Source organism: Sulfitobacter sp. D7 (assembly GCF_003611275.1).
GTDB lineage: Bacteria > Pseudomonadota > Alphaproteobacteria > Rhodobacterales > Rhodobacteraceae > Sulfitobacter > Sulfitobacter profundi.
This window is the reverse complement of sequence record NZ_CP020694.1, coordinates 2,871,633-3,065,000: the sequence shown is the minus strand read 5'-3', so window position 1 is coordinate 3,065,000 and position 193,368 is coordinate 2,871,633. Positions and strand designations below refer to the sequence as shown.

Here is a 193,368-nt window from a genome sequence, read left to right as displayed (position 1 = left end):
TAGTCTGGGCGGGTAAAAGTATGCTTTTGATACAGGATAAAGAGGATCAGTTTCTTACCAGCTTCTGATCTTCGCGCGAGACGCTAAGTCTTGCTTTTTCTGGATCAAATCAAGCGCGAAAAGGGCGTTTGGTGAATGCCTTGGCAGTAAGAGGCGATGAAAGACGTGATACTCTGCGATAAGCCATGGGGAGCTGAGAATAAGCTTTGATCCATGGATTTCTGAATGGGGCAACCCACCTGATACTTTGTTATTACTGCACTTCGGTGCAGCTAATAACTTGGTAAACCAGGTATTTTTAGGCTGAATATATAGGCTTAAAAAGGCAAACCCGGGGAACTGAAACATCTAAGTACCCGGAGGAAAGGAAATCAATATGATACTCCCCTAGTAGCGGCGAGCGAACGGGGACCAGCCGAGCCATGAGTGTGGTTAGAATGCGTTGGAATGCGCAACCAAAGTGGGTGATAGTCCCGTATAAGAAGCATGATTGGACGTATTAAGTAGGGCGGAACACGTGAAATTCTGTCTGAAGATCGGAGGACCACCTTCGAAGGCTAAGTACTCCTTACTGACCGATAGTGAACCAGTACCGTGAGGGAAAGGTGAAAAGCACCCCGACGAGGGGAGTGAAACAGTACCTGAAACCGAACGCCTACAAACAGTTGGAGGGACCTTGCGTCCTGACAGCGTACCTTTTGTATAATGGGTCATCGACTTGGTCTCACGAGCAAGCTTAAGCCGTTAGGTGTAGGCGTAGCGAAAGCGAGTCTTAATAGGGCGTTGAGTTCGTGGGATCAGACCCGAAACCGAGTGATCTAGGCATGGCCAGGTTGAAGATAAGGTAACACTTATTGGAGGACCGAACCCACATCTGTTGAAAAAGATCGGGATGAGCTGTGCCTAGGGGTGAAAGGCCAATCAAACTCGGAGATAGCTGGTTCTCTGCGAAATCTATTTAGGTAGAGCGTCGACCGAATACCCTCGGGGGTAGAGCACTGGATGGGTAATGGGGCCCCACAGGCTTACTGATCCTAACCAAACTCCGAATACCGAGGAGTACTAGTCGGCAGACACACGGCGAATGCTAACGTCCGTCGTGAAGAGGGAAACAACCCTAACCTCCAGCTAAGGCCCCTAATTCATGGCTAAGTGGGAAAGCAGGTGAGACGACCAAAACAACCAGGAGGTTGGCTTAGAAGCAGCCATCCTTTAAAGATAGCGTAACAGCTCACTGGTCTAAATAAGTTGTCTTGCGGCGAAGATGTAACGGGGCTCAAGCCATGAGCCGAAGCTGAGGATGCATTTATTGCATGGTAGCAGAGCGTAGTGTGACATAGTTCCATGTGTCCTTACCTACTTAGGTAGGATTGGACACAAGGAGCTTTCTGTGAAGCTGGCGCGTGAGCGATCCGGTGGAGAGATCACTAGTGAGAATGATGACATGAGTAGCGACAAAGAGTGTGAGAGACACTCTCGCCGAAAGTCCAAGGGTTCCTGCTTAAAGCTAATCTGAGCAGGGTAAGCCGACCCCTAAGGCGAGGCCGAAAGGCGTAGTCGATGGGAACCAGGTTAATATTCCTGGGCCAGATGGAAGTGACGGATCTCGAGGGTAGTTCATCCTTATCGGATTGAATGGGCTGCTTAGAGGTCCCTGGAAATAGCTCCATCGCTAGATCGTACCCTAAACCGACACAGGTGGACAGGTAGAGAATACCAAGGCGCTTGAGAGAACTATGTTGAAGGAACTCGGCAAAATACCTCCGTAAGTTCGCGAGAAGGAGGCCCGGTTTCTAGGCAACTAGAGGCTGGGGGCACAAACCAGGGGGTGGCGACTGTTTATTAAAAACACAGGGCTCTGCGAAGTCGCAAGACGACGTATAGGGTCTGACGCCTGCCCGGTGCCTGAAGGTTAAAAGGAGGGGTGAGAGCTCTGAATTGAAGCCCAGGTAAACGGCGGCCGTAACTATAACGGTCCTAAGGTAGCGAAATTCCTTGTCGGGTAAGTTCCGACCTGCACGAATGGCGTAACGACTTCCCCGCTGTCTCCAACATAGACTCAGCGAAATTGAATTACCGGTCAAGATGCCGGTTACCCGCGGTTAGACGGAAAGACCCCGTGCACCTTTACTACAGCTTCACACTGGCATTAGGCCGAACATGTGCAGGATAGGTGGTGGGCTTTGAAACCGAGACGCCAGTCTCGGTGGAGCCTCCCTTGAGATACCACCCTTGTTCTGCTTGATGTCTAACCGCGGACCGTTATCCGGTTCCGGGACCCTGTGTGGCGGGTAGTTTGACTGGGGCGGTCGCCTCCTAAATCGTAACGGAGGCGCGCGAAGGTTGGCTCAGAGCGGTCGGAAATCGCTCGTTGAGTGCAATGGCAGAAGCCAGCCTGACTGCGAGACTGACAAGTCGAGCAGAGTCGAAAGACGGCCATAGTGATCCGGTGGTCCCAAGTGGGAGGGCCATCGCTCAACGGATAAAAGGTACGCCGGGGATAACAGGCTGATACTGCCCAAGAGTCCATATCGACGGCAGTGTTTGGCACCTCGATGTCGGCTCATCTCATCCTGGGGCTGGAGCAGGTCCCAAGGGTACGGCTGTTCGCCGTTTAAAGAGGTACGTGAGCTGGGTTTAGAACGTCGTGAGACAGTTCGGTCCCTATCTTCCGTGGGTGTAGGATACTTGAGAGGAGTTGCCCCTAGTACGAGAGGACCGGGGTGAACGATCCACTGGTGGACCAGTTGTTATGCCAATAGCAGTGCTGGGTAGCTATGATCGGACAGGATAACCGCTGAAGGCATCTAAGCGGGAAGCCCCCCTCAAAACAAGGTATCCCTGAGAGCCGAGGTAGACCACCTCGTCGATAGGCCAGAGATGTAAGCGTGGTAACACGTTCAGTTGACTGGTACTAATTGCTCGATAGGCTTGATTTGATCCAGTAGAAGCAAGACTTCAACTTATCAATCAAAAGCATACACATACAATCAGTTGTACATGACTTGGAACACGCTCTGCGTCGCAACGCGCAGAGCGCTTTATCAGGAGTTTATTTGGTTTGGTGATCATAGCGCGAGCAAAACACCTGGTCCCATCCCGAACCCAGCCGTTAAGTGCCGTAGCGCCGATGGTACTGCGTCTTAAGACGTGGGAGAGTAGGTCATCGCCAAACCTAATAAGTTCCTGATAAAACAGTATCTCTCGACGATGAGAAAAATAACAAAACCGCCGCAGCTATAAAGCTGCGGCGGTTTTGTCTTTGGGGGGGGCAAAACCACTATGCCTAAGAACTGTCCATTTTCCGCCCTGCAGGGGGCGCAATAGATCGGTAACTCTTTCGCAACTGTCTAAAGAGATCGATAAGATGACCCCCACAGATAAGGTTGCCCCTTCGTCAGCATCTGAATTGGACCCCACCGCGCTGTCTGCGATCCGAAACGTGATGGCGGAGGGGCATGCGGGCACCGGGATGGACACACCGGAGCCCACCGCCAAACATCGGCAGTCCGGACGCAATGCCTTTCCCGAGCTGCCGGAGCCGGAGGTTGCCAAAGCCAAATCCGAAAAACGTTTGCCGCTCAAGATACCTAAGAAACGGCCGTCGCCTCGGGCGGTGATGCTGAGCCTGCTTGCGCTCGCTGTGATTCTGCGGCCTTGGTTAGTACTGGGCGTGGTTTTCATCGCGGTGTTTGTCACGCTGGGGGTCTTTCTCGCCCTTGGTTATGACGGGTTTTGGGGGCGGGCATTGACGCTTGGGCGCTGGTATGCCGCGCGGCGGCCGGACCGGGCGGCGGCGCTTCATGCACGTTTGGATGCTTTCGCGATGAAATGGGATGCGGTGCTTGATCGCTTTCCCGAAGGGACGGTCGACGGGCTTTATCTGCCGGACTTTGGCGAAATGGCAGCGGCTGACACCCGCCATGATGAGGCCCTCGATCGCCGGTTTGACAGTCTGCGCAACTCCGAAGCCTAGGCCGGACGCGATGGTGTCTTGAAACTAGGGGGCGGACCCGTTACATCCGCCCAATCGGGCAACAAGGAAAGATGTCATGGCCACCACCAATCCGCTTCAGTTCATCCAGCAGGTTCGTACCGAAGTTGCCAAGGTTGTTTGGCCGACCAAGCGCGAAGTGATGCTGACCACTGTGATGGTCTTTATCCTTGCCGCGCTGACGGCGGTTTTCTTTGCGATCGTAGATATCCTGATCCGCGGCGGTCTACAGCAGATCCTTGGGATGTTCGGCTAAGCATCGCCCGCTCGGGTGAATTTATCTTTACACCCTTGAAACCTGCGTCTGCGCGGGCTATTGCGCAGACCTGACCTGAAAAGGGGCGTGCGGCGATTCGAGTTGCGCGCCGATTTTTTGTTCAGATGTTGCGGGGCCGAGGCTCCGTGTGATTGACGAATTTACATGCCGGGGCAGCCCGCATGGCAAGACAGGGACCAGAGTTCAGATGGCAAAACGGTGGTATTCGGTCAGTGTCCTGTCGAACTTCGAAAAGAAGATCGCCGAGCAGATCCGCGCGTCCGTGGCCGAGCAGGAACTTGAAGACCAGATTGACGAAGTGCTGGTGCCCACCGAAGAGGTGATCGAGGTCCGGCGCGGCAAGAAGGTGACCACCGAGCGTCGCTTCATGCCCGGCTATGTGCTGGTGCATATGGAAATGTCCGACGCGGGCTATCACCTGATCAACTCGATCAACCGCGTCACCGGTTTCTTGGGCCCGCAAGGCCGCCCGATGCCGATGCGCGATGCCGAGGTTCAGGCGATCTTGGGTCGCGTGCAGGAAGGCGAAGAAGCTCCACGCACGCTGATCCACTTCGAGATCGGCGAAAAGGTCAAGGTTGCCGACGGTCCGTTCGAAGACTTCGACGGCATGATCGAAGAGGTCGACGAGGACAACCAGCGCCTCAAGGTATCGGTCTCGATCTTTGGCCGGGAAACCCCGGTCGAATTGGAATTCACTCAGGTCAACAAGCAGATCTGAGCGTGAGGCGGGGTTCGCCCCGCCATCCCGGCGCCTGAGGGCGTCGGTCATTGTGGGAGGCAAGGGCGCCGCGGCGCCCAACCCGGACCACGCAACGAAGATCCCGCGGGGCGCGCCCCAAGGGTGTTGAAAGGAGAATGGTCAGATGGCCAAGAAACTCGTCGGTACGATGAAGTTGCAAGTTAAAGCGGGTCAAGCAAACCCGTCCCCGCCCGTTGGTCCGGCTCTCGGTCAGCGCGGCATCAACATCATGGAATTCTGCAAGGCGTTCAACGCCAAGACCGCAGACCTGGAGCCGGGCGCACCGTGCCCCACCGTGATCAGCTACTATCAGGACAAGTCCTTCACCATGGACATCAAGACGCCCCCGGCGTCCTACTACCTGAAAAAAGCTGCCAAGGTGAATTCCGGCGCGAAAACGCCGAGCCGTGAAACCGTCGGCACCGTGACCACCAAGCAGCTGCGCGAGATCGCAGAAGCAAAAGCCGCCGACCTGTCCGCGAACGACGTGGAAGCGGCGATGAAGATCATTCTGGGCTCTGCCCGGTCCATGGGCATCGAGGTGAAGTAAGATGGCAAAACTTGGAAAACGCACCCGCGCCGCCCGTGAAGCCTTTGCTGGTAAAGAAGAGATCACCGTTGAAGAAGCGGTAAGCCTCATCAAAGCAAGCGCAAACGCAAAGTTTGACGAAACCATCGAGATCGCGATGAACCTCGGTGTTGACCCACGCCACGCAGACCAGATGGTCCGCGGTGTTGTCGGCCTGCCCAACGGCACCGGCAAAACCATGCGCGTTGCTGTCTTCGCCCGTGGCGCGAAAGCTGAAGAAGCCGAAAAGGCTGGCGCAGATATCGTTGGTGCAGAAGACCTGATGGAAACCGTGCAGTCCGGCAAGATCGACTTTGATCGTTGCATCGCGACACCCGACATGATGCCGATCGTTGGCCGTCTGGGTAAAGTGCTTGGCCCCCGTAACCTGATGCCGAACCCCAAGGTTGGCACCGTGACCATGGATGTCGCCGACGCCGTGAAAGCGGCCAAGGGCGGTGAAGTTCAGTTCAAAGCCGAAAAGGGCGGTGTCGTCCACGCAGGCGTTGGCAAACTGTCCTTCGACGAAGCCAAGCTGGCCGAAAACATCCGTGCTTTTGTTGGCGCGGTGTCCAAAGCCAAGCCTGCCGGTGCCAAAGGCACATATATGAAAAAGATCAACCTGAGCTCCACAATGGGCCCGGGCGTGTCGGTCGCTGTCGAGAACGCAACCGCCGAGTGATCCAGTGGGGTGGGGGCCAGCCTCCCACCTTACGACCCGAGATTTGGCGGCTTCGGCCGTCAGATACGCAAGGACCAAAAGATCGGTCCGCGCGTCTGTCCGAGACGGAGGGTTTGGGCCTTGGCCTGAATAATTCCTTCCTGAGATGGGAAACCGGAAAAATTCTGCCCTCGGGCGGTTTTGGCCGGGACCCTGACATTGGACCCGAATGGGATGCAAAAGATCGCATCCTGAACTGAGCCGGGGGGCAACCCCCAAATTTGGAGTGAAACTGTGGATAGAGCACAAAAAGAACAGCTGGTCGACGAACTCGGCCAGATCTTTGAAAGCTCTGGCGTCGTTGTGGTTAGCCACTACGTCGGTTTGACAGTTGCCGAAATGCAGGACCTTCGGGCGCGCGCACGCGCTGCCGGTGGGGCCGTGCGTGTTGCCAAAAACAGGCTCGCCAAGATCGCCCTTGAGGGCAAGCCATGCGAAAGCATCGCTGACCTTCTGACGGGTATGACCGTTCTGACCTATTCTGAGGATCCTGTGGCTGCGGCCAAGGTTGCTCAGGAATTCTCCAAGGAAAACCCAAAGCTGGTGATCCTTGGTGGTTCCATGGGTGAGAACGCGTTGGACGCCGCTGGTGTCGAAGCCGTGTCGAAAATGCCTTCGCGGGAGGAGCTTATCTCCACCATCGCGGGCATGCTCGGCGCACCTGCTTCGAACATCGCCGGGGCCATTGGCGCACCTGCAAGCAACATCGCATCCATCTTGTCCACGATCGAGGACAAGGCGGCTGCGTAAGGCATATCGTCAAGCCGGCGCTCGGGTTGAACACGCGCGTTGGAACACACATATCGTAACGGAAAGAGCTAAACATGGCTGATCTGAAAAAACTGGCAGAAGACATCGTTGGTCTGACTCTGCTTGAAGCACAAGAACTGAAAACCATCCTCAAAGACGAGTACGGCATCGAGCCCGCCGCTGGCGGCGCAGTGATGATGGCTGGTCCTGCTGATGGCGGCGCTGCCGAAGAAGAAAAGACCGAATTCGACGTCGTTCTGAAGAACGCCGGCGCATCCAAGATCAACGTGATCAAGGAAGTCCGCGGCATCACAGGTCTCGGCCTGAAAGAAGCCAAAGACCTGGTCGAAGCCGGTGGCAAGATCAAAGAAGGCGTCGACAAAGCCGAAGCCGAAGAGATCAAAGGCAAGCTGGAAGCAGCTGGCGCCGAAGTCGAGCTGGCCTAAGCCAGAGGTGCGCGGCAACGTGCACCACGCATGAACAAGGGCTGGACGGGAGTTTTCCTGTCCAGCCTGACCTGTTTTGACGAATGTTCCGTCCGGCGGAGTATTTCTCTGGAGAGGTCCATGGTCGGAAGGGATGCAGTGGGACGCATTCCAAGAATTGACCCGGATTTTCCGCTCTTATGGGCGCGCACCACGGCCCCGGTGGTTGATGCGCTCGGCAAGAGACACGAAAGGTGACACGACACATGGCACAATCCTTCCTTGGCCAGAAACGTCTGCGTAAATATTACGGCAAAATCCGCGAAGTGCTGGAGATGCCGAACCTCATCGAGGTTCAGAAATCCTCTTACGATCTGTTCTTGAATTCCGGCGACGCCGAGACCCCCACCGATGGTGAAGGTATCACAGGTGTTTTCCAGTCGGTTTTCCCGATCAAAGATTTCAATGAGACCTCCGTGCTTGAATACGTCAAGTACGAGCTGGAAAAACCGAAATACGATGTTGAGGAATGTCAGCAGCGTGACATGACCTACAGCGCGCCACTCAAGGTGACGCTGCGCCTCATCGTGTTTGATGTAGACGAAGACACCGGCGCCAAGTCGGTCAAAGACATCAAAGAACAAGACGTGTTCATGGGCGACATGCCCCTGATGACGCCGAACGGCACTTTCGTCGTGAACGGCACCGAGCGTGTGATCGTATCCCAGATGCACCGCTCCCCGGGCGTGTTCTTTGACCACGACAAGGGCAAAACCCACTCTTCGGGTAAGCTCCTCTTCGCTTGCCGCATCATCCCCTACCGCGGTTCCTGGCTGGACTTTGAATTCGACGCCAAAGACATCGTCTTTGCCCGGATCGACCGCCGCCGCAAACTGCCTGTGACGACCTTGCTCTATGCCCTCGGGCTGGACCAAGAGGCGATCATGAACGCCTACTACAAGACGGTCACCTACACGCTTGAGAAGAACAAGGGCTGGGTTGCACCCTTCTTCCCCGACCGCGTGCGCGGCACCCGTCCGACCTATGATCTGGTGGATGCAGCGACAGGTGAAATCCTGTTCGAAGCGACCAAAAAGGTCACGCCTCGCGCCGTCAAAAAGCTGCTCGACGAAGGCAAGGTCAAAGACCTGCTGCTGCCTTTCGATCACATCGTTGGCAAGTTCGTCGCGCGTGACATCATCAACGAAGAAACCGGTGCGATCTACGTCGAAGCCGGTGACGAGTTGACGCTGGAATACGACAAAGACGGCACCCTGATCGGCGGCACCGCGAAGGAGCTGATCGACGCGGGCATCACCGAGATTCCGTTGTTGGACATCGACAACGTCAACGTCGGCCCCTACATGCGCAACACCATGGCGATGGACAAGAACATGAACCGCGACACCGCGCTCATGGACATCTACCGCGTCATGCGCCCGGGCGAGCCGCCCACCGTTGAGGCCGCGTCTGCGCTCTTTGACACGTTGTTCTTTGATAGCGAACGCTATGACCTCTCGGCTGTTGGCCGCGTGAAAATGAACATGCGTTTGGCGCTTGATAAGCCCGACACACAGCGCACGCTGGACCGTGACGACATTGTCGCTTGTATCAAAGCGCTGGTTGACCTGCGCGATGGCCGTGGCGACATCGACGACATTGACCACCTCGGCAACCGTCGTGTGCGTTCCGTCGGCGAACTAATGGAAAACCAGTACCGCGTCGGCCTGCTGCGCATGGAGCGTGCGATCAAAGAGCGGATGTCCTCCGTCGAGATCGACACGGTGATGCCGCAAGACCTGATCAACGCTAAGCCAGCCGCGGCTGCGGTGCGTGAATTCTTCGGCTCGTCGCAGCTGTCGCAGTTTATGGACCAAACCAACCCGCTGTCCGAAGTGACGCACAAGCGTCGCCTCTCGGCGCTTGGGCCTGGCGGTTTGACACGTGAGCGTGCGGGCTTTGAAGTGCGCGACGTTCACCCGACCCACTATGGTCGGATGTGCCCGATTGAAACGCCGGAAGGGCCGAACATTGGTCTGATCAACTCGCTGGCCACTTTTGCCCGCGTGAACAAATACGGCTTCATCGAAACGCCTTACCGCGTGGTCAAGGACAGCACCGTCACCGACGAAGTGCACTACATGTCCGCAACCGAGGAAATGCGCCACACCGTGGCTCAGGCGAACGCCAACCTCGACGAGAACATGAAGTTCGTCAACGAACTGGTCTCGACCCGTCAGTCCGGTGACTACACGTTGGCCCCGACGGAAAACGTGGACCTAATCGACGTTTCGCCCAAGCAGTTGGTCTCGGTCGCTGCTTCGTTGATCCCGTTCCTCGAAAACGACGACGCCAACCGCGCTCTCATGGGCTCGAACATGCAACGTCAGGCGGTTCCGCTTCTGCAAGCTGAGGCGCCGCTCGTCGGCACCGGCATCGAAGAAGTTGTGGCACGCGATTCCGGGGCGGCCTACACGGCACGCCGCGCGGGTATCATCGACCAAGTCGATGCTTCCCGTATCGTGATCCGGGCCACCGAAGACCTTGAGCTGGGCGACGCGGGTGTGGACATCTACCGCATGCGCAAATTCCAGCGCTCGAACCAGAACACCTGCATCAACCAGCGCCCGCTGGTGAAAGTGGGCGAGAAGGTCACGAAAGGTCAGGTCATCGCAGATGGCCCGTCGACCGATATGGGGGAACTGGCGCTCGGCAAGAACGTCGTCGTCGCCTTCATGCCGTGGAATGGCTACAACTACGAAGACTCCATCCTGATCTCCGAGCGGATTTCCCGTGATGACGTCTTCACCTCGATCCACATCGAGGAATTCGAAGTCGCCGCGCGTGACACGAAGCTTGGGCCAGAAGAAATCACCCGCGACATTCCCAACGTCGGCGAGGAAGCTCTGCGCAACCTCGACGAAGCCGGTATCGTGTACATCGGTGCGGACGTAGAGCCGGGCGACATCCTTGTGGGTAAGATCACCCCGAAGGGCGAAAGCCCGATGACGCCGGAAGAAAAGCTTCTGCGCGCCATTTTCGGTGAGAAAGCCTCTGACGTGCGCGACACCTCGTTGCGTGTGAAGCCAGGCGATTTCGGCACCGTTGTCGAAGTGCGCGTCTTCAACCGTCACGGTGTCGAGAAAGACGAGCGTGCGCTGCAGATCGAGCGTGAGGAAGTCGAACGTCTGGCCCGTGACCGGGACGACGAGCTGGCGATCCTCGACCGCAACATCTACGCGCGTCTCAAGGACATGATCCTTGGCAAAATCGCCGTCAAAGGCCCGAAAGGCGTGAAGGCGAACAGCCAGATCACCGAGGAACTGCTGGAAACTCTGACCCGTGGTCAGTGGTGGCAGCTGGCCCTTGAGGACGAGGATGACGCGAAGATCGTCGAAGCCCTGAACGAGCAGTACGAGATCCAGAAACGGACCTTGGATGCACGTTTCGAGGATAAGGTCGAGAAAGTACGTCGTGGTGACGATCTGCCCCCGGGTGTGATGAAGATGGTCAAAGTGTTCGTGGCGGTGAAGCGTAAGCTGCAGCCGGGCGACAAGATGGCCGGTCGTCACGGGAACAAGGGTGTGATCTCGAAAGTGGTGCCAATGGAGGACATGCCGTTCCTCGCCGATGGTACCCCGGTCGACTTCTGCCTTAACCCTCTGGGTGTTCCTAGCCGGATGAACGTCGGTCAGATTCTTGAGACACACATGGGCTGGGCCGCACGCGGTCTGGGCATCAACATCGACGAGGCGCTGCAAGAGTATAAGCGTTCCGGCGATCTGACACCTGTGCGTGAAGCAATGCAGCTGGCTTATGGCGATGATGTCTACGAAGAGGGCATCACCGGCATGGACGAGGACACGCTTCTTGAAGTGGCCGACAACGTGCGCCGCGGCGTGCCAATTGCCACGCCGGTCTTTGACGGTGCCAAGGAAGCGGACGTGAACGACAGCCTCAAGCGTGCTGGGTTCGACACCTCCGGTCAGTCGGTGCTGTTCGATGGTCGTACAGGTGAGCAGTTTGCCCGCCCCGTGACTGTCGGCGTCAAGTACCTGCTCAAGCTGCACCACCTGGTGGACGACAAAATCCACGCACGTTCGACAGGGCCGTACTCCCTCGTCACACAGCAGCCGCTGGGTGGTAAGGCACAGTTCGGTGGCCAGCGCTTTGGTGAGATGGAAGTCTGGGCTCTTGAAGCTTACGGCGCCGCTTACACATTGCAGGAAATGCTGACCGTCAAGTCGGACGACGTCGCGGGCCGGACCAAGGTCTATGAAAGCATCGTCAAGGGCGAGGATAACTTCGAAGCGGGCATTCCAGAGAGCTTTAACGTTCTCGTCAAGGAAGTGCGCGGCCTCGGCCTGAATATGGAACTCCTGGATGCGGAGGAGGATGAGTGACGCGGTAAACGGGATTTTTTAAGAATCCCGGCCCGTTTTCTTCAAAAGAAAACGGGTCCGGTCCCTCCCAACGCACCCCTTTCAAGGATTTGAAAATGAACCAGGAACTGACAAACAACCCGTTCAACCCGCTGACGCCGCAAAAAGCGTTTGACGAAATCAAGGTCTCTTTGGCCTCGCCCGAGCGGATCCTCAGCTGGTCCTTCGGTGAGATCAAAAAGCCGGAAACCATCAACTACCGGACGTTCAAGCCCGAGCGTGACGGCCTGTTCTGCGCGCGTATCTTTGGCCCGATCAAAGACTACGAATGCCTTTGCGGCAAATATAAGCGGATGAAGTATCGCGGCGTTGTCTGCGAGAAATGTGGTGTCGAAGTCACGCTGCAAAAGGTCCGCCGTGAGCGTATGGGCCACATCGAACTGGCGTCGCCAGTCGCGCACATCTGGTTCCTCAAGTCGCTGCCCTCGCGCATCGGCCTGATGCTGGACATGACACTGCGTGATCTGGAACGTGTTCTCTACTTCGAGAACTACGTGGTGATCGAGCCGGGCCTTACCGATCTTCAATACGGTCAGATGATGACCGAAGAAGAATACATGGACGCCCAAGACGCCTATGGCATGGACGCTTTCACCGCCAACATCGGTGCCGAAGCGATCCGCGAAATGCTGGCCGCCATCGATCTGGAAGCCGAAGCCGAGACCCTGCGCGCCGATCTGAAAGAGGCGACAGGCGAGCTGAAGCCTAAGAAGATCATCAAGCGTCTGAAAGTGGTTGAGTCCTTCCTCGAGTCGGGCAACCGTCCTGAGTGGATGGTCATGACCGTGATCCCGGTGATCCCGCCAGAACTGCGCCCGCTGGTGCCGCTGGATGGTGGCCGCTTCGCGACCTCCGACCTCAACGACCTGTACCGCCGCGTGATCAACCGGAACAACCGTCTGAAGCGTCTGATCGAGCTGCGCGCGCCTGACATCATCGTCCGCAACGAAAAGCGGATGCTGCAGGAATCCGTCGACGCTCTGTTCGACAACGGCCGCCGTGGTCGCGTCATCACCGGTGCCAACAAGCGCCCGCTGAAGTCGCTCTCGGACATGCTGAAAGGCAAGCAGGGTCGCTTCCGTCAGAACCTTTTGGGTAAGCGCGTCGACTTCTCGGGCCGTTCGGTCATTGTGACCGGTCCTGAGTTGAAGCTGCACCAATGTGGTCTGCCCAAGAAGATGGCCTTGGAGCTGTTCAAGCCGTTCATCTACTCGCGTCTGGAGGCCAAAGGTCTGTCCTCCACCGTGAAACAGGCGAAGAAACTGGTCGAAAAAGAGCGTCCCGAAGTTTGGGACATCCTTGATGAGGTGATCCGTGAACACCCCGTCATGCTCAACCGCGCGCCGACGCTTCACCGTCTTGGCATTCAGGCGTTCGAGCCCGTGTTGATCGAAGGTAAAGCGATCCAGCTTCACCCGCTGGTCTGCTCGGCCTTTAACGCTGACTTCGACGGTGACCAGATGGCCGTTCACGTGCCGCTCTCGCTGGAAGCCCAGTTGGAAGCGCGTGTTCTGATGATGTCCACGAACAACGTTCTGTCGCCTGCAAACGGCGCCCCGATCATCGTGCCATCGCAGGATATGATCTTGGGTCTCTACTACACGACCCTTGAGCGTAAAGGCATGGTTGGCGAAGGCATGGTCTTTGGTTCGGTTGATGAGGTGCAGCACGCCCTCGACGCCGGTGCGGTTCACCTGCACACCAAGATTAAAGCCCGGATCAAACAGATCGACGCCGAAGGCAACGAAGTGATGATGCGCTTTGACACGACCCCCGGTCGTGTACGTCTTGGCGCCTTGCTGCCGCTGAACGCCAAAGCACCGTTTGATCTGGTCAACCGTCTGCTGCGGAAGAAAGAAGTGCAGCAGGTCATCGACACCGTCTACCGTTATTGCGGTCAGAAAGAGTCGGTCATCTTCTGTGACCAGATCATGACGATGGGTTTCCGCGAAGCTTTCAAAGCGGGCATCTCCTTCGGCAAAGACGACATGCTGATCCCAGACTCCAAATGGCCGCTGGTTGAAGAGACCCGCGAGCAGGTGAAGGACTTTGAACAGCAGTACATGGACGGCCTGATCACTCAGGGCGAAAAGTACAACAAAGTCGTCGATGCATGGTCGAAGTGTAACGACAAGGTCACGGACGCGATGATGGGCTCCATCTCGGCCACCACGTACCACGAGAATGGTTCCGAAAAAGAGCCGAACTCGGTCTACATGATGGCCCACTCCGGTGCCCGTGGCTCGGTCACGCAGATGAAACAGCTGGGCGGGATGCGCGGCCTGATGGCGAAGCCGAATGGCGACATCATCGAGACGCCGATCATCTCGAACTTTAAAGAAGGTCTGACCGTTCTTGAGTACTTCAACTCGACCCACGGTGCGCGGAAAGGTCTGTCGGATACTGCTTTGAAAACAGCGAACTCCGGCTACCTGACACGCCGTCTGGTGGACGTGGCGCAAGACTGCATCGTGCGTCAGCATGACTGTGGTACTGAGACTGCGATTACGGCTGAAGCAGCGGTTAACGACGGTGAGGTTGTCTCCTCGCTGGCCGAGCGTTTGCTGGGCCGTGTTGCGGCGGATGATATTCTGGTGCCCGGCACCGAGGATGTTCTGGTGCCCGCAGGCTCGTTGATCGACGAGCGCATGTCGGATGCCATCGACGAAGCCGGGGTGCAGTCCGCACGGATCCGCAGCCCACTTACCTGTGATGCCGAAGAGGGTGTCTGCGCCATGTGCTATGGCCGTGACCTTGCACGCGGTACGCTGGTTAACCAAGGTGAGGCTGTCGGCATCATCGCGGCCCAGTCGATTGGTGAACCCGGTACTCAGCTGACGATGCGGACCTTCCACATCGGCGGCGTTGCTCAGGGTGGTCAGCAGTCCTTCCTCGAGGCCAGCCAGTCCGGCAAAATCGTGTTCGACAATGCGCAGACGCTTGAAAACAGCGCCGGTGAAATGCTCGTCATGGGCCGGAACATGAAACTGTCGATCGTCGATGAGAACGGCGATGAGCGCGCCAGCCACAAGATCGGCTACGGCACCAAGCTTCACGTCAAGGAAGGCGACAGCGTGGCACGCGGCGACAAGCTGTTCGAATGGGATCCCTACACCCTGCCGATCATCGCCGAAAAACCTGGTATGACCAAATACGTCGACCTTGTTTCGGGCATCGCGGTCAAAGAAGACACCGACGAAGCAACCGGCATGACTCAGAAGATCGTGATCGACTGGCGCGCGGCCCCCAAGGGCAACGAGCTTAAGCCCGAGATCATCTTGGTGGGTGAAGATGGCGAACCGGTCCGCAACGATGCGGGCAACCCGGTTACCTATCCGATGTCGGTGGATGCGGTTCTGTCCGTTGAGGACCAGACCGAGGTTCAGGCCGGTGACATCATCGCGCGTATCCCGCGTGAAGGTGCCAAGACCAAGGACATTACCGGTGGTCTGCCGCGTGTTGCCGAACTCTTTGAGGCACGTCGCCCCAAAGACCACGCCATCATCGCGGAAATCGACGGCTATGTGCGCTTCGGCAAGGACTACAAGAACAAGCGCCGCATCGCGATCGAAAGCTCGGATGATCCGGACGTGAAGGTTGAATACATGGTACCCAAGGGGAAACACATCCCCGTTGCCGAAGGCGACTTCGTGCAGAAGGGTGACTACATCATGGACGGCAACCCCGCGCCGCACGACATTCTGGCGATCATGGGCGTCGAAGCTCTGGCTGAATACATGATTGACGAAGTGCAGGACGTTTACCGCCTGCAGGGTGTGAAGATTAACGACAAACACATCGAAGTCATCGTGCGTCAAATGCTGCAGAAGTGGGAAATCCAGGAAAGCGGCGACACCACGCTGCTCAAGGGTGAACACGTCGACAAGCAGGAATTCGATCAGGCCAACGAAAAGGCCCTGTCGAAGGGTGGCCGTCCTGCCAAGGGCGAACCGATCCTGCTGGGCATCACCAAGGCGTCGCTGCAGACCCGCAGCTTCATCTCTGCCGCGTCCTTCCAGGAAACAACGCGCGTGCTGACCGAAGCTTCGGTTCAGGGCAAGCGGGACAAACTGGTCGGTCTGAAAGAGAACGTCATCGTGGGCCGTCTGATCCCGGCGGGCACTGGTGGGGCGACCCAGCAGATGCGCAAAGTGGCGACAGACCGCGACAACGTCGTGATCGAAGCGCGCCGCGAAGAGGCCGAAGCCGCCGCCGCACTGGCAGCACCTGCGGCCTCTGCGGATGACGACATCGTTGGTGGTGATGTATTCAACACGCCGGTCGGCGACGACGAGAGCCGCGATTGATCGCCGCTCTGACCTGACAATCAAAAGCCCCCGCAGTGAAAGCTGCGGGGGCTTTTTAATGCGCGGTGCCGCAGCATTGATTGCACATTGCCAGCGAGATGGCCGGGAATTTGCCGCCGTAGCCTTACATCCGCCACATAGTCGCAATAGGTTTGCGAAAGCTTAACCGTCGTAAGGTTCTTCAGATGACGTCTCGCATTCTACATATCGACGATGATCCGATCATTCTGGAATTGGTAAAGATGATCTTTTCCGACGACAGATCGCTGACCTTTGTCTCTTGCCTGAACGCCCGCGATGCGCTGGCGGTGGTGAATGACCTGAAGCCCGATTTGATCATCAGTGATATCTCCATGCCCGATATGGGCGGTTTGGAATTGGCGCACCGCTTTGGCGAAAACCCCGCCATCGCCGGAACGCCTATTATCTTCCTCAGCGGCCGCACCCGCGATCTTGAGGTTTATGACGCCTTTCGCAATCTGGCCGCGACGGTGATGCAAAAGCCTGTCGAGCCGGGGTTGCTGCGCAGCACGGTTCGGAACCTGTTGGCCAGTCAGCAACAGCCGGTGGCGCAGGCGTCCAACCAGTAAGGCCGGGCAACTGCTGGGCACCCGTCTTACGCAGCCGCCATGCCGCATTTGAGGGGCGCAAGCCGCTGTCCTGCATAGCCGCCCGTTCTTGACAGCTCCCGCGCCCGCTGCCAGTCATTCGGGAGCGGCATCGATATAAGCCGCGCGGTTTTTTCCCGGAGCGCTTCCATGTCCCCCAATACCATCGGCGCGCTGCTGATGATTGCCTCGATGGCCTGTTTCACGTTTAACGACACGCTGCTGAAAATGACCGACGGGGCCCTGCCGCTGTTTCAGCTTTTGTTCCTGCGGGGGGTGACGACCTCGGTCCTGATCTTGGCCCTCAGCCGCCAGCTTGGCCGGATTGATTTCCGGCTCCAGCCGCGGGATTGGCGGGTGATTGGCCTGCGCTCGGTGGCCGAGATTGCAGCGGCTTATTTCTTTCTCACCGCGCTGTTCAACATGCCTTTGGCCAATGTGACCGCCATCCTTCAGGTGGTGCCGCTTTCGGTGACGCTGGCCGCCGCGTTGGTGTTTCGGCAGGCGGTGGGCTGGCGGCGGTTGGTGGCGATCGGGATCGGTTTCTGCGGTGTCCTGCTGATCGTGAAGCCGGGCGCGGAAGGGTTCAACATTTGGTCGATCTACGTCTTGATAGCGGTGCTTTGCGTGACGGTCCGTGACCTGTCGACCCGCGCCTTGTCGCCTGCGGTGCCTTCCATGACCGTCACCTTGGTGACCGCGCTGTCGGTGATGACGGCGGCGGGGCTGGCATCCCTCAGCGGACCATGGGCGCCGGTGACCCCGTCGGTGGCGGCGCTGATCGGCGGCTCCGGGGTCTTTGTGTTGGGCGGCTATTTCTTTTCGATCCAAGTCATGCGGGTCGGCGATATCGGATTTGTCGCGCCGTTTCGCTATACTGGCCTGCTTTGGGCGCTGCTGCTGGGCTGGGCGGTCTTTGGGGAATGGCCGGGTGTCTTGACGCTGGTCGGCGCCGGCATTGTCGTGGCCACAGGGGTCTTTACCCTCTACCGCGAGCGGAAGCTGAAGGTTCAGGCCGAGAAGACACGCCGTACTTGATCGTTGTCGATGGCAAAGCGCGTTCGAAACAGCGCTTCGCCTTCGGCATCCAGCGGGGCCACGTCCACATGGCGCGCAAGCCCTTGGCGCGAATCGTTCGATCCGTTGTGGCTGCGCACGAACATCGCCGCGTCGGGCAGGCTGACGTAGGGCATGAAGCGCGGCAGTTTCTCATGGGCGAAGTTCATGATCGTGACCGGGCTTCCGCCTTTCACATACATCGCCAAGGCCGCCACATTGAGGGGGCGAAACACTTCCGCCGCGCGGATGCCGCCCTGCCCGAACTCCGCGATATACCCTTTGGGCCAGTCGAAAGCGACCGAGCGTTGACCCGTCAAAAGCCCCGCGCTGTCCTCAACCGTACGCCGCAGCCGGGCAATGAAATCGACCGAGACCGCATCGTCATCGTCATAGCGGAATTGCAGGCAGGGCTCTTTGGGGTTGATCCGCGCGGCGTTCAGCACCTCTTTCATCACCTCGCGGTGCTGGCGGGGCGGCTCGCGGTGGATCACCGCTTGCGGCAGGTCGGCGAGGAGCGATTCGAGGCGGCGTGCGTGGTGGTCCGGGAACTGGTCGCCGATCACGAAGATCATTGAGAAATCCGGGTCTGACTGTGCTTTGAGGCAGGGCAGGGCGACGGCCTCAAGCAAGCGGAAGCGCTCCTCAAGCCGGGCGTCGTCATAGAGGTAGGCGATACGTTCCTCGGTGGTGTCGTGCCCCACCTGAAATCCCCCAAGGGCGGGGTAAGAAAAACGGCACAGGCCGATGGCTTGCATGGTATTGCCCCTCAAGGAAAACTTCGACGAATATGGCGACAGGGGGCAGCCGCTGGCAAGGGGGCTCTGCGAGGGAAGGGGCCACATGGCGCATCCAGAGCACGCGATCCTCTGCTCTGGACAGCGCCGGGACGGGCCCTGCTGTTGACAGCCCCCGCGCAACGTCCTATACGCCCGCTATCTCGGGGGTGGAGGCCGCTCTGCCAATCCGAACTCATAACTCAAGTGGTCACGATCCGGCCTACTACTGGCCCGATCCTCTGTTAACCCACCGCGTCGTTTTCCTCGGTACGGGAACGTTGCGGTCATTTTGCTTTGTGGACGCACGAAGTAACCGAATTTAGCCGCATGGGGGATCCCCCGTGTACAAAATCTGAGCGATACGGGGATATATCCGGAATGCCAACGATCCAACAGCTGATCCGCAAGCCGCGGCAGCCGAAAGTCAAACGTTCGAAATCCATGCACCTGCAGGAGTGCCCGCAAAAGCGCGGCGTCTGCACACGGGTTTACACAACAACACCCAAGAAGCCGAACTCGGCCATGCGTAAGGTTGCCAAAGTGCGCCTGACCAATGGTTTCGAAGTCATCTCTTACATCCCGGGCGAGAGCCACAACCTTCAGGAACACTCCGTGGTTCTGATCCGCGGCGGTCGTGTAAAAGACCTTCCGGGTGTGCGTTACCACATCCTGCGCGGTGTTCTCGATACCCAAGGTGTCAAGGACCGGAAGCAGCGCCGCTCCAAGTACGGCGCGAAGCGTCCGAAGTAATCTCGCAGTGGTGGGGCATGCCCCCACCAATCCATTCGATGTTGGGTGGGGCATGGCCCCACCACCCGCCAAGAGGAAGACACTGACATGTCACGCCGCCACGCCGCTGAAAAACGCGAAGTCCTGCCAGACGCCAAATACGGCGATCTGGTTCTCACCAAATTCATGAACAACCTGATGATCGACGGCAAGAAATCTGTCGCCGAGCGCATCGTCTACAACGCGATGACCCGCGTCGAAGACAAGATCAAGCGCGCCCCGATCGAAGTGTTCCACGAAGCACTTGAAAACATCCAGCCGTCCGTCGAAGTTCGTTCGCGTCGCGTTGGTGGTGCCACCTATCAGGTGCCAGTCGAAGTGCGCCCCGAGCGCCGTCAGGCGCTGGCGATCCGCTGGTTGATCAAAGCCGCGCGCGCCCGCAACGAAAACACCATGGAAGAGCGTCTTGCAGGCGAACTGATGGACGCTGTCCAGTCCCGTGGTACTGCCGTTAAAAAGCGCGAAGATACGCACAAGATGGCCGACGCCAACAAAGCGTTCAGCCACTACCGCTGGTAATTTCAACGTCGCGCCCGGTTTCGGGCGCGATCTGTTCGTACTGATATTTTCGAGGAAGCAGCCCCATGGCACGCGACTATCCGCTCCAACGCTACCGCAACTTCGGCATCATGGCTCACATCGATGCCGGCAAAACCACCTGTTCCGAACGCATCCTGTTCTACACCGGCAAAAGCCACAACATCGGTGAGGTGCATGACGGCGCCGCAACGATGGACTGGATGGAGCAAGAGCAGGAACGCGGGATCACCATTACATCCGCCGCGACCACCACGTTCTGGCAGCGCCAGGAAGAGCCCACAGCCGATGCGACATCTGACACCAAGTTCCGGATGAACATCATCGACACCCCCGGCCACGTTGACTTCACCATCGAAGTTGAGCGTTCGCTGGCCGTTCTCGACGGCGCGGTTGCCGTTCTTGACGCCAACGCCGGTGTTGAGCCGCAGACCGAAACCGTGTGGCGTCAGGCTGACCGCTACAAGGTGCCGCGCATCGTGTTCGTCAACAAGATGGACAAAATCGGCGCTGACTTCTTCAACTGCGTGAAGATGATCAAAGACCGTACAGGTGCCACACCTGCTCCGATCCAGATCCCAATTGGCGCCGAGAACGAGCTTGAAGGTCTCGTTGACCTCGTCACAATGAAGGAATGGGTCTGGTCCGGTGAAGATCTGGGTGCCGGCTGGGAACAGCGCGAGATCCGTGACAGCCTGAAAGAGTCCGCTGACGAATGGCGTGCCAAGCTCATCGAGACCGCGGTCGAGATGGACGATGAGGCGATGGAAAACTACCTGATGGACGGTGCTGAGCCGGACGTCGACACCCTGCGCGCGCTGATCCGTAAGGGCACTCTGGCGATCAAATTCATCCCTGTTCTTTGCGGCTCTGCCTTCAAGAACAAGGGTGTTCAGCCGCTGCTTAACGCCGTGATCGACTATCTGCCCAGCCCGCTGGACGTTGTCGATTACATGGGCTTCAAGCCGGGCGATGAGACAGAAACACGTAACATCCCGCGTCGTGCGGATGATGACATGGCGTTCTCTGGCCTTGCGTTCAAAATCATGAACGACCCCTTTGTTGGCTCGCTGACTTTCACCCGCGTTTATTCGGGCGTGCTCAAGAAGGGCGATACCCTCTTGAACTCGACCAAAGGTAAGAAAGAGCGCGTCGGTCGTATGATGATGATGCACTCGATCAACCGCGAAGAGATCGAAGAAGCCTTTGCGGGTGACATCATCGCGCTTGCCGGTCTGAAAGACACCACCACAGGTGACACGCTTTGTGCCGCCAATGATCCGGTGGTTCTGGAAACCATGACCTTCCCCGATCCGGTCATCGAGATCGCGGTTGAGCCAAAGACCAAGGCCGACCAAGAGAAAATGTCTGCAGGTCTGGCCCGTTTGGCCGCCGAAGACCCCTCTTTCCGCGTCGAAACCGATCTGGAATCCGGTCAGACCATCATGAAGGGCATGGGCGAACTTCACCTCGACATTCTGGTGGACCGTCTGAAGCGCGAATTCAAAGTTGAAGCGAACATCGGTGCACCGCAGGTGGCATACCGTGAGACGATCAGCCGCGAAGCCGAGATCACCTACACCCACAAGAAACAGTCGGGTGGTTCGGGTCAGTTCGGTGAAGTTAAGATGATCCTGATGCCGACCGAGCCGGGCGAAGGTTACTCCTTTGAGAGCCGCATCGTCGGTGGTGCCATTCCCAAGGAATACATCCCGGGCGTGGAAAAGGGTATCAAATCGGTTCTGGACTCCGGTCCGCTGGCGGGCTTCCCGGTCATCGACTTCAAGGTTGCCCTGATCGACGGTAAGTTCCACGACGTTGACTCCAGCGTTCTGGCCTTCGAAATCGCTGCCCGTATGGGTATGCGCGAAGGCATGAAGAAAGCTGGCGCAAAGCTGCTGGAACCGATCATGAAGGTCGAAGTTGTGACACCGGAAGAGTACACCGGTGGCATCATCGGTGACCTGACATCCCGTCGGGGTCAGGTGCAGGGTCAAGACACGCGCGGCAACGCCATCGCGATCGACGCCTTCGTGCCGCTGGCCAACATGTTCGGCTACATCAACACTCTGCGTTCGATGTCTTCCGGTCGTGCGAACTTCACCATGCAGTTCGACCACTACGAGCCTGTGCCGCAGAACATCTCCGACGAGATTCAGGCCAAATTTGCATAACCGGGATGGCGGGGTGAACCCCGCCCTACCCAATCTGTAGGGTGGGTTTTTAAGCCCACCACCCAACATCTAAAGGAGCCAACACCATGGCAAAGGCAAAGTTTGAACGTAACAAGCCACACGTCAACATCGGCACAATCGGCCACGTTGACCACGGTAAAACCACGCTGACCGCGGCGATCACCAAATACTTCGGTGACTTCCAAGCGTACGACCAGATCGACGGCGCGCCCGAAGAGAAGGCCCGCGGCATCACCATCTCGACCGCACACGTCGAGTATGAGACCGAAGCACGTCACTACGCCCACGTCGACTGCCCCGGCCACGCTGACTATGTGAAAAACATGATCACCGGTGCCGCTCAGATGGACGGCGCTATCTTGGTTGTGAACGCGGCCGACGGCCCGATGCCCCAGACCCGCGAGCACATCCTGCTCGGCCGTCAGGTTGGCATCCCCGCCATGGTCGTCTTCATGAACAAAGTTGACCAGGTCGACGACGAAGAGCTGCTTGAGCTGGTTGAGATGGAAATCCGCGAGCTGCTGTCTTCCTACGACTACCCCGGCGACGACATCCCCGTTGTGCCTGGTTCCGCTCTGGCGGCGATGGAAGGCCGTGACGAAAACATCGGCGAAAATGCAATCCGCAAGCTGATGGAAGAAGTCGACAACTACATCCCGACACCAGAGCGTGCTGTTGACCAGCCGTTCCTGATGCCCGTCGAAGACGTGTTCTCGATCTCTGGTCGTGGTACCGTTGTGACCGGCCGTGTTGAGCGTGGCGTGATCAACGTTGGCGACGAGATTGAAATCGTCGGCATCCGCGACACCAAGAAAACCACCTGCACCGGTGTGGAAATGTTCCGCAAGCTGCTGGACCGTGGTGAAGCTGGCGACAACATCGGCGCGCTGCTGCGTGGCGTTGAGCGTGACGGCGTTGAGCGCGGTCAGGTTCTCTGCAAGCCCGGTTCCGTGAACCCGCACACCAAGTTCGAAGCCGAAGCCTACATCCTCACCAAAGAGGAAGGTGGCCGTCACACGCCGTTCTTCGCGAACTACCGTCCGCAGTTCTACTTCCGTACAACTGACGTGACCGGCACCGTTCAGCTGGCAGAAGGCACCGAGATGGTCATGCCCGGCGACAACGTGTCCTTCGGCGTTGAGCTGATTGCACCGATCGCCATGGAAAACGGCCTGCGCTTCGCGATCCGCGAAGGTGGCCGTACGGTTGGCGCCGGCGTTGTTTCCAAAATCACTGAGTGATTTTGGGCGGGCCTTCGGGCCTGACGTCTGAGAGATTTGAAAGGCCGCAGCGTTTGCTGCGGCCTTTTGCTTTTGTGGGGGAGGGGGCTTTTTGGGACGCTTCGGTGAAACGGGAAAGCTAAGTGTGGTTTTCGGTGGTGATTGAACGTTGGCGGGGTGCGCTGTCACGCCGTGGCCGGCGTGACTTTGCGCACTGGTTCTAAAAACACGGGGGTTTTTAGAACCCTCTTGCCACCTGTTGCGATTCCCCCTATAGGACGCCCATTGAACCGGGGTGCGTTAGACGCGCCCCGTTTGATTTAATACCAAGGCGCGATGAGGGGGCCGGATGAGCCTGCTTCCTCCAATCCGTTAGAATCCCAAAACAAGGGATATGCATATGGCCGTTCAAAGCCAGAACATCCGCATTCGCCTCAAGGCGTTTGACTACCGGGTGCTCGATGCCTCCACTCAGGAAATCGTCAGCACCGCCAAGCGCACAGGCGCTTCGGTTCGCGGTCCCATTCCGCTGCCGAACAAAATCGAGAAATTCACCGTTCTTCGTGGTCCCCACGTTGACAAGAAATCCCGTGACCAGTTCGAAATCCGCACGCACAAGCGTCTGCTGGATATCATTGATCCGACCCCCCAGACCGTGGACGCGCTGATGAAGCTCGACCTCGCTGCTGGCGTGGATGTCGAGATCAAGCTGCAATCGTAAGCCGGGAGGGTAATCATATGTTGCGCTCAGGCGTTATTGCAAAAAAAGTCGGCATGACCCGGCTGTTCATGGAAGACGGCAAGCAGATTCCTGTGACCGTTCTTCAGTTGGACAAGCTTCAGGTTGTCGCACAGCGCACCGCAGACCGTGACGGCTACACCGCCGTTCAGCTGGGTGCCGGTTCGGCGAAAGCCAAACGCACAAGCCAAGCCATGCGTGGCCATTTCGCAGCTGCGAAAGTGGAACCCAAGCGCAAGGTTGCTGAGTTCCGCGTCGATGCGGACGCGATGCTGGACGTTGGTGAGGAAATCATCGCGGACCATTACTTCGCGGGTCAGTACGTTGACGTTGCAGGCACTTCGATCGGTAAAGGTTTTGCCGGTGCGATGAAGCGTCACAACTTCGGCGGTCTGCGGGCGACACACGGTGTCTCCATCAGCCACCGTTCGCACGGCTCCACAGGCCAGTGTCAGGATCCCGGCAAGGTTTTCAAAGGTAAGAAAATGGCCGGTCACATGGGCGCTGCCCGTGTTACCACGCAGAACCTCGAAGTCGTCAAGACCGACAGTGCGCGTGGCCTGATCATGGTCAAAGGCGCCGTTCCTGGCTCCAAAGGTGGCTGGGTCACCGTCAAGGATGCGGTCAAAAAGCCGTTCCCCGAAGACGCGATTCTGCCCGCCGCTCTGAAATCCGCCGCTGAAGAAGCCGCGAAAGCCGCCGAAGAGGCAGCCGCCGCAGCCGCAGCAGAGGCAGAAGCCGAAGCCAAGCGTTTGGCCGAAGAGCAAGCCGCACAGGAAGCCGAAGCGCTGAAGGCCGCTGAAGCTGAAATCGCAGCTGAAGGTTCGGATGCCGATAATTCCGATGCCGACGCTGACAAGAAGGAAGGTGACGCATGAAACTCGATGTCATCAAACTCGACGGTGGCAAAGCCGGGTCCGTAGACCTGGACGAAGCACTGTTCGGCCTTGAGCCGCGTGCCGACATCCTGCACCGCGTCGTGCGCTGGCAGCGCAACAACGCGCAGCAGGGTACGCACAAGGTCAAGACCCGGTCCGAGACCAGCTACTCGACCAAGAAGATCTATCGCCAAAAAGGCACCGGCGGCGCACGCCACGGTGACCGTAACGCGCCGATCTTCCGTAAGGGTGGTATCTACAAGGGTCCGACCCCGCGTAGCCACGGCCACGAGCTGACCAAAAAGTTCCGCAAGCTGGGCCTGCGCCACGCGCTGAGCGCCAAAGCAAAAGCCGGTTCCTTGGTCATCATCGACGAAGCCACATCCGAAGGCAAAACAGCCGCTCTGGCCAAACAGGTGTCGAACCTGGGCTGGAAGCGCGCGCTGGTCATCGATGGCGCTTCGGTCAACGAGAACTTCGCACAGGCCGCGCGCAACATCGAAGGGCTGGATGTCCTGCCGTCGATGGGCGCAAACGTCTATGACATCCTCAAGCGTGACACTCTGGTGATCACCAAAGCGGGGATCGAAGCATTGGAGGCACGCCTGAAATGAGCGCCAAGCATGAACACTACGACGTGATCCGCAAGCCGATCATCACCGAGAAAGCAACCATGGCGTCCGAACAGAACGCTGTCGTTTTCGAAGTGGCGATCGAAAGCAACAAGCCGATGATCAAAGAGGCCGTTGAGGCGCTCTTTAACGTCAAGGTGAAGGCCGTGAACACGTCCATCACCAAAGGCAAGGTCAAGCGTTTCCGGGGCCAGATGGGCCGCCGTAAAGACGTGAAAAAGGCTTATGTGACGCTCGAAGAGGGCAACACAATCGACGTCTCCACCGGGCTGTAAGCTTTCGGTACCGACATTTAGAAAAGGCCTCCGCTCAGCGGGGGCCTTTTTCGTTTCGACGGTGGTAGGTCAGCGCCTGGGCGATCAAAAGGGCCAGGGGCGTATTGGCGACCTCGGTCTCTGCATCAAAGAGGACAGCGCGATTGCCGTCATAGGTGAAGGCATCTCCGAAGACCGCACGGGCGTCTGAAATTATGGTTGTCTGGCAGTGCACGAAGACTGCGTAACCGCCAGACTTTGGCGCGCCAATGCGCAGGGTCGTGCCGGATTTGCTTTCGGATGTGAGATAGGCGGGCTGACCCCATTTCAGGGTTTCATCGATGGGTCCCACATTCTCGGTCGCCGCGACTTCGAAGATGAGGTGCCGTACTTCCAAGAGGCCGGGGCGTACCTTATCTGGAAAGTCGGCGAAGGCGCGGGTTACGGCGTCGGTTTGAAAGGGCAGGTCGGGCAAAGTCATGCGCAAGCGTAGGCGTGGAGGCCGATAGGATCAATCACTCGGGGCCAGCAAGGCGACCTATCTCGACAGTTATTTGCCGCGTGAGCGGAAACCCCGCGTTAATACTCAACGGATAAGTTGCTTGCTGCGCGCTTTCCTTTACAAGGCATGAAGCAACGATAAAAAGCAGCTCTATGTCCCACGAAAAATCTACCTCCGGCGCGTCTGCGGACGTGTCGAACGCGCGCGACTGGGTGCGCGTGCTGGCCCGCTACCGCGAGCCAAGCACTTGGCGAAGCAGTTTTGAACTGGCGATCACGCTTGGGCCGTTTGTCCTTCTCTGGGCACTGGCTTGGTGGGCGTTGTCGATCAGTGGCTGGCTGACACTTGGCATTTCGCTGGTGAATGCAGGCTTCCTGCTGCGCCTCTTTGCGATTCAGCATGACTGCGGCCATGCGGCCTTTTTCAGCAGCCGTCGCACCAGCGATTGGGTGGGCCGCGTCCTGGGGGTGCTGACACTGACGCCCTATGACGTTTGGCGCCGAACCCATTCGATTCACCATTCCTCGGCCGGGAATCTTGGCCGTCGCGGGATTGGCGACATTCACACGCTCACCGTTGCAGAGTATCGCGAGCTTGGGCTGCTTGGGCGGTTGCAGTACCGTCTCTACCGCAATCCGGTCGTGCTTTTTGGTCTTGGGCCGAGCTACCTGTTTTTCGTGCAGAACCGCGTCCCGCTGGGGCTGATGGCGCAAACCCGTTATTGGCTGAGCGCGATGGGCACCAACCTGACGATCCTCGCAGCACTTGCGGTGATCTTCTATTTTGGGGGGATCATGCCCATTCTGCTTATCTTCGTCCCCAGCACCCTGTTGGCGGCCACGGCGGGCATGTGGCTGTTCTATGTGCAGCACCAGTTCGAGACGACCCATTGGGAAGAGAACGAAGCCTGGGATTTGCATGACGCGGCCTTTCACGGCTCGTCGCATTACATCCTGCCCCGGCCCTTGCAGTGGCTGAGTGCCAATATCGGCATTCACCATGTGCACCACCTTTACAGCCGCATCCCGTTCTATCGCCTGCCGGAAGTGCTGCGTGACCATGTGGCCTTGGCCGAGGGGAACCGCATGACCATTCGCGAAAGCCTCGCCAATGCGCGGCTGCATCTGTGGGATGAAAAGAGCAAGCGCCTGTTATCCTTCGCACAGGCGCGCCGCGCCGCTTAAGCCCTAACATATCGCTGATGCAAGACCCCCGCTCCGGCGGGGTTTTTGCATTTTTAGGGGGAGGCATTACCCATGCGCGATCCCGTCGAGGCCTGCTTCAATCATGTGGCGACCCATAAAAAGTTCCGAAAAAAGGCTATCAATTTTCTTGGAACAGAGCAGAAAGCTGCCGGTTGTCTCACCGTGGAAGACGGGGTGCTGGGCGCCCCAACTATCTTAAACGAATACGGGAGAGACCTAATGATCTATACCAAAACACTCATGGCCGGCGTATCCGCCGTTGCCCTTTTCGCAGCCGCTCCGGTTCTGGCGCAGGACGCGACAGACAAAGTCGAAGAGACCATTGAGCGCAACGCCGAAGCCGAGATGGAAGCAGAAGCTGAAGTCGAAGTTGAAGGTGACGCAGCCGCGACCGCCAATGTGGCCGGCGGCCAAGTGGTTGTCGAGCAGGAAGACGCCGAAGTTGACGTGACCGTGCCCGAGCCCGACGTAAACGTTTCGCAGGACGCTCCCGTGGTAACGGTTGAGCAGGGCCAGCCCGAAGTGACCGTCGCTGTGCCCGAGCCGACTGTTCGCGTGCAGCAGCAGGCGCCGATCATCACCGTTGAGCAGGCACAGCCGCAGGTGACCGTGCGCATCCCTGAGCCGGTCGTGACCGTGCAGGTTCCCAAGCCGCAGGTCGATGTGGAAACAGGTGAGCCGATCGTTGACCTGGAGCAGCCCGAACCCGTCGTGAAATTCGTGCGTCCCGAGCCGAAAGTGACCATCGAAGAAGCCGAGCCGCGCGTGACGGTTGAGCAGGCCGAAGCCAATGTGAACGTGGCTGAATCCGAAGAGGCCCGCGTCGCTGTTGAGCAGGAAGAAGCCAACGTGAACGTGCAGCAGGGTGAAGACGCGAATGTCGTCGTCGAAGAAGCCGAAGCGCCGCAGGTCAACGTTGAAGGTGCCGAAGGCGCCGAGATCAACGTCGAGCAAGAGCAAGCCCGCGTGCTGATGGAAGACTTCAACGCTGACGAGCAAGGCAATATGGCCGAAGAAGACCGCACCCGCTATCAGGAGAACGTGCAGCGTCTGCCGATCTTTAACCTGACCGCCGAAGAACTGACCGGCCGCAGCGTCGCCACCGAAACCGGTGAAGACGTTGGCGAGATCGACTTTATCGGCGTCCGTGGCGACACTGTTGTTGCGATCATCGGCGTTGGCGGTTTCCTTGGGATGGGCGAAAACGAAGTCGCCATTCCGGTTGAGAAGCTGATCATGCGTGAAGACGAAGTGATCGTCCCCGGCGTCACTGAAGAGCGTCTGGAAAGCATGCCGGAATTCAACGAAGCAGAAGTTGAAATCCTTGACCCCGGTATGCGTCTGGCCGAGAGCATTGGCCTTGACTAATACCCGCTTTGGGTAATCGGTAAACCTACGGAAGAAGGCGCTTCGGCGCCTTCTTTTCTTTTGTGCGGGCAGTGGGAGAGGAATTTCGCCATGCCCACTGGACGGGCAGAATTGAACCTGCTAGGTCGCCACATCGGCTCAAGCCCCGGATTCGTCCGGGGTTTGGCTATTTGAACGATCCCGGTGGTTGGGATGCCTGCCTCGCAAGAGATTTAAGCCCATCCACCACTCCTACAGGGGACCTTCGGGGCCCTACAACCAACGCGCTTTCATCTCGGTGAATGCGTGCCAAGCAAACGGAAGACAGAGAACATGGCACTCAAGTCGTACAAACCGACGACGCCAGGCCAGCGTGGACTGGTACTGATCGACCGTTCGGAGCTGTGGAAAGGCCGCCCGGTCAAAGCCCTTACTCAGGGTTTGACCAAATCTGGCGGTCGGAACAACACCGGACGAATCACAATGCGTCGTACAGGTGGTGGTGCAAAGCGCCTTTACCGTATCGTTGATTTCAAGCGTAACAAGCTGGACATGTCCGCTGTTGTCGCGCGGATCGAATATGACCCCAACCGGACCGCTTTCATCGCACTGATCCAGTACGAAGACGGCGAGCAGGCCTACATCCTGGCCCCCCAGCGTCTGGCCATCGGCGACAAAATCATCGCCGGCGCCAAAGTGGACATCAAACCCGGTAACGCGATGCCTTTCTCGGGCATGCCAATCGGTACGATCGTTCACAACATCGAGATGAAGCCCGGCAAGGGCGGTCAGATCGCACGTGCCGCCGGCACCTACGCCCAGTTCGTGGGTCGTGACGGTGGCTACGCTCAGATCCGTCTGAGCAGCGGCGAGCTGCGTCTCGTGCGTCAGGAATGCATGGCCACCGTTGGTGCTGTGTCTAACCCCGACAACTCCAACCAGAACTACGGTAAAGCGGGCCGCATGCGTCACAAGGGCATCCGTCCTTCTGTACGTGGTGTGGTGATGAACCCGATCGACCACCCGCACGGCGGTGGTGAAGGCCGGACCTCTGGTGGTCGTCACCCGGTTACTCCTTGGGGTAAGCCGACGAAGGGTGCCAAGACCCGCAACAAGAACAAAGCGTCCAGCAAGCTTATCATCCGCTCGCGTCACGCCAAGAAGAAGGGGCGTTAATCAATGGCTCGTTCAGTATGGAAAGGTCCTTTTGTTGACTCTTATGTCCTCAAAAAGGCAGAGGCTTCCCGCGAGGGCGGCCGTAACGAAGTGATCAAGATCTGGTCGCGCCGCAGCACGATCCTGCCCCAGTTCGTGGGTCTGACGTTTGGCGTGTACAACGGTCATAAGCACATCCCTGTTAACGTCAGCGAAGACATGATCGGTCAGAAGTTCGGTGAGTACTCCCCGACTCGGACCTACTACGGTCATGCCGCCGACAAAAAAGCGAAGCGGAAATAAGCCATGAGCAAGGATAAGAATCCCCGCCGCGTGGCAGACAACGAAGCAATGGCAAAACTGCGCATGCTTCGCACCAGCCCGCAGAAACTGAACCTGGTTGCAGCTTTGATCCGTGGCAAGTCCGTGGACAAAGCGTTGACAGACCTCACCTTCTCCAAGAAGCGGGTCGCGCAGGACGTGAAGAAATGCCTTCAGTCCGCGATTGCCAACGCCGAGAACAACCACAACCTGGACGTCGATGAGCTCATCGTGGCCGAGGCCTATGTCGGTAAGAACCTGACCATGAAGCGCGGTCGCCCGCGTGCCCGTGGCCGGTTCGGCAAGATCATCAAGCCGTTTGCCGAGATCACGATCAAAGTGCGTCAAGTTGAGGAGCAAGCCTGATGGGTAACAAAGTCAATCCGATCGGTATGCGTCTTCAGGTGAACCGCACCTGGGATAGCCGCTGGTACGCCGACACCAAAGATTACGGTGATCTTCTGCTCGAAGATCTCGCAATCCGCGACTTCATCAAGAAAGAGTGCCACCAGGCCGGTATCGCTCGTGTGATCATCGAACGTCCGCACAAAAAGTGCCGCGTTACGATCCACACAGCACGCCCTGGTGTTATCATCGGCAAGAAAGGCGCGGACATCGAGACGCTGCGCCAGAAGATCGCCAAGATGACCAAGTCGGAACTGCACCTCAACATCGTTGAAGTTCGCAAGCCCGAGCTGGACGCACACCTTGTTGGTGAGAGCATTGCACAGCAGCTGGAGCGCCGGGTGTCTTTCCGCCGCGCCATGAAACGTGCCGTGCAGAACGCCATGCGCATGGGCGCACTGGGCATCCGCGTGAATCTCGCGGGTCGTCTTGGTGGGGCCGAAATCGCGCGTACCGAATGGTACCGTGAGGGTCGCGTGCCGCTGCACACATTGCGTGCCGACATCGATTACGCACATGTCGAAGCGGCCACCGCTTACGGCATCATCGGGATCAAGACATGGATCTTCAAAGGCGAGATCATGGAACACGACCCCGCCGCGCGTGACCGTAAGGCACAGGAACTCCAAGACGGCCCAGCACCTCGCGGTGCCGGCGGTCGTCGCTAAGGGGGAATGAGAAATGCTTCAACCAAAGCGTACTAAATTCCGCAAGCAGTTTAAGGGCTCGATCAAGGGTCTGGCAAAGGGCGGGTCTGACCTGAACTTTGGCACCTACGGCCTGAAGGCACTGCAGCCGGAGCGGGTTACAGCCCGTCAAATCGAAGCGGCACGCCGCGCCATGACGCGTCACATGAAGCGTCAGGGCCGTGTCTGGATCCGCATCTTCCCGGACGTACCGGTCACCTCCAAGCCCGTCGAAGTTCGTATGGGTAAAGGTAAAGGTTCCGTCGACTTCTGGGCAGCCAAGGTTAAGCCGGGCCGCATCATGTTCGAAATCGACGGTGTCGGTGAAGACGTGGCACGCGAAGCCCTGCGTCTGGCAGCCATGAAACTGCCGATCAAGACCCGGGTTGTCGTCCGCGAGGACTGGTAAGCCCGTCGCCCCGCATGGGGTTGCTGAAAGACATAAAACCCCCGTCGAGTGTTCGGCGGGGGTTTTGCTTTGTCAGACCAGCGCGTCGGTCTCAAGGTCGAGCCAGAGTTTCCCATCCCGGTAGCCGCCTTTGATCAGGTGCCCCGGCTCAGCGATTTCGGGATGGGCCTCCGCCCAATCGCGGAACTGATCGCGGCTGACGACCTGCCCGCCGTAGTCTCGGGCGGATTGGAGTATATAGGGGTCCGCGGACGTGCCCTTTGGGACGACCATCACCCGGTCCACCGGCAGGTCGAGTTGTTTGCTCAGCGCCTTGTCATGTTGATAGCGACCCGCGAGCAGATAGCCCGCGTTGGCGTCAAACACGACGCCGGGGGAATAGCCCCTCGTGCGCAACTCATCCACAACGTCCCGGACCGCATTCATGTTCGGCGCGCCGGTCTTCCAATGCATGACGTTGGAGCCGTCGACGATGATCCATTTTGTCCGCTGCTGCCGCGCGCCGCGGAAAGACCGCAGCAGAAGGATCGCACTGGCGATAACGCAAAGCGCGCCGAGCAGGCTGAAGTCCCCATAGCCCGGCGTGGATGCGGCTGCGGTTGTAAAAGCGAGGGATATAAAGAGCAAAAGGAACGGGACAAACATCGGCAGGGGATACTCAAATAAAGCTAGAGGTTGAATGTTCACCAATCGGGCAGGCGGGGCAAGCAGCACCTGCAACGCTGGCCAATGCGCTTTAATCTAGGTAGCCTTTGCTTAACCCCATGCCACAGGAAAGGCCCAGCCCGATGAAGCACGTCCCAAAGCCGAACACCGACGAAGACCTCATCAAAGCGTTTCTCGACAAGGGCGGAGAGGTGAAGAAGGGCAAGACCAAGCCGATGCCCAGTGATCTCGGGCTCAGCAACAATCAGTGGGGCAACAAGCTGACCAAGGAAGAGAAGGCAGCGGTCAAGGCGCAAGAAGAGGCGGCGAAGACGCTGAAATAGCCGCCGGGCGGTGCCTCAGATGTCGACCTGATAGACGCCCAATGCCTCGGCCAAGGCGGTTTCTTCGAATTTGAAATGCGAGCGCACCACTGCGACCAGTTGGTCGAATATCGCGCGGGTTTCGGCGAATTGTTCTGAGCTTGGTGCCTCGGACAATCCGCCCGCCGCCGCGCCCAGCCGTTCGAGAAGCGCGTGAACGACCTCATGTTCGGCCCGCAGCCGGTCCACGATTGCACGTACGGGTTCAGAGCCGCGGGCGTGCAGCTGCGGGAAAATGCTTTGTTCTTCGATATTGTGGTGCATCGTCAACGCCCAGCATTGCTGACCGCAGAGCGTCCCGGCGGCGGCGAAATTCTGGGCCATCTGGCTATGCAGGACGATATGTGCAAGCTCAGCCGGGGGCGCGTCACCGGCCTCAATGCGGGTCATCACCTGAGCGATTTGTGATAGATCGCTGAGGTAGTGACGGTGGATCGCCGCAAGGTGCCGCCCAGCTTGTCGCTGTGCCTCGGTGACGACGCCCATGTCGGGCAGGGGCGGGCGGGTCTCGGCGTCGATTGTCAGGTCCGACAGGGGGAGGGCGCTCACGTCCTCGGCCATCGGTCAGGCCCAGTTGTAGTTGAACGAGACCGAAGCGCGGTCTTCTTCGATCATGTTCATCGGCACCTCATGGCGCAGCCAGCTTTCCCACAGCAGCACATCGCCAGCTTCGGGCGCGACATAGATGAAAGGGCGCAGCTCTTCGCGGGCATCTTTCACCCGGCCCGGCGCCGCCATCATCATGGGCAGGCGCGGATCCTCGAAACGGATCGCGCTGGCGCCTTCGGGCATGGTCACATAGGTCGTGCCAGAGATCACGGAGTGGGGGTGGATATGCGAGGTGTGGATGCCGCCTTCGGGCAGGATGTTCAGCCACAGGGAGTCTAGCACCAGCTTGCGCTCGCCCAGATCGAAGTCGAGATCCTTGGCAAAGGCGGTCACATGTTTGTCCAGCACCGCGACCAGATCCTTGAAGATCGGAAAGCGGTAGGGCAGGTCGTCCAGCGACGCATAAGAGGTGTAGCCCGCATAGCCGTTCTCTTCGCACCAGTCCTGCCCGGCCTCATCATCCTCGGCGATCGAGAAACAAGAGGCGGCGAGCTCATCGGTGTCGATGGGTTTGCCATGGTCCGACAGGGCGGCGTGATAGAGGCGGGTGGCGAAAAGCGATTTGATGTTTGACATAGGCCCTTCTTATGCGGAACATGTTCCTATCGCCAGCGTCTTTCCCGCCTAATTCACAGGCGCCGGGCCATCGGGGGTTGCCATGTGCGACCTCAGCGCGTATTGGCACCTTTCATCATGAACTCCACCAGAATCATGGTCACCCTGACAGGGGCCTACTGGTGATGTTGAAAGGAAGAGGCCGTGAAAGCCAGCGAACTGCATGACAAGACGCCGGACCAGCTCCGCGACGAACTTGTGAACCTGAAAAAAGAATCCTTCAACTTGCGTTTCCAGCAGGCCACCGGCCAGTTGGAAAACCCCGCACGTCTGAAGACTGTTAAGCGTGACGTGGCCCGTGTCCACACCGTGCTGAACCAGAAAGCCGCTGCTGCGGCAGCCGAATAATAGGAGCCTGAAACATGCCCAAGCGTATCCTTACAGGCACCGTGACATCGGACGCCAACGCACAAACAGTTTCCGTTTCCGTAGAGCGCCGCTTTACGCATCCGGTTCTGAAGAAGACCATCCGTAAGTCCAAGAAGTACCGGGCTCACGATGAGAACAACACGTTCAAGGTGGGCGACAGCGTTCGCATCATCGAATGTGCCCCCAAGTCGAAAACCAAACGTTGGGAAGTTCTGACTTCGGACAAAACCGAAGCCTGAGCCCCTTAAACGAAACCCTGGGATGAGGGCCGCATCGCCCCCCAGAAGGTCGGGAGAAACCAAATGATCCAGATGCAGACCAACCTGGATGTTGCTGACAACAGCGGCGCGCGCCGTGTTCAGTGCATCAAGGTCTTGGGTGGTTCCAAGCGTAAATACGCATCCGTCGGCGACATCATTGTCGTCTCGGTCAAGGAAGCCATCCCGCGCGGTCGTGTGAAAAAAGGCGACGTCCGTAAGGCCGTTGTCGTTCGCACTGCCAAAGAAGTTCGTCGTGAAGATGGCACCGCCATCCGCTTCGACCGCAACGCTGCTGTTATCCTGAATAACAACAACGAGCCTGTCGGCACCCGTATCTTCGGGCCGGTTGTTCGTGAGCTGCGTGCGAAGAACTTCATGAAAATCATCTCGCTCGCTCCGGAGGTGCTGTAATCATGGCTGCTAAACTTCGCAAAGGTGACAAGGTCATCGTCCTGTCCGGCAAGGACAAGGGCAAGACGGGCACCATCTCGTCTGTTGACCCCAAGTCGAACAAGGCCATCGTTGACGGCGTGAAAATCGCCATCCGCGCAACGCGCCAGACACAGACATCTCAGGGCGGCCGCATCCCCAAGGCGATGCCGATCGACCTGAGCAACCTCGCACTGGTGGATGCCAATGGCAAAGCCACACGCGTAGGTTTCAAAATCGAAGGCGACAAAAAAGTGCGCTTTGCCAAGACCACGGGGGACGTGATCGATGCTTGATACCGCAACCTACACACCCCGCCTTCAGGCCGAATACCGCGAGAAGATCCGCGCCGCCCTGAAAGAGGAATTCGGCTACAAGAACGACATGATGATCCCCAAGCTGGACAAGATCGTTCTGAACATCGGCTGCGGTGCCGAAGCCGTGCGCGACAGCAAAAAAGCCAAGTCGGCTCAGGAAGACCTGACCGCGATTGCAGGCCAGAAGGCTCTGACAACCGTGGCCAAGAAATCCATCGCTGGTTTCCGCGTGCGTGAAGACATGCCTTTGGGTGCGAAAGTTACCCTGCGTGGCGACCGCATGTACGAATTCCTTGATCGTCTGATCACGATCGCAATGCCCCGTATCCGTGACTTCCGCGGCATCTCGGGCAAGAGCTTTGACGGCCGTGGCAACTACGCCATGGGCATGAAAGAGCATATCGTGTTCCCCGAAATCGACTTCGACAAAGTTGACGAGACTTGGGGTATGGACATCGTGATCGCCACCACGGCGAAAACCGACGCTGAAGCCAAGGCGCTGTTGAAAGCTTTCAACATGCCCTTCAATTCATAAGCGCGGGAAGGATTAGAAATGGCTAAGAAATCCATGATTGAGCGCGAAAAGAAGCGCGAAGCACTGGTCAAAAAGTACGCTGAGAAGCGCGCGGCTCTGAAAGAGATCGTGAGCGACGAAAGCAAACCGATGGAAGAGCGTTTCCGCGCTTCCCTGAAACTGGCGAAACTGCCGCGCAACAGCTCTGCTGTGCGTCTGCACAACCGTTGCCAGCTGACGGGCCGCCCGCACGCCTACTATCGTAAACTGAAAATTTCGCGGATCGCGCTGCGGGACCTCGGCTCTTCGGGCCAAATCCCCGGCATGGTCAAGTCGAGCTGGTAAGGAGCGCATCAGATGAACGATCCTATCGCAGATATGCTGACACGCATCCGTAACTCTTCGCTGCGCGGCAAATCCACCGTCTCCACACCGGCTTCCAAGCTGCGTGCATGGGTCTTGGACGTGCTGGCCGACGAAGGCTACATCCGCGGCTACGAAAAAGTCACGGGCGCCGATGGCCACCCCGCCATCGAGATCAGCCTCAAATACTACGAAGGCGAACCTGTTATTCGTGAACTGAAGCGGGTTTCCAAACCCGGTCGTCGCGTCTACATGGCCGTCAATGACATCCCCGTTGTCCGTCAGGGCCTCGGCGTGTCGATTGTCTCCACCTCCAAAGGTGTGATGTCGGACGCATCTGCACGCTCTGCCAATGTTGGCGGCGAAGTGCTCTGCACCGTATTCTAAGGAGAAGACAATGTCTCGTATTGGTAAGAAACCAGTCGCCATGCCTTCGGGCGTCTCGGCATCGGTGAGCGGTCAGACGATCGAAGTGAAGGGCCCCAAGGGCACCCGCAGCTTCCGCGCAACTGACGACGTGACCCTGACGGTCGAAGACGATGCAATCTCTGTGACACCGCGTGGCAAGTCCAAGCGCGCACGTCAGCAGTGGGGCATGTCCCGCACCATGATTGAAAACCTCGTGACCGGCGTCACCGAGGGCTTCAAGAAGGAGCTGGAAATCCAGGGTGTTGGTTATCGTGCGGCCGTCAATGGCAACACGCTGAAACTGAACCTCGGCCTCAGCCACGATGTTGACTACGTTGCGCCCGAAGGCGTCACCGTAACGGCACCGAAGCAGACCGAAATCGTTGTGGAAGGCATTGACGAACAGCTTGTTGGTCAGGTCGCCGCGAACATCCGCGCATGGCGCAAGCCCGAGCCCTATAAGGGCAAAGGCATCCGCTATAAGGGTGAGTTCGTGTTCCGCAAAGAAGGCAAGAAGAAGTAAGGAACGGAAAGATGGCAAACACCAAAAGACAGCTGTTCCTGAAACGCCGCATGCGCGTTCGGAACAAACTCCGCAAAGTGAACGCCGGGCGTCTTCGCCTGTCGGTACACCGTTCGTCCAAAAACATCTCGGCTCAGCTGATCGACGATGTGAACGGCGTGACACTGGCTTCCGCTTCCTCGATGGAAAAGGATCTGGGCGTTTTCGGCAAGAACAACATCGAAGCAGCGACCAAGGTCGGTGCCGCGATTGCCGAACGTGCCAAGAAAGCTGGCGTCGAAGAAGCATACTTCGACCGTGGCGGCTTCCTCTTCCACGGCAAGGTGAAGGCTCTGGCCGACGCCGCGCGTGAAGGCGGTTTGAAGATCTGATTGTGCGGTGCGTGGGCAACCACGCACCCGCTTTCATATGGAAGCTATGCCCTGCGCATAGCTTTCCTGCGAAGAGGGCCGGGTTGGCCCTCTCGATGATCCGGGGGCCAAGGGCTCACCAGGATTGATCCTAAGGGCCTCAGGGCCACAGAAAAAGGAAGATGCCAGATGGCAAGAGATGACAACCGTGGGGGCAACCGCCGCAACCAGCGCGACGAGACCCCGGAATTCGCTGACCGTCTGGTCGCGATCAACCGCGTGTCCAAGACCGTTAAGGGTGGTAAGCGTTTCGGCTTTGCCGCACTTGTAGTCGTGGGCGATCAGAAAGGCCGCGTCGGCTTTGGTAAGGGTAAAGCGAAAGAAGTACCCGAGGCCATCCGCAAGGCGACTGAGCAAGCCAAGCGTCAGATGATCCGCGTTCAACTGCGCGAAGGCCGCACCCTGCACCACGACATGCATGGTCGCCACGGCGCAGGCCGCGTTATCATGCGTACAGCACCTGAAGGTACCGGTATCATCGCCGGTGGTCCGATGCGTGCCGTGTTCGAGATGCTGGGCGTGAAAGACGTTGTGTCCAAATCGGTTGGTTCGCAGAACCCCTACAACATGATCCGCGCCACTCTGGACGGTCTGAAGAAAGAGCAATCGCCCCGTTCCGTCGCGCAGCGTCGCGGCAAGAAAGTGGCTGACATTCTGCCCAAGCGTGAAGACAACGTAGAGTCCTCCGCACAAGTGGCTGAGGAGGCATAAGCATGGCCAAGACACTCGTAATCAAGCAGGTCGGCTCGCCGATCCGCCGCCCCGCCAAGCAAAAGGCAACTTTGGTTGGCCTGGGTCTGAACAAAATGGGTCGTACCCGTGAGCTGGAAGATACACCTTCCGTCCGCGGCATGATCAACAAGGTCTCGCATATGGTTGAGATCGTCGAAGAGAAAGGCTGAACTTTGGTTCAGCGGTAGGGTGGGGGACCACTCTACGAAAACGCCTCGCAGGGAACTGCGGGGCGTTTTGCTATTTGCGGCTTCACGTACTGTTCCGGACCGATGTGTCGGAGTGATGTTGGACGCCTTCATCGCGTCTTACGGAACCATGAGGCTATCACTGCTGCCGTAACAACGGGATTTTGTACACTTGTTAATATTTAGTTAACATTTACCGTTGAGTGGCCTCGTAGATTTTTGCGGGGGCGTTAACGTATTGGATAAACGATGAAAGCCTTTTCAGTTTTTGTACTCATTATTGCGACGTTCGGCATGCCATCCTTCGCGTCAGCTCACACGCAAAGAGCCACACCCTATACCTCCGAAGTTCCTTCGCATGGCGGCGGATGCCGGAAATCTTCACCGCCCGGTCAATGCTGCCATGCTGGGTCAGAGCCATACCACTGCCATTAAGCAAACGGATTGCGCAGGTAGGGGGAGGATGACGACCTACCTGCGTTTACCCACCCCCTTGTCACGCCTCCCGCCATCCCCTATACGCCCCCGGTGGCCCGTGTTGGGTCGCAATGGAATCGCAACGCCGCGTTTGGCCACTCCCGTCGCTGGGGGCCATTTCCGGCAAAAGGAGAAGCGACATGAAACTGCACGAACTTTCCGACAACGAAGGCGCAACCAAGAAGCGTATGCGCGTTGGCCGTGGCCCCGGCTCCGGCAAGGGTAAAATGGGTGGCCGTGGTATCAAGGGTCAAAAATCCCGTTCCGGTGTCAGCATCAACGGCTACGAAGGCGGCCAGATGCCAATCTACCAGCGTCTGCCCAAGCGTGGCTTCAACAAGCCGAACCGCAAGTCTTTCGCTGTCGTGAACCTGGGCCTGATCCAGAAATTCATCGACGCCAAGAAGCTCGACGCCGGCAACACCATCGACGGTGCCGCCCTGATCGCGTCCGGTCTGGTCCGTCGTGAGCTGGACGGTATCCGCGTTCTGGCCAAGGGTGACATCACCTCCAAGATCGACCTGAACGTCGCTGGCGCCTCCAAGTCCGCCATCGAGGCGGTCGAGAAGGCAGGCGGCAAGGTGACCGTGACCGCCCCCAAGGCGGCCGAGGCATCCGAGTAAAGCGGCCTTAAGGCTTGTGAGCGGCGCGCCAGCCGCTTACATATCCTCAAGTTTTCCCGAACGCCGCCCGCCGGAAAACGGCCCGGGCGGCGTTTTCGCAACAAAAGAAGAGACCCCTCATGGTATCTGCCGTCGAAAACATGGCCGCGAACACGAGCTGGGCCGCATTGGGCAAGGCAACAGACCTGCGCAATCGGATCCTGTTCACACTCGGGCTGCTTATCGTTTACCGCCTTGGCACCTTTATCCCGGTGCCCGGCATCGACGGCGGCGCACTGCGTGACTTTATGGAGAGCGCGGGCCAAGGCATCGGCGGCATGGTGTCGATGTTCACCGGCGGCGCGCTTGGCCGGATGGGTATCTTCGCTCTGGGCATCATGCCCTATATTTCGGCCTCGATCATCGTTCAGTTGCTGACCTCCATGGTCCCGGCGCTGGAACAGTTGAAGAAAGAGGGCGAACAGGGGCGCAAGAAGATCAACCAGTACACGCGCTACGGCACCGTGGCGCTGGCGACCCTGCAGTCCTACGGTCTTGCGGTCAGCCTTCAGGCTGGTGACATCGTGGCCGATGGGCAGATGGGCTTTAGCTTCATCGCCGCCTGTATGATTACCCTCGTCGGCGGCACCATGTTCCTGATGTGGCTGGGTGAGCAGATCACCGCACGCGGCATCGGCAATGGCATCTCGCTGATCATCTTCGTCGGCATCATCGCCGAGGTTCCTGCCGCCATCGCGCAGTTCTTCGCTTCGGGCCGCTCCGGTGCGATCAGCCCTGCGGTGATCGTGGGTGTGCTGGTCATGGTGATTGCGACGATCATGTTCGTGGTCTTCATGGAGCGCGCGCTGCGGAAGATTCACATCCAATACCCCCGCCGTCAGGTCGGGATGAAGATGTATGACGGCGGCACCAGCCACCTGCCGGTAAAGGTGAACCCGGCGGGCGTGATCCCGGCGATCTTCGCCTCTTCTTTGCTGCTTCTGCCGGTCACCGTCAGCACGTTTTCGGGCAATTCCACCAGCCCGGTGATGTCCTGGCTTCTGGCGAACTTTGGCCCCGGCCAGCCGCTTTACCTGCTGTTCTTCGTGGCGATGATCGTCTTCTTTGCCTATTTTTATACCTTCAACGTCAGCTTCAAACCTGATGACGTGGCCGACAACCTGAAGAACCAGAACGGCTTTGTCCCCGGCATCCGCCCTGGCAAGCGCACCTCCGAGTATCTGGAGTATGTGGTCAACCGCATCCTCGTTCTCGGCTCGGCCTATCTGGCGGCGGTCTGTGTTCTGCCCGAGATTCTGCGCGGCCAGTTCGCCATTCCCTTCTACTTCGGTGGCACCTCGGTGCTGATCGTCGTCTCGGTCACCATGGATACGATCCAACAGGTTCAAAGCCATCTGCTGGCGCACCAGTATGAAGGTCTGCTTGAGAAGTCTCAGCTGCGCGGCAAAGGCGCGGGCAAAGGCAAAGGTACACGCAAGAAACGGAGCCCCGTACGTCGATGAATATTATCCTACTCGGGCCTCCGGGCGCAGGCAAAGGCACCCAGGCACGTCATCTGGTCGAGACTCGCAACATGGTTCAGCTCTCCACCGGCGACATGCTGCGTGAAGCCAAGGACAGCGGCACGGAGATGGGCAAGATCGTGGCCGATGTCATGGACCGCGGCGCGCTGGTCACCGATGAGATCGTCATCGGCCTGATCCGCGAAAAGCTTACCGACAAAGCCGAGCATGGCGGCTTTATTTTTGACGGTTTCCCCCGCACGCTGGCGCAGGCCGACGCGCTGGCCGATTTGATGCAGCAAGAGGGCCAGACCCTCGACGCCGTGATCGAGATGAAGGTCGACGATGAGGCACTGGTCGCCCGCATCACCGCACGCTCGACCTGTGCGTCCTGCGGCGAGGTTTACAACGACCTGACCAAGCCGATCCCCGAAGATGGGAAATGCAGCAACTGCGGCGGGACCGAGTTCAAGCGCCGCGCGGACGACAATGAGGAAAGCCTCAAAACCCGTCTGATGGCCTACTACAAACAGACCTCTCCGCTGATCGGCTATTACTACGCCAAAGAGATGCTCAGCGGTGTGAAGGGTCTGGGTCAGATCGAAGAAGTCCGCGGCGCCATCGCGCAGATTCTCGACAAGTGATTTCCCGGCGGTGGGGGCAGGGGCGACGCTGCCTTTCGCTCCGCGCCGCCGATCCTACGGGAGTTTTGTGCAAGGCTTGACGCCCTGCGCAAAACCTCATAGTCACCCCTATCTCGCAAGAGAATCAAATTGCGGCAAGGGTTCCGCCCAGCCCCGTAAGATCACCTGATCAGCCTCAGCCCGATGGCCCAAACGCCTCGGGCTTGTGTTGTGAAAAAAGGGTCTGGAACGACGGACCCGCAACGAAAAGGAATAGCTAACGTGGCACGTATTGCCGGCGTAAACATCCCGACTGCAAAGCGGGTTCCAATCGCCCTCACCTATATCACCGGTATTGGCACCTCCTCCGCCAAAGCCATCTGCGAAGCCGTTGGCATCGACGCGACCCGTCGCGTTAACGAACTGTCCGACGCCGAAGTTCTGGCCGTGCGTGAGCACATCGACGCCAACTACACCGTCGAAGGCGACCTGCGTCGTGATACGCAGATGAACATCAAGCGTCTGATGGACCTTGGTTGCTACCGTGGCCTGCGCCACCGTCGTAACCTGCCCGTCCGTGGTCAGCGTACCCACACCAATGCTCGCACCCGCAAAGGCCCCGCTAAGGCCATTGCTGGCAAGAAGAAATAAGGGAGGGTCTGATCAATGGCACGCGATAAGACAAAGACCAAGCGTAAGGTCTCCAAGAACATCGCCGCAGGCGTGGCGCATGTGAACTCGAGCTTTAACAACACCAAGATCCTGATCTCGGATGTTCAAGGCAACGCAATTTCCTGGTCCTCCGCTGGCACCATGGGCTTCAAAGGGTCACGTAAATCGACACCCTATGCCGCTCAGATGGCCGCAGAAGATGCTGGCCGCAAGGCGCAGGATCACGGTGTCAAGACGCTGGAAGTCGAAGTTCAGGGCCCCGGTTCGGGTCGTGAATCCGCACTCCGCGCTTTGGCGGCTGCCGGTTTCAACATCACTTCGATCCGTGATGTGACCCCGATGGCCCACAACGGCTGCCGCCCGCCCAAACGCCGCCGCGTTTAAGCCGGGACTGTTTTACATGGGGTCGCGCCTTGCGTGCGGCCCCATACCGCTTTTCAGAAACCTCGAGCGTTTGTGTCATTTGGACATGAGGCACAAACAAGGATGGAGGGACGCATGATCCACAAGAATTGGGCTGAATTGATCAAGCCGCAACAGCTTGACGTCAAGCCGGGCAACGACCCCGCACGTCAGGCGACCGTCATGGCCGAACCGCTGGAACGGGGCTTTGGCCTGACCCTCGGCAACGCGCTGCGCCGCGTGCTGATGTCTTCGCTGCAGGGCGCGGCGATCACATCTGTGCAGATCGACAACGTGCTGCACGAGTTTTCCTCCGTGGCCGGTGTGCGCGAAGACGTGACCGACATCATCCTGAACCTCAAAGGCGTCAGCCTGCGCATGGAAGTCGAAGGCCCCAAGCGCCTGTCGATCTCTGCCAAAGGTCCGGGCGTTGTGACCGCCGGTGACATCTCCGAATCCGCCGGTATCGAGATTCTGAACCGCGAGCATGTGATCTGCCACCTCGACGATGGTGCAGATGTCTACATGGAGCTGACCGTCAACACCGGCAAGGGCTATGTCTCTGCCGACAAGAACAAGCCTGAGGATGCGCCCATCGGTCTGATCCCGATCGACGCGATCTATTCGCCGGTCAAGAAGGTTTCCTATGACGTGCAGCCCACCCGTGAGGGGCAGGTGCTGGACTATGACAAGCTGACCATGAAAGTGGAAACAGACGGGTCCATCACGCCGGATGACGCCGTGGCCTTTGCCGCGCGCATCCTGCAGGACCAGCTGGGCATCTTCGTCAACTTTGACGAGCCGGAATCGGCGTCCCGTCAGGACGACGACGATGGTCTTGAGTTCAACCCGCTGTTGCTCAAGAAAGTCGACGAGTTGGAACTGTCCGTACGTTCGGCAAACTGCCTGAAGAACGACAACATCGTCTATATCGGCGATCTGATCCAGAAGACCGAAGCCGAAATGCTGCGCACGCCGAACTTTGGCCGCAAGTCCTTGAACGAGATCAAGGAAGTGCTGTCGGGCATGGGCCTGCACCTTGGCATGGATGTCGAAGACTGGCCGCCAGAAAACATCGAAGACCTCGCCAAGAAGTTCGAGGATTCGTTCTAAGAGACACGGACCCGGAAACTTTTAAAGTTTCCGGGCCGATTTCTTCAAAAGAAATCGGGCACCGTTACGACCGGGCGCACGCCCCAAGGAGAGCCCCTGACACGCATCGCGGGCCAGACAAAGCAAAACCGCCCGTAGAGGGCATCACGATTGGAGTAAGACAATGCGTCACGCACGTGGATACCGCCGCCTGAACCGTACACATGAACACCGCAAGGCGCTGTTCTCGAACATGGCAGGCTCGCTCATCGAGCATGAGCAAATCAAAACAACCTTGCCGAAAGCCAAGGAACTGAAGCCGATCATCGAAAAGATGATCACGCTGGCCAAACGTGGCGATCTGCACGCCCGCCGTCAGGCCGCCGCCAAGCTGAAAGAAGACCAGTATGTCGCGAAACTGTTCGACATCCTCGGCCCGCGCTACAAAGACCGCCAAGGTGGTTACGTCCGCGTTCTGAAAGCTGGCTTCCGCTATGGTGACATGGCGCCGATGGCGATCATCGAATTCGTCGACCGCGACCGCGACGCCAAAGGCGCCGCAGACAAAGCGCGTCTGGCCGAAGAAGACGCCGCAGAATAAGATTTCGCAGATTGCGGAATGGAAAGCCCTGCCATTTGGCGGGGCTTTTTCGTTGGGGCAGGGATATTTCAGGCTTCTTCCAAATGGGAGTTGCAGCAGCCAAACCGACTGCGCATATCTGAGGGCATGAGATATTTCGCGATGATCCTAATGCTGCTTGCCGCCCCTCTGGCCGCGCAGCAGGTGCCCAGTTCCGCCGCCCAGATGCAGCTAAGTTTCGTGCCGCTGGTCAAACAAGCCACGCCCGCTGTGGTCAACATCTACGCCCGCATTATGACCGAGCCGCAGCGCACACCGCTTCAACGCGATCCGTTTTTTGAGCGGTTTTTCCGTGATCCTTTTTCAGAACGGCCCCGGGTGCAGAACTCACTTGGTTCAGGGGTGATTCTTTCGGCGGATGGCATTGTCGTGTCCAACTACCATGTCGTCGGCACCGCGACCGATATTCGCGTGGTGCTGAACGACCGCCGCGAATTCAACGCCCATGTGCTTTTGGGGGATGCTGACAGCGATCTGGCGATTCTCAAACTGGAGGGTGCAGAAGACCTGCCGTTCCTTGAATTGCGCGACAGTGATGCGGTCGAGGTGGGCGAACTTACCTTGGCTATCGGCAACCCTTTCGGTGTGGGCCAGACCGTTTCGAGCGGCATCGTCTCGGGCCTCGCCCGGTCCGGCGCGGCGAATAATGGCGGGCAAGGTTATTTCATTCAGACCGATGCGCCGATTAACCCCGGCAACTCCGGAGGCGCGCTGATCGACATGCAGGGGCGGCTGATTGGAGTGAACACCTCGATCCTGACCCGCTCAGGCGGCAGCAACGGCATCGGCTTTGCCATCCCCGCCGATCTGGTCGCGGCCTTTGTCGAACAGGCGCGCGCAGGGGAGGCGGTGTTCAACCGGCCTTGGGCGGGATTGGCGGGTCAGCCGGTGGATGCAGATATGGCGGGGCCTTTGGGGTTGGATCGGCCCGGGGGGATCATTGTGTCAGGGCTGCATGCCGCCAGTCCTTTTAACGCGGCGGGGCTGCGGGTCGGGGATGTTATCGTCAGCGTGGATGGCCAAGCGGTGAATACCCCGTCCGAGATGATCTACCGCATGTCAGTCGCCGGTCTGGGCCATTCTGCGCGGATCGGCGTGATGCGCGATGGGGTGCCGCAAGAGATGACCGTGGCGCTGATCGCCGCGCCGGATGAACCCGACCGCGCCGAGGTTACGCTGGGTGCGCGGAGCCTTTTGCCGGGGTTGCGGGCCGCGCGGATCAATCCGGCGGTAATTTCCGAGCTTAACCTGCCGCTGGAGAGCAGCGGCGTCGTGGTGATGGATGGCGGCCGCTTTGGCGCGCGCGTCGGGCTCCGGGACGGTGATGTGATCTTGTCTGTGAATGGGGTAGAGGTGGCTGAGACCCGCACCTTGGTTGCCCTGTTATCGGGCGAGGTGCGGCGCATGCAGATGGTTATTCAGCGCGGCGACCGGCGTGTCGCTCTGCGGTTCAGGGGGTAGCGTGGCGGATCTATTTGGTGACGGCGACCCAGCGGCAGAGGCCGGGCACCGCCCCTTGGCGGATCGGTTGCGGCCGCGCGCGCTGTCCGAGGTGATTGGGCAAGAAAAAGTGCTTGGCCCCGATGCGCCGCTGTCGGTGATGTTGGCCGCGGGCGCGCTGTCTTCGCTGATCTTCTGGGGGCCGCCCGGCGTGGGCAAGACCACCATCGCGCGGCTTCTGGCGGATGAAACCGATCTGCATTTCGTGCAGATCAGCGCGATTTTCTCGGGCGTGCCGGAACTGCGCAAGGTTTTCGACGCGGCCAAAATGCGGCGGCGGCAGGGGCAGGGGACGCTTTTGTTCGTCGACGAAATCCACCGTTTCAACAAGGCGCAGCAAGATGGGTTCTTGCCGCATATGGAGGATGGCACGATCCTTCTGGTCGGTGCCACCACCGAGAACCCGAGTTTCGAATTGAACGCCGCTGTGTTGTCCCGCGCGCAGGTGCTGGTGCTGGAACGCCTGCCGCTCACCGATCTGGAGCGATTGGCGCAGCGGGCGGAGCGCGAGTTGGGCAAGCCCCTGCCGTTGCAGCCCGAGGCGCGCGAGGCGCTTTTAGAGATGGCCGATGGCGACGGGCGGGCGCTGCTCAACCTGATCGAGCAGGTCACGGCGTGGAAAGGCGATGCGCCGCTCGACCAGGCGGGGCTGTCGAAACGCCTCATGCGGCGGGCCGCGCAATACGACAAATCGGGGGATTCGCATTACAACCTGATTTCATATTTAACTCTATAGACCAAAGCAAAAAAATACCCAAACCAGCGTTTTGAGGGTCGTTTCGACGACGGGGTATATTTTTACGGCAAAATGTAATATTGAATGGTGAATTAACTACCTGCCCACAGCCTGCAGATCATCATCAGGAGCAGTATGAGCGGATTTGAGGTTGTCACTTGCGAAGTCGAACACCAAGGCATGGTGAGAACCGTCAAGATGATCCGAGACGGTGATACGCTCGCACCCTACTTCCCTGCGTCTATCTGGCTCATGAATGAATACTACCGGAAGCCGAGAGGCTATGATCAACTGGCTCACCAAGTCGCAAATTTCCTGAACTTTGCCAAAAGCAAAGGGATAGAGCCTCTCCAAGTCGATGCGTTCTTTCTCGAAGCATACTTAGACAAACATCTCTTTCAAGAGAAGCGATTAGAAGCGACTACCGTTGAACACTATCACGGGTTCATCGCAAAGTTCTATAGGGCGATGGAGCATCTGGGGTTCATTGAGAAGGCTATAGAGGTATCGGAATACATAAATCATAGTCTGCAAGAGGAAGTGAATCTGGCGGCCGGAACAAAGAATTCACTCGATCCGTTTGGCCTTTACGCGAAATACCTTTCCTATAAAGACTTCGAAACCCTCTCTGGTTACGTTGTTAAAAAGAACGCGAGGCTAAGAAGGCGAGATGAACTCATACTTCGCGTAGCCTACGAGACCGGTTGCCGCGGCGCTGAAATCGTTGATCCCGACAACTTCAGTATTCCAAGAATTAGGAGTGAGCTGAAGAAAGCTGAAAGCAGCCAGAGAAACGAATTTTTATACGCAATCATTGGTAAGGGGCGGGGTTCCGGAAAGGTACGGAAGATTGCTTTCCCAACTGCCTTGGCGAAGGATATCCTCCGCTATGTTAATACCTTTCATGTGTCGGGCGATATTGCGTTTGGGTCGGCGCGCGACATAAGATTAAGCACGTCATATCCGTCAAAAATTTATAAGTCTTGCAAGGACGCCATACTATTGAATGGGAATGCGAACACTCCCAATCTCGATATGTGGATACGGCATAGCCGGACACGGACATTCCACGGATTGAGACATACCTACGCGACTAACCTTGCGAATAGGCTTCGCGCTTTGAACGAAAACTATGAGCAGCTTAGAGAGAGGTTAGGGCATGAAAGTCTCGACACCACGAATATATACATCAACTTCGAAATCCTTCTCCATGGCAACGCTGAAGAACAGAATGCCAAAATGGTCGATCAAACATCTGATGCCAGCCAAGTCCGCTACGTGACGGAGGAGTTTGAATGACTAATCGATCTTCATTTGCGGAAGCGCGTTTAATTCGTGGAGGCCTTACTGAAGAAGAGAGCGACTATGCTGCAGAATACCGTAGCAACGTCCAGAATGTACCAGGCACATTGAAGGGGGTGGCACGGATTGGTGTAGATAGCCTCGGCGTGGTTCAAGAGGTTGGCGTCCCTGCCCAACTACGATGCCACCGATATATCGGGCCGATGATTGCAGTCATAAATTCCCCAGAATCGGGCATCACAGCTTCCCGTGTGCCAAGTTATAAAAGAGCATTTGAATATATAGTGAAGGTAGCGGTCAGCGGTGAAGAATCAGACAGGCGTTATTTTGGAAGAGCGCTACTCAAGCGTTTAAAGTCTGAGTTGACATCAGAATACAGCATCAAGGCAAGCATGGACGACGCCAAGAGGCTGTTCAATAAAGCCGCCGATAAGAGCGATGATCTAAAAGTGAAGCGCGAGATCAGAACCCTTATCGGGGGGAAGGGGGCAAAAGCCCTCGATAGCGGCTATTGGCCAAACCTAAGAGCGGTAGAAAGATACCCGACCAGGTCTCTCGAAGATGTATTCGGCGATAGTCTTAACTATACGAATGAGCAGTACATCGATGCTGTTACTGATTATGCATCTGCGTTTATCCGAAAATGGTCAGATGTTCGAAAGCGACTTCGGAACGAGCATCCAGAGCTATATGCTAAGATCTGCGATGCGGTGACGCGGATCGGCGTGGAACGGCTCAGGAAGATTGAAAGAACACAAGCGTACTCACCCAGAGTTCTGAAATGGGAGAATGAGTGGTTCGAAATCTTGGGTATTAACATCGAGATTCTGGTGGCTATGGATGATGCGTTTCTCAATGCAATCGCAATGTCCCAATGGCGGAAGTCAATACATTTCGAACGTTTTTCATCCGCAGTGAATTTGGCCAAAAATGGAGCGAAGGGTTTCGCAGACCAGCTTTTAAAAGTCACTGCGTCATGTTCATACCCGAAATCTCAATGGTCTGTTTGGGAAAATGGAGGGAAGAATTTCTCCATTATGTCCAGATTAATGCTTTCACTTCTCGACTTCTTAGGCCCCAGTTTGGAAGAAGAGACGTGCCTTGTCTGGCTGTTGGCATCACGAAGAATTCAGTTGTCTAACACGGTTCGCCTCAAACGGGCGCAAATTGATGAAGATGCGACAGGAATTTGGATTAGAAGCTTCAAGGGGCGGAGTGGTAAGGCAGAGAACGTTTGTATTAAGAAGAATACAAGGATGGGTCGAGCGCTTAAAGCATATCTGTGGGACTATGATCAGCGCCCATTGGGGAATGTCGTTTCTGAAGCGATGATATCACCCTATAAACCGCAGACTTCCCGTTTTAGCTCCACCTGGAATTTCTATCATTTGGCTTTTTCCGATCACTCGGAAGGGCTGATCGAGTACGGTTTGTCAGACGCAAACTTAATTGTAGTTAAACAGATATACTTAAGCGTCGTTCAAGTCAAACGTCAGAATGGCAGAGCGTTTAATTTTGGTGACGTCGAAAGGCGTACGGCTAAAGCGCTGCTTCCTTCGGCAATTGCTCAGTCGCATGTATATGCGGAAGAAGCAAAACGAGGAGGATTCATTAAATCCACTACGCTGCTGAAGTCCTATTACAGTGAAGATCCAGATGAACTCTCACGACAAGCGCAGAATGAATTTCATACATTGAAGACCCGTGAGGAAATCTATCGGGCGCGGTCGAGAGATAAAGTGAAGCTGAGGAAGGGCAGGGCGTTTGCCGCCGCCGTGTCAGAGGAAATGGCCAGTATTTCACATGATATTATTGGTGAATGGGAGGAGAGAACAAGCCCGTTTTCAGTTTCTGCTTTAGTGGATTTTATAGGCTTGCGGGGAAGTAGTCTCGAAGCTCCTCCCGAAACAATCCTAGCGGCCGCAAAGGCAGAGAAATTTATTGTCGAAAAAAGCGGTTTGATTAAAAAGGATGGAATGATTTATCTCTTCGATTCCGGTCTCACGGCTCGCATGATGATGGAAGAGGTGCGCCATATCGAGGGAGAGTTAGAGGGTCTTTTTGCCACCCAAGACCTCGACAAGGCTATCAATGCGTGGGCAAAGCTTAACTTTCTTGAGTTGCTCCTGAAGCGCTTCAGTGCTGTCAGTCTGAAAGATGCATCTGAAAAATATGGGCATTTGGAACGCAGGATACCACATGCACCGATATCGGAAGGGGGGAACTCATGGATCGTGGAATGATAGATGCTGCTAGTTCGTCTGACGGTGCTCCTCTCATTGACTCTTCTTGTTACGCCAAGAACCCAGGTAAGTATTTCGACGATATTTGGTTTATTCATCACGTCGATTCGGGCGAGGTAGTGAAAATTGACTTTAGGAGTCGTTTCGGGGAGCTTCGAAGCTGGCAGCAGCTGGTCGCAAAGAATATTGTGTTCTTGCGTTGTGAAGGGGTGGATGATGGCTTTGCGACTGTGCAGAGTCCCAGAAGCATGAGTTCTACCTATGGTAACATTGCCTCAGTATTTCATTTCATGAACAGTAAGTTTCAGGGGCGACTGCTAGCTGATCTCTGTGAGAGTGAACTTATAGAGCTCGTGATACACAATATCGATGGTTCGATTGCTCGGGGGCCCACGGTGTTCAGTAGAATTCGTCTACTTGCGTGGATGTATGATTTGCGGTACGCGGAGCACCGTTTGGTGCCTGAGCAGTACTTACCGGCGTCTAATCTAAGTGGGCGTTGGGAAGACCTTTGCTCAGTATGGGTGAGAGATGCCGGCGAAAGCTACGCAGATTGGCGGGCTGGCGGAAGTTTTTCGATCGTTCCTTTCGAAATTGCTTTGGCTGTCCTAGGTTATTGTTTCCAGCTGATAAAATCGGATGAGACCAAATACGTCCTCGCGTGGTTTCAAACGGAACGAAGGCTTCGCGAAGAGGGAAGGCTTCCTAGTTGGAAGACCGCTGGCCAATTTTTCTCAAATTTTGGTGAACGGAGCACATGCTATGGCAGCCGATTAAAGGCTTGGTCTGTAGATCAAGTGTTCTTCGAGGAGCTTTGCAAGTGTTACCCGAACGTGAAGTCGAGAGATCAGCTTCCCCTTCCATCAATCCCATTCTCGATTGGCACACATTCAATTAAGAGTTCAATTACCCGAAAGGGGGACCATCTTCTTACAGCATGTTATTTGGCGATTCTTATTTTGACTGGTATCCGACATAGTGAAGCGAGCGGAATGGCACGCGACGCGTTCGAGAAAAAGGGGGCGGACTATATCTTCGCGTCGAACATCGAAAAAACCAACCATGGGGTCGTTACGGATCGGCATGTTTCGGCTGCTGTCGCCGATTTTATCGATGTCCTGGATGGTCTAGGTGGCGTCGGCTTGACCTGCGAGAGGAGGAAAGAGCTTTTCTCCTACTTTAGGTATAGTTTCAACTCGCAGAACCAGCCGGTATACTCTCTGAATAAAAACGCTATTAACGTTACGATGCAGGTTAATTCCTTCTACGAGATTTTTCTTGAGGGACAGGGTGATGATGTCCGTAACTACTGCCCGCACGTAACAGCTCATGGATTCCGCCATGCTTGGGCCGAGTTTGCCATGCGCCGTTTCGATGGAAATATTATGCCACTTATCCGCGATCATTACCGGCACCATTTCGGGTCGAAAATGACTGGAGTCTACACGCATAATAAGGTCGAGCTGTCGGAGTATCAGCACCTTGGTAGGCGCCAGATTTTTGAACTCGTCAGTCGATACGTAGATGGTGCTGCCACCCTCCATGGGCAGCTGGGTGAATTCCTCACGAGGCAAGCGGACAATATTGGTTTAGTCGAGATGCACGATAAGAGTGCGCGTGATGCAACCATTAGGCAGATTATAGAAGAGCATGTTGGCGAGCCGATTGTCACCCCTCATGAATATGGTTTATGTGTTTTGACTGAGAACACAAAACAACTCGCGAATTGCCGTGACGAAGCGGGTATTCCAAGAACCCAAACGGCTGATGTAGATAGCTGCGTAGGGTGTGTAAATAGTTGCATAATAAAACAAACTGACAACAAGGATGATCCTCACTTCCTGACATTAAAACGACGTCTTGCGACCTACCGAGCGGAGGCTCAGGAATGGCAAGGCAATGATCTGATCGGCCCACTGTTCGTTGATGGCGCTCAAAAGACTCTTAGGGCTCTGGAGGCTCTGGTGAGAAAAATGGAGAAGGTGGATGTCTGACCTTGAAATGGAAGATTTTGATCTCGATTTCTCTCCTCAGCTGCCTGACAAAGCTCGCCCGCCTCTCTGGTATTATGATGCTGATGTTGCGCAAAGCTACAAAAGCATTGTGGATGTCGCACTCGTAGCGTTCGAGAAGAAGCTGGCATTCACCCGGGGATTGAAGCCCGGACGCACAGTCAAAATCAAGGAGTGGAAATTGGTCGCCGCAACTCTCAACAAAGCAGCGGGGCTCAACGAGGGACACCTCAGAAATAAGGATCGGCGAGATGTTCTGCGCACTGTAGAGTTCATAGGGTCGCTGAACACGCGCTTGGAGGCCGCGATCAAGGCCCGGAGTTTGAGCAACGCTAGGCCCTCAGCAACTGAGAGAAAGGCCGCCTACTCGGCCCTGCTTGAAAAGTATCGTAAGCTCGAGCAGATAAAGCTTTCGGAATATGCCAAAGCGGCGTTCGAGCAAAACATGGCCGATCGCCTAGCGTCCCAGAACCATTCCTATGTTTCGCTATTCCAACAGAACAATCGTCTTCTCGAAAATAACGCCAAGTTGGATGAGGATGTAGAGCGACTACAAGGGAAGCTTGTTGAAGCATACGAAGAGATCAGCAGGCTTAAAGATCAGTTGAGGACCAAGTTCCAGATGAAGGTGGCGGAATAATGTCTAGCGGTCGGCAATTAGGGAGCGAGAACTTTGCTCGCTTCGTTGCATGGGTCTCTGAGCGGGAAGCGCGGGGTGATCATGCGGACTATATTCGTCGGGGTAAGCTAAACCGCAAGGAGGTTGCCACTGAGCTTGGCTTCAACAGACGTTCATTTGGACAGAACCCCGCCATCAAACAACTCGTCGAAGAACTCGACGTTCGATGGGGTTCGCAACATCCAGCCCTATCCAAATCCATCGCTGAGGAAAGCGCCGCGAGGGAAAGAGCCAATGATCGAATGAAGCGCACAGCGACGTCGAATTCGAAGCTGTTGCAGCGGATCGCAAGCTTGCAAGAGGAGAACCGACAATTGCGCCGTGAACTCGAAGAGGTGAAGCATTTCAAGTCGGCGAGAGATGCCTTCTTGGAGACGACGAAAGACTTCCGCTGACCCATGCTCATCCAGGTATCGAAGAGGCGTCGAAATGGCTCTGTCACCGCCATGCGCATCGCAGCTGATGGCAGCGTCATACACGTGGCGAATAGCCTCTCTGTTTCGCTGCCAGAAGCCTGCAAGGATGCTGCCAAGGTTGGTTCCTTGTGGGAAGTCGACGGGCCGACGGCACAGACAACGTTCACGGCCGGCGGATACACAATCATCGAGGATCATCTCGAAGCCCATACAGCTCGGTTCGTAAAGCCAAACACTCGCTTGCTGGAAACGTGGCTCCAGAGAAACGTGAAGGGCATTGGGGAGGTCAAGGCTGGTCGCCTGGCCCGCAATCCTCGCTTGATCGAGATCATCGAGGAACGGGACATTAGCTCGCTTTTGGAGGCTGGGGTTCCGAGTCGGTCCATCGGCCCACTGCTACTGGAATTCCCAAGCGATGCCTACATGGCAGCTATCAACTGGCTTGCTGATCACCATCTGCCGGTAAAGCTGGCTGAAACGCTTTCGGCGGTTTGGCGTGAGAAAACCATCGCGATGTTGAAGGAGAACCCGTTTCGGCTGCTGAACTTCGACGTCCCATTCGAGCTGTGCTGCAAGATTGCAAAGGGGTTGGGCTTTGCCTCGGATCACCCGAAATACCAAGCTGCGTTGGCAGCTGATCTCATTTCGCAATATTGTCGCGCTACGTCATCGACTTTGATGCTACGGCCTGCGTTCGAGAAGAAATGCAGAGAGATGGGTGTCGACTTCAATGTCGTCCTGCGGCACGCGATGGAACAGGAACTCATCGGCTATATCCGTGGCGAGGACGGCTTTCAACTTGAAGGGGAATTTCTGCTTGAGGCCCTTACGGGGCAGAGGCTGCGTGATGCAATCCTTCGACCGCCGGGCGCGGGCAGCAGCGCGGCGGATTGGGAGTGCAATCTAACCGTTGAGGCGGTTACGGAGCGATTGCGCGAATTTGAGCAGACCATTCAATTCAGGCTCACGGATGAGCAAAGGCGTGCGGTGTTGCTTGCGTCAAGTATGAACGTGTTCGCGCTATCGGGCGGAGCAGGGACGGGCAAGACGACAATCCTTCAGGCTATCGTGACGGTGTTGGAGAGGGTCTCCTTTGGTGTTGATATCTTCCAGGTCGCGTTGTCAGGGCGGGCTGCACAAAGGATGGTTGAAGCCACTGGTAGACCTGCTTCGACAATTGCTAAGTTCTGTGCGGACATGGCAAGGAAGAAGCAGGACCAGCGTCCCGACCATTGCATCGTTGTGATCGATGAAGCCAGTATGGTTGATCTATATTCCATGCACGCCCTTCTGCTACACCTACCTGCTGCCACGCGTTTTATCTTCGTAGGTGACGTGGACCAATTGCCGCCCGTCGGGGGCGGCCTGTTGTTTCATAACATTATGAAATCGACCTTCCCGGCCGTCGAACTAACTGAGGTGAAACGCCAAGGAGCCGAGAGCGGAATTCATCGGTTTGCAACGGCGGTGAGGCATCAACACGGGTGCATAGCTTTGCCTGACTATCAGGAGGGAGTGGAAATTGATTGCGCTGTCCTACGACGCGTCGACCCAGATGAAATTGGTCAGTTGTTCCAGGTTCACGGGGGGGCTGAACGGTGCGCAATTCTAACCTCGATGCAAGCTGGCGAAGCTGGTGTCGGAAACCTGAACATGGGCATGCAACGCCGGCTGGGCTTCAACCGTCCTGTAGTTCGTCTAGTCCATGAGGACGGCGTCTATGACTACGTAAGTTTCACAGGCAGCAAGTTCTACCTGAACGATCCAATCCTCATAACAAAGAACGACTACGACATTGGCGTTAGAAATGGCGATCTCGGCACCATCGTGGAGATCTTCGATGAACAAACCGAGGACGGGCACCTTGGCTGCGTTAAGATCGGCGGCCGGATGTTCGATCTAAATGCAGACCTGTTGGACAAGATGAGCCTCGGTTACGCTATGACCATCCATAAGGCGCAGGGGTCGCAGTGGGAGAACGTAATCCTCGTCTTGAACAGAAGGGCAACGCACATGCTGGATAAGACGCTGCTCTACACGGGCGCGACACGCGCACAGAAGAAACTAATTGTTTGCAGTGAGGATATGGGCCTGGTCCAGCAAGCGGTGGATCGAGGCTCAATCGCCCTCCAGCGAAAGACTAACCTTTTACAGCACCTGGACGCGGACTTCTAAGGTGGCCCGAATTCGATGCACGTTTGTCGCGAACCTCGAACGAAGACCTGATGTGCCTTTGATTGGGGAAATGAATGGAGCGACGAATGAACCTGTTTGAGCAACAAGACGATGCGACTGAGCCTGAAACAGGAAAGGCTAAGACCCGCCCCTTGGCTGACCTACTGAGGCCTCAAGCCATCGAGGAAGTTATCGGTCAAGACAAGCTACTGGCCGGCGATGGTCCGCTGGGCTCCATGTTGGCAGCAGGGAAAATCTCGTCTCTAATCCTGTGGGGGCCGACCGGCGTCGGGAAGACCACTATTGGCAGGCTGCTGGCTATGAAAACGGATTTTCATTTCGAGCAGATCAGTGCAATATTCAGTGGCGTCGCGGACCTTAAGAGGGCTTTCCAGGCGGCGCGCGGCCGCCACCGCAGGGGGCAGGGAACACTCCTTTTCATTGACGAGATCCACCGTTTCAACAAGACCCAGCTTGACGCCTTGCTGCCAGTGATGGAAGACGGGACGGTTACCGTATGCGGAGCAACGACAGAGAACCCATCATTCTCTGTGAACAGGGCTGTGCTTAGCCGGTGTCAGGTGATGGTCTTGGAGCGCCTTGACGAACGAGCGCTATCCGCCATAATTGCACGCACTGAGAGGGTTCTTGATAGCCCCCTGCCTTTGGACGACGAAGCGAAGGAGCTCCTTTGTGCCATGGCGGATGGTGATGGGCGGGCTCTTCTGAATTTGGTCGAGAGCACGCTCACTTGGCCCCGGGACCATATCTATTCTGCAAAGGAAGTGGCCAATCGCTTGACACAGCGCGCGGCGCAGTATGATCGCGCGTCAGATGGTCACTACTCGATCGCAAGTGCCATCCAGAAATCGATAAGGGGTTCTGACCCCGAGGCCGCAATTTACTGGGTCCATAGAGCGCTTGAGGGCGGCGAAGATCCTCGTTTTATCCTGCGGCGGCTGACAATGATCGCATGGGAGGACGTAGGGTTGGCAGATCCGGAGGCATCCCGTATCTGTCTGAGCGCGTGGGACACTTTCGAAAAGCTTGGCAGTCCCGAAGGCGATCTGGCTGTATCTCAGGCCGCAATTTACTTGGCCTTGGCCCCGAAATCGAATGCCGGCTATTTGGCACACAAAGCCGCGCGCGCTGATGCGAAAATATCCGGTTCCGCACCTCCCCCCATGCACATCGTGAATGCGCCCACAGCAATGATGAAGAATCTTGGATACGGCGAAGGGTATCAATATGATCACGATGCTCCCGACGGTTTCTCTGGTCAGGTTTTCTTTCCTGATGGGATGGCAAGGCCCCAGCATTATCTGCCTGTTGAACGCGGGTTCGAGCGAGAACTATCAAAAAGGGTTCGCTACTTCGAAAAGCTTCGGAAAGTCCGCAACTCCGAAGGCGGGTAAGAACTAGTAGGTGCGCCCCGCCGATCATTTCGCAGCAATGAGGGCCGACCGCTCTCATCATTAAGGGCCGTAGGTTGGCCCTCATTGTTTGTTGCGACCGGGCATTCGCCTGATAGACCTTTTACCTTCCGCGGTAGAAAAGGCGCTGGTACCAAATACTCGCACAGGAGGCTGTATATCTGCATGAATTGCAGGACGGGTTTCAAGCCAAGCGCTTAATCAAAGACTGGGTCGGGTTTTACAACTCCGAGGTGTCACACACGGCTCTCGACAAACAATCCTCTGACGACGCATTCGTTGAAGCAGAGCGGACCCAGAGGGCGGCATGAAACCAACCAAATTACATCTTAGCTGAGCCACAAAGCTGTCCTAAAAAACAGGACCATTTCAGGGGCACGAGAGAGGGGCGATATCGAGGTGAGCTTCACCGATACCTCGGGCTGATGTTCGCAGAAGCGCATCGGTGAAACACATGACGGAGCGAAACTCATCACTGGCAGGGGCGGCGCAGGTGAAAGCGATGCCCGCAGCTTACCCGACGGCCACTTCGGACGTAGGGTCGATTTTCTGACGGGGTGGCGTTCGGTCTTTTAACGCTGTCTGAAAGCAGTTTGTGGGGCCTTATCGTGGAGGCATTTCACTCGCCCCACCGACTTGGCCGGATGGTCCGCCACTCTTCATTCTGGTGCGCATGAGTGCGGCGCATGAGTGCGCTCCATACCGTTTGCTCTGGCAAACGATGCCGGTGACATTGTCACTGTCTTTCAGTATCTTTGTTGTCTTCGTGGTCGGGTTTCTTCTCTACGTCGCCGTGGCCGAAGAGTTGGACGTTCTGGTGCGCGTGGTGGATGTTCTCGAACTCAAAGCTGGAATGCATTATGCTGAACTCCGTACTCAGCCGTTCTTTGATTTCCGCCTTGACCGGTTCGATGCGGCTCCAGCCCGCCTCTGTCAGCACCACGTGACAGTCGAGCGCTGCTTCGTGTTCCTGCATTTGCCAGAGATGAACGTGATGCACGTCCTCGACACCATCCACCTCGGTCATCGCCCGGACCACTGCACGGCTATCCATGTCGGGGGGGCTGCCGAGCATCAACGTACGGATCGGCTTTCCGATTTCGGTCAGGGCGAGGTAGAGAATGTAGAGGGCAATGGCAATCGTGATCGCCGGATCGACCCAAGTCACGTCGTAGAGAATGATCAGCGTCCCCCCGATGATCACCGCTACTGAGGCCAGTGCGTCGGATAGATTGTGTAGGAAGAGCGCGCGGATGTTCACGCTGCCTTTCTGCATCGACCAGGTGAGCCATGCGGTCAAGCTGTCTACCGCGAGCGCCACGCAACCGAGGATAACGACGGTCCAGCCAGCGACCTCCGTTGGCTCGATAAAGCGCATCGCGCCCTCGTAAATCAGATAGACGCCGACAAGGATTAGGGTGGTGTAGTTGATCAGCGCCGCTACGATCTCGATCCGGCCATAGCCGAAGGTCATGCGTTCATCTGCCGGTCGCCGGGCAATCTTGCGCGCGACGAAGGCGATGACTAGCGATGCCATATCAGAGAAATTGTGCAGTGCGTCTGCAATGAGGGCAAGACTGCCAGAAAAGATGCCGCCGACGACCTGCGCAACAGTCAGAAGAGCATTGGCCCAAATGGCGACCGATACCCTCCGGTCCCCGGAAGTCGGGTCCATGTGGGCATTACCGTGATCATGCGGCATAATGCGGCTCCTCTTGATTGTGGGCCGTAATCTCTGGCGAGGGGACCAAGCGGCCCGACCGGAGCGCGGCGACACGTGCGTTCATCCAATGGCGAATTCCGTGTCGGTAGAGCCATCCACGAAGGCGTCCGAATTCCTGCCGATGTTGCCGATAGAATTCATCCGGGGCATCAAATGTTCCGAGGTCGCGCGTGATGCCAGTGCGTTGGATGTAGGTGTCACCACCGCGCCAGTCGACCGGTGGTGCGCCGAGACAATCTGTCCCGATGCCGTAACCGCAGAACTCTTTGCGTCCGGGGAAGTGCGCTTGGAGCCGGGTTAGGTAGTCAGTATCCAGAATAAAGCCTTCGAGGTTCACCCAGGTGCCAATAACGCGAACCTCGACCCATGAATGCAGGATCTCTACCGGCGCAATCGGGTAGACTGCTTCGGGCACGACGCCACGCTGAAGAGCCTTGTGGATGGTGAAGCCATGCAGCCGGCAAGGGAAACCGAGCGCGCGCAGAAGCGCCATCAGCAGCGTGGCCTTAGTATTGCACTGGCCATAGCCGTCCATCAGCACGACTGAGGCCGGAATGTTGTCCGCGCGGTTATAGCCGAAGTGGATCTCATTACGGACGAAATCATATGCTGCGCCGATCCGACCATGTTCGGAAAGCGCCAGCCAGCCACGCTTTTCGATGAGACTACTGATCGGGCCTCGGCAAAAGTCGAGTAATTCTGTCGGCTGAAGCAAAGTTGTGTCGGCATTCATTCCCGTCTCCATCGAATCGTGATGAGACAAGTGTAATTGCTACAGTAGATGTAGCTTCAAGTCGAAAGTTATCCCGTGCGCTGCGCTACTAGGATGATGTTCGCTCCCGCGAGGCACCATCACCAAAAAAGTCGAAATCCATTTTGAACATCCTGGAGGTTGATCCCTAGGTTAATGCGCTACACGAAGCCAACTACAAGTTCGGACCACCTAAGAACTCGAATTCCGTTCAGGGCGGTTAGCTCAGTTCATTTGTGTGGAAAAATCTGCTGCGATGGTGAGGTGCCCACATGCCAATGGATAGCGATGACCGTTTCCTTAACTACATCTTAGCTGGGGGCTGCGGCGTTAGCTGGGGTTTATGGGGCTACTTACATGCCTGTATGCCTGTGAAAACGGATCAGCGCCAATGGCCCGCGTCAGGAAGTGGCTGGCGTTATACATTCATAAAAGCCGGCCTTTGACCCTTGGTCGCAAACCGCCTGCTATTGTCCGTTGGCAGAGAATTGAAACGGTGAACTCGTATCATCAGTTGCTAGAAGTAGCTTTTTTCGTCACAGAAACCGCCCGAGTAGGGGTGTTAACACAAATAAGGGAACGGATTTAGGTTCCAAGAAGCCCGGTTCGATAGAAATATTTCTCTTGAACCTACAGCGGCTTTAGGAGTTAGGACCGCAGGCGAAGAACGGCATTCGAGTCTAACAGGCCATACTGCTTCAGGCTTTCCTTACTGAACGGCAGAGTGGTCTTGTTTAAGCTTAGTTTGCCTACCTAACGTTGAAGGAATAAGAATGATGCTGACAAGACGACATTTTCTCCAGACCAGCGGTGCGCTGTTTTCTACTCCAATCGCTGGCCCGCTACTGGCAGCCACTCGGCCCACCAAGGAGGAGAAGGCCGCCTGGGACGCGCAGGTCACACCTCCCGCTTTTGATCCAACTACGTCAAACCCGTGGGGCCTGCACCCGCGCTTTTTGCCCCAGCGGGTGGACGCTAAGGACGGGCTTGTTCCGGGAGACGTCCACGTCGATGCCGTAGCGCGCTACATCTATCACATCGAAGAAGGGGGAACTGCGATGCGTTACGGTGTGGCGATCGCCCGTGGTAACCTGTACGAGCCCGGCACGTATACGATCCAGCGAAAAGTGGAATGGCCAAACTGGACGCCGACCCAAAACATGATCGCACGCGATCCCGAGCTCTATGGCCCGGTTGCCGACGGTGTTGACCCTGGCCCAGAAAACCCTCTTGGCTCGCGGGCGCTTTACCTTTTTGAAGGCAACCGAGACACCTATCTACGCATTCACGGGACGCCCGAACCAAGAAGCATCGGCGGGCGCGCGAGTTCGGGGTGTGTCCGCATGGTCATGGCACATATCAACCATCTATACCCGAACGTCAAAACTGGTTCGACGGCGTTCCTGTATTCGGCAGAAGAAAGCGTGACCCCGCGAACGTGATCTACGCCCAACCAGTCTGCACTGGTCAATTAGTCACGCCGAGCGCGTGGTGCAGATCGGGTTGCCACCTATTGAGCGGAGCGGCACCAGTGTCGTTTCTACTAGACCGCTGTGCTCATACCAGTAGCATCCATCCTCGGAACGAAGCCGAGCTGTTGTGAGGTCCTGACCAGGTGCAGCTAGGTTAACGATTTGTTCGGGAAGGTTTCCAACCGCGTCTACCGGCGCGCGGGAGTTAGCCATTGGTGCGGCACATCCGCTTGCGAGCAGCAGGGCCGCTCCAATCATCATATGTCGTGTTTGCATTCAGTCCTCTGACCTGTCCTAATTTGGTTTTCACCAACAATCTTGCATACCGGGCACAGGTCCACAAGAACCACCCTGGGGCGGTCGGAGCGCGGCATCTTCAAAAGAGTTCATAAAAAGAAACGCAATTTTTTCTATTGAACCTCTAGTAACTGTAGGGGCTATGTCAGAGTTGAATCAATCTAATCCTAGGGTCAATCTATGTCTATCCATGACCACAAACACAAATCTGACCGCGATCGCGAGCACAGTGATTATCAAGAGCATCCGAAAGGAGTTTCCCACTCTCATGGAGAAGGTGGTACGTGCTGCGGTGCTGGAGCCGACACGGATCCAGCACAACCCATCTCCGCGACCGGACGAAGTTTCCAGGTCTCTGGTCTGGATTGTGCCGAAGAGGTGGCGATCCTGAATAGGGCTGTCGGTCCAACAGTTGGCGGGACAGAGCATCTGGCGTTTGATGTCATTAATGGACGAATGACGATTCTGGATACTGCGGATAAGATTTCAGATGATGAGGTCGCTGAGTTGGTCGCGAGCACGGGCATGAGCGCGAAACCGTGGGATGCCGACAACGCGGCCGAAAATCAGGCAGCGCATTTGGCACGTCAAAAGCGTTTTACCACGCTGAGCGGCGGGTTTTGGGCAGCAGGATTTCTCTACCATATCGTCGAAACGGGCATGGGGGGTGCGCTTGGTCTGTTTGCAGGGCATGGCACGGCGCCGATGCCCATCGCGGAAGCCGGGCTGTTTGCCGTCGCAATCCTTTTTGGCGTCTGGCTCGTTGCACCAAAGGCCTGGTCTTCAGCACGCAGAATTAGCCCTGACATGAATCTATTGATGGTGGTGGCCGTGGCGGGTGCTATCGGGCTGGGCGAATTATTCGAGGCAGCGACAGTTGCGTTTTTCTTTTCACTGTCGCTCTACCTTGAGAGCTGGAGTGTGGGGCGGGCGCGCAATGCGGTGTCGGCCCTTCTGGATTTAGCACCACCGACAGCCAGGATCATCCGGCCGGATGGTAGCGAGGCGAATGTTCCAGCGGCAAAAGTTGCCGTGGACGATCGCTTCATCGTGCGCGGCGGCGACCGCATCCCACTTGATGGCGAGGTCTTAGAGGGGGCCGGGGCTGTCGACCAGGCCCCGATCACTGGCGAAAGCGCACTGGTTCCGAAGGAACTCGGCGACGAGGTTTATGCCGGCACAATCAATGGTGAGGGCACACTGACGGTGCGCGCGACGAAGGCCGCCTCGGACACGGTGCTCGCGAAAATCATTCGCATGGTCGGCGATGCCCATGCCCGTCGCGCCCCGGTCGAGCAATGGGTCGCGAAGTTTGCACGCATCTACACCCCCATAGTGATGGCGCTGGCGGTCGCCCTTGCGCTGGTGCCGCCGCTCCTCCTGGGCGGTGCCTGGGACTATTGGTTCTACAATGCGTTGGTGCTGCTGGTAATCGCCTGCCCCTGTGCCCTTGTCATCTCAACACCAGTTTCGATCGTGGCAGCGCTGACCGCGTCGGCGCGAGCAGGGGTGCTTATCAAGGGGGGCGCTTATGTTGAGGCGCCAGGTCGCAGCACTGCGCTGGCGATGGATAAGACGGGAACGATCACTATGGGCGAACCCGAGGTTGCAGCAGTTCACGCATTGGGCGAAGCCTCCGCGCGCGATCTCATAACGCTGGCAGCGAGTTTGGAAGCACGGTCTTCGCACCCGCTGGCACGGGCCATTCTCGCGCGCGCGCAAACTGATGGTGTTTCCATAACTGCTGCAGAGGATACACGCACCGTGCCTGGACGCGGGCTGGAAGGGCGCGCCGACGGGCGTGTAATCTGGCTCGGCTCGGATCGGTTCGCTGAGGAAAAGGGGTTTGGCAATCACATTCCGACAGATTTGAGAGATCGAATAGAAGGAGCAGGGAGCACCTTAGTTGTAGTGGGTGACGAGACTGCCGTGGTCGGCATACTAGAGCTGCGCGACCGCATCCGCCCTGATGCTAAGGGGGTCGTTGAAAAGTTGCATGCGCAGGGTGTGGAGACGATCGTGATGTTGACGGGCGACAACGAACGCACCGCGCGTGCCGTCGCGGCCGAAGTTGGGATCGACGAAGTGCGCGCCGAACTTTTGCCAGAAGATAAGGTGACGGCCATCGAAGAACTGGTGGAAATCCACGACATGGTGGCGATGATTGGTGACGGCGTGAACGACGCACCGGCCATGGCGCGGGCGCATTATGCCATTGCCATGGGGGCTGTCGGATCTGATGCGGCCATCGAGACGGCCGACATTGCGTTGATGACTGACGATATCGGCAAGGTGCCCTGGCTTATTGGTCATTCACGCCGGACCATGTCGATCATCCACCAGAATATTGGTATATCGTTGGCGACCAAAGCGCTGTTCGTCGGGCTGACCGCGTTCGGCATGGCCTCTATGTGGGGCGCCATCGCTGCGGATGTGGGCGTATCCCTGTTGGTGGTCGCCAATGCACTGCGGCTTTTGAACGGCTATCAGATCAAGGGCGGGCCTTCGGGCGGTGAACCGGTGGGTGAGAATATGGCAAAGGGAGCACTCGCGCACGGTCATTGATCCGGCATTTGCGGTTAAGTAACGCCTAAAACACATCAGACCTCACGAAAGGGGCATCAAGCAGTAATGACTACCAATTTTCCACGACGGGTCTTTATTCTAAGTGGGTTGGCTGCCTTCCTGTCAGGCTGTGCAGATAAGTTCCGGACCTACAACGGACCCAAAGTAACCCGTCTTCGCATGTACAAGGCACAGCGGTTGCTCGTCCTTGACGGGAAGGCTGGCGTTTTGCGTGCATTTCCCATCGGATTGGGCTTCGCGCCCCAGGGTCACAAACAGTTCGAGGGAGACGGCCGTACGCCAGAAGGCACCTACGTGATTGACCGACGCAACCCGGACAGCCTCTTCCACCTCTCCATCGGCATCTCATATCCCAACGCGGCGGATATTGCCTTTGCTGAGTCCCAAGGAAAGTCGCCGGGTGGCGATATTTTTATTCACGGTGGGCCACGCAAGGGGATCGACCCGATGAACAAGCGTGACTGGACCGCAGGATGCATCGCCGTAGCGGACCGTCAGATCGAGGAAATCTACGCAATGGTGAAAAATGGAACACCGATCGACATTTATGCTTGATGGTTAGGTAAATCGACGACGCAGCGTGATGTTGATCGCCTCGATGACGATGACTAGGCCGACGACGGCAATCGTGACGCTGGCCGCCTTGTCATACTGAAAAGAGCGGATGTAGGTCTGGATGTAAAAGCCGATCCCGCCCGCACCGACGATGCCGAGGACCAACGACTCACGCAGGTTCAGTTCGAACCGGAAAATCGTGTCGCGGGCGATGACTGGGGCCATCTGTGGCCAAATCGCATGTCTGAGCCGCACGAGCGGTCCAGCCCCTGCACTTTCAAGTGCTGCGATGGGGGCGCGAGATACGCCGTCGATCGCCTCGGCATAGAATTTAGCGAGCATCCCAGTGGCATGAAAGGCAACTGCGATGATGCCGGGCAGCGGCCCGAGCCCGACCGCGCCCACCATGAGCATGGCCACGAGGATCAGCGGTACCGCCCGGATAAAGGCCAGCAGCGCGCGGACCGGCCCGAACACCGCACGCGAAACCATGGTTTCGGACGCGAGAATAGCCAGAGGGGTCGACAGCAGCACTGCGCCGAGGGAGCCGAGGATTGCTATTCTTAGTGTCTCTGCGCTGCCTTTTTTGATCTCGGTCATCACTGTCGGATCGGGCGGGAACATCCGGCCGATAAAGTCGGTAATCCGTGGACCGGCCGAAGCAAGACGCGACAACTCGACATCGGTTGTGACGAGGGACCATAGGATGGCAATAGCGATCAGCGAACTGGTGACGAAGCCGCCGAAGTCGCGGGGGGGCATCATAACACCGCCCGGGGACCGAGTTCCGGCGTCGGTCCTGACCCCCGATAGAGTTCGGCAGTCGCATCGTCTTTCAACTCGGACGTTGGAACGTTAAACGCGATCCGCCCCTCTCGTATGCCGATGATGCGCCCTGCAAAACGCCGCGCCAGATCGGGTTGGTGCGAGGAGAATAGCGCTGTTGCATCACGCGCTCGCGCCGCCTTGGTCATCAACCCCAGAACCTCTCCAGCGCGGGCGGGGTCGAGGTTGCTCACTGGCTCGTCGGCGAGGATCAGCCGTGGTTCCTGCGCCAGACATCGCGCAATAGCCACGCGCTGTCGCTGTCCTCCACTGAGACTGTCGACACGGCGTTCCGCGAGTTCTGCGATGCCGCAATCGGCGAGTGCTGTGCGGGCAATATCGAGATCGTGAGCCATTGGCGATCCCAGTACTGCTTGGAAAGGTGACATCCGCCCCAGGCGGCCGTTGAGCACGTTGCGTAGTGCCGTGGAGCGTTCTACGAGGGCGAATTCCTGAAACACGAAACCGGTATCAGGACGGCGAGCTCGGGGTGGTGGGCGGTCGGGATTGAGCGGCGCACCCAAGACAGAAACGCGCCCGCGCCATCCCTGAATCCTACCGTCGAGCAGCGCCAGCAACGTCGTTTTGCCCGCCCCGGATGGGCCCAGTAAAGCGACACACTCACCCGCCGGGATCCGAAATGAGACTCGTTCCAACGCTGGTAGCTGTGCGCCCTCATGGACATAACTTAGATCGTCTATTTCGATAGCCATGCTCATCGTAACAGCCCGTATTTCTTTGCCATATCGCGTACGCCTTCATACGCGGTGCCCTCTGCCCTGACGTAGCCATCTGGTCCGTAAAGATAGCTCAATTTGTCGCGGTGCTTCGGTTCGTTGAGCTTCAGCATGACGTCAACAAAACGGGCTTGCAGGGCGGCATCGAGTTCTGGGCGTGCGATCACAAGGTGACTTGGAATCGGCGCGCTTTCTACGAGCCAAGTCACCTCGGCCTGCTGTTGTGGGGTCAGCAACAAATCCGCATACTGACTGGCACCGGCGGCATCGACCAGACCTTCGGCCATAGCCTGCATGGCTTGCTGGTAGCCTCCCGCAAAGAACACGCGGCCGAAGAATTTCTCCGCTGCGCCAGGACCCTCAATTAGCCCGGCCTTAACGAATTCGGAAAGAGGATAAAGATAACCTGATTCAGAGATCGGGTCGGCAAAGGCGATATCGCGCCCGCGCAGGTCTGCCAGCGTTTCGATACCGCCGTTGCGGCGGACAAAAATGCGTCCTGTGTAACTTGACGCGCCCCGGTAGACCTCAGACAAGAGAGGTACCGCGCCAATTTCCGCCTCCGCCAGAACGAAAGGCAATGCGCCCATGAAGGAGACGTCTGCATCTCCGTTGCGAAGTGCCTCGACAGCCGCAGCATGGTCGATGGTGACGAAGCCTTCCACGGGAACGCCAAGCTGTTCGGATAGCCATCTTGTGATGGCCTCAATGTCGCCTAATAGCTTGTCGGGATTCTCCTGCGGAATGAAAGCAAGCCGCAAGGGAGTGTCTTGTGCGATCAGCGGGGAGGCCAGCGAGATCGCGCCTGCACTGGCCAAGGCCAGCATATTTCTGCGGGTTAGGTGGAATTCCATCAGAATGCCCTCTCTTCGATCGCGTCGGCTTCGGTCTTGAACGCGGTCCAACTTGCTTCGGCGGCCCCCCAGTCGTCGTCACGGACTGCATCGCCGACTGCGGCAAGACGCTCGGCCAAGGCATAGACTTCGGGCCGTGCGGTCAGGTTCGACATGGTGCTCGCGTCTGCGGCGAGGTCCGCAGCGACAGTATCGGTCAGCAGCAGGATGTGCTCTGCGTCACGTCGGGGCAGAAGCGTGTCGAGCGTCGATGCAAATGTCGCCAATTCGGCAAATGTCAGGCGAAAGGCGGTGTTCTCTGCGTCGAACTTCTCGTAAGGCTCGTCTGCCGACCCTACAGTCTCCAGATACGCGGTCAGTTCAGTCCGTTCCGTCTCTGATAGCCCGAGCGATTTCGTCTCATCGAACCACTCAACAACGGCGGCCAACGTCGACAGCGAACCGTCGTGAAAATAGGGGGCGGTATATGCGGTTCCCAGCAAGGACGGCGTATCCAGCGCGCCTGCGCGCGCGCCACTATATGCCGGCGAGACCGATCCAATGTCATGGGCTTGCCGATCGAGGAAATTTGCGTCAGGCACGTGGCAACTAGCGCAGGAGCGATCGCCTAGCCCAGCGAAAGGCCGATTAAAAATAGCCTCGCCTCGGTGCGCCGCGTCCGGGTTTGCCTCGGACAGCGTACCATCCGCATTCAGCTTAGAGTTTGGTAGGAAGTCGAACTCGAGCATGTATCCTACCAGCGCGTCGAGCATTAAGGGCGTCGGCTCCGCGCCGCCAAATTCATTGACGATCACGTTCCGGCTGAAGTCGCGCAGAGAGGCAAAGCGCCCATCGCGACCATAAGGCCCGGTGAAGCGCAGCCCGCGCAGGCTCGGAATGTCGATCGGGTCGTCGCGCCGGTCGTTGAAGATAGGATTAAAGAACGCGCCATCGACGTCGATGGCACCGGGTTGGTGGCTGGCGCCCGGGATGAAGAGGCGCTGGTTCACATCCGAGCGATTGTGACAGGTCGAACAGGCGATCCCGAGGTTTCGCGCAGGATTTCCGAATATCTGCGGGCTGTCGAAAAGCATGTCGCCATAAGCCACCAAGGGCAGATCGGTCTCGTCAATACCTTGTTCCTCGAAGTTGAGGACAAGCAATGGCAGCGGGTCCTGATCGAAGATGTCGGAGCCAGGCGGCAAGCTTGGCGGCACCTCGATAGTGCGTCGGCTGAACACAGCGGTTTCGGGCAGGGCACTCAGTGTCTGACGGGGAGCATAGTTGGCTAAGAGGTAATTTTCCGCGAGATAGCTGGAAATGACTGCGCGCGCGGCCTCCAGCGTGTCGCGATCCGCGGAAAAGGCGCCAGCGCCGAGAAGACCAGCGGACCCCGTGCTGCTGTTAAGTTCCAGCCAAGCGAGGCCGATACGTCTTGCTGCTTCGGGGTCGGCTGCCGCGATACCATCCTCAAATGCACGGTAGAGCTCGCCTGCCGTTCGCAGAGCCTGGCGCGCCTTTGCAGGTTCTTCGGCTGCGAGAGTCCGGTCCAATTCCTCTTCGATCCTAAGCGCTACAAGACGAGTGGCCTCTGTGAAAACTGCTTGCCGGTCTTCACGTGCCATGGCGTCAAGGATACCATCCGGCTTGATACCGCTTTTGCGGTCCACCCACTCCAACGCGCCGGTCGAGAATTCCGAACCCCGGTGAGGTTCTGTCCAAGCGGTCTCGATGTCGTCCCAAGGCACTGGCGCGAGATTCCCAAGAAAAAGTGTCAGCCGATAGGCTGCCGCCTCAGGAAGCCACGGAGCCTCTTTGACAGGCGTCGCTCCCCCGGGTCCGGACAGCAGGACCGCGCTTGCAGCGGTTAGCAGCAGCCTCGAAAGATTTTTTATCACCATAGCCTCCGGCGCTAAAACTTAGACTCGTCTAACTTAGGTATTCTAGGCTAATTAGATTGTCAATTTTAGTTATTCGTTGCAATGTCCGGACATGACGAAGCTACAATCATACGAACGCGAGGCGTTCGAGACTGTCGAGAGAGCTCCCGAAGCGCAGGCTAAGGGTTTCGCGACTGTGCGCCGAGCACATGAAAGCGAAATGGCGGAGGATTATGTGGAGCTGATCGCAGAGTTGATCGAGTTGCGGGGGGAGGCTAGGCCAGTCGAAATCGCTGAGCGGCTTGGCGTGAAATCTCCAACAGTGACCAAGAACATCTCACGGCTCAAGGCTGCTGGTTTGGTGCGGCGGGAGCGTTACCGCGCAATATTTTTAACCGATGCGGGTCGAGAATTGGCCGACGCCTGCCGCCGCCGCCATAGAGTCGTTGTCGCGTTTCTTCTCAGCCTGGGAATCGACGAAGAGACTGCGGAACGCGATGCGGAGGGGATCGAGCATCACGTCAGTACGACCACGCTCGAGGCCTTCGAGCACGCTCTCCAGAAGTTTCAGAGCGGCAAGTAGCGCAGCATCGAGTTCTCTCGAAATTCAGCAAGGCGAGACTCAGGGGGCTGCAGCGTCAGCAGTCATACGTTGGCGGGGGTAGCATTTGTGTCAATGCTCAACTCTAGTCTAACCCATCGCGTCCTCTGAGTTTGGCCAGCGCGAGATAGTGCGCCCAATATTCCTACCTGCGCCGACCATGCAACGAAAATGTCGGTCGCGTGAAAAGAGGTAGGCGCAACCCTTGAGTGGACGCCTGTATACTTGACAAACCCGAGGCGTGATCAGTAGATTTCCCGCATTAAGGGAGATTTGAGATGAACAAAGTTACCTGCATTACAAAGCCAAACCGCGATAGTCGCTATGATGCGATCCAGAAACTGGCCGGTACGAAGGAAGATGATGGGGGCCGCTGGTCCTGCACTCGACAGGAATGCGTTGCGTACATTGAAAAGGGTTACAAATTCTACGTGAACGTAAGTGGGCACAAAGTCTATTTGATCGTCGGCACTAGCGCTAACGGTAACAAGTATGTTCGAACTGACCCGGATCAAGATGCGGCAGACAATCTCCTAAGCCTTCCTGAATGCCCCTGATCTGTTTCATCGGAGAAGCGAACCCATTGGGGTCCGCCGCCTATGAAAGTGCCTGCAGAGCGGCGTAAATGGCGCCATAGTCATCGTTCTGCGGGTTCTCTCTTAGAGTGGTAGATATCCGATCAAGCTCGCGCTGTATAAACGAAATAGGTAACTTAGCGCCCCATTTGTTGGGGTAAATAAACACCTCAATCGCCAACCTTCTTGCTGCCCGGCTTTTCTTTTACCAGCTTGCGCAGTCGCTCATTGAGCTAGGATTCGTCGTCGTCCGCTTCTAACTCGCGGGCGGCTTCTTTGAAGCGCTCTAGTTGACTCTTTTTATCTGTCATCGTGCTATACTTCTTTGGAAAAATTTAACCCCCCGAAGACTCCCATACAAGACTTTGGCGATTGTATATTTGACAAACCCACTGTGAAAACCTATCTTTAACTCAACAAGTTAGAGGTTTACGCCATGTCCGTTCTTTCCGCCCCCTATATGCACGATGAAACAGCAGCCTTCGCCCATGTCGAAGCGATGCTTTGGGCTGATGGTCCCGTCTGCCCGCATTGTGGTGTCGTTGATAGCGCCTATCCCCTGACGGGCGTTCGCACCAAGCCAAGCGCAAAGAACCCCGAAGGCAAAGAGCGCCACGGCCTGTGGAAGTGCCGCGAGTGCCGCAAACAATTCACCGTCCGTAAAGGCACAATCTTCGAGGAAAGCCACCTGCCGCTGCACCTGTGGCTGCAAGCCATTCACCTGATGGTGTCCAGCAAGAAGGGCATCAGCAGCCACCAGCTACATCGCGTTCTGGGCATCACCTACAAGAGCGCATGGTTCCTGACACACCGCATCCGCGGATGTATGCGTGACGGTGCGCTGGCAGGCTTTGGTGGTAACGGTAGTATCGTTGAAGTTGACGAGACTTTCATCGGCAAGGAACCCGGCGTCGCTAAGCATCCGAAGGCCCGTGGCGGTTCTCATAAGATGAAGATGGTAACGTTGGTGGATCGCACCACGAAGCGCGCAAAAAGCATCGTCGTTGACGACCTCAAGAAGTCTACGCTGATCCCGATCCTGCAAGAGAACATCGCCCGTGAGGCGTATGTCATGACCGATGAGGCGCGTCAGTACCAGAACATCGGCGCTGGCAAGGTGTTTGACGCTCACGGCTGGGCGAACCACAGCGCGGGTCAGTACGTGGACTATGCCGATAGCGAAATCCACACGAACACCGTTGAGGGCTTCTACAGCATCTTCAAGCGCGGCATGAAGGGCGTTTACCAGCACTGCGGCAAGCAGCACTTGCATCGCTATGCTGCGGAATTTGACTTCCGTTACAACAACCGCACAGCGAGTGGCGTTGATGATGTTGAGCGTGGTCAGGTTGCGCTGCGCGGTGTCGTCGGGAAAAGGCTGACCTATCGGCGGCCTGACAAAACCTTAGGCAGCTAAGGTAGGCTTCACTGATCCAATAAGCGCCCTGAAAATCAACTCAGCAGCCTCTAGTGTGGCCGCTTTTGCTAGGATTTCAAAGCCAGCGTCAGGTCTTGATTTCAGTAATGAGCAAACAAAATAACCCTCTGGGCCCCCCATACCATGCCCCATGGCTTCACGGTACATCTTGTGCGACAATGGGGTCACAAACACAATCTGTTCTCCCATCTCGCCTTCCATGTAGAGATCTTCCATCATGCTAGACACAAGTGACAAATATCGCATACATCCTGATCCGCGAATTTCGGCAAATCAACTTGCAGAATATGCTCTTGCCTCTCCCTCTCGTCGTCAGGTTATCTTAAGGAACGCCAAATACGCACCCACGTTCTTGGTAGTAAGGTACGGCGAAGCGCGCGCGTCTGTCTGCGACTTTCTTAAGGACGGAACGCGACCTGTTGCCAAATTACACTCAGCAGAAGCAGAACTCAAGGCCACCGCTGCGTCACTCGGGTCAAAATTCAAAGAAAACGACGCCCTTTTGTCCGCCGAAGCGATTGCGTCTTTTGCGGCTTTTGTGTCGGACCCTAAGCAGTATCCCAATGCGTTCAGCAAGTTAACTTTTGCGCCAATAACTGGATACATGCCCAAGTTGCCGTTGTCGGAAGTCGACGTTTCGGTTCAAGTGGATCTTATCGCCAAAAATCAGGCTAAGGAGGTCTGCGGCGGTGTATTGCTTCAAACCTCCAAGGCCATCTCGGCAAAGAGTTGGAGGGATGAACATTCACTTTATGTAACGTCGCTGATTTGGATGGCATCGTCTGAGTTTCTGGCAGGGCACGGAACAGTTGATCCCAATTTGTGCTATGCGGTTGATCTGTTCGGGAAGAAAGCGACCAAGGCACCCAAATCTTACAAGACACGAGTTAAAAACTTAGAAGCTGCTTGTGGGGAGATTGCCGCTATGTGGCCCAACATTGAACCCCCCGCCGATCTATGAGCGATAGGTCTAGCTGCTTAAATTTGATCGGTGACATTGCAGTTCGCTGGTCTGAGGTGGAAGCCAATCTACGAGAATTGCTTTGGCTTTATGTCGGGACTGATCGGCCTACGTTTGACCTGCTTTTTGGCAGATCAAGTGGGGACCACGTAGAGAAAATGCTGCGCAAGGTGGTGATGGCCAAAGAGATTGATAAGATTGCCCAAGGAGATGCCATCGAAGCGCTCAGTCGATGCAAGACCATACGCGATAATCGCAACACTATCTTGCACAAAATGCGATCTGATCACGTGGACGATGCCGCTAGTCTCTTTCCTAAACTGGTCGCTACGCAAGAAAGTCTGATATCTTACGCAGAAGCACTTAGCGCGTGTAAGATCAATCTATCCCAATTTGTCGCTCGCCGAGACGCAGTGGAGACCCCAGATGGCGAAGATGAGGCCCCCGACGCTCACGAAAGAGTGCCGACGTATGAACCTATTAATTGGCCGCCAAAGGGTAGCCGGATTGAAATAGAGGTCACCTAATGACAGATCAAAAGCCCCAACTAGACCGCTTCAAAGAAGCCGCCCGCGAACTAGAGACGGACGACGACGAAGAACGGTTTAACGAGTGCTTGCGCGGCATCGTTACACCAGCCAAGAAAGTCTGCCCTGAGTGCGGCCACGTCTTCAAGGGCAACGGCTGGGATGGCATAGATGCCCACTGGCGGTCCAAGCATGAAGATGTGATGTCTTACGAGAAAGTGTGGCCTTTGCTGCGCGCTGGAAGGTACCATTGAAGTGTTGAGTTACCCCAACAGATGGGGTATCATGATACCATGAAGCTCAAGCTTCTTCATTTTGTCTCCCGTGCGCTTGGCATCCTTGTGCATATAGATGGACTTCCCTACGGTCGTCGCGGAAAGCCGCAAGAGCGCACGGATCGCGGCTAAAGGTGCTTGTCCAGCCAATCGTTTGTTCCGGCAATCGCTTTCGTGAAGGCAGGTCGCTTGGTAAATTCAATGACCATCAACTTGTCGTCGTCGTCCACGTACTGCGCAAGGTGATCTTTTACCTCTGTCGCAGAGTTATCCGCGCTTAATAGCCACTGAGAAAGCTGGACTCTTGCAGTGTCCAATTCCTTGAGCCGACCTATCAGGCTGTCATAGTCCTTCTCCGCGATAAGATCGTAGGTAACGGTAAACAGTGCCATATCTCGAATCCCTCTAAAGTAGAATCCGAGCCTATCTCACGTTGCGGGTTTGTCAAATATACAATCGCCAAAAGAAGAAAGAAGGGGATTATCAGCTCCTGTCATATTGTATTGTCAGCCAGTCGATAGGTAACGGTGAACGTCGGGATTTTCAAATTACACAACCCTAGGAAGCGGGCAGTTTTAATTCGATACAAAGACCAAATTCGCGTCAGGAAGTGATGCGTAAGAGAACCACTGAGATGAAGAAACCCAGTAGGCCTAGGGCGATGCCGAAGCTTGCCGCATATTGAAGGATGTCTAGGTAGTTCCCTTTGCGGCTCCGGGCTAAATAGCCTCCCCAAAAAGCACCTCCGATAGAGCCTAAAAACATTAGCATCACGGTTCCTTTGGGTTTGTTTTTACAGACTTATGTCGCTGTTTGGCCAAGCCGAAGGCAAACCTCAACGTCCAAGCTGCACAGATGAGCGACAGAAATGTCCAATTGCCGAAACGTCCGTAAGGCGTAGCCGTACGCGCAGCCGGCAGGCTTTCATTTATGACGCCTGTTCGCCCAGTGTCGAGGCGCGCGACGATCTCGCCGTTAGCATCAATAATTGCGGATATCCCGGTGTTCGCAGCGCGCACCACGGGTAGCCCTTCCTCCACAGCGCGCATGCGCGCGGATGCGAGGTGCTGCTCGGGCCCGATGCTGGCGCCGAACCAGGCATCATTTGTGGCGTTGAAAATCCAGTCGGGACGAAAAAGATCGTCGACCGCCTGGCCCGGAAAAATGATCTCGTAACAGATTGCCACCGCAACCAGAGGCGCGCCCGGAATTGCCAGCGTTCGTGGCCCTGGTCCCGGGGTGAAATCACCCAAACCTTCGGCCAGACGCTCGAACGGCAGCCAACCTTTCAGGGGCACATATTCCCCGAACGGAACAAGATGATGTTTTGCATATCCCGTTAGAATTTCGCCGCTGCCGTCATAGACCTGAACCGTGTTGAAATATCGGGTTCCCCCATCCCTCTCTACGCGGTCAGGCACACCTGTCAAAAGGATCCTACCGTCTGGCAAAACCGTGGATAACCGCCTGCGCGCCAAGGCGTCTTCGTCCAGAAAACCGGGAAAGGCCGTTTCCGGCCACAGCAGCAGGTCGAAGCGTCCGGGTTGCGCGGACAAGCCGAGGTATTTTTCCAGCGTGCGTTCGCGGCTGCCCGGCGCCCACTTCTCGACTTGCGGCACATTGCCTTGGACGATGCGCAAAGCAATGTCCGTTGGCGGCACGTTCTGATTTAGCCGAAGCACACCGCCCCCCCAAATTACCGTCACCGCGACGGCAAAGAGCGCCAAGACAGCTGCGCGGCTGTTTGGCGCGGCTGCGATGAACACACCTGGCAATATGCTGATAAATACCGTGACAAAGCCCAGACCGTAACTTCCGACCCATGCGGCGGGTTGGCGCAGGGGGGCATGTTCGACAAGGGCATAAGCAGCAAGGTTCCAGGGAAACCCCGTCAGGACATGACCACGCAGCCATTCCGCGGCAACCCAACACGTTGCAAACAGAAGACCTGCCGTAATGCCGCCGACAGCACGGCGCTGCATTACGGTGGCAAATAACATCGCCGCAATAGCTGGAAAAATGGCCAGTCCGGCGGACAGTCCCGCGACTGCTGGGATCGCAAGGGCACCGAAACGTTCGGAATCGACGTAAAAGCTTTCGGCAATCCAGGAAATTCCAAACAGGAACTGGCCCATTCCAAAGATCCAGCCGATGACGAAGGCGCGCGCGGTGGAAACCTGCATGAGCACGAGAAAGAGTGCTGAGAAGGCGACTGGAACAGCGATGATCCATGAGAACGGTGGAAGGGTTAAAACCGTTAAACCGCCCGCCATAAAGCTAATCCCTGATCGCAGGGGAAAGCAACGGCTGCAGCCAGTCAATTGCAGCCAACCCGTCATCATGGGCCAGTCTGAAGTTTAGCGGCTAACCACGGTGCTAAGAGCAGCAGCCCCACGCCACCGACCACGAACACATCCGCCATGTTGAAGGCGGGCCAATGCGTGGAGCCGACGTAGAAATCGAGGAAGTCCGTCACACCCCAAAATCGAATGCGGTCGAGGACGTTGCCGAGCGCGCCACCGATGATCGCACCATAGGCGATAGCCTCAACCCGGTTGTCAGTGCGTACCAGCATGACGGTCAACCAGCCGCAGATGGCTAGGGCCAAGGTCGCAAGGCCCCACCATGGTGCTCCACCAAGCAGTCCGAATGTCACGCCATCGTTGCGCAAGTAAATAAGATTAAAACTGGGAAAGACCGGAATTCCGGCGCTCAAATCTGTCGCATTAGCGACGACGATTGCTTTTGTCACCTGATCAACAAGAAAAGCAGTTCCAGCCGCAATGAAGCCTTGGAAATGGGACTGTTTCATCTCATCACCCCAGCCATACATCTAGGAACAACATGATCACGAGGCCGACCGCGAGACCGAAAGTCGCCCTGTTTTGATGGCCGGATCGGTGGGTTTCGGGAATGATTTCGTGGCTGATTACGTAGAGCATCGCCCCGGCGGCGAAGGCGAGGCCCCATGGCAACAGGGGCTGCGAGATGCCGATGATGCCAGCGCCAAGAAGCCCGCCTACCGGCTCGACAAGACCTGTCAGGGCGGCAACCCCCCACGCACGGCGCCTGGAATACCCCTCACCAAGCAATGAGACCGCTACGGCGAGGCCCTCGGGCGCGTTTTGCAGCCCGATGCCAATCGCGAGCGGCAAGCCACCTGAGAAACCATCAGCCCCAAACCCGACACCAACGGCAAGCCCTTCGGGAAAATTGTGGATCGTGATCGCTATGATGAAGAGCCAGACGCGGCGCAGAGATGCGGCGGCGGGCCCTTCTCGCCCCGTTTTGAAATGTTCATGCGGCAGTCGTTCATTCATCAGAGCGACCGCCCCCATGCCAAGCAAGATCGCAACACAAACGATGGTTGCCGGGAGAGCACCGTTGTCGAACTGTCTTTCGGCTGCGTCGAGAGCCGGAATGATCAACGAAAAGAATGAAGCAGCGAGCATGACACCCGCCGCGAAGCCAAGCAGCAAATCGCGCGTGGCACGAGAGGGGACGCGTCCAAAGAGAACGGGGGTCGCCCCGACCGCTGTCAGCGATCCGGCGGCAAGGCTTCCAAGAAAGCCGAGAGTTATTGGGGACAAGGGTTCCAAGCGCTGAGTTCCCGCCGATACGTCAGTCAGCGGCCAAATAGCTGCTAAAGATTTCGGTCGACCCATCGCCCTGGATCAAAAAGACATCGTAGCCCTCGCGATCATCTTCCGGTCCCATGCCCGGCGAGCCATAGGGCATACCCGGCACCGCCACCCCCACTGCATCGGGACGCTCATCCAACAAACGCTGGATGTCTGATGCCGGTACATGACCTTCGATCACGTAGCCGCCGACCAAAGCCGTATGGCAGGATACCATGCGCTGAGGCACGCCGGTGTCGAGTTTGAATCGCACAAGAGTTCCCCCGAACAGGTCCTCGCCTATCGGCGCGAATCCGCTTTCCTCAAGATGCTTCATCCAGGACAGACAACAGCCGCAGCCGTTTGTCTTCCGGACATCAATCTGGATCGCATCGGCGACAGCTTGCGCCGCGGAAAACAAGGCCAGCGTGACTGCAAGAGCGGGAGCCAGTCGTTTCATGGATTAAAGCCTTTCCGTTGTTGTCTGCACAAATTCGCTGGTGAGCCTCTCGGCCAGTAGCGAGCGAGCCTCAGCCAATCGCTCAAGTGCAGCCGTGCCAACCGCATCCCGGTCGGCCGCCTCTACCAGTCGGTCGTCTGAGAGAGGATCCGTCGGGCGACCATCGACCCGAACCTCATAATGCAGATTTGGGCCGGTCGCGGTGCCGGTCGCACCGACGCGACCGATCATGTCTCCGGCCATCACGCGCTGCCCTTGTTCGAGTGTGTCCGGCACTTCGCTGAGATGTGCGTATCGTGTCAGGGTGTCGGAACCATGCGATATCTCCACCACCCGGCCATATCCACCACGACGTCCGATGAAGCTCACGCGTCCAGGCGCCGTTGCTTTTACAGGCGTACCGCGGGCCGCAGCAAAGTCGACGCCGGTGTGCATGCGTACATTCCCATAGACCGGGTGCGTGCGACGGCCGAAGACGGAACTCAGCCGCGCTCCTTCCACCGGTTGGGCAAAGACACGCAGGACCTCTCCATCCACATAGATCGTCGCTTGACCGCTGCCGTCATCCGGCCAGACGATCTCATAGACCGATCCAGCAAGGTCCAATGCGGCAAAGGCAAGCTCGGGCTGGCCAATCCTTTTGTTTCCTTCTCGCGCCTCGCGCCAAAGGAGACGCATCCTCTCACCCCCGGAGAGTTCACGTCGAAAATCGATTGTGCCGCCCAGCATCTGTGCCAGATCGACCGCGAAGCGTGCAGGTATCTTTGCCTTGTCCAACGCTGCGGAAATCGAACTTTCAACCACCGCCTCGCTTGCGAAAATCACCACTTCAGGGTCTGGTTCCAATACGCGCGTAAGAAGCTCTTCACCAAAAACCGTTTCGATCCGCACTCCATCGTCAATGGCCAGTTCTACGCGCTTCGGATTGCCGTCCGCGTTTGAGATCACGGTGATCTCATGGCCTGGGCGCAATCGGCGCAGATCATATTCCACTCCAAGTGCCAGAGCGATCTCCGCACGGGCGTGTGCGGCAACGCCGGCGTTCGCTAAAACTGCATCCAACGTCTCACCCGACGCGATTTGACGCGTCCAAGTCACCAAGGGCGGTTCAATTGCTGGCAAGGCGGTTTCGGTGACGTCAGGCTGCAAGAGAGGGACGTTTAGGATTTTGCGCGCTCCGCCGACTTGTGTGGTTTTGGGAACCGTCATGACGCTATCAGCAAGTCGCGGTTCCAAAACTGCAGCAGGCGCCCAATGCGTTGCTTCGGCAATCGATTGGGGCACCGGTTCTTTGGACCACCACCCTAAGGTGGCGATGGCAGTCATCGAAAAGGCGCCTACCAGGGCTACCGAGGCAACTCTTATTCTCATGTTGTGATCTCTACATCTTCTGTCAACGCACGTCGGATCTTCGGTACTGCGAATTCTCTTGGCTCGTGGTGGTCAATCATGGTGACGAACTCACCGTTGGCGCCAAAAAGAAATATGCTTGCCGTATGGTTCATCGTGTAGTCACCTCCCTCGGTCGGGACGCGCTCATACGAAGCCCGAAACCCTTCTGTAGCGCGGGTAATCTGGTTTTCCGTCCCGGTCCAACCCCGAATGGCCGGATGAAAATAGCCGACATATTCGGCCATGGCCTCGACCGTGTCACGCGCCGGATCGACCGTGATGAAGACCACGTTCATCTGCGCGGCTTCGTCTCCGAGATCTTCAAGCCAGCCTGAGATATCCGATAACGTCGTGGGGCAGACATCCGGGCAGTAGGTGAACCCGAAGAACACCATGGTCGGCCGTCCGATCAGGGTTTCTGGGCCCACTTCATGGCCTTCGTGATCGGTCAGTCGGAAATCCATCGCCGTTAGGGGGAGCGGCCTTTGGCCAGTAGGTTTCGGAGCGCCGGGACCATCCACGCGCCACCAGCCGATACCAAGCATCATAGCCAGAGCGCCTGCACCGTATTGGAACAATTGCCGACGCTGCATCAGCTTCCCGGCCCGCGCGCGGCGATCCCCAGAATTGGGACCTCAACAGTCACTTCGCCACCGTCCGAGAAAGTCAGTGTCAGCGGGAAGGTCTCGCCTTCGATCATCGGGTCTTGCAGCTTCATGAGCATGGCGTGCAGCCCGCCCGGCTCCAATGCCACGCTTTCGCCCGGCCCGATCGTGATGTCGTCTGCAGGTGACATTGAACTGACGCCTGCAGCGTTGGTTTTCGTCTCATGGATCTCGGGCATCGTGGCAAGTGGTGTTGTAAGTCCGGTCAGCGTGACTGTGTCTTCAGTTGCGTTATGTATAGTGAAATATGCCGCGCCCGGTCGGTTTATACCAATCGAAGCACGGGACCACGCGTTTACTACGATGACGTCCTCCGAACCGGCAAATGTCGGAGTCGACATGCCCGAGAGCAGCAAAAAAAGAGTCAAGCCCTTGATATAAGGTAGCTCTATCATGACAGATTCTCCTTTATCTATCCGAGCATCAACTTTGGCTGACCGCAATTTCTGCAGCGACCAGTCGCCGCAGTTCGGCCTCACCGAACGGGTCTAATGGCTTGGCGTTGACGAAGAACGTGGGCGTTTGTCGCACGCCTACCGCTTCGACATCAGCGCGGTCCTGATTGAGCACTGCCACGACACCGGGGGCCAGCATCTGTGTTCGAGCAGCTTCGACATCCAGACCACCGCTTGCGGCAATCTCAAGGATCAAACCCGGTGCTGGAGTGCCATGGGACGCCCATCGTGGCTGCTCGCGCAGGACCGCTTCCAGCACGGGTTCGAACACATCCTGCATCCGCGCAGCTTCGAGAACACGGATCGCTTCCACTGAAGCTTTCCCGTGAAAGGCAGTATATCGAATGACGACACGGACCGCACCACCGTGCTCAGTCATGATATCCTTGACCACGGGATAAAAGGCGCGGCAGGCCTCGCAAGCTGGATCGAAAAACTCGACAATCGTGACAGGTGCCGTTTCGGGGCCAAGGATCGGGGAATAGGACCGGATCAGCACATCGTTCACTTCTGGCGCGACAGGGACTGCCTCTGCCATGGGTTGGGGGCGGGTGGCATACCAAGCCGCGCCGCCAAAACCTGCGGCACCAACAGCCAGAACGGATAGAACGAGGCCGCGTCGATTCATGTTTATTCTTCCTTCAGTGAAAGGGCCGACAGCACCCCGATAATCGTGAAGGCGACAAGCGCCATCAGCGGAATCGGAATCCCGGAGACCAACTGGTTGTCGTCGATACAAGAGGGGCCAGTCGCCGTGCAGGGCTGGATCGCCTCGGGGATCAGACCGACATAGAGGCCGATGTGATACATCGCCACCGCCGCCCCCCCAAGCGCCAGTGCAACGCCATAGCGCCCCACGCGGGAATCCTGCCACCACAACCCGAGCCCAAGAACGATGGCCAAGGGGAACATGAAGGCGCGCTGGAACCAGCAAAGGATGCAAGGCGTTTGACCAAGCACCTCGCCAATAAAGAGCACGGCAAGCGATGAGATAAGCGCAATGATCCACGCTAGGCCAAGGGCTGTTTCTCCGGAGAGTCGGGGCATGACGATCAGATCCTCTCTTTCAGATCGGCGAGGATCTCTTCGGCGGGCGTGCCATAGGGCCAGGAATCCGCGAAGCCTGCCTGCTTGTCGAAAAGGAAAAGGTGCGACGTGTGACCCATCGTGTATCCACGCGGCGCAGTAGCCTCCTCGATCCGCTCAAAGAAAATTGGGAAAGTCTCGGATGTTGCGGCGATCTGCTCCGGCGTGCCGGTCAGCCCGATGATTCCTGCGTCGAACAAGGGCACGTACTCTGCTAAAGCCGTCGGCGTATCTCGCTCGGGATCGATCGTTATGAAAATCGGCTGAACCATTGCCGCCTCATCGCCCAGACCCTCCATCACGGCCGCGACTTCGGACAGTGTTGTCGGACAGACGTCGGGGCAATTGGTGAAGCCGAAGAAGACCAACATCCAGCGACCTTTGAAATCTTCCTCCGTTTGGACCATCCCGCGATGATCGGTCAGTTCGAAATCAGCAAAAAACGGTGGTTCACTCTCTGTGCGGGCAAGGTCGGCACGGTAGTCCAACCACAGCAACAGCCAGATGAGAACGAACGCCGCCACGCCCGCCAACACCTTCGATACCTTCTGAAAACCTGGAAGCCTCACACCGCTACGCCCGAACTTGATTCTATATTTTGGAGGTGTCTACAACTTCTAGCAGCTGTAGGTTCAAGCGCGATTGTCGCTAATTGGCTGGCAATCACGGACCTGTGAGGAGGTGGTGAATCTTGTGATGTCTGCCACTTAAAGCTACACCCTCTGTAGCTAATGTGGAGAGCCTGAAATGTTGACCATTGGGACGCTTGCAAAAAAGACTGGTACAAAAGTGCAGACAGTCCGGTATTATGAGCAGATCGGGCTCATGCCAGAACCCGGCAGAACTGAAGGCGGCCAGCGACGATATGGTGATGCCGAGCTTGACCGCCTGTCGTTCGTCCGGCACGCGCGGCAACTGGGGTTCTCGTTGGATGCGATCCGCGAACTGCTCGACCTCAGCGATCACCCGGGAAAATCTTGCGCGGAGGCCGATGCGATTGCCCGCCGGCAGCTTAAGCAAGTTGAGCATCGACTGGCTCGCCTGGAGGCGCTGCGCACGGAATTGAAACGTATGGTGCATGAGTGCAGTGGCGGGCAGACCGCTGACTGCCGTGTGTTAGAGGTGTTGAGAGACCACTCCGAATGCCTGACAAACCATGAAGAGATCGGCGGCTAAGATGCCCGTTGCGTTTGTCTATCCGATCGCGGCGCTTGCCGAAATCGCAGGGTGTTTCGCTATCTAGGCCTGTCGGCACTTTGGGTTTCGCCTGGCACTGCTGCTGTCCTAGCCTTGTTCGGATGGCTCTAGGCGCAGGTGGAAGCTGTCGCCGCGGGACACACATTTACAGCTTATGGTGGCGTCCATATAGCGGCCTCGGTTGTGTGGATGTGGTGGGCAAAAGTAGGCCTGACAGCCGGGAACTGCTCGGCACCGTTATTTGTTTGCTAGGGGCAACAGCCGCACCGCATGATCACTAAGAAATGGGCCCGTTCGGCTCAAGCGAAATCTGGAAAGACGAAAGAACTCCGGAATAATAGCTCGTCGTTTGAGTTTGCAATTCTGCAAGTTCTGGGATTAAGAATAGCGCATGGTAGAGCAGAAGAATGCATCGGAAAGACGCACACTCTGGATCGTTCTGGGGCTGAACATCGGGTTGGCTATCGCCTTCTTTATCTCGGGCGCATTTGGCGATTCAACCGCCCTTATCGCCAATGGTCTCGACAATTTATCAGATAGTTTTGTCTACGGGATCAGTCTCTTTGCCTTGTCCCGATCCGCGAAGTGGAAGCGTGGAGCGGCGAATGTTTCGGGCGGCCTGCTGATCCTTTTCGCCGTCGGCATCCTTTATGATGCTTGGCGTCGCTACGTTGGCGGATCGGATCCTCTTGGCATAATCATGATCATCATGGCACTGGTCGCGGCGGGCATTAACGCGCTCTGCGTTTGGCTGTTGGCACGTATTCGCGATCCAGATGTGAACATCCGCGCGGCGAACACATTCAGCTGGAACGATTTCGCCGCCAATCTCGGCATTATTGCCGCAGGCTTACTCGTGGCTTGGCTTGGAGCGAATTGGCCCGACCTTATTGTTGGCGTTATTGTTGCTGGCATTGCTGCTTGGGGCGGTGTCGGAATACTGAAAGACGCACATGGTGAACATCATAAGGCTGTTTGCCATGACGATTAGGTAGGGACGTGGGCTTGACCGGAGGGGTAATGACAGTTTAGCGCGCTGTGATTGTTTTTCTTCTGGCCTTTCTACGCTGTCTATCTGATCAAGCGAAGGACTGTAATTCGCTCATATCCTGTCCGATTTAGGAAAAACCTTGGAAGGACTTCACATGACCCTCACACGCCGCCGCCTGCTGGTCTGTTCCGCAAGCTCATTCGCCGCTGCGCCATTCGCAGTTTGGGCTGAAGAAAAGCCTACCATCCACGTGATGAAAGATCCTAATTGCGGTTGCTGTTCGGCTTGGATCGACATCTTGAAGAAAGACGGTTTTGAAGTAACCACTGAACGCAGCTTTGGGACGCTGTTGATCCGGCACAAGTTGGACAGCGGCATCCCGCAGAATATGACCTCCTGCCACACCGGCGAAATCCAAGACTATATGATCGAAGGTCACGTCCCGCCCGCCGACATCCGCAAACTGCTTTCCGAGCGCCCGGATGCCATCGGCCTTGCCGTGCCGGGTATGCCCTATGGCTCACCAGGTATGGGGTCAGAAGATGAACGCGAAGCCTATGAGGTCTTTCTAATCTCCCGCGATGGCAGCACAAAAGTGTTTTCACATTACGACCCGGCGTGAGGACACTGCGCTGAAACTTGCTGCAAAGTGTGGTGACAGGAACCTCAGAGCCAATCTTTTGGTTTGCACTGTGTCAACCAAAGCAAGGAGTAAGATCATGCAAGTTCAGGACATCATGACAAGCAATCCCACCTGCTGCGGCCCCGACACTTCGATTCAGGAAGCAGCAACCCTTATGGCTGAAAAATCTGTCGGCTCCATTCCGGTGCTTAATGACGCCGGTGAGCCCGTTGGCATCGTGACGGACCGCGATATCTGCTGTGGTGCCGTTGCGCAGGGCAAGACGGTCGAGACGCCGGTTTCAGAAATCATGTCGAACGACCTTCTGACCGTGTCTGCTGACGACGACGTTGAAAGCTGTTGCAACAAGATGGAAGAAAAACAGGTTCGGCGTAGTGTGGTCACCGACGAAAGTGGTAAATGCTGTGGCGTCGTCGCCCAAGCGGACGTCGCCCGAGAGGCCAGCGGGGCGGAGACCGCGGAGTTGGTGGAAGAAGTTTCGCAACCCAAGGAGAAATCGGGCTGCTGCTGACAGCTCAATGAGCCCAACGGTTCATCCGGATAAGGGCTTTCCGTTTTTGCCAATGGAAAAGATTAGAACGCGGTGTTGGACCGCGTTCTAATCAGGCCAACAGAAAGAGGCGCGGCCGATGGCTCACGATCACGCCCATATTGATCCCGAAAGTGGTGACCGCAGGGTATCCATTGCGATTTGGGCGAACGCACTGCTTACGGCGGCACAGATCGTCGGCGGGATTTTCGCCGGGTCGCTGGCGCTTATTGCTGATGCGCTGCATAACTTTTCTGACATGGCCTCATTGGTTATCGCCTTCGTCGCCCGAAAAATCGCGCGACGTCCAGCGGATGAACGCATGACCTTCGGCTATGGCCGGATCGAAGTCGTTGCCGCCCTGATCAACTACACCACGCTTATCCTTGTCGGGCTTTACCTGATCTATGAAGGCGGGATGCGCATGATTGACCCGCCGCAAGTCGCGGGTTGGACTGTCGTGATCTTGGGCGGGGTCGCGCTTGTAGTCGACACTCTTACGGCGCTGCTGACCTACTCAATGCAAAAGGGCAGCGTGAACATCAGAGCGCTGTTCCTGCACAATTTATCGGATGCTTTGGCTTCAGTTGCGGTAATCATCGGCGGCACGCTGATCATACTTTACGATCTACGGTGGGTTGATCCGGCAATCACCATCGGCATTGCCCTTTATATCCTATACCTCGCTCTAACTGAGATCGGCGACCCTATACGTATGCTGATGCTGGGCAGCCCGCCTGACATGGATGCGGGTGCGGTGGTTGAAGCGATGACGAACGTCGAGGGTGTGCGCGATGTGCATCACGTTCACCTATGGCAAATGCAGGAACATGAGGTCGCACTCGATTGTCATGTGGTTTTGGAGGGAACAGGTCTCGAGGACCTTGAATCTGCAAAAGATACCCTCAAAGGAATATTGGCAGACGACTTTGGCATCACCCATTCAAGCCTTGAGTTTGAAACCCTCGGCAATGCGCATGAGAATGCATCACTGTTCGGTCATGCGGATCGGCGAAAGAGTAAAGGCGAAGGAACCGGCACAGATTGAGCGGCAGCCGAACTCGCGAAGGCTGCGCGCCGCCTTGAGCAGCGTCCCGCCCATATGAGCGCATTCCGCCATTCTTCCGCTTTCCTTTTTCGACCAAGGATCGACATTTCAACGACGTGCTCCTATATCACCGTCATGCGCATTCTGCTTCGCCTTGCCACGTTCTGCCTATCACTCGTTCTGCTAACGGGTGTGTTGGCGCATGATCTGGCGGCGGCGAACATGTCGATGGAGATGTCCGGCATGACCGCATCCTCGACAAGTGATGAGGAAGAAGCCTGCGCAGCTTGTTTGCCGGGGGAGCAGAGCGAGGTTGTCTGCGACATCGATTGCACGGCACCTGTCTTTATCTTTTCGCAGATGCATCAGTCACCCATAGAGAGCATTCAGCGCTTCTTCATGCCTGCGCCTGCGGATCTCAGCCTTGCCGGGCTTAATCCCGGGTCTGATCCTTTCCCACCAAGAACCACCTTCCTGAGTTGACCGGCCGCACCGAAGCGTGACGGCCCGGTCTCGCGTTGTCTGCTGCCAAGCGACGGCAGAGCGATCGACCTTATCCGTCACTTTCGGGAACGACCTTCATGTCACTTTATCAATCGCGCGATATTTCGCGTAGACGCATGCTGTCCAGCGGACTCGCCGCCATGGGTGCGGCGCTGACCCTACCTCATGTGTCATATGCAACCACTCAGGGGGCTTCGATCCGGGCCCTCGGATACGACGGCAACGCATTGATCGTCGCGTATGAGCATGCTCTCTGGCGCGTCTCCACCGCAAATCAAATAAGCGAACGGCCACTTGATCAGACAGTCACCGCGATCGCCAGCCACCCCGAGGCTTCGGGCAGTCTCTTTGCGGCGGTCGAGCCAACCGGTCTCTTGCGCAGCCGCGACGGCGGGCGCACGTGGACCAACGCAGGTGCAGGTTTGCCTCCAGTCCGGGTTACTGCTCTGACCCAAGCGGCCCTTGAGCCAGATTTGCTCTATGCTGCGCTTGCGGGTGACGGGCTCTGGCGCAGCGAAGACGCCGGTGAAAGCTGGGAGTTCGTGATGGACCGGCCCTATCTGAACGGAGCCGAGCAGGAGGTGCTCACGCTCGTTTCTGTGGGAAATCCGACTGGCATGGGCGGCATCTGGCTATATGCCGGAACTGAGGCAGGACTAACCCGCGTGCCCGATTGCTTTTGTCGCTGGCAGGATGTGACGGCGGGTAATGCCATGGATGCTCTGGTCGAGGGTAAAGCGCTGCCGCCCACGACACCGCTGCCTGTAGGGCAGCCTGTCCCACATCTCGCGCTCTCGCCCAAAGCACCGGAGCAACTCTACGTGGGCCTCGACAGTGGCCTTTGGGCTTCGGCAGACGCAGGGGTGAATTGGTCGCTGGTTGCTGATGGAAAAATCGACGCACTGGCTGTCGATCCTGCCGATCCTCAGCGTCTGACCGTTGTTCGCGACGGCAATCTTTCTGTCAGCCGCGATGGCGGCCTGACGTTCGACACTCTCGACATCTTTGAAGGAGACAAAAATTGAACAGTAAATTCACCCTCGGCACGGTTGCCGCAATCACAGCCGCCGGCATCATTGGTTTTGCCACCTTCGGCATGGCCGAAAGCGACAGAGCGCCTGACACGGATACCGCTGCGATCACCGTTCCGGCTGACCGCCAGATGACCATTTGGCGCGATCCGTCCTGTGGCTGCTGTGACGCCTATGCCGATTATGCAGAAGAAAACGGTTATCATGTCACCCGCATTGACGACCGCGATTTTGACAAGCGTTCTGTCGAAGTTGGCGTGCCAGAACAGGGGCTCGGTTGCCACCTCGCTGAGGTCGATGGCTATTACATCAGTGGTCTGGTCCCTGTGGAGGTCATTCGACGCCTAACGTCTGAACGCCCCGAGATCACCGGCATTACGCTGCCGGGTATGCCCAGCAACGCACCCGGCATGGCGGGCAAGAGTGGCACCCTCAAGACCTATGCCTTCGGCGAGGACGGCGTGGCCGTGTATTCAAATGAGTGAGGATGGAATGATGGAAATGATGAACGGATCTATGATGAATGGGCCGATGTCGGCCGGAATGATGATCGGCTGCGGCCTGTTGTTCCTTTTGGTGCTGGCGGTGCTGGTTCTGGGCGTGTTGGCTCTGGTCAAATACCTGAGGCGCTCGGCATGAGAGCGTTGATCGTAGCCGCTGTGGTTGGCATCACGGGCGCCGCTGCGGTTGCTGTCTGGGCCGGGGGGAAGGAAGACGCCCCCCCGGCGCTCACCGTGCTTGGCGTGCCTGTGGATGCGGAAATGCTCGATCAGGGCGCTGACCTCTATGCGGAGAACTGTGCCTCCTGCCACGGCGCAGACCTCGAGGGCCAACCGGACTGGCGCAGGCGGCTCGACAATGGTCGCATGCCCGCGCCGCCGCATGATGAAACGGGCCATACATGGCACCATGCCGATCAGCAGCTTTTCGACATTACCAAGAACGGGCTGGCCTCGGTCGTGCCGGGTTATGAAAGCGACATGCCCGTGTTCGAGGGCATTCTGAGTGACGCGGAAATCACAGCGATCCTTGGCTATATCAAGAGCACATGGCCCGAGCGTGAACGCAATTATCAGGCCGAGATCACCTCGAAGAACGAGGAAGGATCATGAGCAACCAGGATCAAGCTGCGCCCAAGTGGCGATGGTCCCTTCTGATCGCCGCGCTTCCTGCGGCGGTCTTCGCGGCCATCGCGGCGGCTTTCCTATGGGGACTGTTTAACAATGAAGACAGCCTTCCGAGCACCATGATCGGCCGGGACATCCCAGAGTTTGATTTGCCTCCAATCGAAGGACGCGAAAACGGCTTGTCGACATCAGATCTCCGCGGCGAAGTTTCACTCGTAAATGTCTGGGCCTCCTGGTGCGTGCCATGCCGGGTCGAGATGCCGCTGCTGGTGGAGCTTTCTCAGACCGGCAGCGTGTCAATCCACGGCATCAATCTAAAGGACAAGCCAGCCGCTGCACGCAGGTTTCTCGCAGAACTCGGCGATCCCTATGACCGGATCGGTGCGGATAGCTCTGGCCGGGCCTCTATTGACTGGGGCGTTTACGGAGTGCCGGAAACCTTTGTGATCGATTCAAAAGGGCGCATTGCTTACAAACATGTTGGCCCCTTCAACCGGCACTCTCTGGAAAACGACATTCTTCCAGTGGTGCGGCGTTTGCAACAGGAGCAGGGGGCATGAAGCGGCGCGGTTTTCTTGGCGGCGCACTGGCGCTCGGGGCCACGCCGGCTGCGGCGCGTCCGGTCATGGCCGAGCACAACGCGCCCTTACCAATGCTCTCGCCGCCGATCACCGACGGGAGGGGCCGGGACCTGACTTTGGCAGATTTCCGGGGAAGCACGGTGTTGCTTAACATCTGGGCGACATGGTGCGCCCCTTGTCGTGATGAGATGCCAACCCTCGACAGACTACAGGCAAAGCTTGGCGGGCCAGAGTTTCATGTGCTCGCCTTGTCGATCGACAGGGGTGGTTTCGACACCGTCCGCGCATTCTATTCCGACATCGGCATTCAGCATCTCGCTCTCTACGCCTCGGATCAATTGAGGGCGATGATGGCTCTTGGCGTTGTCGGCTTGCCGACGACACTTCTTGTTAGCGCCGAAGGCCGCGAAGTCGCCCGCAAAGTGGGACCGGCCGATTGGGACAGCCCAGCGGTAATCTCTCAAATCAAACGCGTCATTTCTAAAGGATGAACCCAACAGTGACCCAAATTTCAAACAACGACAGGCCAGCAAGTGCGATCCCCATGCCTTCGCGGCGACAGAGCCTCATGCTGACTGGCTTTGCCGCTATCGGTGGCGGCACTGCGCTCAACTGGGACTGGCTGACTGCTGTTGGTGCGGCACCTTTGATCCTTAGCCTCGCCCCTTGTGCCGCTATGTGCGCTCTGGGGCTTTGCATGCGCGGCGGCTCTGCCGGCTGCGCTAAAAACGATCCGACAATCAAGCCGGACACCACGACAGACTAACACTCAACCCAAGAAGGAACTGGCATGACTTACAAAATGAAAATCACGGCTGCTGCCCTGACCGGCATGATGTTGGCCGCTCCCATCGCTCAGGCACAAGATGCAAAACCAGAAACGGACGATATGCCGATGGCCGAAGGTCACAGCATGAACGGCGAGATGTCCGGCATGAAAAACATGGAAGGCATGAAGGGTATGGAAGACATGATGCCCATGATGAAAATGATGTCTGATATGGGGCCGATGATGGAAGCCTGCACAGAGATGATGCAGTCCATGATCGACCACATGAATTCTGCGCATGGCGAAGATCAAAAGGGCTGAACCTCGGTCCGCCCGTCTGACTGGCGGGCGGATCATTCTATTGAAAGAAGTATCATGACTAAGATTACGCCGGCCCGTCGTCGGCTAAGCATTGCCCTGTGGGCGAGTGCTATCGCTGCCGCCGTGCTTGTTGCGGGCCTTGCCCTGCTGCGCCCGGACAACGTTCCTGCCGGCCAAACGGTCTATCGCGGCGACGCTGACATCCGTTCAGAATTCTCGTTGCTCGACCACAACGGTCAGGTCGTTAGCCAAAAGGACTACGCAGGCCGCTGGCAGCTTGTGTTTTTTGGCTTCACCCACTGCCCAGATATCTGTCCAACCACCTTGGCATATATGGGTAACGTGCTGGAACTGCTGGGCCCTGAAGCTGATGAGATTGCTCCGCTCTTCGTGACGGTCGATCCAGAGCGCGATACGCCTTCGGTTCTGAAGGAGTATGTCGCGAACTTTCACCCGAATCTGATCGGGTTGACCGGAAGCGAGGACCAAATCGCCGAGGCGACCGAGGCCTTCAAGGTTTACAACGAGAAAATTCCCGCAGAAACGGCGCCCCACGGATACATGATGGCCCACGCCGGCCATATTTACCTGATGAACCGCAAGGGTGAGTTTGACGCTGTTTTTCTTGAAAGCGCGCAACCAGCTGAGGAGATGGCCGAACAAATCTCCATGCGTATCGCGAAAGAGAAACGGACCCAATGACCCAAAAATACACCCCCACCACATGGCGCAGCGCCCTCTTACTTGTTGCCAGCCTACTTTTGGCCTCACCGGTTTTTGCCGATCATCCGGGTGAGAACCTTAATCAGGTGATGGCTGCCAAGGAAGCCGCCTTCGAACCGATCTTGCCCGACGACGCACCAGACCTCGCTTGGATAGGGGCGGCGCATGAAAGCACATCCCTCAATGCTTTGAGGGGAAAGATCGTGGTTCTGAGCTTTGTGCCCGAAGGTTGTGGCGATCCTTGTGAGGCACAACAAGCTACGCTCACCGAAACGCTCACTGCGCTCAACTCCAGCGCGATGCGCGATATGGTGGTCTTTGTTACCCTTAGCGACGAGCCGCAAAGCGGTCCCGCTACGCAGAACAGGATATTCGCGCGGACGCCAGACCCTGAAAAACTTAGTCATGCAAACGCTGCTCTCGCTGGGGTAAGCGAACGGAAAGACCTAACCCCTCAGGTCCATCTGCTGAACCGCGCAGGCCAGCAGGTCGGCATTTTTCACGGCGCTGATTTTGAGCCGCTTAACCTCTTGCTCTATATCAATGGGCTGACCAACACCCATCCTCATGCTGAACCCAGCTTCTGGCAGCGAATGACTGGATGGTTCTTATGAAATCTTACAGCACGATCACGGGACCCCATTGGCTTTCCGCACTTCGGCGTTTTGCCGTAATCACCTTCCTGGGGCATCTCATTTGGGAGGCAGGACATATTCCACTTTATACCATCTGGGTTGAGGGGACGTGGGGTGAGATTATCTTTGCTGCCGTGCATTGCACCGGAGGCGATCTACTGATCGCCATGAGCAGCCTATTGCTTGCCCTGTTCTTCTTTGGCACCGGCTCTTGGCCGCAGAGGCGGGTATATCCTGTTTTAGGCGCAATGTTGGTGATGGGGCTTGGCTACACGGTTTTCAGCGAATGGCTAAATATCGAATTGCGCGAAGCATGGGCCTACCGCGAGATCATGCCGGTCATTCCGATCATCGACGCCGGGCTAACCCCTATGTTGCAATGGATCTTCGTTCCCCTCGCGGCCTACTTCGGCGCGGTTAGGCATTCCTCCCGGAAGGTGGGCTTGCCTGATGCTTGATGTTTCCTCTCTCGGGCTCATAGCGGCTTTGCTTGCCGGGATAATCTCCTTTGTGTCACCTTGCGTCTTACCTTTGGTCCCGGGCTATGTCTCCTATATCGCGGGACGAACTGGGGTTACTGGGGCGCATCGCAGCCGCAAACAAGCGGTTTGGTTAAGTTTCTGTTTCGTATTGGGGTTTTCGACGATTTTCATAGGGCTCGGGGCTTCGGCAACGGCTCTGGGGCAAGTGCTCCTGCGTTGGCGGTTCGAGTTAAACCTGATTGGCGGCGCAATCGTAATCCTTTTTGGGCTGTTCATGCTCGGGGCCGCCCGGATTCAGGCCATGGAACGTGACATGCGTTTCGACATTGACCTTCCCGGCGGGCAGCCGGTGGCATCCTACGTTCTGGGCCTTGCTTTCGGCTTTGGTTGGACCCCATGTATCGGACCGATCCTGGGTGCGATCCTAACAGCAAGTGCTGCCAGCGCCACAGTATCTGAAGGGATCGGATTGTTGGCTGTCTACTCAGCCGGCCTTGGAGTGCCATTCCTCATCGTTGCGGCTTTTACGGAGCAGGTTGCGGCCCGTCTGCGTGCCATCGGCTCTCTCGGGCGACGGCTCCATCAGGTGGCGGGGGGGATTATGATCGTTATGGGTGTCACTATGATGACCGGACAGCTCAGCGCTTTCTCATGGTGGCTCTTGGAAACCTTTCCGGTGCTGGGACAGATCGGCTGAAATTAACTTGGAACTCTCCCGCACTGGAAAGGGGTTGTCTTCGTATAGGGTTAGTTTCGACCAGCAGTAGATAGGGAAATGAGATGATGGACGGTGATATGATGGGCGGCGGGATGATGTTTGGGATGGGGATCGGCTGGCTTTTGATCATCGTGATCCTCATTTTGGTGATCGCAGCGCTGGTTAAGTATCTGCGCAAGTAAAGCAGGAGACTGGCAATGAAGGAGTCCGACAAGCTAGTCATCGTCGTCACCGGTTCAAGCGGATACCTCGGGGCGGCGGTCGTCAAACGATTGCACGAAGAATACCGTGTCGTTGGACTGGACCGCCGCCTCATCCCCCGCATCAGGCCGAATGTATCTCATCCTCCACATCATGCTGAATGTATCTGCTTTGCTGGATACCTCATTCCTCGAACTGCCCAGCCCCTGTCATGCTTTTTTGAGCAGACGGTTCTCGAGTGTTAGGTCGGCCGCGCATTCTTTCAGAGCCATGGCTTCCGATCTCAACTCCTTTACCTCAGGGATGTCGCCTGACGCGCTGTCTCGCCGGAAAGACGACGATTTCCAGTCTCAAGGAATTCCTTCGACCAAGTTCAGTACAGGCTGTCAGAGATGCCCTTGCGGCGACATAACGCCGAGATGCTTTCCTCCCCGCGCAATCCGGCTAAAACAATTCTGATTATCTCCTCCGCCGAGTAGGTCTGGCGGTCTTACGGCGGAAGTTCTTGACCAGCTTGTTAGCTGCGTCTTTCGATGTTCCGGGCTTCTTGTTCATCTTCGCTCCTTAAAAGCTACGATGAACCAAAAACACTCCGTCGTTCAAATTCTCAAATCTGTCCCCCGGGGTCCTGGCGTCAGGCAGCGGACGCTTAACGATCGAAGCGTTACGCTAGCGTAAAGACGTTGGTGCGACTTCAAAAATAGATTGGAGAAACCGACAAGGATTGGTCCCAATACATTTCAGTATGACGCACATCTCGACCACATCTAAACGACGTTCTCCCAACTCATACTTGGCTACGTAAGAAGGAGGCTTTCCTAGCATTTTCGCAAGCTCAGCTTGTGAAAGTGCTGCAGCCTTCCGGCTTTCGATCAATTTTTTGCGGAAAACCAAGTATGTCTCCGTGTGCGCGGCGCCTGCCAATGTTTTGCTCCAATCGTGCTCGACAGGGTGCAATACGTTGGTTAGTCAGGCACTCCCAAAATAGGAGTGATTCGTGTCCCCAATAAATGGCCAACTTTCTGCCCTCGGTCTAAGCAATGATCTTGTTCTGCCCTTTTTACTCGTTTGGTATGGTTGGCTTTCTAAAGAGCAAGCTGGCGTTGCGAAAAAGCGGCGGCTCATAGTTATCAAGTGCAAGCTATCTGCCGAACCTGATGGAGGGCGTGCGTTTCTAACAGAGCGCGGGAGACGCAAGTTAAAAGCTTTTCTTGCAACCGACGTAGATCACGAAATGGCGTACGTTTATGCTACCTATCTAAAGGAGTACGGCAAGGTCAGCTCTGATCGTTGGTGCATGTACGCGGGCACTCCTCTCGGAGGCGGAGCAAGCGGGTTTGATTGGTATCACAATAAGGAAAATCTCATGCCATAAGGGCTTTTCGCTGACCTGCTCCCCTTAGTCCGCTATTTTGAGTTAGCTCTGTTCAGGTCTGGGTCTTTTACTAACCGTTGGTGATGCTCTCACGGAATGAGCCCGTCGAGGCTCGTGTGTGGGCGATGGGGATTGTAGTCCTCGCGCCAGGCAGAGAGCAGGTCCCGGGCTTGGCGCAGGTCGGCGAACAAATGCTCGCTGAGGCATTCGTCCCGCAGACGGCCATTGAAGCTTTCCACGAAGCCGCTCTGCATAGGTTTTCCGGGGGCGATGTAGTGCAATTCGACGCATCGCTCCTCCTGCCATTGCAAGATGGTGTTCGATGTTAGCTCCGTTCCATAGCACGTAGGGAAGAAGCGCCGCTGAGAGGTTCTAGCAGCTTCCGCAACCCTCAAATTGCGCAGCGGCTAGCCATAACCGGGTCTCAGGTCTCAACAGTGGTTTTGCATAACCACACCGCTGAGGAGACCGGCAATGGCGGCTATCTATGCTACCCTTGTCAACCGTGTTGGTCGCCATCGACATGAGGTTCTGATCAGCACTCCCGGCAAGTAGCGCCGCCGCCGCATATCGATCATGAACACGCTGGAAGATTTCGACCGCTTAGCCATAAATCCCGCCAGCTACGCCCGCAACAAGAGCTGCGGTTTGCCGGGAAGGCCCAGTAGGTCAGCCCACATCACACGTGAGCAAAATCGTGTTACTCGACTGGTTGTCGGTACATCTGTGGAATCACCACATACAAATCGACATGGCCGACACACTATTACTGCGGCGCAACGGCTGCGCACCGAACCGACCCGATCTGAGAAATCTGCAAACAGACCCACCTTTCAATCTTGTGAGCCCGAGATTCTGGGTGGAAAACTCTGTATCACCTATTAGGTGACGATCTGGACGCTCGCCGATAGGTTGCGATTGGGAAGAAAAAAAATATACCCATGGAGAATACTGTTAAGGTTGCAGTTTCAGAACGCGCCGATCTACCTGATTATAAAGAGAATTTACTCGCTCACTCACTCACCGGGTAGAAAAACAAGTTAAATACGATTTCCGCCCTACACAAATCCATGCGCGGCTCGGACCCGGACGCGGCGCTTTATTGGCTGGGCCGGATGCTGGAGGGCGGGGAGGACCCGCGCTACCTGATGCGGCGCATTACCCGCATGGCGGTTGAGGACGTTGGCCTCGCCGATCCGCAGGCGCAGGCTTTCTGCCTTCAGGCATGGGAGACCTACGAACGGCTTGGCAGCCCCGAGGGGGAGTTGGCCATCGCGCAGGCGCTGACCTACATCTGCCTCGCGCCGAAATCCAACGCCGTCTACAAAGCCTACAAGGGTGCCCGCAGGCTGGCCCGCAGTACCGGGTCAGAGCCGCCGCCCAAGCATATCCTCAACGCGCCCACTAAGCTGATGAAGGAGCAGGGCTACGGCAGCGGCTATGCCTATGACCACGACGCCGAAGACGGGTTCTCGGGGCAGAACTACTTTCCCGACACGATGGAGCGCCCCAGCCTCTACGAGCCGGTGAAACGTGGCTTCGAACGGGAGTTGAAAAAGCGACAGGATTACTTCGCGGGGCTGCGGGCCAAGCGGAAAACTTGACTCCGGGCCGCGCCCGCGCGATGGGGTGTCGATGATGAAAACACTGATCATGGTGGCGCTCGGCGGCGCTCTGGGCGCGTGCTTGCGCTACCTTGTCGGTCTGACCGTCGGCTTCCCGCTGGGCACGCTGGCAGTGAATGTCGCGGGCTCGCTCGCAATCGGGGTGGTCTGGGTCGCACTGGCGGATAAGGCGCTGTTGCTGCCCTTTCTGATGACCGGCCTGCTTGGCGGCTTCACCACCTTTTCGGCGTTTTCACTCGACACGATGCGGCTGCTTGAAACAGGCCGCGCCGCTGTCGCATTTTCATATGTGGGGGCCTCGGTGATCTTGTCGCTGGCCGCCTGTTTGCTGGGCCTCTGGGTGGCCCGAGAGGTATTGGCATGAGCCGCGTACAAACCATTACCGTCGCCGAAGGCGATGGAGACCAGCGGCTGGACCGTTGGTTCAAGCGGATGTTTCCGCAGATCAATCAGGGGCTCATCGAAAAGATGTGCCGCAAGGGCGAGATTCGCGTCGATGGGGGCCGGGTCAAGGCCAACACGCGGCTCGAAGCCGGCCAAGAGGTGCGCGTGCCGCCGCTGCCCGACAGCGCCCCGCCGCCCCCGCCAAAACGGACGCGCATTACCGATGCTGATGCCAAGATGATCCGCAACTGCGTGATTTACCGCGACGAGCATGTCATCGCCCTGAACAAACCGCCGGGTCTGGCCGTGCAGGGCGGCTCGGGGCAGGCGGATCGCCATGTCGATGCGCTGTCTGAGGCGTTGATCTTTGACGCCGAGGAAAAACCGCGTCTGGTGCACCGGCTTGACCGTGATACCTCGGGCGTGCTGCTGCTGGCGCGGACCCGTTTGGCGGCCAAGGCGCTCACAGCGGCGATGCGGCACCGCGAGACGCGCAAGATTTACTGGGCCATCGTCGCCGGTGTGCCGACGCCGTACTTGGGCGAAATCAAATACGGTCTCGTTAAAGCTGGCGGTCATGGCCGCAGCGGCGAGGGCGAGAAGATGATCGCCGTGCATCCGCGCGATATGGATGACACGCCGGGCGCGAAACGGGCGCATACGCTCTATGCCACGCTGTTCCGCGTCGGCTCGCGCGCGTCTTGGGTGGCGATGGAGCCAGTCACCGGCCGCACGCACCAGCTGCGCGCGCATATGGCCGAGATCGGGCATCCGATTGTCGGCGATGGGAAATACGGCGGCTCGGGGCAAGAGAACCTCGGCGACGGCTGGGGCGCGCAACTGGGCGGGATCATCTCGAAAAAGCTGCACCTGCACGCGCGGATGATGCGGTTTGAGCATCCCCATACCCGCAAGACGGTTACCATCACCGCCGAGTTGCCCGAACATATGGCGCATAGCTGGGACACCTTTGGCTGGACCGAAGATCTTGCCGACGAAGACCCCTTTGAGTCGCTGCAATGAGCAAGCCACTGCGTTTGGTGATCTTTGACGTCGACGGCACGCTGGTCGACAGCCAAGGCGATATCGTGGCTGCGATGACCGCGGCCTTTGCGGCTGTCGACGCGCCCGCGCCGAGCCGTGCCGAGATCCTGTCGATCGTCGGCCTGTCGCTTGATGTGGCAATGACCGTGCTGACGCCCACACGCCCAACCGGCGATCACCTTGCGATGGTGGAGGCCTATAAGGCCGCCTATATGACCCTGCGGGCCGAGGCGGGCGTGGCGCAATCCTCGCCGCTTTATCCTGGCGCGCTGGACACGTTGCGGCGTCTTCATGGCCAGCCGGAGGTGCTGTTGGGCGTTGCCACGGGCAAGTCGAAACGCGGGCTTGATAAGTTGATCGCCGGGCACGGGCTGGAGGGGCTTTTTATCACCCAGCAGGTCGCGGATTTTCACCCCTCCAAGCCGCATCCGTCGATGATCCATCAGGCGATGGCCGATGCCGGGGTGGGGCCGGAGGCGACGGTGATGATTGGCGATACCTCTTTCGACATGGACATGGCCGCCGCCGCCGGGGTGACCGGGATCGGGGTCAAATGGGGCTATCACGGTCCGGAACGGTTGGCCGCCGCCGCGCATCTGGTTGAGGAATTCGCGGCGCTGCCCGCACTGCTGGAACAAATCTGGAGCATTCCCGCATGAGTGACTGGAAAGCCAAACGCTTTTGGAAAGACGCCGCCGTGGTCGCGGTCGAAGACGGTTTCACCGTAGAACTGGATGGCCGCCGGGTGAAGACCCCGGCCAAGCGCCCCCTGACCCTGCCGACCCGCGCCATGGCCGATGCCGTGGCCGCCGAATGGCAGGCGCAGGAAAAGCAGATCGACCCCCGCACAATGCCGGTGACCAAAACCGCCAATGCCGCGATCGACAAGGTCGCGGTGCAAAAGGCCGAGGTCGTCGACATGCTGGCGGCCTATGGGGACAGTGACTTGCTGTGCTACCGCGCCGACAGCCCCGAAGAGTTGGTCGCCCGGCAAGCAGCGCAGTGGGATCCGATGCTGGATTGGGCGGCAGAGACACTCGGCGTCCGTTTGGAGCCGCGACAGGGCATCATGCATGCCCCGCAAACGCCCGAAGCCTTGGCCGAGTTGCACCGCCGGACGGCGCGGCTCGTTGCGTTCGAACTGGCGGCATTTCATGACCTCGTCAGCCTGACCGGTTCGCTGATCCTTGGCTTTGCCGCGCTGGAGCAAGCCTTTGACCCCGAAGAGATTTGGGCCTTGTCGCGGCTGGATGAGAATTGGCAGGCCGAGCAGTGGGGCCGCGATGACGTGGCCGAGCAAGAGGCCGAAATCAAGCGACAGGCGTTTTTACATGCATGTGCAATTATCGTGCTTTGCAAAGCTGCTTAACTTGATAAAAGCTTTGCCACGCGATGTGAAAACCCGCCCTGATTTTGCCCATCGCGCCCTTGACCTTCAAACCTGAATCCGCCCACACTGCTTTTCATTGAGCAGGGGGAACCCTGCGCAAGATCGCTTTCGGCGTCACCTGACGTCGGATTAACCGCCAGTGAACGTGGCGGACTATCAGGAAGAGGTAAAAATGAAAAAAACCGTAATTTTTGGCGCGCTGACCGTTGCTGGCCTTGCGGCCGGTGCTGCTGGTGCCGCCACGCTTGATGACGTCAAGGCCCGCGGCAAGCTGAACTGTGGCGTGACCACAGGCCTTGCAGGCTTTGCCGCGCCGAATGCCAACGGCGAATGGGAAGGTTTCGACGTGGCTGTGTGCCGTGCCGTTGCCGCCGCCGTACTGAGCGACAAGAACGCCGTGGAATTCGTGCCGACAACCGGCAAGACCCGCTTCACCGCGCTGGCCTCGGGCGAGATCGACTTCCTCGCACGGAACACCACATGGACCTTCAGCCGTGACACCGACCTGAAGTTCGACTTCATCGGCGTCAACTACTACGACGGTCAGGGCTTCATGGTCCCCAAAGCGCTTGGCGTTTCCTCGGCCAAGGATCTGGACGGCGCGACCGTCTGCATCCAGACCGGCACAACAACCGAGCTGAACCTCGCGGACTTCTTCCGCAAGAACAACATCAGCTATGAGCCGGTGCCTGTCGAAACCAACGCCGAAGGCCAGCAGCAGTACCTTGCTGGTGCCTGCGACACCTACACCACAGACGCATCCGGCCTTGCCGCGACACGCGCCACTTTTGAGAACCCCGGCGAGCACGTGCTGCTGCCCGAGATCATCTCGAAAGAGCCGCTCGGCCCGCTGGTCCGTCACGGCGACAACGACTGGGGCGACATCACCCGCTGGGTGCTGAACGCGCTGATCGCTGCTGAAGAACTGGGTGTCACATCCGCCAACATCGAAGAGATGACCGGCAACACCAACAACCCTGAGATCGCTCGTCTTCTGGGCACCGAAGGTACCTTGGGTGAGATGATCGGCCTCGACGCCGAGTGGGCCAAGCGCGCCATCATGGCCGAAGGCAACTACGGCGAGATCTTTGCCAAGAACATCGGCGAAGAGACCCCGATCGGTCTGGCACGCGGGCTGAACGCCCAGTGGACAGACGGTGGCCTGCTCTACGCACCGCCCTTCCGCTAAATAGCAAGCCAAGGGGCGCAGGAATTCCTGCGCCCTTTGTGCCTCTGGAGGCGCGAAGTGCCTTTGCGACACGAAAAACGGTCTAAAAACGACTGACAAAACCCCAACGAGACAATAAAAGCCCACGATCGAAGAAACGATCAACGACCAAAAATGATTCGGCCAAGGTGCGCCAAATGCACCAATAAAAAACAAGCCGGAACACAGGGATACATACATGACGACATTCTCCGACCCTCCCAAGGAGTCGTTCCGGCCATCTATGCTGTTGAGCGACACCCGCTATCGGTCGATTACCTTTCAGGTTATCGCACTTGCGCTGCTGGTCACGGCGATCTGGTATCTGGGATCGAACCTTGCCGCGAACCTTCGCGCCGCCGGGTTGAACATCTCTTTCCAGTTCCTCGGTAACCCCGCGGGCTATGACATCAACCAAACGCTGATCCCCTACACCAGCCAGTCGTCGAACCTTCAGGCGGCATGGGTCGGCATCATCAACACGCTGCTGGTGTCCCTCCTTGCCTGCGTGACGGCCACGATCTTTGGCGTCGTCGCCGGGGTTCTGCGCCTGTCGAACAACTGGCTCATCCGCAAGCTGATGGCAGGCTATGTCGAGATCTTCCGCAACATCCCGGTGCTGATCTGGATCCTGATCATCTACACCATCATGACCGCCGCGATGCCCGCGCCTTCGGCCTTCCGGGGCGATGATCCGGCGTCGAGCATGATGCTGGGGTCTTTTGCCTTTACCAACCGGGGCGTCTATATCCCCGGTCCGGTCTGGGGACCGGGCTCGATGATCGTGGTGGCGACCTTTGTCGCCTCGGTGATCGGCGTCTTTGCCTACCGCCGCTATGCGACGAAACTGCTTTACGACACCGGTCGCCTGCTGCCGATGCTTTGGCCATCAGTCGCGATCTTGTTGCTGCCGACGATCATCATGTTCTTCATCATGGGCATGCCGATCGGGCTGGATTACCCCGCGCTCAAAGGGTTCAACTTCCGCGGCGGCATCCAGATTGGTGCACCGCTGATCGCGTTGTGGTTCGCCCTGTCGATCTACACCGGTGCTTTCATCGCCGAGAACGTCCGCGCGGGCATCCAAGCCGTCAGCAAGGGGCAATCCGAAGCCGCTGCTGCCTTGGGGCTGCGGTCGGGCCGGATCATGAACCTTGTGGTGCTGCCGCAGGCGCTGCGCGTAATCATCCCGCCGCTGATCTCGAACTACCTCAACATCACCAAGAACTCCTCGCTGGCGATCCTCGTGGGCTATGCCGACATCACCGCCACACTGGGCGGGATCACCCTGAACCAGACCGGGCGGGCGATCGAATGTGTCGTCTTGTTGATGCTCTTCTACCTCGTCATCTCGCTGGGCATCTCCATGGTGATGAACGTCTACAACAACGCAACGAAGCTGAAGGAGCGTTAAGCCATGTCAGACACACATGCTGAATCCATCGCCTTCGTGCGTGAAACCTCACTGCCGCCTTCGGCACCGCCGGACAAGGTGGGCGGCCCGGTAAAATGGGTGAAAGACAACCTCTTCCCGACTTGGGCGAACGCCCTGCTGACGGTGGTGGCGCTTTATTTCCTCTATCTGTTGCTCGCCGGTTCTCTGCCATGGCTGTTGAACGGCGTTTGGTCGGCAAGCAGCCTGTCTGAATGTCGCGAGGTGCTGGACGGGGCCACGGGGGCCTGTTTCTCGGTGCTGAGCGAGCGTTGGCATCAGCTCTTGTTCGGGTTCAAATATCCCAGTGATCAATACTGGCGTCCGACCCTCGCGCTGGTGCTGCTGTTCCTTGCGGTGGCCCCGGTGCTCTTCATCGACCTGCCGCGCAAGCTGCTTTATTTCACTGGCGTCTACCCGTTTCTGGCCTTCTGGCTGATCTGGGGCGGTCCAATCTGGGGGCCGATCTTTGCCCTCGTGGGCGTGATCGCGGGCTATATAGTCTATAGCCGTCTGGTGCAGAAAAGCTTTGCCATGGCGCTGGCGGGTGGCCTCGTTGCTGCGGTGTTCGTCTGGTATATCGGTGGCTTCATCGGGGAGGCTTTGCGCCCCGCCTCGCCACTGCTGCAAGCGATCCCCAGCCGCGACCTTGGTGGCTTCATGCTGAACATGATGCTGGGCATCACCTGTGTGTCGCTGTCGCTGCCGATCGGGATTGCGCTGGCTTTGGGGCGTCAGTCTCACCTGCCAATCGTCAAAGGCATCTGCGTGGTCTTTATCGAATTCGTCCGGGGCGTGCCGTTGATCACGCTCTTGTTCGTGGCGAACGTGATGCTGGCCTATTTCTTCCCGCCGGGCTCGGGCGTTGACCTCTTCATCCGTGTCGTGATCATGATCACCATGTTCTCTTCGGCCTATATCGCCGAGGTGATCCGGGGCGGTCTGGCCGCGCTGCCAAAGGGCCAATACGAGGCCGCCGATAGCCTTGGCCTTGATTACCCGCAGGCGATGCGGCTGATCATCCTGCCGCAGGCGCTGAAGATCTCGATCCCGGGCATCGTCAACATCGCGGTGGGCCTGTTCAAGGACACCACGCTGGTCTCGGTGATCTCGCTCTTCGATATCATCGGCATGATCCGCGGCCCGATCTTGGCCTCGACCGATTGGAACGGCGTCTACTGGGAGCTTTTCCTCTTTGCTTCCGTGCTGTTCTTCATCGTTTGCTACGGCATTTCTCAATACTCGCAGTGGCTGGAACGCCGTCTTGCGACTGACCATCGTTAAGGGAGGGTTCTCGCATGGCTGAGACCGCACAAATGAAAGTATCCGACGAAGTCGCGATTCGGATCGAGAACATGAACAAGTGGTATGGCGCGTTCCACGTGCTGCGTGACATTGATCTGACCGTGCACCGGGGCGAGCGGATCGTGATTTGCGGGCCTTCGGGCTCCGGCAAGTCAACGCTGATCCGCTGTATCAACGCGTTGGAAGAGCACCAAAAGGGGAGCATCGAAGTCGACGGCACGCTCCTCAGCTCGGACCTTAAGAACATCGACAAGATCCGGTCAGAGGTCGGCATGTGCTTCCAGCACTTCAACCTCTTCCCGCATCTGACGATCCTTGAGAACTGTACGCTGGCGCCGATCTGGGTGCGTAAAACACCCAAGAAGGAAGCTGAGCAAACGGCGATGCACTTCCTCGAAAAGGTGAAGATCCCCGATCAGGCCAACAAGTATCCCGGCCAACTTTCGGGTGGTCAGCAGCAGCGTGTGGCGATTGCCCGCTCGCTCTGCATGCGCCCGCGCATCATGCTGTTTGATGAGCCGACCTCGGCGCTCGACCCGGAGATGATCAAAGAGGTGCTCGACACGATGATCGAGCTCGCCGAAGAGGGCATGACGATGCTCTGTGTAACCCACGAGATGGGTTTTGCCCGTCAGGTGGCGAACCGGGTGATCTTCATGGATGAAGGCCAGATTGTTGAGCAGAACGAGCCGGAGGCTTTCTTCAACAATCCGCAAAGCCCGCGCACACAGCTTTTCTTGAGCCAAATTCTGGGCCACTGATCCGCGCTACGGCTACAACGCTTACCAAACGCCCCGGCCTTTCGGTCGGGGCGTTTGCGTTTCAGACCAGTTCCTTGGGCACGGTGAAAGCGTGCAGCGCCCCGGTGCCGGGGGTGAGGTCGGCCCAACTGTCGAGATCGAAATCAATCACCGTGGTCGCCCCCGAAGGATAGCGATCAAAGGCGTCCTGATCGGGCGTTTGTTGCAACAGCAATGCTGCGGCGGCGGCAATGCCGGGGTTGTGGGCTATAAGCAGCACCGTTGCCCCCTTTGCCTGCTGGCGAAGCGTTGTGATGATCTTCTCCGGCTCGGCGAGGTAAAGCTGTTGAAAATGATCGACGGCGCTGCTTTCAGGCAAGTCCAGCAGCGCGCAGGTTTCACGGGTGCGCGCCGCCGTGGAGCAGAGTACCGCGTCAGGCAGCAACTCTTCCGCCCGCAGCCAATTGCCAAGCGCTTCGGCAGCCCCGCGCCCGCGCTTGTTCAGCGGGCGGTCGTGATCGCTGGTGCCGTGGGACCAGTCCGATTTCGCGTGTCGCATTAGGATCAGGCGGCGCATGTCATTCCTTTCACTGCTCGGCCCATCATAGGCGCGAAGCAGGGGCAGGGGGCAAGCGCTTTGCCTTAGCCTTTGCGAATGATGCTGCCCGCGCCGTGTTCTGTGAAAAGCTCCAGCAAGCAGGCATTGGGCGCCCGCCCGTCAAGGATCACCGCCGCGCGCACGCCGCCTTCGAGCGCATCTAGTGCTGTCTGAACCTTAGGGATCATCCCGCCTGCAATGATGCCATCGGCGATCATGTCGCTGATCTGGCTCGCCGTCAGGTCGGTCACCACCTCACCCGCGCCATCTTTGACGCCAGCCACGTCCGTGAGCAACAGCAGGCGGTCGGCCTTCAGCGCGCCCGCTATGGCGCCTGCGGCGGTGTCACCATTGATGTTATAGGTCTCACCGCCCCGGCCCATGCCAAGCGGTGCGATGACGGGAATGATGCCCTTGTCGGCAAAGTCCCGCAGGATGCGTGGGTTCACCTGTGTCGGGTTGCCGACGAGGCCCAGAGCGGGGTCTTCGGGCTCGCAAACGATCAAACCGCTGTCTTTGCCCGAGACGCCAACGGCGCGTCCCCCCTGTTCGGAAATCGCCTGCACGATCCGCGCATTGACGAGGCCCGACAGGACCATCTCGACCACTTCCATGGTCGCGGCATCGGTGACCCGCTTGCCATTCACGAATTCGGATTTAATGTTCAGCCGCGCCAGCATGTCGTTGATCATCGGCCCGCCGCCATGGACGATCACCGGGTTCACACCCACCTGTCGCATCAGCGCGACATCACGGGCAAATTCGTCCATCGCCGCGTCGCTGCCCATCGCATGACCGCCCAATTTGATGACCACGGTGGCATCGGCATAGCGTTGCAGGAAGGGCAGTGCTTGGCTGAGGGTTTGGGCAGTGGCGATCCAGTCGCGGTTCATGTCTTGCGTTCTCATTTGTTGACCCATGGGAAGCCGATAGCGGCGAAAAGTGCTACTCCAGCGTGGCGATGATGGCACGCAGGGTAGGGATGCCCCAGCCCTTTTCCGAAGACGTGACCACAATCTCGGGATAGGCGGCGGGGTGTTTGCTTAGCGCGTCTTTCACCTGCGTCAGGATTTTCTCACGCTCGGCTTCTTTGACCTTGTCTGCCTTGGTCAGCACGACCTGAAAGGTCACGGCAGAGCTGTCGAGCAGGGACATGATTTCGTTGTCGACCTTTTTGACGCCATGACGCGCGTCGATCAGCACAAAGGCGCGGCGCAGAGTTTGACGGCCCGAAAGGTATTGCTTGAGCAGACGCTGCCATTTCTCGACCACCGGCAGCGGCGCGTTGGCATAGCCGTAGCCCGGCAGGTCAACGAGGTAATGCTCTTCGCCGGCCGTGAAGAAGTTAATCTCCTGCGTACGGCCGGGCGTGTTCGAGGCCCGCGCCAGTGCTTTCATGCCCGTCAGCGCGTTGATCAGCGTCGATTTCCCGACGTTGGAACGGCCCGCAAAGCAGACCTCCATGCGGTCTGGGGGCGGCAGCCCGTCCATCGCCACCACGCCTTTGACGAATGTCGTCTCACCGGCGAAAAGCATCCGGCCTTTTTCGGCGCTCGGCGCGTCCGGCTCCTCGGCAATGGTGTAGTTCACTTGCATCAAATCAGCTCCAGTTCGTCGCCCACGGCGATCTCTCCGCCGGTGGTGACGGTCAGGGTAACACCGAAGTCTCGGTGACCCAATTGGTCAAGCGCGGCGAGCGTATCCACGTCGCGCGCGCCGGTGTCGGTGTTCACGGTCGTGGCAAGGCAGCGGGTGATGCGTTTTGACACATGCAGCCGCGCCTCGCCGATTTTCAGGTCGCGTCCGATCCATTCGAACTCATCCCACGGGGCCGCGCCGTCAAACCAGATGTTGCCGCGCCAGCGGGCGGTTTGCAGCGGGCTGCCGGCAAGCGCTTCGACTGCGGCATGGGAGGCCAGGCTATTGAGCGAGAGCGTCGGTTCGGCACTGTCGGTATAGCCACGCCCGTCGAGCCGCAGGATATCTGCGGGGGCGGCGCGGCCTTCGGCCACCAAGGGGCGCACCCAGTCAAGGAATGCGGCCTGTTCGCGATCGGGGTGAAAGGTGATCTCGCCCCACGTCGGGTGGCGCAGGGTAAGCATCTCAGTCGTCTCATCCAGCTTGGCCGTGATCGCCTGCAGCTGCGGCGAGGACGCCCCCCGCGTGAAATTCAAACACCGCGCCCAATCTCCGGGCGCGGCTTTGGATGCGTCATGGGCCACGGCCCAGAGCCGGTCATAGGGCATCGACTGCCCGGCGCGCAGGGTCACACGCTCAACCGTCTCGCGGCCATGGGCCTTGAGCGGGTGCCGGTTGAGCGCAGTGATCTGCATCACTTTTTCGACTTGCCCGATTTGGGTTTGCTATCTGCATTGGCGGCATCACCCTTGGGCGTGCGTTTAAAGCCGCCTGCGATGTTGCCCCAGAGGTCAGGTTTGTACCCCTGGCTGCGCATGATCAGATACTGCTGGGTGAAGGTGATCGTGTTGTTCGCGATCCAGTAGACCACGAGGCCGCTCGCGAAACCGCCCAGCATGAACATGAAGACCCAAGGCATCCAAGCAAAGATCATCTGCTGGGTCGGATCGGTGGGGGCCGGGTTCAGCTTTTGCTGCAGGTACATGGAAATACCCAACAGAAGCGGCAGAATACCGATGAACACCAGCGCCAGCATCGAGCCGGGCTCGGGGGCCGCATAGGGCAGCAGGCCCCAGAGGTTCATGATCGAGGTCGGATCGGGCGCGCTGAGGTCTTGGAACGGGCCAAAGAAGGGCGCGTGGCGCAATTCGATCGTGACAAAGATCACCTTGTAGAGCGAGAAGAAGATCGGGATTTGCAGAAGGATCGGCAGACAGCCCGCGGCGGGGTTTACCTTGTTCTTCTTGTAAAGCTCCATCATGCCCTGCTGCATCTTCTGACGGTCGTCGCCCGCATCTTTCTTCAGCTTTTCCATTTCGGGCTGAAGTTCCTTCATCCGCGCCATGGAGACGTAGGATTTATAGGCCAGCGGGAAGAGCAGCGCCTTAATCAGCAGTGTCAGGCCGATGATCGCAACGCCCATGTTGCCGATGAGCTGGTTGAGGTTGTGCAGCAGCCAAAAGATCGGCTTGGTCAGGAAAAAGAACCAACCCCAGTCGATGCTGTCGATGAATTTGGCGACACCGGAGGCTTGGTAATCCTGCAGGGTTTCCCACTCCTTCGCACCTGCGAAGAACTTGCTGGAGGTGCTGACGCTTTCGCCTGCGGCGACCGAGCGGGTCGGCTGGCGGGTGAAGGCGCGGTAGGTGTCGGCGCGCGGGTCATAGGTGAGCGCCTGCTCAAAGGTCTCGCCCGCGTCGGGGATCAGCACGGCCTGCCAATAGTGATCGGTGAAGCCGACCCAGCCCTCGGTGACGCCTTCGGTGACCACGGCGGGGCGGCCCCAGGTGCTGTTCACGTCGGCTTCGGCGATGTCGTCCCAATCGACTTCGGAAAGCTCACCATTGGCCATGGCCACGGCGCCTTCATGCAGGATGAAGAAGCTTTTCAGGTCTTCGGGCAACCCGTGTTGCGCGATCATGCCGAAGGGGGCGAGGTTCACCGCGCCTTCGCCATTGTTGGTCACGCTCTGGGTGATGTCGAACATATATTCGTCGTCGACCGAGATGGTGCGGGTGAAGACCTGACCGGCGCCATTGTCCCAGCTTAGTGTGACGGGGCTGTCGACGCCCAGTGTTTCGCCCTCGCTCAGGGTCCAGAGCGTATCGACACCCGGCACGGCATCGGGCGCAAGACCAGAGCCTGCGGCCCAACCATGCAGCGCGTAATAGGCATCGCTCGATCCTTCGGGGGAGAGCAGGGTCACGATTTCGGCGTCTGCGTCGAGCGTGGTTTGGTAGTCGTTTAGTTTCAGGTCATCGATCCGACCACCCATGAGCGAGATGGAGCCGCTGACCTTATCGGTCGCAATGGCCACGCGGGGGGCAGCCGCCAGAGCCGCGCGGCGGCCTTCGGGTGCGGCGCCTTCGCCATCCTCCGTGCCGGGCGCGGCAGCGGTGTCGGCGGTGGAGGCTGGGACCGAGGTGCCCTCGATGGTTTGGCTGGTCTCTGTGCCGGGTTCTAGCGCAGGGTCGGCTTCGGGGGGCGGGAACAGGAGGAACCACACGAGGATGACGGCAAAGCTGAGCGCCGTGGCAAGGATGAGATTCTTGTTCTGTTCGTCCATGGGGACCGCCACCTGATGTCTTTGAATATCATGGGGGTTCAACAGAGTGCGGGGCCAAAGGTCAAGTGGAATCGGGTAAGGTTAGGGGCGATGTAGCGTGGTTTTGGCCCATCTGGCATGGGTTTTGCGGAGTTTCGCCGGGGGCGGTTGCGGGGGGCCTGTGGCGCTGGCTTTGACTCGGGTCGGGGCCGAAGGGGGTTGGGGGCCTCGGCGCGAGGGGCGTATCATCTGTCTGGGGTAGGCACGGCACGCTACATTTGGCGCGTGCAGATCGGACGAAGGTGGCGCTATGTCGCGCGCCCGTTCATGATGCGGGGCACATCTTGCAGTTTTACATTGTGGCGGGCGATCCAATCAAGTGTTTGCTCAAAAGGCATGGGGCGGGCGATGCCGAAGCCTTGCACGTGGTCACAGCCGAGTTGGGCCAACAGGACATGCTCCCCCACCGTCTCCACCCCTTCGGCAAGGGTTTCGACGCCCAGGCGTTCGGCCATGGTCAAGATGGCGCTGATCATGCGTTGCTGATCGGGGTCGCGATCGGCCTTCATAACGAAGGAACGATCGATTTTGATCCGGCTTACCGAAAAGCGGCGGATGGACGCGATGGAGGCATGGCCGGTACCGAAATCATCAAGGTCGATGCGGCAACCGAGCTTGCGCAGGGCATTTATATTTCGGGTGATCACATCATCGGCGGCGGAAGCGACGACCGTTTCCAGTACTTCGATTGCGAGCCTTTCGGGGGATAAATCAAAACGGTCCAACTCCCACGTGATTTTGTCGATGAGCTGAGGGTTGGCAAGTTCGCCGCCTGCGAAATTCACCCCGATCTGGGGCACTTCGGTGCCGGAGCTGTCCCAAGCTTTGAGCGCTGCAAAGGAATGATACATCATCACCTCGGCCAAACGTTCCAACAGGCCAGCTTCTTCGACGGCGGGCAGGAAATCGGAGGGCGGGATCATGCCTTGGACCGGGTGGTTCCAGCGCGCCAGTGCTTCAAAGCCGGTGATTTGACCGGTGTCGGTTGAGATTTGCGGCTGGAACCATGGTTGAATCTGCCCACTGGCCAATGCCTGCGCGACCTCCTCGCGGAGTTCTGCGCGGCTTTCGGTTTCCCGGCGCATCTGGTCAGAGAAGGCGCGGATGGAAGATGGCCCGCGCCGCTGGCCGCTGCGCAGCGCCGTGGCGGCGGCGGCAAGCCAAGCGGAGCCATCACCGCCCGGGGCGCGGGTGTTGAGGCAAAATCCGACGGAGGCCGTGAGATAGATCGTGACCCCATCGACAAAGAACGGTTCTTCCAAAGTGGCCTGAAGCCGCCCGGCGAGTTGAATGCAAAGCTCAAGATCAAGCTGGCGGACCGGGGCCGTGCAGATGGCGAAACGTGCTTCGCCCATCTTGCCGATGATATCGTCATCCCGCAGGGCGCTGTGCAACCGTTCGCCGCTTTGCCGCGCAATCGTATCAGCGGCGGATTGGCCGTAACGTTCGATGATCTGGTCAAAATCCTCAAGCGCGATAAAGCACGTTGCCGACAAGCGGCCCTGTGTTCGGGCGCTTTGAAAGACCTGTTCGGTCAGCTCTTCAAAGGTGCTGCGCTGTAGTATGGCGGTGTGCGCGTCACGGGGAAACGTCGCCCCCTCGCCAAACCGCTGCCCCGCAAGAAACAGAAGTGGCAGCGCGGCAGAGGCGCCAATCAATGCCATTTCACCGCCGATCCAAAACGCCAGCAATGACATCGCGGGGAGAAAGGCCAGAGCGGCCTGACCGCTAAGCAAAGCGGCGAGCGACTGGCGCAGTTGCCCGGGCCCAGTGGTGCGGTAATGTGCCATCGCGATATCCCTCTTCAATGCGCGCCATGCCTGCGCTGATAGGGGTGGGATATCGCCTTTAGGGTGTGTCGTGGGTTAACAGAGACCGGTTTTTCGCGGATTATTATCTAAAATTGTTCTTGCTATGCACTCTCAATGTTCCGCATGAGACCGGCAAAGTCGAAAAGCTGGGGATCCAGCAAATGTGAGGGCCGGGCGTTCATCAGTGCGCGGAACATAACTTGCCGACGACCGGGACTATTGGCCTCCCATCCGTCGAGAATCGCCTTGACCTGCTGGCGTTGAAGCCCATCCTGCGACCCGCAAAGATCGCAGGGAATGATCGGGTAATTCATCGCCGTGGCAAAGCGTTCGCAATCGCTTTCAGCCACATGGGCGAGGGGGCGGTAGAGGAACAGATCGCCTTCTTCGTTTACCAATTTGGGCGGCATCGTCGCCAGCCGTCCGCCGTGGAAAAGGTTCATGAAAAAGGTTTCGAGGATGTCATCCCGATGATGCCCCAGCACCACGGCAGAGCAGCCTTCCTCCCGCGCGATCCGGTAAAGATTGCCCCGGCGCAGACGGCTGCAAAGGGCGCAGAAAGTGCGTCCGGCAGGGATCTTGTCCATCACGATTGAGTAGGTGTCTTGATATTCGATGCGATGCGGAACGCCCATCTTTTCAAGGAATTCCGGCAGCACGGTGGCCGGAAAGTTCGGCTGGCCTTGGTCGAGGTTGCAAGCCAGAAGCTCGACAGGCAGCAGGCCACGCCATTGCAATTCATGCAGGACCGCAAGCAGGGTGTAGCTGTCTTTGCCGCCCGACAGGCAGACCAGCCATTTGGGTTTCGGCGCGCCCTCGGCGGTCGGCTCGACCATGCCGTATTGGTCAATCGCCTCGCGGGTCATGCGGACGATGCGCTTGCGCAGTTTCTTGAACTCGGTGCTTTGCGGTGCGCCGGCAAAGAGGGGGTGAATCTCGTTGGTTTCGTCCAGCATCGTCGGTCTCTCACTATCTGCTTGGCTTCACCTAGGGCATTTTACCCCTTTGCCGCAAGCGTGGCGCTAGTCTGGGACGTTGTCGATCCCGCTGTGGCCCCAAGGGTGGCAGCGGGCGATGCGCCGAGCGGCCAGCCATCCACCCCGCAGCCCGCCGTGTTTTTGCAAAGCTTCCAGCGCATAGGCGCTGCAGGTGGGCTGGTAGCGGCAATTGTATCCGACCCACGGGCTGAAAAGCAGCCGGTAGCCGCGCACCGGCAGGGCGAGCAGCGCCGCCAAGGGGGTCATTTGCGCGCCCCGTGAAGGATATCAAGCGCGCGGGTGAGATCGGCTAGCAACTGGTCGAAGGGCAGGGCCGCTGTCGCCTCGCGCCGCCCGACAAAGACATAGTCCATGCCTGCGCGCCCCGCCTGAGGCAGTGTCAGCCGCGCGATTTCACGCAGGCGGCGCTTGGCGCGGTTGCGGGCCACGGCGTTGCCGACCTTTTTCGAGCAGGTAAATCCCACGCGAATGGGCGCCGCGCTGGGCTCATCCTCCCGGCGGGGTCGCATTTGTAGGATGAATCCCGGGGTCGCTACACGTTTGGCGCGGCTGGCACGCTGAAAGTCCGCCCGTTTGGTCAGGGTTTCCAAACGCAGAGAAACCGCCGGGGCAGGGTTCCCTTTTGTGGCGCAAATGCCATTCAAGGGTGCCTCCGGCGGTGTCATATTCTGGTTCCGAAGATCGAGGGCGCTTACGCGCTCAGCGATTTCCGGCCCTGTGCGCGGCGTGCATTGATGATCTTACGGCCGGCTTTGGTGGCCATGCGCGCGCGGAAACCATGGCGCCGCTTGCGCACGAGGTTCGAGGGTTGAAAGGTGCGTTTCATCGCTCCGTCTCCATTTAAAGCTGGCTGGGCACGGAATCACTTGAAGGGTTCCACCGCGGCCAGCGTCAATTCAAGCCCGTCCTTTAATGCGGCGGGGCGCGCAAGTCAAACCCCCTGGGGCGGAAAAACTGCGCTTTGCAACAAAATGCCGGTCAGAAGGGGGCGGTTTGTTTCAGTTCGCCCTTCTACCCTGCGAAATCGGGGCTCTGGGCACAAGTCCTATCAAGCGCGCGTGAGGAGCCTGTTCCTGCGCGCTGCTTCACGCCATCATTAAGGAAACGGAAAATGGTCTGATGTAGGCCTAATAAAAGTGTTGAAATGAGCCGCAAAGATCAAAGTAAGCCCGCGCTGATGCGTTACCTGCCCCTTGCGGTGATCCTAGCGGTCGCCGCCATCGGCGCGTTTACCCTGCGTGATTACCTGAGTTTCGACGCCCTGCGTGAGAATCGCGAGGCGCTGATCGCCTTTCGCGACAACAACTACCTGCTGACCGCGCTGGCCTTTGTCGTCGCCTATGTGGTGATCGTGGCGTTTTCCTTGCCGGGGGCCACGGTGGCCACATTGACGGGCGGCTTTCTCTTCGGACTGTTTCCGGGTGTCCTTTATAATGTGGGCGGCGCCACACTCGGCGCGATCGTGATCTTTCTGGCCGCGCAATGGGGCCTCGGCGACCGGCTGAAAGAACGGATGGATGCCTCAGAGGGGGTGGTGCGCAAGATCAAGGCAGGGATCGACGATAACCAATGGTCGATGCTCTTCTTTATCCGGCTCGTGCCGGTGGTGCCGTTTTTCGTAGCGAATCTGGTGCCTGCTTTTCTTGGCGTGCCGTTGTTTCGCTTCGCGATCTCGACGTTTTTCGGCATCATGCCAGGGGCGCTGGTCTTTACCTCTGTCGGGGCGGGGCTAGGTGCGGTTTTTGCCCGAGGTGAGACGCCGGACCTCGGGATCATCTTTGAGCCCCATATTTTGCTGCCCATTCTGGGTCTTTGCGTTCTGTCGCTGCTGCCTGTGGCGATCAAGACGTTTACCGGCAAGAAGGATCTGCTGAAATGACCACTCGTATTAAAACTGACGTTCTGATCATCGGCGCAGGCTCTGGCGGGTTGTCGGTGGCGGCGGGGGCCGTGCAGATGGGCGCGGATGTGACCCTACTTGAAGGGCATAAAATGGGCGGTGATTGCCTGAACTATGGCTGCGTGCCTTCAAAGGCGCTGATCAAGACTGGCAAGACCGCCCATGCCCAGCAGCACAGCGCGCAATATGGGGTCGAGAATGCCGCCGGTACGGTGGATTACGCCGTCGCCATGGATCACGTGGCCGATGTCATCTCGCAAATTGCGCCGGTCGATTCGGTTGAGCGGTTTGAGGGTCTGGGCGTGCGGGTGATCCGTGAATACGGGCGCTTCATTTCCGATAAAGAGGTGCAGGCGGGTGATACGATCATCACCGCGCGGCGGATCGTCGTGGCCACCGGGTCATCCCCGCTGGTGCCGCCGATTCCGGGGCTGAATGATGTGCCCTATGAGACCAACGAAACCCTTTTCGATCTACGGGAAAAGCCGGAGCATATCATCATCATCGGGGGTGGCCCCATCGGCATCGAGATGGCGCAGGCCCATGTGCGGATGGGCTGCAAGGTGACGGTGATCGAAGGCGATCGGGCGCTTGGCAAGGATGACCCGGAGCTGGCTGAGGTGGTTCTTCAGACCATGCGCGACGAAGGCGTAGCTTTTGAAGAGGGCAGCAACGCCGCGAAGATCAGCGGTGAAGCGGGCGCGATTACGGTTGAAACTGAGGTTGGCCGTGTCATCAAAGGCTCGCACCTGATGATGGCCGTGGGGCGCAAGAGCAACATTGAGCGTCTCGACCTTGATAAGGCGGGAGTGGAAACCACCAAAGCAGGCATCAAGGTCGATGACAGCCTGCGCAGCAGCAACCGCCGCGTCTATGCCATTGGCGACGTGGCAGGCGGGCTGCAATTCACCCATGTGGCGGGCTATCACGCCGGGGTTGTGATCCGCTCGATCCTTTTTGGCCTGCCGAGCAAGACCAAGTTGCACCATATTCCATGGGTCACCTATGCCGCGCCGGAACTGGCACAAGTCGGGTTGACCGAGGCGCAGGCGCGGGAAGAACATGGCGACAAACTGGAAGTCGTGCGTTTTCACTATAACCACAACGACCGCGCCATCGCCGAACGCCAGACCAAAGGGTTCATCAAGGTCATGGTGGTCAAGGGCCGCCCGGTCGGGGCCAGCATCGTCGGCCATCAGGCGGGCGAATTGATCACCCTGTGGTCACTTGCGCTGGTCAACAACATGAAGATGAGCCAGATTGCCGCTATGGTCGCCCCTTACCCCACGATCTCGGAAATCAACAAACGCGCGGCGGGGGCCTATTTCAGTCCGCGCCTCTTCGAAAGCGCGTTGGTTAAAACGGTTGTGCGCGCCGTGCAGCGCCTGTTGCCCTGAGATAGCACATGATCCACTCGCTCTCTGGCCGTTTGCTGATCCTCACCACCATCTTTGTGATGCTGGCCGAAGTGCTGATTTTTGTCCCCTCCATCGCGCGGTTCCGCGAGGAATATATGCTGACCCGGCTAGAGCGGGCGCAGATCGCGTCGCTGGCGCTTTTGGCTGACGATATGCTCGACCCGGAGTTGGAGGCGGAGTTGCTGCGCAACGCCGAGGTCTTCAACGTGGTACTGCGCCGGGACGAAGCGCGGCAATTGGTGCTGGCCTCTCCGATGCCGCGGATGGTGTCGCAAACCTATGATTTGCGCGATGCCTCGGCGACGGTGTTGATCCGCGATGCCATGCTGCGACTGTTCCGGCCCGGCAATGAGGTGGTCCGCGTAATCGGCGCCCCGGTGCGCGAGGCGGGGTTGTTGATCGAAGTCACGATGGAGACCGCGCCGATGCGTGTGGCCATGCTCGACTACGGGATTCGCATCCTCATCCTCTCGGCCGTGATCTCAGTCATTACGGCGGTGCTTTTGTTCTTTGCCATGCGGGCTTTGCTGCTCAAGCCGATCAAGCGGGTGGCAGGGCATATGCAGCGCTACGCCGCCGCGCCCGAGGACGCCCGGCGGATTATTGAGCCCTCCGCCAGTGTCACCGAATTGCGCGAGGCTGAAGTGGCGCTTCAGAAGCTCCAGACGGACCTGACACAGGCGCTGAAACAGAAAGAGCGTTTGGCCCAATTGGGCAGCGCGGTCAGCAAGATCAGCCATGATCTGCGCAATATCCTCACCTCGGCGCAGCTGTTCACCGACCGGATCGAGATGTCCGAAGACCCAACGGTCAAACGCATGGCGCCCAAGCTCGTCAGTTCCATCACCCGTGCGGTGCACCTATGCGAATCGACACTGGCTTTCGGCAAGGCCGAAGAGCCGGGGCCGACGCTGACCCTCATGCTGCTGGAAGATCTGGTGGAAGAGGTCATCGACGGCGAACGCCTTGCCGACCCCGAAAGCGACATCAGCTTTGCCGCCGACATCCCCGCGAATCTGACCGTGCGTGCGGACCCCGAACAAATGTACCGCGTGCTGGCCAATCTGATGCGGAACGCCCGGCAGGCGATTACCGCCACCGGCAAACCGGGCGAAGTCTATTTGCGGGCCGAGGATATGAGCGATGCGTGGTGCGTCACCGTCAGCGACACCGGCCCCGGCCTGCCACCGAAAGCGCGAGAGCACCTTTTTACCGCGTTTCAGGGCGGTGCGCGCAAAGGTGGGTCGGGCTTGGGTCTGGTGATCGCATCCGAACTGGTGCGCGGCCACGGCGGCACCTTGGCCCTGCGCAGCAGTGGGCCGGAAGGGACTGTTTTTGACATAACGCTGCCCAAGGGGGACGGCACCCTATAGATTTTCGCAGAAAATTGCATTTCCTCAAAACGAGGGCTTGCAACTCCCCGGGGCTAAGACTAAACCCCCGCTCAGTGGACCGATAGCTCAGCTGGATAGAGTACCTGACTACGAATCAGGGGGTCGGGGGTTCGAATCCTCCTCGGTCCGCCACTACCCAAAATTGAAGAACGCAGCGCTTTTGGCGCGTCTCACCCGTCTTTCGGCGGGTTGTAAAAGCCCGTGTCGCGGTAGGGTTGGTCAAAGGCGTGATCCATCAATTCCAGATGGTCTTGGCCGTAATACATGTCTCCATTCAGAAAATAGCTGGGCGAGCCGAAGATGCCGCGGGCGATCGCCTCTTCGGTGTTCTCGGCGTGAATGGTCTGAACGTCTGCATCCGTCGCCTGCGCGATCAGAGCGTCGCTGTCGGGATCAATCGCAGCGGTCGCGCGGCGCAGATGCTCGGGATTCGCGAGATCGATATCATCGCGCCAATGCGCCTGAAGAATCGCAAAGGAAAGCGCATCGACATCGCGCCCAGCCCGCGCGGCGGCGATCAGGTAACCGTTTGAAAGGTCGAGCGCATTGTCGTGATGCGTGGGGCGGTGGTTGAGGATGTCCAGCCCGCGATACTGAGCCCAACGGGTGATCTCTCTGCCAAAGAAATAGTCGATATAATGGGGGGTAAAGCCACGAAAATGGGACACCCGACCAGCTGCGATCACCGGATAAAGATCAAATGGTTGGTGGATGAGCTTCGCACCACGGGCGGCGCAAATCTCCAGCAGTTTGCGATGCCCAAGATAGGCGTAAGCGGAATGGGCGGAATAGAAATATTCAATGGTGTCCAACGTCGGCTCCCTCTGTTGCGCGCATCATGGCGGAAACCGATGTGCAGGCAAGGACGGGGGCCGAGAGGTGAGGGTAGAATCGCGAAAGCGCTAAAAGCAGAGCACCTAAATCTGCGATAGTCGTTCAATACCGACGCTTGGGTGTGGTATTTGCCCGAGGGCGGGGCGCAATCGCGCGGGCCTGCCGGGGCTGGGGGCGCTGCTTTGCCACGAGAGCCAAGGCCACCACGCCTGCGACCAGTATCAGGAATTCATACGTCCACATGAGCCATTCCTCCTTGGGCATGTACATAAGGTTAACGACGCTTATGCTCGCTGGGTTCCGCCCTCCTGCCGGAGGCGGCGGTCTTTGGCCGAGGCCGTAATGAACAACGCCGGCGCATGCCAGCGGATGGCCTTATCGGTTCAACTGTTGTTCAGGGATCAGGCCATCTGGCGCATGACGGCCATCGTAGCGACGGCGGGCTGGGGGAGCAGCGATGTGGTCACGCAGGCAGGCTACGCTGCAATTGTCCTGCACCGCCTGGGCCATGGTCTTGGCAGTGACGTACATGAGCCGCGTAAAGTCGCTGCGCATTCCGACCCGGTACTGGCCGAGGGAATGTCTTTTTGATTGAGCGGGGCATTTATCTGGAGTGCAAATTCGCCGTACGCTTGGAGAAGATCGTGATCCTGCGCGCCGATGGTCTGGAAATCTTCTCGGAAATGCCGCGCGAGGTGCAGCGCCGCAGCTAAAAAAGTGGCCAAAGCGGCGAAAATACGCACGCTTTGGCCTGGAGGGAGACAGAGAGAGAGAGAGAGAGAAGGGGGCGCGTGGTTAGGAGATGCCGCGTGCCATGTTTTCAAAAATGCTTTTCATATGGCTGTCGAACTCATTCCACGTGATGACGGCCCGGTTGCCCGCATGGCCGTGATAATAAGACCTTCCCGTTGACGTGGGCAGCCCGGCCCAGATGCGGGCGAGGTTCTCCATAAAGCGATGGCGGCTGATCTTGCCCTTCATGAAGGGGGTAAAGCCCGCATCTTCGAGCAATAGGTCGGCCAACAGGTCTTGGACCCGTGGGGTAAAGACGTCACTTTTGCTCATCCCGGCTTCGGCGACGAGCGTTTTCAAGGTGTTGGGGATGAACTGGTAGCGCCCAATGGCATGGGGCTGGCCGGGGGTGGCCGCGATCCAGCGGTAGATTTCGCCGATGGTCATGCTTGTGGGGCGCTTCGGCGGCTTGACCCGTGCCCCGTGTTGCACCGCGTCATAGCCTTTGCCCCCGGCCTCAGCCGACGCGATGACATGGCGCACGGCGGCGGATGGCCCCCCGCGCGTGGGAATGGCAAGCTTGCGCGGTGCGCGTTTGGCGGTCGTCTTGATCATGCTGCGGTTAAGGTAAATGCGGTCCTCCGAAGCGGAGGGTGACAGGGCGAAATTCAAGCCGGTGACGGCGATCTTCCTGCTGTCGAAGCGGGCGAAATCATTTGCATTTGCCGCACCGGAAAGGGTGGCGGCGATCAGGCAAAAGGCAGTGCTGGCAGCGAGCTTTTTCATCTGGGTTTCCCATCTGGGTTGGATGTTGCGTTGACCCTGATCATGCGCGCTTAAAATCGATATTTCATTAATGCGGACAGCTAGTTAGCGTCTCGAAAGGATAGTTGGTCCGGCACTAGGAATAGGCCAGGTCACCTTTGGAGCGCTGCAGCGCTCTGAAAGAGGAATGAGCCACGTTCCAGATGCGCTTGGAACGTGGCTCTCCCTCGGGGCTGAGTCTCCCGGTCAGCTTCCGAGGAACTGGTCGAACTGGGTCCAGAGTGAGTTGTCCAACAGCAAGTTGAACCGGAAATAGAACCCTTCGTCATAGAGGCCGCTTTGCCCGGCCACCCGGCCACGGGCCTTGTTGTAGCCGAGTGCCAGCAGGACACCTTCGCGCGGGGTGAAGCCGAATTCGGCGCCGATCCCGTTAGAAGAGTTGCCCTCGCTGTCCCACAGATGCGTGGCGTTGAGGCCGAGTTGGAAACGGTCGTCGCCGAATTCGTAGTTCAGACCGCCTTGGATCAGCTGCGTGGTGGTATTGGCCGCCGCGCCGGCATGGGTGCCGATCTTTTGGTACTGGCCGGCATATTTGCCGTTGATCCGCAGGTCGGCATCGATCTCGTAATTCACATCGATCGACCATAGGTGCGTTTCCGTGCTGGCGTGTTTCTCTTCCAGCCGGTGTTCGTACCACGCCAGCACATCAAGGCGGGCATTGTCCTTGGGGCGATAGGCTGCGCCGATGCGGGTGCGCATACGGCGGGTGTCTTCGCTATCGCGCCGATCAAGCGCGGCACGGCTGCGCGCCAGAACGGTCAGGTCCGGGGTGACATTGCCCGCGATGCCGATGCTGGCGTAGTGGGTTTTGCCGGACTCTTCCCATGTGGTCTCCAGTTCGGCATCGCCGACCCAATCGCCATCCGCCGACTGCCAGCTTGTGCCGATCGCGAATGATGTCAGCTCACCGTCATCGGTCTCAAGGTTGCGCGAATGCTCAAGATCGGCGCGCAGATTGGTGCTTTCGTTGATATCCCAATCGACCGACAGACCCTGCACCATGGTGGTGTCGCTTGTGCCGCCGGCTTTGGTCATCTCGGTTCGGCCAGTGACCCATTCGTTCAGCGTGTAGGTGAAACCATAGGCGGCGCGGGTGACCAGCTCGTCACTGCCGAATTGAAGCTCGATCTCATTATAGACGCGCCAGCCGTTCTTGGGCTCGTCATAGAGGCCGAGGGTCAGTTCAGTGGGGGCGTCGCCACCGAGCGGCGCGCGCAGCTGGGCTTCGATCACTGTGCCGGGACGGGCCGCTGGGGTCCAATGCGCGCCGAGGATCAGGGCGGTGTCGGTCTCGCTGCCGCTGGCGGTGCGGTCGCGGCTGTATTCAAGACCAATCTCGCCGCGCAGGGTCTGGCTCAGATGCCGCGAATAGATCGCATCCACGGTCAGCCGAGCGCTGTCGTTGACCCGGTCACGGGTGTATTCCGCGCCAAAGGCGATGTCGCTGCGCTGATCGATTTCTTCGCCATAGCTTAGGCGGACTTGGCTGGTGCCCGGGCGGGCCAGTCCGCCCTGAGCGTAGAAATCACGCCCGGTGTGGATCGCCTCGAATGCGAAATGGCGGGTCTCGGTCTTCAGCTCGTAGGACAGGCGCGCGGCGGTGTCTTTCTCGCCCATGGCGTTTTCCGAGCGGGCGACTTCGGCCTCCCACAGACCACCTTGGCGGTCTTCGTGCTGGATATAGGCAGAGTGCATCCGCTGGCGGGCCGTGTTGCCAAGGGGTGCGTCGGCATGCACCGCACGGGCGCCGATGGAGGTCCGCTCGGACAGGGCATAGTTCACCTCGCCTCCGTAGAGCCAATAGGCCTCGGCGCCCTCGGCTTCGACCTCATAGGTCACGCGGATTGACACGGGGTTACCGTCAAGGTCGAATTGGCGCACCGGCGTGTCGAAGGTGATCGTGTTGCGGAAGAAGTCGAGCAAGTAGTCGGTGCCGCGCAGCAGGGGCGTGGCCGATAGGATATCGCCGCCATCTTCGTCCCGAACCAAGATTTCCACACGCTCGGACCCCTGCACATAGCCGCTCAGGTCAAGGTCATAGGGGCCAGAAACACCGCGCCCGCGGATTTCCTGTTCCTGCTGCTCCTGCGCGGTGCGGGCCGCAAAGACGGTGACCGATACGCGGTCGTTCTCCCAGTGACCTTTTGCGCCGGTTGCGACACGTTGCAGGCCACCCAGTTTCAGCGCGCTGGCCTCAGGCTCGATGGCGATATCGCCGTAGAGCACGTAAGAGCGGCCCTTCTCCACCTTCACGAAAAGGTTGGATGAAGATTGCGCATCGGCACCGCGTTCGGAATTGTCGCCATAGACGGGGTAGTATTCCTCTCCGCGGATGTCGCGAAACAGGCTGTCTTCGGTGTCACGGTCCGAGCTGTAGCGCAGGGTCAGCAGGGCGTCGCCACGGATCACCCCTTTGAGGTAAAGCTCACCGCGGATGCCTGTTGTGGTATCTTCGAAAGCGCTGATGCGGTCTTCTTCGATGACGTTGCCCGCGTCCCCGCTCAGCGATACCGCGCCTTCGATCACGCCGATCAGAACCCGTTCGTTCAGATCCGGGGTGAAGGTCAGCCGCGCTTCAGCCTCGCCAAAGGACGACCGTACGGTGATCAGATCGGGGCCAGAGGCCTGCGGTGGGATGAGGTTAAAGGTCGCCTCGCCATTGTCGAGATAGGCCTGCACGCCGGGCGCGCTGCTGCGGATGTCGGTCACATCCCAAAGCGACCGGCGGGCCGAAAGGGTCACCGTGCCGGACGCGGGCACCGGGCGACCCCGGGCGTCGAGCACGCGCACCACCACCGGCACCACAGAAGCGGGATTGGCCGCGGCGGTTTCCGGCAAGAGGATCTCGATCCGGGCGGGTTTGCCGGGCGCGGTAAGGCGCAGTTCCTTGCGGACACGTTCGATGCCGAAGCCGTCACGGCCCACCAGCGTCAGCACGTTCTCGCCCGAGCCCAGTTTCACCGCCACATATTCCAGCGCCTGCACGTTGTTCTTTTCCAGACTGGTGCGCTCTCCTACCCGGTCGCCGCCAAGCTCGCGGCCATTCACCAAAAGCGTCAGCGTCAAGTCAGCCTTGCCCTTAATCCGGATGTTCTGGGTGGCGCGGGTGACGGCGGTGTCTTCGGCAAAGTCGACAAAGCCGGGGGCGCTATCAAGGTTAGGGATCATGCTGTCGAGCGTTTGGCGCTGCGCCGAGGCACGGGCGGCTTGAGCCACAGAGGAGGCGTCGACCCCGGCCTCTTCGTTTTGTGCGGCGACCATGCCGGGGGTCAGCTGGGTGGTGGTGGCGATGCCAGCCTCGCCGCGCACCGACCGGGTGCTGCTGCGCTGGCCGTCGATCGGCAGATCTGTTGCATTCACGCCCGGGGTCTGACGTTTTCCGGCGAAATGATCACGACGTTTGCTGACTTCCTTGAGCGCTTCGGGGGTGCATTGGGCCACGGCAAAGTTCTCGGTTCTAAGCTCGCCCTTTTTCAGTGGCACCACGCGCGACCCACCGCGGCGCAGATCGTTGGTGCGGGTCACTTGCACCGCACTCCCAGCGGGGAGGGTTTCGGGCTGCACGAGGAAAGCGTGGGTCACCGGGCGCATGCCGTTGAGCGAATAGGCACCATTGATATCGGTCACAACAAAGAGCCCTTCTTGGGTCACGATGCGCACGCCGGGAATGCCCGGCTCATCCTCGGCGCGGTCGCGCAGACCGTTGCCGTTGCAATCCATGAACACGGCGCCCAGGACGGTGCCCTGCCGGGCAAAAACACCGCCCGAATTGTCGAGCCGTACCAGGGCGCGGGCGGTCTGCGACTGTTGCAGTGCCCCGGTGCCGGCTTGGCGGCCCGACAGGATCGCGGTGTTTTCAATGCGGCCTTCGCGGGCTGCTGCAGAGAATTGCATCACATAGGTCAGCTCATGGCTTGTCAGCGGCTCAAGCATGCCCACGTCAAAGCGCAGATCGCCGTTGCCGATCTCTTGCGGATCGTCCAGCGGCTCACCGTTAAGGGTGACCGTGCCGGGAACAAAGTTCACACCATAGGCGGGGCGGTCGAGGATTTCGCCACCGATCAGGGCCTGATGCATGTTGTTGGTAAAGCTGAGCGTATAGGTGACGAATTCACCATGGCCCACGCTGTCGAGGTCCGCAGCCTTGTCCAAGGCCAGCGGCGTGCCGTAATTCGGATCCACCGGAATATCGGAGACAAAAAGCGCGCCGCCTGCGTGGTTGAAGGCGTTGCCCCAACCTGCATCCATCACCTTGCGGCCCATCCCGGCATAGTCCAGCCGGGCGGAGGGGAAGACCCAAGTGGGCGCATCCATCACGGCATAGCGGTAGTCGCCTTCGGGCATTTCGGAAAAGGTAAAGAACCCGCGTTGGTCAGTCTGCGTGCGGGCCATTTCATTGCCCGTACGCGCATCGACAAGGGCGACAGACACATCGGAAACCGGGGCGTTGGAGACGGAGTTGAACAGGAAGTTGCCGGGGTTGATCATCAGATCGTCCTCAAGCACCTCACTGTCGCAGGTCGCCGTGGCGATGAAGCTGTCGCCAAAGTCTGTGGCCATGACCTGATCCCCGGCGACGGCGGGCGACATCTGCGCCAACGGCAGGGCGGGGGTGAGGAATATGCCGGTATTCGCGCCGGTCTCGGTCGCGATGATCGTTTCCACGTCGCCGGTCAGCATGCTGCGGATCGTCACCGCTGTGCTGTCGACCTCGGTGCTGACGTTGCAGGTGCCTGAGGTGAGACGCAGACGGGTGTCGCTGCCCGGTGTGCCATAGGGTTGATCGGCGCCGGTTTCGGGGTGCTCGAACACCAATGTGCCAGCTGTCTCCGACTCGCGGTCATAGATCACGGTGTTGGAGGCCAGCAGCAGTGTGCTCTCTTGGTTGTTGTAAAAGGCGGAGGCGGTGTTGTGCACCTCGACCTTGCCCAAGGCGGCAGGCACGCGCACCGAAAAGCTGGGATCGGTGGCATGGCCGATGGCGTAGTCGCCCTCATGAAAGAAGGCCACCGCATCTACATCGTGGGAAAGCCCTGCGGGGACCACGCTGAGGTATTGGTGCGCGGGGGCGCCGCGCATATGGACAAGGGCCGTCATGGTCCCCGAATCCTGCACCGTGTTAAACACGGTATTCAGCGGGATCGCATCGCGCAGCAAGACACCGGTCCGGGGTGTGCCGTCGATCACGATGGGCTGGCCGTCGATCTGCGGATAGCCAAAGGCGTCCCGCTCGGAGTCGTTGCGCAACCGCAGGGTGTAGGTGATGAGCGCGCCTTCGTCGTTTTCCGAGACGACCTGCTCTTTGGAAACTTCGAGCCCGCCTTCTTCGACGCGCGAGACCCCCACCGCTTCTTCGCTCAGGCTTTGGCCATCTTCGGTCACGGCAGAGGCCGTCAACATGCTGGCGAACTGGGTGCTTACAGGGGTGTCTGCGGAAATGCGGAACTCATAGATCAGTTGCAGCCGCTCTCCCGCCGCGAGCATGATGGGCGCGGACATGTCGACCGCCCGGTCTTCGACATCGATCAGGCCGTTGCCGTTCAGGTCGGGGAAAAGCGATTGGCGGGACATCATTTGGGCGCTGCCCTGTTCGCCAATGCTGAGCGATGTGGAAAGCGGCACGTTGCCGGTGTTGATCACGTCGAAATGGTAGCGGCCAAAGGCGCCGCGGGTCAGCAGAAGGTCGGAGTAGCCGGTCACTTCCAGCCCGGGAACTGCGGCGACTTCGGCCCGAACCGGGTTTGAGAAGACACGTTCCATGATGCCAAGGGAGGTATTGAAATAGCTGACTTCTGCCACGTTGCGGATGAAAGATCCGGCGGGGGCCGGGGCGGCGGCGGCGGTGTGGGGCAGAAGGCTCAGGCTCATTGCGGAGGCGCTGATCAGGGCCAGAGCCGGGCGGGCTTTAGACATAAGGAAACTGCGCATCAGCTTGCTCCTGTGCGATCCCTAGAAAGGGCATGAAATAATTGGGGAGACGAAAACGGGGGTAGAAGGGGGTGCCCCCGGGTGAGCGTTGCTCAGCCCGGGGGCACCGGAGAGGTCGGTTAGTCGTCGACCCGCACGGTGAACTCTACCCGGGCAAAGCCGCCGGGAAGGATCGTGCCATGTGTGCTCGATACGTTGGTCGAGGTGACGGTGGCCGTGCTGGTGCCCGGGAACAGGCTCTCTGGGCAGGCACCGCCACAGTTTGTGACCGCGGTATAGGCCGGTGCGGCGTCCGAGATGATCACGTTGTCCGCCGCAGAGGCGCCCGTGTTCTCGGCTTCGACCATGTAGCGGATGCACTGGCCGGGCTCGACATCAAGACGGGTCTTGGTGAAGGTGCCCACGGTGCCATCGCAGCCCGCGTCGATATACTGATACTTGCTCAGTGTGACATCGCCCGAGATGATGACCACGCGGTCTTCGACGGCGTTGTTGGTCTGGTCGATATCGGTCCCGGTGCCGTTCAACGTGTTGTTGATCGAGATCGTGCCGACTTCGGAGACACCTTGGGTGGCTGTCGATGGCGTCTGCACACGGTAGATCAGCGAGATGCTGTCGCCCGGAGCAAGCCCGTTGACACCCGGCGAAACACCGTCGGTCAGGTCATCGAAGTTGTCGATCACCGGCTCGGATGGATCGATCACGCCATTGCCGTTCTGGTCCCAGAAGATCGCGCCGGAGAAGTTGGTCAGACCGGATTCGGTGATCGACGCCTCGGTGATGGCCACGTTCCCTTCGTTCGAGATGGTGTGGAGGATGTCCACGATACCACCCGGCGAAGCCTGCGCGCTTTGGTTGTCGATGATCTTCACGTCGTAGATTTCGTTGACCGTGACTTGGTTGACGATACGGTCACCCTGTCCCGAGACGGAAGAGACGACCGCGATGTCGACCAAGGTATCGCCGGGCAGGGCGTCATCGGCCGGGGTGATCACCGCACGGATGGCCTGCGAATCACCTGCCGGGATGGTGCCTGTGTTCGACACGATCGACCCGTCTGGCAGTTGGAACTCAACCGTCCAGCCTGCGGGCAGGGCCTGATCCAGCGACAGGTTGAAGCTGTCCGAGGTCGGGCCGTTGTTTTCGACCAGCATGTCAAAGACGACAGGTTCACCGGGGTCCGCCGTTTCGGTGATCCATGGGTTGCCACCGTTTGTCGGGGCCGCGCCATCACCTTCGGAACCGACCACGGCGTTTTCAAGGTCAACCGAAGCTGCCAGCACCGCGCCTGAGAATTCAGCGGTCGATACGTCAGAGACGCCCGAGCTGTCCGACGTGGTGGTGATTGTCGCGGTGTAGTTGGTGGTCGCGGTTGGTGTGACGTCTGATGGCAATGTGGCAATCAACGTCACTTTGGCGCTTTCCCCGATGGCCAGCGGACCAACAGAGCTTACCACCGGTGTGACACCATCAGCGCCGACAAAGCGGAAGGTGGTACCGTTCGGGAAGTCCACATTGGCCACATCGAGCTGCAGGCTGTCCGGGCTGTTGGAGAGGTTGGTCAGCACAAATTCCTGACGGATCACGCCGCCTTGGTAGACATCGCCGGTTTCCGTGACGACATCGTTGCTCGCGGCGTCATCGTCGGTGCCCGAGGCGATTGCCGCATTGGCGGTGCCGTTGGAGTTGATTGCCGTATCGGCAATCGCCACTGCATATTGGTTGTCCACGGTGACAGAGGCGGTGTTCGACGGCGGGAAGGCTGTGCCGTCAACGTCTTGGGTCGCCACGTTGGTGATGATGCCCGCATTGGCGGTATCCGCGATCACGGCACGGAAGGTCACCTCACCCGAGCGGCCAGAGCCGACAGAGGAGATCAGGAAGTTGACGTTTTGGCCGTCATCATAGTCCCAAGCGATTGTCTCGCCGGAGCCGTTTGTGGTGTCCACGACGGTGGAACCGTTGTCATCGTCCAGCGGTGTAGCAGAGTCAGACCAGCGGGCCGAGCCGGGAACGTAGGCCAGGCGGCCATCGAGCACGTCCTGCACAGAGTAGTTGTTGGCGGCAGCGAGACCGGTGCTGGAGTAGGTCAGCGTGATGGTCACTACGTCGCCCGCGTCGATGATGTTTGGATTGGCGCCGCCTGAGGGGTCTGCTGTCATCGATTTGACCAACTCGACAATCGCGTCGTTGGAGATTGTCAGCGTGTCCGTGTTGGTGCTCAGCACGGTGCCGTCGAGGGTCGAGGCCGCCGTCACGGTGATCGTGTCAGAGCCGGTCGCCGTGGAGGCGACGGAGGCTTCGATCACGATGCCGAACTGCTCACCCGGGGCAAGGGTCGGAGTCTCGGTCAGCGGTGTGGCGCTATCGGCCACGCCGTCCATATTGGCGTCGGGGTAGAAGACCAGTTGCGACGTATCAAGCGTGCCGGTGTCGGTTTCCACCGCGGTAAGAGCGAAGGCATCCGGGCCGTTACCATCGTTGGTAATGATGTGCGGCAGGAAGGCCTTGCCGCCGGGGGCGATCGTCTCGGAGTTGTCGGAGGTCAATGTCACGCCGGCAACTTGCTGAACGATCGTCTCAACGGTGTTGGAGGTTACCGTGATCGTGTCGCCCGCCGCGTTGGTATAGGTCGCGACGGCTTGGTTGCCGATGACCGAGCCCGCTTCGGGTGCCGCGAAAGCGACAGTGCCGATCACGGCGGTCAGAGCAACAGCGCTCACGGAGCGCAGGAAGGTTGTATGGTTTTTCACGTTAATATTCCCTAGTTCTATAGTAGTTGGAGAGAGAGAGTGGAGAGAGAGGCGCCGGAATTAGTTCAGGCGCACGCGGTAGCTGTTGAAGGCGGAGGCGCCTGCTTCGAGCGGTTCCGAGAGGGTCCAGCGCACGGCGGCGACGGCTTCTTCGGGAAGAGGCTCTTCGGTCATGTTGCCATTGGCATCGACGACCTTGCGGGTGGCGGGAACGGTCGACCATTCCAGCCCTTCCTGCTCTGGGTCCATCTCGGCCTGGACTTCAAAGACCGCGGCGACAGAGGTCACTTCGGCCCCAAGGGCGAGAGAGACGCCATCAGGAACCGGGGCGGCGATGACGAGCCCCTCCATCGCGCCTTCGGTCGTGTTCTGGTGGCGCAGCTCATAAGAGATCACCTCGCCCGGGCGGATCGTTTCACGCTCAACGAGGACTTCTTCGCCCTCGGCATTGGTTTCCACCACGCGGAAGGAGAATTCGCTCGTGAGCGCGTCGGCGGCAGCCGCGAAACCCGCGAGGGACAAGGCCGTACTCGCAATGAGTGTCTTGGATGATTGGGAGATATGGATACGCATCTAGTAGTTCCCTTGTGGGCCGGTGAAGAGCCGGCAGTTGCAATGAACGGACACGCTCATTGCGTTGTCCTGTTCTCATCTTCGGGGAATCGAATACCGATATCATCTGAGCGAAGGGTTAACTCGCTGAGCCTCTGGTCAGACGGTTAGTCGAAAGGATAGGCGCCCCTATCGGGTCGCGCCCCGGCCTATCATTTGGCGCGGGGATGGCGCTGGGGGCGGGGCGGATAGATGGTTAATTTTGCAGGGAAAAGTGCAGTTTCCGAATCTTTGATCCGGTGCAAAACGCCATAGGCTAAACGCAAAAACGCCCGCGCGGGGCGGGCGATTATGGTTTACAAGCCAGAGGGCAAATTGGGCGCGCTACGGGGGGCCGCGCAGGGTCCGGGCCGGGGCGTTTCAGGCGGCGAAAACGGGCCTCAAACGAAGCCCGCGTCGCGCGCAATGATCGCTGCATCCGTACGATTCTTTGCGTCCAGTTTTCGGCAAAGTGTTTTCACGTGCAGTTTAATCGTCACTTCTTGCAGATCGAGGTCGCGCGCGATCTCTTTATTCGACTGCGCGCTCATCAATCCGCGCAGCACTTGGCGCTCACGCTCTGACAAGGCTTTCTCGAAATCCGTCTCTTCGGGATTGTCTTTGCCCGACATGAAGGTGACCGGGGCATAGGTCTCCCCGGCGGCCATAAAGCGGACCGCGTTGACCAGTGACTTGGCGGGCAGGGTCTTGGGCAAAAAGCCGATTGCCCCCATTTCCAACGCCTGTTCGGCGATCAGCCGGGTGGCGGTGCCAGAAATCAGCCCGACGGGGCGGCCCTCGTTGATACCAAGCACGGTTTGCAGGCCCTGCAACCCCTTCATACCGGGCATCGTATGATCGAGCAGAACCAGATCGTAGGGCGGCTCGGACTTGATCTTGTCCAAGGCACCGGCCAGATCACATGCCGCTTCGGTGACGGTCGCCCCATCGGCATCAAGGAACATGGCAATGGTCTCTCGAACCATGTCGTGATCATCGGCAATTAAAATACGCAAAGACATAATAGATCTCCTGAAGCCCAAATGGCCGGCGTTCTCTAATGGGTAGAGTGTGCCCGTTTGAAAAGAAAGATGAAAGCCCAAGGAACAAAGGACGCAAAGGCATGCGCCGCTATCCTTTGGTATGGCAGGGCGGGGCGCTCCGGGGCAGGCGCGCCTATCCTTTGGTATAGGGGGGATGCGCTTCTGCGCATTCGCGCCTCTCATTAGGTCAGGGTATGGTCAGGTCATAACACCAGATAAGGAACCAAGACATGATTTTTCAGAATCTTAGCATGACCATCACCGCAGCCGCGCTCACAATGGGCCTTGCTTCGGCGGTTGCCGCCCAAGACGAAGAGGCCGTGCTCAACGTGACGCTGGCCGGTGAAACCCATAACTTTACCCTGTCTGACCTGCAGTCGATGCCGATCTCAAGCTTTGAAACGACAACCATCTGGACCGATGGCTCGCAGGAGTTCGAAGGCGTTTCCCTCAAGGATCTGTTCGACACGTTGAACGTCGAAGACGGCACGATCACCGCGACGGCCATCAATGACTATGCTGTGGAAATCCCGATGTCCGACGCCGTCGAAGGCGGCCCGATCATCGCCTACTACACCAATGGCGAGGAAATGTCGCGCCGGGACAAGGGGCCACTCTGGGTCGTCTACCCTTACGACAGTGACATCGCCTACCAGACTGAACTGGTCTACAGCCGGTCGATCTGGCAGCTTGACCGCATTAGTGTCGAGTAACTGACAATGGCGCAGAGGGCTTGGATGAACGACGCAGGAAAATTCCGACCCGCGCGCGCCAGAAGCCGACAGGTATTGATGCTTATCCTCGTGGCGGGGATGAGCATCGCCGCCTATCTGGCCTATAACGTCTGGGATCGCATTCAGGCGCTCGACAGTGCGCAACAAGACCACGCCGAATGGGTTTTTACCCAGATTGAGATCGAGTTCCTCAAGACTGACCGCGCATTGGCGCAGGCGAAATCCGCCACGCCCGAGGCGCTGAAAGAGTTCCGCAAGCGGTTCGACATCTTCTACAGCCGCGTTTTGCTGGCCGAACGGATGCGCAATAACGCAAAGGCCAAACCCAAGATTCGCGAACTGCGCATCCTGCTGGATGGGTTCTTACCGGCGATTGATGGCACTGACGTCGAACTGGCCGCAGCGCTGGATGATATCGATACGATGCTGCGCAGCGTCGAGGATGTCCCGCGTGAGATTGCCTTGACCTCTATCGCCATCGCCAACGAGATGTCCCAGAATGAACGCCATGAGATCGTGCGACTGATCGAAGTGATGGCGGCGATCGTGTTGATCGTCACCCTTGCCTTGGTCGGCGCGGTCTACCGCCTGTCGCGGCAGGCCAGCCGGTTGAACCGCACCTCGCAATTGGTTGAAGAAAACCACCTGCGCCTTGCCACCACCCTTCAAGCATCGCTCGACGCCATCGTCGTTATCAACGACCACGGCGAGATCGAAGATTTCAACGGCTCCGCCGAAGAGATATTCGGAATCACCCATGAGGCCGCAAAGGGCAGGGACTATATCAGCCTGTTGATCCCGCCCGCCGACCGCAGCGTGCACCGCGAACGGCTTGAGAAATTCCGCCAGACTGGAGAGACGGAGGTCGCCGATAAGGGCCGCCGCGAGTTTGAAATGATCGACCAAACCGGGCGCATTTTCCCGGTCGAGATGTCCGTGTCGCAATCGCCCATGGGGCAGGGGGCGCTGTTCATCGCTTATATCCGGGATATCACCGAAAAACGCCTCCGCGAGGCCGAGATTATTGCCGCGCGTGACGAAGCCCTTGTTGCCTATCAGGAAAAGTCGCGCTTCTTCGCCATGATGAGCCACGAGATGCGCACGCCCCTCAATGGTGTGATCTCGGCTTTGCAACTGCTGCAAGATGACCGGCTCGACGATGAGCAAAAGCGCTATCTCGATGCGGGGATGACCTCGGGTGAGATTTTGTTGGGCCATATCAACGACGTGCTGGCCATCGAGCGCAGCGAGGCGGGCACCTATGAACAGGTGCGTCAGACCTGTGACATGACGGTGCTGATGGCGGGAATCATCAACACGATGGACCCTCTGGCCGAGGCCGGGGGCACGCGGCTGCACCTAGATTTGACGCAGTTGGACGACAAGGCCATCGTGACGGACCCACGGGCGATCCAGCAGATTTTGGTCAACCTTCTGAGCAACGCGATCAAGTTTAGCCCCGGCGGTGATGTGACATTGCGCGGGTGGTTCGCCGAATCTGGCTCAGAGGGGGAGGAGTTCCACCTTCAGGTCGAGGATGACGGACCCGGCATTCCGGCGGGGGATATCGACCGTATCTTCGAAGACTTCGTCTCGCTCGACAGCCGCTATGAGCGGCGCACTGGGGGCACCGGTTTGGGGCTTGGGATCGTGCGTCGTTTGGTCAAACGTTTGGGTGGCGAGATTACGTGCGACTCGACCGTGGGAGAGGGGGCATGTTTCACGCTGCGCTTGCCGGTGAAACTTGCTGATCTGGCAGAGATCGACTGCGACGCCGCCCCCGACCCACAGAAAAAACGCGTCGAGATGCTGCCAGCAAAGCGGCTCAACCTGCTGCTGGTGGACGACAATGAGATCAACTGCGAACTGATCATGGCAATGCTGGAGAAAATCGGCCATGATGTCACCCTTGCCACCGGTGGGCGCGCGGCGATCGAGCTTGCCGAAGACGCGCCCTTCGATGCGATCCTCATGGATATCTCCATGCCCGAGGTGAATGGCATTCAGGCGACCAAGGCGATTCTCTCCGGCGATGGCCCCAATCGGGAGACGCCGATCATCGCCGTGACCGCCCACGCCTTGCCGAAAGAACGGGCGGAGTTCAGCGCGGTCGGGATGTCGGGGTTTTTGCAAAAGCCGCTGGATATGAAAGTGCTGCGTGCAAAGCTGCGCGAGCTTTCGGGGCGTGAGGTGATGCCGGAACAGGCCCTGCCAGAGCGTTTGGCCAGCGCGCAGACATCGGTGCAGGCGAAATCCGCGAAACGGCCATTGTTGAACGAACAACAGATCGCGGACCTGATCGACCTATTGGGCGTGGAGAAGCTGCGGGAGCGGATGGAAAAGCTTGGCCAAAAGGGCGCGGATGACCTGCCCGCATTGATGGCCGCCGATGGCCTGCCCGATTTGCAGGCGCAGGCCCATGCCATGGCCGGGATGTGCGGCATGCTTGGGGCGGACCGGCTGCACGGCCTGCTCAAGGAGATCGAGACCGCCTGCAAGACCGGCAAAGACGGCGAAGCGCGCGGGCTGTCAAAGGCTTTGCCCGAAACTTGGGACGCGACCCTGGCAGCAATGAAGGCGCAGGTCGGTCTGTAACGGGGCGTGTCTGACCGGGGGGGGCGGCAACCTATCCTTAAGACTAGCCCGTTTATACCCCCGCCCAGATGCAGCGATGCAAAGCGCGACCTATAGTTAGACATACCCGCCGATAGACGGGTCTGCACGAAGGCGTCGTTGACCAGAACAATGACCGCGTCCCAAGCTGGCAACCGGTTCATTTCGACCGTTTCGCCTGAGAATATGCTTCACGACGCGGGCCTTCTCGGGAGCTGCTGCCCGTTCCCCTACCCCAGGGAGTGGCTCCTCGATAGACTTGCAGCGATGCGCCCCACCGGTTTTCCTGTCCCTCCCCTCGGGGAAGACCGGGGGCGCATACGGGCGGTCTGGCGGGGCTGTTTCACCTATCTGTGCGTTTATCACGCTTGTCGCAGCGGCATCTGGGCCGACCGCGCGCACCTTCGCTTTGGCACGGCCCAACCCCACGATCCGATGAACTGCCCTGTTGCATCCCCGCCCACTGGGGCATAACAGACAATAGTTTACTAAAAGAATCGGATTAAGGGGGCCGCAGTGCTCAGAACATTGTCATTCATTTGCTTGGCCTTTGGCGCGACTGCCGCCTCGGCGCAGGACTTTCCCGTCACCGTTGAACACGCCTTTGGCGAAACCATCATCGAAGAGCGGCCCGAACGGGTGGCGTCTGTCGGCTGGGCCAATCACGAGGTGCCCTTGGCGCTCGGCATCGTACCCGTCGGTTTTGCCCGCGCCTCATGGGGGGACGACGATGGCGATGGGCTGCTGCCTTGGGTGATCGAAAAGCTTGATGAATTGGACGCAGAGGTGCCCACGCTCTTTGACGAGGGCGATGGCATTGATTTCGAAGCCGTGGCCAGCACCCAGCCCGATGTGATCCTTGCCGCCTATTCCGGTCTGTCGCAGTCGGATTATGAAACGCTGAGCCGCATTGCGCCGGTCATCGCCTATCCCGAAGCCGCATGGACGACGACATGGCGCGAGATGATCCGCCAGAACGCGGCGGGCCTTGGCATGGCCGAAGAAGGTGACGCGATGGTCGCCGAGATCGAAGAGCGTATCGCCACCGCCCGCGAAGAATATCCCGAACTGGCTGGCAAAACCGGGATGTTCGTCACTCACCTCGATCCGCGCGACCTCAGCACCATCGGTTTCTACGCCGCCGCCGACCAGCGGGTGCAGTTCCTGACCGACATCGGCATGGCAACGCCCCAAGCGGTGCGCGAGGCCAGCGAGGCCGGGAAATACTCGGGCCGGGTCAGCGCAGAGCGGATCGATCTGTTCGAAGACGTGGATGTCGTGGTCACCTATGGCGATCAGGCGCGGTTGGACGAACTGGCCAAGAACCCGCTGATCGCGCGTTTCCCCGCCGTTTCCCGTGGCTCGGTCGTGCTACTGGCGAATGATCCGATGGGCACCGCCGCGAACCCGACGCCGCTGTCGATCGACAATGTGCTCGACGATTATCTTGCACGGCTGAGCGCGGCCGCCACGCGCGGGGAATAATGCAGGTGCAGCGCCCCCAGCGGCTGGCTGGTCTCGCGCTTTTGCTGGGCCTGCTGCTGCTGATAACCGGCCTGTCGCTGACCGTGGGCGCGCGTTCAGTGCCTTGGGCCGAGACCTGGGCGGGCATGACCGGCCGGATTGAGACCATCGGCGCTGCGGCGGTCGCGGTGCGGATGCCGCGCACGGCGCTGGCCATTCTCGCGGGGGGCGCGCTTGGCCTTGCGGGGGCGGTGATGCAGGGCATCAGCCGCAACCCACTGGCCGATCCGGGTATTCTGGGCGTGAATGCGGGCGCGGCGCTTTTCGTCGTGGTGGGCATCGCTTGGTTCGACATCAGCGGCGCGCAGAGCTTTCTGTGGCTCGGCATCGCCGGGGCCGGGGTGACGGCGGTTTTCGTCTATCTGATCGGCTCCGCCGGGCAGGGCGGGGCGACCCCGCTGAAGCTGACCCTTGCTGGCACGGCGACCTCTGTGGCGGTGTCGGCCTTTATCATCGCGGTGGTCCTGCCGCGCAATGACATCGCGGGCTCTGTGCAATCTTGGCAGGTGGGCGGCATCGGCGGCGCGAGCTTTGAGACGCTCTTGCCCGCCTTGCCCTTCGCGCTGGTCGGGTTTGCGCTAAGCCTCGCCTCGGCCCGGGTGCTCAACGCATTGGCCTTGGGCGAAGAGCTTGCCACCGGCCTTGGTCAGAGCGTCGCCTTGGGCCGGGTCATGGCGGCGGCGGGGGCTGTGATCCTCTGCGGCACGGCGACGGCGCTTTGCGGGCCGATTGGCTTTGTCGGGCTGGTGGTGCCGCATCTGTGCCGGATGATCGCGGGTGTTGATTACAAGCTGGTGTTGCCGCTCTCGGTCTTGGCGGGGGCCTCCATGCTGGGGCTGTCGGACGTGCTGGGCCGGGTCATCGCGCGCCCGAATGAGTTGGACGTGGGCATCGTCACCGCCTTTGTCGGCGCGCCCTTCTTTATCTGGACGGTGCGCAATCACAGGATGCGTGGGCTATGAGCGATGTGACCTTCACCGCCCCGCGCAGCACCCGCCCCGTGGCGGCGGGCCGCCTTCAGGTGCTGGGGTTTCTGGCGGCGCTTGTGCTGGGCTTGGTGCTGCTGACGCTCAGCTGCGGACGGGGCTGCGTGCCGCCGGGCGATGTCTGGGCCGCGCTGACCGGTGCGCCGGAGGCGAATGCCGCTTTCGTGGTGACCGAGTTGCGCTTGCCGCGTGCGGTCATGGGGCTGCTCGCCGGGGCCAGCTTTGGCTTGGGCGGGGTGGCGTTTCAGATCATGCTGCGCAATTCGCTGGCCAGCCCCGACATCATCGGCATCAGCGCCAGTGCGGGGGCGGCGGCGGTCTTTGCCATCGTTATTCTGGCCCTCGATGGGTGGTTGGTGTCGCTCGTCGCGGTGGCGGCGGGGCTTGGGGTCGCGGCGCTGATCTGGGCGCTGTCCTCGCGCCGCGGCGCTGCGGGGGCGCGGCTGATCCTGATTGGCATCGGCGTCTCGGCCATGCTCGATAGTGTGACAGCCTATGTCTTGCTCGAAGCGCCCGCATGGGACCGGGCCGAGGCGATGCGTTGGCTGACCGGCAGCCTCAATGGTATGCAGCTTGTCCAAGCCCTGCCCGTGGCCGGGGCGCTGTTGGTGTTCGGAGGGCTGCTGGCCGTTACCGCCCGCGATTTGGAGGTGCTGCGCCTTGGCGATGACACCGCCGAAGCCCTTGGCGTGCGGGCCGATGCCACGCGGCTGCGGGTGACACTGGCCGCCGTCGGCCTTGTGGCCATCGCGACGGCTGCGACCGGGCCGATTGCCTTTGTCGCCTTCCTCGCGGGGCCCATTGCGGCGCGGCTCTTGCCGGGGTCCCGCGGATTGCTTCTGGCGGCCGGTCTGGTGGGTGCAGTGCTGGTCATCGCGGGTGACTTCGTGGGGCAGTTCCTTTTGCCCGCGCGCTTGCCTGTTGGCGTCGTCACCGGGGCGGTCGGCGCGCCCTTCCTTTTGTATCTTATCGTTCGCGCCAATAGAAATGGGGGCACGCTATGACCCACGACCACCGTCTTGAAACGCGCAATCTGGGCGCGGGCTATGAAAAGCGCGTGATTTTGGAGGACGTCTCTCTCTCCCTGCCTGCGGGCAAGATCACCGCCATCGTGGGCGGCAATGCCTCGGGGAAGTCGACCCTGTTGCGGACGCTGGCGCGGATTTTGCAGCCAAAATCCGGCGCGGTTCTGCTCGATGGACAGTCGGTGCATCAGATGAAATCGCGCAAGCTGGCGCAGGTCATGGGGTTGTTGCCGCAATCGCCCATCGCGCCCGAGGGGATCGCCGTGGCCGACCTTGTCGGGCGCGGGCGGCATCCGCATCAGGGGCTGTTCTCGCGCTGGTCGGCAGAGGACGACCGCGCCGTGGCCCGCGCGCTCGCCGCGACCGGGACCGAAGAACTGGCCGAGCGCGATCTTGATACCTTGTCGGGTGGTCAGCGCCAGCGGGTGTGGATCGCCATGGCCTTGGCGCAAGAGACCGACCTGTTGTTGCTGGATGAGCCAACAACCTTTTTGGACGTCGCGCATCAAGTAGAAGTGCTGGACCTGCTTGTCGATCTCAACACCGCGCAGGGCACGACGATCGTCATGGTGCTGCATGATCTCAACCTCGCCGCGCGCTATGCCGACCACCTGATCGCCGTGGGCGATGGCGGCATCCGCGCCGAGGGGCCGCCCGCTGAGGTCCTGACAGAGGACCTGGTGAAAGCCGTCTTCGGCCTGTCGTGCCGTATTGTCAGCGACCCCGTTTCGCAGACCCCCTGCATGGTGCCGATCGGGCGCCATAAAATCGGGCAATCACGAAAAGAAGTCGCAGCTTAAAATAACTTACTAAATTAGTCAGATTGACTCTGGCGCCCTCCGTATCATAGGGGTAAGGAAATCCCGACTGATTCACTAGGTTATTACGGAGACCGCCATGCCCTCTTTTAAATTCATTCCCCTGCAACTAGGGCGCGGCTCTCTCAAGACGGCGCTTTTGTGCTGTACGGCGCTGGTGCCCGGCGCAGTCTCCGCGCAAGCGACCTACCAGTTGGACGACGTGATCCTAGAGACCAGCGCGCAAACCTCAGGCGCGGCGGATGCCGAAACCGTGGTCGCCAGCGAACTCAGCAGCGGCGGCAAGCTGTCGGGAGAGATCATTGATATCCCGGCCAGCGTCTCTGTCATCACCAGCCGCGAGATCGAGGCGCGCGGTGCGGATAGTGTGGAGCAGGTGTTGAACTACACCGCCGGCGCCAGCACCGACAGCTATGGCGCGGACGACCGGTTCGACTATTTCATTCTGCGCGGGTTCGAGGCCTATACCTACCGCGATGGGCTGACATTAGGCCCGAACTTTGGGGCCATCCGCGAAGAGCCCTTTGCCTTTGAGCGTGTGGAAGTCATCCGGGGCGCATCGTCTTCGACCTTTGGCCTGTCCGACCCCGGCGGCTCGGTCAACTATGTCACCAAACGCCCGCGCGACGAGCGGTTTGGCAGTGTTTACACCTCGGTGGACTCCTACGGCAGCTTGGAAACCGGTGTGGATTTCGGCGACACGCTGGATGAAGAAGGCACGCTCAGCTACCGTTTCACCGGCCTGCTGCGCAACGGCGAGCTTGAGTACCCCTATTCCGAGAATGACGAGTTCTTTGCGATGGGTGGCCTGACATGGCGTCCCTCCGATGCGTCTGAGCTGACCATGATCGTCGATCACCTTGACCGCGATTCTGTGCCCGGCAGCGGTGGTTTCCCGGCGGGCGGCGATTTTGACCGCAGCGACGTGTTCTACGGTGAGCCTGCCTATAACTACCGCGGCACCGAACGGACCACCGTTTCCGTTCTGGGCGCGCATGACTTTGGCAACGGGCTGAGCTTTGGCGGCACCCTGCGCTACAGCGACAGCGCGGATGACTTCGGCTATGCCTATGTCAGCGACTATACCCCGAATGACAGCATGGTGGACCGCGCGTACTTTGCCAGCGACGGCACGAGCGAGAACATGATCTCCGACCTGCATCTGACCTATGAGGGTTTCCTTGGCAGTGCGGCCAGCACCACCACGGCGGGGGTCGAATTCTCGTGGTCCGACGAGACCGATCAGCGCTTTTATGGCGCGGCGCCGTCGGTTGACCGCGACAACCCAAGCTACACAGGCCGTCCCACCAGCGTTCCGATTTTTGCCGATCTCGACACAGAGACGGAAGGCAAGGCGCTCTACCTTCAGCAAGAGCTGAACTGGAACGAACGTTTCATCGCCTCCTTCGGGCTGCGTCACGACTGGATCGACGTGACCGAAACCAACAACCTTGCCGGTACGGTGCAGACCAACGACATCAGCGAGACGACAGGCCGCGTGGGTCTGACCTATAAGATCAAGCCGAACGTTTCGGTCTTTGGGAACTACGCGCAGTCGGTCGTGCCCGCAGGCTTTGGCGTCGAGCCGGAAGAGGGCGAGCAGTTTGAGCTGGGCACGAAATGGCAGCCCATGGGCACCAATGCGCTGCTGACGGCCTCGGTCTATGACCTGTCGAAAAGCAACATCACCCGCACCAACCCGGCGACCAACCAGCCGGAAACCATCGGTGAAATCGGTGTCCGCGGCATCGATCTGGAAGCCAAAGCCGAGATGGGCGCCTATACCCTCACCGCCGCCTACAGCTATCTGGATGCCGAGATCAAAGAGAACGGCACCTCCGGCAACGTCGGCAACCGCCCCGGTCTGGTGCCTGAAAATGTCGCCTCGATCTGGGCCAGCCGGACATGGGAAAACCTTGGCCGTGGTGATCTGACGGTCGGGTTGGGCGCGCGGTTCAACAGCGGCTATTACTACAGCGACAGCAACGCGACAGGCGAGACGGGCAGCTTTGTCGTGGTGGATGCGGCCGTAAGCTATGACCTGTCCGAGCAGACCACCCTGTCGGCCAATGTCACCAACCTGTTCGACGAAAAGCACACCTCCTACGGCGGTTTCTACGCTGACTTCTACAGCCCCGGCCGTGAAGTCACCGTGAAGCTGGCCCATAGCTGGTGAGCCTAAAGCGCGGCACCACCCTCGTGTGCCGCGCTTTTCTTTGACCGGGAGGAGCCCCAGATGACCATCGCCAAAGCCAAGACCACCATCCCGATGGACGCGCCGGAGGAGATGCTCTCGCAGATCCTGTCGCATCTTGTTGATGACCACGGCATGGCGTTTCGCGCCAAAGGGGCGACCGGTCATGTGTTTGAGCAAGACGACTACCGGGTGGAGTTCGATCTCTGCGCGCGGGGGCTGGAAGTCAGCCTTCAAGCGCCCGGCGAAAACGCCTTGCAATTCTCGAAAGAGGGCATGGTGCATCACGTGGCGGAGTTTGATCTCGCGCTGGCCGATCGCATCCGCTGGCAGGGCATCTCGCAAGAGGCCGGTGCCACGCCGCAGAACTTTCGCCTGCTGACTGTGTTGAACAGCGAAATCCTGTTCGAGGGGATGCAGCGCGTCACCCTGCATTACCCGGATATTGCCGAACTCGCCGCGCAGGGGCTGCATCTGCGGTTGATCCTGCCGCGCGATCCCAGCCGCGCACCCGTGTGGCCCGTGATGGGCGCCAACGGTGCGCCGGTCTGGCCAAAGGGCGCGGATGAGTTGCACGCGCGCTATGTCACGCTCAAGAATATCCGCGCCGCGCGCGAAGAGGTCGATATCGACGTGGTGCGCCATGGATCGGGCTTGATTTCGCAATGGGCGCAGAACGCCCATGCCGGGCAACGGATCGGGGCAATGGGGCCGGTGGGCATCAGCGCCTTGCCCGAAGCCTCCTCCTATTTTCTGGCCGCAGATGGCACGGGGCTGCCCGCTGTGGCGCAGCTTTTAGCGCGCCTGCCAGAGGATGCGGTGGGCGATGTGGTGGCGGCCCTGCCGCGTGGCGTGTCCTATCGCGACTACCTGCCCAAGACCAAGCTGCGCGTCCATGCGCTGCCGCCCGCCGCGTTCGAGGCCGAGGTGCTAGGCCATGCGCAGGCGCTGACGGATGACGGTTTGGGCTATGCCTTTTTCGCCGGAGAGTTCCGGAACGCCCAGCAGTTGCGGGGGCATTTCAAAACCACCCTCGGCATGGATAAGACACGCCAGATTTGCACGGCTTACTGGCGGCGGGGCTGAGCGCGGCTTAGCGCCACGGCCCCGCGTCACCACGTCTGCCGGCCTTGGGGATACGGCTGCTGGTGGTGGGGCGGGCGCTCTCGGTCCGCACCGGGGCCGCCGTGGGCGTCATCGCGCGCAGGGCTGCGATGCGGTTTTCCGTCGCCGGGTGTGTGGCAAAGAGGCTGTCATGTTTATGCGCGTGCAGCGGGTTGATGATGAACATATGCGCCGTGGCCGGGTTCCGCTCGGCGGCGTGATTGTCGATCCGCGCGGCGCCCATCGCGATTTTCTCAAGCGCTGAGGCCAGCCAGAGCGGGTGGCCGCAGATCTCGGCCCCGGCCTTGTCTGCGGCATATTCCCGCGTTCTGCTGATCGCCATCTGCACCAGCGCTGCGGCCATGGGGGCAAGAAACATCATCATCAGCGTGCCGATCATCCCCATCCGTTCACGCGCGCCGCCGAAAAATAGGGCGAAGTTCGCCAGCATCGAAATTGCACCCGCGAAGGTGGCCGTCACGGTCATGATCGCGGTATCATGGTTGCGGATATGGGCCAGTTCATGCGCGATGACGCCCGCCAGTTCCTCGCGGCTGAGGCTTTGCATCAGCCCTTTCGTCACTGCCACGGCAGCATTGGCCGGGTTGCGCCCGGTGGCAAAGGCGTTGGGTTGCGGCGTGTCGATCAGATAGACCTTCGGTTCGGGCAGGCCCGCGTTCCGCGCAAGCTCGGCTGTGAGGGCATAAAGCCCGGTGCGGTCATTGGGGGAAACCGGCTGCGCGTTGTGCATCTTGAGCACCATGCGGTCGGAGTTCCACCACGTAAAGGCGTTCATCCCCGCCGCCACCACAAGTGCGATCAGCGCACCGCCCGATCCGCCGATCAGGTAGCCGACCCCCATGAAAAGCGCGGTCATCGCCGCCATCAGCATCGCTGTCTTTACATAGCCCATCTTGGTCTCTCGCGGTTGTCCTTTGATAGGAAATATGGGTCGATTTTCGCAGGGTGCAAGGCAGGCCGCGGCAGAGCGGCTAGTCGTCGAGATCATCCTCATCGGGTGTCGTGTGCAGGTAGATATGGCCGATCCTGCGGATCAGCGGAATGTTCACAAAGGCAACGATGGCGGCGGCAATCCCAAGACGGCTGAGGACGCTCAGCGGCATGGGGTCGTCTCCTTTGGCATAAATCAGCACCACGAAGGTCACCACCAAAAACCAGATGGCGAGGCTTGTCAGCAGGCGGCGCATGGGGTGTTTTGGTATTTCAGTCATAGCCGCCTCAGATTGCACGCTCCTCCGCACTATTCCGAGGGTGTGGGCAATCCGCAAGGGCGTTCCATAAGGCGGCCCGGATCAAAACCCGTGGATTGCCTACCCGCTACTGGCTCGCCATCCCCGCCAGCATCGCGGCCATGGCAACGAGATGGACCAGCGTTATCGCCCGATCATTCCAAAGCACCCCGACGATCAGCCAGCCCAGAACCCCCACCACAAAGAGGTAGAGGTTCCAAGGCGTCCAGCCAAAGCCGGTGGCGGCATAGCCAAGAATCTGGATCACCGAAGCCACCCATTTGACCCAGAACGCCAGCTGCGCAGGAGCCGCGCGCGCGATCGCCTCAGACGCCACGGGTCAGCCCCCCGTCGATGCGCCAGTTCTGCCCGGTGACATAGGCGCCGCCTTCGGAGGCGAGCCAGCCGATCAGCGAAGAGACTTCAGCCTCGGTTCCATAGCGCCCCATGGGGATGCGCGCGCGGCGGTCTTCGGTCTCGGGCAGGCTGTCGATAAAGCCGGGGAGGACGTTGTTCATGCGGATGTTTTGGCCCGCGTATTGATCTGCATAGAGCTTGGTGAAACCCGCGAGCCCGGCCCGGAAGACGCCTGAGGTGGGGAAAAGCGGGTCCGGCTCAAAGGTGGCAAATGTCGAGATATTGATGATCGCGCCGCCGCCCTGCGCCGCCATGATCCGTGTCACCAGACGGGTGGGGCGGATCACGTTCATCAGATAGACATCCAACCCGCCGTGCCAGTCTTCGTCAGTCATCTCTAGGATGTCGCCTTTCGGCCCATGTCCGGCGGAGTTCACCAGCACATCAACGCGGCCCCAGCGGTCCATCGCGCCATCCACCAACTGCGCCAGCGCCTCTTGCGATTGGTTCGAGCCGGTGATGCCAAAGCCGCCCAATTCGGCGCCAAGCGCCTCTCCCTTGCCGGAGGATGAGAGCACGCCGACCTTAAAGCCATCAGCGGCCAGTTTGCGGGCCGCCCCCGCGCCCATGCCGCTGCCGCCTGCGGTGATCAGGGCTACTTTTTCTGTTGTCATCGGATATACTCCATATGCTGTGCAGCGATTGCGCTGCGGTGTTATGGTTTTTTAATTAGGCGCAGTACGCTGTGCTGGCCAGCCAGATGCATTGTCGTATGACTGTAGGAATTCTATCGTGCCCACAGACTTTCCACTGCCGCCCCTGAACGGACTTCGCGCTTTTGCCGCGGCGGGGCGTCATATGAACTTCCGCGCCGCTGCGGATGAATTGGGCGTCACCCAAGGGGCGGTCGCCCAGCAGGTGCGCGGGCTGGAGGATCATCTGGGGCTGCGCCTGTTTCTACGCGAACCACGCGGCCTTGCCTTTACCGACGAAGGGCGGGCCTATCATGCCTCTGTATCGCGGGCTTTTGAGCAGTTGAGCGAGGCGACGGATGCCCTGCGCAGCGCGCCCGCGCGGGTGACGGTCAGCGTGACACCGACTTTTGCGTCGAAATGGCTGATCCCCCGCTTGTCAGACTTCACCGAAGCCCATCCCGGCATCGACTTGCGCATCACGGCGACGGAGCGGGTGGCGAGCTTTCATGCGGATGGGATCGACCTTGCCGTGCGTCAGGCGCGTCCGCCTTTCGGTGCCAGTCTGCGGGCTGATCTGCTGTTCGCGCAGGAGGTTGTGGCGGTTTGTTCGCCCAGTTTGACGGCTGACGGCACGCCACTGGATGCGGTGGGTCTGGCGCGACTGACCCTGCTCCACGACACGCATGATCTTTGGCCGCGTTTTGCGCAAGAGGCGTTTGATAGCGTTGTAAAACCAGCGCGGCGGCTTCGGTTTAACCAAACAACGCTTAGTCTGGATGCCGCTCTCGCCGGGCAGGGGGTGGCGCTGGCGAGCCGCTTTTTGGTCCAGCGCGATCTTGAGGCGGGGCGGTTGGTGTGCCCGGTGCCTCATGTGATGGAGGTCGGGCAGGATTTCTATCTGCTTTCTCCGCGCCAAGGGGTTTCAAGTGCTGCGATCATCGTGCGCGATTGGCTTTGCACGGTGGCAAAACGCGAGGCAGGTTAGCCCGGCGCGCGGGCCTTCAGGCGTAGGAAGCTGTCCTCCCTTGCCAAAACATAGTGCTTTCGCTCTCCTCCGCGTCCAATGTGCGCTCGGATTGCTCGACCGCGCGGGTGAAGGGGCGATGTCATCTTCGGTCAGCTGATTGCGCCAACCCCACACCGAAGACGGCCTTCCCTCGTTGCACTTTCTGCTCAGCGGTCTGTCGAAACCTTTTGGTTTCACGTTTAACACTTTGCCGATCCGGTCATTGGGTAGAGGCGGAAAATATCATCGCCCATTGGGATGAGGATGTGGCGCTGGCCTTGCCAGCCCGACTGATCCGGACCCGCGCGGGGCGGTCTTATGATGGATTTGCCCGATCATATCGAGGCTGCCGATGTGGTGGCGCAACTGGCGGCGGTGGTCAGCACCCCCGCGGGGACCGACCGCACGGGGTACGCGCTCCGGGCTCTCTTGGTCTAGCGTTTGGGGATCCTACGATGTGCCGTCAGGAGGCGGCCACCGCATCGGGCCGCCCTTTGAGAGTGGGGAAATCCACGAAAAAGGTCGTGCCCTCACCCTCGGCTGTTTCAAAACGGATTTCGCCGAGGTGCTGATCCACGATGGCTTTGACGATGCTCATGCCCAGCCCATGCCCTTCTTCGACGCGGTAGCTGGACCCGCGGGAAAACCGGTCGAACAGGACCGGTTGCAGCTCCAACGGCAGGCCGCTGCCGTGGTCCTTGACCCAAAACCCGGTGCCATCCTCCGACAGGCCAAGCTGGACCGTGCCCCCTTCGTCAGAGGCTTTGATCGCGTTGGACAACAGGTTTGACAACAGCCGCATGAGCCGCCCCTCGTGCAGCCGCAAAAGCGGGGCGGGGGCCTCGGATGGGGTCATTTCCAAACCGACACCGCGCTCTTTGGCGTAGGCGACCAAGGTCTCTGAGGCTTGGGCCAACAATGGCGCCAAGGGGCGCTCAGAAAAGCCGGATTGATCCGGTCTGCGCAGGGTTTCCACATCCAGAATATCCCCCACCATCTGATCGATTGCCCGCGCGTTTCGCAGCGCAAGTTCCAGCAGCTTGCGCTTTTGCGGCGGCAGGTCGCCGGGGCTGACCTCAAGCAAGCGCAGCGCCCCGGTAAGCGCGGTCAGCGGTGTTTTCATCTCGTGGCTCACCGTGGCGATAAGCTGGTCCTTGGCGCGCTCAAATTCGCGCTGTTCGCTGACATCGCGCACCACCCCAAGATAGCCCAGATGTTCGCCGCGATCGGTCTCGACCTTGGCAGTGGCGACTTGGCCTTCGAAGGTCGAGCCATCGGCGCGGCGGCAGGCAACGGAAAACGCGCCCTGCGTGCTGGCCGTGCTGGCATTTGACAGCTCTTCGCCTATGCGCTCATAGCTGCCAAGGGTCTCATAGAGAACGGCCGTCTGCCGCCCCAAAAGCGCGTCGGGGGCATAGCCGAACAGGGTTTCGACCGCCGGGTTCACCAGCGCCACGCGGCGGTTGGGGTCGGCCATGATAATGGCCTCGGGCACGGCATCCACCATTGCCTTGAGCAGCCCGCGCTGTTCGCGCAGCGCACGGCGTTCGGATTGCAGGGACAGCTCGCTGCTCAGCCACCGGGCGAGGAATTGGACGAATTGGCTCTGCGCCTTGCTGAACGGGGCCGGGCGCGGGGCGGTGCCGGAAAAGTTCAACGTCCCAAACAGCGTGTCCCCGGTTTTCAGCGGCGCCCCGATATAGCTTTCCAGACCGAAATTCTTATAACACGGATGGGTCGAAATCTCTTGCTGACCGGCGTGGTGGAAAGAGGTCACATCGGCATTGGCAAGCGTGTGCAGGCAATAGGTGCCATTGATGTCAAAGGTGCTGCCGGGGGCAGGCGCCCAGTCAGGGCCGTGGACATAGACACATTCGTAAACCGGATGATCCACGCGAGAGACGATGCCGAGTTCAAGACCAAGCGCCTCTGTGCCCAGTTGCAAGAGCTTGGCGATTTTGTCTTCGACGGAAAGATCAGGCTCGACAGCAAGCATATAGAGTTGCCGCAGCGGATCATCGAAATCCGCCAAAGCGTTGTAAAAGTCGTTCATTATTGCCTCTGTCGTGGTCTTTGCACCTGACTTGGCGAGAAGGCAGATGTTTGACCCAAGGTATCCCCCTTACGCTCTGCTGCCAATGCCGCAGCGGGTGAATTGGGGCAAGAATGGGGCTTTTCACCCCGGTAATGCAGATAATTGTGGATTATCGGACGGGAGAGGGCGGCTAAGCGCGGCAAGTCCTGCCTCAGGAGGGCAGAAACCGGTGACCTTTGCAAAGCGGTGGTCATCGCCGTTTCTATGGCTATGGTACCGCCAACGAGGGTCGCCAAAGGGGAGAGTTGACCATGCGATTGATGCGATACGGGGCGCGTGACGGGGCAAAAACGCCGGTGGTGCTGGATGCTGCAGGGCAGGCGCGGGATGTCAGCAGCCTTGTGCCAGACTTCACGCCCGAAACCATTCCGACATTGCGCAAGATGTTGGATGGCGTCGATCTGGAAAGTCTGCCGCTGGTCGAGACCCAAGGCCAGCGTATCGCTGCACCGGTCAGCCAGCCGCGCAACATCTGGGGCGTGGGGTTGAACTATTCCGACCATGCGGCGGAATCGGGCATGGACGTGCCGACCGAGCCGATCCTGTTCACCAAGGCCAGCCGCACCTATTGCGGGCCGAATGATCCGCTCCTTTACTCCAAAGAGATGAGCAAACTTGACTGGGAGGTCGAGTTGGGCGTGGTGATCGGCCATACCGCGTTGAACGTCAGCCGTGATCAAGCGCTGGACCATGTGCTGGGCTATTGCGTCGTCAATGACGTGTCGGAACGCGCTTGGCAGGCCGAACGGGGCGGGCAATGGGTCAAGGGGAAGAGCTTTCCCAACTTTTGCCCCACAGGGCCGGTTTTGGTGACGGGCGATGAGGTGGGCGATCCCGGCAAACTGTCGCTCTGGGCCGAGATCAACGGAGAACGGCTGCAAAACGGCACGACCGAGAAGATGGTTTTTGATGTGGCGACGATCGTTTCCTACATGTCCGAATTCATCCAGCTAGAGCCCGGCGATCTGATCTGCACGGGCACCCCACCGGGCGTGGGCATGGGGTTCAAACCGCCACGCTACCTTAGCCCCGGCGACCGGGTTCGGCTAAGCGTCCAAGGGTTGGGCGAGCAAGAGCAGGTGGTGGAGCGGCTGCCCGTGCGTTGAAGGGGCCAGCCGCCACGGGTGCCACCGGCGAGGGCGATGGCGGGTGACAGGATCGGGTGTCTAGGCGACCTCGGCCTCGCGCGCTTCGGCGGCGGCGACAGCGATGGCGGGACGCAGGGGCAGGGTCAGCAAAAAGCTGCTGCCCTTGCCCATGATGCTGGTGGCGACAAGGCTGCCGCCATGGGCCGTGGCGATATCGCGTGAAATCGCAAGGCCCAGCCCGGTGCCGCCAAAGCGGCGGGTGGCGGTGGAATCAACCTGATGGAAGGGCTCGAAGACGCGCTCCAACTCGTTCTCCGGGATGCCGATGCCCGAATCCGTCACGCGGAATTCAACCACTTCCCCGCGGATGCGGCAGGTCAGCGAAATGGTGCCTTGATCCGAGAATTTCGTCGCGTTGCTTAGCAGGTTGATCAACACCTGCTGGATGCGTTTGCCATCCGCCAGCATCACGCCGGTTGCCGATTTCACGTTTAGCTCCAGCCCCTTGTCTTCGATCATCGGGCGTAGCTGATCGGCGGTAGGGGTGACGATATCGTCGATCTGCACTGGTTCCATCGCGATCGAAAGGCTGCCAGCGTCGATCTTGGCAAAATCGAGCACCTCGTTGATCAGGGTCAGCAGGTGATTGCCCGAACGCTCCACCGTTTGCATGATATCGCCCAGTTTGCCCATCGTGGCGGACAGTTTGGGCGCCAGTGTTTCACGGGTCTTGGGGTCCGCCTCAATAGCGGTACGAAGATCGCGCGCTGCCGGGGTGCGGTCGAAATGCCGCGCAAGGCGGACATGGCCCAAGATGACCGTCAGCGGCGTGCGCAACTCATGGCTCAGCACGCCCATGAAGTCGGTCTTGGCCTTGTTCGCGTCTTCGGCGGTCAGCAGCGCCTTTTTCAGATCGGTCACGTCAATCCGCAAACCCACGACGCTGCCGTCTTCCATCCGCCGGTCCGAGGTGCGGATGATGCGGCCATCGGGCATGCGCTGTTCGGTTTCAAAAGCGCCGTTCTCTCGTTTTTCCAACCAGACGCGAATCCACTCTTCTTCCTTGCCGATGGCATCGGGCACGATCCCACGGCGGATGCTGTCACGGACAATCTTTTCATAGGATGATCCGGGCTTCACCACCTCGCTATAGTTGTGGATTTCGCGGTATTTTTCATTGCAAAGCACCAAGATGCCCTTTGCGTCATACATGACAAAACCATGGTCCAAAGCCTCGACGCCCGTGCGCAGACGTTCTTCGGCGAGTTTGCGGTTCTCGGCCAAGCCGATGATATACCAGGCAAAAATGGTGACCCCTAGGGCGCCTTGCAGACGCAAAATCCAGTTCAGCCAGAAGTCGGGACGATGCTCTGGCCAGCCGCCTTTGACAGTGGCGGCCAATTGCCAAGCGCCGAAAGCAAAGTTGAAGTCGAGCTCGATGGGGTCGATCAAAGTCATCTCGGGGTCGCCGATGATCGTCTGTTCGATCTCTCCCTCGGGGGTCAGCTCGCGGATGGCCAGATCGTATTTTTCGGTCAGTTCGGGGATGCGCAGCTGCGTGACGAGCGCGTCGTAATCCACAACCATGGAGAGGATGCCCCAAGGTTCGTTCGGGGCGGCGGCGGTGCTGGTTGAATCAAAGATCGGATGCCGCAGGATCAGCCCGCGCCCGCCTTGCACCAGATCAACCGGGCCGGTCACCAACCCTTCGCCGGTCCGCAGGGCCTCTTCGACCTTGGGCAGTTGCGCCGCGTTTTGGCGGTAGTCCAGCCCCAGCACGCCGCGATTGGCCTCATAGGGGTGGACGATTGTCACGACGAGGTCGGGGGCCACGGCGAGGTTAATCACATCCGGGTTCTCGGCCATGAACTCGGCCGCGCGGGCGCTGAATTCGGACTGGGTGATTGTGGGGTTCTCACTGATGACCGTGGCCAACTCACGCAGCTTCAGGATCTGGTCAAAGATATCCGCGCGGATTTGTTCGCGGACTTCGATCAGCTCTAAGGTGGTATCAAGCTCCAGATTCTGCATGTAGGTCTGATAAGACAGGGTCTCGATCCGGTGGCCAAAGCCCAGGACAACGCCGCACAACACGACCAGAACGATAATCCGTTTCGCACGCTGAGACAGCGCATTTCTCATTTTTTCCATGCCGGCTTTGCCCAAATCGGTCTCTGTCCTCCGCCCTCCGGCCTTCTTAGTGCCGAATACGCCCTTGGGGTATTAGACTGCAGGGGGCTTTGTTGACGCAAGGAAAATACCCGGATGCAGACAAATGCTGGGCAACAGCGTCAAATTTGCAAGTGACGCCTTTTATCCTTGGGGCGATCGCCCCAGCAATTCAACCAAAACGCGGTGCAAAAGGGCGATATCCTGAGGGTTGGACATATTGGGCGCGTGGCCGCAGTCGGGGAATTCACTCATCCCGGGCCGCGAGCCGCTTTGGGTCATGCGCTCTGCAGCCTCGGGCAGCAACAGGTCCGACCGGGCGCCGCGCAAAAGATGCGTGGGCGTGGTGGTCCGGTCCCAACGGTCCCAAGTGGAAAGCTCATGGGCTGAGGCGGTGAACTGCACGGTGATGCGCGGGTCATAATGCAGGGTCAGCCGTCCGTCCCCCCGGCGGCGCAGCGAAGACCGCGCCATGCGCTGCCAATAGGCATCGGCCGCCGGGCCGAAGGGGGCATAGGTCTGGCGCAGCCACGCTTCACCTTCGGCAAAGCTGCCAAAGTCTGGCAGGCTGCCCACATAGGAGAGGATCCGGTTCACCGCCGTCGCGGGTAGTTCGGGGCTGATGTCGTTCACCACCAATGCGCTGACCCGCGCGGTCTCGGGGCCCGAAGCCATGTGCATCCCGATCATGCCGCCCAAAGAGGTGCCAAACCACGCGGCGCGGTCAATCTGGAAGTGATCCAACACCCCTGTCGCGATGCGCGCATAATGTTCGACCGAATACTCCGCCTCAGGGCTGGCCGCCCAACTTGACCGGCCCCGCCCGATCATATCGGGGCAGAGCACGTGGAAATTTTGCGACAAGGTCGCGGCCACCTCGTCAAAGTCGCGCCCGGTGCGGGCGAGACCGTGCAGCATCATCAAGGCAGGGTTCTTGCGCTCGCCCCATTCAGTGACATGGATTTCGTGTCCCATGACGGGGATGAAATGGAAACGGGGGGAGGTCATCCGCGCGCGCCTTTCTGTATCAGGTTCAGCGCGCGGTTGGTGCTGCCATCCGCGCCGTCGGTGAATTGCGACAGCGGCGGTCTCCGCACCTGTGCGACCGGGGCCAGCTTGGTCATGGAACGGCGGCGATCCATCTGCGTGTCTTCATGGTATCCTCCCTAAACGGGCCAGCGCCATGTTGCGCCGTCTCCCCCCGTCGACTAGCTTAAGTTTTCAGCATCCGAAAAAGAAATAAACGGAGCAAGATGGTGGAAATACGTACCGATGATTGCTTCGAGACGGGGCGCTTTGCAGAGCTTGCCTTTGTGCATGCGCCCATCGGGCTGGTGGTGACCGAGAACCGCTGCATCCGCGATTGCAACAATGCCTTTGCGCAGATGTTCGGCTATCCGCGCGCCGACCTGCGCGACCAGCTTTTCGCCATTCTCTACCCCTCGGATGAAGAGTTCGTAAACATCCGCGACCGTGGCGTGGACCAGTTGCGCAAGACCAACACCTATTGGGACGAACGCATCATGGCGCGGCGCGATGGCAGCCTGTTTTGGTGCCGTGTGCGGGGCCATTCCTTCACGCCCGAACGCCCGCTCGACCGCGCGGTCTGGAGCTTTGCCGACCTCTCCGCCGAGCGGCCCTACCTGCCGCTTACCCGGCGCGAGCGCGAGATCCTGAGCCATCTGGCAGAGGGGCTGACCAGCAAGCAAATTGCGCTCAACCTCGATATTTCGCACCGGACGGTCGAAGTGTACCGCGCGAAACTGCTCAAGAAATTCGGCGTCAGCAATACCTCTGGCCTGTTTCATTCGCTGGGCGGCATCGACAGCGATCATGTGGTGTCCAACAGTTCTAAGTGACGCGCCCGGCGCTCAGCCCGCATCACTCTGCCTGTCGGGCAGTTTTGACTGCGCCGGGGGCGGGGCCGCCGCGTGGGGCTGATCCTCATCGTCGGGTTTCTCGGCAGCCTCGGCCATTGCGTCGGCCTGAGCGTAGAGGCTGCGGATCTCCATCAGATCGGCTTTGGTTGGCGCCTTGCTCTGTTTCGTCGTTCCCTCAAAGGGATGCGAGTCTGGGGTTTCACTATTTGTCACTGGCTAATCCGAATATTGAGCTTAAATCTCACGGCCAATTCCGTGGTGGGGCACAGAGTACCGAGCCCGAATTTCGACGCCAATTGGGCAAAGCCCCAGCCAAATCAGGGTTATCCCCTACAGGGGTGAACAAGGTCCTGAAATTTCGGGATATATTTTCACGATATCATTTCAGTCGGTCGTATGGCCATCCAAGGACATGGTTAATGACCGCCTGTCAGGGTTTCCCCCAATAGACATGGCGGCGGAAAAAGCCGAAGTTTCAACGGAAAGTAGAGGTGCGCATGAGCTTGGTCGCGGCGTTCACATTGATTGCGCTGTGTGGAATCGTCTTGTCCGGCGTGATGATCGCAAAGCAGGTTGGCGATGCGGTAAACCGGTTTGCCGTGGCTGGCGAGATCGCGGTTTTGTCGATGTATATCGCCGTGGTGCTGGCGTCTGCGCCGCGCGGCGGGGCCTATAGTGACCCGATCGAGCTGGTCTTTGCGACCGCCGCATTTGCCGTTCTGGTGGCGCAGGTTTGGCGCGTGATGCGCAACCGACGCAAGCTTCAGGGCAGCGCCAACTCCGATGAGACCCGCAGGAAACTGCCCGATTTACTGAACGATGTGCCCGTGCAGGCGGCCTTTCTGACACCGGATATGACCTATGCCTTCGTCAATGATGCCTATAGCGCCTCCTTTGGGAAATCCGCCGATGAGATCGTGGGCAAACACCTGTCGCAGATTATCCCGCCGGACCTGCTGGAGGAGGTGTCGGACAACCTCGAAAAGGCGCTGGCCGGGCGGCAGGTCACATGGCGTTTCGATTTCTCGCGCCCGGTTCTGGCCCGCTCCCAAGGGGCGGCGATCTATCAGCCCCTATCCGACCGGGGGCAGGTGGTGGGGGTGCTGGTGATGATAATGGACCGCTCCGCCTCGCAGGACGCGGTGCATGACGCAGAGGTCAGCGCGGCGAAACACGCGCTCGCGGCTGAGGTGGCGGGGGTGGGCTATCTGGAATGGGATCAAGAGGGCGCGCTGGTTGATGTCTCTCCCGAGGTGGAGGCGCTCTTGGGCCGCGATGCGCAGAGTCTGCGCGAGATGTGGCAGCAGGGCCAAAGCTTTGTCGAGCCGCGCAGCCGCGCCACGATCCGCAACAACCTGCATATGGCTGGCAGCCGCCCCCGCGACGTGGTCGAGAATGTAAAGTTTCTGGCCGCCAACGGTCGCCAGATCGAAGCGCGCACCTGCATTCGCCGCTTGAACCGGGGGCGTCAGGTGCATCTTTTGGCCGCGATCCAAGATGTTACGGATCAGCAGAACGTCCTCACCGATCTGGTGGAAAGCGAAACCCGGTTTCGCGATTTCACCGAAAGCGCGACCGATTGGGTCTGGGAGATGGACGCCGATGGGCGGTTCACCTTCCTGTCCGGCGGGGGCCGTCAAACCGATGCGGAAACCCCGATTTTCGCTCTGGGCAAGACCCTCGCCGAGGCCGATCTGGCGCAAGACCAAGGCGATTTCGACCAGCTTCAGCAAAGATTGGCCGCCCGGGCGCCGTTCCGGGACTTGCGGTTGGTTCTGCCCCTCGGGGATGGGCGGGCGCGGCAAATCGACATGTCGGGCAAACCCTTTTTTGACAGCCACGCTCAATTGGCAGGCTATCGCGGCACCTGTTTCGACATGACCGAAATCGCCATGGCCGAGACTGAGCGCAAAAGCGCGCTGGAGGCGCTGGCGCTGGCTTTTGAGACCATCTCGACCATGGTGGCGCTTTTCGACAGCAACGACCGCTTGGTCTATTGCAACGAGGAATACCGCGCGACCTACGCCGGGATGGACGGCGACATCATCGGAAAGCACTTTGATGAGTTGCTCGCGCATTTCACGCGAACCGGCACACTGGCCACGACCGCCGAAGGCAAGGTCCGCTGGAGCGAGCAGCGGCGCGATCGGCGCAACACCCCGGCCAAGTTCTTTCGTGCGCGGTCTTCCAAGGGGCGCTGGTTGGAGGTGACGGATTACCCCGTGGCCGCAGGCGGGCTTTTGACCATCGCATCCGACATCACCGAAAAGGTCGAGCGCGAAGAGCGGTTGCACCGCCATGAAACGGCGCTGCAACTGCTCAACCGGCGCGAGACATTGGGCCAGATGACCGCTGCCATCGCCCATGAATTGAACCAGCCTTTAGCGGCTATTCACAATTTTGCCGCAGGCTGTGTGTTGCGGGCCAAGAACGACCAGCTTGAGAGAGAGGATATGATCGCCGTGCTTAATAATATGCAAAGCCAATCGGAACGGGCCAGCGCCATCCTGCGGTCCATGTCGAACTATCTGCACAGTGACGATGCCGACCGCCATGCGGTGCGCTTCGAAGATATCCTGCGCTCGGTGCAACTGTTGATCCAGCCGGAAAGCTCGGCCACCGGCGTCGCCGTGGAGATCGACGATCAATGTGGGGAGGTCGAGTTGACCTGCGCCCGGATCGAGATTGAGCAGCTTTTGATCAACCTGATCAAGAACGGCATTGATGCCTGCCGGGAAGCGGGTCGCCCTGATGCCGAAGTTTCGGTTTCTGCGCGGTGCGAGGCGGAGGAGATCGTGATCGTCGTGGCCGATGCGGGCCGCGGATTTGCCCCGGACATGCCTGCGCAGACGGCCTTCAGCGCCTTCCGCTCGACCAAGGACAAGGGGCTTGGCGTGGGGCTGGCGATTTGCGAAACGATCGTTCTGTCGCATGGCGGGACAATCGCCGTGACGAAATCCGATGCAGAGGGGGCCTGCCTGAGCGTGCGTCTGCCGCTGGAGGTGCAAAAGTAAAATGTCAGAAAACGGGATCGTTTACGTCGTTGATGATGACGCCGCGGTGCGGGAGTCTCTGGTGTGGTTGCTGGGGTCTGTCGGGCTGCGCGCGATTCCATTTGCATCGGCGGCCGCGTTCCTCGACAGCTATGAGGACAGTGGCAACTGCTGCCTCGTCAGCGATGTACGGATGCCGGGGATGAGCGGGCTAGAACTGCAAAAGGCGCTGAATGCGCGGGGGATCAAAGTGCCGCTGATCTTGATGACGGCCTTCGGCGATGTCTCTACCGCCGTGACGGCGATGAAGGCAGGCGCGGTGGATTTCATCGAAAAACCCTTCAACAACCAGAACATGCTCGACCTCATCAACACCGCCCTTCAGGCCGATGCCGCGCGGCGCAAGGGCGAAGAGGCCGAGGTAGAGAATGCGCAGCTGCTGGCCCGGCTCACCCCGCAAGAGCATCGGGTTTTTGAACGGGTGGTGGCGGGGCTCTCGAACCGTGAGATCGGCAGTGAGATGGATATCTCCATCAAAACGGTTGAGGTGCACCGCGCGCGGGTGATGCGCAAGCTTGAGGCGAATTCGGTCGCGGAACTGGTGCGCTTTCATATTCACAATGCGCCGCCCGCCTCAGCCGAAGACAGCGAGCGCGCGTAAAAAGCCCCGGCAGTGCAGGACCACCGGGGCAGGCTGCCCAGCCCCGGCGAGGGTTAAGGGCTGGGGTTTCCCGGCGACATGAGGGGCGCCGGGAAGGCATGGATCACGCCGGCTTGGGTTCCAGCGTGCCCACGGTCACGTCGAGGGTCTGCTCAGATCCTTTGCGCAGCACGACAACCTCTGCCGCCGTCTCAGGCGTGGTGGTTGCCACCGCGCGGGTCAGGTCGCGCAGATCGTCCACCTCTGTGTCGCCGAAGGACAGGATGATATCACCTTTCTTAAGGCCCGCTTTGGCGGCGGGGCTGTCCTCGGAAACCGCTTCGATCACCGCGCCGCGCGGCTCGTCATAGCCCAGCACATTGGCGACCTCGGGGGTCATCTGCCGGATTTGCACACCCAGCCAGCCACGCTCGACCAAGCCGTCATCGGCCAGATCGGCCACGATGGTCTGCACGAGGTCAGAAGGCACCGAGAAGCCGATCCCGACAGAGCCGCCACCCGGCGACAGGATCGCGGTGTTCACGCCCACGACTTCGCCATCGTTGTTAAACAGCGGCCCGCCGGAGTTGCCGCGGTTGATCGCCGCGTCGGTCTGGATGAAATCATCGAACGGCCCGGCCTGAATGTCACGCGACAGGGCCGAAATGATGCCCGAAGTCACGGTGCCGCCAAGACCAAAGGGGTTGCCCACGGCCACGACTTCATCGCCGACGCGCAGGGTCTTGGAGGTGCCGAAGTCCACCTTGGGCAGGTCCACATCCGCGGCGACCTTTAGCAGCGCGATGTCGGTCATCGCGTCGCTGCCCACGACCTCGGCGTCAAAGCTGCGGCCATCGGCGAGCTTCACGGTTACCGTCTCGGCGCCTGCGACGACGTGGTGGTTTGTCACGATTTGGCCATCTTCGGAGATGATGAAACCGGACCCCAGACCTTGGCGCGGAGTCGCTTCGGCGCCGGGTTGGTCGGGCAGCATATGTTCAAACCGGCGGCGCAGTTCTTCGGACATGCCGGGGGGCAGTTGCTGCTGGATCTGTGTGCTTTGCTGTTTCGCGGTCACTTCGATAAAGACCACGGCGGGAGAGACGGCCTCGACCAAGTCGGCATAGCCGCCAGCCGGGACGGCCAGCGCGGCTGTGGGCGCAAGCGCCAGCATCGGGGTCGCGGCGACGGCGGCGCTCAGCGCAAGGGCGGCGGCGCGGGGGGCCTTGGAAAAGGTCTGGTTCATGAGATGCTCCTTGCTGTGCATTCGGTGTTTCTGGACCCCTATTTGGGGCGCAGGTTTTACAGCCCCGTCGCAGGGGCTATACAAATTTGTGAGAATGCAGGCCGCAGGATGCGTGGGCCGCGGATTTGCCCTAAACCTTTGGTGATCCTACATGAGACTGCGATGAAACTGCTTGTTGTCGAAGACGATACCACCACCAGCACCTATATCGCGCGCGGCCTGCGCGAAGAGGGGCATGCGGTGGATGTGGTGGCCGATGGCCGCGACGGGTTGGTGCAGGCCACCACCGGGCAATATGACGTGCTGATCCTCGACCGGATGCTGCCGGAACTTGATGGGCTGACCCTGCTGAAAACCCTGCGCGGGGCAGGCAATGCCACACCGGTGTTGCTGCTCACGGCAATGGGCGCGGTCGAAGACCGGATCGACGGGCTGAACGCCGGGGCAGATGATTATCTGGTCAAACCCTTTGCCTTTGGCGAACTGTCGGCACGGGTGAACGCACTGGCGCGTCGTCCGCAGGCGTTGGAGCAGGAGACCACCCTGCGCGCCGGGGATCTGACGATGGACCTCATCAGCCGCCGGGTGACGCGGGCCGGGCAGGACATCGACTTGCTGCCGCGCGAATTTGCTTTGTTGGAGCATCTGATGCGCCGCAAAGGCCGGGTGCAGACGCGCACCATGCTGCTAGAGGCCGTCTGGGATATCTCTTTTGATCCGATGACCAATGTGGTCGAAACCCACATCAGCCGGTTGCGCGCCAAAGTGGACCGGCCCTTTCACACCGAGTTGATCCAAACCGTGCGCGGCGCGGGCTATAGGATCGACGCATGAGGGCGCGGCTGGCGGGGCTCTGGCGGTCGATGCCGCTGCGTCTGGCGCTTTTGCTGGTGCTTTTGTTCACCATCGTCAGCCTTTTAAGCCTCGCGGCAAGCTATGCGGTCACGCAGCGGTCGTTCGAGCAGGCCATCCGCGCCGATCTGGCGCAGGACATGGCAGGCTTTCGCGCCGCCCCGGGCGCCTCGGCATTGGCGCGGCTGGTCGAGGCGGAATCGCGTGAGACTGATCCCAACCGTCTGATCCTCAGCTATATCGGCCCGAATGGGCGTATCTACGGCAACGGGGCCATCGCGCGGGACAACGAGGGCTATCACATCGTCTCAATCGGCGCGGCGCGGGCGCAGTATACCGGGGTTTATCTGACCCTGACCGACACGCTTTATGGCGGGCTTTTGACCATCGCGCGCAGCCGGGCCGAGATCACGGCCCTGCGTGAGGTTTTCGTCAACATTCTGTTGGTCAGCCTTCTGCCCACGGTGCTGATTGCGCTCTCGGGCGGGCTGATCCTTGCCCGACGCTCTAAACGTCATGTTGAGGTGATCCGCGCCACGCTGGACCGGCTCACTGCGGGCGATCTGGCAGCAAGGGTCGCGCCGGGGGCACGCTGGTCGGATGACCTGCTGCGCATCGGAGAGGCGGTGAACCAGATGGCTCGGGCGCAGGAAACCTCTGTGGCGGCGTTGCGGCAGGTGTCACTGGATATCGCGCATGATCTGAAGACGCCGATACAGCGTGTCTCGGTGCATCTGGACGATCTGGATCGGGCCGAGGCCACGGGCGAGGACCGCGCCGAGCCGCTGGCCCGCGCCCGCGCCGAGTTGGACGGTATCGCGGCCATTTTCCAATCCCTGCTGCAATTGGCGCAGGTAGAGCAGGGCGACGCCCGCGCCCATTTCGCCCCCGTCGATCTGGCCGCGCTTTGCCGCACCATGATCGAGCTTTATGAGCCCGCAGCGGGGGAGCAGGGCAAACGCTTGCTCTGCGATCTGCCGGAGACATCGACCCATGTCACCGGCGACCGGGCGCTGTTGGGCCAACTGCTGGCCAATCTGATCGAGAACGCTCTGCGCCATTCCGGCGATGCCGAAGCGGTAGAGATATCGTTGAACCAGACGGCAGGACAGGTCGTGCTCACTTTAGCGGACAGCGGCCCCGGCATTCCGGCGGCGGACCGCGACAAAGTGCTGCAGCGGCTCTACCGGCTTGACCGCAGCCGAGGCACGCCGGGCCATGGGCTGGGGCTGGCGCTGGTCGATGGGGTGGCGAAACTGCATGGGGCAAGGCTGGAACTGATCGACAACGCGCCGGGGCTGCGCGTCGTGATAACCTTCGACAGTTAGCGCGCGCAAAGGACTGCGGCAATTTAGCCTGTGCCTCTCCCTCCCCCCGGTCCTATATAGGTCAGGAAACAACACGCGAGGGCTTCTCATGCTCGACGGTTACACCGCCGAAATCCTAGCGCGGGTGCAGTTTGCATTCACGGTTTCGTTTCACATCATCTTCCCGGCTTTCTCGATCGGGTTGGCGAGTTTTCTGGCCGTGCTGAACGCGCTTTGGCTGTGGAAACGCGAAGAAACCTATCTGAAGCTCTTTAACTATTGGAAGAAAATCTTTGCCGTGGCCTTTGGCATGGGGGTCGTCTCGGGCATCGTCATGTCCTACCAGATCGGCACAAACTGGTCGGTGTTTTCCGACAAGGCAGGGCCGGTTGTCGGGCCGCTGATGGCCTATGAAGTCCTCTCGGCTTTCTTCCTCGAAGCCGGGTTCCTTGGCATCATGCTCTTTGGCCGCAAAAGGGTCGGCGACGGGCTGCATATGTTTGCCACAGCGCTGGTGGCACTGGGCACGCTGGCCTCGGCGACATGGATCCTGTCGGTCAACAGCTGGATGCAGACCCCTGCGGGCTTTGGCATCAACGACGTGGGGCAATTCGTGCCCGAGGACTGGTGGGCGATCGTCTTTAACCCGTCATTCCCCTACCGGTTGGTGCATATGGTGCTGGCGGCCTATCTGACCACGGCGCTGGTCGTGGGCGGGGTTGGCGGTTTGCACTTGCTGCGCGATCACGCCGACCGGGCCGCGCGGCGGATGTTCTCGATGGCGATGTGGATGCTTCTGTTGGTCACGCCGCTACAGATTTTTGCGGGCGACATGCACGGCCTCAACACGCTGGAGCATCAGCCCGCCAAGGTCATGGCGATGGAGGGGCATTACGACAGCCATCCAGATGGCGCACCGCTGATCCTTTTCGGCATCCCGAACCCCGAAGAAAAGCGCATTGATTATGCGGTCGAGATCCCCAAGCTCTCTTCACTGATCCTAAAGCATGATCTGAACGCGCCGCTGCCGGGGCTCGACACGATCCCGGATGAGGATGAGCCGCCCGTCGCGATTGTCTTCTGGTCTTTCCGCATCATGATTGCGCTTGGTTTTGCGATGCTGGGGCTGGGTCTTTGGGCCGCACTCGCGCGGCTGCGGGGGCGGCTCTACGACGCGCCGCTGTTGCACCGGTTGGCGCTGCTGATGGGGCCGACCGGCTTTGTCGCGGTGCTGGCGGGCTGGATCACGACCGAGGTCGGGCGGCAGCCCTTCACGGTTTACGGGCTGCTGCGAACCTCTGAAAGCCTTGCACCGATTGAGGCACCTGCCGTGGCGACCTCGCTGATCGCTTTCATCGTGGTGTACTTTTTCGTCTTTGGCGCGGGCACGTGGTATATCGTGGCGATGATGCGCAAACCGGTTGTGGATCATGTGCTGGAAGACGAACGCGACGCGGCGCAGGATGACGCCGCGCAGGATGACGGGCCGATCCTTGCTGTCGGCGAAGAGGCGGCGGTCAGAGACAAAGCGGTCAAAAACAAGCGCGAGGATAGCTGAGATGTTTGGACTGGAACTTTCGTTCATCTGGGCCGGGATCATCGCCGGTGCCGTGCTGATCTATGTCGTCCTCGACGGGTTCGATCTGGGGGTTGGGCTGCTCTTTCCGATGACCAAGGACGAGGGCGAGCGCAACGTGATGATGAACTCGGTCGCCCCCATCTGGGACGGCAACGAGACTTGGCTGGTGCTGGGCGGCGGTGGGCTTTTTGCGGTCTTTCCACTGGCCTATGCGGTTGTCATGCCCGCGCTTTACATGCCGATCATCCTGATGCTGCTGGGGCTGATCTTTCGCGGCGTGGCGTTCGAGTACCGTTGGCGCACCAAACGTTGGAAGCCCCTGTGGGACATGGCGTTTTTCGGCGGCTCGCTGGTGGCCTCCTTCTGTCAGGGCATCGCCCTTGGCGCGCTGGTGCAGGGGATCGAGATCGAAGGCCGCGCCTATGCGGGCGGCTGGTGGGATTGGCTCACGCCTTTCTCGATCCTGACCGGGGTGGCGGTGACCGTGGGCTATGCTCTGCTGGGGGCCACGTGGCTCAACATGAAGCTTGAGGGCCGCATACAGGCCCACATGCGCCGCCTCGCCTGGCCGCTGGCGGTGGCGACTTTGGTCTTCATGGGGATGGTCAGCCTTTGGACGCCGTTCACCGATGCCGTCTATTTCGAGCGGTGGTTCGCGTGGCCCACGGCGCTGTTCAGCGGCTTGGTGCCGCTTTTGGTGGCGCTTGCGGCCTTTGGGATGCTGCGCGGCTTGCAACGCAAGGCGGACATTCAGCCGTTCCTCTGTGCGCAGGCGCTGTTCGTGTTGGGCTTCATCGGCATCGGGATCAGCTTTTACCCGCATATGGTGCCGCCAAGCCTGACCATCGCCGATGCCGCCGCCCCCGATGAAAGCCTGATGTTCGCGCTGGTCGGCACGCTGGTGCTGCTGCCGCTGATCCTCAGCTACACGGCCTATGCCTATTGGGTGTTCCGCGGCAAGATCGACCCCGAGGAGGGCTATCACTGATGGGAAAATGGCTGAAACGCAGCGGCTGGTTCGTGGCGCTTTGGCTGGCCAGCGTCGCCTTGCTGGCGGTGGTGGCCTATGGCATCCGGCTGGTGATCATGCCCGGCTGACGCAGCGGCGCGCGCCTCGGGCCTTGCCAAGTGCGGCGGCATCTGGCCTCTTCAAGCCCAAAGCAGCACGAAAGGACAGCCCGATGCGCGCCATGCAAGTCACCGCCTATGACGAACCGCTCACCCTGCAAGAGCTTGAGATGCCGATGCCGGCGCAGGGCGAGGTGCTGATCCAAGTCGATACCTGCGGGCTGAACTTTGGGGACCTGCTGATCATCAAAGGCACCTATCAGGAAAAGCCGCCGCTGCCGTTTACCTTGGGGATGGAGATGGCGGGCACGATCACCGCTTTGGGCGAGGGGGTCGATCACCTGAAAGTCGGGCAGCGCGTGGCGGCCTATACCGGATTTGACGGGCTGGCCGAATATGCGGCCATTCCCGCCGCGGTCTGCGTGCCGATCCCCGAAGCGATGACCGCCGTGGATGCAGCAGCTTTCCTCATCGCTTACGGCACCAGCCATGTCGCGTTGGACTATAAGGCGCGGTTGCAACCGGGTGAGCGGCTGTTGGTCTTGGGTGCCTCGGGCGGCATTGGCCTGACGGCGGTGGAACTGGGCAAGCTGATGGGGGCCGAGGTGATCGCCGTGGCACGCGGCGCGGACAAACTCGCAGTCTGCAAAGAGGCGGGTGCCGATCACCTGATCAATTCCGAGACCGACGACATCCGCGCCATCGTCAAGGAATTGGGCGGTGCGGATGTGGTCTATGACCCGGTGGGCGGCGATCAGTTCAAAGCCGCCATGCGCGCCTGCAACCCCGAAGCGCGGCTGATCCCGCTAGGTTTTGCCAGCGGTGAGGTGCCGCAGATCCCGGCGAATATCCTGCTGGTCAAGAACCTGAGCGTGTTGGGCTTTTACTGGGGCGGCTATGCCAAGATTAAGCCCTCGGTGCTGACCGACAGTTTCGCCGAGCTGATCGAATGGTATGTCGCCGGCAAGCTCAAGCCCCATGTCAGCAACGTCATGCCGCTGGAGCAGGCCAACGAAGCGCTGGCCCTGCTGCGCGACCGCAAGGCAACGGGCAAGGTGGTGGTCGAGGTGGCCCGCTAGGCCCGCCGCCCGCCCTGCAAACGTGTTACGCGCAGCGCCCTTTGGCGCTCGCGCAGGTAAACGAAAAGGCCAGAGGCGAGGATCAGCGCGATCCCGACCCAGACCTCCCAGACCGGCAGGTCACCGAAGATCACAAAACCCCAGAACACCGCCAGCGGCAGGCCGATATATTCAAAGGGCGCCACCGTGGCCGCATCGCCCAGCCGGTAGGCTTGGCTCAGGCAATAGCCGATTAGCGCGATGTTGAGGCCAATGCCGAGGAAGGTGAGGTAATCCTCTCGTGCGGGCCAAATCCATGCGCGCAGCAGGAACTGGAGCGAGGGGTTGCTGCCTTCATCCACGAAACGTCCATCGCCCGCGATCAGGAAAAACCCCAGCGACACGGCGACAAAAGCGGCCTGAATATAGACCATCAGGGCCGAGGCTTTGGAGTTCACGCCGAGCTTGCGGGTCATCAGCTGGTTCAACGCATAGGTCAGCGCTGCTAGCACCGGCAGCATCAGAACCCAGCGGGAAACTTCGAGCGTCGTCGTAGAAGCCCAAGGGCGCATCATAATAACCACGCCGATAAACCCCACGATCACCGCGCCAAGCCGCAGCGGGCCGACTTTTTCACCCAAGACCGGGATCGACAGCAGCGTGATGAACAGGGGTGCGGCAAAGAACAGGGCCGTCGCTTCGGCCAACGGCAGGACCGAAAGCGCCAGAAAGAACGACATGTTCGAGATCACGATCAGCAGCCCGCGCAGCAGGTGCAGCCCCGGCTGCCGCGTCTTGAGCAGGTGAAACCCGCCTTCGAGTTTGACCAGCAACAGCCCCAACACGATCCCGATGGCCGAGCGGGTGAAAACGATCTGATGCAGCGGATAGCCGCCCGACAGGCGCTTGATCAGCATGTCATTGACCGAAATCGCGGCCACGCCAAGAAGGATCAGCCCGATCGCCAGACCAGCGCGGTTATGGGGAGTGGTTGTCATGGCAAAGACCTACCAGCCCGGCACGAGAGGTCCAGCGCTTTGACATTGGTTTGCGCAGAATTACCCGCTAGGCTGGGCGCATCGCTTTAAGGGAGAGCCAGCCATGCAGATGTCCGACACCCGCCAGATCGCCGCCACCCCGGCCGAGGTCTATGCAGCCCTTCTGGACCCTGAGATGCTGCAAACCTGCGTGCCCGGCGCCCAAGACGTAACCGGCTCGGTCGAAGACGGCTATGACGCCACGGTGGTGCAAAAGGTCGGCCCGGTGAAGGCGACCTTTAAGGGGCATGTGAAGCTCTCTGATCTGGTGCCGAACGAAGCACTGACGATCACCGGCGAGGGCAAGGGCGGCGCTGCCGGTTTCGCCAAGGGCGGCGCGGAAGTGCGGCTTGCCGAAAAGGACGGCGGCACCGAGTTGAGCTATGATGTGGAGGCCAAGGTTGGCGGCAAACTGGCGCAGCTTGGCAGCCGGATCATCGACGGTTTTGCCAAGAAAATGGCGGATCAGTTCTTCGACAATCTGCAGTCTTCGCTCGAAGGCACGCCGGAAAAGGGCGCTGAGCCCGAAACCCCCGGCGAAGACGCCCCCGCCAAAAAGGGCTGGTTCGGCCGCGCCAAGACTTGAACGCATCTGTTCACCCGGCCCAAAGCCAGTTAGGTTGCCCGCCTTACCAAAGCGGAGACGACCATGCCGACAATCGTGGATATTCAGAACCTGCGTAAATCCTACGCGGGCGGTTTCGAGGCGCTTAAAGGGGTCAACCTACAGATCGAACAGGGCGAGATTCTCGCGCTTTTGGGCTCCAACGGGGCGGGCAAGACGACGCTGATCTCGACCATTTGCGGCATCACCACCGCGACCAGTGGCACAGTGACCGTTGGTGGCCATGACATTAAGGACGATTTCCGAGCCGCACGCTCGATGATCGGGCTGGTCCCGCAAGAGATTAACCTTGAACCGTTTGAAAAGGTGCTGAACACCGTGCGCTTCTCTCGGGGGTTGTTTGGCCGTCCGGCGGATGAAGCGGTTCTGGAGAAAATCCTCCGTCAACTCTCGCTCTGGGACAAGAAAGACAGCCAGATCCGTGAGCTTTCGGGTGGGATGAAACGCCGCGTGCTGATCGCCAAAGCACTGTCGCATGACCCAAAGGTGCTGTTTCTGGACGAGCCTACCGCGGGCGTCGACGTGGAACTGCGCAAGGACATGTGGGAGATCGTGGCGGGGCTGAAAGCCTCTGGCGTGACGATCATCCTGACCACCCATTACATCGAAGAGGCCGAGGCAATTGCCGACCGTATCGGAGTCATCGCCAAAGGCGAGTTGCTGCTGGTCGAAGAGAAAGACGCGCTGATGGCGCGGATGGGTAAGAAACAACTCGAAGTGCAGCTCACTGAGCCGATTGCCGAAGTGCCGCTGGCGCTGCAATCACCGGATGTTGAACTGTCCGCCGATGGACGGTCTCTCATCTATACCTATGACACCAACGCCGAGCGGACCGGGATCACCAAGCTGCTGTCCAAAGTCGCCGAAAGCGGTTTGGTGCTGCAAGACGTGGCGACGCGGCAGAGCAGTCTGGAAGATATCTTTGTCGATCTGCTCAAGGAGGATGCGGCATGAACTGGACCGCGATCAAAGCCATCTACGCCTTTGAAATGGCGCGTTTCTTTCGCACCATCACACAAAGCATCATCTCGCCGGTGCTGTCGACGTCGCTTTACTTCGTCGTCTTCGGCGCAGCCATCGGCAGCCGTATCGAAGAGGTCGAGGGCGTGAGCTATGGCGCCTTTATCGTGCCGGGGCTGATCATGCTCAGCGTCATCACGCAGTCGATCTCAAACGCCTCTTTCGGCATCTATTTCCCGAAATTTATCGGCACGGTCTATGAACTTCTCTCGGCCCCGATCAACTTTTTCGAGATCGTCATCGGCTATGTCGGTGCGGCGGCCACCAAGGCGCTGTTCATCGGCACGATTATCTTGATCACGGCGTTTTTCTTTGTCGATATCACCATCCAGCATCCCATCGCCATGGTCGCTTTCCTGATCCTGACCTGCATTAGCTTCGCGCTTATGGGGTTCATCATCGGCATCTGGGCAGGGAATTTTGAGCAGTTGCAACTTGTGCCGCTCTTAATAGTCACGCCGCTGGTCTTCCTTGGCGGGTCTTTCTACTCGATCTCGATGCTGCCGCCGGTCTGGCAGGTGATCTCGCACTTCAACCCGGTGGTCTATCTGATCTCAGGCTTTCGTTGGGCGTTTTTCGGCTCTGCCGATGTGCCGATCCTGACCAGCCTTGCGGCAATCGCGCTGTTCACGGCGCTTTGCCTTGGCGTGATCTGGTGGATTTTCCGCACCGGCTGGCGTCTGCGGGCCTGAGGGCCGCGAAACTTCTGCGCCCGCCTTGTTTGCACCGGGTGGGCGTTCTACATGAGAAGAATGAGAATTCGGCTGCCCTTCCTAAAATCCCCGCCCAGCGTTTCCGTGATCCGGCTTGCCGGCATGATCGGCTCGCAGGGCCGTGCGGTGTTGAACGATGCCACGATGGGGCCGGTCATCGAAAAGGCCTTTGCTAAGGGCAAGCCTGCCGCTGTCGCGCTGGAGATTAACTCTCCCGGTGGGAGCCCGGTGCAATCCTCGTTGATCGGCGCGCGTATCCGGCGGCTGTCTGAGGAAAAGAACATTCCCGTCATTGCGTTCGTCGAAGATGTCGCCGCGTCGGGCGGCTATTGGCTGGCTGCGGCGGCAGATGAGATTTACGCGGACCCAAGCTCGGTCGTGGGCTCCATCGGGGTGATCTCTGCCTCTTTCGGGGTGCATGAATTCATCCGCGAACACGGGGTTGAGCGGCGCGTCTATACGGCAGGGCAGAGCAAATCCATGCTCGACCCCTTCCGCCCGGAAAACCCCGAAGATGTCGCGCGGCTGAAAACGCTGCTCGAAGACATTCATGAGAACTTTATCGACCACATAAAGACCCGCCGCGCGGGCAAGCTGCCCGAGGGGCAAGACCTCTTTACCGGGGAAATCTGGCTGGCGAAACGCGCCGCCGAACTGGGCTTGATCGACGGTGTCGGCCATCTGAAACCGCTTCTGAAAGAGCGCTTTGGTGACAAGGTGAAACTGCGCCGCTACGGTGTGAAACGCGGGCTGCTGTCACGCTTTGGCGTGCAGATGGTGCAGGACGCGGTGCAGGGCATAGAGGAACGCGCGGCCTATGCGCGGTTTGGTCTCTAGCCCATGGTTTTTAAGATCGTTTTGCTCTTTCTGGTGGCCATGGGCCTGCTCGCTTGGTTTGGAAAAATGCATTGGCTGGGGGGCAAACGCCTATCCCGGACCAAATGCCGTGACTGCGGACGTTACCGCATTGGCAAAGGCGATTGTGCCTGTAAGGGAGGGCGTTGATGCTGATGCCGTGGCTACTTTCGGGGCTTGGCCTCGTGATCCTGCTGTTTGCGGGGGATGCGTTGGTGAAAGGTGCGGTGAACCTGTCGCTGCGCCTTGGCGTACCCGCGCTGATCGTCAGTTTGACGATCGTGGCCTTCGGCACCTCGGCACCGGAACTCCTGATTTCGGTCAAGGCAATCTTGGACGGGGTGCCAGGGCTGGCGCTTGGCAATGTGGTCGGGTCGAACACGGCTAACATCCTGATGGTGCTGGGCATTCCCGCTCTGTTGGCGACGATGCACACCTCTGAATGCAGCACGCGCAAGACCTATAATCAGATGATCGCGGCATCGCTGCTCTTTATCGCGTTGGCCTTCCGCGGTGTGTTCGACTGGATCTCGGGGCTGATCCTGCTCTCCGGTCTGGCCTATATGCTCTACGATGCTTTCGGCGATGCCAAAGATCACCGCCGCGCCTGCCGGAGCGGGGAGGTTGAGGAAGAGGAAGAGCCCGAAGGCGCCGACCCCGACATGGCGGGCTGGCAGATTGCGCTGTTCCTGATCCTCGGGCTGATCGGCCTGCCCTTGGGCGCGAGCCTTTTGGTGGATAATGCGACGCTCATCGCCCAGACCTACGGTGTCAGCGACACGGTGATCGGCCTGACGCTGGTGGCGGTGGGCACGTCGCTCCCGGAACTGGCGACCACGGTGATGGCGGCGCTGCGCCGTCAAGCGGATGTGGCGCTTGGGAACGTCATTGGTTCGAACATGTTCAACCTGCTGGCAATTATCGGCATCGCAAGCCTTGTCGGCCCGATCTCGGTCGACGAAGCCTTCTTGCGGATCGACCTGTGGGTGATGCTGGGCGCGTCGCTGCTGCTGATCCCCTTCGTCTATCTGGGGCGCGACATCACACGGCTTTGGGGTGTGGCGCTCAGCGCGCTTTACGGGCTTTATTTGTTAATCATCCTGATCTGAGGAGGGCGGCAGATGCGGCGGGCATTGGTGACCGGAGCCGGGCAACGTCTGGGCCGCGCCATGGCGCTCTATCTCGGGCAGCGGGGCTTTGACGTGGCGGTGCATTACGCCACCTCGCGTGCCGGGGCCGAGGCAACCGCCGCTGAGATCACGGCCATGGGCCGTCGCGCCGTGGCCCTGCAAGCCGACCTTTTGGACGATACCGCAGCCGGGGCGCTGTTGCCCCGCGCGGCAGAGGCGCTTAGCGGGCCCATCACCTGCCTTGTGAACAACGCCTCGATATTCGAGCAGGACGATATCGCGAGCGCCAGCCGTGAAAGCTGGGACCGCCATATGGGCAGCAACCTGCGGGCGCCCTTCGTGTTGACGCAGGCGATGGCGGGGCAGGGGCTGATGCCCAAGGTCGACGCCGGGGGCGAGCCGCGTGCGCGCGGTTTGATCGTCAATATGCTGGACCAGCGGGTGCGCAACCTGACGCCGGAATTCACCACCTATACGATCGCCAAGATGGGCCTTTGGGCAATGACGCGCACCACTGCGCAGGCGCTGGCCCCGGCGATCCGGGTCAATGGCATCGGTCCCGGCCCCACGTTGCAAGGCCCGCATCAAGACGCCGAAGACTTTGCCGCGCAGCGCCGCGGCACGGTTTTGGGCCGGGGGGCAAATCCAGAGGATATCACGGCGGCACTGGGCTATTTCATCGATTCGCCGGGCGTCACAGGGCAGCTTATCTGCACCGATGGCGGCGAACATTTGCAGTGGGATACAAGCCCTAAAAGCCCCCGAAACTAACGGCCATGCGGGAAGTTTTGCACCTCGTTAACCTATGTAACCAAAGTGTTACCGAAACCCTTTTGTTTTCAGGGGCTTGTTTCATGGCAAACAAAAAAATGAGCAAAATCAGTCCATTACGGGCGTGCCTAAAAAACAGGCAAATCAGCGAACCATGTTAAAAACAAAGAGAAATCCAAGATGCCCAGAAGTTATCGGCAGAGTTATCCACATGTTTGGTGGACATGTTAAAGCTTGCCCCCATTGCCGTCCTATTGCAGCGAAGCACGAGAATCAGCGCCTGAGATGACCACGCCAAACGACAGCCCTCCGCCGCAAGGCCGCCAAGTGATTCAGGCCTATCTGAAGTCGCTCGATTCCTCGCCGGGCGTCTACCGGATGCTCGATGCGGAGAGCCGCGTGCTCTATGTTGGTAAGGCGCGGAACCTGCGCGCGCGGGTGTCGTCCTATGCGCGGCCGACGGGGCATTCGGGCCGCATTTCGCGGATGATTGCCAATACCGCTTCGATGATGTTTTTGACCACGAAGACGGAAACCGAGGCGCTGCTTCTTGAGCAGAACCTGATCAAGCAGCTCAAGCCCAAGTTCAACGTGCTGCTGCGCGACGACAAAAGCTTTCCCAATATCCTTGTCACCGCCGATCACGACTATCCGCAGATCAAGAAACACCGCGGCGCGAAGAAGGAGAAGGGCAGCTATTATGGCCCCTTCGCCAGCGCGGGCGCGGTGAACCGGACGCTCAACCAGTTGCAGCGGGTCTTCCTGTTGCGGGACTGTTCCAATGCGATGTTCGACAGCCGCACACGGCCCTGTCTGCAACACCAAATCAAACGCTGCTCGGCCCCCTGCGTCGGCAAGATCTCGGCCGAGGAATACCGCCAGACCGTCCGTGATGCGGAGCGGTTTCTGAGTGGCAAATCGACCGAGATTCAGGGCCGTCTGGCGCAGGATATGGCCGAGGCATCTGAGGCGATGGAGTTTGAACGCGCCGCCGCTCTGCGCGACCGGATCAAGGCGCTGACGCAGGTGCAAACGGCCCAAGGCATTAACCCGCAAGGGGTGAACGAGGCCGACATCATCGCGCTCCATATGGAGGGCGGACAGGCCTGCGTGCAGGTCTTCTTCATCCGTGCCAACCAGAACTGGGGCAATCGGGACTACTACCCCCGCGTCGGGGCCGATGTGGACGCCGCCGAAGTGCTGGAGGCTTTCATCGGCCAGTTCTACGACACCCGCGAGCCGCCGCGGCAGTTGATCCTGAGCAATGAGATCGAAAACCCCGATCTGATGGCCGAAGCGCTGAGCGGCAAGATTGGTCGCAAGGTGGAACTGTTGGTGCCACAGCGGGGCGAGAAGGCCGAACTGGTCGACGGTGCCCTGCGCAACGCGCGCGAAAGCCTAGCCCGCAAGATGGCCGAGACGGCGACCCAGACCAAGCTGTTACAGGGACTGGCCGATGCCTTTGATCTGCCAAAACCGCCCGATCGGATAGAGGTTTACGACAACTCGCACATCCAAGGCACCAATGCGGTGGGCGCGATGATTGTCGCGGGCCCCGAAGGGATGATGAAAAACCAGTACCGCAAGTTCAACATCCGCGGCGATGACCTGACCCCCGGTGATGACTTTGGCATGATGAAAGAGGTGCTGCACCGCCGGTTTAAACGCCTGATTAAAGAAGACCCAGACCGAAGTCGTGGGCTTTGGCCCGATCTGCTGCTGATCGACGGGGGGGCCGGGCAGGTGAGCGCCGTGGCCTCGATTATGGCGCAGCATGGGGTGCAGGACATTCCGATGGTCGGCGTCGCCAAGGGCATTGATCGGGATGCGGGCAAGGAAGAGTTCCACCGTGTCGGCAAGCGCGTCATGGCGCTGCGGCACAATGATCCGGTGCTTTATTTCGTGCAGCGGCTGCGTGACGAGGCGCACCGTTTCGCCATCGGCACCCACCGTGCGAAACGCGCCAAGGGGGTCAGTGCCACGCCGCTTGACGATGTGCCGGGCGTCGGGGCTGCGCGCAAGCGGGCGCTTTTGGCGCATTTCGGCTCGGCCAAGGCGGTGGGCCGCGCGAACCTTAGCGATCTTAAGGCCGTCGAAGGGTTGTCGGATGCGCTGGCAGAGACAATTTATGGCTACTTCCATGAAAAGGGTTAGGTATGCGTCCGCCGAAGGGCAGGCCGCTGGCGCGGTTTCGTCCTTTCAGCCGCGAACGGCGCAAGATAGGATAACGTCATGAAATGGAATTTGCCCAATATCCTGACCCTGCTCAGGCTGGTCGCGGCCCCCGGTGTGGCGGTCATGTTTCTCTATTTTACGCGCCCCTACGCCGACTGGTTCGCATTGGTGCTCTTCGTCGGGGCGGCGGTGACGGATTGGTTTGACGGCTATCTGGCCCGCGCTTGGGGGCAGGAAACCAAACTGGGCGCCATGCTCGACCCGATTGCCGACAAAGCGATGGTCGTGATCGCGCTGATGGTGATCGTGGCCTTTTCCAGCTGGTCGCCTTGGCTGGTGCTGCCCGCCACGCTGATCCTGTTTCGGGAAGTCTTTGTCTCGGGCCTGCGTGAATATCTGGGCGACGTTGCGGGCACCTTGAAGGTCACCCAACTGGCCAAGTGGAAGACGACCCTACAGATGATCGCGATCGCCGTGCTGTTCTCGCAAGGCGTGTTCGAACATTATCTTGGGATGAGCGTTTTCGGCATGGACCAGCAGATGATCGAAGCGATCCTTGATGGCGAGGTCGAAGATACTCTGGGGCTGGGTTGGAAGCTTGCCGGGATGGAATGGGCCGGGCTGTTGGGGCTGGTCCTGCTGTGGGTCGCCGCCGTGCTGACCGCCATCACCGGCTTTGACTACCTGCGCAAGGCGCTGCCACATCTGAAGGAGCCAATCTAATGGATGTCCTCTATTTTGCATGGGTTCGCGAACGGATCGGCCTGCCGCGTGAGCGGGTGGAAAGCCAAGCCACGACCGTGGCCGAACTGGTCGAAGAATTACGTGGCCGAGAGGAGCGTTACGAGATGGCGTTTTCTGACCTCTCCGCATTGCGCGTGGCTGTGGATCAGGAGTTGACCGACTTCGACGCGCCGCTTGAGGGTGCACGCGAAGTGGCCTTTTTCCCACCAATGACCGGGGGCTGATCCATGCGCGTATTGGTGCAGGTAGAACCCTTTGATCTGGCCGAGGAAACCGCGCGCTTTGCGAAAGGCGAAGGCGGCAGCGGTGCGATTGTGACCTTTACCGGCGTCGTGCGCGACAATGATGCAGGCACGCTGAGCGCGATGGAGATCGAACATTACCCGGGCATGACCGAAAAGGCGCTGCGCGAGATTGCGCAGCAGGCCGTTACGCGGTTCGAACTGCAAGATGCGCTGGTGATCCACCGCCATGGGCGTCTGGTGCCGGGCGAACAGATCATGATGGTCGCCACGGCAGCGCGGCATCGCCGCAGCGCATTCGAGGCGGCGGAGTTCTTGATGGATTACCTCAAATCCCGCGCGCCATTCTGGAAGCGCGAGATCACGGCTGAGGGGGAGGAGTGGGTCGCTGCAAAAGACGATGATGAGGCTGCGCTAGAGCGCTGGTAAGCCTCTGCTTCAGGCGAAGCGTCCGCCTTTTTCGATGACTTCGATCTGATAGCCGTCCGGATCCGCCACAAAGAAGAACTTCGCCACCGTCTCTCCGGCTGGGCGAAAATCGACGATGTCACATGGGGCGGCTCCGGCTTTGATCGCGGTGTCGCGGGCGGCCTCGAGGTCTTCGACCACAAAGGCCAGATGGCCATAGCCGTCGCCCAGATCATAGGGCGTATCGCGGTCCTTGTTGACTGTCAGCTCCAGCTCGAAATCGCCCGAGGCGTCGCGCAGGTAGATCAGGGTGAAGCTGTCAAAATCCAAACGGTCGGCGATTCTAAGGTCGAAGACGTCTTCGTAGAATTTCACCGATGCCGCCTCATCTAAGACGCGGATCATGGAATGGGCAAGTTTGGCCATGGGATCTCCGGAAGCGCTTAGGGGTCAGGCTTTCTGACGCTCGATATAGGCGCGCATTTCTTCGGCCTCATGGCGGGCGTCGCGCAGCCCGTCCATCGCAGCGCGCAGCTCTGCCTCAGTCTGGGCGAGCTGGTTGGTCAACTCGGCTTCGCGCTGTTGCAGATAGGTGATCGCTTGATCGCGGGTTTCTTCCGCTTCGTGAAGCTCTTGGCTCATCCGATCAAGCTGGGCCACATCATCGGCAGCCACGCGGGTAAAGCGGTTCAGCAGCCAATTGGCGAACCATCCCATGCAGAAGGCCACGAAAAGAATGATGGCTGTTGCCAGGACAAACTCAGTTCTGCTCATCACCGCTGCCTTCTTCGGTTTCGTCGGATTCCCCGATCTCTTCTGCCGTGGTATCGCCCGTTTCTTCAGCAGATTCCAGCGCTGTTTCGTCTTCGGGCGTCTCAGCCTCGGGTTGGATCAGGCGGAATTCGATGCGGCGGTTGGCTTCGCGGCCATCCTCGGTCTTGTTGTCGGCGATGGGGTTTTCTTCGCCGTAGCCCTTGGCAAGGAAGGACGAGGTCAGCACCCGGCGGGCGCGCAATTCGTTCAGAACCGATTCCGCGCGGCTTTGCGACAGCGACAGGTTCATCGATTCGCGGCCTTGGCTGTCGGTGTAGCCCTGAATTTCCAGCGGGATGTCACCGCAGCGTTTCAGCACCTCGGCGATATCATCCATCGTACCCAAAGCGGCCGCGTCGATCGTGGCGCTGCCCGGCTCGAAGGTGATCTTGCCGATTTTCAGGATTTCGCGAATCTCGGCTTCGCATTCTTCGGGTGTGGGCAGACCCGCGATGGGGTCGAGCTTTTCTTGATAGGTGATGTCGATGCTGTAATCCGCACCTTCGCCCAGCTTGTCGGCCAAGAGTGAGGCAACGGTGGTGTTCGCATCCTTGTTGCCGGTGTTGCCCATGACCTCAAGCCGGTCGGGCGTGACGTTGACAGAGCCGTTGGCGAGCGAGGCCATGGCCTCCAGCCCGGTCAGGACGCGGGTGGCCCAATCGTCCGGCAGGGTCTCGTCCAGACGTGCGGCGGTATAGACATTGGCCGATCCGAAATGCGATTTCGCGTAGCTGTCCGCCAGATCGCGCAGCCCCTCGGTCGAGAGCCGTCCGCGCAGTTGCACCTGCCCCTCGGGAGAGAGGGTGGCGGTGAATTCGGGCGGGCCTGCGTCGGGGTCTTCGACTTTCGGCAATTTCGCGGTCAGGGCGAAAACATCCGGAAGGGCGTTTTCCAACTCGCCCACAACGCGGTCGAAGGTGTTGGAATCGGTGCCGGGCGCAGCCAGCAATGTAATGTCTGCATCCGCGAAAGAAATGGCGCCTTGGCCCACGCGGCTCAGCGCTTCGATGGCCAGCGCCACGGCGCGGCCCCAGTTCGGGCTGGGCACACCCAGACCGATGGTGCAATCGGCACTTTCTGACGCGCCGGCGGCGATGCCCGCCTTCAGGATGCGGTTGGCGGCGGCTTCGGTATCGGCAGAGCAAGCGTCGAAACGCGCGCCTTCGGCGTCGATCTCAAACCGCAGGGTAAAGGGGGTGATCACCGGGCGGGGTGCTGCAATGTCGAGCCGCAGCCGCAGGCTGGGCGGGGCCGCGCGCTGCAGTTTACGCTCCATCTGGGCCTTGGCGGCGGCGCTGTCGGCGATGGCGGTGATCGTCACGCGCCCCGCATCGACCGAGGCTTTGGCGCGGGGCAGGTCCGCCATGGCACGCACCGCAAAGTTCAGCGCGTCTTCCCAGCCTTCGGGGGCTGGATAGTCGGCAGCTTCCAACAGGTCAGTCACCGTGGCGTCACCCGCCATGTCATCAAAGGCGTCGATCACCGCCTCGCGGTCGGTGCTGGTGGGGATCAGGCCAATGATCGAGATGCCCGCATCATTGCGCAGAACCTCGGCAGAGAAGCGCGGCGGGGCGATGCCGGATTGGGCCTCGACCTCCATCTCGTCGATCACGCGAGCGGCGTCGACCACGGTGCCTGCGGTCGACAGGGCGCGGAAACGCACGGCCTCGGTCGGGGCGATCCCGGCGAGGGTGACTTGCAGACCATCGGCCTGCACCTCGGCCCATGTCATGCCCTGATCGTCCAGCGCGTCACGCACACCGATTTCGGAAGTATCCTCGATCAACTGCACCGAAAAGCTTGCCGCCACGAGAGAGACCACCCCTGCGGCTGCAAAGGTCAGGGCGATCATGAAAATGGCGGAGAGGCGCATGGGCGGCCTTCTGGTTGTTAAGCTCAAGACTTGATACGCGCGTCCTGCCGGGGGTGCAATCAGGCCAGAAGACTTGCTGCGAAAAACAACAGCGGGATCATGCCGGTATCGCGGTTGGCGCGAAAGAGCTGCAAGAGCTTGGCGTTGTCCTTGGTGTCCAGCCCGCGCAATTGCCACGCCATATGCCATCCCATGGCCCAAGGCCCGCCAAGCGCAATCGCCAGCGCCAGCACCGAGGCCTCTGGCAGACCGGCATAGATCACGGCGATCCCCATCAAACCGACAGTCGCCATGAGGAAGCGCCGCAGCCATTTGCCAGAATTCTCTCCAAAGAGCCGGGCGGTGGATTTGACCCCGATCAGCGCGTCATCCTCGGCATCCTGATGGGCATAGATCGTGTCATAGAACAGAGTCCAAGCGATCCCGGCGAGGTAGAGTACGATCGCAGGAGCGTGCAGTGTGCCCGCATGCGCCGTCCACGCCAGCATCGCGCCCCAGTTAAAGGCGAGCCCCAGAAAGACCTGCGGCCACCATGTGAACCGTTTGGCGAAGGGATAGACAGCCACCGGCAGCAGCGCCAGCACGCCCATGGCAATGGCCGCTTGGTTAAAGGAAAGCAGGATCAGCAGCGCCAGCAGCATTTGCCCCACCATCCACGCCAGCGCCTGTTTCACCGTGACCGCCCCCGAAGGGATCGGCCGCGAGCGGGTGCGCGCGACTTTGCCGTCGATGTTGCGGTCGGTGATGTCGTTCCACGTACAGCCCGCCCCACGCATCAGGAAAGCGCCGATGCCGCAGCCCGCGAAAATCCACAGATCCTCCCACCGGGGCGCCTGATCGAAAAGGATCGCAAGGCTCAGCCCCCACCAGCAGGGCAGCAGCAACAGCCATGTGCCAATGGGCCGATCCGCGCGGCTCAGCCGCAGGTAGGGGCGCAGTCCGGCAGGGGCGTAACGGTCGACCCAATTGTCGGTCACAGCATCGGCAACAGGCGCATCGGGCGTAGCATCTGGCGAAGGCGGCTGGTTGTGCATATATCTGGCCCCATGAATGCGAAAATCAGATTGTATGTAGATCAGCCCTTGGGGCAGGGGCAAACGGTTCCTTTGGCGCGCGAGCAAGCGCATTACCTCTTTGGGGTGATGCGCCTGTCGGTCGGGGCCGGGGTGCTTTTGTTCAACGGGCGCGATGGCGAATGGCTGGCCGAAGTGGCCGAGGCGGGCAAGCGCGGCGGTGTTCTGACCTGCGTCGAGCAGATCAAACCTTTGCAGATGCCGCCTGACCTGTGGCTGCTTTTCGCGCCGATTAAAAAGACCCGCACCGACTTTATTGTTGAAAAAGCCGCCGAGATGGGCGCGTCGCGCATTGTCCCGGTGATGACTGAATTTACCAACGCAGGCCGCGTGCAGCAGCCGCGCCTTCAGGCCCATGCGGTCGAGGCGGCAGAGCAATGCGGCGGCACCTATGTGCCCGAGGTCGCCGAGGCGGTGAAGCTAGGGCGGCTGCTGGATCAATGGGGCAGCAACCGTCAGATCATGTTCTGCGATGAGGCTTTGGCTGGCGAGAGCGGCGCGCTTCCCACGGGGGCAGGCGGACCATGGGCTATTCTCATCGGTCCCGAAGGTGGGTTTTCGGAAGGAGAACGCAAGCGCTTGCACGGGTTTGATCATGCCCACGCCGTCACACTGGGGCCGCGCATCCTGCGGGCCGATACGGCGGCGGTGGCGGCGATGACGATGTGGCAGCAGGCTTTGGGAGACTGGTGATGCAAAGGATGGCCCAATGAGTTTCCTGCGCCAAGGGGCCCGCGACCAGCTTTGGCGCTGGCGCGAAGCGATCGTCGGCGGCGGGCTGATGCTCTTTGGGCTCTGGCTGGTGGCCGGGCCGGGCTTTTTGCTGGCGGTCCCGGGCTATGCGGCGCTTGCCGGGGGCGCGGCGCTGATCTGGATCGGCGTACAACGTGCCCGTTTTCGCGGTGAAGGTGACGGGGCGGGGGCCGTTCAGGTTGTCGAGGGGCAGATCACCTATTTCGGCCCGCTGACCGGCGGCACGGTCGCTCTGCGCGAACTGCAGCGGCTCAGCCTCGACCGACAGATGTTTCCCGCCCATTGGCGGCTTGAGCCGCGCGACGATAAAGCGCCCCTGCTGATCCCGGTGAATGCCGCTGGCTCCGAGGCGCTTTTTGACGCTTTCGCCGCCCTGCCGGGCCTGCGCACCGAGCGGATGCTCTTTGAGTTGCGCAAGACCCGCCATGACGCCGTTGTGATCTGGGAGCGCGCGCCGCTGCGCCCGGCGCATGTCTTGCTGCATTGACAGCCCCGGCAAATCCGCCCATCCCTGCTAAACACGACGCCAAGTCGTCACCTTAGAAGACACCCAAGACGACCCTTCAAAACGGAGCCCTCGCAAATGTCCATTCCTCAATCCGGCGGCGGCCCGATCGAACATCATGACCAAATGGCGCAGTATCTGGCCGACGGCTGCAAGCCAAAAGAAGATTGGCGCATCGGCACAGAACACGAGAAATTCGGCTATTGCACTGATACTCATAAGCCGCTGCCCTATGAGGGCGACCGCTCAATCCGGGTGATGCTGGAAGGGCTGCGTGACCGTCACGGCTGGGCGCCGGTCGAAGAGGGTGGCAAGCTTATCGGGCTGGAAAAAGAGGGTGCGAACATCAGTCTTGAGCCGGGCGGGCAGTTGGAGCTGTCGGGCGCGCCAGTCGAAACCATCCATGAAACTTGCGATGAGGTGAACACCCACCTGCGCGAGGTCAAAGATGTGGCCGATGAGATCGGCGTGGGCTTCATCGGTCTGGGCGCCGCGCCCGAGTGGTCGCATGAGCAGATGGATTTGATGCCCAAGGGCCGCTACAAGTTGATGGACGGCTATATGCAAAAGGTCGGCACCATGGGCACCACCATGATGCGCCGCACCTGCACCGTTCAGGTGAACCTCGATTTCGCGACGGAAGCCGACATGGTGCAAAAGATGCGCGTCGCCGTGGCAATGCAGCCCATCGCCAATGCGCTTTTTGCCAATTCACCCTTCCTCGACGGCAAGCCCAATGGCGTGAAATCCACCCGCGGGTTGGTGTGGCGCAATCTGGATGATGCCCGCACTGGGATGGTGCCTTTCGTCTTTGACGAGGGTTTTGGGTTTGAGGCTTGGGTGCAATATGCGCTCGATGTGCCGATGTATTTTGTCTACCGCGATGGCAAATATATCGACGCGCTCGGCCAGTCCTTCCGCGATTTTCTGAAGGGCGAGCTGCCTGCGCTGCCCGGCGAGAAGCCGACGCTGAGCGATTGGGCCGATCATCTGACCACGCTGTTCCCCGAGGCGCGGGTGAAGAAATTCATCGAAATGCGTGGTGCCGATGGTGGCCCGTGGCGGCGTCTTTGCGCCCTTCCGGCCTTCTGGGTTGGGCTGATGTATGACCAGAGCGCGTTGGATGGCGCTTGGGATTTGGTCAAGGATTGGGATGCCGACACCCGAGAAGAGCTGCGTATCGCGGCCTCGACCCACGGCCTTCAGGCCGAGGTTGGCGGGCTGAAAATGCATGATCTGGCACGCGAGGCGGTGGCCCTGTCAGAGGCAGGTTTGAAAGCCCGCGCCCGTCCCGGCGCAGGCGGGCTGGTCCCGGATGAGACGCATTTCCTCAACGCCCTGCGCGACAGTATCGAGACAGGCCGCGTGCCTGCGGATGATCTGTTGGCGGATTATCATGGGCCATGGAGCGGCGATCTAAGCCGTATCTACGCTGAATATTCCTACTAAAGCATGAAGAGGCTGATGCCGCCTTCGGGGCGGTGTCAGCCTTTCTGACCGATCCGCGATTCCTTACCGCTTCGAATGCGGCGGATGTTGTCGCGGTGCCGCCAAAAGATGAGCAGCGTCAGGGCGATGCCCAAAAGCAGCATTTCCCCATAGCCGAGGAACACCAGCAAAAAGGTCGAGCTTGCCGCCGCTGCCAGCGCCGACAGGGACGAGATGCGCGAGAGTGTCGCAGTAATCAACCAGACCGCACAACACGCCAGCCCGACAGGCCATGCCAGCGCCAGCATGAGGCCCAAAAAGGTCGCCACCCCTTTGCCGCCGCGAAAGCCAAGCCAGACCGGATAGCAATGACCGATCATCGCGCCGAGCGCCGCCGCCTGCGCCGCGTCTTCGCCAGCAAAGGCGCGGGCGAGCAAGACCGCAACGGCCCCCTTGGCCCCGTCCAGCAACAGCGTCAGCGCCGCGGCTTTTTTGTTGCCGGTGCGCAGCACATTGGTCGCGCCGATGTTGCCCGACCCGATATCGCGCAGGTTGCCCAGCCCCATCAGCCGCGCCAGCAGCATGCCAAAGGCGATAGAGCCGATGACGTAGCCCGCCAGCGCCCAAAAAAGGATCATTTCAATAGAAGTGTCGATAGGGGGCATCAATTCGCCTCGTAAACGCAGGAGCCTGCAACATAAGTTGCCACGACCTTACCCTGCATCCGCATCCCGTCAAAGGGCGTGTTGCGGGATTTTGACCGCAGCGTCGCGCGGTCCAACACGAAGGGGGCGTCGGGGTTGAACAGCACGAGATCCGCAGGCGCACCCACGGCAATCCGCCCGCCGGGCAGGCCGAGCCGTTTGGCCGGGTTCAGCGACAGCGCGCGCCAGAGTGTCGGCAGGTCCATCATCTCGGCATGGACCAATCGCAGGGCGGCGGGCAGCAGCGTTTCCAGCCCGACCGCGCCGCTGGCGGCTTCCTCGAAGGGCAGGCGTTTGCTTTCTTCGTCCTGCGGGGTGTGCATAGAGCAGATGATATCGATCAGGCCGCTGGCGACGGCTTCGACCACGGCGATGCGGTCTTCCTCGTCGCGCAGTGGCGGTTTCACCTTAAAGAAGGTCCGATAATCGGCCACGTCGAGCGCATTCAGCGTCAGATGGTGGATGCCCACGCCCGCGGTGATGTCGAGCCCGTTGCGCTTGGCGCGTTCCAGCGCGGGCAGGGCGCGTGCGGTGGTGATCTGGTCTGCGTGATACCGCGCGCCGGTCATCTCGATCAGGGCAATGTCGCGGTCCAGTCCCATGCGTTCGGCCATGGGCGACACGGCAGGCAGGCCGCGCAACGAGGCGAATTTGCCGGAGGTGACAGCCGCCCCCTTGCTCAGCCCCGGATCCTGCGGGTGGGCGATGACGAGTGCACCAAGGCTGCGCGCATAGGTCAGCGCGCGGGAGAAGACTTTGGTATCCGTCACAACGCGGTCGCAATCGGTAAAGGCGGCGGCGCCTGCATCCATCAGAAAACCGATCTCGGTCATCTCGCGGCCTTCGCGGCCTTTGGTAAGTGCGGCCATGGGGACCACATTCACCGGCGCTGCCTCATTGGCGCGGCGGGTGACGAATTCGAGTGTTTCGGGGCTGTCGATGGCCGGATCGGTATCAGGGCGCGTGACCATTGTGGTCACCCCTCCCGCTGCTGCGGCCAGCCCGGCAGAGCGGTAGCTTTCCTTGTGCCGCTCGCCCGGTTCGCAAACTTTCACGCCGATATCGACGATGCCGGGGGCGAGGATATGACCACCGCAATCGATCACCTCTGCGCCGTCGGGCGCTGTGGCGCCACCGACCAGAACCTCGGCAATCACCCCATCGCGGACCAAAACAGCGGCTGGCTCAAGCGTGCTGGCTTCGGGGTCTAGAAGGCGCAGGTTGGTGAAGAACTGGGTCATGGGCAGGCCTTTGATGCGATAGCGGATGCGCCGCTGTCATGCCCCAAATCGCCCCCCAGACCAAGCGGTTTTCGCGGTTTTCTGAGGCAGGTGTCGCCCTTAACCGCCGATCCAAATCATCATACCGACCACGCCAAAAGCCACCAGAAGGGCGACCATCGCAATACGGCCAGACATCTTGGGATCGTGTTCAGGTTCTTGCATGGGCCAGATGTAACCCGCCAGCACCAAGGGTGCCAGCGGTTTTCGCCTTAGGCCAGCAGCCACCAGATGACCAGCAGGATCAGCGCGACAACGGCCACGATCACCATCGTCTTGCCGCCACCGCCCTTTGCAGGCTCAGCCGGAGAGACGCGGGGGATGCCGGTGTAGGGCTGGGCGGCTTCGGCTTCCATCGCTTGCACGGGCGTGTCGGGGCCGCCTTCGGTATAGGTGCCGATATGGGTCAGCGCCGGGATCGGAGCCAGTTGCAGCGACTGCCCGGCGAAAGCGCGGGAGTAGACGATCATTACCCAGCCGTCGAGCGCGGCAAGCTTGCTGCGGTCCGTCTCGATCTGGTTGGGGTTCACGCCATTGCCGTCGCGCAGATAGCCCGCAAGCCCCAGTTGATCTAGGTCGGCAACCCGAAAGACCTCTGTATAGGCCGCGTCAATCCGCTCGACCCCAAGGGCGGCGGCCTGTGCGGTCTCATCATCACGCATGGCCCGCGCCTCGTCATCCGAGAGCGAGAGGGTGTAGACCCGGACTTTGCCGGCTTCTTGCGGGGCGACTTCTGTATGGGGCATGACGGCTTCCTTTAACTGTTCTCAGGAAAACGCCGCTTGGCCCATTGGGGTTCCGCTCAGATCGCGCCGGGCTGGGCGGCGATGTGGTTGCGCGCCAGCAGGTCCATTGCGGCCATGCGCACGGCGACGCCCATCTCTACCTGATCTTGGATCACCGAGCGATTGATGTCATCGGCCAGCGTGCCGTCAATCTCAACCCCGCGGTTCATCGGGCCGGGATGCATGACAATGGCATCGGGGCTGGCATGGGCGAGCTTTTCGGCATCCAGCCCGTAGCGGTGATAATACTCGCGCTCGGAGGGGATGAACCCGCCGTCCATCCGCTCTTTCTGGAGGCGCAGCATCATCACCACATCGACACCTTCGAGCCCCTTTTTCATGTCGTCAAAGACTTCGACGCCAAATTGGTCGATCTGGCTCGGCATCAGGGTCGGCGGGCCGACAAGGCGGATGCGGTTCTCCATCTTGCCAAGCAGTAGGATGTTCGACCGCGCCACCCGGCTGTGCGCGATATCGCCGCAGATCGCGATGCTGAGGCGGTGCAGCCTACCCTTGGCGCGGCGGATCGTCAGCGCATCCAGCAGTGCCTGTGTGGGGTGCTCGTGCCGCCCGTCGCCTGCGTTGAGCACGGCGCAGTTCACCTTCTGCGCCAGCAGGTCCACCGCGCCGGATTGCGGATGGCGTACCACCAGCAGATCGGGGTGCATTGCGTTCAGCGTCATCGCCGTGTCGATCAGCGTTTCGCCTTTTTTGATCGAGCTGGCCTGCATCGCCATGTTCATCACATCCGCGCCTAGACGCTTGCCCGCGATCTCGAAACTCGCCTGCGTGCGGGTGGAGTTTTCAAAGAACATATTGATCTGCGTCAGCCCGCGCAGCGCGTCAGAGTGTTTGTTGGGCTGGCGGTTGCGGTCGGCATAGGTGTCGGCCAGATCCAGCAGGGTGGTGATGTCTGCCTGCGAGAGTTGTTCGATGCCAAGCAGGTGGCGATGGGCGAATGACATGGTGGCGATCCCTTCTGCTGTTGCCGCCTTATAGGCGCGGGTGGGTTGGCGCGTAAAGCGCAGCGATAGGGCATTTCGCCCCCCGCCCACAGGGCGTAAGCTGCGGCCATGGAATCATTCGATTATCATCAGGCGGCAGAGATGCTGGCGTGGCAGGTTGAGCTTGGCGCGACCGAGGCGATTTGCGACGCCCCGGTCAACCGCTATGAGGTGCCCGCAAGCCCGCCCAAAGCCAGCGCCAAGATCGGCAAGGGCCCCCAGCCTTTGCAGGCGTCGGAAACGCCCGACCCCGTCGCCTTGGCCCGCCGCGCCGCGCGGGGCGCGCAGACCTTGGAAGAGTTGCGCGCCGCGGTCCAAGGGTTCGAACATTGCGAGCTTCACAAGGGTGCGCGCAATCTGGTCTTTGCCGATGGGGTGCCGGGCGCGCCTTTGATGATCTTTGGCGAATCCCCCGACCGCGACGAAGACCGCGCGGGCAAGCCTTTCGTGGGGCGCACGGGTCAGATGCTTGACCGGATGCTGGCGGCGATCGACATGGGGCGGGACCGCAATGTCTACCTGTCGAATATCCTACCGTGGCGCACGCCGCAGGGGCGCGACCCGAAACCGGATGAGATTGCGATGATGCGCCCCTTTGTGCAGCGTCATATCGAATTGGCCAAGCCCAAGGTGCTGGTGCTCTTTGGCAATTGGTCCTGCCAATCACTGCTGGAAAAACGCAGCATCATGCGGTTGCGGGGCAATTGGACCAAAGCCGCCGATCTTTCCTGCATGCCGATGGTGCATCCCGGCTACCTTCTGCGCAACCCCGAGGCCAAGCGCGAGGCTTGGGCCGATCTGCTCAGCGTTCAGGCCAGGCTGCGCGATGGTTGATGCGCTGACCCTTCTGGCTTTCGTGCCTGCCGCCTTGGCGCTGAACCTGACACCGGGGGCGGATATGATGTTTTGCCTTGGGCAGGGGCTGCGTTCGGGCCCGCGTGCCGCGCTGGCGGCGAGTGCCGGGATCTCCGCGGGCGCTTTGGTGCATGTGACGCTGGCGGGGCTTGGTCTTGGGGCGCTGGTGGCGGCGCTGCCTTGGGCGCTTGATCTGATCCGCTGGCTTGGCGTGGCCTATCTGCTGTGGCTTGCGGTTCAAACGCTGCGACAGGCTGGAAAGCCGCGCGACACGACGCCCGGCATGGGCGGCTGGCGGGCGTTTAACACCGGGTTTATCGTCAATTTGACCAACCCCAAGGTGATCCTTTTCGTGCTGGCCTTTCTGCCGCAATTCGTGGTGCCAGAGGCTGGGCCGGTCTTGGCGCAGTTCTTGACCTTTGGCGCGGTGCTGGCCTTGGGCGGTTTCGTCATCAACGGCGCGGTGGGAGTCTTCGCTGCCGGAATCGGGCGACGGCTGGCCGGGGGCGGGCGTGTGCTCGGTTGGATCAGCAGCGGCATTTTCGTGGCACTGGCCGCGCGTTTGGCAATGATGGAGCGGACATGAGCAGGATCGACGACAGCCGGGAGTTCATCCCCGTGAGAATTGCCGTGCTGACCGTTTCGGACAGCCGCAGCTTGGCCGAGGACCGTTCGGGTGATGTGCTGGTCGGACGGATCGAAGCGGCGGGCCATGTGCTGGCCGCCCGCGAGATCGTGACCGACGACCGACCCGCCATCGCGGCGCAACTGCGCGACTGGTGCGCGGACCCTGAAATCGACGTGGTGATCAGCACGGGCGGCACCGGGCTTACGGGGCGCGACGTGACCGTCGAGGCGCACCGCGATGTCTATGAGAAAGAGATCGACGCTTTCGGCACAGTCTTCACCATGATTTCAATGGAGAAGATCGGCACCAGCGCCGTGCAAAGCCGTGCGACGGGCGGGGTGGCGCAGGGGACGTATCTCTTCGCGTTGCCCGGCAGCCCGGGGGCCTGCAAAGACGCATGGGACGGCATACTGCTCAAGCAGTTGGACTACCGCCATATGCCCTGCAATTTCGTAGAGATCATGCCCCGGCTGGACGAGCATCAACGCCGCAAGTAGCGCCGTGGCTTAGCCAGAGGTGCAGCCCGTGATCTCGACACTGTGATCCTGCCCGATGACGGTGATCCGAATGGCAGAGCGGTCCAATGCCAGCGCCGTGCCGTTCTCGGCGATCATCTCTCCGCTGGCGACAAGTGTATTGCCCGACCGCTGGCTGTCCATCTCGCTCATCCACATGTTGGGGTTGCCGGGCTCAATCACCACGGTCTCCTTACCCCCGGCAGAGGGCAGGGCAAGCCGGGTTTCGATCTCCAGCCCCCGCGCGGTGGGGCGCAGGCTGCATTGGGCGCTTTTCAATCCAGCCTCGGCCCCCGAATAGGGCCGCGCTGCAAAGGCGGCGGCGATGGCCGGGGTGGGCTTGCTGTCACGGGTGTCGAGCAGGGCGCGCAGGCGGATGGTTTGTGGCAGGCAGATGTCACTGCACACGCCAAGGTCGATGCTGGCGTCCAAGCTTACCGGGGCACCGGGGCGGCGCGGGGTGATGGTCAGCGGCAGGATCACTTCGCGGGCATAGCCAATGGAGTTCACACCGCCTTGGTCAAAGACCTTGGGCGCGGGCCATGTGATTTGCACATCGCGCAGGTTGTCAGAGCCGGACCAGTCGAACTCTGGCGGAATGCCTGCGTCACCGGGGCTGCGCCAATAGGTCTTCCACCCCGGTGCCATGCGCAGCCGGATCGCCGCCACCCGCCGCCCGTCAGACTGTTGCCAACCAGTGAGCAGATCACCCTGCAACGGCGTGCCGACACCGTCCTGTGCGGCGGCAGGCAGGGCAAGGGCAAGGCAGGAAAGAACGGCGGAGAAGAGGCGCGATATATTCATGGGGTCTTGATGCGGTATCCATCCGCGCCTGCCAAGTCACATTTGCATCATCCATGTTTCGCCGATGGGGCGGGCGGCGGGCGGCATCTCTTGTTTTGTAGGGCGCAAGCGGCCATGTTCAAAGAAAGGTTACCTTCAGGAGGTGGGCGTTGACGGGTCAGACAATGGAACTGACGGGCAAACTGCTGGTCGCGATGCCGGGCATGGGCGATCCACGTTTCGCCCATTCCGTAATCTATCTTTCTGCGCATTCAGAACAGGGCGCGATGGGGCTGATGGTCAACAAACCCGCCCCGGAACTGCGCCTGTCGGATGTGCTGGATCAATTGGTCGATGACACGCCGCCGCAGGCGAAATCTCTGGCGGTGCATTTCGGCGGCCCGGTCGAGACGGGGCGCGGCTTTGTGCTGCATTCCGATGAATACCGCTCTGCCCTTGAAACGCTGCGGGTCGGCGATGGCATTGCGCTGACCGCCACGCGCGACATCCTAGAAGACATCGCCACCGGCAAGGGGCCAGAGCGCGCGCAGTTGATGCTGGGCTATGCGGGCTGGGGGCCGGGGCAGTTGGAGGGCGAGATTGCGCAGAACGGCTGGCTGACCTGCGAGGCCTCGCCAGAGGTGATTTTTGACCTGCCGGATGCAGAGAAATGGGCGGCGGCGCTCAAAACGCTGGGCATTGACCCCTTGGGGCTTTCGGCCTCAGCCGGCCACGCCTAGCGCGGGGCGGCGGCGCGGGCCAAACGGTCGTTGATCGCGCGGCCCAAGCCGTGATCGGGGATCGGCGCTACGGCGATGCTCTGTCCGGTGGCGTCCAACTGGTGCAGATGGTCAAAAAGCTTCGCCGCAGCCTCGGTCAGGTCGCCGGAGGGCGAGAGGTTGAGGTCGCAAACCATCGTTCCAAAGCCAAGCAACACTTCGCCCGGCCCAGCCGTTTCCGCGTTCAACCGCACCGCCGCGCCGGGGGCGTAGTGAGAAGCCAACTGCCCCGGCGCGATGATCTCTGCCCCATCGACGATCTCTAGCGGCTGCCCGAGCGCCGCCTCTATCGCCTCACTCGGCAGGCCGCCTGCGCGGAGCAGGGCGGGGCGGGGGCCGGTCAGACCGAGGATCGTGCTTTCCAAACCAACAGTGCAGGCGCCGTCATCCAGTACCGCCGCGATCTTACCGTCGAGGCCCGCCAGCACATGCGCAGCCGTGGTCGCGCTGATCTTGCCCGAGGGGTTGGCCGAGGGCGCGGCCACGGGACCATCGAGTGCCTGCAAGACCTGCCGCATGGCGGGGTGGGCTGGCACGCGCACCGCAAGGCTGGGCAATCCCGCCGTGACCAGTGACGACAGCCCGCTGTCGGGTTTGAGCGGTAAGACCAATGTCAGCGCGCCGGGCCAAAAGGCCTGCGCCAACCGGTCGGCCTCGTCCGTCCACTCAACGTATCGTTTGGCCGTCTCGATATCCGGCAAATGCACGATCAGCGGATTGAAGCTGGGCCGCCCCTTGGCGGCATAAATGCCCGCCACGGCTTCCCCATTGCGGGCATCCGCGCCAAGGCCATAGACCGTCTCGGTCGGCAGAGCGACCAGCGCACCGTCTTGCAGCAGCTTCGCCGCGCGGGCGATGCCTTGGGGCGTGGGGGTCAGCGTCTCGGTCATAGCAGGGCTAATCCTGTCTAATCCTGCAGCATCCCGTGACGCCGCGTTTGGGTTGCGGGGGGCGGCCGGGCATTTCATGCTGGCGGCAACATAAACCAGCCTTTATCAGGGCCATGTCAGGCTTGCCAGATCAAGCGCGCCTTTCAGGAGGATATGATATGCCGTACCGCGCCGCCGTGGATGACTACCGTTTTCTGATCGAAGATGTGCTGGATTTCGCAGCCCTCCGCGCCACTGACCGCTACGCCGAGGCCACCGATGACTTGACCGGCGCAATTTTGGAGGAGGCGGGGCGGCTTTGTAATGACGTGCTGGCGCCCCTGCAACGTGGCGGCGATCTGCATCCCGCGAAGTTGGAGAACGGCATCGTGCGGACCTCTCCGGGTTTTGCCGAAGGCTTTGCCGCGATTGCCGAGGGCGGTTGGATCGGCATGTCGGCCGACCCTGAATTCGGCGGCATGGGCCTGCCGATGACCCTGACCAGCGCAGTCAACGAGATGATGAGCGGCGCTTGCCTGTCGCTGCAACTCGCACCTTTGATGAGCCAAGGCCAGATCGAAGCGTTGGAGCATCACGCAAGCGACACGATCAAGACCCTCTACCTGCCCAAGCTGATCAGCGGCGAATGGACCGGCACGATGAACCTGACCGAGCCGCAGGCAGGGTCGGACGTGGGCGCGCTCAGCAGCCGGGCGGAGGACAATGCCGACGGGACCTACGCGGTTTCGGGCCAGAAAATCTATATCTCTTGGGGCGACAATGATTTTGCGGGCAATGTCTGCCATCTCGTCCTCGCGCGTTTGCCGGGTGCGCCTGCGGGGACCAAGGGGATCAGTCTTTTCCTCGTGCCCAAGTTCATCCCCGATGAGAATGGGGAGCCGGGCCAGCGCAATGGCGTCAGCGTTGTCAGCCTTGAGCATAAGATGGGGCTGCACGGCTCGCCCACCGCGGTGATGCAATATGACAATGCCACCGGCTGGATCATCGGCCGCGAGGGCGGCGGCATGGCGGCGATGTTTACGATGATGAACAATGCGCGGCTAGGCGTTGGAGAGCAGGGCATTGGGGCCGCTGAAGGGGCCTATCAACTTGCGCTGGACTATGCGCTGGAGCGCAAGCAGGGCCGTTCGCCCGTTGAGGGCGGCACTGGCACGATCGTGGATCATGCCGATGTGCGCCGGATGCTGCTAAGCATGAAGGCCGATATTTTTGCCTCCCGCGCGATTGCGCTCAGCTGTGCCTATGCCAGCGACATGGCGCGCGCCGGGCAGGGCGACGAATGGGCGGCGCGGGCGGCGTTCCTGACGCCGATCACCAAGGCTTTCGGCACTGACGTAGGCATGAGCGTTGCCGAGATGGGCGTGCAGGTGCATGGCGGCATGGGCTTTATCGAAGAAACCGGCGCTGCGCAGTTCAGCCGCGATGTACGCGTCACGGCGATTTATGAGGGCACCAACGGCATTCAGGCGATGGACCTTGTCGCCCGCAAAATGATGGACGGCGGTGAGGCAGCGAACCGGCTGCTGGACGAAATCGAAGCCGATGCCGAGACCGCGCGCGACCCGTTTCCCCGCATGGCCGATGCCGTCTGGCAAGCCAGCGAGACCCTGCGCGAAGCGACCGAATGGATGACCGCGCAAAAGGACATGAACGAGCGCTTCGCCGGGGCCGTGCCTTACCTGCGCGCCTTTGCCCGTGTGCTGGGCGGGCATCTGCATTTGCAAGCCGCCATGGCCGAGAAAGCCGCAGGCGGCAGCGGTGCACGTGAAAAGCTGGCGCGATTTTACATCCAACGCCTCTTGCCCGAGCATCAGGGGCTGCTGGCCCATGCGCAGGCGGGGGCCGAAGACCTCTATGCGCTTGATGTCGAAGACCTGAGAAGCTGATGACAGAACAGGCCACCCTCTCCGCCACCACGCCGAAACCGCCCAAGGGGCTGCGCTATCCATGGGACGTGCCCCCCGCCGAGGGGGAGGCGATAGAAGTGGCGCCGGGGGTGCTTTGGTTCCGCCTGCCGCTGCCGATGAAGCTGGATCACGTCAACGTCTATGCGCTGGACGAAGGTGACAGCTGGACGGTGATCGACACCGGTTTCGCTTCGCGCCGGGCAAAGGACATCTGGCAGGGGCTGATGGCCGGACCGCTGGGCCGCAAACCGATCTCGCGCGTGGTCGTCACCCATCATCACCCCGATCACATCGGCCTTGCCGGTTGGTTGCAGACGGAGCATGGCGCGGAACTGGTCACCACACGGACCGCATGGCTCACCGCGCGGATGCTGACGTTGGACGTGCAAGAGGTGCCGGTCGCCGAATCCCTGTCGTTTTATCGTAAATCGGGCATGGCGGCGGAGCTCTACGACAAACGCGCCAACGAACGGCCTTTTAATTTTTCCGACGTCGTGGCCCCGCTGCCGCTAGGCTTCACCCGGATCCGGCAGGATGACGTGATCCGCATGGGCGGGCGCGATTGGGATGTGCATATCGGCAATGGCCATGCGCCCGAACACGCCACTTTCTGGAGCCGGGATGACAATTTGGTGATCGCGGGGGATCAAATCCTGCCCTCCATCAGCCCCAACATCGGCGTCTACCCGACGGAGCCCATGGCCGACCCCATCGGCGAATGGTTGGAGGCTTGCGAGCGTTTCCTACCCTTGGCGCGCGAGGATCATCTGGTACTTGGCGGGCACAAACTGCCCTTCACCGGCCTGCCGACGCGACTTAAACAGTTGATCGAGAACCACCACAGCGCCCTGCGCCGCCTGCTGGCCTATATCGACACGCCGAAATCGGCCTCGGAATGCTTCGCGCCGCTGTTCAAGCGCAGCATTGGCGAGGCGGAATATGGCCTAGCGCTGGTTGAAGCCGTCGCCCATCTGAGCCACCTTTACCAAGCCGGAGAGGCCACGCGCGTGTTGCGTGAGGCGGATGGCGCATGGGTGTATCAGCGCAAGGGGTGAGCGATGGGCGATGAGGTGAAAACGGCGGCCGAAGCCTATGAGGAGGCCGCACTGCCGCGTATGCATGAGGTGCATACAGGCGCGGATCAGCCCAAGTCAGGCGACCAGCCGCTGCCCAAATCGGTAACCGACAAGCCGGTGAAACAGAAGTCGCCCGCGCAATGGGCCTATGAGCGGGTCGTGCTTTATCTCAAGAATTTTGAAGAAAAGCTCGACAATGACCATGAGGCGGCGATTGGCTTTGCCGGGGGCGACGCCGGGGTGCTGCGGATCGAAGGCATGGGGTATTTCGACCCCGACATCATCACATTTTACGGCGTCGATCCGGCAGGGGCGCGGGCGCAATTGGTGCAGCATGTGGGGCAGTTAAACGTGATGTTGCGGGCCCTGCCAAAGAAAGTGCCCGATGCCGCACCGCAAAGGATCGGCTTTCGTTTGGTCGCCGATCTGGAAGAGACCTGACCTGCACGACTCTTTCGCGTGCGCGCAAGTGTAAGATTCCCCTCTAGCGCGTAATTTCGCGTAACGCTAGTATGGTTTTCTGATTATCATCCCCCCGTGACAGGGTGTTACGAATAGGTTAATCAGCGCCAACAGATTGTCTTAGGGAGACGAAAATGGCTGAACACGAACACGGCAGCATGAATTACGAACCACAGCAAAAGACCTTTGACGGGTTCATGACCTTCGTGACGCGCAGCGCCGTTGTCATCCTGGCGATCCTGGTTCTGCTGGCGATCTTTGCCGGTTGATCACGCCCTATCCCTGCGTGAGAGGGTAACCCTTTGAAAACTCTCTTGACGACGATTGCCTTGGTAGGCGTTCTGGCTGGCTGTTCGGTGGATCAAAGCCCCGATAGCCCGCCCGATGTCGTGGCGCGTGCGGCCTATCGCTCGCCCGAGCCGCCCTCCCTCACTTTGATGACCATGGTGAACAACCGCACCGGCAGCGGCGGACATACTGCCCTGATGGTAAACGGCTCGCAGCGGGTGATCTTTGACCCCGCCGGATCGTTCCGGGACGCGCGGATGGCCGAGCGGGGCGATGTGCTCTACGGGGTGACGCCCGCGTGGCTGCAGGCCTATAAATCCGCCCATGCCCGCAGCACCTTTCATGTGGTCAGTCAGGAAATCCCGGTCAGCCCCGAAGTGGCCGAACGGGCGCTTCGGTTGGTGACCTCCAACGGGGCGGTGCCCGGTGCATTTTGCGCCAATGCCACCAGCGGCATTCTCAGCCAAATCCCCGGCTTTCAAAGCGTTGGGTCGACGTTCTACCCCGTCAAGCTGCAAGAACGGTTTGAGACTCTGCCGGGTGTCACCACAACGAAATATTACGAAGATGATGAGGGCGATGTGATCGACGCCCTGCGTGCAGCGCAACTGGCCCGCCAGTAGCGCCCGCGCTTACCCCACCAGATAGAGCATCCCATAGAGCGCCGCGGCCCCTGACAGGATCGCGGCGAGCACGTTCTTGCTCGCCAGTCCCACGCCCAGCGTGACCACCGCCGCAGTCACACGCGGCAGGTCGAACTGCCCGTCCGTGCCCGAGGGCCAAAGCACCTGCGGTGCCACCAGCGCGGGCAGAATCGCCACGGCGGTATAACGCAGATGCCGCAACAGCCACGCGGGCATCTGCTTGTTGCCGACCAATCCGGTAAAGACAAAGCGCAGGAAAAAGCTGCCCAGCCCAAGACCGATGATCACGATCCAAAGTGAGGTTCTGTCGATCATCATGCCGTGCTCCCCGGTTTGCGCCGTTCCATCCACGCCTCGACCTGCGCGCCGGTGATCATGCCAGCAAGCCCCGCGATGATCAGCCCAAGCGCATAGGGCACATCGACAGCGATGAGGCTCACGATCACCGCAACAAGCGCCGCCGCCACATGGGCCAGTGTGCGAAACATCGGCGCGATCATGGCCAGAAAGGTGATCGGGATGGCAAAGTCCAGCGCCCAACTGTCCGGCACGCTGGAGCCAACCATCGCGCCAATCAGCGTGAAGATATACCAAAGCGGCACCACCGGCGTCACGGTTCCAAAGAAATAGGCCATCCGCTGCGGCACCGTCATCTGCGGTTCCCGCTCATATTGGGTCATCGCCGCCACATAGGATTGATCGACCGTCATATAGGCCGCCAGCGCCCGCTGCCACAGCGGCGCGCCGCCGATCCACGGGGTGAGAGAGGCCGAATACATCGCCATGCGCAGGTTCACCGCCAGCGCCGAGGCCAGCACGATGGCCGTGGGTACGTCTTCTTGCAACAGTTGCAGCGCCGTGAACTGCGCGGCCCCGGCGATCACCATGATCGAGAATGTCAGCGTCTCGAATACGTTCAACCCGGCCTCTGTCGCCAATAGACCAAAGAGAGAGGCGAAGGGGATGATCACCAGCACGAAAGGCAATGCGTCAACGATACCTTTGCGATAGGCGGATTTGGTGGTGGTGATGGCCATGACGAACTCTTAAATATAATGTCAAAGGCTTAGACCTAACCGGAAGGGGATACAATTGGCCCGCGACAATGAACTTAGCAATTATCTGATCGCCCCCGATCCCACTGCTGTTCGACTGACGCGGAATGTCTCTGGCGTGGATCACACCGGCGCGGAGGTGGCGATCAATGTGGTCGAAGAACGCCCCCTGACGATATTCCTCAACCGACAAGAGATCGTGACCGCCATGACCATTGGCGATTACCCGGCCTATCTGGCGCTCGGCTTTCTGCGCAATCAGGGGATGCTGCGCCCGGACGAAGAGATCACCGGCGTCGACTATGACGAAGAGCTTGAGACCGTCGTCGTGCGCACCAAACGCGCCACCGATTACGAAGACAAGATGCAGCGCAAGACCCGCACCAGCGGTTGCGCCGTGGGCACGGTCTTTGGTGATATGATGGAGGGGCTGGCCGATGTGCGCTTGCCCGACACGCCGGTGCGCACCTCGGACCTTTACGCGCTCGCGGCCAAGATCAACCGGACGCCGAGCCTTTATCTTGAGGCCGGGGCGATCCACGGCACCGTGCTGTGCCAAGGCGACCGACCGCTGGTCTATATGGAGGATGTGGGCCGTCACAACGCGGTCGACAAGATCGCGGGTTGGATGCTCTCCGAAGGGGTCGGGGCCGAGGATAAAGTGCTCTATACCACCGGGCGGCTGACCTCTGAGATGGTGATCAAGACGGCGATGATGGGCATTCCGGTGCTGGCGTCCCGCTCGGGCTTCACCGCTTGGGGGGTGGAGATTGCGCAGCAGGTGAATCTTACGCTGATCGGGCGGATGCGCGGGCAGCGATTTACCTGTCTGGCGGGCGAGGGGCGGTTGATCCGCGACGCGGATCCGACCACCGTGGCCGAGGAGCCGCGCAAAAGCGGGCGCAAAGGCGCGAAGGAATAAAGCGATGAAACAACCACTTGGCGTCATTCTGGCGGGCGGGCAGGCGACCCGTATGGGCGGCGGTGATAAGGGCTTGCTGCCGCTGGGGCAGGGCACGCTGCTATCCTCGGTGATCGACCGGCTGGAGCCGCAGGTCGCGGGACTTGCGCTCAATGCCAATGGCGATGCGGCGCGCTTTGCGGATCTGGGCCTGCCGGTGCTGGCGGACAGTATCGAGGGTTTCGCCGGGCCGCTTGCGGGCGTGCTGGCCGGGCTCGACTGGGCCGCCGAACAGGGGGCCGATACGATTGTGACCGCCGCTGCCGATACGCCTTTCTTCCCCTGTGATCTGGTTCCCCGTCTGCTACTCGCCGCTGATGATATGGCCCATCCGCTCGCCTTGGCCGCGACGCCGGACGTGAAACGCGGCACGGCGCGGCATCCGACCTTTGGCCTCTGGCCCGTGGCGCTGCGCGACGATCTGCGCAGCGCTTTGGCGGGCGGGCTGCGCAAGGTGGTGCTCTGGACCGAACAGCACGACGGGCGCGAGGCGCTGTTCCCCGATGAGGCCGCTTTCTTCAACGTGAACACGCCCGAGGATTTGGCGAAAGCAGAGGCGATGGCATGAGGGTTTACGGTGTCGTCGGTTGGAAGAACGCGGGCAAGACCGGATTGATGGAGCGGTTGGTGGCCGAGATCACCGGGCGCGGCTTCACCGTCTCGACCGTCAAACATGCGCATCACACTTTCGACGTGGACCACCCCGGCAAGGACAGCCACCGCCACCGCGTCGCGGGCGCGCGCGAGGTGCTGCTGGCCTCCGGCGCGCGCTTTGCCTTGATGCATGAGTTGCGCGGGGCCGAAGAGCCACCGCTCGACGCGCATCTGGCGCGGCTTTCGCCTGTCGATCTGGTGCTGATCGAAGGCTACAAACGCGATGGCCATCCCAAGGTCGAAGCGCACCGGGCCGAGACCGGAAACGCGCTGATCGCGCCGGATGACCCGACGGTGCGGGCGGTGGCCAGCGACGTGGCGCTTGAGATGGACCGGCCTGTTTTTGACCTGAACGACACCCGTGCGATTGCCGATTTCATCCTGCGCGAAGTGGGGCTGATCGCCGCCCCAACGGCACCTGCCACCACCGCACCCCCGCCCCTGCGCAACGATTGCTTTGCCCTCCCACCCGGCGTGCATTGGACCCCGGTGGATGATGCGCTGGCGCTGTTGAAAGAGCGCCTCCACCCTGTGACTGGGGCGGAAACCTTTCCCGCCGCCGATGCCGGGGGGCGTATCGTGGCCGAAGATGTCACAGCCCTCCGCGCGAACCCGCCGCTGCCGAACACGGCGGTCGATGGCTACGGTTTTGCCGGTGGGCGCGGCGAAGGGTTGCATGAGCTTCCGCTGGTGCCGGGCCGTGCAGCGGCAGGGGATCGCCCCGGCGCAGTGCCTGCGGGCCAAGCGATCCGCGTGCTGACCGGCGCGGCGCTGCCTGAGGGCGTGGATACCGTGATCCTGCAAGAAGACGTGACTGCCGAGGGCGGCATGTTGCGGTTTCACGGACCGGTGAAACAGGGGGCGAACACCCGCAAAGCCGGAGAGGATGTACAAGCCGGCGATGTGATCCTCGCCGCAGGCACGCGCGTTGGTCCGGCGGAACTGGCATTGATGGCGGCAGCAGGTGTGGCAGAGGTGCGCCTACGCAAGCGATTGAAGGTCGGCGTGATCTCAACCGGCGACGAATTGGTCGAGATGGGGGAGGCAGCACGCGACGGGCAGATTTACGACGCCAACCGCCCCATGTTGCTGCAACTCGCGACGGACTTTGGGCACGAGACCGTCGATCTGGGCCGCGTGGCCGACGACCGCGCGGCGCTGCGCGCAAGGCTCGACGCGGCGGCGGGGCAGGTGGATGTGATCCTGACCAGCGGCGGCGCTTCGGCGGGGGACGAAGACCACGTCTCGGCCCTGTTGACCGAGACGGGAGCGATGCAGCTTTGGCGGATCGCGGTGAAGCCGGGGCGGCCTTTGGCGCTTGGCCTGTGGCAAGGCGTGCCGGTGTTCGGGCTGCCAGGCAATCCGGTGGCGGCGATGGTCTGTTCGTTGATTTTCGCGCGGCCCGCCATGACGCTGCTTGCCGGGGGCGGCTGGCAGGAACCGCAGGGCTTTGATGTGCTTGCCGCCTTTGAGAAACGTAAAAAGGCCGGGCGGCGCGAATACCTGCGCGCCCGGATGCGCGATGGCCGGGCGGAGGTTTTCGCCTCCGAAGGATCGGGGCGTATCAGCGGGCTAAGCTGGGCCGAAGGGCTGGTCGAGTTGGACGAGACCGCGCGCGACATTGCGCCCGGCG

200 protein-coding genes, 1 tRNA gene, 2 rRNA genes and 5 pseudogenes (1 of these 208 cut by a window edge) are annotated in these 193,368 nt (G+C 59.6%); 143 read left to right on the top strand and 65 right to left on the bottom strand.

The features are described from left to right. The first annotated feature begins 107 nt into the window (after positions 1-107). The 13 genes from B5M07_RS14955 (at position 108) to B5M07_RS14895 (ending at position 17,872) form a co-directional block, all read left to right on the top strand. A 23S ribosomal RNA gene (locus B5M07_RS14955) occupies positions 108-2,939 on the top strand. A 121-nt stretch (positions 2,940-3,060) separates the two neighbouring features. Then, a 5S ribosomal RNA gene (gene rrf, locus B5M07_RS14950) occupies positions 3,061-3,175 on the top strand. Between the two features lie 192 nt (positions 3,176-3,367). Next, complete coding sequence (locus B5M07_RS14945) at positions 3,368-3,976, top strand: hypothetical protein (RefSeq protein WP_120351875.1); 609 nt, start codon at positions 3,368-3,370, stop codon at positions 3,974-3,976. A gap of 76 nt (positions 3,977-4,052) precedes the next feature. Then, a complete protein-coding gene (gene secE, locus B5M07_RS14940) occupies positions 4,053-4,250 on the top strand; it encodes a preprotein translocase subunit SecE (protein WP_007118815.1) in 198 nt (65 codons plus the stop codon). A gap of 208 nt (positions 4,251-4,458) precedes the next feature. Beyond that, positions 4,459-4,992 carry a transcription termination/antitermination protein NusG gene (gene nusG, locus B5M07_RS14935; RefSeq protein WP_007118816.1) on the top strand — a complete coding sequence of 178 codons (534 nt, stop codon included), beginning with the start codon at positions 4,459-4,461 and terminating at the stop codon, positions 4,990-4,992. Positions 4,993-5,137: 145 nt separating this feature from the next. Further along, positions 5,138-5,563 (top strand): 50S ribosomal protein L11, encoded by a 426-nt coding sequence (gene rplK, locus B5M07_RS14930; RefSeq protein WP_007118817.1) that lies wholly within the window; start codon positions 5,138-5,140, stop codon positions 5,561-5,563. A 1-nt stretch (position 5,564) separates the two neighbouring features. After that, positions 5,565-6,263 (top strand): 50S ribosomal protein L1, encoded by a 699-nt coding sequence (gene rplA, locus B5M07_RS14925; protein WP_120351874.1) that lies wholly within the window; start codon positions 5,565-5,567, stop codon positions 6,261-6,263. A 273-nt stretch (positions 6,264-6,536) separates the two neighbouring features. After that, a complete protein-coding gene (gene rplJ, locus B5M07_RS14920) occupies positions 6,537-7,052 on the top strand; it encodes a 50S ribosomal protein L10 (protein ID WP_007118819.1) in 516 nt (171 codons plus the stop codon). A gap of 74 nt (positions 7,053-7,126) precedes the next feature. Beyond that, a complete protein-coding gene (rplL, locus tag B5M07_RS14915; RefSeq protein WP_007118820.1) occupies positions 7,127-7,498 on the top strand; it encodes a 50S ribosomal protein L7/L12 in 372 nt (123 codons plus the stop codon). A 245-nt stretch (positions 7,499-7,743) separates the two neighbouring features. Then, entirely contained in the window at positions 7,744-11,880 is a 4,137-nt protein-coding gene (gene rpoB, locus B5M07_RS14910; protein ID WP_093928958.1) for a DNA-directed RNA polymerase subunit beta, read from the top strand. A gap of 95 nt (positions 11,881-11,975) precedes the next feature. Next, on the top strand, positions 11,976-16,226 hold the full coding sequence (gene rpoC / locus B5M07_RS14905) for a DNA-directed RNA polymerase subunit beta' (RefSeq protein WP_067938323.1): 4,251 nt from the start codon (positions 11,976-11,978) through the stop codon (positions 16,224-16,226). Positions 16,227-16,411: 185 nt separating this feature from the next. After that, the gene (locus tag B5M07_RS14900) at positions 16,412-16,816 is read left to right on the top strand and encodes a response regulator (protein WP_067622145.1); all 405 of its coding nucleotides are present in this window, start codon (positions 16,412-16,414) and stop codon (positions 16,814-16,816) included. A 168-nt stretch (positions 16,817-16,984) separates the two neighbouring features. Further along, positions 16,985-17,872 (top strand): DMT family transporter, encoded by an 888-nt coding sequence (locus B5M07_RS14895; protein WP_120351873.1) that lies wholly within the window; start codon positions 16,985-16,987, stop codon positions 17,870-17,872. Here the strand turns inward: B5M07_RS14895 and B5M07_RS14890 are convergent. Continuing rightward, positions 17,845-18,648 (bottom strand): putative rhamnosyl transferase, encoded by an 804-nt coding sequence (locus B5M07_RS14890; protein ID WP_120351872.1) that lies wholly within the window; start codon positions 18,646-18,648, stop codon positions 17,845-17,847. The two genes, B5M07_RS14895 and B5M07_RS14890, sit on opposite strands and share 28 nt — an antisense overlap. A gap of 399 nt (positions 18,649-19,047) precedes the next feature. On the opposite strand from B5M07_RS14890, the gene rpsL reads away from it, so the two are divergent. The 8 genes from rpsL to B5M07_RS14850 all read left to right on the top strand — a co-directional run bounded on the left by rpsL (position 19,048) and on the right by B5M07_RS14850 (position 25,934). Continuing rightward, positions 19,048-19,419, top strand: a complete 372-nt coding sequence (gene rpsL / locus B5M07_RS14885) for a 30S ribosomal protein S12 (protein ID WP_007118826.1) — start codon at positions 19,048-19,050, stop codon at positions 19,417-19,419. A gap of 87 nt (positions 19,420-19,506) precedes the next feature. Next, a complete protein-coding gene (rpsG, locus tag B5M07_RS14880; RefSeq protein ID WP_007118827.1) occupies positions 19,507-19,977 on the top strand; it encodes a 30S ribosomal protein S7 in 471 nt (156 codons plus the stop codon). Between the two features lie 65 nt (positions 19,978-20,042). Continuing rightward, a complete protein-coding gene (gene fusA, locus B5M07_RS14875; RefSeq protein ID WP_120351871.1) occupies positions 20,043-22,169 on the top strand; it encodes an elongation factor G in 2,127 nt (708 codons plus the stop codon). An 86-nt stretch (positions 22,170-22,255) separates the two neighbouring features. After that, entirely contained in the window at positions 22,256-23,431 is a 1,176-nt protein-coding gene (gene tuf, locus B5M07_RS14870) for an elongation factor Tu (RefSeq protein ID WP_067622157.1), read from the top strand. Between the two features lie 379 nt (positions 23,432-23,810). Continuing rightward, positions 23,811-24,131 (top strand): 30S ribosomal protein S10, encoded by a 321-nt coding sequence (gene rpsJ, locus B5M07_RS14865; protein WP_067267998.1) that lies wholly within the window; start codon positions 23,811-23,813, stop codon positions 24,129-24,131. A 17-nt stretch (positions 24,132-24,148) separates the two neighbouring features. Further along, entirely contained in the window at positions 24,149-25,027 is an 879-nt protein-coding gene (gene rplC / locus B5M07_RS14860) for a 50S ribosomal protein L3 (RefSeq protein WP_082849552.1), read from the top strand. Next, the gene (gene rplD / locus B5M07_RS14855) at positions 25,024-25,641 is read left to right on the top strand and encodes a 50S ribosomal protein L4 (RefSeq protein ID WP_067622160.1); all 618 of its coding nucleotides are present in this window, start codon (positions 25,024-25,026) and stop codon (positions 25,639-25,641) included. Before rplC ends, rplD begins: the two co-directional genes overlap by 4 nt. Then, positions 25,638-25,934, top strand: a complete 297-nt coding sequence (locus B5M07_RS14850; RefSeq protein ID WP_007118833.1) for a 50S ribosomal protein L23 — start codon at positions 25,638-25,640, stop codon at positions 25,932-25,934. Before rplD ends, B5M07_RS14850 begins: the two co-directional genes overlap by 4 nt. Positions 25,935-25,968: 34 nt before the next feature. On the opposite strand, the gene B5M07_RS14845 is transcribed toward B5M07_RS14850, so the two are convergent. Next, on the bottom strand, positions 25,969-26,394 hold the full coding sequence (locus B5M07_RS14845; protein WP_120351870.1) for a DUF1801 domain-containing protein: 426 nt from the start codon (positions 26,392-26,394) through the stop codon (positions 25,969-25,971). Between the two features lie 173 nt (positions 26,395-26,567). Between B5M07_RS14845 and B5M07_RS14840 the strand changes: the two genes are divergently transcribed. The 7 genes from B5M07_RS14840 (at position 26,568) to rplP (ending at position 31,943) form a co-directional block, all read left to right on the top strand. Then, positions 26,568-27,599 (top strand): fatty acid desaturase family protein, encoded by a 1,032-nt coding sequence (locus B5M07_RS14840; RefSeq protein ID WP_120351869.1) that lies wholly within the window; start codon positions 26,568-26,570, stop codon positions 27,597-27,599. A 240-nt stretch (positions 27,600-27,839) separates the two neighbouring features. After that, a complete protein-coding gene (locus tag B5M07_RS14835) occupies positions 27,840-28,988 on the top strand; it encodes a PRC-barrel domain-containing protein (protein ID WP_120352286.1) in 1,149 nt (382 codons plus the stop codon). A gap of 312 nt (positions 28,989-29,300) precedes the next feature. Continuing rightward, positions 29,301-30,143, top strand: coding sequence for a 50S ribosomal protein L2 (rplB, locus tag B5M07_RS14830; RefSeq protein ID WP_067267965.1), 843 nt, complete (start codon positions 29,301-29,303; stop codon positions 30,141-30,143). A gap of 3 nt (positions 30,144-30,146) precedes the next feature. Beyond that, complete coding sequence (gene rpsS / locus B5M07_RS14825; RefSeq protein ID WP_007118838.1) at positions 30,147-30,425, top strand: 30S ribosomal protein S19; 279 nt, start codon at positions 30,147-30,149, stop codon at positions 30,423-30,425. 3 nt (positions 30,426-30,428) lie between these two features. Continuing rightward, the gene (rplV, locus tag B5M07_RS14820; RefSeq protein ID WP_067267968.1) at positions 30,429-30,809 is read left to right on the top strand and encodes a 50S ribosomal protein L22; all 381 of its coding nucleotides are present in this window, start codon (positions 30,429-30,431) and stop codon (positions 30,807-30,809) included. After that, complete coding sequence (rpsC, locus tag B5M07_RS14815; protein WP_120351868.1) at positions 30,809-31,516, top strand: 30S ribosomal protein S3; 708 nt, start codon at positions 30,809-30,811, stop codon at positions 31,514-31,516. The genes rplV and rpsC overlap by 1 nt, the downstream gene beginning before the upstream one ends. A gap of 13 nt (positions 31,517-31,529) precedes the next feature. Next, entirely contained in the window at positions 31,530-31,943 is a 414-nt protein-coding gene (gene rplP / locus B5M07_RS14810) for a 50S ribosomal protein L16 (protein ID WP_007118841.1), read from the top strand. Positions 31,944-32,015: 72 nt separating this feature from the next. Here the strand turns inward: rplP and B5M07_RS14805 are convergent, their stop codons facing one another. Continuing rightward, positions 32,016-32,588, bottom strand: coding sequence for an NYN domain-containing protein (locus B5M07_RS14805; RefSeq protein WP_120351867.1), 573 nt, complete (start codon positions 32,586-32,588; stop codon positions 32,016-32,018). Between the two features lie 143 nt (positions 32,589-32,731). Between B5M07_RS14805 and B5M07_RS14800 the strand changes: the two genes are divergently transcribed. Further along, positions 32,732-32,932, top strand: a complete 201-nt coding sequence (locus B5M07_RS14800; protein ID WP_120351866.1) for a hypothetical protein — start codon at positions 32,732-32,734, stop codon at positions 32,930-32,932. 15 nt (positions 32,933-32,947) lie between these two features. On the opposite strand, the gene B5M07_RS14795 is transcribed toward B5M07_RS14800, so the two are convergent. Together B5M07_RS14795 and B5M07_RS14790 are read right to left on the bottom strand one after the other, a co-directional pair. After that, on the bottom strand, positions 32,948-33,520 hold the full coding sequence (locus tag B5M07_RS14795; protein ID WP_162931879.1) for a hemerythrin domain-containing protein: 573 nt from the start codon (positions 33,518-33,520) through the stop codon (positions 32,948-32,950). Between the two features lie 15 nt (positions 33,521-33,535). Further along, entirely contained in the window at positions 33,536-34,156 is a 621-nt protein-coding gene (locus B5M07_RS14790; protein ID WP_120351864.1) for a TIGR02466 family protein, read from the bottom strand. A 183-nt stretch (positions 34,157-34,339) separates the two neighbouring features. Between B5M07_RS14790 and rpmC the strand changes: the two genes are divergently transcribed. The 27 genes and pseudogenes from rpmC (at position 34,340) to B5M07_RS14650 (ending at position 57,217) form a co-directional block, all read left to right on the top strand. Continuing rightward, complete coding sequence (gene rpmC, locus B5M07_RS14785) at positions 34,340-34,543, top strand: 50S ribosomal protein L29 (protein WP_007118846.1); 204 nt, start codon at positions 34,340-34,342, stop codon at positions 34,541-34,543. Between the two features lie 14 nt (positions 34,544-34,557). Continuing rightward, positions 34,558-34,803 (top strand): 30S ribosomal protein S17, encoded by a 246-nt coding sequence (gene rpsQ / locus B5M07_RS14780; protein WP_120351863.1) that lies wholly within the window; start codon positions 34,558-34,560, stop codon positions 34,801-34,803. Between the two features lie 63 nt (positions 34,804-34,866). Beyond that, positions 34,867-35,235: a 50S ribosomal protein L14 gene (rplN, locus tag B5M07_RS14775; protein ID WP_005621870.1), complete on the top strand. Its 369-nt coding sequence runs from the start codon at positions 34,867-34,869 to the stop codon at positions 35,233-35,235. Positions 35,236-35,237: 2 nt separating this feature from the next. Further along, on the top strand, positions 35,238-35,549 hold the full coding sequence (rplX, locus tag B5M07_RS14770; protein WP_067267981.1) for a 50S ribosomal protein L24: 312 nt from the start codon (positions 35,238-35,240) through the stop codon (positions 35,547-35,549). Beyond that, on the top strand, positions 35,542-36,105 hold the full coding sequence (gene rplE, locus B5M07_RS14765) for a 50S ribosomal protein L5 (protein ID WP_067622246.1): 564 nt from the start codon (positions 35,542-35,544) through the stop codon (positions 36,103-36,105). Before rplX ends, rplE begins: the two co-directional genes overlap by 8 nt. A gap of 18 nt (positions 36,106-36,123) precedes the next feature. Beyond that, the gene (gene rpsN / locus B5M07_RS14760) at positions 36,124-36,429 is read left to right on the top strand and encodes a 30S ribosomal protein S14 (protein WP_007118851.1); all 306 of its coding nucleotides are present in this window, start codon (positions 36,124-36,126) and stop codon (positions 36,427-36,429) included. Between the two features lie 12 nt (positions 36,430-36,441). Further along, positions 36,442-36,834: a 30S ribosomal protein S8 gene (gene rpsH, locus B5M07_RS14755; RefSeq protein ID WP_067622243.1), complete on the top strand. Its 393-nt coding sequence runs from the start codon at positions 36,442-36,444 to the stop codon at positions 36,832-36,834. 10 nt (positions 36,835-36,844) lie between these two features. Beyond that, a complete protein-coding gene (rplF, locus tag B5M07_RS14750) occupies positions 36,845-37,378 on the top strand; it encodes a 50S ribosomal protein L6 (RefSeq protein WP_067622240.1) in 534 nt (177 codons plus the stop codon). An 11-nt stretch (positions 37,379-37,389) separates the two neighbouring features. Further along, positions 37,390-37,749, top strand: a complete 360-nt coding sequence (gene rplR, locus B5M07_RS14745; protein WP_067622237.1) for a 50S ribosomal protein L18 — start codon at positions 37,390-37,392, stop codon at positions 37,747-37,749. A gap of 168 nt (positions 37,750-37,917) precedes the next feature. Next, a complete protein-coding gene (gene rpsE, locus B5M07_RS14740; RefSeq protein ID WP_067267992.1) occupies positions 37,918-38,499 on the top strand; it encodes a 30S ribosomal protein S5 in 582 nt (193 codons plus the stop codon). A 2-nt stretch (positions 38,500-38,501) separates the two neighbouring features. After that, positions 38,502-38,690: a 50S ribosomal protein L30 gene (gene rpmD / locus B5M07_RS14735; RefSeq protein ID WP_007118856.1), complete on the top strand. Its 189-nt coding sequence runs from the start codon at positions 38,502-38,504 to the stop codon at positions 38,688-38,690. 635 nt (positions 38,691-39,325) lie between these two features. Continuing rightward, positions 39,326-39,808: a 50S ribosomal protein L15 gene (gene rplO / locus B5M07_RS14725; RefSeq protein WP_067622231.1), complete on the top strand. Its 483-nt coding sequence runs from the start codon at positions 39,326-39,328 to the stop codon at positions 39,806-39,808. 119 nt (positions 39,809-39,927) lie between these two features. Beyond that, positions 39,928-41,310, top strand: coding sequence for a preprotein translocase subunit SecY (gene secY / locus B5M07_RS14720; protein WP_120351861.1), 1,383 nt, complete (start codon positions 39,928-39,930; stop codon positions 41,308-41,310). Beyond that, the gene (locus B5M07_RS14715; protein WP_120351860.1) at positions 41,307-41,954 is read left to right on the top strand and encodes an adenylate kinase; all 648 of its coding nucleotides are present in this window, start codon (positions 41,307-41,309) and stop codon (positions 41,952-41,954) included. The genes secY and B5M07_RS14715 overlap by 4 nt, the downstream gene beginning before the upstream one ends. 261 nt (positions 41,955-42,215) lie before the next feature. Continuing rightward, positions 42,216-42,584, top strand: a complete 369-nt coding sequence (rpsM, locus tag B5M07_RS14710) for a 30S ribosomal protein S13 (protein WP_007118860.1) — start codon at positions 42,216-42,218, stop codon at positions 42,582-42,584. 15 nt (positions 42,585-42,599) lie between these two features. Beyond that, positions 42,600-42,989, top strand: coding sequence for a 30S ribosomal protein S11 (gene rpsK / locus B5M07_RS14705; RefSeq protein WP_067622222.1), 390 nt, complete (start codon positions 42,600-42,602; stop codon positions 42,987-42,989). 114 nt (positions 42,990-43,103) lie between these two features. Beyond that, the gene (locus tag B5M07_RS14700) at positions 43,104-44,120 is read left to right on the top strand and encodes a DNA-directed RNA polymerase subunit alpha (protein WP_007118862.1); all 1,017 of its coding nucleotides are present in this window, start codon (positions 43,104-43,106) and stop codon (positions 44,118-44,120) included. Positions 44,121-44,283: 163 nt separating this feature from the next. Then, the gene (rplQ, locus tag B5M07_RS14695; protein WP_067622218.1) at positions 44,284-44,700 is read left to right on the top strand and encodes a 50S ribosomal protein L17; all 417 of its coding nucleotides are present in this window, start codon (positions 44,284-44,286) and stop codon (positions 44,698-44,700) included. Between the two features lie 126 nt (positions 44,701-44,826). Beyond that, complete coding sequence (locus tag B5M07_RS14690) at positions 44,827-46,200, top strand: trypsin-like peptidase domain-containing protein (protein ID WP_120352285.1); 1,374 nt, start codon at positions 44,827-44,829, stop codon at positions 46,198-46,200. A gap of 1 nt (position 46,201) precedes the next feature. Continuing rightward, positions 46,202-46,966, top strand: a pseudogene (locus B5M07_RS14685) (AAA family ATPase); the annotation flags it as partial. A 144-nt stretch (positions 46,967-47,110) separates the two neighbouring features. Then, a complete protein-coding gene (locus B5M07_RS14680) occupies positions 47,111-48,274 on the top strand; it encodes a tyrosine-type recombinase/integrase (protein ID WP_120351859.1) in 1,164 nt (387 codons plus the stop codon). Beyond that, positions 48,271-50,520 (top strand): hypothetical protein, encoded by a 2,250-nt coding sequence (locus tag B5M07_RS14675; protein ID WP_162931878.1) that lies wholly within the window; start codon positions 48,271-48,273, stop codon positions 50,518-50,520. Before B5M07_RS14680 ends, B5M07_RS14675 begins: the two co-directional genes overlap by 4 nt. Beyond that, positions 50,505-52,514: a hypothetical protein gene (locus tag B5M07_RS14670; protein ID WP_120351857.1), complete on the top strand. Its 2,010-nt coding sequence runs from the start codon at positions 50,505-50,507 to the stop codon at positions 52,512-52,514. The genes B5M07_RS14675 and B5M07_RS14670 overlap by 16 nt, the downstream gene beginning before the upstream one ends. After that, the gene (locus B5M07_RS14665; protein ID WP_093737966.1) at positions 52,507-53,172 is read left to right on the top strand and encodes a hypothetical protein; all 666 of its coding nucleotides are present in this window, start codon (positions 52,507-52,509) and stop codon (positions 53,170-53,172) included. Before B5M07_RS14670 ends, B5M07_RS14665 begins: the two co-directional genes overlap by 8 nt. Further along, positions 53,172-53,606: a hypothetical protein gene (locus B5M07_RS14660; RefSeq protein WP_093737964.1), complete on the top strand. Its 435-nt coding sequence runs from the start codon at positions 53,172-53,174 to the stop codon at positions 53,604-53,606. The genes B5M07_RS14665 and B5M07_RS14660 overlap by 1 nt, the downstream gene beginning before the upstream one ends. 3 nt (positions 53,607-53,609) lie before the next feature. Further along, positions 53,610-55,802: an AAA family ATPase gene (locus tag B5M07_RS14655; RefSeq protein WP_120351856.1), complete on the top strand. Its 2,193-nt coding sequence runs from the start codon at positions 53,610-53,612 to the stop codon at positions 55,800-55,802. Between the two features lie 86 nt (positions 55,803-55,888). Continuing rightward, positions 55,889-57,217, top strand: a complete 1,329-nt coding sequence (locus B5M07_RS14650; RefSeq protein ID WP_093737960.1) for a replication-associated recombination protein A — start codon at positions 55,889-55,891, stop codon at positions 57,215-57,217. A gap of 754 nt (positions 57,218-57,971) precedes the next feature. Here B5M07_RS14650 and B5M07_RS14640 read toward each other — a convergent pair. Together B5M07_RS14640 and B5M07_RS14635 are read right to left on the bottom strand one after the other, a co-directional pair. Then, entirely contained in the window at positions 57,972-58,937 is a 966-nt protein-coding gene (locus B5M07_RS14640) for a cation diffusion facilitator family transporter (protein WP_120351855.1), read from the bottom strand. Beyond that, positions 58,927-59,691, bottom strand: a complete 765-nt coding sequence (locus B5M07_RS14635) for a transglutaminase-like domain-containing protein (protein ID WP_244153561.1) — start codon at positions 59,689-59,691, stop codon at positions 58,927-58,929. The genes B5M07_RS14640 and B5M07_RS14635 overlap by 11 nt, the downstream gene beginning before the upstream one ends. A 794-nt stretch (positions 59,692-60,485) precedes the next feature. On the opposite strand from B5M07_RS14635, the gene B5M07_RS14630 reads away from it, so the two are divergent. The 3 genes from B5M07_RS14630 to B5M07_RS14615 all read left to right on the top strand — a co-directional run bounded on the left by B5M07_RS14630 (position 60,486) and on the right by B5M07_RS14615 (position 64,619). Then, positions 60,486-61,151: a L,D-transpeptidase gene (locus tag B5M07_RS14630; RefSeq protein WP_067264455.1), complete on the top strand. Its 666-nt coding sequence runs from the start codon at positions 60,486-60,488 to the stop codon at positions 61,149-61,151. Between the two features lie 507 nt (positions 61,152-61,658). Then, a complete protein-coding gene (locus B5M07_RS14620) occupies positions 61,659-64,043 on the top strand; it encodes a heavy metal translocating P-type ATPase (RefSeq protein WP_441351393.1) in 2,385 nt (794 codons plus the stop codon). Positions 64,044-64,109: 66 nt separating this feature from the next. Next, on the top strand, positions 64,110-64,619 hold the full coding sequence (locus B5M07_RS14615) for a L,D-transpeptidase family protein (RefSeq protein WP_120351852.1): 510 nt from the start codon (positions 64,110-64,112) through the stop codon (positions 64,617-64,619). A 3-nt stretch (positions 64,620-64,622) separates the two neighbouring features. On the opposite strand, the gene phnE is transcribed toward B5M07_RS14615, so the two are convergent. From phnE to B5M07_RS14595, 4 genes are read right to left on the bottom strand one after another with little or no spacing between them, the layout of a single operon-like run. After that, positions 64,623-65,384 carry a phosphonate ABC transporter, permease protein PhnE gene (gene phnE, locus B5M07_RS14610; RefSeq protein WP_254693936.1) on the bottom strand — a complete coding sequence of 254 codons (762 nt, stop codon included), beginning with the start codon at positions 65,382-65,384 and terminating at the stop codon, positions 64,623-64,625. Next, complete coding sequence (locus tag B5M07_RS14605) at positions 65,381-66,157, bottom strand: phosphonate ABC transporter ATP-binding protein (protein WP_254694001.1); 777 nt, start codon at positions 66,155-66,157, stop codon at positions 65,381-65,383. The genes phnE and B5M07_RS14605 overlap by 4 nt, the downstream gene beginning before the upstream one ends. Before the next feature lie 2 nt (positions 66,158-66,159). Continuing rightward, complete coding sequence (locus B5M07_RS14600) at positions 66,160-67,035, bottom strand: phosphate/phosphite/phosphonate ABC transporter substrate-binding protein (RefSeq protein WP_120351850.1); 876 nt, start codon at positions 67,033-67,035, stop codon at positions 66,160-66,162. Next, on the bottom strand, positions 67,035-68,915 hold the full coding sequence (locus tag B5M07_RS14595) for a cytochrome c peroxidase (protein WP_120351849.1): 1,881 nt from the start codon (positions 68,913-68,915) through the stop codon (positions 67,035-67,037). Before B5M07_RS14595 ends, B5M07_RS14600 begins: the two co-directional genes overlap by 1 nt. A gap of 91 nt (positions 68,916-69,006) precedes the next feature. On the opposite strand from B5M07_RS14595, the gene mntR reads away from it, so the two are divergent. The 3 genes from mntR to B5M07_RS14580 all read left to right on the top strand — a co-directional run bounded on the left by mntR (position 69,007) and on the right by B5M07_RS14580 (position 71,487). Further along, complete coding sequence (mntR, locus tag B5M07_RS14590; RefSeq protein WP_120351848.1) at positions 69,007-69,477, top strand: manganese-binding transcriptional regulator MntR; 471 nt, start codon at positions 69,007-69,009, stop codon at positions 69,475-69,477. Between the two features lie 296 nt (positions 69,478-69,773). Then, positions 69,774-70,052 carry a DUF3892 domain-containing protein gene (locus B5M07_RS14585; RefSeq protein ID WP_120351847.1) on the top strand — a complete coding sequence of 93 codons (279 nt, stop codon included), beginning with the start codon at positions 69,774-69,776 and terminating at the stop codon, positions 70,050-70,052. 454 nt (positions 70,053-70,506) lie between these two features. Continuing rightward, entirely contained in the window at positions 70,507-71,487 is a 981-nt protein-coding gene (locus tag B5M07_RS14580) for an IS1595 family transposase (protein ID WP_120351846.1), read from the top strand. Here the strand turns inward: B5M07_RS14580 and B5M07_RS14575 are convergent. Next, entirely contained in the window at positions 71,476-71,727 is a 252-nt protein-coding gene (locus tag B5M07_RS14575; RefSeq protein WP_120351845.1) for a hypothetical protein, read from the bottom strand. The two genes, B5M07_RS14580 and B5M07_RS14575, sit on opposite strands and share 12 nt — an antisense overlap. On the opposite strand from B5M07_RS14575, the gene B5M07_RS14570 reads away from it, so the two are divergent. From B5M07_RS14570 to B5M07_RS14560, 3 genes are read left to right on the top strand one after another with little or no spacing between them, the layout of a single operon-like run. Beyond that, positions 71,726-72,469: a hypothetical protein gene (locus tag B5M07_RS14570; RefSeq protein ID WP_162931877.1), complete on the top strand. Its 744-nt coding sequence runs from the start codon at positions 71,726-71,728 to the stop codon at positions 72,467-72,469. The two genes, B5M07_RS14575 and B5M07_RS14570, sit on opposite strands and share 2 nt — an antisense overlap. Positions 72,470-72,492: 23 nt before the next feature. Next, positions 72,493-72,996, top strand: coding sequence for a hypothetical protein (locus B5M07_RS14565; RefSeq protein ID WP_162931876.1), 504 nt, complete (start codon positions 72,493-72,495; stop codon positions 72,994-72,996). After that, positions 72,996-73,250 (top strand): hypothetical protein, encoded by a 255-nt coding sequence (locus tag B5M07_RS14560; RefSeq protein ID WP_120351842.1) that lies wholly within the window; start codon positions 72,996-72,998, stop codon positions 73,248-73,250. Before B5M07_RS14565 ends, B5M07_RS14560 begins: the two co-directional genes overlap by 1 nt. Before the next feature lie 149 nt (positions 73,251-73,399). Here the strand turns inward: B5M07_RS14560 and B5M07_RS14555 are convergent, their stop codons facing one another. The 11 genes from B5M07_RS14555 to B5M07_RS14505 form a co-directional block, all read right to left on the bottom strand. Next, complete coding sequence (locus B5M07_RS14555; protein ID WP_120351841.1) at positions 73,400-73,663, bottom strand: CRISPR-associated protein Cas2; 264 nt, start codon at positions 73,661-73,663, stop codon at positions 73,400-73,402. A 378-nt stretch (positions 73,664-74,041) separates the two neighbouring features. After that, positions 74,042-75,613: an apolipoprotein N-acyltransferase gene (lnt, locus tag B5M07_RS14550; protein ID WP_254693935.1), complete on the bottom strand. Its 1,572-nt coding sequence runs from the start codon at positions 75,611-75,613 to the stop codon at positions 74,042-74,044. Then, a complete protein-coding gene (lspA, locus tag B5M07_RS14545; RefSeq protein ID WP_082852052.1) occupies positions 75,610-76,104 on the bottom strand; it encodes a signal peptidase II in 495 nt (164 codons plus the stop codon). Before lspA ends, lnt begins: the two co-directional genes overlap by 4 nt. Continuing rightward, a complete protein-coding gene (locus tag B5M07_RS14540) occupies positions 76,088-76,870 on the bottom strand; it encodes a ZIP family metal transporter (protein WP_120351839.1) in 783 nt (260 codons plus the stop codon). Before B5M07_RS14540 ends, lspA begins: the two co-directional genes overlap by 17 nt. Before the next feature lie 22 nt (positions 76,871-76,892). Further along, positions 76,893-77,351: a DUF411 domain-containing protein gene (locus B5M07_RS14535; RefSeq protein WP_120351838.1), complete on the bottom strand. Its 459-nt coding sequence runs from the start codon at positions 77,349-77,351 to the stop codon at positions 76,893-76,895. 3 nt (positions 77,352-77,354) lie between these two features. Beyond that, the gene (locus B5M07_RS14530) at positions 77,355-78,722 is read right to left on the bottom strand and encodes a M23 family metallopeptidase (protein ID WP_120351837.1); all 1,368 of its coding nucleotides are present in this window, start codon (positions 78,720-78,722) and stop codon (positions 77,355-77,357) included. Further along, positions 78,719-79,336, bottom strand: coding sequence for an SCO family protein (locus B5M07_RS14525; RefSeq protein ID WP_120351836.1), 618 nt, complete (start codon positions 79,334-79,336; stop codon positions 78,719-78,721). Before B5M07_RS14525 ends, B5M07_RS14530 begins: the two co-directional genes overlap by 4 nt. Then, complete coding sequence (locus tag B5M07_RS14520) at positions 79,336-79,803, bottom strand: copper chaperone PCu(A)C (protein WP_120351835.1); 468 nt, start codon at positions 79,801-79,803, stop codon at positions 79,336-79,338. The genes B5M07_RS14525 and B5M07_RS14520 overlap by 1 nt, the downstream gene beginning before the upstream one ends. Before the next feature lie 28 nt (positions 79,804-79,831). Further along, positions 79,832-80,491 (bottom strand): DsbA family protein, encoded by a 660-nt coding sequence (locus B5M07_RS14515; RefSeq protein WP_067263745.1) that lies wholly within the window; start codon positions 80,489-80,491, stop codon positions 79,832-79,834. Positions 80,492-80,493: 2 nt separating this feature from the next. Further along, entirely contained in the window at positions 80,494-80,910 is a 417-nt protein-coding gene (locus B5M07_RS14510) for a disulfide bond formation protein B (protein WP_120351834.1), read from the bottom strand. 5 nt (positions 80,911-80,915) lie between these two features. Beyond that, entirely contained in the window at positions 80,916-81,482 is a 567-nt protein-coding gene (locus tag B5M07_RS14505; RefSeq protein ID WP_120352283.1) for an SCO family protein, read from the bottom strand. Positions 81,483-81,696: 214 nt separating this feature from the next. Here B5M07_RS14505 and B5M07_RS14500 point away from each other — a divergent pair, with 214 nt between their 5' ends. The 18 genes and pseudogenes from B5M07_RS14500 to B5M07_RS19605 all read left to right on the top strand — a co-directional run. Next, positions 81,697-82,125, top strand: a complete 429-nt coding sequence (locus tag B5M07_RS14500; protein WP_067263750.1) for a MerR family transcriptional regulator — start codon at positions 81,697-81,699, stop codon at positions 82,123-82,125. A 412-nt stretch (positions 82,126-82,537) separates the two neighbouring features. Next, complete coding sequence (locus B5M07_RS14490) at positions 82,538-83,137, top strand: cation transporter (protein ID WP_120351833.1); 600 nt, start codon at positions 82,538-82,540, stop codon at positions 83,135-83,137. A 154-nt stretch (positions 83,138-83,291) separates the two neighbouring features. Next, positions 83,292-83,759, top strand: coding sequence for a DUF411 domain-containing protein (locus B5M07_RS14485; RefSeq protein WP_120351832.1), 468 nt, complete (start codon positions 83,292-83,294; stop codon positions 83,757-83,759). 97 nt (positions 83,760-83,856) lie between these two features. After that, the gene (locus B5M07_RS14480; protein WP_120351831.1) at positions 83,857-84,291 is read left to right on the top strand and encodes a CBS domain-containing protein; all 435 of its coding nucleotides are present in this window, start codon (positions 83,857-83,859) and stop codon (positions 84,289-84,291) included. A 118-nt stretch (positions 84,292-84,409) separates the two neighbouring features. Next, entirely contained in the window at positions 84,410-85,357 is a 948-nt protein-coding gene (locus B5M07_RS14475) for a cation diffusion facilitator family transporter (protein ID WP_120351830.1), read from the top strand. Between the two features lie 54 nt (positions 85,358-85,411). Beyond that, entirely contained in the window at positions 85,412-85,840 is a 429-nt protein-coding gene (locus tag B5M07_RS14470) for a hypothetical protein (protein ID WP_205570872.1), read from the top strand. A gap of 98 nt (positions 85,841-85,938) precedes the next feature. After that, complete coding sequence (locus B5M07_RS14465) at positions 85,939-86,886, top strand: WD40/YVTN/BNR-like repeat-containing protein (protein ID WP_254693934.1); 948 nt, start codon at positions 85,939-85,941, stop codon at positions 86,884-86,886. Further along, positions 86,883-87,377 (top strand): DUF411 domain-containing protein, encoded by a 495-nt coding sequence (locus B5M07_RS14460; protein WP_120351829.1) that lies wholly within the window; start codon positions 86,883-86,885, stop codon positions 87,375-87,377. The genes B5M07_RS14465 and B5M07_RS14460 overlap by 4 nt, the downstream gene beginning before the upstream one ends. A gap of 16 nt (positions 87,378-87,393) precedes the next feature. Further along, positions 87,394-87,531 (top strand): hypothetical protein, encoded by a 138-nt coding sequence (locus B5M07_RS19505; RefSeq protein WP_162931771.1) that lies wholly within the window; start codon positions 87,394-87,396, stop codon positions 87,529-87,531. Continuing rightward, entirely contained in the window at positions 87,528-88,004 is a 477-nt protein-coding gene (locus tag B5M07_RS14455) for a c-type cytochrome (protein ID WP_093743403.1), read from the top strand. The genes B5M07_RS19505 and B5M07_RS14455 overlap by 4 nt, the downstream gene beginning before the upstream one ends. After that, positions 88,001-88,579: a DsbE family thiol:disulfide interchange protein gene (locus B5M07_RS14450; RefSeq protein WP_093743404.1), complete on the top strand. Its 579-nt coding sequence runs from the start codon at positions 88,001-88,003 to the stop codon at positions 88,577-88,579. The genes B5M07_RS14455 and B5M07_RS14450 overlap by 4 nt, the downstream gene beginning before the upstream one ends. Beyond that, the gene (locus B5M07_RS14445) at positions 88,576-89,091 is read left to right on the top strand and encodes a TlpA family protein disulfide reductase (protein WP_120351828.1); all 516 of its coding nucleotides are present in this window, start codon (positions 88,576-88,578) and stop codon (positions 89,089-89,091) included. Before B5M07_RS14450 ends, B5M07_RS14445 begins: the two co-directional genes overlap by 4 nt. 299 nt (positions 89,092-89,390) lie before the next feature. Next, positions 89,391-89,690: a hypothetical protein gene (locus tag B5M07_RS14435; protein ID WP_120351826.1), complete on the top strand. Its 300-nt coding sequence runs from the start codon at positions 89,391-89,393 to the stop codon at positions 89,688-89,690. Positions 89,691-89,744: 54 nt separating this feature from the next. Beyond that, positions 89,745-90,392, top strand: coding sequence for an SCO family protein (locus B5M07_RS14430; protein WP_120351825.1), 648 nt, complete (start codon positions 89,745-89,747; stop codon positions 90,390-90,392). After that, positions 90,389-91,027: a hypothetical protein gene (locus tag B5M07_RS14425; protein WP_120351824.1), complete on the top strand. Its 639-nt coding sequence runs from the start codon at positions 90,389-90,391 to the stop codon at positions 91,025-91,027. The genes B5M07_RS14430 and B5M07_RS14425 overlap by 4 nt, the downstream gene beginning before the upstream one ends. Next, positions 91,024-91,506 carry a hypothetical protein gene (locus B5M07_RS14420; protein WP_254693933.1) on the top strand — a complete coding sequence of 161 codons (483 nt, stop codon included), beginning with the start codon at positions 91,024-91,026 and terminating at the stop codon, positions 91,504-91,506. Before B5M07_RS14425 ends, B5M07_RS14420 begins: the two co-directional genes overlap by 4 nt. Further along, the gene (locus tag B5M07_RS14415; protein ID WP_120351822.1) at positions 91,499-92,227 is read left to right on the top strand and encodes a cytochrome c biogenesis CcdA family protein; all 729 of its coding nucleotides are present in this window, start codon (positions 91,499-91,501) and stop codon (positions 92,225-92,227) included. Before B5M07_RS14420 ends, B5M07_RS14415 begins: the two co-directional genes overlap by 8 nt. Before the next feature lie 218 nt (positions 92,228-92,445). Next, a pseudogene (locus B5M07_RS19605) lies at positions 92,446-92,517 on the top strand (hypothetical protein); the annotation flags it as partial. Positions 92,518-92,615: 98 nt separating this feature from the next. On the opposite strand, the pseudogene B5M07_RS19600 reads toward B5M07_RS19605, so the two are convergent. Further along, a pseudogene (locus B5M07_RS19600) lies at positions 92,616-93,004 on the bottom strand (transposase); the annotation flags it as partial. 114 nt (positions 93,005-93,118) lie between these two features. Continuing rightward, complete coding sequence (locus B5M07_RS14400) at positions 93,119-93,325, bottom strand: helix-turn-helix domain-containing protein (protein WP_120352280.1); 207 nt, start codon at positions 93,323-93,325, stop codon at positions 93,119-93,121. Between the two features lie 121 nt (positions 93,326-93,446). Between B5M07_RS14400 and B5M07_RS19500 the strand changes: the two genes are divergently transcribed. Beyond that, a complete protein-coding gene (locus tag B5M07_RS19500) occupies positions 93,447-93,824 on the top strand; it encodes a hypothetical protein (RefSeq protein ID WP_162931875.1) in 378 nt (125 codons plus the stop codon). Positions 93,825-93,913: 89 nt separating this feature from the next. Here the strand turns inward: B5M07_RS19500 and B5M07_RS14395 are convergent. Beyond that, positions 93,914-94,162: pseudogene (locus B5M07_RS14395) on the bottom strand (integrase core domain-containing protein); the annotation flags it as partial. A 705-nt stretch (positions 94,163-94,867) separates the two neighbouring features. Here B5M07_RS14395 and B5M07_RS14390 point away from each other — a divergent pair. From B5M07_RS14390 to B5M07_RS14350, 9 genes and pseudogenes are all read left to right on the top strand, one after another. Beyond that, positions 94,868-95,428, top strand: a pseudogene (locus B5M07_RS14390) (replication-associated recombination protein A); the annotation flags it as partial. A 31-nt stretch (positions 95,429-95,459) separates the two neighbouring features. Then, positions 95,460-95,813 carry a fluoride efflux transporter FluC gene (locus B5M07_RS14385; protein ID WP_120351821.1) on the top strand — a complete coding sequence of 118 codons (354 nt, stop codon included), beginning with the start codon at positions 95,460-95,462 and terminating at the stop codon, positions 95,811-95,813. Beyond that, positions 95,810-96,856 (top strand): RluA family pseudouridine synthase, encoded by a 1,047-nt coding sequence (locus B5M07_RS14380; RefSeq protein ID WP_067622210.1) that lies wholly within the window; start codon positions 95,810-95,812, stop codon positions 96,854-96,856. Before B5M07_RS14385 ends, B5M07_RS14380 begins: the two co-directional genes overlap by 4 nt. After that, entirely contained in the window at positions 96,853-97,536 is a 684-nt protein-coding gene (locus tag B5M07_RS14375; RefSeq protein WP_120351820.1) for an HAD-IA family hydrolase, read from the top strand. The genes B5M07_RS14380 and B5M07_RS14375 overlap by 4 nt, the downstream gene beginning before the upstream one ends. Then, positions 97,533-98,246, top strand: coding sequence for an ATP12 family chaperone protein (locus B5M07_RS14370; RefSeq protein WP_120351819.1), 714 nt, complete (start codon positions 97,533-97,535; stop codon positions 98,244-98,246). The genes B5M07_RS14375 and B5M07_RS14370 overlap by 4 nt, the downstream gene beginning before the upstream one ends. A gap of 193 nt (positions 98,247-98,439) precedes the next feature. Next, a complete protein-coding gene (locus B5M07_RS14365) occupies positions 98,440-99,456 on the top strand; it encodes an amino acid ABC transporter substrate-binding protein (protein WP_067622203.1) in 1,017 nt (338 codons plus the stop codon). 217 nt (positions 99,457-99,673) lie between these two features. Further along, positions 99,674-100,888 carry an amino acid ABC transporter permease gene (locus tag B5M07_RS14360; RefSeq protein ID WP_120351818.1) on the top strand — a complete coding sequence of 405 codons (1,215 nt, stop codon included), beginning with the start codon at positions 99,674-99,676 and terminating at the stop codon, positions 100,886-100,888. Positions 100,889-100,891: 3 nt separating this feature from the next. Next, positions 100,892-102,190 carry an amino acid ABC transporter permease gene (locus B5M07_RS14355; RefSeq protein ID WP_120351817.1) on the top strand — a complete coding sequence of 433 codons (1,299 nt, stop codon included), beginning with the start codon at positions 100,892-100,894 and terminating at the stop codon, positions 102,188-102,190. Between the two features lie 14 nt (positions 102,191-102,204). Beyond that, complete coding sequence (locus B5M07_RS14350) at positions 102,205-102,972, top strand: amino acid ABC transporter ATP-binding protein (RefSeq protein WP_120351816.1); 768 nt, start codon at positions 102,205-102,207, stop codon at positions 102,970-102,972. A gap of 61 nt (positions 102,973-103,033) precedes the next feature. On the opposite strand, the gene B5M07_RS14345 is transcribed toward B5M07_RS14350, so the two are convergent. From B5M07_RS14345 to rpmH, 10 genes are all read right to left on the bottom strand, one after another. Continuing rightward, positions 103,034-103,528 (bottom strand): SixA phosphatase family protein, encoded by a 495-nt coding sequence (locus B5M07_RS14345; protein WP_120351815.1) that lies wholly within the window; start codon positions 103,526-103,528, stop codon positions 103,034-103,036. Positions 103,529-103,593: 65 nt separating this feature from the next. Next, positions 103,594-104,457 (bottom strand): acetylglutamate kinase, encoded by an 864-nt coding sequence (gene argB / locus B5M07_RS14340; protein WP_205570871.1) that lies wholly within the window; start codon positions 104,455-104,457, stop codon positions 103,594-103,596. A gap of 37 nt (positions 104,458-104,494) precedes the next feature. Next, positions 104,495-105,145 carry a ribosome biogenesis GTP-binding protein YihA/YsxC gene (gene yihA, locus B5M07_RS14335; RefSeq protein WP_120351813.1) on the bottom strand — a complete coding sequence of 217 codons (651 nt, stop codon included), beginning with the start codon at positions 105,143-105,145 and terminating at the stop codon, positions 104,495-104,497. Continuing rightward, on the bottom strand, positions 105,145-105,882 hold the full coding sequence (locus B5M07_RS14330) for an MOSC domain-containing protein (RefSeq protein WP_205570934.1): 738 nt from the start codon (positions 105,880-105,882) through the stop codon (positions 105,145-105,147). Before B5M07_RS14330 ends, yihA begins: the two co-directional genes overlap by 1 nt. Then, the gene (gene yidC, locus B5M07_RS14325) at positions 105,882-107,753 is read right to left on the bottom strand and encodes a membrane protein insertase YidC (protein ID WP_067626501.1); all 1,872 of its coding nucleotides are present in this window, start codon (positions 107,751-107,753) and stop codon (positions 105,882-105,884) included. The genes B5M07_RS14330 and yidC overlap by 1 nt, the downstream gene beginning before the upstream one ends. Before the next feature lie 287 nt (positions 107,754-108,040). Continuing rightward, positions 108,041-109,582, bottom strand: a complete 1,542-nt coding sequence (locus B5M07_RS14320) for a putative bifunctional diguanylate cyclase/phosphodiesterase (protein WP_120351811.1) — start codon at positions 109,580-109,582, stop codon at positions 108,041-108,043. Positions 109,583-109,704: 122 nt separating this feature from the next. Then, positions 109,705-110,559 carry a tRNA 2-thiocytidine(32) synthetase TtcA gene (gene ttcA / locus B5M07_RS14315; RefSeq protein WP_120351810.1) on the bottom strand — a complete coding sequence of 285 codons (855 nt, stop codon included), beginning with the start codon at positions 110,557-110,559 and terminating at the stop codon, positions 109,705-109,707. Between the two features lie 66 nt (positions 110,560-110,625). Continuing rightward, positions 110,626-110,847, bottom strand: a complete 222-nt coding sequence (gene yidD, locus B5M07_RS14310) for a membrane protein insertion efficiency factor YidD (RefSeq protein ID WP_067626496.1) — start codon at positions 110,845-110,847, stop codon at positions 110,626-110,628. Then, positions 110,844-111,266, bottom strand: a complete 423-nt coding sequence (gene rnpA / locus B5M07_RS14305; RefSeq protein WP_120351809.1) for a ribonuclease P protein component — start codon at positions 111,264-111,266, stop codon at positions 110,844-110,846. The genes yidD and rnpA overlap by 4 nt, the downstream gene beginning before the upstream one ends. Before the next feature lie 26 nt (positions 111,267-111,292). Continuing rightward, positions 111,293-111,427, bottom strand: a complete 135-nt coding sequence (gene rpmH / locus B5M07_RS14300) for a 50S ribosomal protein L34 (RefSeq protein ID WP_007118882.1) — start codon at positions 111,425-111,427, stop codon at positions 111,293-111,295. 318 nt (positions 111,428-111,745) lie between these two features. Here rpmH and B5M07_RS14295 point away from each other — a divergent pair, with 318 nt between their 5' ends. The 4 genes from B5M07_RS14295 (at position 111,746) to B5M07_RS14280 (ending at position 115,445) form a co-directional block, all read left to right on the top strand. Beyond that, positions 111,746-112,480 carry a TVP38/TMEM64 family protein gene (locus B5M07_RS14295; RefSeq protein WP_120351808.1) on the top strand — a complete coding sequence of 245 codons (735 nt, stop codon included), beginning with the start codon at positions 111,746-111,748 and terminating at the stop codon, positions 112,478-112,480. Further along, on the top strand, positions 112,477-113,898 hold the full coding sequence (locus B5M07_RS14290; protein ID WP_120351807.1) for a dihydrolipoyl dehydrogenase family protein: 1,422 nt from the start codon (positions 112,477-112,479) through the stop codon (positions 113,896-113,898). The genes B5M07_RS14295 and B5M07_RS14290 overlap by 4 nt, the downstream gene beginning before the upstream one ends. 8 nt (positions 113,899-113,906) lie before the next feature. Continuing rightward, a complete protein-coding gene (locus B5M07_RS14285) occupies positions 113,907-115,292 on the top strand; it encodes a sensor histidine kinase (protein WP_067941528.1) in 1,386 nt (461 codons plus the stop codon). A gap of 76 nt (positions 115,293-115,368) precedes the next feature. Next, a tRNA-Arg gene (locus B5M07_RS14280) sits at positions 115,369-115,445 on the top strand. Between the two features lie 38 nt (positions 115,446-115,483). Here the strand turns inward: B5M07_RS14280 and B5M07_RS14275 are convergent. Further along, the gene (locus B5M07_RS14275; RefSeq protein WP_120351806.1) at positions 115,484-116,125 is read right to left on the bottom strand and encodes a 2-hydroxychromene-2-carboxylate isomerase; all 642 of its coding nucleotides are present in this window, start codon (positions 116,123-116,125) and stop codon (positions 115,484-115,486) included. A gap of 439 nt (positions 116,126-116,564) precedes the next feature. On the opposite strand from B5M07_RS14275, the gene B5M07_RS19595 reads away from it, so the two are divergent. Together B5M07_RS19595 and B5M07_RS19680 are read left to right on the top strand one after the other, a co-directional pair. Next, entirely contained in the window at positions 116,565-116,738 is a 174-nt protein-coding gene (locus B5M07_RS19595) for a M24 family metallopeptidase (RefSeq protein WP_254693932.1), read from the top strand. Beyond that, a complete protein-coding gene (locus B5M07_RS19680) occupies positions 116,735-116,860 on the top strand; it encodes a hypothetical protein (RefSeq protein WP_260010321.1) in 126 nt (41 codons plus the stop codon). The genes B5M07_RS19595 and B5M07_RS19680 overlap by 4 nt, the downstream gene beginning before the upstream one ends. A gap of 82 nt (positions 116,861-116,942) precedes the next feature. Here the strand turns inward: B5M07_RS19680 and B5M07_RS14265 are convergent, their stop codons facing one another. The 5 genes from B5M07_RS14265 to B5M07_RS14245 form a co-directional block, all read right to left on the bottom strand. Further along, positions 116,943-117,665 carry a hypothetical protein gene (locus tag B5M07_RS14265; RefSeq protein WP_120351805.1) on the bottom strand — a complete coding sequence of 241 codons (723 nt, stop codon included), beginning with the start codon at positions 117,663-117,665 and terminating at the stop codon, positions 116,943-116,945. 225 nt (positions 117,666-117,890) lie between these two features. Next, entirely contained in the window at positions 117,891-123,632 is a 5,742-nt protein-coding gene (locus B5M07_RS14260; RefSeq protein ID WP_120351804.1) for a DUF11 domain-containing protein, read from the bottom strand. 119 nt (positions 123,633-123,751) lie between these two features. After that, a complete protein-coding gene (locus B5M07_RS14255) occupies positions 123,752-126,385 on the bottom strand; it encodes a beta strand repeat-containing protein (protein ID WP_120351803.1) in 2,634 nt (877 codons plus the stop codon). A 60-nt stretch (positions 126,386-126,445) separates the two neighbouring features. Then, positions 126,446-126,958 (bottom strand): hypothetical protein, encoded by a 513-nt coding sequence (locus B5M07_RS14250; RefSeq protein ID WP_120351802.1) that lies wholly within the window; start codon positions 126,956-126,958, stop codon positions 126,446-126,448. Positions 126,959-127,377: 419 nt separating this feature from the next. Continuing rightward, positions 127,378-127,998 carry a response regulator transcription factor gene (locus tag B5M07_RS14245; RefSeq protein ID WP_120351801.1) on the bottom strand — a complete coding sequence of 207 codons (621 nt, stop codon included), beginning with the start codon at positions 127,996-127,998 and terminating at the stop codon, positions 127,378-127,380. A gap of 251 nt (positions 127,999-128,249) precedes the next feature. Between B5M07_RS14245 and B5M07_RS14240 the strand changes: the two genes are divergently transcribed. From B5M07_RS14240 to B5M07_RS14205, 8 genes are all read left to right on the top strand, one after another. Then, positions 128,250-128,732, top strand: a complete 483-nt coding sequence (locus B5M07_RS14240) for a molybdopterin-dependent oxidoreductase (protein ID WP_120351800.1) — start codon at positions 128,250-128,252, stop codon at positions 128,730-128,732. Between the two features lie 78 nt (positions 128,733-128,810). Then, a complete protein-coding gene (locus B5M07_RS14235) occupies positions 128,811-131,348 on the top strand; it encodes an ATP-binding protein (protein WP_240791580.1) in 2,538 nt (845 codons plus the stop codon). A 534-nt stretch (positions 131,349-131,882) separates the two neighbouring features. Beyond that, positions 131,883-132,851, top strand: coding sequence for an iron-siderophore ABC transporter substrate-binding protein (locus B5M07_RS14230; protein ID WP_120351798.1), 969 nt, complete (start codon positions 131,883-131,885; stop codon positions 132,849-132,851). Further along, positions 132,851-133,852 (top strand): FecCD family ABC transporter permease, encoded by a 1,002-nt coding sequence (locus B5M07_RS14225; protein ID WP_120351797.1) that lies wholly within the window; start codon positions 132,851-132,853, stop codon positions 133,850-133,852. The genes B5M07_RS14230 and B5M07_RS14225 overlap by 1 nt, the downstream gene beginning before the upstream one ends. Then, positions 133,849-134,880 (top strand): FecCD family ABC transporter permease, encoded by a 1,032-nt coding sequence (locus B5M07_RS14220; RefSeq protein WP_120351796.1) that lies wholly within the window; start codon positions 133,849-133,851, stop codon positions 134,878-134,880. The genes B5M07_RS14225 and B5M07_RS14220 overlap by 4 nt, the downstream gene beginning before the upstream one ends. Further along, complete coding sequence (locus B5M07_RS14215; RefSeq protein ID WP_120351795.1) at positions 134,877-135,701, top strand: ABC transporter ATP-binding protein; 825 nt, start codon at positions 134,877-134,879, stop codon at positions 135,699-135,701. The genes B5M07_RS14220 and B5M07_RS14215 overlap by 4 nt, the downstream gene beginning before the upstream one ends. Positions 135,702-135,798: 97 nt before the next feature. Beyond that, the gene (locus B5M07_RS14210; RefSeq protein WP_120351794.1) at positions 135,799-137,895 is read left to right on the top strand and encodes a TonB-dependent siderophore receptor; all 2,097 of its coding nucleotides are present in this window, start codon (positions 135,799-135,801) and stop codon (positions 137,893-137,895) included. Positions 137,896-137,955: 60 nt separating this feature from the next. Next, a complete protein-coding gene (locus tag B5M07_RS14205) occupies positions 137,956-138,999 on the top strand; it encodes a siderophore-interacting protein (RefSeq protein ID WP_120351793.1) in 1,044 nt (347 codons plus the stop codon). Positions 139,000-139,006: 7 nt separating this feature from the next. Here B5M07_RS14205 and htpX read toward each other — a convergent pair whose 3' ends face one another. The 4 genes from htpX to B5M07_RS14185 form a co-directional block, all read right to left on the bottom strand. Then, positions 139,007-139,930, bottom strand: a complete 924-nt coding sequence (htpX, locus tag B5M07_RS14200) for a zinc metalloprotease HtpX (RefSeq protein ID WP_120351792.1) — start codon at positions 139,928-139,930, stop codon at positions 139,007-139,009. Positions 139,931-140,009: 79 nt separating this feature from the next. Continuing rightward, positions 140,010-140,249 (bottom strand): hypothetical protein, encoded by a 240-nt coding sequence (locus B5M07_RS14195; protein WP_120351791.1) that lies wholly within the window; start codon positions 140,247-140,249, stop codon positions 140,010-140,012. A gap of 106 nt (positions 140,250-140,355) precedes the next feature. Further along, a complete protein-coding gene (locus tag B5M07_RS14190; RefSeq protein WP_067622820.1) occupies positions 140,356-140,604 on the bottom strand; it encodes a DUF6552 family protein in 249 nt (82 codons plus the stop codon). Then, entirely contained in the window at positions 140,594-141,298 is a 705-nt protein-coding gene (locus B5M07_RS14185) for an SDR family oxidoreductase (RefSeq protein WP_120351790.1), read from the bottom strand. The genes B5M07_RS14190 and B5M07_RS14185 overlap by 11 nt, the downstream gene beginning before the upstream one ends. A 118-nt stretch (positions 141,299-141,416) precedes the next feature. Between B5M07_RS14185 and B5M07_RS14180 the strand changes: the two genes are divergently transcribed. After that, complete coding sequence (locus B5M07_RS14180) at positions 141,417-142,304, top strand: LysR substrate-binding domain-containing protein (protein WP_120351789.1); 888 nt, start codon at positions 141,417-141,419, stop codon at positions 142,302-142,304. A gap of 484 nt (positions 142,305-142,788) precedes the next feature. Here B5M07_RS14180 and B5M07_RS14175 read toward each other — a convergent pair whose 3' ends face one another. Then, positions 142,789-144,378 (bottom strand): ATP-binding protein, encoded by a 1,590-nt coding sequence (locus B5M07_RS14175; RefSeq protein ID WP_120351788.1) that lies wholly within the window; start codon positions 144,376-144,378, stop codon positions 142,789-142,791. A gap of 293 nt (positions 144,379-144,671) precedes the next feature. On the opposite strand from B5M07_RS14175, the gene B5M07_RS14170 reads away from it, so the two are divergent. Further along, complete coding sequence (locus tag B5M07_RS14170) at positions 144,672-145,526, top strand: fumarylacetoacetate hydrolase family protein (RefSeq protein WP_067622831.1); 855 nt, start codon at positions 144,672-144,674, stop codon at positions 145,524-145,526. Positions 145,527-145,586: 60 nt separating this feature from the next. Here the strand turns inward: B5M07_RS14170 and B5M07_RS14165 are convergent, their stop codons facing one another. From B5M07_RS14165 to B5M07_RS19495, 3 genes are all read right to left on the bottom strand, one after another. Then, positions 145,587-147,659 (bottom strand): sensor histidine kinase, encoded by a 2,073-nt coding sequence (locus B5M07_RS14165; protein ID WP_162931874.1) that lies wholly within the window; start codon positions 147,657-147,659, stop codon positions 145,587-145,589. Between the two features lie 162 nt (positions 147,660-147,821). Then, positions 147,822-148,685, bottom strand: coding sequence for an alpha/beta fold hydrolase (locus B5M07_RS14160; protein ID WP_120351786.1), 864 nt, complete (start codon positions 148,683-148,685; stop codon positions 147,822-147,824). Then, positions 148,682-148,819 (bottom strand): hypothetical protein, encoded by a 138-nt coding sequence (locus B5M07_RS19495; protein ID WP_162931873.1) that lies wholly within the window; start codon positions 148,817-148,819, stop codon positions 148,682-148,684. Before B5M07_RS19495 ends, B5M07_RS14160 begins: the two co-directional genes overlap by 4 nt. Before the next feature lie 111 nt (positions 148,820-148,930). Here B5M07_RS19495 and B5M07_RS14155 point away from each other — a divergent pair, with 111 nt between their 5' ends. Continuing rightward, complete coding sequence (locus B5M07_RS14155; protein ID WP_120351785.1) at positions 148,931-149,536, top strand: LuxR family transcriptional regulator; 606 nt, start codon at positions 148,931-148,933, stop codon at positions 149,534-149,536. A gap of 12 nt (positions 149,537-149,548) precedes the next feature. Here B5M07_RS14155 and B5M07_RS19490 read toward each other — a convergent pair whose 3' ends face one another. Continuing rightward, on the bottom strand, positions 149,549-149,770 hold the full coding sequence (locus B5M07_RS19490; RefSeq protein ID WP_132444230.1) for a hypothetical protein: 222 nt from the start codon (positions 149,768-149,770) through the stop codon (positions 149,549-149,551). A gap of 284 nt (positions 149,771-150,054) precedes the next feature. Between B5M07_RS19490 and B5M07_RS14150 the strand changes: the two genes are divergently transcribed. Together B5M07_RS14150 and B5M07_RS14145 are read left to right on the top strand one after the other, a co-directional pair. Then, a complete protein-coding gene (locus B5M07_RS14150; RefSeq protein WP_120351784.1) occupies positions 150,055-152,571 on the top strand; it encodes a PAS domain-containing protein in 2,517 nt (838 codons plus the stop codon). A 1-nt stretch (position 152,572) separates the two neighbouring features. Beyond that, on the top strand, positions 152,573-153,211 hold the full coding sequence (locus tag B5M07_RS14145; protein WP_120351783.1) for a response regulator transcription factor: 639 nt from the start codon (positions 152,573-152,575) through the stop codon (positions 153,209-153,211). Between the two features lie 103 nt (positions 153,212-153,314). On the opposite strand, the gene B5M07_RS14140 is transcribed toward B5M07_RS14145, so the two are convergent. Then, the gene (locus B5M07_RS14140) at positions 153,315-154,436 is read right to left on the bottom strand and encodes a Do family serine endopeptidase (protein ID WP_120351782.1); all 1,122 of its coding nucleotides are present in this window, start codon (positions 154,434-154,436) and stop codon (positions 153,315-153,317) included. Between the two features lie 162 nt (positions 154,437-154,598). Here B5M07_RS14140 and B5M07_RS14135 point away from each other — a divergent pair, with 162 nt between their 5' ends. The 6 genes from B5M07_RS14135 to B5M07_RS14110 all read left to right on the top strand — a co-directional run bounded on the left by B5M07_RS14135 (position 154,599) and on the right by B5M07_RS14110 (position 160,321). After that, complete coding sequence (locus B5M07_RS14135) at positions 154,599-155,270, top strand: winged helix-turn-helix domain-containing protein (RefSeq protein WP_120351781.1); 672 nt, start codon at positions 154,599-154,601, stop codon at positions 155,268-155,270. Continuing rightward, positions 155,267-156,616: a HAMP domain-containing sensor histidine kinase gene (locus tag B5M07_RS14130; protein ID WP_120351780.1), complete on the top strand. Its 1,350-nt coding sequence runs from the start codon at positions 155,267-155,269 to the stop codon at positions 156,614-156,616. Before B5M07_RS14135 ends, B5M07_RS14130 begins: the two co-directional genes overlap by 4 nt. 88 nt (positions 156,617-156,704) lie before the next feature. Then, positions 156,705-158,153: a cytochrome ubiquinol oxidase subunit I gene (locus tag B5M07_RS14125; RefSeq protein WP_120351779.1), complete on the top strand. Its 1,449-nt coding sequence runs from the start codon at positions 156,705-156,707 to the stop codon at positions 158,151-158,153. A 1-nt stretch (position 158,154) separates the two neighbouring features. Continuing rightward, positions 158,155-159,162: a cytochrome d ubiquinol oxidase subunit II gene (gene cydB, locus B5M07_RS14120; protein ID WP_067629754.1), complete on the top strand. Its 1,008-nt coding sequence runs from the start codon at positions 158,155-158,157 to the stop codon at positions 159,160-159,162. Further along, positions 159,162-159,272: a DUF2474 family protein gene (locus B5M07_RS14115; RefSeq protein WP_082849496.1), complete on the top strand. Its 111-nt coding sequence runs from the start codon at positions 159,162-159,164 to the stop codon at positions 159,270-159,272. The genes cydB and B5M07_RS14115 overlap by 1 nt, the downstream gene beginning before the upstream one ends. Positions 159,273-159,355: 83 nt before the next feature. After that, positions 159,356-160,321 carry an NADPH:quinone oxidoreductase family protein gene (locus B5M07_RS14110; RefSeq protein WP_120351778.1) on the top strand — a complete coding sequence of 322 codons (966 nt, stop codon included), beginning with the start codon at positions 159,356-159,358 and terminating at the stop codon, positions 160,319-160,321. Here the strand turns inward: B5M07_RS14110 and B5M07_RS14105 are convergent. Next, positions 160,318-161,298, bottom strand: coding sequence for a DMT family transporter (locus tag B5M07_RS14105; RefSeq protein WP_120351777.1), 981 nt, complete (start codon positions 161,296-161,298; stop codon positions 160,318-160,320). The two genes, B5M07_RS14110 and B5M07_RS14105, sit on opposite strands and share 4 nt — an antisense overlap. Positions 161,299-161,401: 103 nt before the next feature. Between B5M07_RS14105 and B5M07_RS14100 the strand changes: the two genes are divergently transcribed. From B5M07_RS14100 to B5M07_RS14055, 10 genes are all read left to right on the top strand, one after another. Beyond that, positions 161,402-161,923, top strand: coding sequence for a CoxG family protein (locus B5M07_RS14100; protein ID WP_120351776.1), 522 nt, complete (start codon positions 161,402-161,404; stop codon positions 161,921-161,923). A 63-nt stretch (positions 161,924-161,986) separates the two neighbouring features. Next, complete coding sequence (locus B5M07_RS14095; RefSeq protein ID WP_120351775.1) at positions 161,987-162,916, top strand: ABC transporter ATP-binding protein; 930 nt, start codon at positions 161,987-161,989, stop codon at positions 162,914-162,916. Then, positions 162,913-163,674 (top strand): ABC transporter permease, encoded by a 762-nt coding sequence (locus B5M07_RS14090; RefSeq protein ID WP_067629772.1) that lies wholly within the window; start codon positions 162,913-162,915, stop codon positions 163,672-163,674. Before B5M07_RS14095 ends, B5M07_RS14090 begins: the two co-directional genes overlap by 4 nt. A gap of 60 nt (positions 163,675-163,734) precedes the next feature. Next, positions 163,735-164,532 carry a S49 family peptidase gene (locus tag B5M07_RS14085; protein WP_120351774.1) on the top strand — a complete coding sequence of 266 codons (798 nt, stop codon included), beginning with the start codon at positions 163,735-163,737 and terminating at the stop codon, positions 164,530-164,532. Between the two features lie 167 nt (positions 164,533-164,699). After that, positions 164,700-165,659 (top strand): calcium/sodium antiporter, encoded by a 960-nt coding sequence (locus B5M07_RS14080; protein WP_205570870.1) that lies wholly within the window; start codon positions 164,700-164,702, stop codon positions 165,657-165,659. A 12-nt stretch (positions 165,660-165,671) separates the two neighbouring features. After that, positions 165,672-166,451, top strand: a complete 780-nt coding sequence (locus tag B5M07_RS14075; RefSeq protein ID WP_120351773.1) for an SDR family oxidoreductase — start codon at positions 165,672-165,674, stop codon at positions 166,449-166,451. A gap of 285 nt (positions 166,452-166,736) precedes the next feature. Then, a complete protein-coding gene (gene uvrC, locus B5M07_RS14070; RefSeq protein ID WP_120351772.1) occupies positions 166,737-168,605 on the top strand; it encodes an excinuclease ABC subunit UvrC in 1,869 nt (622 codons plus the stop codon). Positions 168,606-168,683: 78 nt separating this feature from the next. Further along, complete coding sequence (gene pgsA / locus B5M07_RS14065; RefSeq protein WP_120351771.1) at positions 168,684-169,349, top strand: CDP-diacylglycerol--glycerol-3-phosphate 3-phosphatidyltransferase; 666 nt, start codon at positions 168,684-168,686, stop codon at positions 169,347-169,349. Beyond that, the gene (gene moaD / locus B5M07_RS14060; RefSeq protein WP_120351770.1) at positions 169,349-169,594 is read left to right on the top strand and encodes a molybdopterin converting factor subunit 1; all 246 of its coding nucleotides are present in this window, start codon (positions 169,349-169,351) and stop codon (positions 169,592-169,594) included. Before pgsA ends, moaD begins: the two co-directional genes overlap by 1 nt. 3 nt (positions 169,595-169,597) lie before the next feature. Continuing rightward, the gene (locus tag B5M07_RS14055) at positions 169,598-170,041 is read left to right on the top strand and encodes a molybdenum cofactor biosynthesis protein MoaE (RefSeq protein ID WP_120351769.1); all 444 of its coding nucleotides are present in this window, start codon (positions 169,598-169,600) and stop codon (positions 170,039-170,041) included. Positions 170,042-170,050: 9 nt separating this feature from the next. Here B5M07_RS14055 and B5M07_RS14050 read toward each other — a convergent pair whose 3' ends face one another. Genes B5M07_RS14050 through ubiA form a run of 4 tightly spaced genes read right to left on the bottom strand, consistent with a single transcriptional unit; the run spans position 170,051 to position 173,740 of the window. Further along, complete coding sequence (locus B5M07_RS14050; RefSeq protein WP_120351768.1) at positions 170,051-170,446, bottom strand: VOC family protein; 396 nt, start codon at positions 170,444-170,446, stop codon at positions 170,051-170,053. 24 nt (positions 170,447-170,470) lie between these two features. Further along, positions 170,471-170,794 carry a hypothetical protein gene (locus B5M07_RS14045; RefSeq protein WP_007118939.1) on the bottom strand — a complete coding sequence of 108 codons (324 nt, stop codon included), beginning with the start codon at positions 170,792-170,794 and terminating at the stop codon, positions 170,471-170,473. After that, positions 170,781-172,706, bottom strand: a complete 1,926-nt coding sequence (locus B5M07_RS14040; RefSeq protein WP_120351767.1) for an OmpA family protein — start codon at positions 172,704-172,706, stop codon at positions 170,781-170,783. The genes B5M07_RS14045 and B5M07_RS14040 overlap by 14 nt, the downstream gene beginning before the upstream one ends. Positions 172,707-172,765: 59 nt before the next feature. Next, entirely contained in the window at positions 172,766-173,740 is a 975-nt protein-coding gene (gene ubiA / locus B5M07_RS14035; RefSeq protein ID WP_120351766.1) for a 4-hydroxybenzoate octaprenyltransferase, read from the bottom strand. A gap of 12 nt (positions 173,741-173,752) precedes the next feature. On the opposite strand from ubiA, the gene B5M07_RS14030 reads away from it, so the two are divergent. From B5M07_RS14030 to B5M07_RS14020, 3 genes are all read left to right on the top strand, one after another. Further along, positions 173,753-174,472, top strand: a complete 720-nt coding sequence (locus tag B5M07_RS14030; protein ID WP_120351765.1) for a 16S rRNA (uracil(1498)-N(3))-methyltransferase — start codon at positions 173,753-173,755, stop codon at positions 174,470-174,472. A 16-nt stretch (positions 174,473-174,488) separates the two neighbouring features. Beyond that, a complete protein-coding gene (locus B5M07_RS14025) occupies positions 174,489-175,019 on the top strand; it encodes a hypothetical protein (protein WP_120351764.1) in 531 nt (176 codons plus the stop codon). 96 nt (positions 175,020-175,115) lie between these two features. Continuing rightward, positions 175,116-176,486: a glutamate--cysteine ligase gene (locus B5M07_RS14020; RefSeq protein ID WP_120351763.1), complete on the top strand. Its 1,371-nt coding sequence runs from the start codon at positions 175,116-175,118 to the stop codon at positions 176,484-176,486. Between the two features lie 35 nt (positions 176,487-176,521). Here B5M07_RS14020 and plsY read toward each other — a convergent pair whose 3' ends face one another. The 4 genes from plsY to B5M07_RS14000 form a co-directional block, all read right to left on the bottom strand. Further along, entirely contained in the window at positions 176,522-177,130 is a 609-nt protein-coding gene (gene plsY, locus B5M07_RS14015) for a glycerol-3-phosphate 1-O-acyltransferase PlsY (RefSeq protein ID WP_120351762.1), read from the bottom strand. Continuing rightward, positions 177,130-178,410, bottom strand: coding sequence for a dihydroorotase (gene pyrC, locus B5M07_RS14010; protein WP_120351761.1), 1,281 nt, complete (start codon positions 178,408-178,410; stop codon positions 177,130-177,132). The genes plsY and pyrC overlap by 1 nt, the downstream gene beginning before the upstream one ends. 251 nt (positions 178,411-178,661) lie before the next feature. Further along, positions 178,662-179,195, bottom strand: a complete 534-nt coding sequence (locus tag B5M07_RS14005) for a hypothetical protein (RefSeq protein ID WP_120351760.1) — start codon at positions 179,193-179,195, stop codon at positions 178,662-178,664. A gap of 56 nt (positions 179,196-179,251) precedes the next feature. Next, positions 179,252-180,199 carry an aspartate carbamoyltransferase catalytic subunit gene (locus tag B5M07_RS14000; protein WP_120352278.1) on the bottom strand — a complete coding sequence of 316 codons (948 nt, stop codon included), beginning with the start codon at positions 180,197-180,199 and terminating at the stop codon, positions 179,252-179,254. A 108-nt stretch (positions 180,200-180,307) separates the two neighbouring features. Here B5M07_RS14000 and B5M07_RS13995 point away from each other — a divergent pair, with 108 nt between their 5' ends. The 3 genes from B5M07_RS13995 to moaB are packed head-to-tail and all read left to right on the top strand — an operon-like array spanning position 180,308 to position 182,218. Then, the gene (locus B5M07_RS13995) at positions 180,308-181,072 is read left to right on the top strand and encodes a uracil-DNA glycosylase (protein ID WP_120351759.1); all 765 of its coding nucleotides are present in this window, start codon (positions 180,308-180,310) and stop codon (positions 181,070-181,072) included. Further along, on the top strand, positions 181,065-181,679 hold the full coding sequence (locus B5M07_RS13990) for a LysE family translocator (protein ID WP_067938287.1): 615 nt from the start codon (positions 181,065-181,067) through the stop codon (positions 181,677-181,679). Before B5M07_RS13995 ends, B5M07_RS13990 begins: the two co-directional genes overlap by 8 nt. After that, complete coding sequence (gene moaB, locus B5M07_RS13985) at positions 181,676-182,218, top strand: molybdenum cofactor biosynthesis protein B (RefSeq protein WP_120351758.1); 543 nt, start codon at positions 181,676-181,678, stop codon at positions 182,216-182,218. Before B5M07_RS13990 ends, moaB begins: the two co-directional genes overlap by 4 nt. Positions 182,219-182,227: 9 nt before the next feature. On the opposite strand, the gene B5M07_RS13980 is transcribed toward moaB, so the two are convergent. Continuing rightward, complete coding sequence (locus B5M07_RS13980) at positions 182,228-183,040, bottom strand: protein-disulfide reductase DsbD domain-containing protein (RefSeq protein ID WP_120351757.1); 813 nt, start codon at positions 183,038-183,040, stop codon at positions 182,228-182,230. 164 nt (positions 183,041-183,204) lie between these two features. Here B5M07_RS13980 and B5M07_RS13975 point away from each other — a divergent pair, with 164 nt between their 5' ends. Next, positions 183,205-183,759 carry a YqgE/AlgH family protein gene (locus B5M07_RS13975; RefSeq protein WP_120351756.1) on the top strand — a complete coding sequence of 185 codons (555 nt, stop codon included), beginning with the start codon at positions 183,205-183,207 and terminating at the stop codon, positions 183,757-183,759. Here B5M07_RS13975 and B5M07_RS13970 read toward each other — a convergent pair. Continuing rightward, the gene (locus B5M07_RS13970; protein ID WP_120351755.1) at positions 183,756-184,688 is read right to left on the bottom strand and encodes an L-threonylcarbamoyladenylate synthase; all 933 of its coding nucleotides are present in this window, start codon (positions 184,686-184,688) and stop codon (positions 183,756-183,758) included. The genes B5M07_RS13975 and B5M07_RS13970 overlap by 4 nt on opposite strands. 158 nt (positions 184,689-184,846) lie before the next feature. On the opposite strand from B5M07_RS13970, the gene B5M07_RS13965 reads away from it, so the two are divergent. The 5 genes from B5M07_RS13965 (at position 184,847) to B5M07_RS13945 (ending at position 189,044) form a co-directional block, all read left to right on the top strand. Next, positions 184,847-186,574: an acyl-CoA dehydrogenase gene (locus B5M07_RS13965; protein WP_120351754.1), complete on the top strand. Its 1,728-nt coding sequence runs from the start codon at positions 184,847-184,849 to the stop codon at positions 186,572-186,574. Beyond that, positions 186,574-187,650: an MBL fold metallo-hydrolase gene (locus tag B5M07_RS13960; protein WP_120351753.1), complete on the top strand. Its 1,077-nt coding sequence runs from the start codon at positions 186,574-186,576 to the stop codon at positions 187,648-187,650. Before B5M07_RS13965 ends, B5M07_RS13960 begins: the two co-directional genes overlap by 1 nt. A gap of 3 nt (positions 187,651-187,653) precedes the next feature. Next, positions 187,654-188,112: a DUF6173 family protein gene (locus B5M07_RS13955; RefSeq protein WP_067625065.1), complete on the top strand. Its 459-nt coding sequence runs from the start codon at positions 187,654-187,656 to the stop codon at positions 188,110-188,112. Positions 188,113-188,267: 155 nt separating this feature from the next. Further along, a complete protein-coding gene (locus B5M07_RS13950) occupies positions 188,268-188,402 on the top strand; it encodes an aa3-type cytochrome c oxidase subunit IV (protein ID WP_067625061.1) in 135 nt (44 codons plus the stop codon). Between the two features lie 33 nt (positions 188,403-188,435). Next, positions 188,436-189,044 carry a hypothetical protein gene (locus tag B5M07_RS13945; protein ID WP_120351752.1) on the top strand — a complete coding sequence of 203 codons (609 nt, stop codon included), beginning with the start codon at positions 188,436-188,438 and terminating at the stop codon, positions 189,042-189,044. A gap of 9 nt (positions 189,045-189,053) precedes the next feature. On the opposite strand, the gene B5M07_RS13940 is transcribed toward B5M07_RS13945, so the two are convergent. Continuing rightward, complete coding sequence (locus B5M07_RS13940; RefSeq protein ID WP_067625053.1) at positions 189,054-189,380, bottom strand: AzlD domain-containing protein; 327 nt, start codon at positions 189,378-189,380, stop codon at positions 189,054-189,056. Then, positions 189,380-190,102: an AzlC family ABC transporter permease gene (locus tag B5M07_RS13935; protein ID WP_120351751.1), complete on the bottom strand. Its 723-nt coding sequence runs from the start codon at positions 190,100-190,102 to the stop codon at positions 189,380-189,382. Before B5M07_RS13935 ends, B5M07_RS13940 begins: the two co-directional genes overlap by 1 nt. 49 nt (positions 190,103-190,151) lie before the next feature. Here B5M07_RS13935 and B5M07_RS13930 point away from each other — a divergent pair, with 49 nt between their 5' ends. The 3 genes in view from B5M07_RS13930 to B5M07_RS13920 are tightly spaced (at most 4 nt apart) and all read left to right on the top strand, a layout consistent with a single transcriptional unit that may run on beyond the window. Further along, complete coding sequence (locus B5M07_RS13930) at positions 190,152-191,042, top strand: formate dehydrogenase accessory sulfurtransferase FdhD (RefSeq protein ID WP_067625048.1); 891 nt, start codon at positions 190,152-190,154, stop codon at positions 191,040-191,042. Between the two features lie 4 nt (positions 191,043-191,046). Further along, positions 191,047-191,649, top strand: coding sequence for a molybdenum cofactor guanylyltransferase MobA (mobA, locus tag B5M07_RS13925; RefSeq protein WP_120351750.1), 603 nt, complete (start codon positions 191,047-191,049; stop codon positions 191,647-191,649). Further along, positions 191,646-193,368, top strand: partial view of a bifunctional molybdopterin-guanine dinucleotide biosynthesis adaptor protein MobB/molybdopterin molybdotransferase MoeA gene (locus tag B5M07_RS13920; RefSeq protein WP_120351749.1) — the 5' portion only. It continues 41 nt past the right edge of the window; the window shows 1,723 of its 1,764 coding nt (coding positions 1-1,723); its start codon is at positions 191,646-191,648; its stop codon lies beyond the right edge, outside the window. The genes mobA and B5M07_RS13920 overlap by 4 nt, the downstream gene beginning before the upstream one ends.

What these genes read in the sequence shown, in the direction of transcription:
- B5M07_RS14945 (WP_120351875.1), top strand. Translation starts at nt 3,368, where the DNA reads ATGACCCCCACAGATAAGGTTGCCCCTTCGTCAGCATCTGAATTGGAC.
- secE (WP_007118815.1), top strand. Translation starts at nt 4,053, where the DNA reads ATGGCCACCACCAATCCGCTTCAGTTCATCCAGCAGGTTCGTACCGAA.
- nusG (WP_007118816.1), top strand. Translation starts at nt 4,459, where the DNA reads ATGGCAAAACGGTGGTATTCGGTCAGTGTCCTGTCGAACTTCGAAAAG.
- rplK (WP_007118817.1), top strand. Translation starts at nt 5,138, where the DNA reads ATGGCCAAGAAACTCGTCGGTACGATGAAGTTGCAAGTTAAAGCGGGT.
- rplA (WP_120351874.1), top strand. Translation starts at nt 5,565, where the DNA reads ATGGCAAAACTTGGAAAACGCACCCGCGCCGCCCGTGAAGCCTTTGCT.
- rplL (WP_007118820.1), top strand. Translation starts at nt 7,127, where the DNA reads ATGGCTGATCTGAAAAAACTGGCAGAAGACATCGTTGGTCTGACTCTG.
- rpoB (WP_093928958.1), top strand. Translation starts at nt 7,744, where the DNA reads ATGGCACAATCCTTCCTTGGCCAGAAACGTCTGCGTAAATATTACGGC.
- rpoC (WP_067938323.1), top strand. Translation starts at nt 11,976, where the DNA reads ATGAACCAGGAACTGACAAACAACCCGTTCAACCCGCTGACGCCGCAA.
- B5M07_RS14900 (WP_067622145.1), top strand. Translation starts at nt 16,412, where the DNA reads ATGACGTCTCGCATTCTACATATCGACGATGATCCGATCATTCTGGAA.
- B5M07_RS14895 (WP_120351873.1), top strand. Translation starts at nt 16,985, where the DNA reads ATGTCCCCCAATACCATCGGCGCGCTGCTGATGATTGCCTCGATGGCC.
- B5M07_RS14890 (WP_120351872.1), bottom strand. Translation starts at nt 18,648, where the DNA reads ATGCAAGCCATCGGCCTGTGCCGTTTTTCTTACCCCGCCCTTGGGGGA.
- rpsL (WP_007118826.1), top strand. Translation starts at nt 19,048, where the DNA reads ATGCCAACGATCCAACAGCTGATCCGCAAGCCGCGGCAGCCGAAAGTC.
- rpsG (WP_007118827.1), top strand. Translation starts at nt 19,507, where the DNA reads ATGTCACGCCGCCACGCCGCTGAAAAACGCGAAGTCCTGCCAGACGCC.
- fusA (WP_120351871.1), top strand. Translation starts at nt 20,043, where the DNA reads ATGGCACGCGACTATCCGCTCCAACGCTACCGCAACTTCGGCATCATG.
- tuf (WP_067622157.1), top strand. Translation starts at nt 22,256, where the DNA reads ATGGCAAAGGCAAAGTTTGAACGTAACAAGCCACACGTCAACATCGGC.
- rpsJ (WP_067267998.1), top strand. Translation starts at nt 23,811, where the DNA reads ATGGCCGTTCAAAGCCAGAACATCCGCATTCGCCTCAAGGCGTTTGAC.
- rplC (WP_082849552.1), top strand. Translation starts at nt 24,149, where the DNA reads ATGTTGCGCTCAGGCGTTATTGCAAAAAAAGTCGGCATGACCCGGCTG.
- rplD (WP_067622160.1), top strand. Translation starts at nt 25,024, where the DNA reads ATGAAACTCGATGTCATCAAACTCGACGGTGGCAAAGCCGGGTCCGTA.
- B5M07_RS14850 (WP_007118833.1), top strand. Translation starts at nt 25,638, where the DNA reads ATGAGCGCCAAGCATGAACACTACGACGTGATCCGCAAGCCGATCATC.
- B5M07_RS14845 (WP_120351870.1), bottom strand. Translation starts at nt 26,394, where the DNA reads ATGACTTTGCCCGACCTGCCCTTTCAAACCGACGCCGTAACCCGCGCC.
- B5M07_RS14840 (WP_120351869.1), top strand. Translation starts at nt 26,568, where the DNA reads ATGTCCCACGAAAAATCTACCTCCGGCGCGTCTGCGGACGTGTCGAAC.
- B5M07_RS14835 (WP_120352286.1), top strand. Translation starts at nt 27,840, where the DNA reads ATGATCTATACCAAAACACTCATGGCCGGCGTATCCGCCGTTGCCCTT.
- rplB (WP_067267965.1), top strand. Translation starts at nt 29,301, where the DNA reads ATGGCACTCAAGTCGTACAAACCGACGACGCCAGGCCAGCGTGGACTG.
- rpsS (WP_007118838.1), top strand. Translation starts at nt 30,147, where the DNA reads ATGGCTCGTTCAGTATGGAAAGGTCCTTTTGTTGACTCTTATGTCCTC.
- rplV (WP_067267968.1), top strand. Translation starts at nt 30,429, where the DNA reads ATGAGCAAGGATAAGAATCCCCGCCGCGTGGCAGACAACGAAGCAATG.
- rpsC (WP_120351868.1), top strand. Translation starts at nt 30,809, where the DNA reads ATGGGTAACAAAGTCAATCCGATCGGTATGCGTCTTCAGGTGAACCGC.
- rplP (WP_007118841.1), top strand. Translation starts at nt 31,530, where the DNA reads ATGCTTCAACCAAAGCGTACTAAATTCCGCAAGCAGTTTAAGGGCTCG.
- B5M07_RS14805 (WP_120351867.1), bottom strand. Translation starts at nt 32,588, where the DNA reads ATGTTTGTCCCGTTCCTTTTGCTCTTTATATCCCTCGCTTTTACAACC.
- B5M07_RS14800 (WP_120351866.1), top strand. Translation starts at nt 32,732, where the DNA reads ATGAAGCACGTCCCAAAGCCGAACACCGACGAAGACCTCATCAAAGCG.
- B5M07_RS14790 (WP_120351864.1), bottom strand. Translation starts at nt 34,156, where the DNA reads ATGTCAAACATCAAATCGCTTTTCGCCACCCGCCTCTATCACGCCGCC.
- rpsQ (WP_120351863.1), top strand. Translation starts at nt 34,558, where the DNA reads ATGCCCAAGCGTATCCTTACAGGCACCGTGACATCGGACGCCAACGCA.
- rplN (WP_005621870.1), top strand. Translation starts at nt 34,867, where the DNA reads ATGATCCAGATGCAGACCAACCTGGATGTTGCTGACAACAGCGGCGCG.
- rplX (WP_067267981.1), top strand. Translation starts at nt 35,238, where the DNA reads ATGGCTGCTAAACTTCGCAAAGGTGACAAGGTCATCGTCCTGTCCGGC.
- rplE (WP_067622246.1), top strand. Translation starts at nt 35,542, where the DNA reads ATGCTTGATACCGCAACCTACACACCCCGCCTTCAGGCCGAATACCGC.
- rpsN (WP_007118851.1), top strand. Translation starts at nt 36,124, where the DNA reads ATGGCTAAGAAATCCATGATTGAGCGCGAAAAGAAGCGCGAAGCACTG.
- rpsH (WP_067622243.1), top strand. Translation starts at nt 36,442, where the DNA reads ATGAACGATCCTATCGCAGATATGCTGACACGCATCCGTAACTCTTCG.
- rplF (WP_067622240.1), top strand. Translation starts at nt 36,845, where the DNA reads ATGTCTCGTATTGGTAAGAAACCAGTCGCCATGCCTTCGGGCGTCTCG.
- rplR (WP_067622237.1), top strand. Translation starts at nt 37,390, where the DNA reads ATGGCAAACACCAAAAGACAGCTGTTCCTGAAACGCCGCATGCGCGTT.
- rpsE (WP_067267992.1), top strand. Translation starts at nt 37,918, where the DNA reads ATGGCAAGAGATGACAACCGTGGGGGCAACCGCCGCAACCAGCGCGAC.
- rpmD (WP_007118856.1), top strand. Translation starts at nt 38,502, where the DNA reads ATGGCCAAGACACTCGTAATCAAGCAGGTCGGCTCGCCGATCCGCCGC.
- rplO (WP_067622231.1), top strand. Translation starts at nt 39,326, where the DNA reads ATGAAACTGCACGAACTTTCCGACAACGAAGGCGCAACCAAGAAGCGT.
- secY (WP_120351861.1), top strand. Translation starts at nt 39,928, where the DNA reads ATGGTATCTGCCGTCGAAAACATGGCCGCGAACACGAGCTGGGCCGCA.
- B5M07_RS14715 (WP_120351860.1), top strand. Translation starts at nt 41,307, where the DNA reads ATGAATATTATCCTACTCGGGCCTCCGGGCGCAGGCAAAGGCACCCAG.
- rpsK (WP_067622222.1), top strand. Translation starts at nt 42,600, where the DNA reads ATGGCACGCGATAAGACAAAGACCAAGCGTAAGGTCTCCAAGAACATC.
- B5M07_RS14700 (WP_007118862.1), top strand. Translation starts at nt 43,104, where the DNA reads ATGATCCACAAGAATTGGGCTGAATTGATCAAGCCGCAACAGCTTGAC.
- rplQ (WP_067622218.1), top strand. Translation starts at nt 44,284, where the DNA reads ATGCGTCACGCACGTGGATACCGCCGCCTGAACCGTACACATGAACAC.
- B5M07_RS14690 (WP_120352285.1), top strand. Translation starts at nt 44,827, where the DNA reads ATGAGATATTTCGCGATGATCCTAATGCTGCTTGCCGCCCCTCTGGCC.
- B5M07_RS14680 (WP_120351859.1), top strand. Translation starts at nt 47,111, where the DNA reads ATGAGCGGATTTGAGGTTGTCACTTGCGAAGTCGAACACCAAGGCATG.
- B5M07_RS14675 (WP_162931878.1), top strand. Translation starts at nt 48,271, where the DNA reads ATGACTAATCGATCTTCATTTGCGGAAGCGCGTTTAATTCGTGGAGGC.
- B5M07_RS14670 (WP_120351857.1), top strand. Translation starts at nt 50,505, where the DNA reads ATGGATCGTGGAATGATAGATGCTGCTAGTTCGTCTGACGGTGCTCCT.
- B5M07_RS14665 (WP_093737966.1), top strand. Translation starts at nt 52,507, where the DNA reads ATGTCTGACCTTGAAATGGAAGATTTTGATCTCGATTTCTCTCCTCAG.
- B5M07_RS14660 (WP_093737964.1), top strand. Translation starts at nt 53,172, where the DNA reads ATGTCTAGCGGTCGGCAATTAGGGAGCGAGAACTTTGCTCGCTTCGTT.
- B5M07_RS14655 (WP_120351856.1), top strand. Translation starts at nt 53,610, where the DNA reads ATGCTCATCCAGGTATCGAAGAGGCGTCGAAATGGCTCTGTCACCGCC.
- B5M07_RS14650 (WP_093737960.1), top strand. Translation starts at nt 55,889, where the DNA reads ATGAACCTGTTTGAGCAACAAGACGATGCGACTGAGCCTGAAACAGGA.
- B5M07_RS14640 (WP_120351855.1), bottom strand. Translation starts at nt 58,937, where the DNA reads ATGCCGCATGATCACGGTAATGCCCACATGGACCCGACTTCCGGGGAC.
- B5M07_RS14635 (WP_244153561.1), bottom strand. Translation starts at nt 59,691, where the DNA reads ATGAATGCCGACACAACTTTGCTTCAGCCGACAGAATTACTCGACTTT.
- B5M07_RS14630 (WP_067264455.1), top strand. Translation starts at nt 60,486, where the DNA reads ATGCTGACAAGACGACATTTTCTCCAGACCAGCGGTGCGCTGTTTTCT.
- B5M07_RS14620 (WP_441351393.1), top strand. Translation starts at nt 61,659, where the DNA reads ATGTCTATCCATGACCACAAACACAAATCTGACCGCGATCGCGAGCAC.
- B5M07_RS14615 (WP_120351852.1), top strand. Translation starts at nt 64,110, where the DNA reads ATGACTACCAATTTTCCACGACGGGTCTTTATTCTAAGTGGGTTGGCT.
- phnE (WP_254693936.1), bottom strand. Translation starts at nt 65,384, where the DNA reads ATGATGCCCCCCCGCGACTTCGGCGGCTTCGTCACCAGTTCGCTGATC.
- B5M07_RS14605 (WP_254694001.1), bottom strand. Translation starts at nt 66,157, where the DNA reads ATGGCTATCGAAATAGACGATCTAAGTTATGTCCATGAGGGCGCACAG.
- B5M07_RS14600 (WP_120351850.1), bottom strand. Translation starts at nt 67,035, where the DNA reads ATGGAATTCCACCTAACCCGCAGAAATATGCTGGCCTTGGCCAGTGCA.
- B5M07_RS14595 (WP_120351849.1), bottom strand. Translation starts at nt 68,915, where the DNA reads ATGGTGATAAAAAATCTTTCGAGGCTGCTGCTAACCGCTGCAAGCGCG.
- mntR (WP_120351848.1), top strand. Translation starts at nt 69,007, where the DNA reads ATGACGAAGCTACAATCATACGAACGCGAGGCGTTCGAGACTGTCGAG.
- B5M07_RS14585 (WP_120351847.1), top strand. Translation starts at nt 69,774, where the DNA reads ATGAACAAAGTTACCTGCATTACAAAGCCAAACCGCGATAGTCGCTAT.
- B5M07_RS14580 (WP_120351846.1), top strand. Translation starts at nt 70,507, where the DNA reads ATGTCCGTTCTTTCCGCCCCCTATATGCACGATGAAACAGCAGCCTTC.
- B5M07_RS14570 (WP_162931877.1), top strand. Translation starts at nt 71,726, where the DNA reads ATGCTAGACACAAGTGACAAATATCGCATACATCCTGATCCGCGAATT.
- B5M07_RS14575 (WP_120351845.1), bottom strand. Translation starts at nt 71,727, where the DNA reads ATGATGGAAGATCTCTACATGGAAGGCGAGATGGGAGAACAGATTGTG.
- B5M07_RS14560 (WP_120351842.1), top strand. Translation starts at nt 72,996, where the DNA reads ATGACAGATCAAAAGCCCCAACTAGACCGCTTCAAAGAAGCCGCCCGC.
- B5M07_RS14555 (WP_120351841.1), bottom strand. Translation starts at nt 73,663, where the DNA reads ATGGCACTGTTTACCGTTACCTACGATCTTATCGCGGAGAAGGACTAT.
- lnt (WP_254693935.1), bottom strand. Translation starts at nt 75,613, where the DNA reads ATGATGACGGGTTGGCTGCAATTGACTGGCTGCAGCCGTTGCTTTCCC.
- lspA (WP_082852052.1), bottom strand. Translation starts at nt 76,104, where the DNA reads ATGTATGGCTGGGGTGATGAGATGAAACAGTCCCATTTCCAAGGCTTC.
- B5M07_RS14535 (WP_120351838.1), bottom strand. Translation starts at nt 77,351, where the DNA reads ATGAAACGACTGGCTCCCGCTCTTGCAGTCACGCTGGCCTTGTTTTCC.
- B5M07_RS14530 (WP_120351837.1), bottom strand. Translation starts at nt 78,722, where the DNA reads ATGAGAATAAGAGTTGCCTCGGTAGCCCTGGTAGGCGCCTTTTCGATG.
- B5M07_RS14525 (WP_120351836.1), bottom strand. Translation starts at nt 79,336, where the DNA reads ATGCAGCGTCGGCAATTGTTCCAATACGGTGCAGGCGCTCTGGCTATG.
- B5M07_RS14520 (WP_120351835.1), bottom strand. Translation starts at nt 79,803, where the DNA reads ATGATAGAGCTACCTTATATCAAGGGCTTGACTCTTTTTTTGCTGCTC.
- B5M07_RS14515 (WP_067263745.1), bottom strand. Translation starts at nt 80,491, where the DNA reads ATGAATCGACGCGGCCTCGTTCTATCCGTTCTGGCTGTTGGTGCCGCA.
- B5M07_RS14510 (WP_120351834.1), bottom strand. Translation starts at nt 80,910, where the DNA reads ATGCCCCGACTCTCCGGAGAAACAGCCCTTGGCCTAGCGTGGATCATT.
- B5M07_RS14500 (WP_067263750.1), top strand. Translation starts at nt 81,697, where the DNA reads ATGTTGACCATTGGGACGCTTGCAAAAAAGACTGGTACAAAAGTGCAG.
- B5M07_RS14490 (WP_120351833.1), top strand. Translation starts at nt 82,538, where the DNA reads ATGGTAGAGCAGAAGAATGCATCGGAAAGACGCACACTCTGGATCGTT.
- B5M07_RS14485 (WP_120351832.1), top strand. Translation starts at nt 83,292, where the DNA reads ATGACCCTCACACGCCGCCGCCTGCTGGTCTGTTCCGCAAGCTCATTC.
- B5M07_RS14480 (WP_120351831.1), top strand. Translation starts at nt 83,857, where the DNA reads ATGCAAGTTCAGGACATCATGACAAGCAATCCCACCTGCTGCGGCCCC.
- B5M07_RS14475 (WP_120351830.1), top strand. Translation starts at nt 84,410, where the DNA reads ATGGCTCACGATCACGCCCATATTGATCCCGAAAGTGGTGACCGCAGG.
- B5M07_RS14470 (WP_205570872.1), top strand. Translation starts at nt 85,412, where the DNA reads ATGAGCGCATTCCGCCATTCTTCCGCTTTCCTTTTTCGACCAAGGATC.
- B5M07_RS14465 (WP_254693934.1), top strand. Translation starts at nt 85,939, where the DNA reads ATGTCACTTTATCAATCGCGCGATATTTCGCGTAGACGCATGCTGTCC.
- B5M07_RS19505 (WP_162931771.1), top strand. Translation starts at nt 87,394, where the DNA reads ATGATGAACGGATCTATGATGAATGGGCCGATGTCGGCCGGAATGATG.
- B5M07_RS14455 (WP_093743403.1), top strand. Translation starts at nt 87,528, where the DNA reads ATGAGAGCGTTGATCGTAGCCGCTGTGGTTGGCATCACGGGCGCCGCT.
- B5M07_RS14450 (WP_093743404.1), top strand. Translation starts at nt 88,001, where the DNA reads ATGAGCAACCAGGATCAAGCTGCGCCCAAGTGGCGATGGTCCCTTCTG.
- B5M07_RS14445 (WP_120351828.1), top strand. Translation starts at nt 88,576, where the DNA reads ATGAAGCGGCGCGGTTTTCTTGGCGGCGCACTGGCGCTCGGGGCCACG.
- B5M07_RS14435 (WP_120351826.1), top strand. Translation starts at nt 89,391, where the DNA reads ATGACTTACAAAATGAAAATCACGGCTGCTGCCCTGACCGGCATGATG.
- B5M07_RS14430 (WP_120351825.1), top strand. Translation starts at nt 89,745, where the DNA reads ATGACTAAGATTACGCCGGCCCGTCGTCGGCTAAGCATTGCCCTGTGG.
- B5M07_RS14425 (WP_120351824.1), top strand. Translation starts at nt 90,389, where the DNA reads ATGACCCAAAAATACACCCCCACCACATGGCGCAGCGCCCTCTTACTT.
- B5M07_RS14420 (WP_254693933.1), top strand. Translation starts at nt 91,024, where the DNA reads ATGAAATCTTACAGCACGATCACGGGACCCCATTGGCTTTCCGCACTT.
- B5M07_RS14415 (WP_120351822.1), top strand. Translation starts at nt 91,499, where the DNA reads ATGCTTGATGTTTCCTCTCTCGGGCTCATAGCGGCTTTGCTTGCCGGG.
- B5M07_RS14385 (WP_120351821.1), top strand. Translation starts at nt 95,460, where the DNA reads ATGATGAAAACACTGATCATGGTGGCGCTCGGCGGCGCTCTGGGCGCG.
- B5M07_RS14380 (WP_067622210.1), top strand. Translation starts at nt 95,810, where the DNA reads ATGAGCCGCGTACAAACCATTACCGTCGCCGAAGGCGATGGAGACCAG.
- B5M07_RS14375 (WP_120351820.1), top strand. Translation starts at nt 96,853, where the DNA reads ATGAGCAAGCCACTGCGTTTGGTGATCTTTGACGTCGACGGCACGCTG.
- B5M07_RS14370 (WP_120351819.1), top strand. Translation starts at nt 97,533, where the DNA reads ATGAGTGACTGGAAAGCCAAACGCTTTTGGAAAGACGCCGCCGTGGTC.
- B5M07_RS14365 (WP_067622203.1), top strand. Translation starts at nt 98,440, where the DNA reads ATGAAAAAAACCGTAATTTTTGGCGCGCTGACCGTTGCTGGCCTTGCG.
- B5M07_RS14360 (WP_120351818.1), top strand. Translation starts at nt 99,674, where the DNA reads ATGACGACATTCTCCGACCCTCCCAAGGAGTCGTTCCGGCCATCTATG.
- B5M07_RS14355 (WP_120351817.1), top strand. Translation starts at nt 100,892, where the DNA reads ATGTCAGACACACATGCTGAATCCATCGCCTTCGTGCGTGAAACCTCA.
- B5M07_RS14350 (WP_120351816.1), top strand. Translation starts at nt 102,205, where the DNA reads ATGGCTGAGACCGCACAAATGAAAGTATCCGACGAAGTCGCGATTCGG.
- B5M07_RS14345 (WP_120351815.1), bottom strand. Translation starts at nt 103,528, where the DNA reads ATGCGCCGCCTGATCCTAATGCGACACGCGAAATCGGACTGGTCCCAC.
- argB (WP_205570871.1), bottom strand. Translation starts at nt 104,457, where the DNA reads ATGAGAACGCAAGACATGAACCGCGACTGGATCGCCACTGCCCAAACC.
- yihA (WP_120351813.1), bottom strand. Translation starts at nt 105,145, where the DNA reads ATGCAAGTGAACTACACCATTGCCGAGGAGCCGGACGCGCCGAGCGCC.
- B5M07_RS14330 (WP_205570934.1), bottom strand. Translation starts at nt 105,882, where the DNA reads ATGCAGATCACTGCGCTCAACCGGCACCCGCTCAAGGCCCATGGCCGC.
- yidC (WP_067626501.1), bottom strand. Translation starts at nt 107,753, where the DNA reads ATGGACGAACAGAACAAGAATCTCATCCTTGCCACGGCGCTCAGCTTT.
- B5M07_RS14320 (WP_120351811.1), bottom strand. Translation starts at nt 109,582, where the DNA reads ATGGCACATTACCGCACCACTGGGCCCGGGCAACTGCGCCAGTCGCTC.
- ttcA (WP_120351810.1), bottom strand. Translation starts at nt 110,559, where the DNA reads ATGCTGGACGAAACCAACGAGATTCACCCCCTCTTTGCCGGCGCACCG.
- yidD (WP_067626496.1), bottom strand. Translation starts at nt 110,847, where the DNA reads ATGACCCCCTTGGCGGCGCTGCTCGCCCTGCCGGTGCGCGGCTACCGG.
- rnpA (WP_120351809.1), bottom strand. Translation starts at nt 111,266, where the DNA reads ATGACACCGCCGGAGGCACCCTTGAATGGCATTTGCGCCACAAAAGGG.
- rpmH (WP_007118882.1), bottom strand. Translation starts at nt 111,427, where the DNA reads ATGAAACGCACCTTTCAACCCTCGAACCTCGTGCGCAAGCGGCGCCAT.
- B5M07_RS14295 (WP_120351808.1), top strand. Translation starts at nt 111,746, where the DNA reads ATGAGCCGCAAAGATCAAAGTAAGCCCGCGCTGATGCGTTACCTGCCC.
- B5M07_RS14290 (WP_120351807.1), top strand. Translation starts at nt 112,477, where the DNA reads ATGACCACTCGTATTAAAACTGACGTTCTGATCATCGGCGCAGGCTCT.
- B5M07_RS14285 (WP_067941528.1), top strand. Translation starts at nt 113,907, where the DNA reads ATGATCCACTCGCTCTCTGGCCGTTTGCTGATCCTCACCACCATCTTT.
- B5M07_RS19595 (WP_254693932.1), top strand. Translation starts at nt 116,565, where the DNA reads ATGACGGCCATCGTAGCGACGGCGGGCTGGGGGAGCAGCGATGTGGTC.
- B5M07_RS14265 (WP_120351805.1), bottom strand. Translation starts at nt 117,665, where the DNA reads ATGAAAAAGCTCGCTGCCAGCACTGCCTTTTGCCTGATCGCCGCCACC.
- B5M07_RS14260 (WP_120351804.1), bottom strand. Translation starts at nt 123,632, where the DNA reads ATGCGCAGTTTCCTTATGTCTAAAGCCCGCCCGGCTCTGGCCCTGATC.
- B5M07_RS14250 (WP_120351802.1), bottom strand. Translation starts at nt 126,958, where the DNA reads ATGCGTATCCATATCTCCCAATCATCCAAGACACTCATTGCGAGTACG.
- B5M07_RS14245 (WP_120351801.1), bottom strand. Translation starts at nt 127,998, where the DNA reads ATGTCTTTGCGTATTTTAATTGCCGATGATCACGACATGGTTCGAGAG.
- B5M07_RS14240 (WP_120351800.1), top strand. Translation starts at nt 128,250, where the DNA reads ATGATTTTTCAGAATCTTAGCATGACCATCACCGCAGCCGCGCTCACA.
- B5M07_RS14235 (WP_240791580.1), top strand. Translation starts at nt 128,811, where the DNA reads ATGCTTATCCTCGTGGCGGGGATGAGCATCGCCGCCTATCTGGCCTAT.
- B5M07_RS14225 (WP_120351797.1), top strand. Translation starts at nt 132,851, where the DNA reads ATGCAGGTGCAGCGCCCCCAGCGGCTGGCTGGTCTCGCGCTTTTGCTG.
- B5M07_RS14220 (WP_120351796.1), top strand. Translation starts at nt 133,849, where the DNA reads ATGAGCGATGTGACCTTCACCGCCCCGCGCAGCACCCGCCCCGTGGCG.
- B5M07_RS14215 (WP_120351795.1), top strand. Translation starts at nt 134,877, where the DNA reads ATGACCCACGACCACCGTCTTGAAACGCGCAATCTGGGCGCGGGCTAT.
- B5M07_RS14210 (WP_120351794.1), top strand. Translation starts at nt 135,799, where the DNA reads ATGCCCTCTTTTAAATTCATTCCCCTGCAACTAGGGCGCGGCTCTCTC.
- B5M07_RS14205 (WP_120351793.1), top strand. Translation starts at nt 137,956, where the DNA reads ATGACCATCGCCAAAGCCAAGACCACCATCCCGATGGACGCGCCGGAG.
- htpX (WP_120351792.1), bottom strand. Translation starts at nt 139,930, where the DNA reads ATGGGCTATGTAAAGACAGCGATGCTGATGGCGGCGATGACCGCGCTT.
- B5M07_RS14195 (WP_120351791.1), bottom strand. Translation starts at nt 140,249, where the DNA reads ATGACTGAAATACCAAAACACCCCATGCGCCGCCTGCTGACAAGCCTC.
- B5M07_RS14185 (WP_120351790.1), bottom strand. Translation starts at nt 141,298, where the DNA reads ATGACAACAGAAAAAGTAGCCCTGATCACCGCAGGCGGCAGCGGCATG.
- B5M07_RS14175 (WP_120351788.1), bottom strand. Translation starts at nt 144,378, where the DNA reads ATGAACGACTTTTACAACGCTTTGGCGGATTTCGATGATCCGCTGCGG.
- B5M07_RS14170 (WP_067622831.1), top strand. Translation starts at nt 144,672, where the DNA reads ATGCGATTGATGCGATACGGGGCGCGTGACGGGGCAAAAACGCCGGTG.
- B5M07_RS14165 (WP_162931874.1), bottom strand. Translation starts at nt 147,659, where the DNA reads ATGGAAAAAATGAGAAATGCGCTGTCTCAGCGTGCGAAACGGATTATC.
- B5M07_RS14160 (WP_120351786.1), bottom strand. Translation starts at nt 148,685, where the DNA reads ATGACCTCCCCCCGTTTCCATTTCATCCCCGTCATGGGACACGAAATC.
- B5M07_RS19495 (WP_162931873.1), bottom strand. Translation starts at nt 148,819, where the DNA reads ATGGATCGCCGCCGTTCCATGACCAAGCTGGCCCCGGTCGCACAGGTG.
- B5M07_RS14155 (WP_120351785.1), top strand. Translation starts at nt 148,931, where the DNA reads ATGGTGGAAATACGTACCGATGATTGCTTCGAGACGGGGCGCTTTGCA.
- B5M07_RS14150 (WP_120351784.1), top strand. Translation starts at nt 150,055, where the DNA reads ATGAGCTTGGTCGCGGCGTTCACATTGATTGCGCTGTGTGGAATCGTC.
- B5M07_RS14145 (WP_120351783.1), top strand. Translation starts at nt 152,573, where the DNA reads ATGTCAGAAAACGGGATCGTTTACGTCGTTGATGATGACGCCGCGGTG.
- B5M07_RS14140 (WP_120351782.1), bottom strand. Translation starts at nt 154,436, where the DNA reads ATGAACCAGACCTTTTCCAAGGCCCCCCGCGCCGCCGCCCTTGCGCTG.
- B5M07_RS14135 (WP_120351781.1), top strand. Translation starts at nt 154,599, where the DNA reads ATGAAACTGCTTGTTGTCGAAGACGATACCACCACCAGCACCTATATC.
- B5M07_RS14130 (WP_120351780.1), top strand. Translation starts at nt 155,267, where the DNA reads ATGAGGGCGCGGCTGGCGGGGCTCTGGCGGTCGATGCCGCTGCGTCTG.
- B5M07_RS14125 (WP_120351779.1), top strand. Translation starts at nt 156,705, where the DNA reads ATGCTCGACGGTTACACCGCCGAAATCCTAGCGCGGGTGCAGTTTGCA.
- cydB (WP_067629754.1), top strand. Translation starts at nt 158,155, where the DNA reads ATGTTTGGACTGGAACTTTCGTTCATCTGGGCCGGGATCATCGCCGGT.
- B5M07_RS14115 (WP_082849496.1), top strand. Translation starts at nt 159,162, where the DNA reads ATGGGAAAATGGCTGAAACGCAGCGGCTGGTTCGTGGCGCTTTGGCTG.
- B5M07_RS14110 (WP_120351778.1), top strand. Translation starts at nt 159,356, where the DNA reads ATGCGCGCCATGCAAGTCACCGCCTATGACGAACCGCTCACCCTGCAA.
- B5M07_RS14105 (WP_120351777.1), bottom strand. Translation starts at nt 161,298, where the DNA reads ATGACAACCACTCCCCATAACCGCGCTGGTCTGGCGATCGGGCTGATC.
- B5M07_RS14100 (WP_120351776.1), top strand. Translation starts at nt 161,402, where the DNA reads ATGCAGATGTCCGACACCCGCCAGATCGCCGCCACCCCGGCCGAGGTC.
- B5M07_RS14095 (WP_120351775.1), top strand. Translation starts at nt 161,987, where the DNA reads ATGCCGACAATCGTGGATATTCAGAACCTGCGTAAATCCTACGCGGGC.
- B5M07_RS14090 (WP_067629772.1), top strand. Translation starts at nt 162,913, where the DNA reads ATGAACTGGACCGCGATCAAAGCCATCTACGCCTTTGAAATGGCGCGT.
- B5M07_RS14085 (WP_120351774.1), top strand. Translation starts at nt 163,735, where the DNA reads ATGAGAATTCGGCTGCCCTTCCTAAAATCCCCGCCCAGCGTTTCCGTG.
- B5M07_RS14080 (WP_205570870.1), top strand. Translation starts at nt 164,700, where the DNA reads ATGCTGATGCCGTGGCTACTTTCGGGGCTTGGCCTCGTGATCCTGCTG.
- B5M07_RS14075 (WP_120351773.1), top strand. Translation starts at nt 165,672, where the DNA reads ATGCGGCGGGCATTGGTGACCGGAGCCGGGCAACGTCTGGGCCGCGCC.
- uvrC (WP_120351772.1), top strand. Translation starts at nt 166,737, where the DNA reads ATGACCACGCCAAACGACAGCCCTCCGCCGCAAGGCCGCCAAGTGATT.
- pgsA (WP_120351771.1), top strand. Translation starts at nt 168,684, where the DNA reads ATGAAATGGAATTTGCCCAATATCCTGACCCTGCTCAGGCTGGTCGCG.
- moaD (WP_120351770.1), top strand. Translation starts at nt 169,349, where the DNA reads ATGGATGTCCTCTATTTTGCATGGGTTCGCGAACGGATCGGCCTGCCG.
- B5M07_RS14055 (WP_120351769.1), top strand. Translation starts at nt 169,598, where the DNA reads ATGCGCGTATTGGTGCAGGTAGAACCCTTTGATCTGGCCGAGGAAACC.
- B5M07_RS14050 (WP_120351768.1), bottom strand. Translation starts at nt 170,446, where the DNA reads ATGGCCAAACTTGCCCATTCCATGATCCGCGTCTTAGATGAGGCGGCA.
- B5M07_RS14045 (WP_007118939.1), bottom strand. Translation starts at nt 170,794, where the DNA reads ATGAGCAGAACTGAGTTTGTCCTGGCAACAGCCATCATTCTTTTCGTG.
- B5M07_RS14040 (WP_120351767.1), bottom strand. Translation starts at nt 172,706, where the DNA reads ATGCGCCTCTCCGCCATTTTCATGATCGCCCTGACCTTTGCAGCCGCA.
- ubiA (WP_120351766.1), bottom strand. Translation starts at nt 173,740, where the DNA reads ATGCACAACCAGCCGCCTTCGCCAGATGCTACGCCCGATGCGCCTGTT.
- B5M07_RS14030 (WP_120351765.1), top strand. Translation starts at nt 173,753, where the DNA reads ATGAATGCGAAAATCAGATTGTATGTAGATCAGCCCTTGGGGCAGGGG.
- B5M07_RS14025 (WP_120351764.1), top strand. Translation starts at nt 174,489, where the DNA reads ATGAGTTTCCTGCGCCAAGGGGCCCGCGACCAGCTTTGGCGCTGGCGC.
- B5M07_RS14020 (WP_120351763.1), top strand. Translation starts at nt 175,116, where the DNA reads ATGTCCATTCCTCAATCCGGCGGCGGCCCGATCGAACATCATGACCAA.
- plsY (WP_120351762.1), bottom strand. Translation starts at nt 177,130, where the DNA reads ATGCCCCCTATCGACACTTCTATTGAAATGATCCTTTTTTGGGCGCTG.
- pyrC (WP_120351761.1), bottom strand. Translation starts at nt 178,410, where the DNA reads ATGACCCAGTTCTTCACCAACCTGCGCCTTCTAGACCCCGAAGCCAGC.
- B5M07_RS14005 (WP_120351760.1), bottom strand. Translation starts at nt 179,195, where the DNA reads ATGCCCCATACAGAAGTCGCCCCGCAAGAAGCCGGCAAAGTCCGGGTC.
- B5M07_RS14000 (WP_120352278.1), bottom strand. Translation starts at nt 180,199, where the DNA reads ATGTCATTCGCCCATCGCCACCTGCTTGGCATCGAACAACTCTCGCAG.
- B5M07_RS13995 (WP_120351759.1), top strand. Translation starts at nt 180,308, where the DNA reads ATGGAATCATTCGATTATCATCAGGCGGCAGAGATGCTGGCGTGGCAG.
- B5M07_RS13990 (WP_067938287.1), top strand. Translation starts at nt 181,065, where the DNA reads ATGGTTGATGCGCTGACCCTTCTGGCTTTCGTGCCTGCCGCCTTGGCG.
- moaB (WP_120351758.1), top strand. Translation starts at nt 181,676, where the DNA reads ATGAGCAGGATCGACGACAGCCGGGAGTTCATCCCCGTGAGAATTGCC.
- B5M07_RS13980 (WP_120351757.1), bottom strand. Translation starts at nt 183,040, where the DNA reads ATGAATATATCGCGCCTCTTCTCCGCCGTTCTTTCCTGCCTTGCCCTT.
- B5M07_RS13975 (WP_120351756.1), top strand. Translation starts at nt 183,205, where the DNA reads ATGGAACTGACGGGCAAACTGCTGGTCGCGATGCCGGGCATGGGCGAT.
- B5M07_RS13970 (WP_120351755.1), bottom strand. Translation starts at nt 184,688, where the DNA reads ATGACCGAGACGCTGACCCCCACGCCCCAAGGCATCGCCCGCGCGGCG.
- B5M07_RS13965 (WP_120351754.1), top strand. Translation starts at nt 184,847, where the DNA reads ATGCCGTACCGCGCCGCCGTGGATGACTACCGTTTTCTGATCGAAGAT.
- B5M07_RS13960 (WP_120351753.1), top strand. Translation starts at nt 186,574, where the DNA reads ATGACAGAACAGGCCACCCTCTCCGCCACCACGCCGAAACCGCCCAAG.
- B5M07_RS13955 (WP_067625065.1), top strand. Translation starts at nt 187,654, where the DNA reads ATGGGCGATGAGGTGAAAACGGCGGCCGAAGCCTATGAGGAGGCCGCA.
- B5M07_RS13950 (WP_067625061.1), top strand. Translation starts at nt 188,268, where the DNA reads ATGGCTGAACACGAACACGGCAGCATGAATTACGAACCACAGCAAAAG.
- B5M07_RS13940 (WP_067625053.1), bottom strand. Translation starts at nt 189,380, where the DNA reads ATGATCGACAGAACCTCACTTTGGATCGTGATCATCGGTCTTGGGCTG.
- B5M07_RS13935 (WP_120351751.1), bottom strand. Translation starts at nt 190,102, where the DNA reads ATGGCCATCACCACCACCAAATCCGCCTATCGCAAAGGTATCGTTGAC.
- mobA (WP_120351750.1), top strand. Translation starts at nt 191,047, where the DNA reads ATGAAACAACCACTTGGCGTCATTCTGGCGGGCGGGCAGGCGACCCGT.